The sequence below is a fragment of the Psychroserpens jangbogonensis genome (assembly GCF_000797465.1).
Classification (GTDB): Bacteria; Bacteroidota; Bacteroidia; order Flavobacteriales; family Flavobacteriaceae; genus Psychroserpens; species Psychroserpens jangbogonensis.
Map to the genome: position 1 here is coordinate 115343 of NZ_JSWG01000006.1, position 230686 is coordinate 346028.

At 32.4% G+C, this 230686-nt stretch carries 206 protein-coding genes (2 of these 206 cut by a window edge); 107 read left to right on the forward strand and 99 right to left on the reverse strand.

Going from position 1 to position 230686, the window contains the following annotated elements:
* Nucleotides 1-658 carry the 5' portion of a sterol desaturase family protein gene (locus tag RH81_RS03950; RefSeq protein WP_033958037.1) on the reverse strand. It extends 236 nt beyond the left edge of the window, so 658 of the gene's 894 nt are visible here — the first part of the coding sequence; it begins with the start codon at nt 656-658; its stop codon lies off the left edge, out of view.
* 70 nt (nt 659-728) lie between these two features.
* Here RH81_RS03950 and RH81_RS03955 point away from each other — a divergent pair, with 70 nt between their 5' ends.
* Genes RH81_RS03955 through RH81_RS03965 form a run of 3 tightly spaced genes read left to right on the forward strand, consistent with a single transcriptional unit; the run spans nt 729 to nt 3666 of the window.
* Nucleotides 729-1418 carry a DUF2490 domain-containing protein gene (locus tag RH81_RS03955; protein WP_033958040.1) on the forward strand — a complete coding sequence of 230 codons (690 nt, stop codon included), beginning with the start codon at nt 729-731 and terminating at the stop codon, nt 1416-1418.
* Between the two features lie 27 nt (nt 1419-1445).
* Nucleotides 1446-2489 carry an o-succinylbenzoate synthase gene (locus RH81_RS03960; protein ID WP_033958042.1) on the forward strand — a complete coding sequence of 348 codons (1044 nt, stop codon included), beginning with the start codon at nt 1446-1448 and terminating at the stop codon, nt 2487-2489.
* A gap of 10 nt (nt 2490-2499) precedes the next feature.
* Nucleotides 2500-3666 (forward strand): CPBP family intramembrane glutamic endopeptidase, encoded by a 1167-nt coding sequence (locus RH81_RS03965; protein ID WP_033958043.1) that lies wholly within the window; start codon nt 2500-2502, stop codon nt 3664-3666.
* A gap of 50 nt (nt 3667-3716) precedes the next feature.
* On the opposite strand, the gene RH81_RS03970 is transcribed toward RH81_RS03965, so the two are convergent.
* Together RH81_RS03970 and RH81_RS03975 are read right to left on the reverse strand one after the other, a co-directional pair.
* On the reverse strand, nt 3717-5651 hold the full coding sequence (locus tag RH81_RS03970; protein WP_033958044.1) for a DUF3857 domain-containing protein: 1935 nt from the start codon (nt 5649-5651) through the stop codon (nt 3717-3719).
* Nucleotides 5651-7534: a DUF3857 domain-containing protein gene (locus tag RH81_RS03975; protein ID WP_033958047.1), complete on the reverse strand. Its 1884-nt coding sequence runs from the start codon at nt 7532-7534 to the stop codon at nt 5651-5653. The genes RH81_RS03970 and RH81_RS03975 overlap by 1 nt, the downstream gene beginning before the upstream one ends.
* 92 nt (nt 7535-7626) lie before the next feature.
* Here RH81_RS03975 and RH81_RS03980 point away from each other — a divergent pair, with 92 nt between their 5' ends.
* The 3 genes from RH81_RS03980 (at nt 7627) to RH81_RS03990 (ending at nt 11643) form a co-directional block, all read left to right on the forward strand.
* The gene (locus RH81_RS03980; RefSeq protein ID WP_033958050.1) at nt 7627-8691 is read left to right on the forward strand and encodes an AMP-binding protein; all 1065 of its coding nucleotides are present in this window, start codon (nt 7627-7629) and stop codon (nt 8689-8691) included.
* A 92-nt stretch (nt 8692-8783) separates the two neighbouring features.
* Nucleotides 8784-10895, forward strand: coding sequence for a vWA domain-containing protein (locus RH81_RS03985; protein ID WP_033958053.1), 2112 nt, complete (start codon nt 8784-8786; stop codon nt 10893-10895).
* Between the two features lie 148 nt (nt 10896-11043).
* Entirely contained in the window at nt 11044-11643 is a 600-nt protein-coding gene (locus RH81_RS03990; protein WP_152604780.1) for a vWA domain-containing protein, read from the forward strand.
* On the opposite strand, the gene RH81_RS03995 is transcribed toward RH81_RS03990, so the two are convergent.
* Nucleotides 11640-12905, reverse strand: a complete 1266-nt coding sequence (locus RH81_RS03995; protein ID WP_033958058.1) for an MFS transporter — start codon at nt 12903-12905, stop codon at nt 11640-11642. The genes RH81_RS03990 and RH81_RS03995 overlap by 4 nt on opposite strands.
* On the reverse strand, nt 12905-14533 hold the full coding sequence (locus RH81_RS04000; RefSeq protein WP_033958068.1) for an acyl-CoA carboxylase subunit beta: 1629 nt from the start codon (nt 14531-14533) through the stop codon (nt 12905-12907). Before RH81_RS04000 ends, RH81_RS03995 begins: the two co-directional genes overlap by 1 nt.
* Before the next feature lie 141 nt (nt 14534-14674).
* Between RH81_RS04000 and RH81_RS04005 the strand changes: the two genes are divergently transcribed.
* From RH81_RS04005 to ettA, 6 genes are all read left to right on the forward strand, one after another.
* Nucleotides 14675-15205, forward strand: coding sequence for an NADPH-dependent FMN reductase (locus RH81_RS04005; protein WP_033958070.1), 531 nt, complete (start codon nt 14675-14677; stop codon nt 15203-15205).
* Nucleotide 15206: 1 nt separating this feature from the next.
* Complete coding sequence (locus RH81_RS04010) at nt 15207-15644, forward strand: MarR family winged helix-turn-helix transcriptional regulator (protein ID WP_033958073.1); 438 nt, start codon at nt 15207-15209, stop codon at nt 15642-15644.
* Nucleotides 15645-15701: 57 nt separating this feature from the next.
* Nucleotides 15702-16574: a pirin family protein gene (locus RH81_RS04015; protein ID WP_033958076.1), complete on the forward strand. Its 873-nt coding sequence runs from the start codon at nt 15702-15704 to the stop codon at nt 16572-16574.
* A 26-nt stretch (nt 16575-16600) separates the two neighbouring features.
* A complete protein-coding gene (locus RH81_RS04020; RefSeq protein WP_033958078.1) occupies nt 16601-17317 on the forward strand; it encodes a pirin family protein in 717 nt (238 codons plus the stop codon).
* 96 nt (nt 17318-17413) lie between these two features.
* Nucleotides 17414-17596 carry a CAL67264 family membrane protein gene (locus RH81_RS04025; protein WP_033958081.1) on the forward strand — a complete coding sequence of 61 codons (183 nt, stop codon included), beginning with the start codon at nt 17414-17416 and terminating at the stop codon, nt 17594-17596.
* Complete coding sequence (ettA, locus tag RH81_RS04030; protein WP_033958084.1) at nt 17596-19287, forward strand: energy-dependent translational throttle protein EttA; 1692 nt, start codon at nt 17596-17598, stop codon at nt 19285-19287. The genes RH81_RS04025 and ettA overlap by 1 nt, the downstream gene beginning before the upstream one ends.
* Before the next feature lie 517 nt (nt 19288-19804).
* Here ettA and RH81_RS04040 read toward each other — a convergent pair.
* Complete coding sequence (locus RH81_RS04040; protein ID WP_033958086.1) at nt 19805-20713, reverse strand: MBL fold metallo-hydrolase; 909 nt, start codon at nt 20711-20713, stop codon at nt 19805-19807.
* A 174-nt stretch (nt 20714-20887) separates the two neighbouring features.
* Between RH81_RS04040 and RH81_RS04045 the strand changes: the two genes are divergently transcribed.
* The 8 genes from RH81_RS04045 (at nt 20888) to RH81_RS04080 (ending at nt 30000) form a co-directional block, all read left to right on the forward strand.
* Entirely contained in the window at nt 20888-22231 is a 1344-nt protein-coding gene (locus RH81_RS04045; RefSeq protein WP_033958090.1) for a coiled-coil domain-containing protein, read from the forward strand.
* 131 nt (nt 22232-22362) lie between these two features.
* Entirely contained in the window at nt 22363-23406 is a 1044-nt protein-coding gene (locus tag RH81_RS04050; RefSeq protein ID WP_033958093.1) for a hypothetical protein, read from the forward strand.
* A gap of 1 nt (nt 23407) precedes the next feature.
* Entirely contained in the window at nt 23408-23854 is a 447-nt protein-coding gene (locus RH81_RS04055) for a hypothetical protein (RefSeq protein WP_033958096.1), read from the forward strand.
* Between the two features lie 4 nt (nt 23855-23858).
* Nucleotides 23859-25820: an AAA family ATPase gene (locus RH81_RS04060; RefSeq protein ID WP_033958099.1), complete on the forward strand. Its 1962-nt coding sequence runs from the start codon at nt 23859-23861 to the stop codon at nt 25818-25820.
* Nucleotides 25821-25842: 22 nt separating this feature from the next.
* Nucleotides 25843-26421 (forward strand): NUDIX domain-containing protein, encoded by a 579-nt coding sequence (locus RH81_RS04065; RefSeq protein WP_033958100.1) that lies wholly within the window; start codon nt 25843-25845, stop codon nt 26419-26421.
* Entirely contained in the window at nt 26421-27656 is a 1236-nt protein-coding gene (locus RH81_RS04070) for a DUF6638 family protein (RefSeq protein WP_033958101.1), read from the forward strand. Before RH81_RS04065 ends, RH81_RS04070 begins: the two co-directional genes overlap by 1 nt.
* 47 nt (nt 27657-27703) lie before the next feature.
* Nucleotides 27704-28240: a hypothetical protein gene (locus RH81_RS04075; protein ID WP_033958104.1), complete on the forward strand. Its 537-nt coding sequence runs from the start codon at nt 27704-27706 to the stop codon at nt 28238-28240.
* A 59-nt stretch (nt 28241-28299) separates the two neighbouring features.
* Nucleotides 28300-30000 carry a hypothetical protein gene (locus RH81_RS04080; protein WP_033958107.1) on the forward strand — a complete coding sequence of 567 codons (1701 nt, stop codon included), beginning with the start codon at nt 28300-28302 and terminating at the stop codon, nt 29998-30000.
* Nucleotides 30001-30137: 137 nt separating this feature from the next.
* Here RH81_RS04080 and RH81_RS04085 read toward each other — a convergent pair whose 3' ends face one another.
* A complete protein-coding gene (locus RH81_RS04085; protein WP_033958110.1) occupies nt 30138-30608 on the reverse strand; it encodes a GNAT family N-acetyltransferase in 471 nt (156 codons plus the stop codon).
* Nucleotides 30595-31617 (reverse strand): formimidoylglutamase, encoded by a 1023-nt coding sequence (locus tag RH81_RS04090; protein WP_033958113.1) that lies wholly within the window; start codon nt 31615-31617, stop codon nt 30595-30597. Before RH81_RS04090 ends, RH81_RS04085 begins: the two co-directional genes overlap by 14 nt.
* A gap of 111 nt (nt 31618-31728) precedes the next feature.
* Between RH81_RS04090 and RH81_RS04095 the strand changes: the two genes are divergently transcribed.
* Nucleotides 31729-32610: a hypothetical protein gene (locus RH81_RS04095; protein ID WP_033958115.1), complete on the forward strand. Its 882-nt coding sequence runs from the start codon at nt 31729-31731 to the stop codon at nt 32608-32610.
* Nucleotides 32611-32684: 74 nt separating this feature from the next.
* Here the strand turns inward: RH81_RS04095 and hutI are convergent, their stop codons facing one another.
* From hutI to fumC, 3 genes are all read right to left on the reverse strand, one after another.
* Entirely contained in the window at nt 32685-33920 is a 1236-nt protein-coding gene (gene hutI, locus RH81_RS04100; RefSeq protein WP_033958117.1) for an imidazolonepropionase, read from the reverse strand.
* An 82-nt stretch (nt 33921-34002) separates the two neighbouring features.
* Entirely contained in the window at nt 34003-35430 is a 1428-nt protein-coding gene (locus RH81_RS04105) for an FG-GAP repeat domain-containing protein (RefSeq protein WP_081988202.1), read from the reverse strand.
* Nucleotides 35431-35465: 35 nt separating this feature from the next.
* Nucleotides 35466-36863, reverse strand: coding sequence for a class II fumarate hydratase (gene fumC / locus RH81_RS04110; RefSeq protein WP_033958122.1), 1398 nt, complete (start codon nt 36861-36863; stop codon nt 35466-35468).
* A gap of 166 nt (nt 36864-37029) precedes the next feature.
* On the opposite strand from fumC, the gene RH81_RS04115 reads away from it, so the two are divergent.
* Complete coding sequence (locus RH81_RS04115; RefSeq protein WP_033958124.1) at nt 37030-37632, forward strand: YrbL family protein; 603 nt, start codon at nt 37030-37032, stop codon at nt 37630-37632.
* An 89-nt stretch (nt 37633-37721) separates the two neighbouring features.
* On the forward strand, nt 37722-37901 hold the full coding sequence (locus RH81_RS04120) for a hypothetical protein (protein WP_033958125.1): 180 nt from the start codon (nt 37722-37724) through the stop codon (nt 37899-37901).
* 81 nt (nt 37902-37982) lie between these two features.
* Here the strand turns inward: RH81_RS04120 and RH81_RS04125 are convergent, their stop codons facing one another.
* From RH81_RS04125 to RH81_RS04145, 5 genes are all read right to left on the reverse strand, one after another.
* Nucleotides 37983-40448 carry a TonB-dependent receptor gene (locus tag RH81_RS04125; protein WP_033958126.1) on the reverse strand — a complete coding sequence of 822 codons (2466 nt, stop codon included), beginning with the start codon at nt 40446-40448 and terminating at the stop codon, nt 37983-37985.
* A gap of 127 nt (nt 40449-40575) precedes the next feature.
* Nucleotides 40576-41007: a hypothetical protein gene (locus RH81_RS04130; RefSeq protein ID WP_033958129.1), complete on the reverse strand. Its 432-nt coding sequence runs from the start codon at nt 41005-41007 to the stop codon at nt 40576-40578.
* 26 nt (nt 41008-41033) lie between these two features.
* Nucleotides 41034-41375: an arsenate reductase (glutaredoxin) gene (gene arsC / locus RH81_RS04135; RefSeq protein WP_033958131.1), complete on the reverse strand. Its 342-nt coding sequence runs from the start codon at nt 41373-41375 to the stop codon at nt 41034-41036.
* 3 nt (nt 41376-41378) lie between these two features.
* A protein-coding gene (prfB, locus tag RH81_RS04140; protein WP_152604781.1) for a peptide chain release factor 2 occupies nt 41379-42489 on the reverse strand; the annotation gives its coding sequence in 2 pieces (ribosomal slippage) (nt 41379-42425 and nt 42427-42489; 1110 coding nt in all).
* A gap of 58 nt (nt 42490-42547) precedes the next feature.
* Nucleotides 42548-42991: a GNAT family N-acetyltransferase gene (locus RH81_RS04145; RefSeq protein ID WP_033958133.1), complete on the reverse strand. Its 444-nt coding sequence runs from the start codon at nt 42989-42991 to the stop codon at nt 42548-42550.
* A 363-nt stretch (nt 42992-43354) separates the two neighbouring features.
* Between RH81_RS04145 and RH81_RS04150 the strand changes: the two genes are divergently transcribed.
* Complete coding sequence (locus RH81_RS04150) at nt 43355-45760, forward strand: zinc-dependent metalloprotease (RefSeq protein WP_033958136.1); 2406 nt, start codon at nt 43355-43357, stop codon at nt 45758-45760.
* 3 nt (nt 45761-45763) lie between these two features.
* Complete coding sequence (locus RH81_RS04155; RefSeq protein WP_033958139.1) at nt 45764-46783, forward strand: threonine aldolase family protein; 1020 nt, start codon at nt 45764-45766, stop codon at nt 46781-46783.
* A gap of 33 nt (nt 46784-46816) precedes the next feature.
* Here RH81_RS04155 and RH81_RS04160 read toward each other — a convergent pair whose 3' ends face one another.
* Nucleotides 46817-47131 (reverse strand): YbaB/EbfC family nucleoid-associated protein, encoded by a 315-nt coding sequence (locus RH81_RS04160; RefSeq protein ID WP_033958142.1) that lies wholly within the window; start codon nt 47129-47131, stop codon nt 46817-46819.
* Between the two features lie 62 nt (nt 47132-47193).
* Between RH81_RS04160 and RH81_RS04165 the strand changes: the two genes are divergently transcribed.
* From RH81_RS04165 to capB, 3 genes are all read left to right on the forward strand, one after another.
* A complete protein-coding gene (locus tag RH81_RS04165) occupies nt 47194-49254 on the forward strand; it encodes a S9 family peptidase (RefSeq protein ID WP_033958145.1) in 2061 nt (686 codons plus the stop codon).
* A 75-nt stretch (nt 49255-49329) separates the two neighbouring features.
* Nucleotides 49330-50367 (forward strand): cysteate synthase, encoded by a 1038-nt coding sequence (capA, locus tag RH81_RS04170; RefSeq protein ID WP_033958148.1) that lies wholly within the window; start codon nt 49330-49332, stop codon nt 50365-50367.
* A gap of 154 nt (nt 50368-50521) precedes the next feature.
* On the forward strand, nt 50522-51781 hold the full coding sequence (gene capB, locus RH81_RS04175; RefSeq protein WP_033958153.1) for a cysteate-C-fatty acyltransferase: 1260 nt from the start codon (nt 50522-50524) through the stop codon (nt 51779-51781).
* 100 nt (nt 51782-51881) lie between these two features.
* Here the strand turns inward: capB and RH81_RS04180 are convergent, their stop codons facing one another.
* The 4 genes from RH81_RS04180 to RH81_RS04195 all read right to left on the reverse strand — a co-directional run bounded on the left by RH81_RS04180 (nt 51882) and on the right by RH81_RS04195 (nt 56478).
* Nucleotides 51882-52589 (reverse strand): 16S rRNA (uracil(1498)-N(3))-methyltransferase, encoded by a 708-nt coding sequence (locus RH81_RS04180; RefSeq protein ID WP_033958160.1) that lies wholly within the window; start codon nt 52587-52589, stop codon nt 51882-51884.
* On the reverse strand, nt 52589-53227 hold the full coding sequence (locus tag RH81_RS04185) for a peptidylprolyl isomerase (protein ID WP_033958163.1): 639 nt from the start codon (nt 53225-53227) through the stop codon (nt 52589-52591). Before RH81_RS04185 ends, RH81_RS04180 begins: the two co-directional genes overlap by 1 nt.
* 98 nt (nt 53228-53325) lie before the next feature.
* A complete protein-coding gene (locus tag RH81_RS04190; protein ID WP_033958165.1) occupies nt 53326-53988 on the reverse strand; it encodes an ABC transporter ATP-binding protein in 663 nt (220 codons plus the stop codon).
* Nucleotides 53989-54036: 48 nt separating this feature from the next.
* On the reverse strand, nt 54037-56478 hold the full coding sequence (locus RH81_RS04195; RefSeq protein WP_033958167.1) for a DUF5916 domain-containing protein: 2442 nt from the start codon (nt 56476-56478) through the stop codon (nt 54037-54039).
* A 204-nt stretch (nt 56479-56682) separates the two neighbouring features.
* Here RH81_RS04195 and folE point away from each other — a divergent pair, with 204 nt between their 5' ends.
* Both folE and RH81_RS04205 read left to right on the forward strand, forming a co-directional pair.
* Complete coding sequence (folE, locus tag RH81_RS04200; protein WP_033958169.1) at nt 56683-57279, forward strand: GTP cyclohydrolase I FolE; 597 nt, start codon at nt 56683-56685, stop codon at nt 57277-57279.
* Between the two features lie 50 nt (nt 57280-57329).
* On the forward strand, nt 57330-57614 hold the full coding sequence (locus RH81_RS04205) for a hypothetical protein (RefSeq protein ID WP_033958171.1): 285 nt from the start codon (nt 57330-57332) through the stop codon (nt 57612-57614).
* Between the two features lie 65 nt (nt 57615-57679).
* On the opposite strand, the gene RH81_RS04210 is transcribed toward RH81_RS04205, so the two are convergent.
* From RH81_RS04210 to RH81_RS04245, 8 genes are all read right to left on the reverse strand, one after another.
* Nucleotides 57680-59914, reverse strand: coding sequence for a TonB-dependent receptor (locus RH81_RS04210; RefSeq protein WP_033958174.1), 2235 nt, complete (start codon nt 59912-59914; stop codon nt 57680-57682).
* A 67-nt stretch (nt 59915-59981) separates the two neighbouring features.
* Nucleotides 59982-60314, reverse strand: a complete 333-nt coding sequence (locus tag RH81_RS04215) for a hypothetical protein (protein WP_033958177.1) — start codon at nt 60312-60314, stop codon at nt 59982-59984.
* Nucleotides 60311-60811: a DUF6787 family protein gene (locus RH81_RS04220; RefSeq protein WP_033958178.1), complete on the reverse strand. Its 501-nt coding sequence runs from the start codon at nt 60809-60811 to the stop codon at nt 60311-60313. The genes RH81_RS04215 and RH81_RS04220 overlap by 4 nt, the downstream gene beginning before the upstream one ends.
* Nucleotides 60812-60838: 27 nt before the next feature.
* Complete coding sequence (locus RH81_RS04225; protein ID WP_033958180.1) at nt 60839-61270, reverse strand: DUF6146 family protein; 432 nt, start codon at nt 61268-61270, stop codon at nt 60839-60841.
* Between the two features lie 180 nt (nt 61271-61450).
* Nucleotides 61451-62104, reverse strand: coding sequence for a DUF937 domain-containing protein (locus RH81_RS04230; protein WP_033958182.1), 654 nt, complete (start codon nt 62102-62104; stop codon nt 61451-61453).
* A 104-nt stretch (nt 62105-62208) separates the two neighbouring features.
* Complete coding sequence (locus RH81_RS04235; protein ID WP_033958184.1) at nt 62209-63159, reverse strand: D-2-hydroxyacid dehydrogenase; 951 nt, start codon at nt 63157-63159, stop codon at nt 62209-62211.
* 25 nt (nt 63160-63184) lie between these two features.
* The gene (gene serC / locus RH81_RS04240) at nt 63185-64246 is read right to left on the reverse strand and encodes a 3-phosphoserine/phosphohydroxythreonine transaminase (protein WP_033958187.1); all 1062 of its coding nucleotides are present in this window, start codon (nt 64244-64246) and stop codon (nt 63185-63187) included.
* A 105-nt stretch (nt 64247-64351) separates the two neighbouring features.
* Nucleotides 64352-65413: an acyl-CoA reductase gene (locus RH81_RS04245; RefSeq protein ID WP_033958722.1), complete on the reverse strand. Its 1062-nt coding sequence runs from the start codon at nt 65411-65413 to the stop codon at nt 64352-64354.
* A 76-nt stretch (nt 65414-65489) separates the two neighbouring features.
* Here RH81_RS04245 and RH81_RS04250 point away from each other — a divergent pair, with 76 nt between their 5' ends.
* Nucleotides 65490-65843, forward strand: a complete 354-nt coding sequence (locus tag RH81_RS04250; protein WP_033958190.1) for a 4Fe-4S dicluster domain-containing protein — start codon at nt 65490-65492, stop codon at nt 65841-65843.
* A 72-nt stretch (nt 65844-65915) separates the two neighbouring features.
* Here RH81_RS04250 and RH81_RS04255 read toward each other — a convergent pair whose 3' ends face one another.
* Both RH81_RS04255 and RH81_RS04260 read right to left on the reverse strand, forming a co-directional pair.
* Entirely contained in the window at nt 65916-67049 is a 1134-nt protein-coding gene (locus RH81_RS04255) for a carboxypeptidase-like regulatory domain-containing protein (RefSeq protein WP_033958192.1), read from the reverse strand.
* Nucleotides 67050-67163: 114 nt separating this feature from the next.
* Nucleotides 67164-68348, reverse strand: coding sequence for a vWA domain-containing protein (locus RH81_RS04260; RefSeq protein ID WP_033958195.1), 1185 nt, complete (start codon nt 68346-68348; stop codon nt 67164-67166).
* A gap of 196 nt (nt 68349-68544) precedes the next feature.
* Here RH81_RS04260 and ychF point away from each other — a divergent pair, with 196 nt between their 5' ends.
* The 13 genes from ychF (at nt 68545) to RH81_RS04325 (ending at nt 81657) form a co-directional block, all read left to right on the forward strand.
* Nucleotides 68545-69639, forward strand: a complete 1095-nt coding sequence (ychF, locus tag RH81_RS04265; protein ID WP_033958210.1) for a redox-regulated ATPase YchF — start codon at nt 68545-68547, stop codon at nt 69637-69639.
* Nucleotides 69639-70103, forward strand: coding sequence for an SRPBCC family protein (locus RH81_RS04270; RefSeq protein WP_033958213.1), 465 nt, complete (start codon nt 69639-69641; stop codon nt 70101-70103). Before ychF ends, RH81_RS04270 begins: the two co-directional genes overlap by 1 nt.
* Before the next feature lie 116 nt (nt 70104-70219).
* Nucleotides 70220-72079, forward strand: a complete 1860-nt coding sequence (locus tag RH81_RS04275; protein WP_033958216.1) for a DNA topoisomerase IV subunit B — start codon at nt 70220-70222, stop codon at nt 72077-72079.
* A 1-nt stretch (nt 72080) separates the two neighbouring features.
* Nucleotides 72081-73307, forward strand: a complete 1227-nt coding sequence (locus RH81_RS04280; RefSeq protein WP_033958218.1) for a retropepsin-like aspartic protease — start codon at nt 72081-72083, stop codon at nt 73305-73307.
* Nucleotides 73308-73326: 19 nt separating this feature from the next.
* Nucleotides 73327-73809: a hypothetical protein gene (locus RH81_RS04285; protein WP_033958221.1), complete on the forward strand. Its 483-nt coding sequence runs from the start codon at nt 73327-73329 to the stop codon at nt 73807-73809.
* A 3-nt stretch (nt 73810-73812) separates the two neighbouring features.
* Complete coding sequence (locus tag RH81_RS04290; protein WP_033958222.1) at nt 73813-76461, forward strand: DNA gyrase/topoisomerase IV subunit A; 2649 nt, start codon at nt 73813-73815, stop codon at nt 76459-76461.
* 20 nt (nt 76462-76481) lie between these two features.
* Nucleotides 76482-76877 carry a hypothetical protein gene (locus RH81_RS04295; protein WP_033958223.1) on the forward strand — a complete coding sequence of 132 codons (396 nt, stop codon included), beginning with the start codon at nt 76482-76484 and terminating at the stop codon, nt 76875-76877.
* A gap of 198 nt (nt 76878-77075) precedes the next feature.
* Entirely contained in the window at nt 77076-77774 is a 699-nt protein-coding gene (locus tag RH81_RS04300) for a Crp/Fnr family transcriptional regulator (protein WP_033958224.1), read from the forward strand.
* Nucleotides 77775-77853: 79 nt separating this feature from the next.
* Entirely contained in the window at nt 77854-78291 is a 438-nt protein-coding gene (locus RH81_RS04305) for a thioredoxin family protein (protein ID WP_033958226.1), read from the forward strand.
* Nucleotides 78292-78295: 4 nt separating this feature from the next.
* The gene (locus tag RH81_RS04310) at nt 78296-79279 is read left to right on the forward strand and encodes an FAD:protein FMN transferase (protein WP_033958227.1); all 984 of its coding nucleotides are present in this window, start codon (nt 78296-78298) and stop codon (nt 79277-79279) included.
* A complete protein-coding gene (locus tag RH81_RS04315) occupies nt 79276-79488 on the forward strand; it encodes a DUF4266 domain-containing protein (RefSeq protein ID WP_033958229.1) in 213 nt (70 codons plus the stop codon). The genes RH81_RS04310 and RH81_RS04315 overlap by 4 nt, the downstream gene beginning before the upstream one ends.
* 17 nt (nt 79489-79505) lie before the next feature.
* A complete protein-coding gene (locus RH81_RS04320) occupies nt 79506-80822 on the forward strand; it encodes a DUF3570 domain-containing protein (protein WP_033958230.1) in 1317 nt (438 codons plus the stop codon).
* An 88-nt stretch (nt 80823-80910) separates the two neighbouring features.
* The gene (locus RH81_RS04325; RefSeq protein ID WP_033958231.1) at nt 80911-81657 is read left to right on the forward strand and encodes a phosphatase PAP2 family protein; all 747 of its coding nucleotides are present in this window, start codon (nt 80911-80913) and stop codon (nt 81655-81657) included.
* A 49-nt stretch (nt 81658-81706) separates the two neighbouring features.
* Here the strand turns inward: RH81_RS04325 and RH81_RS04330 are convergent, their stop codons facing one another.
* The 3 genes from RH81_RS04330 to RH81_RS04340 all read right to left on the reverse strand — a co-directional run bounded on the left by RH81_RS04330 (nt 81707) and on the right by RH81_RS04340 (nt 83400).
* Nucleotides 81707-82504, reverse strand: a complete 798-nt coding sequence (locus RH81_RS04330; protein WP_033958232.1) for a TerC family protein — start codon at nt 82502-82504, stop codon at nt 81707-81709.
* A 2-nt stretch (nt 82505-82506) separates the two neighbouring features.
* Nucleotides 82507-82893: a hypothetical protein gene (locus RH81_RS04335; RefSeq protein WP_033958233.1), complete on the reverse strand. Its 387-nt coding sequence runs from the start codon at nt 82891-82893 to the stop codon at nt 82507-82509.
* 129 nt (nt 82894-83022) lie between these two features.
* Entirely contained in the window at nt 83023-83400 is a 378-nt protein-coding gene (locus tag RH81_RS04340) for a helix-turn-helix domain-containing protein (protein ID WP_033958236.1), read from the reverse strand.
* 319 nt (nt 83401-83719) lie between these two features.
* Between RH81_RS04340 and RH81_RS04345 the strand changes: the two genes are divergently transcribed.
* The 3 genes from RH81_RS04345 (at nt 83720) to RH81_RS04355 (ending at nt 85999) form a co-directional block, all read left to right on the forward strand.
* Nucleotides 83720-84844, forward strand: a complete 1125-nt coding sequence (locus tag RH81_RS04345) for a M14 family zinc carboxypeptidase (RefSeq protein ID WP_241478953.1) — start codon at nt 83720-83722, stop codon at nt 84842-84844.
* Between the two features lie 64 nt (nt 84845-84908).
* Entirely contained in the window at nt 84909-85388 is a 480-nt protein-coding gene (locus RH81_RS04350) for an Lrp/AsnC family transcriptional regulator (RefSeq protein ID WP_033958245.1), read from the forward strand.
* A gap of 95 nt (nt 85389-85483) precedes the next feature.
* Nucleotides 85484-85999, forward strand: coding sequence for a DinB family protein (locus RH81_RS04355; protein WP_033958259.1), 516 nt, complete (start codon nt 85484-85486; stop codon nt 85997-85999).
* A gap of 49 nt (nt 86000-86048) precedes the next feature.
* Here RH81_RS04355 and RH81_RS04360 read toward each other — a convergent pair whose 3' ends face one another.
* Nucleotides 86049-86543 (reverse strand): hypothetical protein, encoded by a 495-nt coding sequence (locus tag RH81_RS04360; RefSeq protein ID WP_033958264.1) that lies wholly within the window; start codon nt 86541-86543, stop codon nt 86049-86051.
* Between the two features lie 150 nt (nt 86544-86693).
* On the opposite strand from RH81_RS04360, the gene RH81_RS04365 reads away from it, so the two are divergent.
* From RH81_RS04365 to RH81_RS04385, 5 genes are read left to right on the forward strand one after another with little or no spacing between them, the layout of a single operon-like run.
* Nucleotides 86694-89624, forward strand: a complete 2931-nt coding sequence (locus tag RH81_RS04365) for an FAD-binding and (Fe-S)-binding domain-containing protein (RefSeq protein WP_033958269.1) — start codon at nt 86694-86696, stop codon at nt 89622-89624.
* Between the two features lie 57 nt (nt 89625-89681).
* Nucleotides 89682-90743 (forward strand): chorismate synthase, encoded by a 1062-nt coding sequence (aroC, locus tag RH81_RS04370; RefSeq protein ID WP_033958277.1) that lies wholly within the window; start codon nt 89682-89684, stop codon nt 90741-90743.
* Between the two features lie 31 nt (nt 90744-90774).
* A complete protein-coding gene (locus RH81_RS04375) occupies nt 90775-92097 on the forward strand; it encodes a dicarboxylate/amino acid:cation symporter (RefSeq protein ID WP_033958281.1) in 1323 nt (440 codons plus the stop codon).
* A gap of 44 nt (nt 92098-92141) precedes the next feature.
* Complete coding sequence (locus RH81_RS04380) at nt 92142-92960, forward strand: sulfurtransferase (RefSeq protein WP_033958282.1); 819 nt, start codon at nt 92142-92144, stop codon at nt 92958-92960.
* Nucleotides 92961-92962: 2 nt separating this feature from the next.
* Nucleotides 92963-93292 (forward strand): hypothetical protein, encoded by a 330-nt coding sequence (locus tag RH81_RS04385; protein ID WP_033958283.1) that lies wholly within the window; start codon nt 92963-92965, stop codon nt 93290-93292.
* A 589-nt stretch (nt 93293-93881) separates the two neighbouring features.
* On the opposite strand, the gene RH81_RS04390 is transcribed toward RH81_RS04385, so the two are convergent.
* From RH81_RS04390 to RH81_RS04400, 3 genes are all read right to left on the reverse strand, one after another.
* Nucleotides 93882-94301, reverse strand: coding sequence for a thiol-disulfide oxidoreductase DCC family protein (locus RH81_RS04390; protein ID WP_033958284.1), 420 nt, complete (start codon nt 94299-94301; stop codon nt 93882-93884).
* A 78-nt stretch (nt 94302-94379) separates the two neighbouring features.
* The gene (locus tag RH81_RS04395) at nt 94380-96548 is read right to left on the reverse strand and encodes an endonuclease MutS2 (protein WP_033958287.1); all 2169 of its coding nucleotides are present in this window, start codon (nt 96546-96548) and stop codon (nt 94380-94382) included.
* A 73-nt stretch (nt 96549-96621) separates the two neighbouring features.
* Nucleotides 96622-97494 carry a cupin-like domain-containing protein gene (locus RH81_RS04400; RefSeq protein ID WP_033958288.1) on the reverse strand — a complete coding sequence of 291 codons (873 nt, stop codon included), beginning with the start codon at nt 97492-97494 and terminating at the stop codon, nt 96622-96624.
* A 97-nt stretch (nt 97495-97591) separates the two neighbouring features.
* Between RH81_RS04400 and RH81_RS04405 the strand changes: the two genes are divergently transcribed.
* Nucleotides 97592-98257, forward strand: coding sequence for a uracil-DNA glycosylase (locus RH81_RS04405; RefSeq protein WP_033958289.1), 666 nt, complete (start codon nt 97592-97594; stop codon nt 98255-98257).
* 34 nt (nt 98258-98291) lie between these two features.
* On the opposite strand, the gene RH81_RS04410 is transcribed toward RH81_RS04405, so the two are convergent.
* The 6 genes from RH81_RS04410 to RH81_RS04435 form a co-directional block, all read right to left on the reverse strand.
* Nucleotides 98292-98477, reverse strand: coding sequence for a hypothetical protein (locus tag RH81_RS04410; RefSeq protein ID WP_152604782.1), 186 nt, complete (start codon nt 98475-98477; stop codon nt 98292-98294).
* Nucleotides 98478-98655: 178 nt separating this feature from the next.
* On the reverse strand, nt 98656-99513 hold the full coding sequence (locus RH81_RS04415; RefSeq protein ID WP_033958292.1) for a substrate-binding domain-containing protein: 858 nt from the start codon (nt 99511-99513) through the stop codon (nt 98656-98658).
* 46 nt (nt 99514-99559) lie between these two features.
* Nucleotides 99560-100432, reverse strand: a complete 873-nt coding sequence (locus RH81_RS04420) for a nucleoside phosphorylase (RefSeq protein ID WP_033958302.1) — start codon at nt 100430-100432, stop codon at nt 99560-99562.
* A complete protein-coding gene (locus tag RH81_RS04425; protein ID WP_033958310.1) occupies nt 100422-101360 on the reverse strand; it encodes a DUF1835 domain-containing protein in 939 nt (312 codons plus the stop codon). The genes RH81_RS04420 and RH81_RS04425 overlap by 11 nt, the downstream gene beginning before the upstream one ends.
* 2 nt (nt 101361-101362) lie before the next feature.
* A complete protein-coding gene (locus tag RH81_RS04430; RefSeq protein ID WP_033958311.1) occupies nt 101363-101695 on the reverse strand; it encodes a translation initiation factor in 333 nt (110 codons plus the stop codon).
* Between the two features lie 68 nt (nt 101696-101763).
* The gene (locus RH81_RS04435; RefSeq protein WP_033958312.1) at nt 101764-102711 is read right to left on the reverse strand and encodes an isopenicillin N synthase family dioxygenase; all 948 of its coding nucleotides are present in this window, start codon (nt 102709-102711) and stop codon (nt 101764-101766) included.
* Between the two features lie 154 nt (nt 102712-102865).
* On the opposite strand from RH81_RS04435, the gene RH81_RS04440 reads away from it, so the two are divergent.
* Complete coding sequence (locus RH81_RS04440; RefSeq protein WP_033958313.1) at nt 102866-104866, forward strand: alpha-ketoacid dehydrogenase subunit alpha/beta; 2001 nt, start codon at nt 102866-102868, stop codon at nt 104864-104866.
* A gap of 10 nt (nt 104867-104876) precedes the next feature.
* The gene (locus tag RH81_RS04445; RefSeq protein WP_033958316.1) at nt 104877-105191 is read left to right on the forward strand and encodes a hypothetical protein; all 315 of its coding nucleotides are present in this window, start codon (nt 104877-104879) and stop codon (nt 105189-105191) included.
* Here RH81_RS04445 and RH81_RS04450 read toward each other — a convergent pair.
* Nucleotides 105188-106495: a dipeptidase gene (locus RH81_RS04450; RefSeq protein WP_033958319.1), complete on the reverse strand. Its 1308-nt coding sequence runs from the start codon at nt 106493-106495 to the stop codon at nt 105188-105190. The two genes, RH81_RS04445 and RH81_RS04450, sit on opposite strands and share 4 nt — an antisense overlap.
* Before the next feature lie 135 nt (nt 106496-106630).
* On the opposite strand from RH81_RS04450, the gene RH81_RS04455 reads away from it, so the two are divergent.
* Nucleotides 106631-107011, forward strand: coding sequence for a 3D domain-containing protein (locus RH81_RS04455; RefSeq protein WP_081988210.1), 381 nt, complete (start codon nt 106631-106633; stop codon nt 107009-107011).
* Nucleotide 107012: 1 nt separating this feature from the next.
* On the opposite strand, the gene RH81_RS04460 is transcribed toward RH81_RS04455, so the two are convergent.
* Nucleotides 107013-107573, reverse strand: a complete 561-nt coding sequence (locus RH81_RS04460; protein WP_033958324.1) for an ExbD/TolR family protein — start codon at nt 107571-107573, stop codon at nt 107013-107015.
* 587 nt (nt 107574-108160) lie between these two features.
* Here RH81_RS04460 and RH81_RS04465 point away from each other — a divergent pair.
* Nucleotides 108161-109675 (forward strand): DEAD/DEAH box helicase, encoded by a 1515-nt coding sequence (locus RH81_RS04465; protein WP_033958327.1) that lies wholly within the window; start codon nt 108161-108163, stop codon nt 109673-109675.
* 134 nt (nt 109676-109809) lie between these two features.
* Nucleotides 109810-110532, forward strand: coding sequence for a hypothetical protein (locus tag RH81_RS16350; protein ID WP_152604784.1), 723 nt, complete (start codon nt 109810-109812; stop codon nt 110530-110532).
* 5 nt (nt 110533-110537) lie between these two features.
* Here RH81_RS16350 and RH81_RS04475 read toward each other — a convergent pair whose 3' ends face one another.
* Genes RH81_RS04475 through RH81_RS04490 form a run of 4 tightly spaced genes read right to left on the reverse strand, consistent with a single transcriptional unit; the run spans nt 110538 to nt 115663 of the window.
* Nucleotides 110538-111953, reverse strand: a complete 1416-nt coding sequence (locus RH81_RS04475; protein ID WP_033958329.1) for a TolC family protein — start codon at nt 111951-111953, stop codon at nt 110538-110540.
* 5 nt (nt 111954-111958) lie between these two features.
* Nucleotides 111959-113314, reverse strand: coding sequence for an HlyD family secretion protein (locus RH81_RS04480; protein ID WP_033958331.1), 1356 nt, complete (start codon nt 113312-113314; stop codon nt 111959-111961).
* A 4-nt stretch (nt 113315-113318) separates the two neighbouring features.
* The gene (locus RH81_RS04485) at nt 113319-114986 is read right to left on the reverse strand and encodes a peptidase domain-containing ABC transporter (protein ID WP_033958335.1); all 1668 of its coding nucleotides are present in this window, start codon (nt 114984-114986) and stop codon (nt 113319-113321) included.
* On the reverse strand, nt 114983-115663 hold the full coding sequence (locus tag RH81_RS04490) for a TetR/AcrR family transcriptional regulator (RefSeq protein ID WP_033958337.1): 681 nt from the start codon (nt 115661-115663) through the stop codon (nt 114983-114985). The genes RH81_RS04485 and RH81_RS04490 overlap by 4 nt, the downstream gene beginning before the upstream one ends.
* A 167-nt stretch (nt 115664-115830) precedes the next feature.
* Between RH81_RS04490 and RH81_RS04495 the strand changes: the two genes are divergently transcribed.
* Nucleotides 115831-116292 carry a cold-shock protein gene (locus tag RH81_RS04495; protein WP_033958339.1) on the forward strand — a complete coding sequence of 154 codons (462 nt, stop codon included), beginning with the start codon at nt 115831-115833 and terminating at the stop codon, nt 116290-116292.
* Nucleotides 116293-116344: 52 nt separating this feature from the next.
* On the opposite strand, the gene RH81_RS04500 is transcribed toward RH81_RS04495, so the two are convergent.
* The 4 genes from RH81_RS04500 to RH81_RS04515 are packed head-to-tail and all read right to left on the reverse strand — an operon-like array spanning nt 116345 to nt 120645.
* Nucleotides 116345-116917 (reverse strand): pseudouridine synthase, encoded by a 573-nt coding sequence (locus RH81_RS04500; RefSeq protein ID WP_033958341.1) that lies wholly within the window; start codon nt 116915-116917, stop codon nt 116345-116347.
* 2 nt (nt 116918-116919) lie between these two features.
* The gene (locus tag RH81_RS04505) at nt 116920-119232 is read right to left on the reverse strand and encodes a type IA DNA topoisomerase (RefSeq protein ID WP_033958343.1); all 2313 of its coding nucleotides are present in this window, start codon (nt 119230-119232) and stop codon (nt 116920-116922) included.
* A 19-nt stretch (nt 119233-119251) separates the two neighbouring features.
* Nucleotides 119252-119794 (reverse strand): hypothetical protein, encoded by a 543-nt coding sequence (locus RH81_RS04510; RefSeq protein WP_033958346.1) that lies wholly within the window; start codon nt 119792-119794, stop codon nt 119252-119254.
* A 41-nt stretch (nt 119795-119835) separates the two neighbouring features.
* The gene (locus tag RH81_RS04515; RefSeq protein WP_033958349.1) at nt 119836-120645 is read right to left on the reverse strand and encodes a DUF1853 family protein; all 810 of its coding nucleotides are present in this window, start codon (nt 120643-120645) and stop codon (nt 119836-119838) included.
* A gap of 156 nt (nt 120646-120801) precedes the next feature.
* Here RH81_RS04515 and fabG point away from each other — a divergent pair, with 156 nt between their 5' ends.
* The 7 genes from fabG to RH81_RS04550 all read left to right on the forward strand — a co-directional run bounded on the left by fabG (nt 120802) and on the right by RH81_RS04550 (nt 129959).
* A complete protein-coding gene (gene fabG, locus RH81_RS04520) occupies nt 120802-121548 on the forward strand; it encodes a 3-oxoacyl-[acyl-carrier-protein] reductase (protein ID WP_033958352.1) in 747 nt (248 codons plus the stop codon).
* Nucleotides 121549-121563: 15 nt separating this feature from the next.
* The gene (locus tag RH81_RS04525) at nt 121564-123597 is read left to right on the forward strand and encodes a hypothetical protein (RefSeq protein ID WP_033958354.1); all 2034 of its coding nucleotides are present in this window, start codon (nt 121564-121566) and stop codon (nt 123595-123597) included.
* A gap of 12 nt (nt 123598-123609) precedes the next feature.
* Complete coding sequence (locus RH81_RS04530) at nt 123610-124425, forward strand: prohibitin family protein (protein WP_033958356.1); 816 nt, start codon at nt 123610-123612, stop codon at nt 124423-124425.
* Between the two features lie 7 nt (nt 124426-124432).
* Entirely contained in the window at nt 124433-124975 is a 543-nt protein-coding gene (locus tag RH81_RS04535) for a hypothetical protein (RefSeq protein ID WP_033958358.1), read from the forward strand.
* A gap of 59 nt (nt 124976-125034) precedes the next feature.
* Nucleotides 125035-125754: a 1-(5-phosphoribosyl)-5-[(5-phosphoribosylamino)methylideneamino]imidazole-4-carboxamide isomerase gene (locus RH81_RS04540; protein ID WP_033958726.1), complete on the forward strand. Its 720-nt coding sequence runs from the start codon at nt 125035-125037 to the stop codon at nt 125752-125754.
* A gap of 158 nt (nt 125755-125912) precedes the next feature.
* A complete protein-coding gene (locus RH81_RS04545; RefSeq protein WP_033958360.1) occupies nt 125913-129035 on the forward strand; it encodes a zinc-dependent metalloprotease in 3123 nt (1040 codons plus the stop codon).
* Nucleotides 129036-129173: 138 nt separating this feature from the next.
* Complete coding sequence (locus tag RH81_RS04550; RefSeq protein ID WP_033958363.1) at nt 129174-129959, forward strand: tRNA pseudouridine synthase A; 786 nt, start codon at nt 129174-129176, stop codon at nt 129957-129959.
* Nucleotides 129960-129961: 2 nt separating this feature from the next.
* On the opposite strand, the gene RH81_RS04555 is transcribed toward RH81_RS04550, so the two are convergent.
* Nucleotides 129962-130288 (reverse strand): TfoX/Sxy family protein, encoded by a 327-nt coding sequence (locus RH81_RS04555; RefSeq protein WP_033958366.1) that lies wholly within the window; start codon nt 130286-130288, stop codon nt 129962-129964.
* Between the two features lie 3 nt (nt 130289-130291).
* Nucleotides 130292-131314, reverse strand: a complete 1023-nt coding sequence (tsaD, locus tag RH81_RS04560) for a tRNA (adenosine(37)-N6)-threonylcarbamoyltransferase complex transferase subunit TsaD (RefSeq protein WP_033958368.1) — start codon at nt 131312-131314, stop codon at nt 130292-130294.
* A 112-nt stretch (nt 131315-131426) separates the two neighbouring features.
* Here tsaD and RH81_RS04565 point away from each other — a divergent pair, with 112 nt between their 5' ends.
* The 5 genes from RH81_RS04565 (at nt 131427) to RH81_RS04585 (ending at nt 139302) form a co-directional block, all read left to right on the forward strand.
* Nucleotides 131427-135830: a translocation/assembly module TamB domain-containing protein gene (locus RH81_RS04565; protein WP_241478954.1), complete on the forward strand. Its 4404-nt coding sequence runs from the start codon at nt 131427-131429 to the stop codon at nt 135828-135830.
* Between the two features lie 137 nt (nt 135831-135967).
* Complete coding sequence (gene pfkA / locus RH81_RS04570; protein WP_033958373.1) at nt 135968-136954, forward strand: 6-phosphofructokinase; 987 nt, start codon at nt 135968-135970, stop codon at nt 136952-136954.
* 48 nt (nt 136955-137002) lie between these two features.
* On the forward strand, nt 137003-137995 hold the full coding sequence (gene gap / locus RH81_RS04575; protein WP_033958375.1) for a type I glyceraldehyde-3-phosphate dehydrogenase: 993 nt from the start codon (nt 137003-137005) through the stop codon (nt 137993-137995).
* 81 nt (nt 137996-138076) lie between these two features.
* Nucleotides 138077-138943, forward strand: a complete 867-nt coding sequence (locus RH81_RS04580; RefSeq protein WP_033958377.1) for an N-acetylglucosamine kinase — start codon at nt 138077-138079, stop codon at nt 138941-138943.
* The gene (locus tag RH81_RS04585; protein ID WP_033958379.1) at nt 138940-139302 is read left to right on the forward strand and encodes a methylglyoxal synthase; all 363 of its coding nucleotides are present in this window, start codon (nt 138940-138942) and stop codon (nt 139300-139302) included. Before RH81_RS04580 ends, RH81_RS04585 begins: the two co-directional genes overlap by 4 nt.
* Here the strand turns inward: RH81_RS04585 and RH81_RS04590 are convergent.
* The 3 genes from RH81_RS04590 to RH81_RS04600 all read right to left on the reverse strand — a co-directional run bounded on the left by RH81_RS04590 (nt 139295) and on the right by RH81_RS04600 (nt 141904).
* Nucleotides 139295-141025, reverse strand: coding sequence for a sodium:solute symporter family protein (locus tag RH81_RS04590; RefSeq protein WP_033958382.1), 1731 nt, complete (start codon nt 141023-141025; stop codon nt 139295-139297). The two genes, RH81_RS04585 and RH81_RS04590, sit on opposite strands and share 8 nt — an antisense overlap.
* 105 nt (nt 141026-141130) lie before the next feature.
* On the reverse strand, nt 141131-141553 hold the full coding sequence (locus RH81_RS04595) for a hypothetical protein (protein ID WP_033958385.1): 423 nt from the start codon (nt 141551-141553) through the stop codon (nt 141131-141133).
* Nucleotides 141554-141679: 126 nt separating this feature from the next.
* Nucleotides 141680-141904, reverse strand: a complete 225-nt coding sequence (locus RH81_RS04600; protein ID WP_033958388.1) for a hypothetical protein — start codon at nt 141902-141904, stop codon at nt 141680-141682.
* Nucleotides 141905-142173: 269 nt separating this feature from the next.
* Here RH81_RS04600 and RH81_RS04605 point away from each other — a divergent pair, with 269 nt between their 5' ends.
* Nucleotides 142174-142851, forward strand: coding sequence for a DUF2461 domain-containing protein (locus RH81_RS04605; RefSeq protein ID WP_033958390.1), 678 nt, complete (start codon nt 142174-142176; stop codon nt 142849-142851).
* A 1-nt stretch (nt 142852) separates the two neighbouring features.
* On the opposite strand, the gene RH81_RS04610 is transcribed toward RH81_RS04605, so the two are convergent.
* Nucleotides 142853-143266 carry a hypothetical protein gene (locus RH81_RS04610; protein ID WP_033958392.1) on the reverse strand — a complete coding sequence of 138 codons (414 nt, stop codon included), beginning with the start codon at nt 143264-143266 and terminating at the stop codon, nt 142853-142855.
* 176 nt (nt 143267-143442) lie between these two features.
* On the opposite strand from RH81_RS04610, the gene RH81_RS04615 reads away from it, so the two are divergent.
* Nucleotides 143443-143838 (forward strand): acyl-CoA thioesterase, encoded by a 396-nt coding sequence (locus RH81_RS04615; protein ID WP_033958727.1) that lies wholly within the window; start codon nt 143443-143445, stop codon nt 143836-143838.
* Between the two features lie 7 nt (nt 143839-143845).
* Here the strand turns inward: RH81_RS04615 and RH81_RS04620 are convergent, their stop codons facing one another.
* From RH81_RS04620 to RH81_RS04635, 4 genes are all read right to left on the reverse strand, one after another.
* The gene (locus RH81_RS04620; RefSeq protein WP_033958395.1) at nt 143846-145093 is read right to left on the reverse strand and encodes a mechanosensitive ion channel family protein; all 1248 of its coding nucleotides are present in this window, start codon (nt 145091-145093) and stop codon (nt 143846-143848) included.
* Nucleotides 145094-145384 carry a DUF3817 domain-containing protein gene (locus RH81_RS04625; RefSeq protein ID WP_033958397.1) on the reverse strand — a complete coding sequence of 97 codons (291 nt, stop codon included), beginning with the start codon at nt 145382-145384 and terminating at the stop codon, nt 145094-145096.
* Between the two features lie 46 nt (nt 145385-145430).
* Nucleotides 145431-147611 (reverse strand): T9SS type A sorting domain-containing protein, encoded by a 2181-nt coding sequence (locus tag RH81_RS04630; protein ID WP_033958399.1) that lies wholly within the window; start codon nt 147609-147611, stop codon nt 145431-145433.
* A gap of 135 nt (nt 147612-147746) precedes the next feature.
* The gene (locus RH81_RS04635) at nt 147747-148769 is read right to left on the reverse strand and encodes a S1C family serine protease (RefSeq protein ID WP_152604786.1); all 1023 of its coding nucleotides are present in this window, start codon (nt 148767-148769) and stop codon (nt 147747-147749) included.
* A gap of 233 nt (nt 148770-149002) precedes the next feature.
* Here RH81_RS04635 and RH81_RS04640 point away from each other — a divergent pair, with 233 nt between their 5' ends.
* Both RH81_RS04640 and RH81_RS04645 read left to right on the forward strand, forming a co-directional pair.
* Nucleotides 149003-151111 (forward strand): elongation factor G, encoded by a 2109-nt coding sequence (locus tag RH81_RS04640; protein WP_033958400.1) that lies wholly within the window; start codon nt 149003-149005, stop codon nt 151109-151111.
* Nucleotides 151112-151130: 19 nt separating this feature from the next.
* Complete coding sequence (locus RH81_RS04645; protein WP_033958401.1) at nt 151131-151511, forward strand: hypothetical protein; 381 nt, start codon at nt 151131-151133, stop codon at nt 151509-151511.
* 141 nt (nt 151512-151652) lie between these two features.
* Here the strand turns inward: RH81_RS04645 and RH81_RS04650 are convergent, their stop codons facing one another.
* A complete protein-coding gene (locus RH81_RS04650; RefSeq protein WP_033958402.1) occupies nt 151653-152480 on the reverse strand; it encodes an OmpA/MotB family protein in 828 nt (275 codons plus the stop codon).
* A gap of 193 nt (nt 152481-152673) precedes the next feature.
* Between RH81_RS04650 and RH81_RS04655 the strand changes: the two genes are divergently transcribed.
* The 6 genes from RH81_RS04655 to RH81_RS04680 all read left to right on the forward strand — a co-directional run bounded on the left by RH81_RS04655 (nt 152674) and on the right by RH81_RS04680 (nt 160245).
* Nucleotides 152674-155148 carry a zinc-dependent metalloprotease gene (locus RH81_RS04655; RefSeq protein WP_033958405.1) on the forward strand — a complete coding sequence of 825 codons (2475 nt, stop codon included), beginning with the start codon at nt 152674-152676 and terminating at the stop codon, nt 155146-155148.
* A 110-nt stretch (nt 155149-155258) separates the two neighbouring features.
* A complete protein-coding gene (locus RH81_RS17115; RefSeq protein WP_033958407.1) occupies nt 155259-155984 on the forward strand; it encodes a hypothetical protein in 726 nt (241 codons plus the stop codon).
* A 488-nt stretch (nt 155985-156472) separates the two neighbouring features.
* On the forward strand, nt 156473-156994 hold the full coding sequence (locus RH81_RS04665) for a hypothetical protein (protein ID WP_033958410.1): 522 nt from the start codon (nt 156473-156475) through the stop codon (nt 156992-156994).
* 19 nt (nt 156995-157013) lie between these two features.
* Entirely contained in the window at nt 157014-157457 is a 444-nt protein-coding gene (locus RH81_RS04670; protein WP_152604787.1) for a hypothetical protein, read from the forward strand.
* Nucleotides 157458-157469: 12 nt separating this feature from the next.
* Nucleotides 157470-159296 (forward strand): adenylate/guanylate cyclase domain-containing protein, encoded by a 1827-nt coding sequence (locus RH81_RS04675; RefSeq protein WP_052172409.1) that lies wholly within the window; start codon nt 157470-157472, stop codon nt 159294-159296.
* Nucleotides 159297-159891: 595 nt separating this feature from the next.
* Complete coding sequence (locus RH81_RS04680) at nt 159892-160245, forward strand: HNH endonuclease (RefSeq protein WP_033958416.1); 354 nt, start codon at nt 159892-159894, stop codon at nt 160243-160245.
* Between the two features lie 291 nt (nt 160246-160536).
* Here RH81_RS04680 and RH81_RS16890 read toward each other — a convergent pair whose 3' ends face one another.
* Nucleotides 160537-160737, reverse strand: coding sequence for a hypothetical protein (locus RH81_RS16890; RefSeq protein ID WP_152604788.1), 201 nt, complete (start codon nt 160735-160737; stop codon nt 160537-160539).
* A gap of 70 nt (nt 160738-160807) precedes the next feature.
* On the opposite strand from RH81_RS16890, the gene RH81_RS04690 reads away from it, so the two are divergent.
* On the forward strand, nt 160808-161146 hold the full coding sequence (locus RH81_RS04690) for a hypothetical protein (protein WP_033958422.1): 339 nt from the start codon (nt 160808-160810) through the stop codon (nt 161144-161146).
* A 134-nt stretch (nt 161147-161280) separates the two neighbouring features.
* On the forward strand, nt 161281-161505 hold the full coding sequence (locus RH81_RS17325; protein ID WP_420912074.1) for a T9SS type A sorting domain-containing protein: 225 nt from the start codon (nt 161281-161283) through the stop codon (nt 161503-161505).
* Between the two features lie 136 nt (nt 161506-161641).
* On the opposite strand, the gene RH81_RS04695 is transcribed toward RH81_RS17325, so the two are convergent.
* Genes RH81_RS04695 through RH81_RS16355 form a run of 3 tightly spaced genes read right to left on the reverse strand, consistent with a single transcriptional unit; the run spans nt 161642 to nt 167794 of the window.
* Nucleotides 161642-164932, reverse strand: a complete 3291-nt coding sequence (locus RH81_RS04695; RefSeq protein WP_052172410.1) for an ABC transporter permease/M1 family aminopeptidase — start codon at nt 164930-164932, stop codon at nt 161642-161644.
* Nucleotides 164932-165825 carry an ABC transporter ATP-binding protein gene (locus RH81_RS04700; RefSeq protein WP_033958732.1) on the reverse strand — a complete coding sequence of 298 codons (894 nt, stop codon included), beginning with the start codon at nt 165823-165825 and terminating at the stop codon, nt 164932-164934. Before RH81_RS04700 ends, RH81_RS04695 begins: the two co-directional genes overlap by 1 nt.
* A 49-nt stretch (nt 165826-165874) precedes the next feature.
* Complete coding sequence (locus RH81_RS16355; RefSeq protein WP_052172411.1) at nt 165875-167794, reverse strand: ankyrin repeat domain-containing protein; 1920 nt, start codon at nt 167792-167794, stop codon at nt 165875-165877.
* Between the two features lie 251 nt (nt 167795-168045).
* On the opposite strand from RH81_RS16355, the gene RH81_RS04710 reads away from it, so the two are divergent.
* From RH81_RS04710 to RH81_RS16360, 3 genes are all read left to right on the forward strand, one after another.
* A complete protein-coding gene (locus tag RH81_RS04710; RefSeq protein ID WP_033958428.1) occupies nt 168046-168840 on the forward strand; it encodes a sensor histidine kinase in 795 nt (264 codons plus the stop codon).
* Nucleotides 168837-169535, forward strand: coding sequence for a LytR/AlgR family response regulator transcription factor (locus tag RH81_RS04715; protein WP_033958431.1), 699 nt, complete (start codon nt 168837-168839; stop codon nt 169533-169535). The genes RH81_RS04710 and RH81_RS04715 overlap by 4 nt, the downstream gene beginning before the upstream one ends.
* Nucleotides 169536-169762: 227 nt before the next feature.
* Nucleotides 169763-172324 (forward strand): BspA family leucine-rich repeat surface protein, encoded by a 2562-nt coding sequence (locus tag RH81_RS16360; protein ID WP_052172412.1) that lies wholly within the window; start codon nt 169763-169765, stop codon nt 172322-172324.
* Nucleotides 172325-172569: 245 nt separating this feature from the next.
* On the opposite strand, the gene RH81_RS04725 is transcribed toward RH81_RS16360, so the two are convergent.
* The 4 genes from RH81_RS04725 to RH81_RS04740 all read right to left on the reverse strand — a co-directional run bounded on the left by RH81_RS04725 (nt 172570) and on the right by RH81_RS04740 (nt 178263).
* Nucleotides 172570-175308 carry a S9 family peptidase gene (locus RH81_RS04725; RefSeq protein WP_081988214.1) on the reverse strand — a complete coding sequence of 913 codons (2739 nt, stop codon included), beginning with the start codon at nt 175306-175308 and terminating at the stop codon, nt 172570-172572.
* A 174-nt stretch (nt 175309-175482) separates the two neighbouring features.
* The gene (locus RH81_RS04730) at nt 175483-175935 is read right to left on the reverse strand and encodes a KTSC domain-containing protein (protein ID WP_033958434.1); all 453 of its coding nucleotides are present in this window, start codon (nt 175933-175935) and stop codon (nt 175483-175485) included.
* A gap of 69 nt (nt 175936-176004) precedes the next feature.
* Nucleotides 176005-177054, reverse strand: a complete 1050-nt coding sequence (locus RH81_RS04735; protein ID WP_033958437.1) for an AraC family transcriptional regulator — start codon at nt 177052-177054, stop codon at nt 176005-176007.
* 105 nt (nt 177055-177159) lie between these two features.
* Nucleotides 177160-178263 (reverse strand): type 1 glutamine amidotransferase domain-containing protein, encoded by a 1104-nt coding sequence (locus tag RH81_RS04740; protein WP_033958440.1) that lies wholly within the window; start codon nt 178261-178263, stop codon nt 177160-177162.
* Between the two features lie 230 nt (nt 178264-178493).
* Here RH81_RS04740 and RH81_RS04745 point away from each other — a divergent pair, with 230 nt between their 5' ends.
* The 10 genes from RH81_RS04745 to RH81_RS04790 are packed head-to-tail and all read left to right on the forward strand — an operon-like array spanning nt 178494 to nt 186592.
* A complete protein-coding gene (locus RH81_RS04745; RefSeq protein WP_033958443.1) occupies nt 178494-179108 on the forward strand; it encodes a TetR/AcrR family transcriptional regulator in 615 nt (204 codons plus the stop codon).
* 1 nt (nt 179109) lies between these two features.
* Entirely contained in the window at nt 179110-180360 is a 1251-nt protein-coding gene (locus RH81_RS04750; protein WP_033958445.1) for a TolC family protein, read from the forward strand.
* 10 nt (nt 180361-180370) lie between these two features.
* The gene (locus RH81_RS04755; protein ID WP_033958736.1) at nt 180371-181264 is read left to right on the forward strand and encodes an HlyD family secretion protein; all 894 of its coding nucleotides are present in this window, start codon (nt 180371-180373) and stop codon (nt 181262-181264) included.
* 60 nt (nt 181265-181324) lie between these two features.
* Complete coding sequence (locus RH81_RS04760) at nt 181325-181888, forward strand: c-type cytochrome (protein WP_052172414.1); 564 nt, start codon at nt 181325-181327, stop codon at nt 181886-181888.
* A gap of 10 nt (nt 181889-181898) precedes the next feature.
* Nucleotides 181899-182330 carry a hypothetical protein gene (locus RH81_RS04765; protein ID WP_152604789.1) on the forward strand — a complete coding sequence of 144 codons (432 nt, stop codon included), beginning with the start codon at nt 181899-181901 and terminating at the stop codon, nt 182328-182330.
* 1 nt (nt 182331) lies between these two features.
* Nucleotides 182332-182733 (forward strand): hypothetical protein, encoded by a 402-nt coding sequence (locus RH81_RS04770; protein ID WP_033958447.1) that lies wholly within the window; start codon nt 182332-182334, stop codon nt 182731-182733.
* Nucleotides 182734-182737: 4 nt separating this feature from the next.
* Nucleotides 182738-183640 carry an ABC transporter ATP-binding protein gene (locus RH81_RS04775; protein ID WP_033958456.1) on the forward strand — a complete coding sequence of 301 codons (903 nt, stop codon included), beginning with the start codon at nt 182738-182740 and terminating at the stop codon, nt 183638-183640.
* Entirely contained in the window at nt 183640-184368 is a 729-nt protein-coding gene (locus RH81_RS04780; RefSeq protein ID WP_052172415.1) for an ABC transporter ATP-binding protein, read from the forward strand. The genes RH81_RS04775 and RH81_RS04780 overlap by 1 nt, the downstream gene beginning before the upstream one ends.
* Nucleotides 184365-185471 carry an ABC transporter permease gene (locus RH81_RS04785; RefSeq protein WP_033958459.1) on the forward strand — a complete coding sequence of 369 codons (1107 nt, stop codon included), beginning with the start codon at nt 184365-184367 and terminating at the stop codon, nt 185469-185471. Before RH81_RS04780 ends, RH81_RS04785 begins: the two co-directional genes overlap by 4 nt.
* Entirely contained in the window at nt 185471-186592 is a 1122-nt protein-coding gene (locus tag RH81_RS04790; protein ID WP_033958462.1) for an ABC transporter permease, read from the forward strand. The genes RH81_RS04785 and RH81_RS04790 overlap by 1 nt, the downstream gene beginning before the upstream one ends.
* Nucleotides 186593-186724: 132 nt before the next feature.
* On the opposite strand, the gene RH81_RS04795 is transcribed toward RH81_RS04790, so the two are convergent.
* The 14 genes from RH81_RS04795 to RH81_RS04860 form a co-directional block, all read right to left on the reverse strand.
* Nucleotides 186725-186916 (reverse strand): cold-shock protein, encoded by a 192-nt coding sequence (locus RH81_RS04795; protein ID WP_033958465.1) that lies wholly within the window; start codon nt 186914-186916, stop codon nt 186725-186727.
* Between the two features lie 63 nt (nt 186917-186979).
* Nucleotides 186980-188542 carry an SDR family NAD(P)-dependent oxidoreductase gene (locus RH81_RS04800; RefSeq protein WP_033958466.1) on the reverse strand — a complete coding sequence of 521 codons (1563 nt, stop codon included), beginning with the start codon at nt 188540-188542 and terminating at the stop codon, nt 186980-186982.
* A gap of 107 nt (nt 188543-188649) precedes the next feature.
* Nucleotides 188650-189411, reverse strand: a complete 762-nt coding sequence (locus RH81_RS04805) for a CPBP family intramembrane glutamic endopeptidase (protein ID WP_033958469.1) — start codon at nt 189409-189411, stop codon at nt 188650-188652.
* A gap of 65 nt (nt 189412-189476) precedes the next feature.
* Nucleotides 189477-190502: a helix-turn-helix domain-containing protein gene (locus RH81_RS04810; RefSeq protein ID WP_161791971.1), complete on the reverse strand. Its 1026-nt coding sequence runs from the start codon at nt 190500-190502 to the stop codon at nt 189477-189479.
* A gap of 256 nt (nt 190503-190758) precedes the next feature.
* Complete coding sequence (locus tag RH81_RS04815) at nt 190759-191562, reverse strand: PhzF family phenazine biosynthesis protein (RefSeq protein ID WP_052172416.1); 804 nt, start codon at nt 191560-191562, stop codon at nt 190759-190761.
* A gap of 52 nt (nt 191563-191614) precedes the next feature.
* Nucleotides 191615-192526: an alpha/beta fold hydrolase gene (locus RH81_RS04820; protein ID WP_033958472.1), complete on the reverse strand. Its 912-nt coding sequence runs from the start codon at nt 192524-192526 to the stop codon at nt 191615-191617.
* A 142-nt stretch (nt 192527-192668) separates the two neighbouring features.
* Complete coding sequence (locus tag RH81_RS04825; RefSeq protein WP_033958473.1) at nt 192669-193265, reverse strand: NAD(P)H-dependent oxidoreductase; 597 nt, start codon at nt 193263-193265, stop codon at nt 192669-192671.
* Between the two features lie 5 nt (nt 193266-193270).
* The gene (locus RH81_RS04830; RefSeq protein ID WP_033958474.1) at nt 193271-193729 is read right to left on the reverse strand and encodes a RidA family protein; all 459 of its coding nucleotides are present in this window, start codon (nt 193727-193729) and stop codon (nt 193271-193273) included.
* Nucleotides 193730-194434 (reverse strand): SDR family oxidoreductase, encoded by a 705-nt coding sequence (locus RH81_RS04835; protein WP_033958475.1) that lies wholly within the window; start codon nt 194432-194434, stop codon nt 193730-193732. It abuts the gene before it with no gap.
* A 50-nt stretch (nt 194435-194484) separates the two neighbouring features.
* On the reverse strand, nt 194485-195207 hold the full coding sequence (locus RH81_RS04840; RefSeq protein WP_033958477.1) for an SDR family oxidoreductase: 723 nt from the start codon (nt 195205-195207) through the stop codon (nt 194485-194487).
* Nucleotides 195208-195268: 61 nt separating this feature from the next.
* Nucleotides 195269-195844 (reverse strand): TetR/AcrR family transcriptional regulator, encoded by a 576-nt coding sequence (locus RH81_RS04845; RefSeq protein ID WP_161791972.1) that lies wholly within the window; start codon nt 195842-195844, stop codon nt 195269-195271.
* Nucleotides 195845-195994: 150 nt separating this feature from the next.
* The gene (locus tag RH81_RS04850; RefSeq protein WP_033958482.1) at nt 195995-196495 is read right to left on the reverse strand and encodes a VOC family protein; all 501 of its coding nucleotides are present in this window, start codon (nt 196493-196495) and stop codon (nt 195995-195997) included.
* A 122-nt stretch (nt 196496-196617) separates the two neighbouring features.
* Nucleotides 196618-200178, reverse strand: coding sequence for an ABC transporter permease/M1 family aminopeptidase (locus RH81_RS04855; RefSeq protein WP_033958484.1), 3561 nt, complete (start codon nt 200176-200178; stop codon nt 196618-196620).
* A gap of 3 nt (nt 200179-200181) precedes the next feature.
* Nucleotides 200182-201069: an ABC transporter ATP-binding protein gene (locus tag RH81_RS04860; protein WP_033958485.1), complete on the reverse strand. Its 888-nt coding sequence runs from the start codon at nt 201067-201069 to the stop codon at nt 200182-200184.
* Nucleotides 201070-201407: 338 nt separating this feature from the next.
* Here RH81_RS04860 and RH81_RS04865 point away from each other — a divergent pair, with 338 nt between their 5' ends.
* Together RH81_RS04865 and RH81_RS04870 are read left to right on the forward strand one after the other, a co-directional pair.
* A complete protein-coding gene (locus tag RH81_RS04865) occupies nt 201408-202526 on the forward strand; it encodes a sensor histidine kinase (RefSeq protein ID WP_241478955.1) in 1119 nt (372 codons plus the stop codon).
* A complete protein-coding gene (locus RH81_RS04870; RefSeq protein ID WP_033958487.1) occupies nt 202519-203223 on the forward strand; it encodes a LytR/AlgR family response regulator transcription factor in 705 nt (234 codons plus the stop codon). The genes RH81_RS04865 and RH81_RS04870 overlap by 8 nt, the downstream gene beginning before the upstream one ends.
* Before the next feature lie 58 nt (nt 203224-203281).
* Here the strand turns inward: RH81_RS04870 and RH81_RS04875 are convergent, their stop codons facing one another.
* Together RH81_RS04875 and RH81_RS16365 are read right to left on the reverse strand one after the other, a co-directional pair.
* The gene (locus RH81_RS04875) at nt 203282-204931 is read right to left on the reverse strand and encodes a serine hydrolase (protein ID WP_033958490.1); all 1650 of its coding nucleotides are present in this window, start codon (nt 204929-204931) and stop codon (nt 203282-203284) included.
* A gap of 174 nt (nt 204932-205105) precedes the next feature.
* On the reverse strand, nt 205106-205693 hold the full coding sequence (locus RH81_RS16365; RefSeq protein ID WP_052172417.1) for a helix-turn-helix domain-containing protein: 588 nt from the start codon (nt 205691-205693) through the stop codon (nt 205106-205108).
* 219 nt (nt 205694-205912) lie between these two features.
* Between RH81_RS16365 and RH81_RS04885 the strand changes: the two genes are divergently transcribed.
* The gene (locus tag RH81_RS04885) at nt 205913-207925 is read left to right on the forward strand and encodes a serine hydrolase (RefSeq protein ID WP_052172418.1); all 2013 of its coding nucleotides are present in this window, start codon (nt 205913-205915) and stop codon (nt 207923-207925) included.
* An 89-nt stretch (nt 207926-208014) separates the two neighbouring features.
* Here RH81_RS04885 and RH81_RS04890 read toward each other — a convergent pair whose 3' ends face one another.
* The 4 genes from RH81_RS04890 to RH81_RS04905 all read right to left on the reverse strand — a co-directional run bounded on the left by RH81_RS04890 (nt 208015) and on the right by RH81_RS04905 (nt 215467).
* Nucleotides 208015-208206, reverse strand: a complete 192-nt coding sequence (locus RH81_RS04890) for a cold-shock protein (RefSeq protein ID WP_033958492.1) — start codon at nt 208204-208206, stop codon at nt 208015-208017.
* Between the two features lie 161 nt (nt 208207-208367).
* Nucleotides 208368-209681, reverse strand: a complete 1314-nt coding sequence (locus tag RH81_RS04895; protein ID WP_033958493.1) for a DEAD/DEAH box helicase — start codon at nt 209679-209681, stop codon at nt 208368-208370.
* Nucleotides 209682-209686: 5 nt separating this feature from the next.
* On the reverse strand, nt 209687-211027 hold the full coding sequence (locus RH81_RS04900; RefSeq protein WP_033958495.1) for a DEAD/DEAH box helicase: 1341 nt from the start codon (nt 211025-211027) through the stop codon (nt 209687-209689).
* 144 nt (nt 211028-211171) lie between these two features.
* Complete coding sequence (locus RH81_RS04905) at nt 211172-215467, reverse strand: T9SS type A sorting domain-containing protein (protein ID WP_081988215.1); 4296 nt, start codon at nt 215465-215467, stop codon at nt 211172-211174.
* A 393-nt stretch (nt 215468-215860) separates the two neighbouring features.
* Between RH81_RS04905 and RH81_RS04910 the strand changes: the two genes are divergently transcribed.
* Both RH81_RS04910 and RH81_RS04915 read left to right on the forward strand, forming a co-directional pair.
* Nucleotides 215861-216430 (forward strand): Crp/Fnr family transcriptional regulator, encoded by a 570-nt coding sequence (locus tag RH81_RS04910; protein WP_033958497.1) that lies wholly within the window; start codon nt 215861-215863, stop codon nt 216428-216430.
* Nucleotides 216431-216498: 68 nt separating this feature from the next.
* Nucleotides 216499-217239, forward strand: coding sequence for an acyl-CoA desaturase (locus RH81_RS04915; RefSeq protein WP_033958500.1), 741 nt, complete (start codon nt 216499-216501; stop codon nt 217237-217239).
* Nucleotides 217240-217341: 102 nt separating this feature from the next.
* On the opposite strand, the gene RH81_RS04920 is transcribed toward RH81_RS04915, so the two are convergent.
* The 5 genes from RH81_RS04920 to RH81_RS04940 all read right to left on the reverse strand — a co-directional run bounded on the left by RH81_RS04920 (nt 217342) and on the right by RH81_RS04940 (nt 221965).
* On the reverse strand, nt 217342-217758 hold the full coding sequence (locus tag RH81_RS04920; protein WP_033958503.1) for a hypothetical protein: 417 nt from the start codon (nt 217756-217758) through the stop codon (nt 217342-217344).
* Between the two features lie 196 nt (nt 217759-217954).
* The gene (locus RH81_RS04925) at nt 217955-218146 is read right to left on the reverse strand and encodes a cold-shock protein (RefSeq protein WP_033958506.1); all 192 of its coding nucleotides are present in this window, start codon (nt 218144-218146) and stop codon (nt 217955-217957) included.
* A gap of 84 nt (nt 218147-218230) precedes the next feature.
* Complete coding sequence (locus RH81_RS04930; RefSeq protein ID WP_033958509.1) at nt 218231-219325, reverse strand: nickel-binding protein; 1095 nt, start codon at nt 219323-219325, stop codon at nt 218231-218233.
* A gap of 88 nt (nt 219326-219413) precedes the next feature.
* Nucleotides 219414-219788, reverse strand: a complete 375-nt coding sequence (locus RH81_RS04935) for a DUF4242 domain-containing protein (RefSeq protein WP_081988217.1) — start codon at nt 219786-219788, stop codon at nt 219414-219416.
* Nucleotides 219789-219934: 146 nt separating this feature from the next.
* Entirely contained in the window at nt 219935-221965 is a 2031-nt protein-coding gene (locus tag RH81_RS04940) for a M13 family metallopeptidase (RefSeq protein ID WP_033958512.1), read from the reverse strand.
* 189 nt (nt 221966-222154) lie between these two features.
* Here RH81_RS04940 and RH81_RS04945 point away from each other — a divergent pair, with 189 nt between their 5' ends.
* Entirely contained in the window at nt 222155-223063 is a 909-nt protein-coding gene (locus RH81_RS04945; RefSeq protein ID WP_081988219.1) for a M23 family metallopeptidase, read from the forward strand.
* Between the two features lie 5 nt (nt 223064-223068).
* Here the strand turns inward: RH81_RS04945 and RH81_RS04950 are convergent, their stop codons facing one another.
* A complete protein-coding gene (locus tag RH81_RS04950; RefSeq protein WP_033958514.1) occupies nt 223069-223686 on the reverse strand; it encodes a peptidase associated/transthyretin-like domain-containing protein in 618 nt (205 codons plus the stop codon).
* A 491-nt stretch (nt 223687-224177) separates the two neighbouring features.
* Between RH81_RS04950 and RH81_RS04955 the strand changes: the two genes are divergently transcribed.
* The 5 genes from RH81_RS04955 to RH81_RS04975 form a co-directional block, all read left to right on the forward strand.
* On the forward strand, nt 224178-224609 hold the full coding sequence (locus tag RH81_RS04955; RefSeq protein ID WP_338152373.1) for a hypothetical protein: 432 nt from the start codon (nt 224178-224180) through the stop codon (nt 224607-224609).
* Nucleotides 224610-224883: 274 nt separating this feature from the next.
* Nucleotides 224884-226197 (forward strand): hypothetical protein, encoded by a 1314-nt coding sequence (locus RH81_RS04960; protein WP_033958754.1) that lies wholly within the window; start codon nt 224884-224886, stop codon nt 226195-226197.
* Between the two features lie 52 nt (nt 226198-226249).
* Nucleotides 226250-227713 carry a T9SS type B sorting domain-containing protein gene (locus RH81_RS04965; protein WP_033958517.1) on the forward strand — a complete coding sequence of 488 codons (1464 nt, stop codon included), beginning with the start codon at nt 226250-226252 and terminating at the stop codon, nt 227711-227713.
* 1 nt (nt 227714) lies between these two features.
* Nucleotides 227715-230336, forward strand: a complete 2622-nt coding sequence (locus RH81_RS04970; RefSeq protein ID WP_052172419.1) for a PorP/SprF family type IX secretion system membrane protein — start codon at nt 227715-227717, stop codon at nt 230334-230336.
* 73 nt (nt 230337-230409) lie between these two features.
* A protein-coding gene (locus tag RH81_RS04975; protein ID WP_033958527.1) for a T9SS type B sorting domain-containing protein crosses the window boundary here: on the forward strand, nt 230410-230686 show its beginning. Its footprint extends 7946 nt past the window's final position; 277 of the gene's 8223 nt are visible here — the first part of the coding sequence; the start codon lies at nt 230410-230412; the stop codon falls past the right edge of the window.

Genomic DNA, 230686 nt, shown 5'->3' on the forward strand with positions numbered 1-230686 from the left:
AGGTTCCAAAGAACTTATCCCAAATAATTAAAATACCTGCATGATTTCTATCCAAATACAAAGGGTTACTGCCATGATGTACACGATGATGTGAAGGCGTATTAAAAACAGCTTCAAACCAACGAGGCAGTTTATTTATAGCTTCTGTATGGATCCAAAACTGATATAATAAACTAATAGACATTTGAAGCATAATAAGAGCAGGATGGAAGCCCAATAAAGGCAGCCACAACCAAAAGATAAATGTATAGAATCCACCAGACCATGTTTGACGTAAGGCAGTACTTAAATTATAATGCTGTGATGAATGATGCACAACATGCGAAGCCCAAAATAGCCGACATTCATGAGAGACACGATGAAACCAATAATATGCAAAATCATCAGCAAAGAAAATTAAAATAAAACACCACCAAGTAATAGGAATCGTCAAGATTCTAAAATTTTCGTAGATATAAAAGAATGATAATAATACCAAAGCTTTACTGAAAAACCCTAAAAAAACATTGCCTAAACCCATAGCAATCGAGGAGAAGGCATCCTTAGGTTCATACGTTTTAATGCCTTGTTTAATGGTTACAAATATTTCTAATAGCATTGCCACTATAAAAAATGGAATGGCATATAAAATGATATTTGGGAAATTGGGATCTTGCATTTATAATTAAGATTTTTGCTAATGTACGAATTCCTTAAAAATTTTTATTTTTGCATTAAAAAATATCAGTATGAAATTTAAATTGTTACTACTAATTTCTTTGTTTTTTATAAGCAATACCTCTGCACAAGTGGAATCAGGTAAAACAGGTGCCTGGTACATGTATTTCATTAATCACCAATTCAAAGAAAGTCAATTTGGAATTCAAGGGGACATTCAATATCGTAATTGGAATTTAGGAGGTGATTTAGAACAACTCCTGATTAGAGCAGGAGCAACATATACTCCTAATAACTCAAAAGTACTTTTAACCCTTGGTTATGCGAATATAACTTCTGGTGAATTTGGAGATGGAAATGATACTTCAGTAGAAAGTAGAATTTATCAAGAGGCTCTAATTCCACAAAAATTAGGTAAGAGAATCTATTTAACACATCGCTTTAGGTATGAGCAACGGTTTGTTGAAAATCAAGACTTTAGAACACGTTATCGTTATAATTTATTTTTGAATGTGCCTTTTAATAAATCTGCCTTAGAAAAGGGTGCTTTGTATGCCGCATTGTATAATGAGTTATTCATTAACGGACAAAAAGATATAGGAGATGGAAGAGAAGTAGAATTCTTTGATCGTAACCGTACTTATCTTGGTTTAGGCTATGTTTTAAAAGAAGGAATGCGTTTTCAATTAGGTTGGATGAATCAAAAAACAGATGCAATTGGAAAAGCACAGTTGCAATTGAGCTTTCATCATAAATTCTAATTTTAGAAGCCTTATTTTTGTTCAGTAATGACAGCAACATTTCAACAATACATACTTAATTTTAAAAAGGCCAGTGGTACGTCTCGTGGTATATTGAATACTAAAGAGACTTGGTTTATTATTTTAAAAGATAATAATCAAATCGGAATTGGTGAATGTGGATTATTTAGAGGACTAAGTATTGACGATAGACCCGATTTTGAAGAGAAACTCCAATGGACTTGTGATCATATTCATTCAGGATTAAATGAATTACTAGATGAGTTAATTGAGTTCCCTAGCATTCAGTTTGGTTTAGAACAAGCCTTTAAATCCCTTCAGAGCTCGTTTCCTTTTGAATTATTCCCTTCGGAATTTACAGAAAGTAAAGCTTCAATACCTATTAACGGATTGATATGGATGGGAAGTGAAGCTTTTATGAAAAAACAAATTAAAGAAAAGCTTATCGCGGGTTTTAATTGCATTAAAATGAAAATAGGAGCTATCGATTTTGACACTGAATTAGCGCTTCTAAAATCCATTAGAAAAGAATTTACATCAGATGATATTGAATTACGCGTTGATGCTAATGGTGCTTTTTCTCCTGATAATGCTTTAGAAAAGCTTAAACGTCTTTCTGAATTCGATTTGCATTCGATAGAGCAACCCATTAAACAAGGTCAGATTGAAGCTATGGCAAGACTTTGCGAAAAAACACCTTTGCCTATTGCTTTAGATGAAGAACTAATAGGCGTGTTTTCTGTAACAAAACAAAAGGAACTACTACAAATAATAAATCCACAATACATCATATTAAAACCAAGTTTAGTTGGAGGATGTCGTGGAAGTCAGCAATGGATTAATAGTGCTGAAGAAAACAAAATAGGATGGTGGATTACCAGTGCCTTAGAAAGTAATGTAGGTTTAAATGCAATAGCGCAATGGACATACACACTTAAGAGTAAAATGCCACAAGGCTTAGGAACTGGTAGTTTGTTTACCAACAATTTTGATAGTCCGTTACAAGTTAAAAATGGTACATTGCGATTCGAAATTAATAAAGATTGGAATTTGACCAATCTGAACATATAAAATTGATATTATGTTTATAAAACAAGCCTTTAAAGTAGAACATGACTTTTGGAGATACCTAGTTGGATCGATAGTTATTCTTGTAGCCGCTTTAGTTGGTCAGATGCCACTTTTAGTAGCAATAATATGGAAAGGAATGCAAGATGGTGGTTCAGGACTTGAAAGCATAACTGAAGAATCAATGTATACAATGTTGGATTCTAATTTATTTCTATTCCTTATGCTAATCTCATTTTTAGCAGCTTTTGCAGGACTATTTTTTGCTGTAAAGTATATCCATAAGCAAACCATGACGTCTATAGCGACATCAAGACCTAAGCTAGATTGGAAACGTATTTGGTTTGCCTTTATATTTTGGGGTGTGGTTTCTTCAGGATTAGTATTACTAGAATATTTTTATTTAGCACCAGAAAATTATGAATTTAATTTTGAGTTAAAACGTTTTGCAATACTAGCAGTCATAGCGATAGCACTTATTCCTTTTCAAACAAGTTTAGAAGAATACCTTTTTAGAGGCTATTTAATGCAAGGTTTTGGAACAGCTACAAAGGATAAGTACTTCCCTTTCGCATTTATTTACTCAATGATATTTATTCCATTATTTGTTGTACTAAATATTGGTTATGATATAAATCTATTGTCTAATGTAAGTCTTGGCTTAGGAGCTATAATATTAGGGATAGTAGTATTTCAAACGCTAAAGAAGCTTAACTTTTTTGAGTCTAAAAAAAATGATAGCTTAAGAAATGTTTGTAAAAGAAATTGGGTACCTATTCTAATTACGTCTATTATTTTTGGAGGACTTCACATCGCAAATCCTGAAGTAGGTAAATTGGGATATTCTATTATGATCTTTTACATAGGAACTGGATTGTTTTGGGGAATCATGACAATTATGGATGACGGCTTAGAACTCGCTTTAGGTTTTCATGCTGCTAACAATTTATTTACAGCTTTATTAGTAACTACTGACTGGACGGTTTTTCAGACACATTCTATTTTGAAAGATGTTTCAGAACCTGAAATAACCATGATAGATATGATTATACCTGTGTTTATAATGTATCCTATCATACTATTTATATTCTCTAAAGTTTATAAATGGTCAAATTGGAAAGACAAAATTTTTGGTAAAATAGAAGAGCCACCTAAAGATGATTATAAGATTATAGAATAATAAAAAAAGCGACTATTAAGTCGCTTTTTTTATGGGTTTATTTAAGATTATTATTCTACTGCTTTAAATAAAATTGCAGCTTTATTAAAATCTGAAGCGGCATTAATTACCTCTCTAAATTCTTCATACCTATTAAGGTCGAACTCGTGGGTTTTATAATACTCTTCAATTGTGATTACAATCTTATTCTTTTCTAGTTTATAATTGGATTCAAACTTAGCAGTCTTCTCTCCATTTCTAGCCACATAACTCTTATCAATAATTAAAGACTCTAATCCTTCAACAGAATACCCTTCTGGAATATTTACTATAATTTCGTAATTATAACGGTTAGGATAAATCATTTCAATTGGATTGATACGTTCTGTTTCTTGATACAACTCACTTTGCGTACCAATAACGAGTCCTATCTGAAATATATAACTATCTCCAGCATCTTCTAATAATTCTTCAGAAGAAATCGTGGTTTTTACCTTAAAAGGGATGTTATATTCTAATTGATTCATATCAGTATTAAACGCCTCATAGCTTAAAATCTCTTTATCTTCAATACCAGACCCTGTTAAATAGTCTTTATATTCTGTAATACCTTGTTCAGTAGAAAGGCTTAAAACAGCTCTACTAGTTTCAGACCAATGTCCATAATAGTCTTGATCTTGTTCTATTTTAACGCTTTCAAAATCGTTATTAAAAGAGATATTCATGTCTCTTCTAATTCTACTGTAGTCTGGATCTTCTTGGATGATTTTTGAAAAATAATGTTCAAAATCTGAAGAGATAAATAAACCGTAGTTTCCTAAGATATTAAAAGGAGCTTCACCAATTCTTCCTTCAAATCGGTCTGGTGCAATGTATTTTTTTTCAGAAGGTATATAGATTAAGAAATCTCTTAACATTCCAGGAACAAAGAATTCAGGATCAAACTTAGTTAAAAAACGATTTGCCGTAATGACAATTTCAAACTCAACATCTAATGCTTTTAAATACTGTCCATATACTTTTAAAATACCATAATCACTAGAAGAACGGTTAGTCAAGATGTAATTTAAATCTGATAATTCTTGATTGTTATTCTTTACAATTGTGTAATTGGATTTTATAAATATGTCAACGAGAGCAGCCTTTTTAAAATTAGTAAGATCTGTTTTGCCTTCTACAATTTTATTCACATCTTCTGTGGCTTGACTTACTATCGTTTCAGGAAAAAATTGTCGTCCGACATTATTTGAAACGTTTGTCCAAAACATATTTTGAGTGATGTTTTGGCCTTCAGTAAAACATTGATAAACAACAGCAATATTATTTGCTTTTGGTGTTGCATATTCTTCTTCAACCATTCCAGGAATATCCTTAATAGTTAAGAGTTGTGCATTATCACCATTTATTTTAACCTCTTCAAAGGTTTCTAGAGTTCTGTATGCTTTTACGTTAGACTCAAGTTTTCCAGTAATGAATAAAAACTGAGCTTCTTTTACTTTATAATTTGCTTGAAGGGTTTGAGAACCATAAATTTCATAATTTTTTTCTACCGTGTAGAGCACTTCTATTTCAGAATTTAATTCAACACCTTCAATAGCAAAAATTTTAAAGTCTCCATATTCTTCAACATTACTAACCTCTTTAATATTATCTTGATTTAATAATACTACTTTTCCAGACGGACTAATAGTTCTAGCTTTAATATTCACAACTTTTCTAACCTCGTACATTGGAATGTATACTGTATTGTGCTGAGCAATGCCATTGTCGTCATTAACCCTTATAATAGTATGTTCAGTTTCGTAAAGTTTAGGTTCTGGAGAAATCACGTTAGAAACATATTCAACAATATGCTTTTTTAAAATAGCTATAGACGACTCTTTTTGTTCTTCTTTATTTATCTCATGAAGTTTTGGGTTTTTTTCCCAATCGTAAGTTCTGAAATGTTGAGCAAAACTAGATGTAGTGCTTATTAATAAGGCTATAAATGCAATTTTCTTTATCATTATATTTGTTCTAATATTATACTTTTTTTGTAGGCTTTTCTTAGGCTTTTAATGAAACGGTTCCAGTTTTCAAAACCATCTTTTTTTACGCTTAAGGTTTTAATGTAAATTGACTTGGATTGAGTTATGACACTGCCATTTCTTGCATAACTAATTTTAAATCCATAATTCGGATCTTCAAAGGATATTTCATCAGGAATATAACTGGCGTAATAACCTTCTGGGATTTGGAAGTTAGTTGTAAAATCTCGTTCGAATTGATAATCAATTTTTTTGCTATACTTCCTGTCTTTAATTTCTACATCACTATTAGAAAGGGAACGGTCAATATTTAAATTGATATAAATTTTATTTCCAATATTTCTAGTATAACTATCGATATCTAAATCGTATTCTAAAATTAGAGGAATACCTTTATTGTCAAAATTCGTTTTAGAAATGTTTGTGTAATTTGTTTTATTATTTCCTAAAGCGAGCGTTGTATTGAGGTATTCTTCTTCAGTTTTACTATCTTTTTTATAGATATAATCTGAAACAAATTCTACCTTATCATAACCTTGAAGTGCACGTTTTTCAGAAACTTTTACAGTACTATTTTCCAAAGTTATATTAGAAGTAATAGTGGTTTTGCTTTGACTAGATTTTTGAATTGGAACTTTAATGATTTTAAAGTTTTTATCATCAATACCCATAAGAGCTTCCTTGGTTTGTATAAATGCACTTGGCATACCAAATGGCACATAACTATCTGTAGCATCTAGAAAAATAGTATCATTCTCAATGATTGCAGCTGTAATCATATGATCATCTACAGATGTTGTAGGAACCTTATAATAGGAGTAAGGCTTGTTTCTGGAACCAATCCAAGTTCTGTAAGCCTCAATGTCTACATGATTAAGCATTTCATAAAGTAAATTTGACATGGCTTTACAATCACCATAACGTGTTTCACAAGTAGATGCAGCACCAGTTGGAATAAATCCACCATAACCATCTCCAAAAGCGATGTAATTGATGTTATTCTGAACCCATTCAAAAATAGCTTTCGCTTTGTCTTCTTTTGAATCTAAAGAACTCGTAATTTCATCTGTAATTTTGTAAACATTTTCTAAAGAATCGGTATCGACTTGATCTATTAAACTTACATACCATTTATATAGGTCAGATAAATCATTTAGAATGTTTACCTTTTTATCATTTGTTTCATAGCTTTTTATGTAAAGCAACATATGTGGTAAGTAATACATCGCAGCTTCACTATCATCTTCACCTTCATATCCATCAGTATCGTAGGCATTCCAGGTATAAATATTACTCGTTGCAGTTTCTTCTTTTTTGAACTCTAATTTAATAGATTCAGTATTGAATTCTACATAACCTATTTCAACATTCTTTGGAAATTCAACAGAAAGCTGAGCGCTTTTCGTTGGCACATGAATCGCAAAATTAAAACCACCTAAAAAACGTGGTTCTTTTATGATGCGCTTATAATTCAAATGTGTTTCAGCACCTTTTGCTACCGCAGGAAATATGAAGCTTTTATATTCGTCATCACTGTAAAATATCATGTTGTCGAATTCTTGCTTAGTTTCAATATAATCAACTTCAATTCTTTTGTCAGTTGATGGAATGTAAGTAAACGCTTCAATATCTTTAATTTCTGAAAAACTACTATAACCAATAGATTCGTTTGCGTAGTACAAGTTTTTAGAGCTTATAAACTTTCCTTGTTCGGTGATGTTTTGAACAATATCAAATTTGTCATCGCTTAGACTTATTTTAATGTGTTCATGTCTTTTGAGATAGATGTAATCGTCATCCGAAAAATCTTGTGAAATGCATAAAAAAGGTACAAGTAAAAAAAAGAAAAAATATTTACTCATTGTTTAGGGTTTAAGTTCAAATATAGACTATTTATCTTTAACTTAGTTGTGTTAAAAATAGTATATAAACCTATAGCTAATATCATACCAAAATGACTCCGACATTTGATAAAATTCACTTAAAATTTAAATTCAATGGCACTTCTTTTAATCATGAAGAACTTAAAGAAGTCGCTTATAGTCTAGTAAAAGAAGGCGAATCATTCGAAAAAATTGCTGGAAATTTTCTATTAGATTGGTTAGATTGTAAAGACTATGTTTTGGTTAGAACATCTGGAACAACAGGATTACCAAAGACCATTAAACTTGATAAAAAAGCGATGGTCAACTCTGCAATTATGACAGGTGATTTTTTTGATATCCATCCAGGAGATAAAGCATTACATTGTTTGCCAAGTCGATATATTTCTGGCAAGATGATGTTGGTACGTGCAATGATTTTAGGTTTAGAATTAGATATGGTTGCACCAACGCTTCATCCAGCCTATGACAACCGAAAATATTACGACTTTAGTGCTATGATTCCGTTGCAATTAAAAAACTCTTTAGAGAGATTAAACAATATTAAAACACTTATTGTTGGAGGTGCAAGTGTTTCTAATCCATTGATTGAAAATATTCAGACCTTAAAAGCGACTGTGTATGAAACCTTTGGTATGACTGAGACCATTAGCCATATTGCAGTAAAAAAGCTAAACCATAATCAATCTAAGAGCACAGGTTTTGAAATACTTCCAAATATTAAAATTTCAAAGGACGAAAGAGATTGTTTAGTTATTGATGCTCCAAAGTTAAGTAACGAAATTATTGTTACTAATGACTTGATTGATTTAATTAACGAAAAACAATTTGAAATTATTGGTCGCTATGATAATATGATTAATTCTGGAGGCGTAAAAGTATTTCCAGAGTTAATAGAACTTAAACTTCAAGATCTTATTGAACATCGTTTTTTAATTGCTTCAGAAAATGATAGTGATTTAGGTCAAAAAGTAATTCTAGTTATTGAAGGTGATTCAGACGATTTTGATAAAGATGTTTTTTCACAATTAAACAAACATGAAATTCCAAAAGCTGTATATAGTATTCCTAAATTTTTCGATACTGAAACAGGAAAACTTCAGCGCAAAAAAATCTTAGATGCGGTTTTGAGTTAGTTTACTCATTGAAAACCTAGTTTCACTAAGTTTCCATTTTTTAGGTTATAGTTTGATTATAAGTTTGGTAAGAACTTAAAACTATAATCATTATGAAATTATTACTAAAATTATCGTGCATCCTCTTCATGAGTATTTGTTTAAATGCACAAGAAAGAACTATTTCTGGAACTGTAACTTCAAGCGCAGATGGATTACCATTGCCTGGAGTTAATGTCATTGTTAAAAGAACATCCTACGGCGTTCAAACAGATTTTGATGGTAATTATACTATACTAGCAAAAACGGGAGATACATTAGAGTTTTCATTTATAGGAATGAAACCTACTGAAACCATTATTGGTGTAGGAAATGTAATAGATATCTTTATGAATGAAGATAAAGAAACCTTACAAGAAATTGTGGTGGTTGGCTTTAGCTCTAAATCTAGAAGCGAAATGACTTCAGCGGTATCCAAGGTTACCATTCAGGATATAAAATCAAGTATATCGTCACCAACAATCAATAATACGCTTCAAGGAGTAGCTTCAGGTGTACAAATAACAAATCGTGATGGTACAACACCAATAAGGATTAAAGGTAATTCAGCTATCGGTAAATCAAAAAAACCTTTATACGTATTAGATGGGAAGCCTATAACAGAAAATGAATTAAATAATCTGGAAGTAAAAAAAATCAAACATGTTGAGATTCTTAGTGCCTTGCAAGGTAATGTTGTTTATGGTTATGAAGGCTCAAAAGGCGTTGTTGTTTTAAGAAGTAAAGGACCTCGAAATAATGTTGATGTTAATATTATTAGCGACTTTTTAAATGAGTCTTACACCCAAATACAAGAAAACCCATTCAAGCGATCACATTTATCACCTTTGTCAACGTTTTCAATTGATGTAGATAAAGCGTCATATAGCAATATTAGACGTATGATTAATAGTGGACAAACTGTTCCGAAATATGCCGTTAGGATAGAGGAAATGGTCAATTATTTTGATTACAATTATCCGCAACCAAAAGATGATCATCCTTTTTCAATTAATACAGAAGTTGTTCAAACTCCTTGGCATCAAGCCACACAACTGGTAAGAATTGGCCTTCAAGGTAAATCCTATAATAATGATGAGTTGCCAGCTTCGAATCTTACCTTTTTAATTGATGTTTCTGGTTCAATGAATGCACCAAATAAACTTCATTTATTAAAAAGTGCTTTCAAATTACTGGTAAATCAATTACGAGATAAAGATATGGTATCAATAGTTGTATATGCTGGAGCTGCTGGTGTTGTATTAGAACCAACACCAGGAAGTAAAAAGAGTACCATTTTAAAAGCACTTGATAATTTGCAAGCTGGTGGATCAACTGCTGGTGGAGCTGGTATACAATTGGCTTACAAATTGGCTCAAAGGAATTTCAAAAAAGATGGAAATAATCGTGTAATATTAGCTACAGATGGCGATTTCAATGTTGGTGCTTCTAGTGACAATGACATGCAGACATTAATTGAAGAAAAGCGTAAATCTGGGGTGTTTTTATCGGTATTAGGTTTTGGTTATGGAAATTATAAAGACTCAAAACTAGAAACACTAGCAGATAAAGGAAATGGCAATCATGCGTATATAGACAATATGCAAGAAGCTCAAAAAGTATTTGGGAAAGAGTTTGGTGGCACATTATTTACCATCGCTAAAGATGTTAAGATTCAAGTAGAGTTTAATCCAGAAAAAGTGCAAGCGTATCGTCTTATCGGTTATGAAAACAGATTGTTAGCTGATGAAGATTTTATTGATGACACTAAAGATGCAGGAGAATTGGGTAGTGGTCATACTGTAACTGCATTATATGAAATAATTCCTATTGGAACTGATGTTGATTATTTGAAAGATATTTCTAGGTTAAAATATACTAGTAGCAATACTTCAAATAAGTACAATGACGAATTGTTTACTGTGAAATTTAGATATAAAAAACCAAATGAATCAACAAGTATAGAAATGGTTCATGTTCAAGATTCACAACTTTCAGAGCCATCAGATGACATGAATTTTGCATCTGCAGTCGCTTTATATGGTATGAAATTAAGAGAATCAAAATACTACAACGACGCATCATTGAATAAGATCATAAAACTAGCTAATGATGGTAGAGGAGAAGATAAGGATTGTTATAGAGCAGAGTTCATAAGACTCATTGAATCTTATGCACATTTGTAGAATTCTCTACCAAGAAAAAGAGCGACTAAATAGTCGCTCTTTTTTATGCACTACTAATTTCGCTCACTGAAACACTTAGTTCACTCATTATTCATTTCATTGTTAATTATTTGGTTGTAAGTTCATTATGAATTTAAAAATCAAACAAATGAAACATCTAACAATCACATTCGCACTACTATTAATTACTAGTATGGCTATAAGCCAAGAGAAGAATATAGAAACAAAATCGGTTTCAATAGAAAACTTAATCAGCTTTATTGTTGATCATATTGAAAGTAAAACTGAAGATTCAGAATTGCCTACAGAAAACATTACATTTCTATTACAAACTCCAGCAAATGATTTACTAATTGAACATAAAGTGATTTTAAATCAAGCCTTCAAATTAGTTTCAAAGCGTTTAACTGAAGAAGACTATATTTCAATTATAACATATACTGGATTTAATGGTATCGCTTTAAATCAAACATCTCCAAAGGATTTAAAATTAATTTTATACACTATAGAAAATTTGAAGCTAAGTGTTAAAGAGTTTTATAAGGATGGAATTGAATTAGCTTACGAATATACCAATGAGAACTTTATGGAAGATTCTATAAATACTGTGATCATGATTAGAAATCCAAAAGCAATTCAGGGAGAGCATGTAACGGTTCAAAATGCTAAAGCGGCTAAGAAAAACAATGTAGTTTTAATTACTGCAATGGCTTTATTACCTGAGATTATTTCAGTGATTAAAGATTAAGGTTTTGGTCTTTTATATAAAAAGTAAGCGGCTAAAAATCCAACAAAAGAAAAGCCCGCCATGATAGCAAACGCGATTTGATGTCCAGTTTCTCCCTGATAAGCATCTAAAAAATAGCCATATAAAAGACCTGCAAAGATATCTGGAGTATAACCAACAATAGAAATAAAACCAACAGCTGTTCCTGTTATTGCCAATGGTATTTTTGCTTCTTCTAAAGTCGCAAAATAAAGTACTCTAGCCGAATAAACACCTAAAGCCATTGTACCAATAGATAATACAAAGAGTAGTATAGAACTGTCGTTAATAATTCCAGATGCAAAAATAAGACTGGTAATCAACATCAATAAAAAGCCAATAACAATCCATAAAGAAGCTCTGGTACGATCAGCAAGTAAACCAATCACAACACCAATAACTGGTCGCATATAAAGAAGGTAAGTTCCTATTTTTGCAGATTCAATCTTATTGTAATTCATAACGGTTTCAGCATAAAGACTAAAAACATCAGTCATTTTATAACCAAAATAAGCACACAAAATTATAATCATTAAAAGCCAAACAGCTCTAAATTTCATAACTTCTTTAAAGGATGATAATGATAGTGAATTTCTGTTTTCTACAATGTTTTCTTCCGAAACATTTAAATTCTTCAAAAAGAAAAAGACCAACACAGCAATAAAGCAAATGGCAATTGAAGTAAAGATAATAACTTGTTTGAATGCCTCACGACGTTCATCAAGTGAGGTTAACTCAATATCTTTTGTAATGAATAATGAAAATATTAGTACACCTACAGATCCAAAAAGAGCAGCTGTTAGTCCGCGTCCTCCATCTAAAAACCCAAAAGCAATGCCTTGTTTATCACTTCCTCCCCAAATCCTGGTCGCTTTTATCATTGCAGCCCAAAACAAGAAAATAGTTGTAAATCCCCAAAAGCCATAAAGAATATGAAGATTGGCTAGTGTTGGATAAGTCGCTAAATAAAATCCGCCAAATGCGGTTAGCATTAAGGCGACAGACATTAAGATATGAGGTTTAAATTTATCAGCTAATGGTCCGCCAAATAAGTAAGAGAATAAAGCGACTAAGCCATATATCGAAAAGCAACTTCCGAGTTGGGTGTTGTTAATAGCTAAGGTTTCTAAAAATGTTGATCTAAAAATTCGTTGTAAAACAAATGGTAATATAAAAACAGCTTCACCAGCTAAAATAAGAAGGATGATAATATAAGCTGGCGATTTATTTTTATTGTTTAGCATTACACTTGTAAAACTCCCATATTAAATGGCTTTTCAATAGGAGCGTGGTTAGCTGCTTCAATTCCCATACTGATCCAAGTTCTAGTATCTAAAGGATTAATTACTGCATCTGTCCAAATACGTGAAGCTGCATAATATGGAGACACTTGATTGTCGTATCTATTTTTAATTTTATCAAATAACTCTTTTTCTTTTTCTTCAGTGATTTTCTCTCCTTTTTTAAGTAGAGATGCTTTCTCTATTTGAAGTAAAACTTTGGCAGCACTATTTCCACTCATTACAGCAAGTTCTGCACTTGGCCACGCTGCAATTAATCTAGGATCATATGCTTTTCCACACATAGCGTAGTTTCCTGCACCATAACTATTACCAATTATAATAGTGAATTTTGGTACAACAGAATTACTAACAGCATTTACCATTTTTGCACCATCTTTAATAATTCCTCCATGTTCAGATTTACTACCAACCATAAAACCTGTCACATCTTGTATAAACACTAAGGGAATTTTCTTCTGATTACAATTGGCTATAAAACGAGTTGCTTTGTCGGCACTATCATTATAAATAACACCTCCAAATTGCATTTCGCCACTTTTAGTTTTGACTAATTTTCGTTGATTGGCAACTATACCAACTGCCCAACCATCTATTCTTGCATAAGCTGTAATTATGGTTTTGCCATAACCTTCTTTATATTCGTCAAATTCAGAATTATCAACCAATCGTTTGATAATCTCTTTCATATCATATTGATCAGCTCTCGACTTTGGAAGAATACCAAAGATGTCATCTGGGTTTTCCTTGGGCTTCTTAGCAGTAACCTTATTAAATCCGGCTTTATCATAGTCGCCAATCTTATCAATTAAACGTTGAATAGTTTCAAGCGCATCTTTATCATCTTTAGCTTTATAATCCGTAACTCCAGAAATTTCACAATGTGTTGTTGCTCCACCTAAAGTTTCATTGTCAATACTTTCTCCAATAGCAGCTTTAACTAAATAACTTCCAGCAAGAAAAATACTTCCTGTTTTATCTACAATTAAGGCTTCATCACTCATAATAGGTAAGTAGGCACCACCAGCAACACAACTTCCCATAACAGCAGCAATCTGGGTAATTCCCATACTACTCATCACTGCATTGTTTCTAAATATGCGGCCGAAATGTTCTTTATCTGGAAAAATTTCATCTTGCATTGGCAGGTATACTCCAGCGGAATCTACTAAATAGATTATAGGCAATCTGTTTTCAATAGCAATTTCCTGAGCACGCAAATTCTTTTTGCCTGTAATAGGAAACCAAGCTCCAGCTTTAACTGTGGCATCATTGGCAACAACGATACATTGTTTACCTTTTACATATCCCATTTTTACGACAACGCCTCCAGATGGGCAACCACCATGTTCTTCATACATACCATCTCCAGCAAAAGCACCTATTTCTATTGATGATTTTTTACTGTCTAATAGATAATCTACGCGTTCTCTCGCTGTCATTTTTCCTTTAGAATGGTGCTTTTCTATTCGCTTTACACCACCACCAAGTTTTACTTTGGCAAGACGCTTTTTTAAATCTGAAAGGAGTAATTTATTATGATCTTCGTTTTTATTGAAGTTGATATCCATGTGTTGTTAATTTCCTACGAATTTACGAAACCCTTAACGGATTAAAAAGTGAATAATTTGTTAAAATCATTAACATGGAAATAGTTTCCTAGGAATATATTAAAATTTTGTTGTATATTTGTACCAACAAAAACATAACACATGAAACATATTATAACATTCGCAGGAACTAATAGCAAGAATTCAATTAACAAACAACTAGCAGTTTACACTTCAGGTTTAGTTGAAAATGCAGAAGTAACTGTTTTAGATTTGAATGATTTTGAGTTACCTATCTACGGTATCGATTACGAAACAGATCATGGAATTCCGGATAATGCGCAAAAATTTATAGAGCATATTAGGTCTTCAGATGGAATTGTACTGTCATTAGCTGAACATAATGGAACCTATTCTACTGTCTTTAAAAATATTTTTGATTGGATGTCTCGTATTGATGGCAAGTTATGGAGTGATAAGCCAATGTTATTAATGGCTACATCTCCAGGAGCAAGAGGTGGAACAACAGCATTAGATATAGCTAAAAGTCGTTTCCCTTATATGGGTGGAAATATTGTAGCAGATTTTTCATTACCTTCATTTCATGATAACTTTTCTGACGGAACTATGGTGAATCAAGAATTAAAGACGCAATTACTAGAAGTAGTTAAATCATTTCAAAACAGTTTGTAATATGGGAGATATTTCTAAAGATATAAACTCTACGTTTCCAAATAGTAAGATTAAAGCATTACTCAATATTATTTATACAGCAAATTGGATAAGTAGCCATCAGAATGCTTTTTTTAAACCTTTTGGTATCTCGCCACAGCAGTTTAATATTTTGAGAATTCTACGTGGAGCAGGTGAAGCTATAAAAGTACAAACCATAAAAGAACGTATGCTAGAACGTGCTCCAAATGCAACTCGGTTAATGGATAAACTATGCAATAAACAATTGATAGAACGTCTACCTTGTCCAGATGATAGAAGAGTTGTTCATATTCAAATAACCAGTAAAGGACTTGATTTATTATCTGAAATATCAAAAGAATTTAAAGAAGATATATTAGAAAATTTATCAGAAAAAGAAGCTAACGAGTTAAGTGATTTGCTTGATAAAATACGTTAGCGTGTTTTTTTAATTAAATAGTTTCCATGGGAACTATTGTAAAGAAAGATTATACTTATGAAACTAAATACAATAAAAAGAGCAGGTCGAAGCCATTTCGTTGACATGGGACCTATTCGATTACGACAACCATTTCCAACACAGCATATTAAAATGATTGATCCATTCGTGTTATTACATCATTATGGACCATATGAAATTTCAGAAACAAACAATCCTTTTGATTTAGGACCACATCCACATAGAGGATTTGAACCCATTACATTTTTAGTACAAGGTGAACAATTGCATCGTGATTCATTAGGAAATGAAAGTGTTGTAAAAGCAGGAGATGTTCAATGGACTACAGCTGGACGAGGTATCATACATGCTGAAGGTCCTACTAAAGAGTTAGTAAAAAAAGGAGGAACAATTGAAGGTATCCAATTATGGCTAAATCTACCTTCTGAAAAGAAATTGATGGAAGCTAACTATCAACATGCAAAACATGAAGAGTTTAATGTCATCACTTCCGAAGATAAAAAAATAGAAACCAGAATTATTGCTGGAGAATTAGAGAGTATGTTTGGAAAGATTGGAACACAAACAGCTGTTAATGCATTCATGATTGAAGCAAAGACAGGAGGAGAACAGTTTATATCGTATTCTAATTTGCATCATGGATTATTATATCTATTAAAAGGAAAAGTAATTGTAAACGGTGTAGAAGGCTTAGAACTGGATAAAAACCAACTGATGGAGTTTCAACAAGATGGTGAAGGCTTTTCAATAAAAGCTGGATCAGATGCTACATTATTATTCTTATCAGGTGAGCCTATTGATGAGCCTGTAGCAACTTATGGACCTTATGTGATGAATTCACAAACAGAACTGTTGGAAGCGATGAGAGATTATCAAATGGGTAAAATGGGATTTCTTCCAACTAGTTAGAATATTAAAAACTAAAAAACACAATTATGAAAACAATAATTCACAAATCAGATACAAGAGGATTCGCAAACCATGGTTGGTTAAAATCACATCATACCTTTAGTTTTGCGAGTTATCAAAACGAAAACCGGATGAATTTTGGAACACTCCGAGTCTTAAATGACGACGTTGTTCAGCCTAAAATGGGTTTCGGAACACATCCTCATCAAAATATGGAAATCATTTCAATTCCCTTAAAAGGTGCATTAACTCATAAAGATAATATGGGAAATAAACGTGCTATTGAAATCGGAGAAGTACAAGTTATGAGTGCAGGTACTGGATTAACACATTCTGAATTTAATGATAGTAAGACTGATGAAGTTAATTTTCTTCAATTATGGATTATTCCTGAAGAATTAAGCGTTGAACCAAATTATGAGCAACGTCTTTTTCCTGTAGAAGGTAAAAAGAATCAACTTCAAACAGTCGTTGCTCCCAAAGACAAGTTGGAAGGAGATGCATTGCCAATAAGTCAGCAGGCTTACATCTATAGAACAAGTTTAGATTCAGATAATGCTATAGATTTACAACTGAAATCAAAGCAAAACGGGTTCTATATTTTTGTAGTAGATGGTGAAATAGAAGTAGCTAACAATACACTTGAAAAGAGAGATGCACTAGGAGTATCTGAAACTGAAAGTATTGAAATTAAAGCAAATCAAAATTCAGAATTGATAATCATTGAAGTTCCAATGAACTAAATTTGATAATATAATTAATAGCGAAAAGGCATCCAGATTTGGATGCTTTTTTAGTTTAAAAATGCGATATTTGTGTTTCCCTTAAAAATATGAAATATGGCAATGAATAAAAATACCGTGTTAGCTTGGGCTACCATAATTATGATAATAGTTGGATTAGGTTTAATAGCACTTGGAGCATTTAGGTATGATGAAACTGCTGGTTGGGGTTTTGCATCAGTTGGTATTGGCTTTTTTGCTATTGCATGGGTGTTTAATGCTTTAAAAGGTAGAGTGTAATGAGTGACGATAAAAAAGTAATCTTTTCAATGTCTGGTTTAACTAAGACATTTCCTGGAGCAAATACTCCAGTTCTTAAAAATATATATCTAAGCTTCTTTTATGGAGCAAAAATTGGAATTCTTGGTTTAAACGGTTCTGGTAAATCTACACTCTTGAAGATTATTGCTGGAGTGGACAAGAATTATCAAGGTGATGTTACATTTTTACAAGACTATTCTGTAGGTTTTTTAGAACAAGAGCCTAAACTAGACGATGATAAAACTGTGATGGAAATCGTTCGAGAAGGCGCAGCTGAAACTGTTGCTATTCTTGATGAATACAATAAAATTAATGATCAATTTGGTTTAGAAGAAGTCTATAGCGATCCAGATAAAATGGAGAAATTAATGAATCGTCAGGCAGAACTTCAAGATCAAATAGATGCTTCTAATGCCTGGGAATTAGACACCAAATTGGAAATTGCCATGGATGCATTACGCACGCCTGATGGTGATAAAAAAATCGGAGTACTCTCTGGTGGTGAACGCCGTCGAGTTGCTTTATGTCGATTATTATTACAAGAGCCTGATGTGTTATTATTAGATGAACCTACCAATCACTTAGATGCTGAATCTGTACATTGGCTAGAGCATCATTTAGCACAATACAAAGGAACTGTAATTGCAGTAACTCACGATAGATACTTTTTAGATAATGTTGCTGGTTGGATTTTAGAACTCGATAGAGGAGAAGGAATCCCTTGGAAAGGTAATTACTCGTCATGGTTAGATCAAAAATCTAAGCGAATGGCTCAAGAAAGTAAAACAGCATCTAAACGTCAAAAAACTTTAGAACGTGAGTTAGACTGGGTTCGTCAAGGCGCTAAAGGTCGTCAAACGAAACAAAAAGCTCGTTTGAAGAATTATGACAAACTTATGAGTCAAGACCAAAAGCAATTGGATGAAAAACTTGAAATCTATATTCCAAATGGACCTCGTTTGGGTACCAACGTTATTGAATCTATTGGTGTAAGCAAAGGTTATGAAGATAAGTTATTATATGAAGATCTTAATTTCAACTTACCTCAAGCAGGTATTGTTGGTGTTATAGGACCGAATGGAGCTGGTAAAACGACTATTTTCAGAATGATTATGGGAGAAGAAACACCAGATAAAGGGGAGTTCAAGGTAGGTGAAACTGCTAAACTAGCTTATGTAGATCAAAAACATTCAAATATAGATCAAGAGAAAACCATTTGGCAAAACTTTAGCGACGAGCAAGAGTTGGTTATGATGGGAGGAAAGGAAGTAAATTCTAGAGCGTATTTAAGCCGATTTAATTTTTCTGGTGGAGAACAAAATAAAAAAGTAAAACTGCTGTCTGGAGGTGAACGTAACCGTTTACATTTAGCAATGACACTCAAAGAAGAAGGTAATGTATTACTTTTAGATGAGCCAACTAATGATCTTGATATCAATACATTAAGAGCTTTAGAAGAAGGGCTTGAAAATTTTGCAGGATGTGCAGTAGTTATTAGTCACGACAGATGGTTTTTAGATCGTATCTGTACACACATTTTGGCTTTTGAAGGTGATAGTCAAGTATATTTCTTTGAAGGTAGTTTCTCAGATTATGAAGAGAATAAAAAGAAACGTTTAGGTGGTGATTTAATACCAAAACGTATTAAGTATAAAAAACTAGTTAGATAATTTATCAAAACTATATAGAAACAAAGAAGCCAGCTAAATGCTGGCTTTCTTATTTATTTTCTATTTGTTTCTTAAGAGTGCTGTTTTCCTTTCTTAATTGATAAATTTTAAAAAGATTTAGAATTAATAGGATTAGTATAGTTACAAAAGCAATCGATAGTATTGCAATTACCTTAGAATCATCTTGCATACAATTAATTACTTGTTATCATACAGATGACCATCTGTAAAATCTGTATATTCTTTTTCCACTTTAGTATTGTATTTGCTCTTATCCATCAAACGTTTGTTCTCAGCTTTAAGCTTATACATTTTTATGACAGCAATGCCAATAAAGATGGCAAAAATAGCCGCAGTTATTATGAGTACAATAGTGAGCTGAGTAGTGCTTACGAGGGAATGAGTCCTTACGAAGTTAGCTAACATTTTTTTTAAGTTTAATTAGATTTGGTTATCAAATATACAATTTTATTCCAATTGCCAACTAATTAGTAATAAAAAAGTTACATTTTAACATTTACACTTCATCGGATTTTTCATACCAATCAACCTGTATAACTTTAATCGCACTATTGGCCTCATTTACGATAGATTTGAACTTTTTTACATCACTTAAACCATTTGTTCCTCGATAGTGATATGGATACACTTTTTTAGGTTTAAACTCCAAAACGGCATCTGCTGCACTTTCTACAGTCATCGTATATGGCAAGTTCATACATACAAACGCAATATCAATATCTTTTAATTTTCGCATTTCTGGAATGTCTTCTGTATCACCTGAAATATAAACACGTTCGTTACCCAAAGTCAGTACATAACCATTTCCACGATTTTTAGGATGAAACTTCAAGGCTTCTTCTCTAAGATTATACATTGCGATAGCTTCAATAGTTAACTTAGCAGCACCAATAGTGTAGTTCTTACTTTGGAAATTAACTAGAATAGATGTTTTACTTCGTAAACCTGGTGGTAATTTGTCGGCAACAGCAATTGGTGCAATTATTTTAGAACCTTCAGTCGAAATTGCTTCTAAAGTTTCTACGTCTAAATGATCACCGTGAATATCAGTTACGAGAATTAACGTAGGTGGCTTTTGTCCTTTAAAAGCTTCAGCACCACCAACAGGATCAATATATAGAACAACATTTTCATATTCCAAAACTAAAGTTCCATGAGAAATTGGATGAATCGTTACAGCACTTTTTGGAGTTTCTGTAGTTGTGACTTCCTTTTTGATAATTTCCGTTTTCTTTTCTGAAATCACCTCTTCTTCAGAAGTTTCACTATTTGTAGCTTCAGATTTGGTTTCTGAACTTATCTCTTCTTTAATTGGCTCAGTGGCAGTATTCGCTTCTTTGGTATCAGTTTTACATGAAAAGGCAGTTACACAAATCAGTACTGCTAAAAGTTTAAAATATTTCATTCTATGATTTTTTTTTAGATTTTAAAGGTAATCACAAATGATAACTGAAGAAAGTTTGTAACAATTTATTCAATTCTACTACTGATATTTTAAGCACATTAAGTTTTTAAAATCATATTTTTTGACGAAATTGCTTATCCGAAACTTTGTTCAACTTAAAATACTACACAAACCATGTCTGACGATTTTGATTTACTAGAAACTAATACTAACGAGAAAAGTGAAAAAGTAGATGTCAATTGGGGAAAAGCCATTGACACAATGAAATCTAAACTTGCGCAAGAAGATGATCCAGAAAGCCGTCAGAAGATATTGAATGCAACACTTGATGATGTAGTTCATATGGCAGAACAAGACAGAACAACCCTTTTAGATGCAATTAAAGATCTAACTGACTATCAGGATGAAGTGGGTATTATTTTTGAAAAATTCTCTTCTCTTAATCCAGATGAGCAAAAAATTATAGATGACGCTATAAAACGTTTAGAACGAGCAAAAATAGAATTAGAAGACGCAGAGGCGAAACCGGATACCTGGTGGAATAATCTTTGGGGAAGAAAAAGTAAAATAAAAAGTGCTCAAGATGACCTAAATGTAGCTCAAAAAGATAGAGATGCTGCCGACAATAAAGCTAAAGCAATGTTTCAAGTTCGTATTGAAAGTGCAGATGTACAAACCTTATTAAGTGAATTAAGTTATAAGTCTCAAGCTGCAGTAACACGGTTAAAAAACCGTGAAGTTGAAATCAAAGAAGTTGAAGACAAACTACAAACTGCAATTGTTGAAGCGACTAGGAATCATGTCAAGGCCTTAGAGAAGAAGAAAGAAGTAGAAGCTAAGCTTGAAGAAAAGTATGCCGCTTTAAAACAAGCGCGTCAAGCTTTAGAAGAAATAGTAGACAAACAATCAGCTGAGTATGCTGAGTCTATTGGTAATGTAACAACTCTTGAACAAGCCGTTGAAGAATTAGAAGGACTTAAAAATGCCTACACAACTTTAGCAGCTTCTAAAGATAGTTTCGTTCATAAACATAATTTAACAATTAAAGTATTGACCTCTTTACGTAGTAACCTGCAAACGCATCGTGCTAAATTAAAGAGTGATACTGAAGAACGTTTAAAGTATTATGATGGTTATGTAGTTGCTTTAAAAGCTAGAACAGATCAAGAATTTGCTGCTATTTTAGAACATTTAGGTGTTAAAACTGATGAGCATATTGGTGAAACTTTAGCGTCTATGCATACAGCAAGTGCTAAAGCTCGTCAGGAAATGATGGACAATATTCCAGTTCACGAAAAAGTTATGCAAGGTGTTTATAGCAGTTATGCAGAGGCTTTACAAGAGATTAGAGCTAAAGATATTGATATTCAAAAGAATTTTGCTGAACGTTATGGTATCGATATGAAAGAGATTTTCGAAGATTACTATAAAGCAGACGCAAATGCACCTTCAGGAGATGATGGAGAACCAGAAGGATCTTCTGAACCAGAAGGCGGAAATGACGATTTATTGAGCTAACATAAATGATGGCGTTACCAAGGCGTTTTAAGCCTTGGTCAGGCTTTCATTACTCGCTCTCTTTAAGGAGCTCAAACATGCCATTCAATCCTTAACGCAAACGATCAAACAAACTCATGTCTAAATAGATTATGATTGTAACGCCATTAGATTCCGCAGTATTAGATTCTAAAGAACAATACATCTTTTATCATAAAAAAGTAGATTTTGTACTTAAAGAACTTATAGTTAGTGTCCAAAATGAAGATTTGTGTACATCTAAAGAACTTGTTTTTTTTAAGCAGTATTGTGACTTATTAATGTATTCAATTGAAGCCATGCGTGTAAAATACATGTATGACGAAGAGGATAATATGAAAGTGGATTTAACCGATTCAGGTTTTCCTAACTATTTAGAATTTAGATACCTATTCAACGATTTATCATTAAGAGATAATTATGTTGCAAAACTTAAAGATGTAAGTGAACTGCAAGAAGAATTTCTAGATCAATTGTTACGAAAAAAACAACCTTTAAGAAAAGACAAGTTATTTCAAGCATCATCAATAGTGTATTATACGTCAGTAGAGCAGAAATTTATTTTTAATCGCTTTGTTCAAGGAAAAATTATTGAGGCTCCAGAAACAGCTTCAGCACAGTACATGACGAGTTGGAGTTTTTATGATGTATCACATAACAGACCATTTATATGTTATATGTATTTTGATTATGATGGTAAAAATATTGATAATTATAAAGATGAAATTTACGAGGTATTAAAAAGCACTGCAGATCGTGAGATGAATTTAGATACAATGGCTTATGGAATTGACAGAAAGTTACCTGATGTAAGACCAAAGCATATTAAACGTATCGATTTAGGACCATTTCACAATGTGTTTGCTAAAGATGAAAACGAAATAACACATACCATTTTAAAAAGTATTGCTTCTAAAGAAATCCCTTTAGAATCGTATGCATTATCATTTAAAATTCATGAAGTGTTTTCTGGTAGTGAATTCGAAGAAGGTGGTTATTTTAGTAAACAAGTATTTCAAAAATGGAGTGACGTTATCAAACAAGATTATGTATTTGCTCCACATCGAATTATACAATTACTGTATAATAAAACACCAGAGATTATTAATTTATTGGCAAAACCACCAATAGAAGTTGCGAATTTAAAAATGAAATAAATTGTTAAAGACATTTAAATATTTTCCACCAATAAAATACATACTTAGTATTCCAGTAGGATTATTTGGTGGAATTATGTTTACATGGATAACTTTTATTATGCCAGAATGGTATGTAAAGATTTTTACAGCAATTTTCGCCATTATGTTATATGGATATGCTTATGGTTTTTATTCAGCATCATTTAGAAACATGAGAGGATTTAAAATTATAATAGATAAAAAAGTAATAATTCTTCCGTTTATAATTAATAGAAAAAATGTTCAAATAGAATTAGAAGATATAATAAAGGTTGAGAAGTTAGATAATTTTGAAGGTGAAACAATTGCCATTCATTCAGAAACAAACAAAGGTTTTCTTGAATTAGAAGAGAAATGGATGAAAAAAGAGGACTTTAATTCACTTTTTAAACTATTAAAATTCAACACACAATTAAAATTTAAATAATAATATGGAACACAACTCAACATTTCCTATAAAACAAAATGAACTTGATATGCTTCGTGACGAAGCTACTTCCTACATAAAAAGTATACAATGGGAGCAAGGACAGCGCGCGAAAAACAAAGATAAAGATGCTAAAGACGAGTCTATACTTTTGTATTTATCACGTGCTAATGGAAATGGTGGAGCAACAGTAACTTCAGTATCTAAAACGATTTTAGAACTTAAAAAGCGTTTGTTGCCAGAGTCTATTGCCATTCCTATTCATCTAAATCAAACACTTTTTGCAGTCCAAGAAGGGATTACTTTAGGTATTTGGATTAAGGATAGTTTTTATGACGCGTCAGGTTTATCTAGTTTATCTGAAAACAAATCGGCTTTAGATAATTCTGGTAAACGTGAATATGAAAGTAAAATGCAAACCGCTACTGCTTTTATGTTGTTTTCAACTGCGTATAAGATCTTACACGATTTGCAAACGATCGCTTCAGATGATTTAAGTGTCATGAAGAATAAGTTTGCTGGTATTCCTGAAGTGTCCTTAATGTCGCCTTTAAAAGGAATTTCTTGTGCTTTATTTTATTATGATAAATACTTAGGTCATCCAGAGATTGTAAAGACCGATAAAGATGTAATCGATTTTACTGTGGTGTATTTTGAAGCATTGATAGATGAAATCCAAATGCGTAAAAGTAGTTTGGAATACACAGAAACCATTGTAGATAGAACATACAAACTCGAAAATTCAGAATTTGCTGTATCTGGTTGGGATAATGTTTTTCAAGGAACAGCCAAAAGTATTGAGTTTAATAAAATTCAATTTGAACAAATTGTAGGTAACAGAGATGCAAAACACTTTGCAAGACGTTTAACAGAACGTATGCTGAGTTACGATTTCACAGCTAAGAAGAACCCATTCCAAGAGTTAGGAGGCTTTATGCCAGTATTTATGGGTTACGGAATTCCTGGAACAGGAAAAAGTATGCTTATTGCTGCTATTGCAACACGACTTAAAGAACATTGTGACAATCTAGATATTCCATTTTTGTTTCACCCAATGCCTGACACACTAATTTCTACCTTTCAAGGTGGTTCAGCAGAAAAGATGGTAGAATGGATGAAACCTATGCAAGATCCTTCAAAATTGATTTTCGCACCTATAGATGATGCCGAAAATAATTTACAAGAGCGAACAGCTCAAGGCGTATCTGCAGGTGTCAAAGAAGTGATAGGAGTGTTTTTAAGATATACTGAAGGTGCTTATGCCGTGAACTATGGTAATAGTTCTATTGGTTTATTTACGAACCTTCCAGAGATGTTAGACAAAGCTGTTATTTCTCGTGTACAAGGTCGATTCAAAATTGATGGTGCACGAACAGAACATGATTTCTTAGATCAAGATCATTTGTGGTGGAGAAAACTTGATGATACAATGCCAGATTTTGTAAACATGCAAGGCCCAGAAAATTATAGCTACCTACAAGATCAAGGATTGGCTAAAAATATGGGTGAAATCTTTAATGTATCAGATAAACCAACTGAAGAAAGAGTTCTAGAAGCCTATGATAAAATTGAAGGTAGTTTTAAAAGCAATCAACATTTGTTTTATGCAAACTTGTATAAAGAGATCCAAAAGATATTTCCGTTCTTTTCATCTCGTGATGTAAGAAACATACAGAGTGCAGTGTCCTTGCGTTTAACCGATTTTGATTTGGAAGAGGATTGGTTCGAAAATCCAGACATCTATTTCAAAAAGGAATACGAAACAAAATTCAATATGTTACAAGAACTGATGCGTTCTAATATGAAAGGCTTAGACTTTTCTGAAATCCGTCGTCAAGAAGTGGTTCGTTATTTAGATAATGTGGCAACTATTGCAGATACCGACTTTAAACGTAAGGTAGATGCGAGAGTAAACCAGTTAAATATTGATATGGAAGCTCGTGACCAGTTTGGAAGAAAAGAGTAAGACGTGAAATTTCAAGTTACTTATGCAAAAAATCAAGAACATATCGCATCATATTCTTTCAAAAGCTTGGGCCACACTCTATAGAATTGATTATGATTATCAGTTTAAAAATGGTGATATTAAACAATTAAAACGTGAGTGCTACAATAGAGGTAATGGAGCAGCAGTTTTATTGTATAATATTGAAAAGTCAACTGTGATTTTAACCAAACAATTTAGAATGCCAATTTATGAAAACGATAGAAAAGAAGGTCTGTCTATTGAAGTTTGTGCAGGTGCAATCGATAAAAATGAATCTCCTGAAGCGACAATTCTAAGAGAAATTGAAGAAGAAGTCGGTTACAAAATTAATGATGCAACATGCGTTTTAGATGCTTATATGTCACCTGGAGCAATGACCGAAAAATTATATCTTTTTATTGCTGAATATAAAGCTGACATGAAAATTAGTGAAGGAGGAGGATTAGATTCCGAAGATGAAGAAATTGATGTATTGGAGATTCCATTTAAAGAGGCTGTTGACATGATAAAAAGGAACGACATAATTGATGCGAAAACAATTATGCTACTGCAATATGCACAGATTAATAAATTATTATAATGCAAAAATTAAAAGCAGCAAACCTATATAGAAGTGAGCTTATTCCAATTTCAGGGAAACTAGTTGAGCGTTATAATCAGTGCTTAAAAAAATTGGGATTCACCGAAACCAAACTGACTAAATTTTCTATAGATGGTATTGGATGGAGTCCTGAAGTTGCAGAAGAAAAAGGAGATCAGTATTACCTAAGTAATGGTGAATCCAATCCACATGGTATAATTATTTCGCCTTTGCAAAACAAAAAACCTGTGTATTTACCCAATCATACATTTGATAGGGAAATGATGCAATATATATTTAAAACCTACGGAAATAAAATAAATGATATTACCAGAGATTCGGCAATTTGTATCGATTTTGATCAAAGAATAGATGCCTTTTACGAACCTTTAGATGTGTTGAAATATGATACCATTCATATTAATTTTCATCTCATGAATAACTTGTATCATCAGCAAAATGAGCAATTACAACTTATTGAAAAGTTCAAGCAAGGCCATAACTTTATTGATGAAGACATTCATCAAGAATTATTGCATTCAGCTAAAAAATATGGTGATTTACGAAATAGGGATTTAGAATTACCTGCTATTGATTTCAAAGTAAATTCTTTCTATACAAGATCGTTTGGAGGAGTTTATATTCTAAGAGATTTTATATCTCCAATAGTCGTATTCGAGGATAAAAAATGGTACAAAGAAGCCATAAAAGACACGATTCATGATGTGATTATTTTTCATATTTCTCAATCAGAACTTCTTGAGAAACTTCGTGATCATATTATAATTGCTTTTGACCTTGAAGAAATTGTGACTACGAAACGCTATGAGCGCATAAAGAAATTTGAATTTGCTCAATATTTAAAAAACACTCAGCATCCTATTAAAAACATATTGAATGATCCGTTATTGTTTAAAAGTTATTTGAATAAAGTGGATATTGATACACGTAAAAAGGTAATGAGCGTAGAGCGTTATCTTGAAAAATTAGAAACTAGTAATCAATATAAAATATCAGATATTGTTGATGATGATTTGTTTGAGGCTATGCATGAACCACATTCTAGTTTACATCCAAAGCATCAAGATTTAATTTGGAAACTGCTAGTTAATATTGCGCCTAAGGATGTGCTGTTTTTGTATTGGTATGATAAACAGGAGTTTTACAAGCGTTATGAATCTTGGGATGACTCATTACAAGACTGGGTAATTGAAACAATTGGTAACAATATTTAAGAAAATTAGACTAACTTTATAAAGGCTTCTAACTAAAACCAACAACTATGGGACTAGAACTTGTCATATTCATTGCTGCAATACTATTTGGAATCTTCTTATACTGGAGAGAATCTAATGGTAATGGTGCATATCGTTTTTTAAATAAAATCGTTAATAGTAAAGAATTGCAAATGGCTCCAGATAGTAAAAAAGGATTCATTTATAAACGTGCATTTATTCCAAGATTGATTTTTGTAGTAACCTTATTTTTAATTATTGCAGTAGCAGTACAGTTTTTAACACCATTTCAAATATTTGGAAGCTATAATGGTATTTCTGCATTTTCATCAGTAATTGTCGGCACTTTAGTTGGTACTTATGTCGCTAACTTTGTATTGAAATCTAGTAAAGTCATTGAAAAACAAAGTGAGACCTTAGAAGATAAATTTGATAGTGTGGTTGAAAAAGGTAAAGATTTTATTGACGACTTTAAAAAGAATGACAACGAAGTAATTGAAGACGTTAAAGAAGACATTTCACAAGAAGTAGATACAAATACTAAATCGGCAAGAGAACGACTTAAAGACAAAGGTTTAATGTAACCTTCGCTCTTACATGTCAAACGTTTCTCAAATAAATTCAGATTAACAACTCTATTAGAATGATCAAATCATATTGGAATAAAGGAAAAAAACAAAAAGTCATAACTATTCTAGTAAGTCTCATCTTACTAATTGCCCTTTTTGTGCTTCGTGACGATTATCAGCCTGCATTGTTATTTTTCAGAAAGTACATATTTATCATCATTTTGAGTTTGATCGTGTTGCTTTTCGGACTTAAAAAATTCAGAAGTTCTGCAAGTACAGGGAAACGTTTAGGTATCCTTGTAGCCTTGATTGCCTTCTTCGGATTGTTATACCTCGCTGGATGGCATTTAAAATTATATGAGTATATGAAGACTTATAATGTTTTCAATGACCTTAATAAAGTAGAAATAAATGAATTACCATTAACACAAAACGAACGTATTCAACCATTGAGAAATATCTTCACAATGGCAAATGAGAGTGTAGGAGAGACTAAAGATGTGTCATTACCTCATTTAGTTCGAGTTGATAATGAAAATAAATGGACGATGGCCATTCAACCTTCTGAAAATTATACGTTTCAACAAATAAGTGATAATACTGAAGAAGTATTTGCAGTATCAAGCACAACGCCTTTTCCTCGTTTTTCTAATGAGAATAGAATTCCAGTTACCTTTTCAATAGGTGAATCATTAAAGTTTAGTCGTAACACTTACAATGCCGTAGTACAACGTTTCAATCCGTGGATGTTGGTTAATTACGAGCCAAGTGATACCTTTTATATGAAAGATGATGCTGGCGAATGGGTTCAGGTGGTAAGTTTAATTAAATGGAAAGGCTTTTTCTTTCCTTACCCTAGTTTTGGTGGTGTGATGGTTGTTGAAAATGGTGAACACGATTTTAATGACTATATGGAACGTATTACTATTGGTAAAGGAACTTTTATTTCTCCGGATGAAATGAAGAATTACCCTTACCTCAATAAACAAAACACATTGGCAGAAAAAGTCTCTAGACTTCAAGCAGAATCTTTAAAGTTTCTTGGCGGTTTTAGTGATCCATTACCATGGAATATGTCTACAGCAGTTAAAATTCCAGAAATGCCAAAAGATCAGAATCAGCAGCCTTATGTTACTGATTTCGATTTTGCAGGTTCAGAAAGTGATGCTTACAGTGGATTGTTTCATTGGTTCGGATTAGAGCCAGTAGGACTTGAGCGAACCAGTTTGAGCTATAGTGTGTTTATTCCAGCAGATGGAACAGATAAAATGTACTATTATGATCATGCAGCAAAGAAACAAGGTTATGCAGGTGTATCTGCAATGCCACAAAAAGTAAAAGAATCTAAAAAAGAATACGATTGGACTGCTAACACACCAACAGAATTTAGACCTTACATTAAGGATATTGCAGGACGCAAAAGATTATTCTTTTTGGGAACTGTTTCTGCCATAAGTGAAACAAATTCAAAGCAGTTTGATGGTTCGGCTACACCAGATTTGGTGTTAATAGATAGTGAATATCGTGATGTTGTCTGGATAGATGTTAAACATCCAAGTACTTGGGATAAAGAAGTATATGATCAATTAGGAGAAGCCTGGAGATCAAGTGAAGGCATTGGTTATTTCTATCAAGAAGAACTTGTTGATGAGGACCTTATGATTCAGCAAGCGGTTGACTCAATAATGGCTATGCCTAAAGTAGATGAAAAATCTAAAGAGATTGAAGAACTTCAACGTAAAATTGATTCATTGAAAGCTTCTGGTGACAATTAATATTTATGAAGAAAAATTCATTTTGGTATACTATTTCCAGATATATGAAATTTCAGATTATTATTGCCATTTTAATGTTATTGGTTTTTTAAGTCATGATAATTTTTAAATTGTTCAATAAGTGAATAAACAACACTCTAGAATAACTTAAGTTCCATTTTTATATCACTACGATCATAAGGACTATCTTTTTCAAGTTCTAATTCAACAAAGCCATATTTTCTATAGATATAAATGGCATTTTCTAGCTTTGTAGCAGAGTAGAGCATCAGTGAATCTAACTGAATTGATTTAGCAAAATCGATACAATGTTGGAGTAGATGTTGTCCTATTTTTTGTCCTCGTAAATTTGGCAATACTGCCATTTTAGTTAATTCAAATATCAAAGGATTGTCGGTTGGCATAAGAGCAACTGTTCCTAAAATCAACTGATTTCGTTTTACAAAAAAGATATGACCACCCTTATCTATAATATAAGTTTTTGGCTTGCTTAAAACTTCTTCATCAAAAGGTTCTACATAAAAGTAGGTCTTTAGCCATTCTATATTTAGTTTATAGAAATCAATAGCATATTGGTTATCAAAAGGAATAATCTCAATGGCTTCCATGTGCTCTAATAAAATCTGTAATTAGGTAAGTTATTAACTTACCAACCTGAGTTTCTGTTTCAGCAGTTGGTGCAGCTTCACAAATATGTAAATAAGTCACGTTTTCATGTGAACCAAATAGGTGTACAAATTGCCTTGCTTGATTTACAGAAAACCCACTTGGAGTCATAGCACTACTTGGAATATTTGCTATGGCATCACAATCTATTTCTAATCCGAAATTAGAGTTTGAGACATGATTTAAAGCATGCTGCATTTCAGATTTAAACTTTAACTCTTTTCGTACAGAAATAGCTTCAAATGTATTGTATTGTACAGATTTAAGTTTGTTTATTGTATTGTAAACTTGGTCAGAAATATAGTTTTCATGTAATCCGAAAATGAAATATTTTTTAAGAAAACCTTCAGCTAAAGCATAACTAAAACCATTTCCACTATGTCGTCCTTCTTCAGATCTAAAGTCGTGATGTGCGTCAAAATTCACAGCATTAAGAGGCTTTTTAAGAGCTAAAGTAGAACCCTTAATATTTCCATACGCATTGTTATGACCACCACCAATAATAATAGGTATTTTCCCAGCACTAATAATTTGAGACACTAAAAACGTTACACTAGCATCAATTTTAGATACTAATTTCCTAGCTTTGGTGATATCCTTCCTTTTGTTCTGATCAAGCTTATCCAATTTATTTTGTTGCTTTTCAAAATCTAAACAACCCAAAATTGCAACTCTATTTGCATGCGTAAACACATTACTTTGCGTATTTAACAAAACTTTTATTACACTATCCCAAGCGTTAGAAGTACCTGTACTTCCGTAATTTGCAAATACACCAACGTCTTCTCGGATTCCAAAAATAACATAGGTGACGTCCATTTTTAATAACTGCTCGTATATATTGTCAAGGTCTGGAAGTAACATAATATGTTCTCCAAATTTGGTTTCTTTAGGACGTTTTTTCAGAATAGAAGTTAATTCTGAAGTTGTAAAAGGTTTTAAGTGTTCCATTAACAAAATTTATTAATTTTGATGTATTAAAAGTACAGTTTTTTATTTTCAGCTTTGCATAAAATTTAAAAGAATTAACGTTTTAAAATAACTAAAAAACAAAAGTAACTTATGGAAAATTCAAACAGTAAGGGTATTGGGTTAAAAATTGCTTTGGGTATATTATTGGCTCTATTTTTAGGGACTGCATTTTACACTTCTAAATTGTATAATGAGAAAAAAGAAAACGAAGCTACATTAACCATGGAGAAGAATCAAGTCATGGCAGATTTGAGCTCAATGGCTAAACAATACGATGTTGCAATTGGTGAAAATGAAGTTGCAAATCAAAACCTTGTTGAAGCTAGAGACCGAATTCAAGGTTTAATGGATTCCCTTAAAATATCGCAAAACAGTGTCAATAGTTTATGGAGATATAAAAAGAAATTTATGGCACTTCAGGAAGAGATGGATGTGCTGTTAACTGAAAATGATGAACTAAAAGTGGAGAATGCCTTATTAGCGACATCATTAGATAGCACAAATATGCAGTTGGAAGAACGAGCAGTTTTTACCGATTCATTATTAGTTCAAAACACACAACTTTCTGAAGTAGTAGAAAATGCCGCAGTTTTACAAACTGTAGGTTTAAAAGGTTTTGGAGTTATCGAAAGAAGTTCGGGGAAATTAATTCCTACGGAAAGAGCAAAGCGTAGTGACAAGATTAGAATATGTTATACAGTTGCTAAGAATGCATTAGTAGGAGCAGGAGACAAAGAATTGTATGTTCAAATCTTAGATCCCAAAAACAATGTTTTAGGAGCGAATGAACAAATTCAGTTTGATGAAACGGTATTGAATTACAGTTTAATAAGTAAGTTTAATTACGAAAACAAAAACTTAGACATCTGTGAGTTTGTTGCACCAAATGACGATTTTACTGCTGGACGTTATGTTGTAAATGTCTTCAATGAAAATGAATTAGTTTCTGCTTCAGAGTTTACACTGAAATAGATTCAAAACACTATAAAAGTGAAATCCGAAAGTTCAATGAGCTTTCGGATTTTTTTATTTAAGAGTTATTATTCTTAGACTATTTGACCATTAATTATTACAGTATCTATATGATTATCTCCAAAAGCATATGGTAAATAATGGTAACTTGGAATTTCTTTTGTAATAATAATGTTTGCTTTTTTTCCTCTACAAATACTTCCATACAAATTAGAGATATCCATAGCATAAGCTCCATTAATTGTCGCAGCATTTATGGCTTCTTCAGGTGTCATTTTCATTTTGATACAAGCAGCTGATACCACAAAATTCATATTTCCACTTGGTGTAGAACCAGGATTATAATCGGTTGCTAAAGCCAATGGTAAACCTGCATCCATCAGTTCTCTTGCTGGAGTATAAGGTATACTCAAAAAATAGGAGCATCCAGGTAGTGCAACAGGCATAGTGTTAGATTGCTTTAACGCATCAATATCTTCAGGATTCAATTCTTCAAGATGATCCACAGATAAAGCCTTATATTTTACTCCTAAAGCAACACCACCAAAGGCATTAAATTGATTGACATGAATTTTTGGTGTTAATCCATGTTTAGTTCCTGCTTCAAGAACACGCTGAGTATCTTCTAAATCAAAGTACCCTTTTTCACAAAACACATCGATGTATTCGGCCAAATGTTCTTTAGCTACAGCTGGAATTAATTCATTTACCACTAAATCTATAAACCCCTCTTTATTATTTTTAAATTCCTTAGGAATTGCATGTGCCGCTAATAATGTTGGTTTTACTTTAATTGGAAAGTCTTTCTTTAACCGTTTAATGACTCTCAGCATTTTTAGTTCGGCTTCAATAGTTAAACCGTAACCTGATTTAATTTCAATAGCACCAGTACCAAGCTTTATAACTTCCGTTAATCGATTTGCCGCTTGATTATAAAGTTCATCTTCAGAAGTGTTTTGTAGTTTTTCAGCTGAATTTAAAATTCCACCTCCACGATTTGCAATATCTTCATAGGACAAACCATTAATTCTATCGACAAACTCTTGAGTTCGATCTCCAGCATATACAATATGAGTATGAGAATCGCACCAAGTAGGCAAAACCGTTTTTCCAGTTGCATCTATGATTTCGCCAGCTTCTAAGCCAGCCAAATCTTCCATGCTTCCAAATTCAACTATAGTATCATGATCTATAAATAAATACGCATTTTTAATAGTTGGTAAAAGTTTCATGTCTTCACCTTTTACAATGGTGACATTGGATTCTCTTACTTGAACGAGTTCTTTGATATTGATAATTAGTATTGACATTATAGTTTTGTTTAGCTTAAATGCAATAAATAGTATAGCGCTAGCCATCTACTAGCGCTATACTATTATACGTAGTAATTATTTATTTTTTTATAAACTTATAAGTGGTGTCAATCCCTTCAAACTTAATTAAATATATTCCTGTTTGAAGTTGAGATACATCAATACTTGTTGTTGATTGTAATGATACACGCATTATTTCTTTACCAACAGTGTCTAGAATAGAAAGATTTGAAATATCGTTTCTGTTTGTTTTAATATGTAACATATTTTGTGTTGGATTTGGATAAATTTTTAACCCTTCTATAGATATATCATCAACTCCAAGAGTAAATAAAGTATTCTCGAACCAATCGACAGTATCACTAAAGTTACCGATTGTGGCAATATCAAAATCAGTATCGTTGTCAAAATCGCCCACAGTAATATCTACCATTTGAAAATTATTATCGGCAATAGTAGTTGGAGTTAGATCAGGAGTGGCATTACTATTACCTTTAAACCAAATAATAGCATCACCACTTGTTCCGAAATCGGTTACAATGACATCATTTAAATTGTCATTATCAATGTCAGATACAAACGCTAAAGCTGGGCTAGAAATAATAGAAGCATCAGAAATTATATTAGGTGTAGAAGTACCATTTTTGATTTTATCATACCATATAACAGCTCCAGAAGTAATATCAGTAGACACCACATCCATCTGACCGTCGTTATTGACGTCTCCAAATGCGATATTTATAACTCGAGACATTCCATCATCTACAGATTGGGTGTCCTTAACCCAAGTTACAGCCGTAGATCCACTTTCTATATATAGGTTATAATAAATTTCTACCCTTTGAGGTCCTGGGAAATTATAAATACCAACTACAACATCCAAATCAGTATCACCATCATAATCGGCTACATCCACAAAGTATGGTGTATCGATATTAGCAATGTCTTCTTGAACAACTTGTTCGGTTCCAAAATTTCCAGCACCATCTCCAGCATACCAAACTGTTTTATTCTCACTAAAGTAAGGAACAATGATATCAATATTACCGTCCATATTTATATCTCCTGCTTTTACTTCACCAGGTGCTAAAAGCGTATCATCAATTACTGTTTCCATGCCAAATCCTCCAGTACCATCACTTAAAAAATAAACTACCTTATTTTGATTTACTGATGAGACTATGATATCATAACCAAAAAGGCCATCAATATTTGCAACCGCTAAACCATCAATAAAGGTGACAGTGGAGGATATGGTTGGTTGAATGGTGAAATTTCCTAAACCATCATTCTTATACCATTTTATGAAATCGATTGATCCAGCTGCATCATACGTTGCCATAACAAGATCAATATTACCGTCTCCATCAAAATCTCCTGATTCTATCTCATAAGGTTCATCACCAGTATTCGGATCAATATTTTCAAGAGGAGCAAAAGTAGTTTGTGCAAATGTAGTAGTACAAAATACCATGCAAATGCATAATTTAAGTAAAGTTGTTTTCATAATTTAAGTTGTTGATTTATTGTAAGATATGGATTTTATTTTAGAGAACCCACCATATTTTCTGGCTTAACCCATTCATCATATTCTTCAGCAGTTACATAACCAAGATTAATGGCTTCTACTTTTAAAGTAGTCCCATTTTTATGTGCTGTATTAGCAATTTCAGCTGCTTTATAATAACCAATTTTAGTATTTAAAGCGGTTACTAGCATTAATGAATTATTTAAAAGTTGTTTAATAACTTCATGATTAGGCTCAATTCCAGAAGCACAATGTTCTTCAAAACTCACGCAAGCATCACCAATTAATTGAGCAGACTGCAAAACGTTAGCTGCCATCATTGGTTTAAACACATTTAGTTCATAATGTCCTTGAGTTCCTCCAACTGTAACAGCAACATCATTACCCATTACTTGAGCACACACCATAGTTAAAGCTTCACATTGTGTTGGATTAACCTTTCCAGGCATAATAGAACTACCAGGTTCGTTTGCAGGAATAATAATTTCGCCAATTCCACTTCTAGGTCCAGAAGCCATCATACGAATATCATTAGCAATTTTATTTAAAGAAACAGCCAGTTGCTTTAAAGCACCATGAGTTTCAACTAAAGCATCGTGAGCAGCAAGAGCTTCAAATTTATTATCTGCAGTAATAAAAGGCAATCCAGTAAACTTAGCTATATATGCAGCTACAAGTTCACTATAACCATTTGGTGTATTAAGTCCTGTACCAACTGCAGTACCACCTAACGCTAATTCTGATAGGTGAGGAAGTGTATTCTCCAAAGCTTTCAATCCATGATCTAATTGAGACACATAACCTGAAAATTCTTGTCCGAGAGTCAAAGGCGTAGCGTCCATTAAGTGTGTACGACCAATTTTAACAACATCTTTAAACGCTGTAGATTTCTCATGCAATGTATTTCTTAATTGAGTAACTCCAGAAATTGTAGTCTCTACTACTTTTTTATAAATAGCAATATGCATTCCTGTTGGAAAGGTATCGTTTGATGATTGTGATTTGTTTACATCATCATTAGGCTGTATCGTTTTATCACCTTCACCAATAACTTTTCCGGCAATTTGGTGAGCTCTATTCGCTACAACTTCATTTACATTCATATTGCTCTGAGTACCAGAACCTGTTTGCCAAATAACAAGAGGAAACTGATCATCATGCATTCCTTGTAAAATTTCATCACAAACTTTTTCTATCAAATCACGCTTTTCATTATCTAAAACACCTAATTCGGCATTAGTATATGCTGCAGCTTTTTTTAGATAAGCAAAACCATAAACAATTTCTAATGGCATAGATGCAGTAGCACCAATTTTAAAGTTATTACGAGAGCGTTCAGTTTGTGCCCCCCAAAGTTTATCAGCAGGCACATTTACGTTACCCATTGTGTCTTTTTCTATTCTGAATTCCATAATATCTTGTGTAATTTATAGTGATACAAAGTTAGGATTTTGGAGAGTAATTGTTTAATAATTATAGTTTTAATTTTTCATTTATATTTAAAAAAGTAACTTCGCTATTGCTATATATCATGTAGTTGTACAAAAGGGCACTAAACAGTAAATAATTAGAATTTCAATGATTGAAATTAAAGACAACCATTTCATTGCAGAAGGCGTATACCAAAAGTGTTACATCCATCCTGAAAATAAAAATTTATGCATAAAGGTTAGTAAACAAGAATTAAGTACTTCCCGATTACTTTACGAAATCAATTATTTCAAAAAAATAAGTAAGAAGAATTGGAAGAAATTTGATTACCCGTTTTTTACTAAATATTATGGACAAGTAGACACAAATTTAGGAACAGGATTTGTTTACGATTATATTACTGATGAAACTACTGGAGAGATTTCAAAAACTATGGAGTATTACCTATTGAACCCTGATCCAAAAATCACAAATGATATGTTGCGTAATGCTTTTGAACATTTAAAGCGTTTGATGATAAAACACAGAATCATAGCTAGTGATATAAGGTCTAAAAATATTTGTTGTAAAATATTAAAGGATCAGAGTATACAAATGATTATTGTAGATGGAGTAGGACATAGGGATTTTATTCCTATTGTAGATTGGTCTAGTTATTTCGCTAAAAAGAAAATAGAAAGACGTTTAATAAAACATGATTTACACAACCTTGAAGCGCAGAGAGAATTCTTAAAAAAATCGGAAAAGTAATTCTTTTAATATCCTGTTAATAAAACCTAAATAAACTATTGTAAAACAAATCGGATTATTATATCTTTGCAATAACAAAAAAAAACCACATGTTCGAATTTGACCAATATTTAGGATTTTTAGCGTTTCTAGCCATTTTAACTTTAGGTTTTTGGTTAATGATTTTTTTAATCACATTTGTAGTTCCTTATTGGATTGGCGGATCGTTGATTGAACGCTTAAAAGAGATTAAAGAAGAAAAGAAAGCTAAACGTGCTGCTAATAGTTAATCGTTAAGTTTATATTCATATAAAAAAAGGAAACCATAATTGGTTTCCTTTTTTATTTATTGTAATTGAAGAATCGTCTCGTTATCCTTCAAAATCAAAGTTATCTCCATTTCCTCTTCCTGATCGTTCACGTTTTTTCTGTTGGTTAAAACGATAAGTAAACGATAAATTAAATGTACGCTCTCTCCATTGAAACTCACTATAAGAATTAAAACTCGAAGTTTCAGTTTCACTCTTTCGTTTTCTAGAATTGAATACATCACTTACATTAATTGCAATTGAAGCACGATCTTTAAACAAATCTTTACTAAATGCTAGATTTGCAGAGAAAATCCCTTCGCTTTTATTTTGCGCATCTTCTCTTGGACCTCTATAGTTTAAACGCGTTTGCCAATCAATATTACCAGGAAGTGTGTATTTATTATTTAAACGCACAAACCAACTTAAGTTTTCCGCTCCAAAATCAGTATCACCAAATGTACCTTCTGTAACCGATTGGAAGATATTAAAGTTACCGTTGATATTCCATTTCTTGGTTGGTCTATAGGTTAGTGTAAACTCGAATCCATAACGATCGTTAGAAGCTAAATTTACAGGTGATCTTTGAATAATCTGGATTAAATCATAATCTTGGTCTAATTGAGCAAAATTTGGATCGTTAATATTAACGATTAGATTGGTTTCAAATATGAAGTAATCATCTGTACCAATATTGATAAAATTAAATGTATCAGTAGTGCGTTGGTAATATACTGATGTATTTAAAGATACTTTATTACTAAATCTTTTATAATACCCTAAATCAAATGTATTCGAAAAACTAGGATCTAAATCTGGATTCCCTTGAAATAAATTTGTTGCAGAACTACGAGACGGAAACGGGTTAATAAATCGTGAACGTGGTCTTCTTATTCTCCGGTTATAACCAAGTGTTACATTTTCATCTTCACCAAGTTCGTAGGCCAAATTTACAGTAGGGAAGAAGTTTACATAACTTTTTCTATCAAATTGATTAGTTGTTTCTTGGTCAATAGTTATTCTTGTGCCTTCCATTCGTAAACCAAGAAGATAACTAAACTTCGTTTTTATTTTACTACCAAACTGTGTGTAAAATCCATTTACGTATTCTCTATAAACCAAGTTATTGCTTAAACCTGTACTGCGTTCAAACAAACCAGTATTATTATCTCTAAACGATATTTCATAATCAGTGTCAAGCGTTAAAAAGCGACCTTGATAACCAAATTCAAACTGACTGACTTCTCCAACAGGCAGGACATAATCACTTTGTAAAAAAACACGATCTTGGCTTTCATCTGTTGTGACATCTTCGACATCAATACCATCTTGTTGAATTAATGATGCCTCTGTTTCTGTACTAGATTCATATTGAAAGTTGGCAGTAAAACGATGCTCTGAATCATCACCAAATTGCTTGTCAAAATTCACACTATACTGAATAGTTTTGTCGTCTTCAAATTCTGGGTCAAAACGATTTCTGAATGTTGTTGTATTTGAAGAATTCTCAAACTCTACAATTCTGTTTGTGCTTTCTTGTTCATTATTACTATCACGATATTGAATAGAAGTTGTCAAAGAAGCAGTATCATTAATATACCATTCTACACCCAAATTTGTACTAAGACCTTTTCGTTCGCGGTCAAACGTTCTTGTTTCTTCTAATCGATCACCTGAAGGTATAAACTCAGAATTTGAATACGCATTACCAGGAATCTCTCTGTAGTTATAACTCGTGGTATTGAAAAAATTAAAATCACCAGTTCTATAATTTATATTTCCTGAAATTCCTGCTTGTGTTGGATAACCTCCATTTACAGTTATTGCTCCATTAAGACCTTGAAGTTTACTTCGCCTTAATATAATGTTTAAAATACCTGCTGTGCCTTCAGCATCATACCTAGCCGAAGGAGAAGTAATTACTTCAACACGTTCTATTGCCTCTGCTGGTAACTGACGTAAAGCTTCAGTGGAATTAAGTCCGACTAAACCAGATGGCTTGCCATTAATTAATATTCTTACGTTGTCGTTTCCTCGTAAAGCAACATTTCCTTCAACATCTACTGAAACAGAAGGGACATTATCTAAGACATCACTAACGGTTCCTCCTCGAACAGTTAAATCTTTACCTATGGTATATACTTTTTTATCCAGTTTTATCTCAGCTGTTGTTCGTTCAGCAATAATTTCTACTGTATCTAGAGCTTCAAGATTGAGAGATAAACCAACGGTTCCTAGGTCTATACTTTTGTCAAATAACTTATCAGAATAAGTTTTTGTCTTATAGGATAAGTATTCAATTTTAACATCGTAAATTCCAGAGGGAACTACAATTTCGAACTTACCGTCGAGATCTGTAATTCCACCAGTTACAACAGTGTTCGCTGTCTTGTTAATGAAAGAAATTGTAGCGTATTCTAATGGAAAGTTTTCCTCTGCATCAATGACTTTACCAGTAATAATAACTTCTTTTTGAGCAAAACTAATCGCAGTGATTAGTAATAAGAGTAGAGTCAATTTTAATTTCATAATTAAGTAATAATATTATATGCTACTTTAGATGTGTAAAAATAAAATTACTTGTGATTGTAAACGGTTAATCTTTTGTTAAACAAATAAAATAAAACCTTTACAAAGGCAAAGTATTGTTGTCGAATTAATTATCTTTTTTTCGATCATTCTTCTTTTTTTTCTTCTTTTTCTTATCCTTTTGATCTTTTTTCCAATCCCCTTTGATTTGATTTAATATAAAATCAATTTGTTCTTGATCTAATATGGTTTTTATATCATTAAAATGTCTTTTATCAAGCTCAGTAACTAGATCTTCTTTTTCAAAGGCTCGTAGATCATACATATAAATTTTTGTGATTTCTACAAAGTACGATTCTATGGATAGTGTAATAATATGCTGTTTAAAATCATCTACTTTTAGAGCTTCTACTATATCGCTAATCAGTTGAGCTTTTATTTCTTTACTCTTTTTTTCATAGCGCTCTTTATCATATTTAATCTGCGCATCTGTTTGTGAGAAACCTTGTAAACTAAACATAAATGCCAAAGCAATCAGTATATATTTTTTACTAATCATAATATTGAATATCTTATTTATATCAATTAAATTATTTCAATTATCAAAGATGGAGGTCTACCAATCACGGCTTTTCCATTACTGACAACAATTGGTCGTTCAATAAGTTTTGGGTTTTTCACCATTGCTGATATGATATTATCATCTGTTAAATCTTTTCCCTTATAATCAGATTTCCAAATTGCTTCATTTTTTCTAACCAAGTCAATAGGCTTAATATTTAATAATGCTATTATCTCTTTTAGTTTTGCTTCGGAAATTAGTTCGTCAAGATATTTAATGACTTCAAAATCCTTGCCAGAATTTTCTAAAACTTGAAGTCCTTCTCTAGATTTACTGCAACGTGAATTGTGATAAATTGTAATCATAGTTTATAATTGGTTAGGATTTTCTTCTTTTTGTCCCATCATCATTAAGTAAGCTTTCAAAAATGGTTCCAAATCTCCATCCATAACGGCATCTACATTCCCAGTTTCATGGGCAGACCTTACATCTTTAACTAACTTATAAGGATGCATTACATAGTTACGGATTTGACTTCCCCATTCAATCTTCATTTTACCAGCTTCAATATCATCTCGTTGAGCCATTTGCTTTTGCAATTCTATTTCATATAACTGAGACTTCAGCATTTGCATAGCACGAGATCTATTATCATGTTGTGAACGTGTTTCTGAACATGAAATCTGAATTCCTGATGGCTTGTGAGTCAACTGAACTTTAGTTTCAACTTTGTTAACGTTTTGTCCACCAGCTCCACTTGATCTTGCTGTTGTAATTTCAATATCTGCAGGATTAATATCAATTTCTATAGTATCATCAACTAAAGGATATACATAAACAGACGCAAAACTAGTATGTCGTTTGGCATTACTATCAAAAGGTGAAATTCTAACTAATCGATGTACACCATTTTCTCCTTTAAGCCAACCAAAAGCATAATCGCCTTGAATTTCTAATGTCACCGTTTTTATTCCTGCAACGTCTCCTTCTTGAAAGTTGAGTTCTTTAACTTTAAATCCGCTCTTTTCAGCATACATTAAGTACATGCGCATCAGCATACTTGCCCAATCACAGGATTCAGTACCACCAGCTCCAGCAGTTATTTGAAGAACAGCGCTTAAACTATCACCTTCTTCAGATAACATATTTTTGAATTCAAGTTTTTCGATAAGAAGTAAAGCTTTTTGATACCTGCTTTCAACATTTTCTACAGTAGCTTCTTCCTCTTTGTAAAACTCGTATATAACTTCAAGATCTTCTAATAAGGTAATTCCTGATTTATAGTCTTCAACCCAACTTTTTTTCTCACGAAGCGATTTCATAACCAATTCTGCTTGCTTGGAATCGTTCCAGAAGTTTGGATCAAAAGTTTGTTCTTCTTCGTTAGAAATTTCTATTAATTTGGCATCTATGTCAAAGATAGTGCCTTAGTTTATCAAGGCGTGTATTAAGATCTTTAATTTGATCTGAAGTAATCATAGTGTGAAATTTTAAACGAAAATAAGATATAAATCATTCAGAAAAAACTAAAACTTAATTATGTTTCAAATGAAATATATGACGGAGCATTTAAATAATTATTTTGAACTTTATCAAGAATTTGATTGAATGATATATTCCCTTTAAAAAGGAACCAGTTTTCCTGTCTAATTATGTAAGGAGTAAAGCCCATTCTATAAAAACCTTTGAGACTCGATATGTTTTCTTCTTCAACAAAAGCAATAATCCTGTTAAGGTTTTTATACTGTTGTTGTTTTACTATTTGTGACATAGCATTAGACATGACGCGTAACCCTCTATAATCTGGATGCGTAAATATGCCTTCAATTATAGCTTCATTTTTATTTATTTCAGGAAAAACAGGACCGAAGTAATCTGTTATTTGTTGTTGGGCTTTATGCGTAAATAACCATTGTCTGTAGATTGTTACATTTTCTTTTGTAGTTGCAACATAACACTGTGGTATTTGCTCTTCTACCAATCTTGCATGTCTGTACTCTTCGTTAAGAGAATTGATATCAGTTGCTTCAAATGGTCTTATTCTGATATCAATATTTGAAATTGATTTACTAAGCTGATATGGTGTTGCCTCTAAGCCAATAAAAATGGTTTTTGAATATAAACGTTTGCAAAGTCCATCAAGAATTGGCTTTAAATTTCCATTTCTAACTAGCTTTACAACAATTTTTAATCTTTGGTATAGGGCTTTCAGTGTTTAAAATTTATGCAGACTTAAAACATTATTTAGACTGCAAGTTTCTAATTTATAAGACACGTTTTATTTCTCTTGGTCACAATTATCAATTCACATAAATTATGTAGTTTTATACACTAATTATTCAAAATGAAAAAACAACTATTCTACACCGTTTTATGTCTATTAGTTTCACCTGTATTCTCACAGGTATTAGACAATAAAGAACTTGAAAATTATAATGGGTTCTTTAAGTTTTATTATGAGGAAGCTCAGGATAAAATCTACTTAGAGGTTAAAGGTTTAAACAAAGAATTTCTATATGTAAACTCTCTTGCAACTGGAGTGGGTTCTAATGATATCGGTTTAGACAGAGGGCAATTGGGAAGAGAACGAATTGTAAAATTTGAAAAAGCCGGTAATAAGTTGTTATTAATTCAGCCAAATCAGAACTATCGAGCGATTACAGATAATGAACTTGAAAAGAAAAGTATTGAGCAGGCTTTTGCCAAATCAGTATTATTCGGATTTAAAATTGAAGGAGAAAATAACGGCACCTATATAATTGATTTGACTCCTTTTTTAATGGAAGATGCTCATGGTGTTGCTTCGGTTTTTAAGCGAAGTAAAGAGGGAAACTATAAATTAGATAAATCTAAAAGCGCTTTATCACTCGATCGAACAAAAGCTTTCCCTAAGAATGTAGAGTTTGAAGCTCTACTCACTTTTAAAGGACAGCCTATAGGAAAAAATATAAGAAGTGTGACTCCTACAGCCTCTTTAGTGAGTGTAATTCAACATCATAGTTTTATTGAATTACCAGATGCTGGTTATAAAATGAGAGAGTTTGACGTTAGAAGTGGAGCAATTTCAATGTCATATTTGGATTATGCAACACCAATTCAAGAGCCTATTAGAAAACGCTATATCATTCGCCATCGATTAGAAAAGAAAAATCCTAAGGCTGATTTAAGTGAAGCTAAAGAACCAATTATATATTATCTAGATCCAGGAACACCAGAACCTGTGCGTTCAGCACTTTTAGAAGGAGCTCGATGGTGGAATCAAGCTTATGAGACTATTGGTTTTAAAGATGCTTTCCAGGTGAAAATGTTACCTTCAGATGCTGATCCTATGGATTGTCGCTATAATGTGATTCAATGGGTGCATCGTTCTACTAGAGGATGGAGTTATGGCGGAAGTGTTATTGATCCTAGAACAGGAGAAATTATTAAAGGTCATGTAAGCTTAGGAAGTTTACGTATTCGTCAAGATTTTATGATAGCTCAAGCGTTATTAGACAAACCATTTGCTGAACGTGATGACAATTATCAACCTATGTTAGATATGGCTTTGGGTAGAATTCGTCAGTTAAGCGCTCACGAAGTTGGTCATACCATTGGTTTTGCTCATAATTTTGCTGCAAGTACAAAAGGTAGAGCTTCAGTTATGGATTATCCACATCCATCAGTAAAATTGACCAACGGAAACATTGATTTAAGTGATGCTTATGCTGTTGGTATTGGTAATTGGGATAAAGTTACTGTCGCTTATAGTTATATTGAATTTGATAATAGTAAAAATGAAAAGGAAGCTTTAAATAAAATTTTAAAGGATGCCGATTCTAATGGCTTACAATTTATCTCAGATAGTGATGCTAGAGCTAAAGGAGGAGCACACGCATTTGCTCATCTTTGGGATAATGGTAAATCTGCTTCAGAAGAATTAAACAATGTTTTAGCTGTAAGACAAAAAGCCATTTCAAATTTTTCTAAAGATAATATACGTGATGGTCAACCATATTCAGTTTTAGAAGATGTGTTTGTACCTCTTTATTTCTTTCATAGATTCCAAACAGAAGCAGCTGTCAAGGTTGTTGGTGGCTTAGATTATAATTATGCTGTGAAAGGTGACGGTCAAACCATTGTAAAAGTAGTAGATGCTAAATTACAAAGGGATGCCTTAGATGCAATTTTAAAAACGTTATCATCTGATGCATTAGCCATTCCAAAAGATAAACTTGAGTTATTTCCTCCAAGAGCTTTTGGGTATGGCAGAAGTCGTGAATCATTTTCAAGTCAAACAGGCGTAGCATTTGATCCAATGAGTGCAGCTGCAACAGCTAGTGATATGACATTAGGTTTATTATTGCATCCTCAACGTGCAAATAGAATGATTCAGCAAATGAGTTTAGATGCTAACCAATTATCTTTAGATGATATGCTGCAACAAGTTATAAATGGCTCTTTCGGAAAAACATATAGTGATCCTTACAAAAGCGAAGTACAGCAACTAATTAATGAACGTGTTCTTATTCATTTAATGAATTTAGCTTCTAATAACAAATCACTATTGCAAGTAAAGGTAAAAGCTAACAATGCTATCAATTCTTTATTTAATACTGATAAAAGACAATCAACTCCATATAGTTCACATTACATAATGATGATAAATGAATTTAGAGAGCATCCAGAAAAATTTAAAATTGAAGTCACACCAAAAATCCCAGATGGATCTCCAATTGGAAGTGATTTATGTAATTACAATTCTAACTAGACTATGATTATAGATTTAAGAAGTGATACGGTAACCAAACCAACTAAAGGTATGTTAGACGCTATGATGTCTGCCGAAGTTGGTGATGATGTTTATAAAGAAGATCCTTCAGTTAATGCTCTAGAAAAGCGTTTAGCTGATATGTTTGGTAAAGATCAAGCTTTGTTTTTCCCAACAGGAAGTATGGCAAATCAAACAGCTTTGAAGTTGCATACTAATCCAGGCGAGCAAGTGATTTGTGATAAATATTCACATATTTATAACTATGAAGGAGGAGGAGCTTCTTTCAATAGTGGAATTTCTTGTAAACTTATTGATGGTAATCGTGGTATGTTTACGGCTTCTCAGGTAGAAGCGTCTATTAATCCTCCAGATTTTTATCATAGTCCACTAACAACATTGGTTGAAGTTGAAAACACAACTAATAAAGGAGGAGGAGCTTGTTGGGATTTTGAAGAACTAAAGCGAATTAGAAAAGTTTGTGATACACATAATTTAGGATATCACTTAGATGGTGCTCGACTATGGAATGCACTTGCAACAACCAAGGAAAAAGCAAAAGACTACGGACAATTATTTGATACGATATCAGTTTGTTTTAGTAAAGGATTAGGTTGCCCAATTGGTTCAGTTTTAATTGGAGATAAGGATTTAATGCAAGGCGCTATTCGTGTTCGTAAAATACTGGGTGGAGGTATGCGACAAGTTGGTTATTTGGCTGCAGCTGGATTGTATGCATTAGATCATCACTTAGACAGATTATCTGAAGATCATAAAAAAGCTAAAGAAATTGGTGCAGTTTTAGAAGACCTATCAATAATAGCAAAAGTAGAACCTATAGAAACCAACATTGTTATTTTTGAATTGGAACCTCATGTTGATGAAAGCGAATTCCTAAAACAATTATCAGATAAAGACATTCACATTATAGGAATGGGAAGTAATAAACTTCGAATGGTCACTCATTTAGATTATACAGATGCCATGCACAAACACCTTCTAGATATTTTGAATGAGTTTTAGTAGACAAGCGAAGTATTTGAAAATTATTTAACCTTATCCCAAACCAGGAATATTAGGCATTCCAGCCTTTGCTACTGCAGCAACTTCAGTTTCATGAACCGTTGTTGCACGTTCAATAGCTTTGTTTAAGGTGAGAATAAGATAATCCTCTAACATGTCCTTATCTTGAAGCAATTCGTCATCAATGGCAATTGATTTTATAGTTCGATTAGCTGTAATAGTAACTTTTAGCTTGTTATCACTACTATTCTCGTCAATTAAAACACTGTGAAGGCGCTCTTTAGTTTCTTCAACTTTCTTCTGGGTCTCTTTAAGTTTACCCATCATTCCCATCATATCTCCAAACATATTGTTAAGTTTTAAATTATAAGTTGCAAAATTAGTAAATTGCCAGACTTTTAAAAAGAAAAATGAAGACGACTATCGAAGTTCCTGTTGCAAGACAAATACCAAAAGAGCTAGAAATCCATAATGACCTTAGAATTGACAACTATTTTTGGTTAAATCAACGTGAGGATCAAAATGTATTAGATTATTTAAAAGCTGAAAATGATTTCTATGAGCAAGAAACAGCGCATACTAAAGATTTTGAAAAGCAGCTTTTTGATGAAATGAAAGCTAGAATTAAAGAAGATGATTCTTCCGTTCCCTACAAATACAATGGTTACTGGTATTTAGTCCGCTACGAGAAGGGTAAAGATTATCCAATATATATACGTAAAAAAGAAAGCCTAGAAGCCAAAGAAGAATTAGTATTTGATTGTAATGAAATGGCCAAAGGTCATGGATATTTCAGATTAGTAGGATTAAGTGTAAGTCCTGACAATACTATGATTTCATTTGGTGTAGATACGGTTGGAAGACGTCAATATAATCTTCAAGTAAAAAGTTTAATTACAAATGAAGTGTTTTCAGATGTTATTGAAAACACTACAGGTTCTTCAACTTGGGCAAATGACAATTGTACAATTTTTTACTCGAAAAAAGACGAGCAGACCCTTCGAGCAAATGAAATCTATAAACATAAAATTGGTGATCCTGAAGAAGAAGATGTAGTTGTATTCACTGAGGATGATGATACATTTGGAGTAGCTGTTTACAAATCTAAGTCTAGGAAATATATCATTATCGCTTGTTATAGCACACTTACTAATGAATTTCATATCCTTGATGCTAATACACCAGATAATGAATTTAAAGTCTTTCAAAAGCGAATTAGAGGCTTAGAATATAGCATTTCTCACTTTGAGAATCATTTTTATGTAGTTACCAATAAAGATGAAGCGACCAACTTTAAGCTCATGAAAACATCTGAAGAAACTACTAAAGTCGATAATTGGACTGAAGTGATAGCTCATAGAAAAGATGTACTTATTGAAGATATTGATATTTTCAAAGATTACCTTGTAGTAAGCGAGCGCACTAATGGCTTGAATCATATCAGAATCATGCGATGGGATAAAACGGAAGATTATTATTTGCCATTTGATAACGAAACATATACAGCCAATGTTGGAACAAACGTCGATTTTGACACTGAAACCTTAAGGTATGCATATAATTCATTGACAAATCCATCTTCTGTAATCGATTTCAATATGCGAACTAAAGCAAAAGAAATCAAAAAAGAGCAAGAGGTTTTAGGTCCTAATTTTGATAAAGACAACTATACTTCTGAACGAATTTGGGCTACTGCTAAAGATGGAACTAAAATTCCAATGTCAGTGGTTAGAAGAAAAGACACAAAGTTAGATGGCAATGCACCTATATTACAATATGCTTACGGAAGTTATGGTTCTACAATAGATCCATATTTTTCAACAATACGATTGAGTTTATTAGATAGAGGTTTTATACATGTTATAACGCATGTTAGAGGAGGAGAATACTTAGGCAGACAATGGTATGAGGATGGAAAACTTCTTAAAAAGAAAAATACATTTACCGATTTTATAGATTGCTCAAAACATTTGATAACTGAAGGCTATACATCTAAATCACATTTGTATGCCATGGGAGGAAGCGCAGGAGGTTTGTTAATGGGAGTAATCGTCAATGAAGCACCTGAACTTTATAATGGCATTATTGCCGCTGTACCTTTCGTTGATGTTGTAACTACTATGTTAGATGATACGATTCCATTAACAACAGGTGAGTATGATGAATGGGGAAATCCAAATAAAAGCGAATACTACAACTACATCAAGAGCTATTCACCTTACGACAATTTAAAAAAGCAAAATTTTCCAAATCTATTGGTTACCACGGCTTTACATGATTCACAAGTACAGTATTGGGAGCCAGCAAAGTGGGTTTCTAAGCTCAGAACTTATAAACAAGATACTAACAAATTATATCTTGTCACCAACATGGAAGCTGGTCATGGCGGAGCTTCCGGACGATTTGAGGCATTAAAAGAAGATGCTCAAGAATATGCCTTTTTACTAGACTTAGAAGGAATTACTAGTTAGTTTCAAAAAAAATAGTAGTTTTGCAAGGTTTTATGTTTCAATTCTAAATGAAATTGAAACTGATAAATAGCATTTATGAAACAAGACAAACATGTATTTGATAATGTTTTACAATTAATTGGTAAAACACCGCTTATCAAATTAAACAAAATGACTAAAGGCTTTGAAGGTGATTTCTTCGCAAAAGTAGAAGCTTTTAATCCAGGTCATTCGTCAAAAGACAGAATTGCACTTCATATTATAGAAGAAGCCGAAAGACAAGGCATTTTATCTCCTGGTGATACAATTATTGAAACAACTTCTGGTAATACAGGTTTTAGTATTGCAATGGTTAGTATCATTAAAGGATATGAATGTATCTTAGCTGTAAGTTCTAAATCTTCAGCAGATAAGATCGATATGCTAAAATCTATGGGAGCACAAGTTTATGTGTGTCCAGCTAATGTTAGTGCAGACGATCCACGCTCATACTACCAAGTAGCTAAGCGTTTACATAATGAAATTAAAGGTTCTATTTATATCAATCAATATTTTAATCAATTAAATATTGATGCACACTATAATTCTACTGGTCCAGAAATCTGGAATCAAACAGAAGGAGAAATTACGCATTTAATTGCTTGTAGTGGAACTGGCGGAACTATTTCAGGAATTTCTAAATACTTAAAAGAACAAAATCCTAATGTCAAAGTAATTGGTGTTGATGCTTTTGGTTCTGTATTGAAGAAATATCATGAAACACGTGAGTTTGATGAAAAGGAAATATATCCATATAGAATAGAAGGATTAGGTAAAAACTTAATTCCTACTGCAACAGACTTCGATTTAATTGACAAATTCATCAAAGTAACGGATGAAGAAAGTGCACATACAGCACGTGAAATCTCAAGAAGTGAAGGATTATTTGTAGGTTATACAAGTGGAGCAGCAATGCAAGCTCTAAAGCAACTTAACGAAGAAGGAGAGTTCAAAAAAGGAGATAACGTAGTTGTTATATTTCCAGATCATGGATCACGTTACATGAGTAAAGTTTATAGTGATAAATGGATGGGAGAACAAGGTTTCTTTGATAGTAAAACTGAAGTTGCTGAAAGTATTCAGTATATAAAATAAAATTATTTATTAAGTATAGAGTCCTATTACATTTAATTGTGATAGGATTTTATGCATATAGGGCTTATAAACATTGGTCTTAAAAATATTATGCAGTCATAATATAATTGACTAATTTTGCTCCAACTAATTAGACTAAAATTAATAGCTTTAAATGAAGGATTTATTTGAAAAGATTTATAAAGATAAAGGACCGTTAGGAAAATGGGCTTCGCATGCCGAAGGTTATTTCGTTTTTCCTAAGCTAGAAGGTAAAATATCTAATAGAATGAAGTTTCAAGGTAAAGACGTAATTACTTGGAGTATTAACGATTATCTTGGTCTTGCTAACCATCCTGAGGTTAGAAAGGTCGATGCGGAAGCTGCTGCTGAATATGGCTCAGCTTACCCAATGGGAGCACGAATGATGTCTGGTCATACAGATCTTCATGAACAACTACAAATTGAGCTTGCTGAATTTGTAAATAAAGAAGCATCATATTTATTAAATTTTGGTTACCAAGGAATGGTTTCTACCATTGATGCTTTGGTTTCAAAAGATGACATTATTGTTTATGATGTTGATGCTCATGCTTGTATTATTGATGGTGTACGTTTACATATGGGAAAACGTTTCACTTACAAACATAATGATGTTGAAAGTCTTGAAAAAAACTTAGAAAGAGCCACTAAAATGGCTGAGCAAACTGGAGGAGGAATTTTAGTGATTTCTGAAGGTGTGTTTGGAATGCGTGGTGAACAAGGTCGTTTAAAAGAAATTGTTGAACTTAAAAAGAGGTTTAATTTTAGATTTTTTGTTGATGATGCACATGGTTTTGGAACTTTAGGAAAGACTGGCGCAGGTGCTGGTGAAGAACAAGGTGTACAAGATGATATTGATGTATATTTCGCTACGTTTGCTAAATCTATGGCAAGCACAGGAGCGTTTATTGCTGCTGATCAAGAAATTATAGATTACTTAAAATATAACTTACGTTCACAAATGTTTGCAAAATCACTTCAAATGCAACTTGTAGTTGGAGCTCGTAAACGTTTGCAGATGTTAAAAACAATGCCAGAGTTAAAAGAGAACCTTTGGACAATTGTGGATGCATTGCAATCTGGATTAAAAAAACGTGGATTTGATATTGGAACAACTCAAAGTTGTGTAACTCCAGTATATCTTAAAGGAAGTATTCCTGAAGCAATGGCATTAGTTCGTGATTTACGTGAAAACTACGGTGTTTTCTGTTCTATAGTTGTGTATCCTGTAATTCCAAAAGGTTTAATTCTTTTAAGAATGATACCTACGGCAACTCATACTATTGAAGATGTAAATGAAACTCTTGATGCTTTTGATGCGATTAGAGAACGCTTAGAAAATGGAACTTACAAACGTTTATCTGCTGCAGTAATTGCTGCAATGGGTGAATAAATAAAACAATATATTAGAATAAAAAAACCAATGAGAAATCATTGGTTTTTTTTGTATTTAATTCACTGACTTAAAGATGATTAACAACTCAAGTCTAAAGTTATAATTCATTAACAAAAGCAACTGAATGACAAGCAACTATCGCTGCAGTTTCTGTTCTTAAACGTGTCTCTCCTAATGTTATTGGCGTAAAACTAGATTGAATAGCTAATTCTATTTCTTTACTACTAAAATCTCCTTCAGGTCCAATTAGAATAGTAATCTCTGTATTGGCACTTAATTCGTGTTTGAGAGATTTTCTGTTTGTTTCTTCACAATGTGCAATAAACAATGCTCCTTCATGATTTTGAGCAATAAAGTCTTTATAATTGATAGCCTCATGAAGTTTCGGTAAATAGCAGTCTAAAGACTGTTTCATCGCAGAAAGAGTAATTTTCTCATAACGTTCTGCTTTTATAACGCGACGTTCACTATTATCGCAAATAATAGGAGTGATGCTGTCAATTCCAATTTCAGTAGCTTTTTCTAGAAACCATTCGTAGCGGTCATTCATTTTAGTAGGAGCAACCGCTAAATGCAAACTATATGTTCTTTTGGACTGAATTTCAGAATTTATGATCTTTGCTTTACAGTTTTTTTGATCTGCTGAAATGATTTCAGAAGTAAACAGAACACCTTTTCCATTAGTAATATGAAGTGTATCACCAAGAGATTTTCTCAAAACTCTTATGATGTGCTTACTTTCTTCTTTAGAAAATTGAATTTGGTCATTATCTTGAGATAATTCCGAATTATAAAATAGCTGCATTATTTAACAGGTTCAGTTACTTTAAGAACCTTTATTTCTTCAATATATTTTGTGTCCTCAGTTTTTAGAATTACATAATACCATTGTTGATCTGGAATATCAATAGTAAAAACATCATCAACTTCATGTGGACTGTCTAGCACTTGAGCTTCAAAATCTGGATGTAAATCTCCTTTCGTTATCCAACCTAAATCACCACCTCTTTTGGCATTAGTATCCATAGAGTAGTGTTTTGCTAAATCTTCAAAACGAAAACCACTATTGTATTTAGCCACAATGTTTTGTCTAAGGATATTTATCTCTTCCATAGATTTCTTCTTTCCATCAAAAAATATATAGCTGAGTTTTTGGTACGGAATCTCATTTTTGTCAACTACCTTATAATACGTTTTTGACATGTCAGTTTTATAAACCTTTTTTGAGCCTTTTCCCAATCGGAAAAGTTCTTCAGCGATTTTAGTGTGATGCTTTTCCTTATTAAAAGTGATAACTTTCCCTTTAAATGATTTGTTTTTTTTAACGAATATCTTGGCTTCATCAAGAGTTTGTACTGAATCTATTTCACTTTCAAAATCATTTTGAGAAAAGCACACTGTTGTAGTTACACATATAAGTAGTAATAGTATATTTTTAAGCATAGTTAAGTTGTTTATGTTAGTCAAATTTAAAGCGAAAGACAAATCATTAAACAGAAGTCAAATGAAGTTTTAAAGAATCGATTGTTTATAACTTAAAATTATAACTCTATTCTACCGTCAACCATAGTTAATTTACGGTCTGCCATATCTGCCAGTTCTTGATTATGAGTAACAATTATGAAGGTTTGGCCAAACTCATCTCTAAGTTTAAAAAAGAGGTTGTGAAGATTTTCAGCCGATTCGCTATCTAAATTACCAGAAGGTTCATCAGCAAAAATGAGTTCAGGATCATTAATAAGAGCTCGGGCCACAGCTACACGTTGTTGTTCTCCACCTGAAAGTTCATTTGGCTTGTGATGATAACGATCTGTGAGACCAAGAAAATCTAAAAGCTCTTTTGCTCGCTTTTCGGCTTCGGACTGATTCTTCCCATTTATGAATGCTGGAATACATACATTTTCTAAAGCTGTAAATTCTGGTAGTAACTGGTGGAATTGAAAAATAAACCCAATATGGTCATTTCTAAACTTGGCTAGTGACTTGTCATTGAGTTTAGAAACATCAGTATTATTTATTAATAATGCATCATCAGTCTTGTGATCTATTTTATCTAAGGTTCCTAGAATTTGTAAGAGTGTTGTTTTTCCTGCACCAGAAGCTCCAACAATTGAGACGATTTCTCCCTTTTTAATTTCGAGATTAACACCTTTTAGAACGTGAAGATCACCATAATATTTATGAATGTTTTTTACCTGAATCATTTGCTTTTGATAGAGGTTAAAAGTAATACTTTATGATGTCATGTACAATTAAGAATCCGTTTTGTTTTTATTTCCAAACATCCGTTTTGCATCATTATAATCTAGGAAATATTGCAAGCGAAGTGAAAATGTGTTTTGCATTGGTTGATCAAAAAGCGTATTTAAACTATCGCTATATGACTCTGTTGACTGCTCATCAATATTGAATAATTGATTTCTATATAAAGCTGTTAAAAAACTGCCAGGAGCGAATTGCCAAGAATAGCTTAAATCTATATTCCATGTGCTAAAATTAATATCAGGATCTCCACCTATATTATCTTTATTGAAACCTGAATCAGTAGTCAATTCTCCATTATCAAGAAGCGTATACATATCATAGTTATATCTTACAGTGTCCCAGTAGTGTCTAAAAGTTAATGATAATACATTAAAAGGGTCGAAAGTATAGTTAGCCGAAATACTATTAGTAACTGTTTGTCTCTGACGTTCTCCAAAGATTGGTTCTCCATCAACTTCAGTAGCATAACCTCTATCTCCATTTCTATGTCTGAAGTTGATTCTATAAACCATTAGAAAATTGTCATTAAATCGAACTCTAGGGCTTATATTAAAATCGTAAGTAAAGAATTCTCTATCATCGTCAAATAAGGTCCCAATGTTTCCTCTTAAATCCAATGCAAATACTTTATTATAGTTTGTTGAAAACCATCCACCAGTGCCAACAAAGTTTTCAAATATGAATGCTCTTCCATCTCTAGATTCAAAATAATCATATTGTTTACCAGGTTCAATATTCAGTCTTAACCCATAGGCGTTAAGACTTATGGTACTTGCTCTATAATTAGCACCAAAATTCATTCCTGTGAATACACCAGGATTAGCAAGCATTCTGTAATTTATATAAGCATTAATTCTATAGCTATTTAGCTTTCCTTTTGGTTCAAAAGTTTGATAGGAAGCGTCGGCTCCAAAATTATTGAAGTTATTTCTAAACTGTAGACCTAAGTCATTAATTTCATATTTAGTGTCTGCAAAACGATGATCAAAACTATATCTAAAATTACCTGCAACTTTACCGGCAAAAAGAAAAGAGCTAAATCCAGTCTCAGGATCTGCTAATTGGTAATTAACATGACTCATTTTAGCTTCAGAAACAACTCTAAATATATTTTTCTTATTAGTTAGGTCAGCTCTAAGTGCTGTAACATTAGCATCTCTAAAGCTCCCTTCACGTAAAACATTAGTATTAATTAAGCTTACTGAAGAGTTAGTATTAAATTGTTTGTCTACAACCAAAACGTTATAATTTGTAAATGGCTCAATGACTTCTGATCTTGATTCTCCTGTATTGTTATTAGTAACTCTTGCATCCGTTTCTTCGGTAATTGCGTTGAATATTCCAATTCCCCAACCATCTTTGGTTCGACCAGAAATTTTTATTGCATTAAGAACTTTTACTTCATTTGGCGCATCAACCGATTCATTATCTGGGTCGTATTCTATTTCTCCACTTGGAGCTCCACCAATACGCCTCGAAAAAAATAAACCTCCTTTTGAAAATAAATCGACACCTTCTGTAAAAAATTGTCGTTGTTCAGAAAAGGTCTGTTCAAAAGGTCCTAAGTTTAAAACTACATTATCAAAGCCGGCTTGACTAAAATCAGGAACTAATGTCGCATCTAGAGTGAAATTTTCTGTAATCCCGTATTTCACATCCATTCCGAAAGTAATATCAGTTTCTGTGTCTCCATCAAATGAACTTACAATTCCTGTTGTAAACGGATAAAAACTTAATCGAGTAGGAGGTTTAATCCCATCTAGACCTTTGAGTTCTCCATTATAGATACCTATATATCCTTTAGTAATATCTACAGGATTCCAAGTGTATTGAGATCTGAACCTTCTAAAATGTCTATGAAATTGTAAACCCCAAGTTGGTTCTTCTTGATTATCAAATCGTAAGGTTCTATATGGAATTTTCATTTCTAAAGACCAACCATCATCATTAATTTTAACAGCGCTATCCCAAACTGCATTCCAACTAAAATCTTCACCAATACTGGGAGATGCTAAAGCATCCGCCTGAACACCAGAACTAAATACAAAAAATTGAGTATTGTTTTGAGCATCGTTATTAGGATTTAAAATAATAGCAAAGAAATCAGATTGCCCAAAGTTATCTCTGCTTGTAAGCTGTTTCATTATTTTTTCAGGATCATCATAAAGATAAGCCGCAACATAAATGGCTTGGTCATCATATGTTATTCTAACTTCAGTGCGCTCATTCTCTGGCAAAGCATTTCCCATCTCTGGCCTAAATTGAATAAAATCAGTAGCTACGCGAGCAGATTTCCATATATCATCATCCAAAACACCATCTATTTTTGGAGCTTTAGAAGTTCTTTCAATTTGTAGCTGTTTTTTTTCTTGTGAATTAGCGCAAAAGCATAATAATAAAAGTGAAAAAAGAATAAAGTGGAGTTTCATTCAAAAGCGATTGATATATAGTGTCAGATAAAAATTAACACTAAATAATGATTGATATAGTTAGGTGTACAAATCTACTTATGCAAGTTGCTGTATTTTCATAAGAGAACGTTAAAAATGATAGGGTTGTGTTAATCTTTTGGTAAGAAGAGATGTCTATTAGAGTTATAATTTTTACTTACTTTTAATGAAAATAACAGAACAATGCCTTATCAAAAATTTGAAGAATACAATATTAAAGTTACTGATGATGTCAAACAAAGATATGAAGATATTATAAAAGATTTGGGTGAAGACACAAATCGTGACGGACTATTAAAAACGCCTGAGAGAGCATCTAAAGCGATGCAGTTTTTAACTCAAGGTTATCATCAAGATGCTGCTGAAATTCTAAAAAGCGCCATGTTTAAAGAGTCCTACAGTGAAATGGTTATTGTTAAAGACATTGAGATTTATTCGCTTTGTGAGCATCATATTTTGCCTTTTTTCGGAAAAGCACACATAGCCTATATCCCAAATGGGCATATTGTTGGTTTGAGTAAAATACCAAGAATTGTAGATGTATTCGCAAGACGACTCCAAGTGCAAGAACGCTTAACTGACCAGATATTAAACTGCATCAATGATACGCTTAAACCTGAAGGCGTAGCAGTTGTGATAGAAGCTTCTCATATGTGCATGATGATGCGAGGAGTTCAGAAGCAAAACTCAAGAACTACAACGTCTGGATTTAGAGGTGCATTTAAAAATATTGAAACCAGAACAGAGTTTTTAAAACTGATAAGTGAAAATTTGTCGTAGTTGCTATTTTGGAATGCTATTTGCTTATTATTAAGTAAATTACAATTTATATGAATTTAGATACCTTATCAAAAAACAAAAAACTTATTCTAGGCTTAATCCTTGATGCAATAGGTATGATCCCACTAATCGACTTGGTTTGGGCACCAGCATCAGGATATCTAATGACAAAATTATACAAAGGGAAGAGTGGTAAAATTGCAGGTGTAATTACTTTTATAGAAGAAGCGCTTCCATTTTTAGATTTCATACCAACATTCACGCTTATGTGGTTATACACATTTGTGTTTTCTTCTGAAAAGGAATCTGATGAAACAATTATTGACATCAACTAGAGCATTATGTCAATTCGAGTGTAATTGACATGATAACGAAACTACACTCGAATTAACAAATTGTATTAAAGTGTATAATTCACTCCAAAACTAATATTACGTCCTATATTAAAAATACCAACTGGCTTCAAGCGAGAAAGATGATTTATATACTGTTCATCAGTGATATTATTTACTGCAATATTTATATCAAGATTGTTACCAAACATTTTGACAGTTCCTCCAAAACCAGCACTTAAAAGATTAAACCCTTCTGTTGTGGTTTCAAAATCACTTACATTGTTTTGGTCAAAAGTAGAACTGTATTTCACAAAGGCATAACCTTCTTTAAACCAATCCTTGTCAAATTCAACTCTTACAATATTATTCAAAGTGTTTGCAGGTATTAATGGTAAATAACTGTCATCATCTAATTGTCCAGTAACAGTTTCAAAACTTGTTTCTACATGCAACCAATCTAAAGGGTGAGGATGAAAATGAAATCCGAATTCTCCACCATATAATCGAGCATTGTTTTGTGAATAAAGGTAAACGGGATTGTCATCTATGAACTCTCCATTTGGATTTAAGAAAATAAAATCATTGATAACATTATAGAATGCATTGGCATAGATTTCTACATGTTCATTTTTGAATTCTAAAGCAAAATCAATTTGAAAATTCTGTTCATTATCCAAATCAATATTTCCAATTTCATAACGATTTGTACCTTCATGTGTGCCATCGGAAGCTAATTCTGATAAGTTTGGTGCCCTAAAACCGCTTGCTAAATTTAATCGTGCAGTGATTTTTTTAAACAGATTCGTTTTAATACCGAAAGCACCATTAAAGCTATTATATTCTCGATTAATTGAATTATTTACATCAATTTGTCTATTGTCAAAACGAGCTCCTAGTTGAATGTCTACAGTTTCAAAATGAACATGAGATGTTGCCAAAACGCCAAAATCATTAGTAATAGCATTCGGAATTAAGACCTCTTCTCCATAATTTGTATTCATCTGGTTCATTCCTTGAACGCCTACAATGGTCTCAAATCGACCTAGTTTTGGTAAATTATATCTGACATTATAATTAAAGGTTTTTAGTTTCATTTGGAGCGCTGGCTCTTCGTTTTCTTCTTCTTCCTCGTCGTGATCTTCATCCTCACCTTCATCTTCATGCTCTTCTTCATGATGATGATCTTCAAACTCTTTTCTATTATTATATGTGTAACCAAATGTAAAATCTAAACTTGAATTATTAAAAAACAAGGTTGATTTAGAACTAAAAATGTGATTTGTAATTTCTTGATTTGGCTCTAAGGGAGTTCTTGCAGTACTTTGTTCTCCTAATTCTTCTGGAAGACCAAGCTTTGCATTGTTAAGGTTATATCGGAATTCAGTTTTTAAATTATTTTTTTGATATCCTAAACCAGCCTTAAAGTCTTGCTCTCTAAACCTTGTATTCGTAACACGGTAATCTGGAGTTTCATAATCGGAATGTTCTGATATACTTCCTCTAAAAAGATATTTCAACTCTGATCCAGAAGATTTAAAGCCAGCACTAGAGTTATAACCCTGAGTATTTGTAAAATAAGTAGCTCGCAAATTCCCTTCAGATGAATTTTCATCTGCAAAGCGCTCAGGATTTAAGTATAAAACACCTCCAAGAGCGTCGCTGCCATAGAGCAGAGAAGCAGGTCCTTTGATTATTTCAACACTTTCTATTCCTGCTTCATTTATTCCCAATCCGTGTTCATCTCCATATTGCTGATTTTCTAATCGAACACCTTGAGTATAAACCAAAACTCGATTGGAGCTTAATCCTCTAATTACAGGCTTCCCAATACTCATTCCAGTGCTTACATTATTCACTCCTGCAATATTGGTGATGCCATCTATTAAATTAACAGCGCCTTGTTCTCGTAACTCTTTAACATCCTGACGCTCAACCTTCATTACGTTTTCACTTTGGAGCTTATGAAAAGGTGTAGAAATAATAATTTCTTCCATTTCAATTGCGGAAGGAGTTAATGTAATAATTAGTGTTTCAGATTGTGGAAAATTTATGGTTTGCGAAAACGTTTCATAGCCTATAAAAGAAACTATAATTTTATAGGTTCCATTAGGAATATTGTTTAACGTGAAATCGCCATCTTCATTTGTAACGGTTCCTTTTTCGAGTTCTGGAAGGTATACATTTACAAATACCAAAGACTCATTGTTGTTGGTTTCTGTTACTTTTCCTTGTAATGTGTTTTGTGACCATAAGGTTTGTATTGCTAGTGATAGCAACACAAAAACATAAGTTGTTTTCATTATATGTTGAAATTTAATAGTTAAAAATTTACTGATTATTAAGTTACATCAGTATTTGAATAAAATATTAACTATTAAAAGGAGGTCCACGAAGTGAAAAATGAAGTTTTTGAAATGAACTTAAAAATAAATACTTAGAAGCAATGACTTCTCGATTATCATTAACTTGAATTGGAATGAACTTAAGTACTGAAAACGTTGTTTGATGATTAATTTTAAACTTGTAAAAATCACAATCTGAATCAATTTCATGAAAGTGTGATTGGTTTTCACCTAAACAAACTTCATGTTCATGATCACTAAATGTGTGAGAGAATTTAACCACAGAAGGCAACACCAAACAAAGCACAATAAAAACTGTGGCTATTCTAAATGCGATATGTTGTTTATAATTATTCACTCTTTAATAAACTTACCTAATCCAAATCGTTTTAGCATTTTCTTTTCAAATTCCCAAAAGAACTTAAACTGACCAAAAAGCCAACCAAATGTTACTAAAAGGATTTGATAAAATATTAAACCAATGATAATAAATAATACCCAATAAAGAATTGGGTTTAAGTTTTCTTTAGTAATTCCTATCAGCTTCATTATTGGTCTTCCAACAAAAACAGATGATGAACCAGTAACAGCAAATACTATAAACACACGTATCATTTCCCATTTATAGTCTAATATCCATTTATGTTCTAACTTCTTAAAAAAGTATAAGGTTAATTTTAAGAGTATAAAAAATAGGAGTGAGGCCAGAGCAACTGAAAGAATTATGGGAAATGAGTCAGTAAGTCTAAAAGCGAGCTTATAAGCACTATAGCCTAAACCAACTAAGCCTAATAAAGGAAACAAGAGTTGCCAGTTTTGTTGAATTTCCCAACGTGATTTAAATTTTTCTAACATAGCTGTAAATTGCTATGCAAAGATACTTCAAATTCTAGGAACCATAGAAGATAATCTTTGGTTATAAGTAAGCTGAAAATAGATGAAGTAATTATATAATTTATAGTTTAAATCAAATCCGTAATTGATTCCAGGTCTATAATCAATTTGCAATTGATACAAGTCAGGACTGTATTTTATAGGTTGCAATACACGAGAATTCCATTGTTGAACCATAACCCAATTTCTAGATTCCATATAAGACTGTGAATAATATCCTTCTGGTTGTGCCCTTGAAGATAACCACGAATTAAATCCTGGTTCAATTATTATAATCTCATATTCTAAAGCGTCACTAGTGAGTCTTACGATATCCTCTTCAGGGATTTCAGCTTCTTGAGTTGAATCAGCAATACTTTGTGTAGTATTACAGCTAGTAACAACAAGAAGCATAATAAATAGTTTAAAAAAAGTCTTCATAGCGCATTTTAGTTTTAAAGTTACAAAATTCTTAAGATGTATTTGGTTCAAAAATAGGCTAAGTATAAAAATATTAAAATAGATAATGAGTAAACCATGCTTATGAATGAGTAAACTTTACATGAGGACATAAAAAAAGCCAGACATAGGTCTAGCTTTTAATATATGATAAAGGTAATGTTAATTTTTACCGCCAAAAAGACCTCCTAAAAGTCCTCCTAGTCCACTTTTCTTACTATCTCCACCAAGAACCATTCCCGCTACATCATCAATAATACTTCCATCACCATCAGAATCCAACATTTTTTCGAGGAAAGTTTGTTCTTTAGTTACTGCTCCAGAATTACTAGCACCACCGAGTAAACCTCCTAATAATCCACCAAGATCACTTTGAGAACTAACATTAGTTTGTTTTGCTTGCTTTCCTAAAACACCCATTAAAATTGGCGCTGCAACTTTAAGAATATTTGCTACTGAGCCCATATCTAAACCTGATTTTTCACCAATAATTTTTTCTACACCTTGTTGTTTACTTCCAAGTATATGTCCAAGAATTTTTGAACCATCAGCTTTCACATTGTCATCAACTCCACCGCCGAATAAACCACCAAGGTTATCTAAGATACTACCATCATGCTTTCCACTTAATGCTCCCATTAATCCTTGAGCTCCTTCTGGAGTTGAAGCATTACGTTCCATTGCCTTCATAAGCACTGGTAAAGCCATAGTTAACACACTACTTGTTTTATTTTGATCTGTTCCTGTTGAACCAGAAACACCACTGATAATAGTTTTTCCTAAATCGCTGTTTAATAAGTCTAAAATTCCTGCCATGATATATATTGTATTAGATTAATTTAGTTGGACTTTCAAGATACAAAAAAGTCCTAACATATATTAGGACTCATTTTTTATGATTAGGTCACATTTTTCATGACTTATTTTAAAATACTTATTATTTGTTCTGCTAGTTCAGTACCAATTCTGTCTTGCGCCTCATTAGTTGCAGCACCTGTGTGAGGTGTTAACGATAAGGCAGGATTCATTAATAATTGAATTTCTGGTTTAGGCTCTTTTTCAAAAACATCTAAAGCAGCTCTAGAAACTTTACCACTTTCTATAGCATTTACAAGCGCTATTTCATTAACAACTCCTCCACGAGCAGCATTAGCGATAATCACACCATCTTTCATCTGGCTGAATTCGGCTTCATCGATTACATAGTCTTTTTGAGCAGGCACATGAAGTGTAAGAAAATCTGCTTGCTTTAATACATCTTCCTTAGAAGACATTTCTATTTCGAAATTTACTTTCTGTCCATCAAAGAACTCCAACTCCAAATTTGCTTTTTGCATAAATGGATCAAAAGCAACTACTTTCATTCCTGCGCCAATAGCCACTTTTGCAGTCGCTTGACCAATACGTCCAAAACCTAAAACGCCAAGTGTTTTTCCTTTTAACTCTGTACCCTTAGCATAAGATTTTTTTAATCCTTTAAAATTGGCATCACCTTCTAAAGGCATATCGCGATTAGAATTATGTAAAAAACGTGCTAAACCGTAAAAGTGTCCAAATACTAATTCTGCAACAGAATGTGAGGAAGCAGCAGGCGTATTTATAACATGAAGTCCTTTGCTTCTTGCATAATCAACATCGATATTATCCATACCAACACCACCACGACCAATAATCTTTAAGCTAGGGCAGTTGTCTATTAGGTTTTTTCTAACAGTAGTAGCGCTTCTTACTAATAATACTGTAACGTCATTATCGTTTATATAGTTTTCTAACTGCTCTTGAGCAACTGTTGTAGTCAATACTTCAAAACCTGCACTTTCTAATGCGTGAATTCCACTCTGTGAAACTCCGTCGTTTGCTAATACTTTCATTAAACTTTGTTCTTTTTATTTAAAATTATGCTTTACGTTCTAATTCGCTCATTACATCAACAAGTACACCAACACTTTCTAATGATAATGCGTTATACATTGATGCTCTATAGCCACCAACACTTCTATGTCCATTAAGTCCATTTATGCCAGCTTCTTTAATCATTGTTTCAAATGTTTCCTTTAAGTCTTCATTCGCTAAAGTAAATGTTGCGTTCATACTTGAACGATCTGTTTTTGCTGAATACCCCTTAAATAAAGGATTAAGATCAATTTCAGAATATATCAACTGAGCTTTCTTATCATTTTCCTTTTCGATAGCCTTAATTCCACCTAAATTTTTCAACCATTGTAAAGTTAACATCGATACATACACAGGAAATACAGGAGGAGTATTAAACATACTACTTTTGCTTATATGAATTTGATAATCCATCATAGACGGAATTTTACGAGAAACTTTACCTAAGATATCTTCTTTTACAACTACCAAAGTTGCTCCAGCTGGTCCCATATTTTTTTGAGCTCCAGCATAGATTAAATCAAATTTTGAAAAATCTAACTGACGTGAAAAAATATCACTACTCATATCACATACCATTGGAATAGGAGAGTTTGGAAACTTTTTCATTTGTGTTCCAAAAATGGTGTTATTTGAAGTACAATGGAAATAATCATAATCTTCAGGAATATCATACCCTTTTGGAATATAATTAAATTTGGCTTCTTTTGAAGATGCTACTTCATAAACATCATCAAAGATTTTAGCTTCCTTAATTGCTTTATCACTCCAAGTTCCAGTGTTTAAATATCCAGCTCTCTTTTCTAATAAATTAAGCGCTACCATTAAGAACTGAGTACTTGCTCCACCGTGTAAAAACAATGCTTTATAACCTTTCCCTTCTAGTCCTAATAACTCTAATGCCAAAGCTCTTGCGTTTTCCATAACATCAACAAAAGGCTTACTTCTGTGAGATATTTCTAGGAGCGAAAGGCCATTATCAAAATTTATTACGGCTTCTGAGGCTTGTTGCAATACTTCACCAGGTAAAATACAAGGTCCAGCACTAAAATTATGTCTTCTCATCTGTTTAAAATTTTAATTCCGAAGAAACGGAAAATACATTGTGATTCTTATACTCACAAAGGTCATGAATTCTAATAAAATAAGCGATATTAAATTGATTAATTATTAACAGATTGTCAACGAAAACGAAATAGTATCTACACCATCTGCATAATCCCAAAGATTTGGTAATTGTGTTTGACCAAATTTGATTTCATCATTTACAAAACCATTAGATACGATACATTGTATTTGCTCATTCTTCTCTTGAAGGGTTTCTTTTAAGTCTTCTTTTGATTCATAGTGTTCATAGAAGATTGTGGCTATAGGCGAGGAGTAACTTTCATCTTCTTTAAGCATAAGAAAACCATTTTCGAGCATTTTGAATTCACTCATTAAATACACAGCTTTGTTATAGTCATAATTATTGGCGTATTTGTTTTCATGAATGATCGGATTCCAATCATACATTGCTTTAAAGAAAGCATCAAAATTATAATCTGTAGGCACAAAAAGTTTAGAAACATTTCTGCATCCTAATCCATAATATCTAAAGATATCTTCAGACAATGCCTTTAACTCATCTTCTGACTCGTTTCCAGTTAAAACAGCTAATGAATTTCTATTCTTTCTAATAATGGAAGGATTGCCCTTAAAATAATACTCAAAATAGCGTGCAGTATTATCGCTTCCTGTTGCGATTACTGCATCAAATTTTTCAAGTTTGGTTTCTGTAAATTGAATACGTCCTTTAAATTCAGGTTCAACATGTTCTAAATACTTTGCCAAAAAAGGCAGTAAATGCTTATCATTAGATGATTGTTTCACCAAAACATGATGACCAGAAATTAAGACGCTTAAAAAATCATGAAAACCAACTAATGGAATATTTCCAGCCATTATAATGGCAATTGTTTTAGGAGTTTCAATTTTGAACTGATACTTTTCTAACCATTGGTTAATTAACTTGTTGTTCAATTGATTAGACCAACCTTCTAAAGCAAACAAAATATTTTCTTTTTTAAACCAACCATTGTGTTCATGTGCTAGTTTTAACTGATGATTAAAGCCATCAAAAAACAAATCGTTATGAGGAATATTGTCCTTTTTTTTGATACCTTCCTTAGTAAATTGACTTAAAAAGTCTCCTAATTTTACAAATGCGTTAATTCTTTGTTGTAAATCCATCTTGTGTTTGGTTATACGAGGTTTTGGCTTTATTTTTGCAACTGCAAATTTACGCAAACCGAAAAGAAAAATTACTATGGCTATTACAATAACAGACGAATGTATTAATTGTGGTGCTTGCGAGCCAGAATGTCCTAATACTGCAATATACGAAGGTGCTGATGATTGGAGATATAAAGATGGTACCAGTTTAACTGGTAAGGTTGTTTTACCTAATGGTAAAGAAATTGATGCTGAAGAAACTCAAGAGCCTATTAGCGACGAATTATATTATATTTCACCAGATAAATGTACCGAATGCAAAGGGTTTCATGAAGAACCACAATGTGCGGCTGTTTGTCCAGTAGATTGTTGTGTTCCTGATGAAGACCATGTAGAAACTGAAGAAGAACTGCTAGGAAAGCAACGTTTTATGCATCCTGAAGATTAAACGAAATACACTTTTTAAATAAAAAAAATCCCAAGTTAACACTTAGGATTTTTTATTTATTATAATTATTTACTACTGTAAGTCAGACATTTCAAAAACTAAAAACTGCATAATTCTTTCAACTTCAGTAACATCTTCAATGTCGCTGTTTTCGGTATGAAATGAAGAATAAAATACGCCTCCATCACCATGTAAGAATGTAAATGCTAAGTCTTTGTTTTCAGATATCTCAGTATTTGTATCATCTCTGTACGTTACAGGACCATTTAACCAAGATATAGTTGTTGCGCTGTCATAAGTATCAATAACTTGCCAAGAATATAAAAAGTCGTCAATTTCAACAGTGTCTTCGATTGAGATATTAAAATTCAGTAATAACCATTCACTTAGATCACCTTCTAAAATTGTAGCAACAGTAGTCGTTGATGTTCCGCTTTTTTCAGGAGTATAAGGTGTTAAATAATCTGCACCTGAGTTTGTGATTGCATCTAAATAACCTGCAGCCCAATCTGTTGTATATAAAATTCCACCATTACTAACATAAGCTTCCAAAACACCAGAATTATCAACGAAAGCTTCGCTTAAACCACAGTTTAAGAAAACAATATCATAGGCGTCTAATAAGCCTTGATCACCCATTAGGTCTTCAAAACTAAAGTCTACATTTGGTACTAATAATGGATTAGACGAATTTCTATTTAATGGACCATGCTCGTGTTCATGTTTAGTATTCTGATTAATACCAATTCGATCAAAACCAGAATTACCATCTATAATATCAAATAAAGGCTCACCAGTTACAGGGTTAAAAAGTCCTATGCTATATAACACACTTTCTATGTTATCATAATAACCAGTTACTACAGCTACATTAGGAAGTGTTTCAACGCTTAAGGTTTCTATCGCTAAGTCATTTTCAACATTAACGTTTCGCTCTGTTTTAAATTTCCCTTTATTTATAACCAGATTATAGTCACCTTTAGCAACTGGCAAAGAATAATTTCCTTGTGCATCAGTTCTAGTCTCAGATTTTAAATTGTTGTTTTCATAAGCTCTAACTCGAGCATTAGAAATGGCATCAAAACCATTTGGAGCTAAAAATTTTCCAGTGATGTTAAATTCTTTATCATTGGTTTGATTGTTATCATCTTTACTACAAGAGAATAAAGTTATAATAACTAAGAAGGATAATACGAGTGATTTCATAGTGGTTGATTTTTAGAGTTTTAATATTCAAAAGATAAGAAATAATAATCTCTTGCTATAATTAAAACAATCTGAATCTTGAAATCCCTACCTAAACAATTATTTATTTATAGATTAATGAGATTTATCCTTTTCTGATTGCTCTTTAATTATTTTGATCACTTCTTTACTAAATGAACTTTTATTTGTTTGTTCGCTTTCTTTAGACTTTATATATTCTTTTTTCATTTTAATAAGATCTTGAAGTTTAGAATAGTTTTCTTTTCTTTCATTAGAAAGATCCAAGATTATTGTTTCCTTTTCAGAAATACTTAAGCCTCTTAATTCTTTCGGTAATTGATCGTCTTTGATTTTATCTAATTCTAGCTTACCATCGTTATAATCGTTAATAATTTCATTAGTTCCATAAGCACCTTTTCTTCCTGTTTTACTGCTTTTGTACTCGGCTCTAGAGCTATTTGCTGTTTCAGAGCCATCATCATAGACTTTCATAGACTTTTCTTTCTTGTCATAGTTTTCTCTACGAACGACTGAAGAACCATAATACATTCTTGAGTTATCAATATCCTTTGATGCACTATTGATTTCAGAATCATAAGGTGTCGCAATTGTGTAATCTTGAGCATCTTGATCTAGTTTTAAATATGCTCCATTTGTACATTCAGACATTTTTTTAAAATGAACAATGGCTTCAGAACAACTATTACCAAGCTTAATTGTATTGATCGTAATTCCTTTAATTGCGGCTTGCTTGCAGCTTTCAGTATATTTTATATCATTTGAATAATCCATATGTGGCGGACAATCACCAACAACAAAAATAGTTTTGTAAGTATTTTTATCTGAAGACCATTTCATATTATTCACAGATTCAACTAAAGCTTGATTAACACTTTCTGGAGTGTCGCCACCACCATCTGCTCTTATTTCAAGTAAGTCAGCATACACTTCATCTAAATCAATACTTATAGGAATCTGTTTGGTCACAAATACATCACCTCGATCTCTATAAAATACCATTCCCATTTTTAAAGTATCAATATCTTCATTTTGGGCTAAATCAGTAACGATATCCCAAATTTTCTCCTTTGCAGTATCTATGAGCCCGCTCATGCTTCCTGTAGCATCTAGACAAAACACAATTTCGGTGTTTCTGGTAGCCTTAGTAATAGTTTCTTCTTCAATCTTCGCTTGAGATAATTCTGCTAATTGTGTATCTGCTTTTACAGATTGATCCGTTGAATTTTTACAATTCAGAAGTAAAAAGCATAAAATAATAAAGGTGATTTTGTTTGTCATGATTTTTAAATTTTAACTAAAAGTAGAGGAGGAATGAAGTAAAACAAATGGCTAACTAGTAAACGGTTCTTCTCATCTAGTAAAAGCTCTTTTTTGATGAGTAAACGTGCCATTTTAGAGAATCGCGTAAAAAAGAGATAATCAAATCTTTTTTTTGTTCTAATTAACTACATTTGCAATCGCAAAATTACTATTTATGAAAGCCGGAATTGTAGGATTACCAAACGTAGGAAAATCAACTTTATTTAACTGTTTATCTAATGCTAAAGCTCAAAGTGCAAACTTTCCGTTTTGTACTATTGAACCTAACATAGGTGTGGTAAACGTTCCAGATCCAAGACTTCAGAAGTTAGAATCTCTTGTAAATCCTGAACGTGTACTACCAGCAACAGTAGAGATTGTTGATATTGCTGGACTTGTAAAAGGTGCTAGTAAAGGTGAAGGTTTAGGAAATCAATTCTTAGGAAATATTCGTGAAACAGATGCAATTCTTCATGTATTGCGTTGTTTTGATAATGATAATATTGTGCATGTCGATGGAAGTGTAGATCCTATTCGTGATAAGGAAACCATTGATATGGAATTACAGTTGAAGGATTTAGAAACTGTTGAAAAGAAACTTGACAAGGTAAAGCGTGCTGCTAAAACCGGAAATAAGGATGCTCAAAAAGAAGAAGCTGTTTTAATAAAACTGAAAGAAGCGTTAGAAGCAGGGAAATCAGTAAGAGCATTAGAGTTTAGTGACGAAGACTTAGAAGAATTTGTAACACCTTCACAATTGATTACTGCAAAACCTGTGATGTACGTTTGTAATGTAGACGAAGGTAGCGCCGTTTCAGGAAACGCATATGTAGATTTAGTTCGTGAATCTGTAAAAGATGAAAATGCTGAAGTTTTAGTACTGGCAGTTGGTACTGAAGCTGATATCAACGAATTAGATGATTATGAAGAAAGACAAATGTTTCTTCAGGATATAGGTTTAGATGAAGCAGGTTCTGCTAAACTGATTAGATCAGCATACAAGCTATTAAATCAACAAACCTATTTTACTGCAGGAGTAAAGGAAGTACGTGCTTGGACAGTAGACATAGGAGCTACTGGACCGCAAGCAGCTGGAGTAATTCACACAGATTTTGAAAAAGGTTTTATTAGAGCTGAAGTTATTGCCTATAATGATTATGTAGAATTCGGTAGCGAAGCTAAAGTTAAAGAAGCTGGAAAAATGCGTGTTGAAGGAAAAAATTATATTGTTAAAGATGGCGATGTGATGCATTTCTTATTTAATGTGTAATGCCTCTAATTGAAATCAAAACTCTAATTAACGCAGATATTCAAACCAGCTTTGATTTATCTCGAAACATTGATTTCCATACAGAATCTTTAGAACATTCTAACGAAAAAGCAATTGCAGGAAAAACTTCTGGCTTAATTGAATTCGGTGAATGGGTAACTTGGGAAGCCAAGCATTTCGGAATAAAACAGCAACTCACTTCAAAAATTACCAAGTTCAAAAGTCCACATTATTTTGTTGATGAAATGGTTTCAGGTGCTTTTAAATCTTTTAAGCATGAACATATTTTCCAGTCGAAAAATAATCAAACACTAATGACTGATAAATTTCAATTTGAATCTCCTTTTGGTATCATCGGAAAACTAGCCAATGTGTTATTTTTAAAACGATATATGATCAACCTTTTAGCTACTAGAAATGCATTTTTAAAGAAAAAGGCTGAAGAATTATCTGATATCTATTAAAACTTCGATGTTCTCAACATTATTGGGCTTTTATTGTTAATTACTTTGTGTAAACCCTGTTTCATTTTTTATAGGGTTATGCTATATTAGCATTCTATCTAATTTTTCATTCATTTATGTCTCAAGAAACCAAATATACCGAAGATAATATACGCTCGCTCGACTGGAAAGAACACATCCGAATGAGACCTGGTATGTACATTGGTAAATTGGGTGATGGTTCTTCTCCAGATGATGGTATTTATATTCTTCTTAAAGAAGTGCTTGACAACTCTATTGATGAGTATGTTATGGGAGCTGGAAAAACCATTGAAATATCAATTCAAGGTGCAAAAGTAATCGTTAGAGATTACGGTAGAGGTATACCTCTAGGCAAAGTGGTAGACGTAGTTTCTAAAATGAATACAGGAGGAAAGTACGACTCTAAAGCATTTAAAAAATCAGTAGGACTTAATGGTGTTGGTACAAAAGCAGTAAATGCATTGTCTTCCTTTTTTAGAGTAGAATCTACAAGGGATAATAAAAGTGCTTCCGCAGAATTTGAACAAGGAAATCTTACCAATCAAGATATATTAGATGACACTTCACGACGTAAAGGAACAAAAGTGTCCTTTATTCCTGACGAGGTCATTTTTAAAAATTATAAATACAGAAGTGAGTATGTTGTAAAAATGCTCAAAAACTATGTGTATTTAAATCCAGGATTAACCATCGTTTTTAATGGTGAAAAATATTATAGTGAAAATGGTCTTAAAGACCTTTTGTCTGAAACTATAGCAGAATCAGATTTACTGTATCCAATCATTCATTTAAGAGGTGATGATATTGAAGTTGCCTTAACACATAGCAAAACCCAATATAGTGAGGAATACCATAGTTTTGTAAATGGTCAAAATACCACACAAGGAGGTACACATTTAGCTGCTTTTAGAGAAGCACTTGTAAAAACTATTAGAGAATTTTATGGTAAGTCCTATGAAGCTTCAGATATACGGAAATCTGTAGTTACTGCTATTGCGATTAAAGTCATGGAACCTATTTTTGAAAGTCAGACAAAAACAAAATTAGGTTCAACAGATATGGGAGGCAAATTGCCAACAGTAAGAACCTATATCAATGATTTCATGAAGACGTATCTGGATAACTATTTGCATAAAAACCCAGATGCAGCTGAGAAAATTCAACGTAAGATTCTTCAAGCTGAACGCGAACGAAAGGAACTTTCAGGAATTAGAAAACTAGCAAAAGACAGGGCTAAAAAATCTAATCTTCACAATAAAAAACTACGAGATTGCCGTGTGCATTTTGGTGATACTAAAAATGAACGCAATCTAGAAACGACGCTATTTATTACTGAGGGAGATTCTGCATCAGGAAGTATTACTAAATCAAGAGATGTGAATACTCAGGCTGTTTTCAGTTTAAAAGGAAAACCGCTTAATTCTTATGGGTTAAGTAAAAAGATAGTTTATGAAAACGAAGAATTCAATCTTTTACAAGCTGCTTTAAATATTGAAGAATCTTTAGAAGACTTGCGATACAATAATATTGTGATTGCTACAGATGCTGATGTAGATGGTATGCATATTAGATTACTTCTAATAACATTCTTCTTACAGTTCTTTCCTGAAGTCATAAAAGAAGGCCATTTGTATATTTTGCAAACACCTTTGTTTAGAGTTCGAAATAAAAAAGAAACTATTTATTGTTATTCTCAAGAAGAACGTCGTGATGCTGTAGAAAAACTGAAGCCTAAACCAGAAATCACACGATTTAAAGGATTAGGTGAGATTTCTCCAGATGAATTTGTGCATTTTATTGGTGAAGACATTCGTTTAGATCCTGTTATGCTTGATAAAGATATGTCTATAGAAGAATTGTTGTCCTTTTATATGGGAAAAAATACACCGACGCGACAAGAGTTTATTATTAATAATTTAAAAGTCGAATTAGATTTGGTTGAAGATAATATGTAGAATGAAGAAATGTAGTCAAATCTTATTGCTTGTTTTATTTGGAACCTTTTTGATCACAGTTAATGCTCAAAGTAAAAGTTTTAAAAACGGAAAAATTAAGGCTAGTAGCTATTTTGAAGAGTTATCTTTTGAGTTTGAGAAGAATAAAATTGTAATTCCAGTTGAAATTGAAGGTAAAACTTATCGTTTTTTATTAGATACAGGTGCTCCAAATATTATTTCTAAGGAGGTATATGAAACCATTCAGCCTAAAAAGATTGTAACGCTTTCAACCAATGACGCAAATAACATAAGTCAAGATTTAGACATTGTTTCTATAGAAAGTATAAAACTTGGATCTTTAGAATTTCAAAAATTTTCGGCATTAGTTTATGACCTTAATGGGAGTGATATTTTTAAATGTTTTGGTATAGATGGCTTTATTGGAAGTAATATGCTTCGTCATTCTATCATTCAAATCAATGCAGAGCAAAAAATCATAAAAATAACAGACCATATAAAAAAATTAGGGTTAGATAAAAAACAATCTGAAAAACTCAAGTTAGTTGGAAATCAAAGCAGTCCCTATGTCTGGATAAAAATAAAAGGTGAAGATAACGGCAAAGAGATGGTTTTGATAGATACAGGAATGGGAAGCCTTTATGATCTTTCAGAAGAGAATTACGACGTATTTAAGACAAAAAATATTTATAACGAAATTGGAAAAAGTGATGGAGCATCTTCAGTAAGTTTATTTGGAGAAGTTCCAATTGATAGTCAAATTAGAGTTCATTTACCAAAATTAGTAATTCAAGATTTTGAGATTAACAATGCCATTACACATACCACCAAAGGAGATCATTCAAAAATAGGCGCAGAGTTATTGAATTACGGTATTATGACGCTAGATTATAAAAACAAGCGGTTTTACTTTAATTCTTACAATGAATCTTTAAGTTTGAATGGTGATTTTGGTTTCACTCAAACACTTAAAAACAATAAACTCGTTATCGGTTATGTTTGGGATGAAGATTTAAAAACTAAAATCAATTATGGCGATGAAATTCTCGAAGTAAATGGAGAAGAAGTTAATACAACTAACTTTTGTGATTATGTTACAAAAAAGTCTGTTTTAAAACTTTTAAATAAGTTAACTTTAAAAGTTAAAAAAGAAAATGGTAATGTGATTGAATTAACAGTAGAAAAGAAACAACTGTCATCAATTTTTGATAATTTTAAAATTAATTGAAAACTATTAAATAAATTTTATGCGTACCAATAATTCAAATGTTAAAAACATAATTGTATCAATATATTTTATATTTCTGGTTTTAGCCATTGCATTACCTATTTTTATAAAATCTCTCAGAATTTTTAATGGTAGTACAACTTTAAGTTCTGTAATCTTTGCTATAGGATTTGCTGGATTGTTTTTTTTGGTCCACTTTATTTGCAAATTTTTTGAGTACGATAGTGATGGCACTAAAGTGATACTAACGAATAAAGGATTATTACTTTCTGAATATTTTAATTACAGACAACATGTTGTTGAGTTTGAAAAAGAAAGTTTAATAGCATATAGCTTTAAAAATTATATAATCTATAGAACGCTATCAATCTACATTAAAGATTCACGAGGTGGGAAACGAAGAGAGTCTTTCAATATTACTTTAGTAACGAAACGTAAACGTAGATACATTAGACAATCCTTGAAAAAAATTGTAAAAGCTAACAAAAAAAAGGCCTCTTAATTAATGAGTGATGATAATAACGATTTAATCAACGAACAAGACGATAATAACGAAACTATTACCAGAGTTACTGGTATGTTTAAAGATTGGTTTCTAGATTATGCATCTTATGTAATTTTAGAACGTGCTGTTCCGGCTATTGAAGACGGTTTCAAGCCAGTGCAACGTCGTATCATGCATTCTATGAAGGATCTTGATGATGGGCGTTACAATAAAGTTGCAAATATAGTTGGTCATACAATGCAATATCATCCACATGGTGATGCTAGTATTGCTGATGCTATGGTGCAAATTGGTCAGAAAGATCTATTAATTGATACACAAGGAAACTGGGGAAACATTCTTACTGGAGACAGAGCTGCAGCATCTCGATATATTGAAGCACGTTTATCTAAATTTGCTTTAGAAGTTGTTTATAATCCTAAAATAACAGAATGGCAATCTAGTTATGACGCTAGACGAAAAGAGCCAGTGAATTTACCAGTAATGTTTCCATTATTGTTGGCACAAGGTGGTGAAGGAATTGCAGTTGGATTATCTACCAAAATATTACCACACAATTTTATTGAATTAATTGATGCTTCAGTAAAGCATTTAAAAGGGAAACGTTTTACAATACTTCCTGATTTTCCTACAGCTGGAATAGCTGACTTTTCAAATTATAATGATGGTTTAAGAGGAGGAAAGGTAAGAGTTAGAGCTAAAATTTCTCAACTCGATAAAAACACACTTGTTATTACCGAGATTCCTTTCGCAACAAACACATCTTCTTTAATTGATTCTATATTAAAAGCGAACGATAAAGGTAAAATCAAGGTTAAAAAAATTGAAGACAATACGGCTGCAGATGTTGAAATATTAGTGCATTTACCATCTGGAATTTCACCAGACAAGACTATTGATGCTTTGTATGCTTTTACAAATTGCGAAACTTCAATTTCACCTCTAGGATGCGTTATTGAAGATAACAAACCATTTTTTGTTGGTGTTTCAGAAATGTTACGTCGCTCAACTGATAATACAGTTCAGCTTTTAAAGAGTAATCTTGAAATCAAGCTAAGTGAATTTGAAGAACAATGGCATTTCGCTTCCTTAGAACGTATTTTTATTGAAAAGAGAATCTATCGTGACATTGAGGACCAAGAGACTTGGCAAGGTGTTATTAAAGCTATTGATAAAGGATTACAGCCACATATTAAACACTTAAAGCGTCCGATTATTGAAGAAGATATTGTTCGTTTAACTGAAATACGAATCAAGCGGATCTCAAAATTTGATATTGATAAGGCACAGCAAAAAATTGATGCAATTGAAGATCAAATCGCTGAAGTAAAACATCACTTAGCTAATCTAATCGATTATTCAATAGCTTATTTTGAGCGTCTTAAAAAAGAATATGGAAAAGGTCGTGAACGCAAAACTGAAATTAGAACTTTTGAAGATGTAGATGCAACAAAAGTAGTTATTCGTAACACTAAGCTGTATGTGAATAGAGAAGAAGGTTTTATTGGTACATCTTTAAGACGTGATGAATACGTTTGTGATTGTAGTGATATCGATGATATTATTGTGTTCACCAATCATGGAAAAATGATGATCACAAAAGTGGATAGTAAAACCTTTATTGGTAAAGATATAATCCATGTTGCGGTCTTTAAGAAAAAAGACAAACGTACTATTTACAACATGATTTATCGTGATGGTGCCAAAGGCCCTACATATATAAAACGATTTGCAGTGACATCTGTAACTCGTGATAGAGAGTATGATTTGACCAATGGAAATAAGAGTTCAAAAAACTGGTATTTCTCGGCAAACCCTAATGGTGAAGCTGAAGTTATTACAATACATTTGCGTCAAGCAGGAAGTATCAAGAAACTAAAATGGGATATTGATTTTGCTGATGTCTTGATTAAAGGTCGTGCTTCTAAAGGAAATTTAGTCACTAAATATTCTGTTAAGAAAATAGAACTCAAAGAAAAAGGTGTTTCTACTTTAAAACCTCGTAAAATATGGTTTGACGATACAGTACAAAGACTTAATGTAGATAATCGAGGTGAATTAGTTGGTGAGTTTAGAGGAGAAGACCGTTTGTTGATAATCACACAATCTGGAATGGTAAAAACTATTTTGCCAGAACTTACTACTCATTTTGATAACGACATGATAGTATTAGAAAAATGGATTCCTAAAAAACCAATATCTGTCATTTATTTTAATGGCGAAAAGGAATTATACTACGTGAAGCGTTTCTTAATTGAAAATGAAGGTAAAGAGGAATCTTTTATTTCTGAACATCCTAGTTCGCAATTAGAAATAGTTTCTACCGACTGGAAGCCAATGGCCGAAATTGAATTTACAAAAGAACGTGGTAAAGAACGAAAGGATAATGAAACAGTTAATGTCGAAGACTTTATAGCAATTAAAGGAATTTCGGCTCTAGGAAATCAATTAACTAAAGACAAAGTCAATCAAGTAAATATTTTAGAATCATTGCCATACGAAGCGCCTGAAGAAGTGCATGCTGTAGATATAGAAGTTGTTGATGAAATTATTGAGCAAGCGGACTCTAAAGATAGTACAGAAGACAAATCTCAGTCTAAAGATGATGATTTAGATATCGACGATAAAGGTCAAGTTACATTGTTTTAAATACCTTATATTTGTTTAACATGAAAGGGTTTTCAATCATATTATCTTTTGTTTTCTTATTCCAAAGTATTGGATTAAAGATGAATGATCTTGTTCAAATAGATGAGTTTATTGAACATGCTCAGTTTCATAATGAACAATATGGAGATAATTTTTTTGTGTTTGTTTCTAAACATTATGGAGAATTAAAGGCAGATCACAACAAAGAACATCAAGAGGAAAAATCAGATCATGAACAACTGCCTTTTCAGCATAACATGTATGTAAGTAGTATTGCTATTTTATCTTGGTCTCCTAATAAATTAGACTTAAGTGCTCCAGATTATTCGGACTACAAATTGCATAATTTCTTTTACCAAGAATCGTCTTCATCTCTTTATACAGAAGGTCTGTTTCAGCCTCCTAGGTTTATTTAAAATTCACACCAAGACTATATAACTTATTCGAAATGAATAAATTATAGTTATTTATAGTCTTAAAGTATTCTTTTTTAGTAATCTTAAAATCTTCAGTTTATTTACAATATCAGTGTTAGGTATAATGAACTATCAAGACTCAAGATTTAAGCTTATTTTAAAAAGAAAGTTTAAATAAAGTATAAACTTTTACATATAATGGAAATTAATGAATTACTAAATAATCACTATAGTTTTAATAATCAAGATTTGTTTTCTGGACTTCCAGATACCATTTGTGAAATTATAAAATCGAATATGATGACATTGCCTTTTAAAGCTGGTGATTATATTTTTATGGAAGGAGAAAAACCTAAAGGCATTTATAGGGTTAAGAAAGGTAAGGTGAAAAAGCTTACTCAAACTAATTATGGAGCTCAGCATATTTTTTACATGTGTAAAGAAAACGAGTTTCTTGGTTATCACGCAGTTTTAAGTAAAGAGTTATATGCCGATTCTGCAATTGCATTAATAGATTCTGAAATTGATTTTATTTCAGAATTAGATTTCCTAAAAGCAGTTGACACATCACATCAATTATCACAGCGCCTTTTGAAAAATTTAAGCCACGAATTCAGAGTGTATATAAATGCTACAAAAATGCTTGCTAAACATACTGTAAGAGAACGATCTGCTTTAAACCTACTCATCTTAGAATCTAAATTTAGAAATGGATCTCAAAAGGATACCGAAATCATAATTAATAGAGATGATTTAGCGAGCATGGTTGGCACAGCAAAGGAGTCTGTTGTGAGAATGCTAAAAGATTTTAAAGAAGAAAGTCTTATTACAACTAAACGAAGTAGTATCTTTATTGAAGACTATGAAGGTCTTGTAAAAGTTGCTAATTTTCAATAACAGTGATAATTGATAAATATCAATGCAAGGTTTACTGAAAAACTACGTTTAAATAATACATTTGCCCAATATCATATATATGAAGACTATTATATCACTATTATTTTTATTAACTACAATTACTTCGGTAAATGCACAAGATTGGATTACTGATTTTGAAAAAGCAAAATCAATTGCTGGAGAAGAAGGTAAGACCATTGTTCTTGTCTTTCAAGGTTCTGATTGGTGTGGACCATGCATCAAGCTAGACAAAGAGATTTGGCATACTGATGAGTTTAAAAGCTATGCTGAAAATCATTTTGTAATGCTTAAGGCAGATTTCCCGAAACGTAAAAAGAATGCATTAAGTGAAGATCAGCAAGCACATAATAATAATCTAGCAGAAAACTATAATAAAAATGGTTACTTTCCATATGTTGTCGTTTTAGATTCTGAAGGAAATATTTTAGGATCGACTGGTTATAAAAAATCAACACCTTCAGCATATATAAAGTTATTAGAATCCTTTAGTAAATAATTATTTGAAAAAGTACAGTCTATTTTTAATTATCATTTTTATTACGCTTCAAATTGAAGCGCAAAGTACTTATAAGCGTACCTTAAAACTTATGGGTAGCCGCTTTGATATTACGGTATTGGCTAAAGATTCTATTTCAGCTAACACATATATAGACATAGCAATTAATGAAATTACTAGAATAGAGAATCTTATTTCATCTTGGGACCCAAATTCACAAACCTCAAAGATTAACAGTAATGCTGGAATAAAAGCGGTTAAAGTAGATCAAGAATTATTCGATTTAATAAAACGGTCATTATCAATTACAAAACTAACTGATGGCGCATTTGATATCTCATACGCGTCCTTAGATAGGATATGGAAATTTGATGGCAGTATGACTAAAATGCCTTCAGAAACAGATATAGCATCGTCTGTAAGCAAAGTAGGTTATCAAAATATTGAATTAGATGACAGCAATTCTACTGTATATCTTAAACTTAAAGGAATGAAACTTGGGTTTGGAGCGATTGGAAAAGGTTATGCTGCCGATAAAGCGAAATCCCTTCTAATTGAAAAAGGAGTGGTTTCAGGAATTATTAATGCCTCAGGAGATATGACTACTTGGGGAAAACAAACTAATGGAGAAGAATGGAAAGTTGCCATTACGAATCCGCTAAATAAAAACAAAGCGTTTGCATTATTACCAATTACAGATGGAGCAGTAGTAACGTCAGGTAATTATGAGAAGTATGTCAATTTCAATGGAAAACGTTATACACATATTATAGATCCTAGAACGGGTTATCCGTCTACAGGAATTATTAGCGTCACTGTTTTTGCACCTAAAGCTGAATTAGCAGATGCTTTATCAACTTCGGTTTTTGTAATGGGAAAAGAAGTAGGCCTAAATAGAATCAATCAACTGCCAAATATAGAATGTATTATTATTGATGAAGATGGAAACATTTTTACATCAACAAATATAAAAATCAACAAAATATGATTAAACGTGTTATTGTAATCGCATTAGTTCTAACGACGCTATCGTCTTGTGTAGCAGTTAAAGAATATGAAAAAGTAAACCTTAATGATCCTGATATGCTTTTAGCAGATAAAAAATCTGACAGAAACATTAGTACATTTCACTCCTATAGAGAAGCTGCTGCTGGAGGAAATGGTGGGAAAACTGGAGGAGGTTGCGGTTGTAATTAATTGATAAAAAGAAAACTTTGAAAAATACACTAACTATCCTAATTATTTTGTTTTCGCTTCATTTATGTAATGCTCAAGCGCAAGACTCAACAAGTACTTATAAAAAGAGAGTTCTAGAAACTGCAGAGGTTGATTTTCTATCAAGTTATTATACACAAGATGGAGATAATGCTGCTGTAAGTGGAGGTATAGGTACCGAAGAATTGACAGATGCAACTGCTGCTTTTATTGTTTCGATTCCTCTAAATGATGATGACGTACTAACTATTGACGCAGGTATTTCGGCTTATACATCTGCTTCTTCAAGTAATGTTGACCCTTTTGATGGTGGCGGAATTGCGAATCCTTATGATGCCAGTACAGGAGCATCTGAAGGTGATGTTTGGGCAAATCTTACTGGTACATATTCACACAGTTCGGATGATAGAAATGATATCTGGTCTGCTAAATTATCGGTGTCTTCGGAGTATGATTATTTCTCAATTGGTTTTGGAGGAAGCTATACCAAGTTATTCAATGAAAAAAATACTGAAGTCAGTATAAATGGTAATGTCTTTGTAGATACCTGGAATGCCCTATATCCATCAGAATTACGCCCTTTTGCGGCAGGTGGTAATGGGTTAAATAATAATTTATTTAACCGATATACAGTTACAGGAAATCCTAATTATAATCCGGATTTTGAAACTTTTGATAACGAAGGTAGAAACACCTACGCTGTAGGGTTTGGATTTTCACAGATCATGACTAAAAAACTCCAAGGATCATTAGCCTTAGATTTTGTAATGCAAGATGGATTATTATCAACACCATTCCAACGTGTTTATTTTAGTGATGTTGCTGACTCATTTATTGAACAATTTCAATTGGCTGATGATGTTGAACAATTACCTGATTCTAGATTTAAAGTTGCTCTTGGTGGTCGATTAAATTACTATATTGATGAAACCTTTGTTGTAAGAACCTTTTATCGTTATTACTTTGATGATTGGGGAATTACATCACATACTATAAGTGTAGAAGTGCCTATTAAGCTCTCAGATAAGTTTACAATATATCCTTCATACAGATTTTATAATCAGTCTGCTGCAGATTATTTTGGTGCATACGAATCGCATTTATCGACAGATGAGTTTTATACCTCAGATTATGATCTATCAGAGTATTCAGCAAATCAATTTAGTTTAGGGGCTTCATATACTGATATCTTTACAAAATTCCATATCTGGAAACTTGGGTTGAAAAGTATAGATTTAAAGTACACACAGTACGATAGAGACAATACACTAAGCGCTAGTATAATCTCTGCAGGATTTAAGTTTGTTTTAGATTAAGTCTTTCAAACAGGCACTTTATTATCCAAAAGTTCGAGTAGCTCTTTTTGGTAATATTTATGTTATGCATAATTTATAAGTTAATTAAATGAAAAACTTAAATTTAGTATTTGTTCTTTTCCTTTTAACATTCAAAATATATGGACAGCATAAAAAAATTGACACCTTACAACAAAATAAAAGTACTCAGTTTAATTATAAATCTTTAATAGCTCCTGTTTCATTAATTACTATTGGTGCTATTGGAATTAAAAGTGATTCATTCAAATCTTTTAACTCCGAAATAGGTGAAGAAATAGATGAGCACATAGATAAAAAATTCACAATTGACGACATTACTCAATATGTTCCAGCATTATCTGTTTACGCCTTAAACGCAGTTGGCATAAATGGAAAAAATAATTTCAGAGACAGAACTATAATTTTAGGAATTGCATATATAATCAACAGACCCGTTGTAAGCGGATTGAAAGATTTAGTTGATGTTAAAAGACCAGATGGCTCTCTTAATCCGGATTCTTGGCCTTCAGGTCATACTGCTCTTTCTTTTATGGGAGCTGAATTTTTATACCAAGAATATAAAGATGTTTCTATTTGGTATGGAATAAGTGGATATATAGTAGCATCAGGAACAGGTTTTTTCAGAATGTATAATAATAGACATTGGTTATCAGATGTAATCGCTGGTGCTGGTGTTGGTATCTTAAGTACAAAAATTGCCTACTGGATTTATCCATTTATTAAAAGAAATATTTTTAAAGGCAAAAATGATCGAATTGTTATGCCTTTCTATAATGGTAAAGAATATGGTCTAGGCTTATCAATGATATTTTGAAAATAGAAATAAAACTAATGAGCAAATACATTATTTATAAATCAATAGTTCATTTCTTATTCTTCTTCCTATTAACCGACTTATAATTCAAGAACTCCACAAATAATGAGAATGCTATTGCAAAATAGAGATAACCTTTAGGAATTGCTCCAACTGTATTTCCAAAGAATGCTGTATGTGATAAATGTGCAGCTTCAGTAATTAGCATGAATCCAATTAAAATTAAGAAGGCTAATCCTAACATTTGAACACTTGGATTTATTTCAATAAACTTTCTAATCGGATTAGCAAATACAATCATAATAACTATGGAAATCATTACCGCAATAATCATTAAAACTAGTGTGTAATTATGATTTGGGTGTAAGCCATTTGTCATTCCAACAGCTGTTAAAATAGAATCTATAGAAAATATAAAGTCGATTATAAGAATTTGTGTCAATGCTTGTGAAAGAGATTTAATTCTTTTGCTTTTAATATCATCTTCATCATGTGTGGGATCTGTTACTTTTTCTCTAATCTCTGAAGTACTCTTATAAATTAAAAACAATCCACCTGCGAGTAATATAATTGCTTGCCAGCTTATATGTATCTCAAACCAAGACGTTTCTAAAGAATAAAAAGGTTTAGAAAGTCCCACTAAAAAGGACACAAAAAACAACAATATAATTCGTTGAACCATAGCTAACAGCAAGCCAATATTGGTAGCTTTAGAACGTTGATTTTCAGGAAGTTTATTAGCAGCAATAGAAATGAATACAATATTATCAATTCCGAGTATAATCTCTAAAAACGTTAAGGTTAACAATGCCATTATAGCATCACTAGTTAATAAAAAATCTAACATAATTAGTCTATTTTTTTTGCTGAGCCCTTTTCAACACGAAGCTTTTTATAAGGTTCTTTAGCGGCTAATTGATATTCAAATGTATAGGTGTCTTCTGTAGTACTTAATATTTTAAAATGAATGGCTTTTTCTTCAGCCATAGATTTAGGATTTATGGTTTTTTGTATAAACTCACAATCATTAATCCATCGCACAGAGGCTGAATCTATTTTATTATCAAAATAATCAATATTCATGGTTTCAGTTCTAACGAACTTGCCAGTCTTTTCAACACCATCAATCACGTAAGTGAACTCGAAAGTACCTGTTTTAAAATCAGAACAATTTCGATCAACTGTATAACAGCTTGTAAAAAGTAAGCAGCATACTAATGCTATTGTTATCCTCATGTGGTAAATTTTATACAAAATTACAAAATGGTATTTGATTAATAAGAAATATCGGAAGTATTCAAGAGTACATTATTACTAATATATGAACAAGCCCAAGGATCGCGTATTTGAAAAATAAAAAAATTGTTACGAATTTTCGAAATTTTGAAAACTACCATCTTTATAGAAAATAACAATGCGATCTATAGATTTGTCACTTGAATTTACTATTTGAGGAAGTTTTGACTCAGAGAATGTATCTGAAACATTATTTGGCGAATGACTTACATTATTACTTTCGGTTGGAAATTTCCCTTTTCCATTCATCAACCAATATAATTCAACTTCAGGAAAGGAGGAAAGCACCTTAAGAACAAAATCAAGACTTGGTTTATTTCTACCTGAAAGTATGTGAGAAATACTAGAGCGTTGCACACCAACTTTTTCAGCAAAAGAAGATGCTGTTTCACCATAGTAATCTATTACTTTTTGTAGTCGTTTTGTGAAATCTTCAGTGTTTATCATTGTAAACAAATATCATTGCTTTTAGAACGTTACAAATGTAAACTTATTTTAGCAAATAGCCATATTATAAACAAAAATCATATACCACATATTAAATAATCACTTCATTTTATTATATATAACTAATTGATAACAAATTATTTAATATATATTTAATAATTACGTTTGTATTTTTGTAGTCCTCAAACTATATGCTACGTAAACAACAGTTTTTTTGTTTACCATTGTAATCAAAATAGATACAACAACATGTTTACAAATGTAAATTACCATTTGTTTACCTTTGTACAATCAATATGTTTTTATGCACACCGAATTAATGAAATCCCTTTTCAAATCCTTTAAAGAACCGTCCCTTTCTGGACGTTATATTCATACAGAATCAATTTTAGATTTATTAAAAAATTCTAGCATAAAACCCTTTGTGAAAGTCATTGGGAGTTCTGTTAATAATGAAAACATTTATAGCATTACAATAGGCTCTGGTCCTAAAAAAATTCTCATGTGGTCTCAAATGCATGGCAACGAAAGCACTACTACTAAGGCTGTTTTTGATATGATTAATGTATTTACAGCATCAGAAAACGTACCAAAAACTATTCTAAAGGCTTGTACGCTTAAAATTATTCCAATACTAAATCCAGATGGCGCAAAGGCTTATACGCGTTTAAATGCTAACCATATTGATTTAAATAGAGATGCACAAGAACTATCTCAACCGGAAAGCAAAGTTTTAAAGCAAATCTTTGAATCATTTAAACCTGATTATTGTTTTAATCTGCATGGTCAGCGTACAATTTTTAGCGCAGGAAAAGCAAATAATCCAGCAACAGTATCGTTTCTAGCTCCAGCACAAGATGAAAATTGCACTATTACAGATACCAGAAAGGTTGCAATGGAGATTATTTCGGTTATGAATTCTCATTTGCAACAAGAAATCCCTAATCAAGTTGGTATTTATGACGATGCTTTCAATCTTAATTGTGTTGGTGATACGTTCCAAAACCTTAATGTTCCTACGGTTTTATTTGAAGCAGGACATTTTGCCAATGATTACCAAAGAGAAATAACGCGTGAGTATATATTTCAGTCTTTGCTTATAGCTATTCATTATATTTCTGATAATAATGTAACAGGAAATAAATACGATGATTACCTCGAAATTCCTGAAAACCAGAAATTGTTTTATGATATTATTATCAAGAATACATCAAATGAAGATGTTGGGATTCAGTATATTGAAAAATTAATAGACAATTCTATTCATTTTGTTCCTAAAATTGAAAAAATTTCAGATTTAAGCTCTTATTTCTCTCATAAAGAGATCAATGCCAGAGGCTATGAGGTTTTAACCACTAAAGGTAAATCGGTTTCCGAAGGAAGCGAAAACGTTTTCGTATCAATAAATAATGAGAAATCTTCATTGAAATTGAAAAATAACTAATATTTGATACATTATCTTCATTCTTTTTGCGTTATTTTTGTATAAAATTTAAAGAAACTGCAAAATGGCAAAGTACAAATTAGATGAAATTGATCATCAAATTTTAGATATGTTAATCGATAATACAAGGATTCCTTTCACTGATATTGCAAAAAAATTAGTGATTTCTGCAGGAACTGTTCATGTGAGAGTGAAGAAAATGGAAGAGGCAGGAATTATTCAAGGCTCGTCATTAACATTAGATTATAAAAAACTAGGATATTCATTTATAGCATATGTTGGTGTATTTTTAAATAACACATCTCAAACTAAATTTGTTTTAGAGCGTATTAATGAAATACCTTATGTAACTGTGGCGCATATCACTACTGGAAAATTTAATATTTTCTGCAAGGTTAGAGCTAAAGACACAGCACATGCCAAGGACATTATATTCATGTTGGATGATATTGATGGTATCTACAGAACAGAAACCATGATTTCGTTAGAAGAGAGTATTAATGATAAAAAACGTTTAATGCATACTATTTTTAACGAATTGTAAGCTTAACCCTAATAACTATTTTAACATTTATTAATCCCTTTATCAGTAAAATGATAAAGGGATTTTTTGTTATTTTAGACAATAAATAATTCGATATGACAAAAGACCAGCTTAATACCAATGAATACATAGCTTATTATCAAGTTTATATTGATAATGCAGGTGAATTAGATTTAATAGAAGGCTTAAAACAAAATGGAGAAGCAACTATTTCATTTTTAGAGTCGTTATCTGAAGACAAATATGATTTCGCTTATGCTGACGGCAAGTGGACAATTAAGGAACTTGTTCAGCACATAATGGATACTGAACGTGTTTTCACCTTTAGAGCTTTATCCTTTGCTAGAAAAGACAAAACAAATTTTCCGGGTTACGATCAGGATGAATATGCTGTAACAAGTGAAGCTAATAAACGATCTAAACAGAGTTTACTTGAAGAATATAAGGCATTACGACAATCTACTGTTGCTCTTTTTGAAAACTTTACTGATGAAATGTTACTACAAATTGGTTATGCCAGTAATAACGACATTTCAGTTAGAGCAATTGGTTTTATTCTCATTGGACATGAAAACCATCATTGCCAAATTATAAAAGAACGCTATTTATAATAAAAAAAGCCACCTTAAATTAAGGTGGCTTTTTTTATATTTAGTTTGTTTAGAACTGATATCTAATACCTAAAGCTATATCAAAATCTAAATCGTTTGTGTCAAAATCATCATTTCCAAATCCAATTTCCGGTCTAAAATCTAGTGATAACAAAAGCGGAAAGTCAAAATTATACTCAATCCCTACGTCACCTGCCGCGAAAAAGAAAGTATTACTGCTATCAACGCCTTTTGGTGCGTTATTAATGCTTACAGAACCAATTCCACCACCAGCACCTGCGTACCAATTAAAACTCCCATCAAGTTCCCAAACCCACTGATACAAACCAGCTAATTTAAAAGCATCATAATCACTTCCATCTCTCCAACCAAGATCTAATTCAAGCCTGTTGTTGTCTCCCAAAGCTCTTTGGTAGTTAATACCTGGACCAACACCATCACTATCTCCTAAACGAAGACCGATAGCATTGTCTGCAATTTCTTGTGCATTTGATAATGTAACGAAACCGATAAATGCAATTGCTACTAAAAATAATTTTTTCATAAGATTTAATTTTACTTTAATTAATTAAGATTGATGTAGGCTTTAAAAAAGCCAGATAATTTATATTTCGGTTACTTTTACAAAAATAACGCCAAAAACTGCTTTTTATTAATTTTATTTATAGTTTTATACACAGACTTATGCTTATTTATGGTTACTAATTCTCAATTACAAATTCTATTATCTCAATTAGAAGGTGAGTTGTATTTTGATGAATTAATGAAATCACTCTATGCAACAGACGCTTCAGTTTATAGAATGTTACCATTGGCAGTTGCCATTCCAAAAACAAAGGCAGACCTTAAGTCTCTTATTCAATTTGCAACAACTCACAAAACATCATTAATCCCTAGAGCAGCTGGTACTTCACTCGCTGGACAATGCGTAGGAAATGGTATTGTCGTTGACGTTTCAAAGCATTTTACAAAAATATTGGACATTAACGAAAAAGCACAAACAGTTACAGTACAACCTGGTGTAATAAGAGATGAGCTCAATAATTATTTAAAGCCTTTTGGTTTGTTTTTTGGTCCAAACACATCTACATCCAATCGATGCATGATTGGTGGTATGGTTGGAAATAATTCCTCAGGAACAACATCTATTCAATATGGAATTACTAGAGATAAGGTATTAGAGCTTCAAACAATTTTAAGCGATGGAAGTGAAGTTGTTTTTTCTGAATTGTCTTCTGAAGAATTTCATAAAAAAACACAGTTAAAAAATATTGAAGGAGCTATTTACAATCAAATTTATGATGAGCTGTCTTCAAAAGGCATTCAACAACAGATAAAAGATAATTTCCCGAAACCAGAAATACATCGTAGAAATACTGGTTATGCAATTGATGAATTGATAGAAACCGAATTATTTACGGAGTCTACAGATAAATTCAACATGTGCAAGTTGCTTTCTGGAAGTGAAGGTACCCTTGCTTTTACTACTCAAATCACATTACAATTAGACCAGTTGCCTCCATCTGAATCTGTAATGATTGCTGCACATTTCAATAGTATTCAAGATTGTTTAAATGCTGTTGAGCCAGTCATGAAACACAATTTGTTTACTTGTGAAATGATGGATAAAACCATTTTAGACCTCACAAAACACAACAAAATACAACAAGAAAATAGAACTTTCTTAATTAAAGATCCTGAAGCAATCTTAATGTGTGAAGTTAAAGCTGATACGATTCAAGATGCAGAGGAAAAGGCTCAATACCTATTAAAAACACTTGAGTCGTCACAATTAAGTTTTGCAAACCCAATGCTCTCAGGTAATGATATTATTAAAGCAAATGAGCTTCGAAAAGCTGGATTAGGCTTATTAGGCAATATGATTGGCGACAAAAAAACAGCTGCTTGTATTGAAGACACAGCAGTGTCAATATCAGATTTATCAAACTACATTGAAGAGTTTACAGCTTTAATGAAGACACACGATCAAAAAGCTGTGTATTATGCTCATGCTGGGGCTGGAGAGTTGCACTTACGTCCAATATTGAATTTAAAGAAGAAAGCAGATGTCGTTTTATTCAGAAAAATAACCACAGATGTCGCTCATTTGGTTAAGAAATATCAAGGCTCAATGAGTGGAGAACATGGTGATGGCATTGTTAGAGCAGAATTTATACCATTGATGATTGGAGACGGGAATTACAACATTCTCAAACGTATTAAATCAGTTTTTGATCCTAATAATATTTTCAATCCAGGAAAGATAGTTGAAGCTTTTCCAATGGATCAATCACTACGATATGAAACTGATAGGAAAGAGCCTGATATTGAAACTATTTTAGATTTCTCTAGTTCACGAGGTATTTTACGTGAAGCTGAAAAATGTAATGGTTCAGGAGATTGCAGAAAACTCCCCGAATTTGGAGGAACAATGTGTCCGAGCTACAGAGCAACACGAAATGAAAAAGACACAACTAGAGCGCGAGCAAATGCCTTACGTGAGTTTTTAACCCAATCTGAGAAACCCAACAAATTCAATCATAAAGAGTTAAAAGAAGTATTTGATTTATGTTTAAGCTGTAAAGCTTGCGCTAGTGAATGTCCGAGTAGTGTTGATGTAGCAAGCTTAAAAGCAGAATTTCAGTATCAATATCAAAAGGCAAATGGGATAAGTCTAAGAACAAAATTATTTGCGTACAACAACAAACTTAATTCTTTAGGAAGTAGATTTACAAATCTCACCAATTTCTTATTCTCAAACAGGACTACATCATCGTTATTAAAATCATTATTAGGAATAGCAAAAAAAAGGAGCCTTCCTTTAATTTCAAAAACAAGTTTAAAAACTTACTTTAAAGACTATCAAATCAAATATAGAAGAGGAAATTACATAAAGAAGGTTTACTTTTTTAATGATGAATTCACAAACTTATTAGATTCAAAAATTGGTATTGACGCGCTTGAGTTGTTGAGTGATTTAAATTACTTTGTTGATGTAATTGATCATGTCGAGTCTGGTCGTTCTTTTTTATCTAAAGGCTTACTTAAAAAGGCTAAATCACTTGCAAATCAAAATGTTAAGGTTTTTAAAAACAAGGTGTCGTCTAAAGAATGTTTGATTGGAATCGAACCTTCAGCCATTCTGACTTTTAAAGATGAATACCTCAGATTAGCAGATGATAAAGCTTCCGCAGAACGAATAGCAAAGCATACATTTTTAATTGAAGAATTCATTCAGCAAGAAATAGAACTTGGAAACATCACATCAGATCAATTCACTTTAGAGCATAAAAACATAAAATTTCATGGCCATTGTCATCAAAAGGCTTTGACAAACCAATCTTCTAGTTTTGCCGTATTAAACTTGCCTAAAAACTATAAGGTGACCATTATACCAAGTGGTTGCTGTGGAATGGCTGGCAGTTTTGGCTATGAAAAAGAACATTACGACATTAGTATGCAAATAGGAGAGCAAACATTATTCCCTTCAGTTAGAAAAGCTTCAGAAGAGGAGATTATTTCAGCAAATGGAACAAGCTGTAGACATCAAATAAAAGATGGAACACAACGCCAAGCCTTGCATCCAGTAACCATATTGCGGAATGCATTAATTAAAAAAGATTAGTATTAACTTGTTTCATTATTAACCAAGTATCAATTAACTTAGCACAAAAAGTAGTTTATGGCAGGAAATACCTTCGGAAATATATTCAAGCTTACCACATTTGGAGAATCACATGGTGTTGCCATTGGAGGAATTATAGATGGTTGTCCTGCTGGTTTAAAACTTGATTTTAAAGCAATACAAGGAGAGTTAAATCGTCGTAAACCTGGTCAATCTGCAATTGTTACTCAACGAAAAGAGCCCGATACGGTTGAGTTTCTTTCTGGAATATTTGAAGGACAAACTACGGGAACTCCAATCGGATTCGTTATTAAAAACACAAATCAGAAATCTAAAGATTATTCTCATATCAAAGATGTGTATCGTCCTAGCCATGCTGATTACACATATGAAAAAAAGTATGGTATCAGAGATTATAGAGGTGGAGGAAGAAGCTCTGCTCGAGAAACAGCATCTCGTGTTGTTGCTGGAGCAATCGCAAAACAATTGATTAATAATGTTCAAATTAACGCTTATACGTCTTCTGTTGGTGATATATTTCTTGAAAAACCATATCAGGATTTAGATTTTTCTAAAACTGAAAGTAATGATGTTCGCTGTCCTGATCAGGATACAGCCGAACGAATGATCGACAGAATTAAAGCTATTAAAAAAGATGGCGATACTATTGGAGGCACTATTACTTGTGTGCTTCAAAATGTGCCAATTGGTTTAGGAGAACCAGTATTTGATAAACTGCATGCCGATTTAGGTAAAGCGATGTTAAGTATTAATGCTGTAAAAGGTTTTGAATATGGTAGTGGATTTTGTGGCGCAAGAATGAAAGGAAGTGAGCACAATGACTTATTCAATGATGATGGGACTACAAAAACAAATTTATCTGGCGGAATTCAAGGAGGTATCAGCAACGGAATGGATATTTACTTTAGAGTTGGGTTTAAGCCAGTTGCCACAATTATTCAAAAGCAAGACACACTAGATCGCTCAGGAAATATTGTAGAAATGCAAGGTAAAGGACGACATGACCCATGTGTAGTTCCTAGGGCAATTCCCATTGTAGAAGCCATGGTAGCTCTGGTAATGGCAGATTTTCACTTGCTAAATAAAATGTATAAATAATTAAATTCTTACTACAAAGCCATACTATCTTATGAAAAAACTAGCACTACACTGGAAAATATTAATCGGAATGCTACTAGGTTTAGTATTTGGTTTTGTTATGCTTCAAGTTGGAGGAAGAGAATTTACTGAAGATTGGATAAAACCTATCGGTTCAATTTTTGTTAAACTATTAAAGTTGATCGCTATTCCATTAATATTAGCGTCATTAATAAAAGGGATTTCAGATTTAAAAGATATTTCCAAATTCAAAAACATAGGATTAAAAACTATTGGAATATATATAGTTACAACTGTAATTGCTATTTCAATTGGATTAGCACTTGTAAACATTATTCAGCCTGGAGATGGTGTTTCAGAAGAAACAATAGCTAAACTTACAGATACCTATTCAGAAAATAGCAGTGTAAAAGCAAAAATCGAAGAGGCTTCAAAACAAATGAATACAGGTCCTTTGCAGTTTTTAGAGGACATGGTTCCTGATAATGCGTTTAACGCTTTAAGCAATAATAAGCTAATGCTACAGGTGATTTTCTTTTCAATATTTTTAGGCATTTCGATGCTTCTTATTGGAGAAAAGCGTGCTAAGCCTATGAAAAAATTATTTGATTCATTAAATGATATCGTTCTAAAAATGGTCGACCTAATTATGTTGAGTGCACCAGTTGCTGTATTTGCTTTATTAGCGAATGTAGTTGTGTCTTCTGATGATCCTGATATTTTATATGCTTTATTGAAATATGCAGGTGTTGTTGTTTTAGGATTAGTTTTAATGATTGTTTTTTACTGTATTCTCGTTGGAACCATTACAAAGAAAAACCCATTTTGGTTTTTAAAAGAAATGAGTCCTGCACAATTATTAGCATTTTCAACTAGTTCTAGTGCTGCGACACTTCCTGTTACAATGGAGCGCGTAGAAGAACATATTGGTGTCGACAAAGAAGTATCGAGTTTTGTGCTTCCAGTTGGAGCAACAATTAATATGGATGGAACAAGTTTATATCAAGCAGTTGCTGCAGTATTTATATTTCAAGCCCTAGGATTAGATTTAACTTTCGCTGATCAAATTACAATAGTCTTAACAGCATTATTAGCTTCCATAGGAAGTGCTGCTGTTCCAGGAGCAGGAATGGTAATGCTTGTGATTGTATTAGAATCTGTTGGTCTTCCACCAGAACTATTACCAATTGGTTTGGCATTAATATTTGCTGTCGATAGACCTTTAGATATGTGTCGTACAGTAGTAAATGTTACTGGAGATGCAACTGTATCAATGATAGTTGCAAAATCTGTTGGAAAACTTGGCGAACCAAAGATTAAGAATTGGGATGATAACTATGAGGAAGTCAAATAAAATTTTTAAATTTATATACGATTAATCAACAAAAACATCCAACTATGACTGATGGTCAATTCGTGTCAACCATTGTAAGTTGTAAGTGGTTGCATAACAATCGACATTTAGATCATCTTATTCTTTTAGATACAAGCGTAAAAACAGAGATGTCTATTTCGGAAGATTATATTCCAAATTCAAGATATTTCGATATAAAAGGAAAATTTAATGATATAAGTGCTGAATTTCCTAATACAATTCCATCAGAACAACAGTTTGAGGATGAAGCAAGACAGCTAGGAATTAATAAAGATTCGATTATAGTTGTATATGATGATAAAGGAATTTATTGGAGTCCGAGAGTTTGGTGGTTATTTAAAACATTCGGATTTAAAAACATAGCAGTATTAGATGGTGGATTGCCTGAATGGCAAAAACTTGGCTATGAAACATCGTCTTCAATTAATGTTCCCAATTGGAAATCAGGAAATTTTTTAGCAGAATATGACACATCCAAAATGTGCTATTTTGAAGATATTTCAAAATTATCTAAAAATGATGATGTAAAAATTATTGATGCTCGTTCAAAAGAACGCTTTAAATGCTTAGTGCCAGAGCCTAGAAAAGGATTAAGAAGAGGAACAATCCCAAATTCTGAAAACCTTCCATTCACTAATTTGTTAAGCGGAAATTGTTTAAAACCGAAGCAAGAATTAAAAACGATATTTGAAACTTTTATAATAGGAGATAAATCACTAACTTTTTCCTGTGGATCTGGAATTACAGCTTGTATTCTAGCATTGGCTGCAGATATTTCAGACTACAAACAAATTACTGTTTATGATGGTTCATGGACAGAATACGGAACATTAACACCATAACTATGAAAAGCAACACCTGGACAAAACAAGAATTAATCGCTTACATTTTATTATATGTGGCCCATTCTGATTTAAAAGAAACGAAACAAGAACAAAACTATATCTTATCTCGCGTAAATGCTGAAACGTATATACGAATTAAGACTGAATTTGATACAGATAATGATTATCAAAGTATTACAAAAATAGTAGATGCTGTAAAATTAGAAGATTATTATAATGATAATCCAGACGCGCTTTTTGCTGATATCAAGCTCATGGCTTTTGCAGACGGCGAAATGGATCAAATTGAACATACTATTTATAATAGTTTAAAGAAAATATTAAGTTAGTATCATGGAACAATTATCAATTGCAACGATATTTTTTTTGCATTGTTCTCCCCATTTATATACTTTCAATAAAAAAGCCTTAAAGCGCAACGCTATCTTTCAGAGGTTGTTCTGAAGCCCATCTTGTGTTAGACATGCACAAGATAAGAACCTGAGTCATTCCCAACTAACAGAAGTTAGGCTCGAGCCAACTGTTTTGCTCTAAGGCTTTGTGCAATTATAAATGAAATATACCCAATAGTTTCATAAATAAATATTCAGAATGAGTGAAGCCTATTTATGGTTGAGTAAACTCATGTTTTTACTTAGGAAAGGCATTTCAAGGCTTAATTTGTATCCATAAAATCGAAATCATGTATCTCATAGATGATTTGTGCAATTCTATATTTTTAATCATTTTTTTTATGCTTTATGACGATTAAATAGCTTGACATTAAGGACATTGCGTAGATTTACAGTAATAAATAATGTGCTATTAATCATTAACCAAATTAGATAATCCCTCAAATGATTAAAAATATTTTTTTAGAGTTAAATTAGTTTTAATTAGTTGTTAGTTATTAAAGTCCTTTTGAAGAAAAGGACTTTTTTATGCGATAAATTTAGATGTTAACTCAGGAGTAGGTATCATACAAGCATTTTTCTTTCCATACCACTTGTATCTATTTCTTGCCACAAAATCATAAACCCAGTTTCTAATAAAGGTAGGAACAATAAAAAATATAGACATCAAGTTTCTTGGAAACGCTAGGTGTTTAGCAATATGTAATGCTGCACTAGATTTTACAGATAATCCTTTCTCCTCAGAATACAGAAGAATAGAATCTGTTATAGATGTGTCTAAATTAAACTTTTCAATGATTTGCTTGCCTGCATTACTTTGCAAAGGCGCGAACATAAATAAATCGTCTTTATCATGTTTAATAACGTACAAAACAGAAGAGTTGCATAGATTGCAAACACCATCAAAGAGTATAAGTTGCTTATGTTTAGGTAAATCTTGTATCACACTGCAAAAATACGGGTTAGATTTATAAAGTATTTAAAAATTGAGTTAAATCGTCTTAAAAGAGTTCTGATAATTTTTTTACTTTTTAGCAGCTTCTACAAGTTCTAATTGATCCATACTTACGTTAGTTGTAAACATGCCATAATTAACAACTGCTTTATTCTTTTCAATTTTATCAACACTGCCAACTGCACGACCGTCGAACATACGAACTCTATCACCAATGTTTAAAATTGGTTTTGGTTTATCAACCTTAACTGCTTTTTTCTTAGCAGCTTTTTTCTTTTTACGGATGACTTCTACTTTTTTCTCCGCTTCTTGTTTTACCTGCTTTTCTTTATGTTTTTCGGCACGTTTTTGTTTAACAGAAACTTTTTTACGTTTAGAGTTTTCTATCTGAACTAGTTTGAAAAGTTCAGCCATTAATTCACGTTTCTTCTTGTCTTCAAAAAATTTCTCAGAAATATCATTGACTTTTTGTCCTAGATAAATCAAACGTTGATTGCTATCGTATAATTCTTGAAAGCTTTCTAATTTCTTTTGAACTTTGGCATTAACTTCTTCAAGTTTATCAGCTTCTGTTTGTTTCTTCTTTTCGTTTTCTTTTAATGAACGTGATGTTTTCTCAAGTTTACTGCGTTCTTTCTGAAGTTTAGCAATAGTGGCATCAAATCTCACTTTTCCGCGTTCAATCTTCTTCTTTGCACGATTAATTAAGCTAAAAGGGATCCCATTTTTTTGAGCGACCTCAAATGTAAATGAACTTCCTGCTTGACCTAAAGCCAACTTAAACAATGGTTCTAACGACTTTTCATCAAACATCATATTAGCATTTTGCATAAACGGCAATTCGTTGGCTAATACTTTTAGGTTGGAGTAGTGGGTTGTAATAATTCCGTAAGCATCACGATGATAAAACTCTTCTAGAAACGTTTCAGCTAAAGCACCACCAAGTTCAGGATCACTACCTGTTCCAAATTCATCAATTAAAAACAAGGTGTTTTTATTACATTTCTTTAGAAAGTAATTCATTTGCTTTAATCGGTAACTGTAAGTGCTTAAATGGTTTTCTATAGATTGATTATCACCAATATCACTTATAATTCTATCAAAGAGACAAATATTACTTTTTTCATGAACTGGAATTAATAATCCACATTGAATCATTACTTGTAATAATCCAATCGTTTTAAGAGTAATACTTTTTCCACCAGCATTGGGACCAGAAATGACTATAATTCTGTTTTCTGGATGAAGCACTATAGATTGAGAGAACGTTTTCTTTCCTTCATTTTTATTTGACAAATAAAGTAAAGGATGGAATGCATCTTTAGCCTCATAAACTTTGTCTTCATTTATCTCAGGAAGTATACCGTTTATTGATTGTGCATATTTTGCTTTAGCATAAATAACATCTAAAGAAGCTAAAAAGTTCTGATAGTCTTCTAAAGCTAATGTATAAGGCCTAACGTATTCCGTTAGATTACGTAAAATTTTATCGACTTCTTCTTTTTCTTCAAACTCAAGATTATTGAGTTCTCTTGCATGTTGAAATGTAGTTTCAGGTTGTATATAAACAATACTTCCTGTTTTACTACTTCCCATGATACTACCTTTAACCTTACGTCTGTACATTGCCTTAACTGCAAGCACGCGTTTATTTTCAACCACAGATTCTCTAATATCATCTAAATAATCAAGGTTGTGATACGTGTTTAAGGCTGAAGTAAAACTCTGATTAATTTTACCTCTTACGGAATTTATAGACTGTCGCAATTGATATAAAGTATCAGTAGCATTGTCTTTTACATCTCCAAATCGATCAATGATTGCGTCTATTTCAGAAACAAGATGAGGCACTATTTCTATGGTGGATGCAGACTTATACAACGAAGGATAATACTCTTCAAACTTCTTTAAAAACTTAAGGATATCAGTAACAGTAATCGTTATAGATGCTATTTTTTGAAAACTTTTAGTTTCTAAATAAGAATTTTCAATCTTTAAAAGTTTGAGTTCTTTTGTAATAGGTTCAAAACCATGATTTGGTATGCGATTATCATTAATAAAAGAGGACACATATTCATTGGTAAATTCCAACGATTGTAAGACATGCTCTTTAGTAGAAAAAGGTTTGATTTTTAAAGCTTCAATTCTTCCTAAATCAGTTATACACAATTCTGACACTTGTTCTAAAACCGTGTAAAACTCTATGTCTTGTAATGTTTTGTCGTGAATACTAATCATTAATTATTTTACCTAAAACCAATAAAGATGCAAAGGTACTTATTAATGATTTAGTAATAAAATGAAATACTTATTAACGTTTTATGCGTTTTCCTTCATCATTTACATAATGACAAACACAATTTTTAGGACTAAATAAGCCTGCGCTATGAAGTTTACGCTTAATAAGTTCTGCGGATTTCATTTTAAAATTATCAATAGGAGTGAAGGCAAAATTATTAGAACTAATTGAAATATCCAAACCGTAAACACAATGCCACCAAGTTTGAGGAATAAATAACATTTCTCCTGGATTAATTATAGTGTACTGCACATTAACGTCCTTAAACATCGCGTGCTTACGCTCATTAAAGTTTTCCATGTTAACATCGCTTAAACGTGAACCTGGTTCATATTTATCGCTTGGATACATTTCATTTGAGTCTTTAGGATTTACTAAAAACACTAATTTCCGACCTTCAATTAATGCTAAAATGTTATTAGCAAGTCGGTCTGTATGCCAGCCTGTTAAAGTGCCAGGAGGTCCTATCCAAAGTGATGTTGAATTTCTGACAGTATTTTTTGAAATCAATGAAAAATCTACATGTTCTAATAGCTCTGGAAACATTTCTGCTATTGGCATATTACCCAAATATGTTTCTGTGTTAGTATTACGAATTTCATTAAGATAATCCTGAAAGGCGCCAAATTGCCAATTAGTTTCATTTTGTCTAATGTTACCTTTATAAACAAAAGTTTCTTTGTCTTCTCCTATTTTTTCAAAGTAATCTAGAGACCAAAGTTCTCTGGCTTTCCAGTGATCCATCATTTTAGTGATCTTAACTGGTACATTCTTTTTTAGATGATCATTAAAGAAATCATCATGAGAAATTTTCTCTATAGTTTTTATATCCTGTAAAGGTGTATTTAGAATACCTTGTACTCTTTCTATAATGGCTTTTTCCATGATTCTAGGTTTTACAAAAAACGAATATAGTATATTTGTTTATACAATTTTATGACATTATTCATGTTTTAGATAATAATGTACTTTTTTAGACAAAATGAATGTAAATATACACGAAAGCTGGGAAAACGTACTAGTTGACGAATTCAATAAACCATACTTTAAAGATCTTTTTGCGTTTGTAGAGCAAGAATATGCTGATTATAAATGTTTTCCTCCCAAAAATCAAATTTTTTCGGCCTTTAACCATTGTCATTTTGATGATGTAAAAATAGTAATCATAGGACAGGATCCATACCATGGAATTGACCAAGCAAACGGCCTTTGTTTTTCAGTTAACGATGGGATCTCACATCCACCTTCACTAATTAATGTTTTTAAAGAAATAAATAGTGATTTAGACCTGCAATATCCTGAATCTGGAAATCTAGAGAGATGGGCAAAACAAGGTGTTTTATTATTGAATGCTACGTTTACTGTTAGAGCACATCAGGCTGGAAGTCATCAAAAAAAAGGTTGGGAGACATTTACAAATGCTGTAATAAAAACTATAAGTGATGAAAAGAGAGGTGTTGTCTTTTTACTTTGGGGAGGATTTGCAAAACAAAAAGTTAAACTTGTAGATGAGATTAAACATCAAATTTTCACTTCTGGACATCCTTCACCATTAAGTGCAAATAGAGGATATTGGTTTGGAAATAGGCATTTTAGTAAAACTAATTTGTATTTAACCGAGAAAGGTTATGATCCAATAAAATGGTAACCGAGAATGTATAGGTATGAAAGTATTTTAAAGACTAACTTCCTGTTGGCGCAAGTTGAGTTCTAGGAATTTGTTTAGTAGGAACTGAAGCTTTTGGAGCTTTGAACATTACAGGGTTTTCATTAGTAGTTTTCTTCGAGGACTTGTTACAACTAAATATAAGTAGTAAGAAATTTAATGTAACTAAGGAACCTAGAGTTAGAGTAATAATCATTATCATATTCTTCAAGTTTTGTTAAGTTAATAGCACGTTCGGGGATTAACAAATGTAACTAAATTTTTGAAAAATAGAAACTTATGCGAAAAAACATTAAAGTTTTGTTAATTTTTATTCGATTTTAATGTATCTAATTTTCAGTAATATAACAGCTACAATAATAAAACTCCTACCTCAAATTTTACTTTAAATCATAAATCAATTCAGAATAACTGATTGCTTTTGGTATGATATCAAGCTCCAGAAGTTTGTCTTGGATAGTCATAACTGTAGCTTCATCTATGACATCCTGAGACCACTCAGTCAATGATAACCAATCCTTTACGTCTTCTAGCTTTTGGTCGTATCTGTTAGCTATTGTAGCATCAATGCTAGGAATAGACTTAAATTCTTTAGTTGTGTTGTTAATGATGTTTAAAATGGTTTTGACATCTTCTTTATTATTCTCTAAGAATTCATTATTCACAGCAATAACAAAACAAGGCCATGGAGTTGGACAATTAGCAATACGTCTAAAAACACCATCATCGACAATTGGTTTTGTTGTGAATTTTTCCCACATAAAATAATCTGCAACACCATTTGTTAAACCTTCAATTGCTCCATCAAGGTTCTTAATAACTTCAAAATTAAGGTCATCTTCCAGATTCCAATTATTATTTTCAGCATTTATATATGCCATCAAATGTGAACCTGAGCCGTATCTACTGATTGCAGCTTTAGTTCCTTTTAGATCATCAATAGTTTCATAATTTGAATCATGAGCTACATGGATTCCCCAAATCAATGGAGATTGCACAAATGTTTGCACTATTTTACTTGGATTTCCATCTATAATATCCTTAATAATTCCTTCAGTAAGAATAACTGCCATATCAATCTCTCCTTCTCGTAAAGCCTTATTCATGGCACCTGTACCACCAAAGTAATCTTTCCATCTTAGATTAATGCCTTCATCTTTATACTCTCCATTTTTAAGGGTTAAATACCAAGCCAAATTAAAATGTTCTGGAACACCACCAATATTTATTCTTTTCATATTATAGTTCTGAAATGAAGTTATGAAGCTTTGAATTATTTTCTGTTTATACGTTTATTATGCGTTCTAAGGCATAAACAATTAATTTCTCAATTGTCTGATTTGGGTCTTTACTAAAGTTTCCATTTGGTCGATTAGCAATAATTGCATTCAATGAAAGTGCTTCGTGACCTAATAATTTAGACAAACCATAAATAACAGAAGTTTCCATTTCAAAATTAGTGATTCTAAAATCTTTATATGAAAATGAATCAAGCTTAGAGTTAAGTGTAGCATCTTGTAATGGCAATCTAAGAACTCTTCCTTGAGGACCATAAAACCCACCTGCTGTACCTGTTAATCCTTTAAAAACTTGATCACTATCAAAATAGTTTTCTAAATACTTACTGTTATCAATTACAATTGGTCGTGCTTTATTCTTATCCCAGTTTGTATGCGCTATAAATGCATTTTCAATATCTGGATTGCAAATCTCGTCTATTTGATAAAAATGAAGCATTCCATTGATATCCAATCCATGCGTACTAATTACAAATGAGTCTATAGGAATATCCTTTTGTAATGATCCTGAAGTACCAATTCTAATAATATTTAAACTCGTTAAATCTGATTTTGGTTTTCGTGTTTCAAGGTTGATATTGACTAATGCATCCAATTCATTTAATACAATATCTATGTTATCAGGTCCTATTCCAGTAGAGATTACTGTAATTCGTTTGTCGTGGTAATATCCTGTTTGTGTTTTAAACTCTCTTTTTTGCGTACTAAACTCAATACTATCAAAATGCTTAGTTATTTTTTCAACGCGATCCTGATCTCCAACAAATATGATTGTATCAGAAATGTTTTCGGGTTTAAGATTTAAATGGTAGACACTACCATCAGGATTAAGTATTAATTCAGAATTTTTAATGGACATTAATATTTGTTTTTACTAGTTTGTTTTCGTCTTTATTAAATTGAAAATCTAATCGATTCAATCCACCATAAGTCGTGTTGTTATTTATTTCGATAGAAAAATTATGGATTTTCACTAAAGATTCGTGACCCTTTCTATTAAGTTTTAATTGATCAGCATTTTCTTCAAAAAACAGTGATAATTGTTCAATCATTCGCTCTAATTGTAGATCACCATAACCATAGAAACCTTGATAATTTAGTATGTAACCCAATAAATGATGCTTAGATTTTATGTCGTTATCTCTTACGATTTCTAAGATGTTTTTTTCTAAAACACTCAAGCCACTTCTAGAGTCTGGAAAGCGTCTTAAATGAGCTTTTAAACAATTACTAAGATATTCAAATGACGACTTTTGTACAATATAACGCTTGAACAAATTGTGATCTTTTCCACAATAAGTTCGCCATAATGAAATGGCCAATTCATTATCCTTTTCTGTTAATTCGATACGATTATCGTAATGTTCATAAAGTTGTTCTGGTGAAAGCTCGGATAATCCTTTAAGGTTTTTTTCGCCTTCAATACGTCCGCTACAAACTAAATAGAGAGGAAGAGTAATCCCTTTTTGATGCAGTAAACTCATTACTCCAAGCAGGTTTATATGACAAAACAAATCATATTCAAACCACAATACAATTTCAGTATAGCAGTCAACATTATTCAATTTATTTAGTTCAGTTTTATACTCATCTTCATTGATTTCTATATTATAAAAATCACTTAAAAATTGTTTTCTTACTTCTATGAATTCTTCAGAATCTATATGTGCTAAAGTTGGACCTTCACAAAGCATTTCTTGCCAAGTTAAAAAGTCTCCCTTTATTTCTAATTCTATGAGAAGATCTGTTAACGAATTTCCGTTTGTAATGTGAAGTGTTTTATTCATAATTATCCTCCAACACGTTTAACTGCAAATCCTTTATCTTTAAGAATCTGCATGATTTTATCTCTATAATCACCTTGAATGATGATTTTATCATCTTTAAAACTACCACCAACACTTAATTTTTGTTTAAGTTCTTTAGCGAGTTTTTTAAAATCTTCAGTAGCTCCAGTATAACCTTCAAGAATGGTTATTGGTTTTCCTTTGCGTTTTTCATATTTGCAAATAATAGGATCGTCTTGTAGCCAAATCCCTTTTTCTTCAGAATCCTTTTTTTCGGAAACTTTCTCAGAAACGTGATCGGGAAACAGGTTCTTTAATTGATTTTCTAAATCCATGCGTTATAGTATTTAGTTCTTAGCTTTTAAGTCTCCCGTAAATAAAACCGGTTACTCTCAACTTCTAACTACTTTTTAAGACCTAATTCAATTAAACGTTCATTTAAAAACTCTCCAGCTGTAATGTCTTCATATTGTTTCGGATTTTCATCGTCAATACAACCTTCTAAAACATCTAATTTCATTTCGCTTATAGGATGCATAAAAAACGGAATAGAGTAACGTGATGTTCCCCAAAGTTCTCTTGGTGGATTAACAACACGATGAATTGTCGATTTTAATTTATTATTGGTATGTCTTGATAACATATCGCCAACATTAATCATTAATTCGTCTGGTTCTGCAATAGCATCAATCCATTCACCTTCATTACTTTGAACTTGTAATCCACGTCCTTGAGCTCCCATTAATAAGGTTATCAAATTGATATCTCCATGAGCAGCAGCACGAACAGCATTTTTCGGCTCTGATGATATAGGAGGATAGTGAATTGGTCTTAATATCGAATTCCCATTATGAATGTAATTATCAAAATACGTTTCTTCTAAATCTAGATGTAAAGCTAGTGCTCTTAAGACATACTTTGATGTTTTTTCAAGCATTTCATAAGCTTCTTTACCAACACTATTAAATTCTGGTAATTCTCCAACATTAACATTTTCAGGATATTCTTTTGCGCGTTCCGGATCATCTTCTGCATATTGACCAAAATGCCAAAACTCTTTTAAATCACCTTCTTTCTTTCCTTTAGCACTTTCTTTTCCGAAAGAGACGTAACCACGCTGACCACCTATGCCTTCAATTTCATATTTGCATTTGGTATCAGTATGTAAACTAAAAAAGTTCTTTACTTCACCATATAATTTATCTACTAAAGCATCGTTTAAAAAATGCCCTTTTAAAGCTACAAAGCCAATTTCCTCGTAGGCTTTTCCTATTTCATTAATAAACTTTTGTTTTCTGTTTGAGTCTCCAGAAATGAAATCTTCAAGATTAACACTTGGTATTCTATCCATGATTAATAATATTATGTTATAACTTCAATACTACAAAAATAACGAAAACATTGGTAAAAACATATAGCATTTATACGCTTAAAAAAAATGCGGTTTAAAGACATTTCAATCAATTTTTAATTACATTTGATTTCTAAATGCAATACAAATTACTATGCTGACTTCCACAAGGAGTACTATAACTTTTGACAAAAAGAATTTAGACGATCGAACGCTTTTAAAGTTATATAAGAATATGCTTAAGCCTAGGCTAATAGAGGAGAAGATGCTTATTCTATTACGTCAAGGTAAAATATCGAAATGGTTTTCTGGCATTGGTCAAGAAGCTATTTCTGTTGGAGTTACTATGGCTCTTGATAGTGAAGAGTATATCCTTCCAATGCATAGAAATCTTGGTGTGTTTACAACTAGAGAGATTCCATTACACAGATTATTCAGTCAGTGGCAAGGAAAAGCAAATGGTTTTACAAAAGGTCGTGATCGCTCATTCCATTTTGGTACGCAAGATTATAATATTGTTGGCATGATTTCACATCTTGGCCCTCAATTAGGTGTTGCAGATGGTATAGCTTTAGCTAGTTTACTAAAGAATAAAAAACAAGTAACTGCCGTTTTTACTGGAGATGGAGGAACAAGTGAAGGTGATTTTCATGAAGCATTAAATGTAGCTTCTGTGTGGCAATTACCAGTAATGTTTTGTGTTGAAAATAATGGTTATGGATTATCAACTCCAACCAATGAACAATATAGATGTAAAGATATAGCAGATAAGGGAAAAGGTTATGGAATGGAAGCTTTTGTTCTTGATGGCAATAATGTAGTTGAAGTATACTCTAAAATAAAAAAGTTAGCAGAAAGTATTCGTAAACGACCAAGACCAATTCTTGTTGAGTTTAAAACCTTTAGAATGCGTGGTCATGAAGAGGCTAGTGGTACAAAATATGTTCCTAAAGCATTATTACAGGAATGGGCTAAAAAAGATCCATTAGAAAATTTCCAAGAGTTCTTAAAAACTGAAAAGATTTTAACCGAAAAGCAAGAGGTTGCTATTAAAGAAGGGTTTGTACATGAAATCACGGAGAACTTACAAATTGCTTTTGATGAAGCTCCAATTGAATCTGATGTAACTACTGAATTAAATGATGTATACAAACCATTTGAATATAAAGAGGTTAGTCCAAAATCAAAAACTGAAGAGCTACGTTTAATTGATGCCATATCTTTAGGATTAAGACAATCGATGCAACAACATAAAGACCTTATAATTATGGGTCAGGATATCGCAGAATATGGTGGTGTTTTTAAGATTACAGATGGTTTCTTAGAGGAATTTGGAAAAGAACGTGTGAGAAATACACCTATTTGTGAATCTGCCATTGTTGAGGCTGGCATGGGTTTATCTATTGCAGGAATGAAGGCAGTTGTTGAAATGCAATTTGCAGATTTCGTGACTTCCGGATTTAATCCTGTAGTAAATTATTTAGCAAAGTCGAACTATCGTTGGAATCAACAAGCAGATGTTGTTTTAAGAATGCCTTGCGGTGGAGGTGTTGCTGCTGGACCGTTTCACTCGCAAACTAATGAAGCTTGGTTTACTAAAACACCTGGTTTAAAAGTTGTTTATCCAGCATTTCCTTATGATGCTAAAGGTTTATTAGCAACAGCAATTAACGATCCTAATCCTGTGCTGTTTTTTGAACACAAAGCCTTATATAGAAGTATTCGTCAAGATGTTCCAACAGATTATTACACATTACCATTTGGTAAAGCAGCGATGTTAAAAGAAGGTAGTGATGTAACAATCATTTCTTATGGAGCAGGCGTGCATTGGGCATTAGAAACCTTAGATAACAATGGTGATATAAGTGCTGATTTGATTGATTTAAGAACGCTTCAGCCACTTGACACCGAAGCGATTTATAATTCTGTTCGCAAAACAGGAAAAGCTATTGTTTTACAAGAAGATTCAATGTTTGGAGGTATTGCTAGTGATATTTCTGCCTTGATTATGGAAAACTGTTTTGAAGATTTAGATGCACCTGTAAAGCGTGTTGCTGGTTTAGAGACACCAATTCCGTTTATCAATCAGTTAGAAGACCAATATATGGCTAAAGGACGTTTTGAAGGGTCTCTGAAAGAACTATTAGCGTATTAATTATAATATTATGAGTAATCAAAATACAAAAAAAGCACTACGAGCAGCAATAACAAGTATTGTACTAATAGTACTCTTTATTATTCTAAAATCTTTAGCTAATTCTGAAGTTATCGGAATTAATTTCTATTCAATTGTTAGTGGGATTCTTATTTTACTCATATTCTTTATGACAATAGCTGGTTTTGTTTTTGCTTTAAAAACTAAAAATGAACCAAGGTCGAAACAAAAGATAATAGCTTTATTGCTTAATTCTATTTTGATGGCTTTACTAGTCGTTTCAGTAATAAATATTGTTATCGAACTTGTAACTATTCAAAGTTAGATTGATTTAGCAACAGCTTCAACCTCATCTAAAACTCTTAATAAATTTCCACTCCAAAGTTTTTCTATTTGTGCTTCAGTATAACCTCGTTTCACTAATTCTAAAGTCACACTAAAGGTTTCAGAAGCATCGCTCCAACCTTCAACACCACCACCTCCATCAAAATCACTGCTTATTCCAACGTGTTCTATACCAATTTTTTTAACTAGGTAATCAATATGATCTGCAAAATCTGAAACATTAACTTTAGGAGGAAAGTCTTTAATTTTATTAGCTTTCTCATCAGCTAGTTTTATAATTTTACCTCTGACTGAATAAATTGCTTCTTTTTCATCGTCAGATAAAGTTTTCATTTCACTCCATTCATACCAAGTTGTTCCTAAGGATTTAGCAACTTCAATTCTAATGGGTTTAATGGCTTTATTTCTAGCATCATTTTTTTCTGTATTCGTATACGTTTGAAACGCTACAGTTTGCACAACACCACCATTTTCTTTTAACCACATGAGTTGCTCATCATCAAGGTTTCTGCTATGATCACATAATGCTCTTGCCGAAGAATGTGAAGCAATTATTGGCGCTTTACTCAACTCAAACATTTGTTTAATTGCTTCTTTTGATGGATGTGAAATATCTATCATCATACCTAAACGATTCATTTCTTTAACAACGTCTTTACCAAGATCACTCAATCCGTTATGCAACCAAATACCATCTTCTTCACCAGTATTACTATCACTCAATTGGCTATGACCATTATGAGCTAGAGACATGTAACGAGCTCCAAGATTATAAAACTTTTCTACGTTTGAAATGTCTTTCCCTACAGGATAACCATTTTCAATGCCTATCATAGCTACTTTCTTTCCAGATTTCGAAATTCGTTTAACATCATCAGAGTTTAGAGCTAATTCAATACGTTCTGGTGCAATTTCTTCAACTAGTTTATGAATTGCATTAAATTTAATCATGGCTTTATCATAAGCAGTCTTGAAGCCTTCATCTGTTAATGTATCTTGTCCAGTATACACTATAAACCAAGCTACATCTAGTCCACCAGCTTCCATTTTTGGTAAATTAACTTGCGACTCTAAGTTTTGTGTGTAGTTTACTGAATCTGTAAAGTTCTTTACATCAATATCACAATGCGTATCTAAAGTAATTACACGATCATGTATTCCTTTGGCTTTCTCCACAAGTTCATTAGAATTCTTTGTGTCTTTTGAATTGTCAGAAGGTTTAGCCTCATTTTTACAAGATGTAAGTAATATGAGGATGCATAAAGAAGCGTAAATAGATTTCATCAATTTTTAGTTTTATTTATAAAATGTGAAATTACAAAAACAATTCCCTTAGTATCAAATGGATTCAAAATCTTATATTTAGATATGATTTCTCCACTATCAATTCGGATTTTAATTTTTGTTTGCATTAGCCTAATGCTTTTTAACTGCAAAGATGAAGAACCAAATAATTATGAATGGAAAACCGTTGAAGTCACAGCTACAGCATATAACTCCTTAGAATACCAAACGGATGACAGTCCGTTTATAACTGCTTTTGGAGATAGTTTAAAACCAGGCGTGCGTTACATTGCTGTGTCTAGAGATCTTCTGAAATTAGGCTTAAAACACAACACTTTATTAAAGGTTGAAGGATTAAAAGGTACTTATTTAGTTAAGGATAAAATGCATTATCGCTGGAGAAATAAAATTGATGTTTATATGGGAACTGATGTCAACGCAGCAAAAAAATGGGGTAGACGCAAAGTTAACATCAGTTATAGAGTTTTAAAACTAATAGATAGTTTGCAAAACTGATTTACTTTAATTCAGCTTCAGACAAAATAAAAGGGTAGGCCTTTTTAACTTCTAACCGTTCTTCTTTAGTTAATTCATTTGATGATTTTTCAAAAACCCTATTTGCATAATCTGATCTAAGTTCATAATATGCTTTTGTTAGTTCATCTTGGATTTTAATATAAAACTCATAAGATGTTCGTTTATCGTTCTGTAACGAAATAACTGCAATATTTGGATTATCAGAAGATGCTACTGAATTTTCGCCGTTGCAATAACTACATGACTTATCTCCATTATTATCTATAAAATCTTTAGCAATAGTTTTTAATTCGTCAATAGTAATAATGTCCTTTTCAACAAAAAGTTCGTTATTAGAATTAACGCTTACTTCGAGCATATTACGTTGATTAACTTTAGTATCACAAATTTCTCCAGGTGGACAAGGAGCTGGCAATTTTCTTGTAATTCCTTTGTCTTTTGGGATTGTAGCAGTTACTAAAAAGAAAATCAGAAGTAAAAATGCAATATCAGCCATTGATCCAGCATTAACTTGAGGCATTGAGTGTCTTGAGTTTTTCATGAGTATAGTTTTTATGATTCACTTAAAACTCTCAAGAATAGTACCATACTTTGGAATAAAAATAAAGGCATTTAAGAATATCTATCCTTAAATGCCTTTTGCTAATTTAAAACTAACTCAAATGTTTTTTACTTTACGGTGTTTAAATCGTCGTTTGCCGTATGCGACGTGTTGATAATTCTAGATAGTACTTTCATGGCAGAATGATTTTGATTGATGAATTGTTATAGTAATTATCTATAACGTCTTTTTTGATTCCAAGTAAATGTTTTTGTTTCGGTTCTTGTACTTGTTAAATGATTGTTGTTTAATGTTCTCATGATTGTTCGATTTTTTGATTGATGATTATACTAGATAGACGACAATATTTATAAATTGTTACAGTACTATGCATTACAAAGTAGTATTTTTAACATTATTTAACAATAATTGGTTGATTTTAATACAGTTTAAGAGAAATAAATAGGGTAGAAGTGTAACTATGAAAAATTATGAATGTTTTTTTCATTTGTTTTTAACAATATGCCTTGATAACCTTATAAAAGGTTAATTTTGTAAGAATTTTTTTTTCAGTAGCTATTAATTATATGTCCACAACCTTAGAAATAGAAAACCAAAAAATTGTCAAAAAGAGCCTATATGACTACCAAATTGCTGATCTTAATCGCATATTTGAAGTTTTAGAGAATGCTCCGGAGAATTATAATTTGTTATATCAACTTCCAACAGGTGGAGGAAAAACGGTTATATTTTCTGAAATCGTTAGACGATACATTAAAAAGCATCAGAAAAAGGTTGTTATTCTTACCCATAGAATTGAATTATGCAAACAGACATCTAAAGTATTGCATGGTTTTGACGTCAATAACAAAATCATTAATAGTAAAGTAAAAGAACTTCCAGATCAAGATCAATACGAATGCTTTGTAGCAATGGTTGAAACATTAAACAACCGACTTAATGACGAAAAGCTAAAGTTAGAGGATATTGGTTTAGTTATTATTGATGAAGCGCATTACAATTCTTTCAGGAAATTATTCAAGTTTTTTGATAAGTGTTTTATTCTAGGCGTTACAGCAACACCATTGAGTAGTAATATTAAACTACCAATGAAAGACAACTATAAAGAATTAATTGTAGGAGATGATATTTCAACATTAATTAAGAATGGATTTTTAGCTACAGCAGATGTTTATAATTATGATGTATCTCTTAATAGTTTAAAGATTGGTATTAATGGTGATTATACTGTAAAGTCTTCAGAAGCACTGTATACCAATTCAACAATGCAAAGCAAACTACTATTTGCTTACGAAGAATTATCAAAGGGTAAAAAAACCTTAATCTTCAATAATGGAATTAATACCTCTAAAGAAGTATACTATACATTTAAACGCGCTGGATATAACATTAGGCACTTAGACAATACATCTTCAAAGCAAGACCGTAAGGATATTTTGAAATGGTTTAAGCACACACCTGATGGTATTCTAACTTCAGTAAGTATTTTGACAACAGGTTTCGATGAACCTTCAGTAGACTCTATTATTCTAAATAGAGCGACAAGGTCATTGACGCTTTACTTCCAGATGATTGGTAGAGGATCGAGAATTCACAAAACCAAATCAGAATTTAAAGTTATCGATTTAGGAAATAATGTCATCCGTTTTGGCCCTTGGAGTCAACCTGTAGATTGGCAACACATTTTTAAGAATCCTGATTATTATTTGGAGAACCTCAGACTTGATGAAGATATAGAACGAGATTTCGTCTACGAAATGCCAGATTCGTTAAGGAAACGTTTTAAAAAGAATCCTAATGATGATTTTGACATCAAAGCAGAATATAAGAAAGTAACTCGCGAAGGCTCTAAATCGATGAAGGCTATCGAGAATTCTATTGCGCAACATTCAATATTGGTAATTGCTAATAGTGAAGATGTTTTTGAAGCAAGAGAGCTTGCCAAATTATTACATGATGATATTTGTTATCGTATCAAACAATATTGTTACTGTATTATGAATAGTACAAAAAACTATAAAGATTGGTTATTAGAAGAATACACGCGTAAACTCAGATTAAGTTTCAACGGTAAGTTTTAAAAGTTCTTAGTGACTTAACAAAAATATAACAGCCTAATAAACTGTTAATATTGAAATTTTTTGGGCTGAAAGGCGTTATTTTGAATTAAGGAACGGTTTTTGATTTTCAATAGGCTATCCAAGTTATAACACAAATGAAACTTAAAATAGTATTCTTATTTTTCTTATGCATGACATTTTATGTCAATGCTCAGCCAAATCCGGATAGTGAGAAAAAATCTATTACGATTCCTGCTAAGGAAACTAAAGAAAAAGATTCTACACCAACTCAGTTTAAAATTAAGCCTAATTCAAAAATTGAGATCACCAAAACAGACAAAAACATTAAAGGTATTCCTGTTAAGATTAGAGAATTGAAACCTCAACAAAAGGAGTTCTCTATGTTTGATGACAGTAATTTAAGAAATCCAGGAGAACTTTTTGAAAAACGTTACAATGCAAAACTTGAAGAACAAGGTTTAAAAATCAAAACCATGTCTGATATGTTTTTAGGTGACGTTAGAATTAATGGTGAATTTGCAAATATAAGATGTAGAGATCACGAATTTCCTGATGGAGACTTAGTTCAAATAGTCGTTAATGGCGAAGTATTTATTCCTCGTTTATTGTTAACTGCTAATTATAAATCCTTTAATATTCCATTAAAGGAAGGAATAAACACAGTCGTATTTATTGCTTTAAATCAAGGCGAATCTGGACCTAATACAGCCGAGTTTTTAGTGTACGATGACAATGAAATCTTAGTATCTTCAAAAAGATGGAATTTGCTCACTGGTGTTAAAGCCAAAATTTTAGTCATTAAGAGTAATGACTTCCCAAAAACTAAGCAAGAAGAACAAGAAGAGAAAAACAACTAATCTTTCTAAATGCTTTCCAAATCTCTTGCTAGGCTATTAAACAACTTTGCTTTAGCTTTTAAAAATTTATTCTGTAATTCAATAGCTTTCAATTGGGAATCAATTAAACTTTTCTCTCTAGAATTTATTAAGAATAGAGAACTTTCACCAAAACTAAATTTACGTTCCTCAGCATTTAGCATGGTTGTATAATCATTTACAATTTCGTCAATTAACTGATTTTGAGTTTCAAAAGACTCTAACTCTCTATAGATGGCAAAGACTTTATTTTGAATATTAATGCGCTCATTATCCATATCAAACTTTAAACCCTGAAGCTTGAACTTAGCTAGTTTTAAATCGCCACGTTCTTTGCGTAAGAATAAAGGAAAAGCAATATTAAAACCTCCTTTAAATGTATTACTATTAAACGATCGCGCTATATCTGGATCTTCGGTTAAAAAGTTATATTGAACATCAATAGTTGGCAATAGTTTGTTTGCTTTTAATCGCTTATCAACTTGCAAACCTTCATACTTATAATTTAATGACCTTAGTTTTGGATGATTTTCTAAGACAAAATCTGTTAAGGGTAAACCTGCAATTTCGAGCACATCATCTATAACCGTTTCAATTCCAGAATCTGGAATAACATTGTCTTGAATCTCCACTGGAATGTTGTCATTTAGCCATAAATATGTAGATAAATCTAATGCCGCTTTCATTAATTTCACCTTAGATTGCTCTAAACCTAAAGCTCTATTCTTTACTGTGATATTAGCTTCTGTAACATCTATTTGTGCTTTGTCTCCAGCTTCTGAACTGAGATTTACACCTTTAGCACGTATGCTTGCATTGGCTAAAAAGCGCTCATACGTTTTTACTTCAGTATAAGCTTGTAACCAATTAAAATAGGAGATAGAAGCCTCATACAAGATTTGATTGACAAGAATTTCACGATCAGCAAGTGTTTGTTCTCTAAAGAATTTAGCCTTCTTTAAATCGGCCATTCTTTGGTTAATAAATAAGCCTTGACCTAGTGAAGCTGAAATTCCAGCACTATACAAACCATCTTCAGGAACAAAGGACTCAGGATTTAAATAATCGCCTTCATTTTGTTCAAAGTTTCCTTTAAGCTCGATTCCATACCAAGTTGGAATTTTAAAAGTTGCACTTAGTTGACCATAATACTCTGTATTCTTGAATTTTTTCCGATTGTGATCTACTTCAACCTTTGGATCAAATCCACCTCGAGCTTTCATCAAATTTGCTTGTCCAATTTGTATCGATAGTTCAGCTTGCTTAGCAATAGGATGAAATTTCTTCACATAGCCTAAGTATTCACTAAAACTAAAGATAAGTGTATCCTCTGTTTGAGTTTTCTCTTGAGAAAAAGTAAATGATGTTATAAAAAGGAATACTATGCTCAGATATTTATTCATAGTTTTTATTTTTTGTCAGATTTAGAATTGCTACTAATTTCTGGCTGATAGTAGTTAGGAGGGAAGCCATTAAGTTTTCGCCATAACTCATACCAAATAGGAACATTTTCAAGCAATGCAATTGTCATAGCTCCAGAACCAACTCTTATAGCTTCAGGCCATTCGTGATCTTTTTCATCTGGTGATAGCAAAACTCTAAACTTTCCATTAAGACTTATAAAGTTTTCAATAGCAACAACTTCTGCTCCATAAGTACCATATGATATATTAGGCCATCCACTAAAAACAATTGCTGGCCAACCATCAAATTGAACTCGTACTTTTTCTCCAATATGAACAAGGGGTAAATCAATAGGGTTAACAAACATTTCTACCGCCAAATCATAATTTGCAGGCATAATACCAACGAGTTGTTCGCCTTCTTTAAACGTTTCTCCAATCCCTCCTTTAATGGCTTTGTTTATGAAACCATCTTGAGGCGCCTTAATATAATAGAGGTTATTACGAATCTCATAACTAGTGAAATCACTTTCCAATTTGGTGACTTGAGCTTCCGCATCAAACCCATTAGATTGCGCTGTAAACTTATCACTTTCAGCTTTTGATATTTTATCAATATATTCAGCCTGCACACGATTAATCTCCAGTTTTGCATTTATCACTTGATTTTTAGATGCCAAATATTTATTTTGTTGAGATATCAATTTGGCTTGCTTCTCTTGAAACTTAGAACGTTTTTCTTCTAATTCTGTTAGAGATTTTAAGCCTTCATTATATAAGTTTTGTATGGCTCCAATTTGTCGTTCTGCAATTTTTAAATCAATTTTTACTGCTTCAAAATCGATACTATCACTTTGTACCTTAAACTTTGCTTGCAATAATTTATTTTCAGCTTGTTCACATTTAAGTTTACGCTCTCTTTGCAATGCAGCAATTTGGTTATTCAAAGAGTTAACCTTTGAACCATAAGAACTAACTGAAGCTTCTTTGGCTTTAATTTGTTGTCCAGTGCGACTCACTAAGTTAGGATCAAAATATTCATTCTTTATTTCTGAAATAAATAAAATTGTATCTCCCTTTTTTACACGATCACCTTCTTTTACGAACCATTTTTCAATTCTCCCAGGAATAGGAGATTGAATAGTTTGTGGTCGTTGCGAAGGTGATAGAGTAGTAACACTACCGCGGCTATTAATGTTTTGCGTCCAAGGCAAAAACATAATTATTATTACTGTAATAGCAAAGGCTAATAAAAAGCGATTAAAGTGCTTAAAATGCCTTTTGTGAAATACTTTTCTAGCAGACTTATAAGCTGATAAGTCTACTTTCTTATTCAGCTTATTGTTAGAAATATTAAGCATAGACTTATGAGTTTAATATTAGTTTACCTTCTGCCAAATTGATAACTCTTGTGCATTTTGATTTCCAATCCATGTTGTAGCTTACAACCACTAAAGACCATGGGTTGTTTTTGTCTGTTAAAAATTCCATGATGCTTTTAGCTTCATGTGATTCAAACTGCTCTAAAGGATCTTTAAGTAATAATAATTTAGGCTTCTTTAAAATACTTCTAGCCAAAACAATCTTTTTTGAAACTGTTGATGATAATCGTTGACCTTCAGGATATAATATAGTTCTCAATCCGCTAGGCTGTGACTTCACAAAACCCACTAGCATTGTTTTCTTTAAAACAGAGTTTATTTCGTCATCTGTTATAGAAGGGTCACCAAAAGTTAGATTCTCTCTTATGGTGCCTTCAAAAGGCGATTCTTCTGGTAGAGACTGTCCTACAAGTCCTCTGTAATCATTGAGTTTAATTCCGCTAAGTGAAATATCATTTATATAAATACCGCCTTTAGATGGTGCATTTATACCAGCAATAAGCTTTAATAGTGTTGATTTTCCAGAACCATGAGAACCATGAATAAGAATTCTATCTTTTGGCTCAATAGTTAAGGATATGTCCTCTAGAATAGAACCTATTTTTTTAGGCACACTATAGCTTACTTTTTCAAGCTCTATTTTAATAGTTCTATTTTCAGAACAGACAGCATCTCCTTCTTGCGATTCTAATTCTTTATCGACTACTTGTCCTAATTTTTCGATAGAGGTGAGCACATCATAAAAAGACTCCAATCCTAGAATTAGTTTTTCTACCGAGCTTATAACCAAAAGGATGATTATTTCCGCAGCAACAAATTGTCCAATATTCATTTGTTGATTCAATACTAAAAACCCTCCAATGACAAGTAATCCAGCAGTAACAAGGATTTTAAAACCAATTAGTTTAATGAATTGCTGAATTAAAACTTTAAAGTGACTTTCTCTAGCATCTAAATAGTCTGAAACTAAATTGTCATTTTTATTGAGAGCCAAATTTGTTTTGCCAGAAAGTTTAAAGCTCAAAATCGAGCGTGCAACTTCTTGTAACCAATGTGCTACTTTATATTTTTGCTTTGACTCATCTAAACTTGTGTCTAATCCACGTTGTGCAGAAAATTTGAACACAACATATATGAGCAAGAGAAGCAATATTCCGTAGATGATGAAAAACGGATGATAGAATGATAGTAGCATTAATCCGAAAATAATTTGGAGTATAGCTGCAGGGAAATCGACAAGAATTTTGGACAATCCTTTTTGTACAGTTAAGGTGTCAAAAAAACGATTGGCTAATTCTGGCGGATAATAATACCTTAATTCACTCATTTTTATTTTAGGAAAACGATAAGCGAATTCGAAAGATGATCTCGTAAATATCTTTTGTTGAACATTCTCGATGATTCTCATTTGCATCAGTTGTAATAATCCAACAAACGCAACTCCTAAAGTCACCAATGTTACTAGTACGACCCAAGAACTACTAATCTGAGCTCCTTGTATTAAATTAATGATTGCTTGAATTCCGAGAGGAAGTGAAAGGTTGACTACTCCAGCAAAAATGGCATAATAGAATACTTGCTTAATATCTTTACGGTCTAATTTTAATAAGCCTATTAAGCGTTGCCAAGCTGTTAATATGGTTTTGGTCATTTATTAATATCTAAGGCGTTAAAGACTAAATGTTTGAAATAATCTGAAGGTTGTACTGTATTGTCACAATCTGTAAGTGATTTAAAATGATCTTTTAAAAAGTGTTGATGTAATGCACCTTCCAATACTGTGCTCGCTAAGCTATGTGGGAACTTATAATTGCCATTAACTTCAATAATCATATCGTGTAATCTGGTTACTAGTCGTTTATAAATTGAAAAATAACCGTCTTTATTTTCTTCATCAACTTCTTTAGTTAAATACGATTTTGAATACTCGTTTATCACAACACGACTTAAAATAACTTCATCAATATGAACAAAAGTAGAATCAGCCTCGATAGTCCTTGTTAAAATATCAATGGCTTTATCTAACTTTTCAGCAGAGTTAGACAAGTTGGCTGTAGAAAACACTAATTGATATTCTAACCAAGCCCAATACCATGATGTTAAATAGAGTAGAAGTTTATGCTTTCCATCGAAGTAGCGATAAATAGAGCTTTCATTAGATCCAATAATGACGCCTAATTTTTTAAAAGTAAAGCTGTCAAAGCCTATTTCATCAATAAGTTTTATACTATGTTCAATAATTCTCTTGCCAAGGTCTGATGATTCTGGATCTTTTAAATAGATTTTATCGTTGATGTCAATCTTTAAGTTTGATAGTAAATGTTTCATTTTATTATAAATTACACGCAAATTTAATAGTATTACTATTAAAATGATAGTTTTTAACTTTTGATTAACTAATTCTAATATTGTTTTAAAAATTCAATTATTACCTCTATCTTTACCATTCCTGCTGTATTGTACAGTAGAATTATAAAAACAATTAAGAGTAAAGAATGGCAAAGTCGCAACAGACCTTCAACAAAAGTGAAAAAGAAAAAAAACGTTTAAAAAAGCGCGAAGACAAACGCAAAAAGATGGAAGCGCGTAAGTTAGAAAAAGACGGGAATGGAGGTGCTGAAAGCATTCCGTTTGCTTACGTAGATCAGTTTGGGAATTTAACAGATACTCCTCCTGATCCATCTGAAAAAATTAAAGTGAAGGCCAAAAATATTGTCATTGGTATACCTAAGAAAGAAGAAGGTGATGAAGAAGCTTACGATCCAATTAGAAAAGGAAAAGTATCATTCTTTGATAACTCTAAAGGTTTTGGTTTCATCATAGATACCGAAGATCAAGAAAAATACTTCTGTCACGTCAGTGGTTTAATTGATGAAATTCAAGAAAACGACAAAGTACAATTTGAATTAGAAAAGGGACAGCGTGGTATGAACGCGGTTCGCGTAAAACTTGTTTAAGCTATTACTCAATTATATATAAATGAAAGCCAGTGATTTATCATTGGCTTTTTTATGTCACATCATCAAGCTCTTTAACTTCTCCCATTTCTAATCCCTTTAAAGAAATCGTTCCAACACGAATTCGCACTAATCGTAAAGTAGGGAACCCTACTTGAGCAGTCATTTTACGGACCTGTCTAAATTTGCCCTCATTAATAGTAATAGAAATCCAAGTTGTTTTACCATGACGCTCGTCACGAATTTTCTTTACTCTTTCTGGAAAATCAGGAATTTCATTTAGTTGAAACACTTTGCAAGGTTTAGTCGTATACGTTTCACTTTGGTGACTAATTACAACCCCTTGTTCCAATAGTGTAATGGCTTCATTTGTGATTTCACCATCAACTTGAACATAGTATTCTTTATCTGTTTTCGAACTAGTAATTTCATAACTAACTTTTCCGTCTGTAGTAAGCAATAGCAACCCTTCTGAGTCCTTATCCAAACGACCAATAGCCATAGTTCCTTCAGGAAAATCGTATAATTCTCCTAAGAATTTCTTATTGACTTCGTGTCTGGCATTAGTTTGAAACTGACTTAAATACCCATAAGGTTTAAAGAGTTTAAAATGATGATGTTTCATAGTTAGATATCACCTTTTATAATGGAATAGACTAGATCTTTAGTGAGTTGCTTATCCTTTGCTTTCTCTCGAATACTATCAAAAGACATTTTAAAATCACATCCAGATCTATAATCACTACAGCCATAAGCTGTTTTACCTTTTATTATGGTTCCGGTTTGACATTTCGGACATTTAATAGTATCACTAGTCTTAGCTTCGGAAACTTTAGCTGCCTGTTTCTTAGGTTCTAAAATCAATTTAAAACTCTCATCAAAACGAATAAGTCCTTCTTTAATTCCATTATCAGAAGCAAAGCCTTTGAGGTTTACTGTAGATCCTTTTTGCAATAAACGAACAAATTGCTTTTCTGAAATCTTTTTTCCGAAGACTTTAAAAGGAATTACAAAATCACAACCTAATTTAAACTGACTACAACCATAAGCCGACTTACCTTTAAGAAGTTTTCCTTTTTTACATTTCGGACAACCTTCAGTAGTGATTCCAACAGTTTTAGTTTGTTTCGCTTTAACTTCACGTTGTTTTACTACAGTTGCTTGAGATATATTAGCACGTTTTGTTTCACTTCGGACTTCATACACTAATTCATCCACCATTTTCTTCATATTCTGTATAAACAAACTTGCACTATATTCTCCTTTTTCAATATCCTTAAGTTGCTTTTCCCAAAGTCCGGTAAGCTCAGCTGATTTTAACAATTCACTTTGAATCGTATCAATTAAAGCAATACCTGTAACGGTTGGAATTAATTGCTTTTTATTACGTTTTATATACTGACGCTTAAACAAGGTCTCAATAATATTTGCGCGTGTTGATGGACGACCAATACCATTTTCTTTCATCAAATCTCGAAGTTCGTCATCATCTATTTGTTTACCTGCTGTTTCCATAGCACGTAGAAGAGAGGCTTCAGTAAATTGATTAGGAGGCTTCGTTTGTTTTTCTAAAAATGATGGTTCATGTGGCCCTTTTTCTCCTTTTTCAAATGTTGGCAATGCGTCTTTATCAGTTAGAATTGAAGACGTTTCTTTTCCGAATTTAAAGACTACTTTCCAGCCTTCCTTTAGAATCTCTTTTCCAGTAGTTTTAAAATTAACATCATCTGCTTTTCCAATAACCGTTGTGTTTGAAACGTCACAATCTGGATAGAATACAGCAATAAAGCGTTTGACAATTATGTCATAAACCTGTTGCTGATTGTATTGTAAATTAATTTGAATTCCAGTCGGAATAATGGCGTGGTGATCAGTGACTTTTTTGTCATTAAAAACTTTAGCCGATTTCTTTATTTTTTTACCTAATAGAGGATGAGTTAATTCAGAATAATTAGTCAGTTTCTGAAGTATCCCTTGAACTTTCGGATATACATCATTTGGTAAAAACGTCGTATCAACTCTAGGATAGGTAACTGCTTTTTGCTCGTATAGCTTCTGAACAATTTTTAAGGTTTCATCTGCTGAAAACCCAAACTTGGTATTACAATACACTTGCAATCCTGTTAAATCAAACAATTTTGGAGCGTATTCTTTTCCTTTCTTTTTAGTAGTGGAAACAATTTCAAAATCAGATTCTTTTACTTTATTAGCTAAAACTTCACCATCTTCCATCTTTAAAAAACGCCCATCTTCGTAAGCAAAAAGTATATCACGATACAAGGTTTGTAATTCCCAATAAGGCTGAGGTTTAAAGTTTTCAATGTCTTTAAATCGGTTAACAACCATAGCCAAGGTTGGTGTTTGCACACGACCAACAGAAAGCACTTGTTTATAGCCACCATGTTTAACAGTATACAAACGTGTAGCATTCATTCCTAATAACCAATCTCCAATAGCACGAGAAAAGCCTGCGTAAAAGAGATTGTCATATAATTTAGAATCCTTCAGGTTTTCAAAACCTTCTTTAATGGCTTCAGTAGTTAATGAAGAAATCCAAAGCCGTTGAACTTTACCTTTATAATTAGCTTGATCTAAAACCCAACGTTGAATCAGTTCTCCCTCTTGTCCAGCATCACCACAGTTTATAACCAATTCTGCTTTATCAAATAGAGACTTTACAATATTGAATTGCTTTTTAATTCCAGAATTACTAACCACCTTCGTTTTAAATTTCTCTGGAAGCATTGGTAAATTGTTTAAATCCCAACTTTTCCAATAAGACTTATAATCGTTTGGTTCCATCAAGGTACATAAATGACCAAAAGTATAGGTCACTGCGTAACCGTTTCCTTCGTAATAGCCATCACGTTTTGAATTGGCTCCAAGTACTTGGGCAATTTCTCTGGCAACACTAGGTTTTTCCGCAATACAGACTTTCATTTACTTGAACCTTTTTGATTTACTCAGTAGTAAGCCAATAATCAACATCAATTATTGTAAACTCACTAATTATTCCAACATCCAGCGATTCCTCGATATCAACAGTGTAGATACAATTTGAATTAGCATCAATAGTGTAACAAGGGATAGTTGCGAAATTAGCAAGTCCACCACTAGCAGTAATGAATCCATCTGTGCTAATTGTAAGTATTGGAATGCCTTCAGCTATAAAGTTATTTGGGTTGTTTAATTGTATATCAAATTCAATCCGTCGTGTATTATTTCCTGTGTCAGGTATAAATGAAAAAGAAAGGATTTGATAAGTAAAGTTTTCTAATGGATTAACATTGGTGCCCACAAGTGGAACACCTTCGTCAAAATCACAAGAGACTTCTTGAGTCAACTCAGGAATAACTGTCGTTCCTGAAGGACCAGTTACAACTTGTTGAGGTTGAACTATAATAACTTTCGTACATTCTTCTTCATCTTCAGAGTCATCAGATCCGCAGGAAGAAATCAACACAAATAAAAAGGAAAGTAATACAAATTTAAGAGCTTTCATAATAGTGATTTAGTACTAAACAAAGATTGAATTTTTATGTATTACCACCAAACTAAAAAACATTTTAATAAAGTACCATCTGGCTTTTTGATCCAAAATATAGGTGATTTAGATTGTTCTAAGAACCCGTTAGCTTCATTTTTGAATGTTTCTAAGTCTAACCAATGTACTAAATCATCAACATCCACAAACCAATCTAGTTTTGAAGGAACATAGAATTCACAAGCTCTGAACTCTTCTAGTTGACGTTTGTTAATGTAAAACCCCTTAATACAGTTCTCGTTTAATTGGCTGCAAGTAACAGTTTTCTGATAAGGAATAAACAATTGTGCTTTAAACAAGACACGCTGTTGTATTATTTCAGAATTTAAACCGAGTTCATCCAAAGTTGATTTACATTCAGAAGAATAGAGCAGTGGCAGCTGCTTGTTTTTGAGTTTTGTTATTTTTTCAATTAAGCTATCGTTTCTATTCGGACCAACCCAATGTTCTATTTCAGTAGAGCCCAAAGTCTCATCATACAAATAGAATTTATAAATGATTTCAAGATGAATAGGTGTTTTATCTAATTCAATTAAAGCATCAAGTTCTCCAAGGGTTTGTCTTTCTTTTTGTATTTGCATATTTTCAGCCAAAATTTTACAATCCTTTAATTGTTCTAATTGGCTGAATACAAATTGTTCGGCAAGTTGGCCAAGGCGAAATCGCTTATGTAATTGTCTTTTAAACATGGAGGTGTCCTCATGAGTTTGGAGTTGATTTAATCCAAATACAGGGCTTGAATTCCATAGTAATGGAGTCTTCAAAAAACCTTGATATAAACGTTGTAATTGTGTATCAGTTAAATTCATGAATTCACAAAATTACAGATAAGATTATTAGCAGATGTCAATCAAATAAAATCAATTTTTAATCCTCATAATTAAATTATAAAATTTGAGCTTTTTTTATTTGATGCAAGTTCAATTTGCTATATTTGAAAACCAACTATATTAACACAATCATCCATGAAATTATTAGAAGGAAAAACAGCAATTATAACTGGCGCAAGCCGAGGAATAGGAAGAGGAATAGCTGAAGTTTTTGCTCAACAAGGTGCAAACGTAGCATTCACATATAGCTCTTCGGTAGAAGCAGCAAACGCATTAGAAAAAGAATTAAATGCTTTAGGAATAAAAGCTAAAGGTTACCAAAGTAATGCAGCGAATTTTGAAGATTCTCAAAAACTAGCTGAAGATGTACTAGCCGAATTTGGCAGTATTGATATTTTAGTAAACAACGCAGGAATCACTAAAGACAATTTGTTAATGCGAATGGGAGAAGACGATTTCGATAAAGTGATTGAAGTTAACTTAAAGTCAGTATTTAATATGACTAAAGCTGTTCTACGTACCATGTTAAAGCAACGTAAAGGTTCAATAATCAATATGAGTTCTGTTGTTGGTGTTAAAGGGAATGCTGGTCAAACTAATTATGCAGCTTCAAAAGCAGGAATCATTGGTTTTTCAAAATCTGTAGCTTTAGAATTAGGTTCTAGAAATATAAGAAGTAACGTGATCGCTCCAGGTTTTATTGAGACTGAAATGACAGCAAAACTTGACGAAGAAACTGTAAAAGGATGGCGTAATGCAATTCCTTTAAAACGTGGAGGAACTCCTGAAGACATTGCAAATGCTTGTGTGTTTTTAGCTAGCGACATGAGTGCTTATGTTACTGGTCAAACACTTAATGTTGATGGAGGAATGTTAACTTAATTTAGTAAACAATAATTGCAAACAGACACACTTACATATATCATTATATCTGGAATATTAGCGCTAGTATTAGCGCTTTTTCAGTATATCTTCAAATCAAAAAAAACAACTAAAATCTATTGGTTTCTTGCGTTTTTAAGATTTGTAAGCATCTTTTCGGTTTTATTACTTTTAATCAATCCGAAATTTGATAAGATTTCATTTTACGATGAAAAGCCAAATTTAATTGTTGCAGTAGACAATTCAGAATCTATTAGCTATCTCAATCAATCACAAAACACTTCTGATCTTATTGAGATCATTAAGCAAAATGAGCAACTCAAAGAAAACTTTAATCTTGAGTTCTATACATTCGGAAAGTCAGTTAACCCAAGTGATTCTCTAAACTTTAATGAGCAGCAATCAAATATTGCTCAAGTATTTGATCGTTTATCTGAAGTTTATAATAGTTCTGTCTCTCCAACCTTACTTATAACCGACGGAAATCAAACTTATGGTTATGATTATGAGTTTATGACAAAACGTTATAAACAAGCAATATTCCCAGTTATATTAGGAGATACAACAACATATACTGATATAAAAATTCAACAGCTCAACGTAAATAGATATGCCTATTTAAAAAATAAATTTCCTGTTGAAATTATAGCAACCTATAATGGAAATAACGCTGTGAATTCTCAGCTAAGAATAGTCTCTGGAAATACAACTGTTTTTTCTCAACCCATTAGTTTTAGTAAAACTCAATCGTCACAAATAGTTAATTTAAACTTGCCAGCAAATCGAGTAGGTGTTGGTAGTTATAAAGCTGAAATTATTCCTTTAACTAATGAAAAAAACACAGTCAATAACATTAAGAATTTTGCTGTAGAAGTCATAGATCAGAAGACTAATGTAGCTATTGTATCAGATATTATTCATCCCGATTTGGGTGCTTTAAAAAAGTCGATTGAAAGCAATGAACAACGAAAAGCAGTGATTTTAAATTCTTTAGATTTTTTGAAACAATCTGAAGACTTTCAATTAGTTATAGCGTATCAACCTACTAATAACTTTAGGTCTTTGTTTAAAGAAATTGACAGATTAAAGCTCAATAAAATAGTAATAACTGGAACCAAAACCAATTGGTCTCTTTTAAATCAATTACAAAATAATTACAGTCAGCAACTCACGAATCAAACAGAAAGCTTTCAGCCAACAGTTAATCAAAACTATAGCACGTTTATAATTGACGATTTAAATTTTGATGAGTTTCCTCCATTACAATCTGAATTTGGTGAAACCATATTTACCGTTCCTTTTGAAACCATTCTTTTTAAAACTGTTAATGGTACACAATTAGAAGAACCACTTATAGCGACTTTAGAAATTAATGAAAAAAGAGAAGCCTTAATTTTAGGAGAAGGTATTTGGAGATGGAGAGCACAGAGTTATTTAGACGAAAAGTCATTTAATAATTTTGACAATTTTATTGGAAAACTAGTTCAGTATTTAAGTTCTAAGCAAAGACGATCAAGGTTAAATGTTAATTATGACCCGTTCTATAATGGTAATGATAATGTAAAAATCACAGCACAATACTTTAACAAAAACTATGAGTTTGATGCAAATGCCACTATCAATATTGTTCTGAAAAATAAACTTACTGAGGATACTAAAACATTTCCATTTGTATTAAAAAATACGAATTATCAAGTTGACCTAAGCGGATTGGAAGCTGGTGAATATAATTTCGTAGTGAGCACTTCTAACGGAAACATTTCCAAAACTGGAGAACTTAAAATACTGGATTACAACGTAGAACAACAATTCTTAAATGCTAATGTAACAAAACTACAAAGTTTAGCTACTAACAGTGAAGGAAGGTCTTATTTTATCGACAATACAAATACAATAATAAACGATTTATTAAACGATTCTAGATTCGCAACCGTTCAAAAAAGCAGTAAAAAAGTCGTACCTTTGATAGATTGGAAATACCTTCTCGCACTCATTGCATTAAGTCTAGCAGCTGAGTGGTTCATTAGAAAATATAACGGACTAATTTAAAAAAATAAAATCATGGAAAAATTACCAAAAGGAGGCATATTTGCCTTAGTTATTGTTGTTGTTTTATTAATTACACTGTTTAAATCGGCAGTCACTATAGACTCTGGAGAAGCAGGAGTTCTTTTTGAAACTTTTGGAAACGGTGTTGTTACAGATGAGCCACCAATGGGTGAAGGTTTTCATATTGTTGCACCATGGAACAAAGTTTATGTTTATGAAGTACGTCAGCAAGAGCTTTTTGAAAAAATGAAGGTATTATCTTCAAACGGTTTGGAAATTCAAATTGATGCTTCAGCGTGGTACGAGCCGGTTTATGATCAGTTAGGTAATTTGCATCAATCTTTAGGGCAAGGCTATTTGCAGCGTGTAATTCAACCTGCAATTCGTAGTGCAGCAAGAAGTGTTATTGGACGCTATACGCCAGACGATTTGTATTCAACTAAACGTGACGCTATTCAAGTTGAAATTTATGAAGAAACCAAGAAAATACTTGATAAGCAATATGTTCAATTAAATGAGGTATTAGTAAGAGATGTAACTTTACCTCCAACAATTAAAGAAGCTATTGAGCGTAAATTAAAGCAAGAGCAAGAATCTTTAGAGTATGAATTTAGACTTGAAAGTGCAAGAAAAGAAGCTGAGAAAGTTATTATTGAAGCAAAAGGTAAGGCAGAATCAAATAGAATTTTAAGTGCATCATTAACAGATAAAATACTTCAAGACAAAGGTATTGAAGCTACTGTGAAATTATCAGAATCACCAAATAGCAAAGTGATTGTAATAGGTTCTGGAGATTCTGGGATGCCAATTATTTTAGGTAACCAATAGAGATTTTGTGAAGTCGTCTCTTCTAATTCTTTTATTTTGTAGTTTAAATCTTTTCGCACAGGAAGGAGATAAAATTCATTATAGGAATTTAGTCGAAGCTTATTACAATAAAGACACAAAACAACCATTGTATATCTATGATAATATAAATGGAAATATTGTTGATACACTAAACAATATAGAAGCAGAAACTTCTTGGTACAAAATTGCCATTATAGCTAATGAATATGGATGGTTTAAAATCAAGAATATTCAAAGATTACCAAATGCGTACAAAAACTATGGTTATGAAAATCTTTGGGTTAAAACTTCAAATTTTTTAATCTCAGTTGATGTTTTTGAGGAAAACCATATAGTATATCTTTATGATGGACCAACAACTGAATCCAATAGGATTCATAAAATTGAAGGTATTCAACCTGTACACCTTATAGAAACAAATGACTTGTGGGCAATGGTAAGTTTTAAGGTAGGCAAAAAGACCGTTAAAGGTTGGTTAAATTATAAAGATCAATGTGCTTGTCCTTGGACAACCTGCCCAAAAAATTAAATAATTCTTATAAAAAGAAACGCAACAATAGTAGTGCTATTAAAAAACTATATGGAAATATGAGAATTATACCAACAATAGAAATTAAGGAAGGAAAATGTGTTAGTATTACAAATGGTGATTTCAGTACTCATAAAGTGTATAATGAAAACCCTATAGAAGTCGCTAGAGAATTAGAAGGAGCTGGAATGCAATATCTCCATTTGGTTGACTTGGATGGAGTAAAAGCTAATCATATTGTTAATTATAAAATCATAGAACAAATCACGTCTAAAACAAATTTGAAAATTGATTTTGTTGGTGGTTTGAAATCAAATGAAGATTTGCATATCGCCTTTAATTCTGGAGCCAAACAAATTTCTGGTGAAAATATAGCCATTAATGATCCTGAGACATTTGAAGGCTGGCTTTCAAAATATGGTGGCATAAAAATTATGTTGGGAGCAAATTGTAATAATGAAAAATTTACAGGAAACGGTTTGCAAGAAGACAGTGATTTAGATATCATTCCATTTATAAGATCTTACACAAGTAAAGGAATCAAATATGTAATTTGTACTGATCTCGTGATTGATGAGCCTATTTTAGGAGCATCATTTGAACTATATAAACGTATTTTACAAGAATCAAAAGACATCAAATTGATTGCCTCTGGTAATGTCGTGTCTTCATTAGATCACATTAATATATTAGAAGATTTAGGATGTGAAGGTGCCATAATTGGTAACGCCTTGTATGAAGGTAAAATTAGATTGAGAGATTTAGAGACCTATTCATAATTGTCATTCTAAAAGACTCAAATTCAATGATGTAGTGTTTTTATTACATGATTAAATTTGAGTCTTAATTTTTAATATCTATATCATAAATAAAAACAATTCTGGTTTTGAGTTGAATATTTTCCTTTATATTTATAGGATAATCAACTATTTCCTCCATGACTTTCAAATCAATTGCGATTTCCCTATTGTTTTTCTTAAGTTTTTTCTTCTCTTTTTCACAGGAATGTGGATTTGATTCTGAACAAAACAAACGTCGTCAAAACCCTGAATACCTTCGGCAATTAGAACAATCTGAAGATAAAATCCAGAATTTTATAGAATCAGAAGACATGTTTAATCGAATGGGTGGTGTATTGACTATTCCTGTGGTAGTTCATGTACTGCATTTAGGTGAAGCTGTTGGTGCTGGTACAAATATTTCTGCTGCTCAAATTCAAAGTAGTATCGATAACCTTAACGATTTCTATAGAGGTCTAACGCCTGCCAGTCCACTCGATTTTGAAATGGAATTTACTCTAGCACAACGAGATCCTAATTGTAATGCGACTACTGGTATAAATAGAATAGATGCCTCTGGAGTTACTGGTTATTTAACATCAGGTGTATCCTTTCAAGGAGCTGGTGCAGATGAAGACGACTTGAAAGATTTAAGTCGTTGGCCAGAAACAGATTATTTCAATGTTTGGATTGTCACTGAAATTGATGGAAATAATGGAGGTGGAGGTTTTCAAGGATATGCCAATTTTTTCAATGGCAATGCCTACGAAGGTTCTGTAATGATGCATAGCGTTTTTGGTTATGATCCGACGAATGCAAATCCATCTTGGCCTTTAAACTTCGCAAGAGATAATAGTACTGTGAGCCATGAAGTTGGTCATTACTTTCATTTATACCATACATTTCAAGGTGATGATGCTGATAATAACGGTATTTCAGACCAATGTCCAGATGATAGTGATGTTGGAAACAATGGTGATGGTTGTGCAGATACAGTACCACACCAAAGAGAGACTAGTACTTGTCCTGCAAATAATGCATGTACCGGAAACCCTTGGGTTGATGATAATACCATAAATAATATTATGAGTTATTATTGGTGTGCAGATTTAATGACTAACGATCAAAAAACAAGAGTTAGAGCTGCAATGGAAGGTACTTCCCTAGTGAATTCTAAAGGATTTCTTGCACCAGTTCCAAATTTTGTTGCGCCAAGTGCTGTTTGTAATACTAATACAGTATTATCATATGCTGCGGGAATTGTTAGTGTTGAATTAAATGGTATTACTTCTATATCTTCTGTTTCAGCAATTGATGGCGGAAACATAGACAAGAGTGGAGGTTGTACATATCCATTTGAAATTGACACATCTACTCCTAATACGCTAAATGTTGGTGTTTCAGGTAATCTTAATCAATTGGGAGTTTGGATAGATTGGAATGATGATGGCGATTTTGATGATGATGCAGAACAGCAGTATCTTTTAAGTGGAGGAATAGCTGCTAATAGTGTTACATCTATTGCTCTAACATATCCTACAATAATTCCTTATGATGATTTTGTAAGAATTAGACTCATTAATGATTTGGATAGTGGATATACTGGCCCTATACCTATTGATTCTCCTTGTTTTCTAAATTTATACTACGGTCAATCAGAAGATTATGCCATTTATGTAATGCCAAGTGCTTCAACAACCTATACGTATAATAATGCATGGTCACCAAGTGATCCAACTGGAGTTTCGGGTGCTTTAGATACCATTGATGTTGTTTCTGGAGATATTAATATAATTGCGAATACACAATGTAACAACCTTTCAATTCAAGCAGGTGCTTCAATGACAGTAGATATAGGTGTGACCTTAACAACAACTACTGTAGACTTAAACTCAACATCTCAACAATTTTCTAGTTTGATTTTAAATGGTACACTAACTGGTACTGTTAATTACAATAGATATACATCTGCTGTTGGTCCAGTTGGAACTAACGATTTGATTTCTCCTCCAGTTTCCGGACAAACCTTTGGTGCTTTTGATACAGCGAATCCAAATTTACCAGCATCTGGAACTATAAGAGCTTTCGCTCCTTATAATACAACTACAGGAGCTTTTGAAAACTATGACACTGTCACAAATGCTAGTACTGTTATTGGCTCAGGAACGGGTTACAGAACTGCAACAAATAGTGGCAACTCATTGACTTTCACAGGAACAGTATTAAGTTCAAATTTATTAAATGTTCCTATCTCTGATGATGCAATTTCAGATGCTTGGAATCTTGTTGGTAATCCATATCCAAGTTATTTAGATTTTGATGCATTCTTTGGTTTAAACCAATCAGAATTTGATTCTGCAAGTGCTTATCAAGCAATTTATGGCTATGATGGAGATGTGTCTAATGGTTGGACGGTTTGGAATCAAGCAACAATTGATGATCTATTGGAAACCGAATTGATTGCTCCTGGTCAAGCATTCTTTGTGAAATCTCAATTTGGTGGAGGACTCCTAGATTTCACAACTACAATGAGACGTACTGGATCTGATGACGATTTTATAATGGGTCGTTCTGCAAACAATACTAACCTTGCATTAAGCAAACTAATTTTAACAAGTCCTTCTAACAACGCCAATACAAGTATTTATTTTATAGATGGCATGACAAGAGGTTTAGATGATGGTTATGATGCTGGTTCATATCAAGGAGTTTCAGAAGAATTTTCAGTATTTACTATTCTTTTAGAGGATAATGAAGGATTAGATATTGCTATTCAATCATTACCATACAGTGATTTTAATGATGTTGTCATTCCTTTAGGAGTTAAAGCAGTTGTAGAAGGTCAATTGACAATCGGATTAGATCCTAATTCATCTTTGCCTTCTAATGTTAATGTTTATTTAGAAGACACGCAAGAGAACACGTTAACGCTACTAAATACTTCAGATTATATATTTACACCAACAAATGATTTAATTGGTATAGGACGTTTCTTTTTGCGATATTCTTCTGAAACCTTATCATTAAATACAGATAATAACCTTAATGATTTAATCATTTATACAAATGAAAGTCATAAAGACATTATCATTAAAGGAATACTTACTGCTGCTACTAAAACAGATTTATATGATATTCAAGGTAGATTAGTTTTAAGTAAAAATTTAGAGCAGTCTAGCATAACCAATACAATTGATGTGTCATCAATTAGTTCTGGTGTTTATATTATTCAAGTATCAAATAAGAATAGTACAAAGACGCAAAAGCTTATCATAAAATAACTGGATATTGAAACTGTCGTTAAACTTAATTAGCGACAGTTTCTCTTTTAATGCAGAACATGTTTTGGCTTTCATCATAATCAACAAGTATGTCTTCAAAAATTTTGTAAAAACTCATAATATTGCGTTCTTGCCTGTATGTTTAATAAGAAGCGTTATTACTATTTAATTAAGATTCAATACCTAGGTTATCGTTTTCACGGTTGGCAAAAACAACCAAAATTGAAAACCATTCATCTTATGATCGATCGAACGCTTAATTTCATTCTTGAAGGCAAACAGTTTAAGACTTTAGGCTCAGGACGTACAGATGCCATGGTGTCTGCAAACGAATCTGCCTTCGAATTATTTATTTATGAAAAGATAGAAGACGAAGTTGCCTTTTTAGATCTATTTAATCATAATCTTCCGCAAGATTTAAGAGCTTTAGCTATTGAAGAAGTTGATGCAGAATTTAATATCATTCAGCATTCAAAAATCAAAGAATATGTCTATTTGTTTACTTTCGGACAAAAATGTCATCCGTTTTGTGCGCCACTAATGACTACTATTTTAGATGATTTGGATATTGAAATAATGAAAGAAGGCGCCAAACTTTTTGAAGGTCTACATAATTTTAAACCTTATTGTTTTAGAGCCACAGACAAAGGGTTATATCTTAGAGAAGTTGAAAGCTGTCGATTGGTTGAAAACACCTTATTTACTGCAAATTTCTTTCCAGAGAATACGTTTACGCTTATTGTAAAAGGAAAAGGTTTTGGACGTAATCAAATTCGATTAATGATGGGAACACTTATTAAATTGGGTAGAGGAGAAGTGGATTTAAATTATATTGAAAGTTCTCTAAAACCTGAAAGTACAGAAGTGATGGATTTTATTGCTCCAGCTTCTGGATTGATTTTAAATTCTGTAGAATTTGAATAAGATTATAATTTGCTCTTAGCATGTTCTAATCCCAATTCTATATAATGTAATAATTCCGTTTCAGTTTTAAAACCATCTTGAGAAACATAAACAAACTCCTTCATTGGCCGTTTTGTAAAATCCATTGGTCTCACAGTTTCTTTTGCCAATTCGATTTCCATTTTATTTGAAACAATACGAACTGCCAATTCCTCTTTAACAATTCCAACTGTCATTTTTCCTTGATATAGAAAAGATAAACCACCAAACATTTTCTTTTCAGTAAAATCTTCTGGAAACAATTTTAGTTGTTCTCGTATTCTATTGGCCAGTAATTCGTTGAACGCCATAGTTTATATTTTTAATCTAGCAGAAGCCATCACACTCTGATCAGCATAATCACCTTCTAAATATTTAAGATGACCAACAATAGCAATCATTGCTGCATTATCTGTCGTGTATTCAAATTTAGGCACGTAAGTCGTCCATCCAAATTTGTTTTCGCCTTCTTTTAAAGCTTGACGTATTCCAGTATTAGCAGATACACCACCACCAATCGCAATATGATTAATACCAGTTTCTTTTGTGGCTAGTTTCAGTTTGTCAATTAAGATTCCAATAATTGTGTACTGAATAGAAGCACAGATATCATTTAAATTCTCTTCTATAAAATTAGGATTGGCTTTTACTTGTTTCTGTACAAAATATAATATTTGAGTTTTCAATCCTGAAAAACTAAAATTCAATCCACCAACTTTAGGCTTAGTAAACGGAAATGCTTTTGGATTACCCAGTTTTGCTCGCCTATCAATTTCCGGACCTGCAGGATAACCTAAACCAAGTGTTTTACCACTCTTATCAAAAGCTTCACCAACAGCATCATCAATAGTTTCTCCAATAACTTTCATATCAAAATGAGACGAAACGTTTACTATTTGAGTATGACCTCCCGAAATGGTCATGGCCAAAAACGGAAAAGGAGGTTTTACAAAATCAGCTTCTTCAATAAAATGTGCTAAAATATGGGCTTGCATATGATTCACATCAATTAAAGGAATATCTAATCCGTAAGCCAAAGATTTTGCAAAAGATGTACCTACTAACAAAGAACCCATTAATCCAGGTCCTCGTGTAAAAGCTATTGCATTTAATTGAGACTTATCAATATTTGCTTTTTTGAGTGCCTGATCAACAACAGGAACAATATTCTGTTGATGCGCTCTAGAGGCTAATTCTGGAACAACTCCGCCATACTCTTTATGTATTTTTTGGCTAGCTACAATGTTGCTTAAAATTTCACCATTATGCATTACTGCTGCGGCTGTATCATCACATGAAGACTCAATAGCAAGAATATATATATTTTGTGAACTCATTAATATAAATTAGGCACAATAATTGTTAATTTTGAAGTCAAAGTTATAACTTTAAAGGCGTATCAAAAAATTCCTAAAAATACTATCAAAAATAGTAGCAATAATATTGCTATTGTTCATCATTTTGGTGCTGATATTATCTTTCCCACCAGTTCAAACTGCTTTAGGAAAATATGCTACTAATAAAATCAACAAAGAGTTTGGTACAAATATCAATATTGGTAAGATCGGACTTCAATTTAATGGTGATGTAGAACTTAAAGAAATCTACATTGAAGATTACAAAAAAGACACTCTCATTTCTATACAGGAATTGAATACATCAATTCTTAATTACGGAAATCTTTCAAACGGTAAACTTAATTTCGGTGATGTTGATATTATGGACTTAATACTCAATATCAAAACATACCATGGAGAAGAAGACACCAACCTTGATGTTTTTGTTGCCAGATTTGATGAAGATAATCCACGACCTGAAAAAAGTGGATTCTTATTATCATCTAGTGATGTTTCTATTTACGACAGTACGTTTCGACTTATTGATGAAAACAGAGAAACACATAAAGTTTTAGAATTTAACGATCTAAATATAAATGCTACAAACTTTGTAATTGAAGGTAGCGATGTAAGAACTCGCATAAATACTCTTGCTTTTAAAGATAGTAGAGGTGCACACATTCAGAATTTAATGACAGATTTTGAATACACCTTAACCTACATGAATTTTGAGAATTTGAGTATCAAAACCGAAAAATCAATATTAAAAGGTCAGTTGCGTTTTGATTATAACCGTGAAGATTTTAAGGATTTTGAAGATAAAGTGCAAATCACAGCATTTTTTGCTGATTCAGAAGTGTCCTTAAATGACTTAAATACATTTTATAATGAATTTGGTGTCGATCAAAAGGCTATGCTAAATGTGAATTTAACAGGTACCTTAAATGATTTGAATGCAAATAACCTTCAGTTAAATGCAAGTGGAAGAACAAAAATTTTTGGTGACCTAAATTTTAAAAACTTGTTTAGTAAAGCAGAAGGTGATTTTTCTATGAATGGACGCTATGACAATCTAACATCCAACTATTATGATTTAAAAGCGCTGCTTCCAAATATTTTAGGAGAGTCGATTCCAAGTGTGTTTTCAAAACTTGGTAATTTTAAAATCACAGGAACATCATATATCACAGATACAACTATCGATGCCAATATTAATATCAATACAGATTTGGGAATTATATTATCTGATATGAAAATGACTCATGTAGATGATATTGACAATGCTAATTATATAGGGAATGTAGTTTTTGATGAATTTGATTTGGGCATATTACTCAACGATCCAAAAGTTAAAACAACTTCATTTGACCTAGATGTTGATGGAAAAGGATTTACTGTTGAAAACCTAAGCACTCAAATTTCTGGGGACGTTTTTCATATAGAATACAACGATTATAATTATCAGGATATTGATGTTTCAGGTAAGCTAGGAAATCAAGTTTTTAATGGGTTCCTCGAGTCTAATGACGAGAACTTTAAATTCAAATTTAATGGTTTAGCAGATTTATCTAAGGATATAATGAGTTTCGATTTTAATGCAGATGTAGCCTATGCGAATCTTAAAGCACTTAACTTTATTAAAAAAGATAGTCTTTCAGTATTTAAGGGTAATATCACTATTTCTATGAAAGGTTCTGGTGTTGATGATGCCTTTGGTATTTTAAATTTCAAAAACACCAATTACATTAATGAGAATGACAACTACTTTTTTGAAGACTTTAAGGTGACATCAACGTTTAAAGGAAAACAACGAACTCTTAAAATAAATTCTCCTGATATTATTGAAGGAACCATGAAAGGTAACTTCAAATTTGTAGATCTTGGGAAACTTGCAGAAAATTCAATTGGAAGTATTTATACTAATTATTCACCACACCAAATTGAAACAGATCAATTTGTCGAATTCAATTTTAAAGTTTACAATAAAATAGTTGAAGCTTTTTATCACGATTTAGAGCTAGGCCCAAACACAACAATAAAAGGTCGAATTGAAACAAACGAAAAGAATTTCAATCTCACATTCAATTCACCACATATCAAACTCAAAGACTATTTTGCAAGTGATTTATCTGTGTTAGTAGATAATAGCAATCCTGTATTCAACACCTATATTGAAATTGATTCCTTAAGTACTGGATTTTATAATGTATCAGAGTTTAGCTTAATTAATGTGACGCAAAGAGATACTTTGTTTATTAAATCAGAATTCAAGGGAGGGAAACAAAATAACGATGACTACGATCTCAACTTGTTTTATACCATCAATGAAGAACAAAACTCTGTGATTGGATTTAGAAAGTCTGATATTACTTTTAAAGAGAATACTTGGACAATAAACGAAGAAAAAAATAATGCCAATAAAATTACTTTCGATAGGAACTTAGTTTCATTTGATATTGATAATATTTTAATGACTCACTTCGATGAAAAAATAGCCCTTTTTGGTAAGATTGATAATGCTCAAACTAAAGATATCAATCTTAACTTTACTGATGTAGATTTAACAAAAATCACACCGCGTATTGATAGTTTATCATTGGCTGGAAAAGTCAATGGTGGTTTGAAAATCTTACAGCAAGATGGTGTTTATTTGCCAAATTCAAGCATTACAATTAGTGACCTTAGAGCAAATAACTATGAATTAGGAGAGCTTAAAGCCAATATTACAGGGAATCAATCTCTAACAAATTATGTGGTTGATTTAAGCCTTAAAAATGACAATTTAAAGTCTCTAGCAGCTACGGGAACAATTGATGTAAGTGATAACAACTCTAATATTAACTTAGATGTTGATTTTGATGAATTTCTTCTTAACCCATTAGATCCTTTTGGTGAAGGCGTCATTACTAATATTAGAGGTTTGGTTACTGGTAATGCAAAAGTGACTGGTAGTCTAAAAGAACCTCAAATTAATGGTGACCTTTTACTAGATAATGCAGGTTTAACCATTCCGTACTTAAACGTTGATTATAGTTTTGATTTTGACTCTCGCGTTAAATTAGAATCACAAAAATTCATTTTTCAAGATGTAGAAATTACAGATTCTGAGTACTTTTCAAAAGCAAATTTAAACGGATTCATAGGTCATAAAAACTTTTCAGATTGGAAATTAGGATTGGAAATAGAAACCTCTAGACTCTTAGTTTTAGATACAGAGTATGATGAAGAAGAGCTCTACTATGGTACTGGTTTTGTAAGCGGAATAGCTGATATCATTGGCCCAACAGATGATCTTAAAATTGTTTTTAATGGAAGTACAGCTGAAGGCACTGTCTTTAAAATCCCATTAAGTGATTTAGAAACGTATGGAGACAACTCTTATATTAACTTTTTGTCGCCTGAAGAAAAGGACGCTAGAAAGAATGGTGAAATAATAAGAAAGAATGAATTTAAAGGATTACAATTAGAGTTTAATTTATTTGTAAATCCATATGCAGATATTGAAATCGTAATTGATAAAAACTCAGGAAGTACCATCCAAGGTAAAGGAAATGGTAATTTATTATTTGATATAAATACCAACGGAAAGTTCCAAATGTTTGGAGATTTCCAAATTTCTGAAGGAACTTATAATTTTGCATATGGTGGATTGGTTCAAAAAGAATTAAAAGTTGTTCCTGGTGGATCTATCAGATGGGAAGGCGATCCTTTAAAAGCGGAAATTGGGTTATCTGCAGTATATGCAACACAGGCAAATCCATCCGTATTATTAGACAATCCAATTAACAGAAATATTGATGTTGAAGTTATGATCAACCTCACGGGTCAATTAGAACAGCCAGAACCTGACTTTAGTTTTGATTTCCCTAATGTGGATTCTAATATCAGATCTGAGTTAGAATACCGATTAGAAACCAAAGAATCTAGAGAATTTCAAGCACTTAACGTTCTATCATTCGGTTCTTTTGCAAGTGAGTTTAACTTGGGTCAAAGCGCCTATGGAACCATTTCAGATCGAGTAAACTCATTGTTTAATAGTATTTTAGGTAATGATGGCAGCGATAAAATTAATATTGGTGTTAATTACCAAGCTGGACAACAAACTACAGAGTATGAAACAAACGATGAAATCGGACTTACATTAAGTACTAAAATTAGTGACCGAGTTCTAATTAATGGTAAGGTTGGAGTGCCAATAGGAGGCGTGAGTGAAACTGTAATTGCAGGAGATGTACAAATTGATGTCCTTCTAAATGAAGAGGGAACATTAACCGCTAAATTTTTTAATAGAGAAAACAATATTAGAAATTTTGGTGAAGAAATTGGTTATACGCAAGGCGTAGGTTTATCCTATAATGTAGAGTTTGATACGTTTCAAGAATTAATCCAGATTATCTTCACTGGAAAAAACAAAAAGAAAGACAAGTCTAAGGAAGAAAAGCCTAAGGATGATGAAGAGGATTTACTTCCAGATTTCATAAATGTGAAATCAGAAAAGGATAAAAAAAACAAATAAACTTCTACTTTTTACCGTAATCTTCAATTAGTTATTAACGAAAACGTTTGAAATTTTTGCGTGCTGTTAAATTATCACAAATACAGCAGCCATTGTTGTATTTGTTTATTAATTTTACTAAAACAAATGTGATTTTCATGTTACACACCATAAAAAAAATAGGAGTAATGACCTCTGGAGGAGACTCTCCAGGAATGAATGCTGGTATACGTTCTGTTGTTAGAGCCTGTGCATTTCACAATATAGAATGTATTGGAATCTACAGAGGATATGAAGGTATGATTGAAGGTGATTTCAAATCAATGGATGCTCGAAGTGTAAAAGGAATCATAAACAAAGGAGGTACGATTTTAAAGTCTGCTCGTTCTAAAGAATTTAGAACAGTCGAAGGACGAAAAAAAGCTCACGAACAGCTTGTAAAATCTGGAATTGATGCCTTTGTAGTTATTGGTGGTGACGGTAGTTTTACAGGAGCTATGATTTTTAGCCAAGAATATGGTATGCCTGTTATGGGTATTCCAGGAACTATTGATAACGATATATTCGGAACAACTCATACTTTAGGATACGATACTGCATTAAATACCGTCGTAGATGTTATAGATAAAATTCGCGATACTGCAAGTTCTCATAACCGATTATTTTTTATTGAGGTAATGGGAAGAGATGCTGGGCATATTGCATTAAATGTTGGTGTAGGAGCAGGAGCTGAAGAAATATTAATCCCGGAAGAAGACCTTGGATTAGATCGCCTTTTAGAATCTTTAAGACGTAGTAAACAATCTGGAAAATCTTCTAGTATTGTAGTCGTTGCTGAAGGTGATAAAATAGGGAAAAGTGTTTTCGAACTCAAAGACTATGTTGAAGAACACATGACAGAATATGAAGTACGAGTTTCTGTTCTTGGACATATGCAACGTGGTGGTTCTCCATCGTGCTTCGATCGTGTTTTAGCAAGTAGAATGGGAGTAAAAGCTGTTGAAAGCTTAATCACTGGAAGAACAAATTGTATGGTTGGTTTAAAAAATGATGTTATGACATTAACACCATTAGACCAAGCAGTAAAAGGGAAATCAAAAATAAATTTAGAATTATTACGCGTATCCGATATCATGTCGATATAAAGTAATGTCTATACAAATAAATAGTATTAACAGTAGAAAATTAAAAAAATGAAATTAGGAATAAACGGATTTGGTAGAATTGGTAGAATCGTATTTAGAGCAACTGTAAAACGTAGTGACGTTGATGTAGTAGCAATAAACGATTTATTAGATGTAGAACACTTAGCTTACTTATTAAAGTATGACTCAGTTCACGGAAGATTCGATGGTGAAGTTGAAGTAAAAGATGGTAACCTAGTAGTTGATGGAAAAACAATTAGAGTAACTGCAGAAAGAGATCCTAAAAACTTAAAATGGGACGAAGCAGGTGTTGATGTTGTTGCTGAATGTACAGGTATTTTTACAACTTTAGAAACAGCTCAATACCATATTGATGGAGGCGCTAAAAAAGTAGTAATTTCTGCACCAAGTAAAGATGCTCCAATGTTTGTAATGGGCGTAAATGATGATCAATTAACAGCTAGTCATACAATAGCATCTAATGCATCATGTACAACTAACTGTTTAGCTCCTTTAGCTAAAATTATTGAAGACAACTTTGGTATTGAAGAAGCGTTAATGACAACAATTCATGCTGCAACATCTACTCAATATACTGTAGATGCTCCTTCTCGTAAAAATTACCGTATTGGTCGTAGTGCTTTAAACAATATTATACCAACATCTACAGGTGCTGCAAAAGCAGTAGGAAAAGTAATTCCTGAGTTAGATGGAAAATTAACAGGTATGGCATTTAGAGTTCCAACTGTTGATGTTTCTGTTGTAGATTTAACGGTTAGAACTTCAAAAGAAACGTCTTTAGAAGAAATTAAAGCAGCTATTAAAAAAGCAGCTAATGGATCAATGGCAGGAGTAATGGGTTATACAGAAGATGCCGTAGTATCTCAAGATTTTGTAAGCGAAGAAAGAACTAGCGTATTTGATGCAGATGCATCTATAGAATTAAATTCAAAATTCTTTAAACTAATAGCTTGGTATGATAATGAATTTGGTTATTCAAATAAATTAGTTGACTTAGCTCAAAAGGTTCACTCTTTATAAAATAGTATTCATTTAAATCCGTAATTAATGAGGTATTTGTGATATCACATTTACTACGGATTTATTTTTTAACTTATCACTATGATTTTAATTACTGATAGCGGCTCAACAAAATGCGATTGGATAGTCATCGATGAATTAGGAGAACAACTCCAAGATAAAATTCGTACCAAAGGACTAAATCCCGCAATTTTATCTGAAAAAAAGCTCAATAAAATCATTAGAAAAAGTGATGATTTAATGCAGTTTAAAGATAATGTTACTCACATTTTCTTTTATGGTGCAGGTTGCGGTACTACTAAGCCGAGATTGATGTTAGCACATATTTTAGAAACTATATTCTCAAATGCAATCATCGACGTTCAAGAAGATACCATGGCTGCAGTAAGAGCTACTCAAAGTCATAGTAATGAAGCTGCTGTAGTTTGCATTATGGGAACAGGTTCAAATTGTAGTTACTTTGATGGAACAAGATTATATCAACGTGTTGTCTCATTAGGATATACAATTATGGATGAGGCGTCTGGAAATTATTATGGTAAAGAACTACTTAAAGATTACTATTTTAATCATATGCCTGGAAAAATCAAAGTCGCATTTGATCATAAATACAATGTCGAAGCTGATTTTATTAAACATAATCTTTATAAAGAGCCCAATCCAAATGCTTATTTAGCGAACTTCGCAGAGTTTATGTTTTTGAACAAAGACTCTGAATACATAAGGGAATTAATAAAAAAAGGATTACGATTGTTTGCGAAAAATATGATTTTTCAGTACAAAGAAGAACTTAAAACAGTTCCTGTACATTTTGCTGGATCAATTGCTTTCTTTGCTGAAGACGAAATACGTCAAGTTGCTAATGAATTAGGCTTTACTGTCGGTAATTTTGAAAGACGACCTATTGAAGGGCTAGTAATCTATCACACTAAAGAACTAAAATTATGAACATTGCAATTATAGCACATGATGGTAAAAAAGCTGAAATGGTTCAATTCTTAAATGAACATAGAACAGTTTTACAACAAAAGAAAATCACTCTCATTTCTACAGGTACAACAGGTGAAAAAGCTAAAAAAGCTGGATTTGAAGTAGAAAGTTTACTTTCTGGACCACTAGGAGGTGATGCTCAAATTGCAGCCAGAGTTGCAGAAGGTAAATGTGATATGGTTTTGTTTTTTAGAGATCCTCTTGAAAAACATCCTCACGAACCTGATGTATTAATGCTCTTGCGTTTATGTGATGTACATGATGTTCCTTTAGCTACCAATCCAGCAACTGCAGAATTATTGATTAGAGCTATTTAGATTCTGCTTTAAACGATTTAATAATTGCTATTGCACATATTAGTGTGATTCCTAACAATCCAAAAGCTAGTGCTGTTTTTCCGTAGATAAAATTTCCAATTGCAAAAAGTGTACAATACACTCCAATTACACCACTAAAAAATCCAAGAATTTTCATTCCAAATCCTTTAAATTTAGAAGTCTCTCCAAAGATTAAAGCATTAAACGATTGAAGCGTATCGGCATCTGTCGGTTTTGTCAATAAGGTAACGATTAACCATCCGATAGTTGTAACAACGACACCAAACACCAACTGCCAATGACCAGCAATTTCTATTATTGGAGTGTCTAGTTTTCCATTAACAAAAAAGAATACAGCAATCACGAAAGAAATAACCATAGCTGCAATTTCACTATAAGGATTGATTCTGCTCCAAAACCATCTTAAGATAAATAGTAGCCCTGTTCCAGCTCCAATTTGTAATAATAAATTAAGAACTTCTCCTGCCGATTGTAAAAAGAATGAAAACAGTGCAGCACAAATCATAAGTACTACAGTAGAAATACGACCAACTAATACTTGATCTTTATCAGAAGCATCTGGTTTTAGAAAACGTTTATAAAAATCATTTACGATATACGAACTTCCCCAATTCAACTGAGTTGAAATCGTACTCATAAAAGCCGCAATAAGGGATAACAAGACAATTCCTATTAGTCCAGAAGGCAAATAAGTCATCATTGCTGCATAAGCAACATCTTCGCCTTGCATTGAGGTTGATAGATCAGGAAAAGCTTGATTTATACTGTCTAAATTAGGAAACACAACTAATGAAGCCAAACCAACTATAATCCATGGCCACGGACGAATAGCATAATGTGCCACATTAAAAAATAGAGTAGCCCAAGTTGCATGTTTTTCATCTTTAGCAGCTAACATTCGTTGTGCAATATAACCACCTCCTCCAGGTTCTGCTCCAGGATACCACGTGCTCCACCATTGAACAGCTAAAGGAATAATTAGCATCGTAACTAAAGCTTCAGTATTACCGAAATCTGGAAAAAATGCAAGCTTATCACTTACATTAATATGAGATAATAAATTTGAAGTACCTCCAATTTCTGGCAGATTCACAATATAAATTGTTGCCCAAACACTTCCAATCATTGCAATAATAAACTGAATGAAATCTGTAATCAAAACACCTTTTAATCCACCAAAAGCCGAATATATAACTACAATAATAGAGGAGTAGATGAGCATTTCACCTTGTGATATTCCTAACAGAATATTTGCGATTTTTGCACCAGCCAAACACACTCCTGCCATTGTAATAACATTGAAAATAACACCTAAATAAATCGCTCTAAAACCTCTTAAGTAGCCTGCTATTTTACCGCTATAGCGTAATTCATAAAATTCTAAATCTGTAGTGATTTCACTTTTTCGCCAAAGCTTAGCATAGAAAAATACAGTAAGCATTCCTGTTAATAACATTGCCCACCAAACCCAATTTCCGGAGACTCCATTCTGTCTTACTAACTGGGTTACTAAACCTGGAGTATCGGCAGCAAATGTAGTAGCTACCATGCTAACACCAAGTAACCACCAAGGCATATTTCGTCCAGAGAGAAAAAATGCTTTTGAATCTTTCCCAGCTTGCTTAGACACATAAATACCTATGCCAGCAAAGAGTATTAAAAAGAAAATGATAATTACCCAATCAAGTGTAGAAATAGTCATAATTAAAAATGAAGTGTTAGTATAACAAATCTAATATTTATATTGAAATAAAAAAGGCATCAGTGTTTAACTAATACCTTTTAAAGATTTTGATAGGTTTTCCTATTATTTAAGCCATCCTTTAGCCGTAGACATTTTTGTAAACCATATTAAAAAAGCACAAACAACAATAATCATTATCGGCATTACTGGATTTACATCTTCAACAGTAACCATAAGGTAAACCTGTTGAATTGTTGCAGTTATAAACGAAATTACAAAGAGCATAAATGCCCATTTTTTTCTTAATAATAAAGCAAGGCAACCTAAAGCACCACAAAAAACAGCTAAAGCAAATGCAGCTGTATACCAAGTTGGATGCTCTACTAAAAATTCTGCTTGTTGTTCTTCTGGTAGCGCAGCTATCATGTCATCAGTCATAAAAGCTCTAACAAGGTAAGCCATAACTCCCATACCATTCCAAATAAGGGCAACTACAGCAATAATCCAAAACCAAATAGGTGGTTTTGTGTTTGAAATATCAGTCATAATATTTATGTTTTAGTTAGTTATTGACATCAATTTATGAAAATAATTATAAAACATAAAAAAACCTTCCTTGTATTTACTTTTTCGTAAACTCAAGAAAGGAATAATTTATAAAAAAACAGGTGTTTAATTTTCTATAACATGCAAAACAGGCGTTTTAGTTACCCATTTTCCATTTTTAGATTCACCAAGAATATATACGTCTTTAGTTTGTTCGTATTCCTTGATTGTTCTTAACATTTGTTCTTTGGTATCTCTATGTAATTTAATACCAGAATTTTTACCTTTGTTTCTCAGTTCTATATAAAATCCGTCTCTGAATTTTATTGGCTTAGTTGGAGGTCTTCCCATGAATTATATTTTATGAAGGATTGAATTTGCATATTAGTGAAAATATAATCAATATGCAAGCCTTCCTTTAATTTATCAAAAGTAATTCATTAAACAGCAACTAACCAGCCTTTTACATAACTATTAGTTATTCATAAATTGACTAATGCTATACCGAAAAGTTTTTATACATTTATCCTAGGTCAATAATTTTGTATTTAAAGAAATTAAGAAAGAAAAAACATACCTAATCGGCTAATCACATGATTAGAATAAGATAAATAATTGCTATGAACGAAACGATACCTAGAGAAACCTTTGCCTTTTTTAAAAAATTAGAAAAGAATAACAATCGTGATTGGTTTAATGACCATAAAAAAGAATTCAAAGAAATTGAAACTGAAGTGAAACAAGTTTATAATCAGCTATTCGAAAAACTAAGCAAGCATGACCAAGTCGATAAGTTTAAGATGTTTCGAATTTATAGAGATGTGCGATTTTCAAAAAACAAACTGCCATATAAAACACACTTTGGAGGTTCATTTGGCAGAAAGAAACCCGAATTAAGAGGCGGTTATTATCTTCATATTCAGCCAAATAACGAATCATTTATAGCGACTGGATTTTGGGAACCAAATAAAGATGATTTACTAAGAATTAGACGTGAATTTGAACAAGATGATGAAGAAATTAGAACAATTATAAATAATAAAGCTTTTAAATCAGTTTGGGGAGAATTTGTTGGAGACGAGTTAAAAACTGCTCCTAGAGATTTTGATAAGGAACATCCTGCAATTGATTTAATACGAAAAAAGCAATATATTTTTACGAAGAAATATACCGATAAAGAGGTGCTATGTCCTGACTTTATGGATAATGTCAATTCATCATTTAAAGCGATAAGACCATTCTTTAATTACATGAGTGATGTTCTTACCACAAACCTAAATGGTGAGTCTCTTATTTAAGCTAAATGGCTTTTGCAAGTGGTTGCGTAAACACTTGAATGTTACTAACCAAGCGCTCTTTAACAATATTCATCATTCGTTTATTTAACGCTGAAGAATTCTGAATATAAAGCTCATATTCTTCCACAGTAAATTGTCCTATAATCATCCCTTTTACTGAGTTTCGAAACTTCATGTCTTTGTGAATTGCATTCTCTATGTATGCCAATTGCTTAGGTAACGACAAATCATAAAAGACATTTTTCCGTTTATCAATATAATTTCTAAACACCATCACAAGTAAGTGATTTTGCATTTTGATAATTGGACGCAATGTTGCGTTCTGGAAGCACTCATCAGCAGACATATTATCGTTAACAAGAGCTGTTGCAATAACGGGTCTAATAGATTTTAAATTCGTAGATCGATCATTCATGGCTTTAATTTTAACTAAAAATAGATATTATGATACGCTTATATATTGCGTCGGTTATATCTTGTTAACTGTGTTATCAACAAATATGATATTTATATCAAAGAATAGAATTTTGTAATATCAATCTGTTTTATTTGAATTCACAATCGATTACCTTTGATAAAACATTAAAAACAATGAAATTTCATACACGAAAATGGGTAAAACCCGAAGATTTAAATCCTAATCAAACTTTATTTGGTGGACAACTGTTAGCATGGATTGATGAAGAAGCGGCACTTTATACTATTATTCAGTTAGAGAACTCTAAGATAGTTACTAAGTATATGTCTGAAATCAACTTCATGGCATCAGCTATGCAAGGTGATATTATCGAAATTGGAATTCAGGTTGTAAAATTTGGAAGATCGTCATTAACCATGAAATGTAAGGTTCGTAATAAAATGACAAGAGAAACCATATTAACGGTAGACAATATCATTATGGTAAATCTTGGTAATGATGGCAAACCGAAGCCTCATGGGAAATCAGAGGTAGAGTTTGTAAAAGACCGATTAGAAGGTGACGATTAGGAAACACTTATTCAGCAGTTTCCATAAATTTTGTTGGATACTCAAATACTTCTAGTTCAAAATAAGAGACAGCAGCTAACATATGATCAAAGATATCTGCCATAATATATTCGTAGTTTTCCCAGCGTTTATCACTACTAAAGCAATAAATCTCTAAAGGCAAACCATGAGGTGTTGGTTCTAACTGTCTCACCATTATGGTCATTTCTTTATTAACAGCCGAATGATTTTCAACATAGGTTTGCATGTATTTTCTAAACACACCTAAATTGGTCAAATTGCGACCATTGATTAAAACGGACTTATCTATTTGTTCATCTGCATTAAAGTTGGCAATATCCTTTTGACGAGATTCTAAATATTTTGAAACTAATTCGATTCCTTTTAATTTATTAATATCCTCATCAGTTAAATACTTAATGCTTTTAGCTTTCAGAATAATGGCACGTTTAATTCGACGACCACCAGACGATTGCATTCCTCTCCAGTTTTTATAAGAATCTGAAATCAATGCAAATGTCGGAATATTAGTAATGGTCATATCGAAATTCTGAACCTGAACTGTAGATAGATTAATTTCAATAACACTACCATCAGCACCATATTTCTCCATAGTAATCCAATCACCTATACGAACACTATCGTTTATTGCGACTTGAATACTTGCTACAAAACCGAGAATTGTATCCTTAAATATTAATAATAAAACAGCAGAAGCAGCACCAAGGGTTGTGAAAAATTTGATGAATGACAGGTTAATCAAAATTGCTAATATAGATGCTATTCCAATAATCCAAATAAATAACATTGCTACTTGTATGTAGCTGTCAATTGGTTTGTCTTTTAGACGTGGTAAGGTTTTAAAGTATGATTCAAAAGTTTTAAGAATACTTCTAATAATCCAAATGGTAAGTACAATTCCATAGACTTTAATAAGCATTAGTATATACCCTTCAAATTGAGGAAAATCATGAAGTACTAGCGGAAATAAATTAATGGTAAGAATTAAAGGTACTAAATGTGCAATGCGTCTTGGCGCACGATGACTGACTAATAAATCGTCAAAGTTAGTTTTTGATTTTTCCGCAAAACGATTAGAGAAATTTATGATGAGCTTTCTAGAAACCAGATCAGCAATAAAAAGAATCACAACTAATATAATAAGTAAGCATAGCATGTTTAGATACTTTGCTGATGTTTCAGTAAGACCAAACTGTATAAAATAATCGTAGAAAAAATGACGTAAGCGATCCATTTATTTTGTTTTTTTTAAGTAAGTTCTATCTACATAAAATGTTCCAAATGGAATAATCGATGCGGCCAATACAATTAATAAGGTTTTACCGTTCCATTTAAGTTGTGAAGCAAGTATTACAGCTAATACGATATAAGCCACAAATAACAATCCATGAGGCATACCGAGTAGTTTCACGTATTGAGGATCATTTGCAAGATACTTTATTGGAACTGCCACGAAGATCAATAAAATATAAGAGATTCCTTCTAATAAGGCAATAATTTTAAAGCTATTGAATAACGAAAACATAAAGTCATAATTTGAGCACAAAAATACCTTATAAGACTGATTTTATCTAGTTTTTAACAACTTTTTTAACGAATACAGTTTCATTATTTACATCTATAAATTTAGCGAAATACAACCCAGTACCTAACGAAGATAATTGCAACTGTGTTGAGTTTTGAAAGACATCAACTTCATATACTAGTTTACCTTCTAAACTATACAATTCTAAATGCAATCGCTCATTTTTAGGGTTTGAAATATTTAACTCATTTGAGAATGGAATAGGATAGAGGTTAATCGAATTCTCTATACCTACAGTTGGATTGCTTAAGGTTCCTTGGAAGTATTCTAAAGCCAAATCAAAAGAATCGTTTCCAATTTTATCACCAATAATTCGTCCTCTAATATCATCGATAGGTGGATGAATTCCTCCCCATATTCTAGATAAACTAGTTTGATCTGATGCATCACGATATGTTGCCCATTGTAAGGTCATGTTTTCTGTAGGACCAACTTCAAACACGAGGAAATCATCTTGAACCAAGTCGAAAGTTCCCATACCACCAGGGAAAAATGGATCTCCAGTTAATCGTGTTAATACTTCAGCAGCAGCTCTTGAAAACGTAGAGTGACCTGATAAATAACCAGCAAAAGGAGGCGTTACAAATGTTCCTCTTTGGTATGGCCACCAATGTTCACCTAAAATCCAATCAACACCTGCAACATCAGTTTCTGGGTCATTAATAAAATCTGGACCTCTCCAAGCGAATATTTTGATTTTTCCAACATTTTCATCACCAGCACCAGCCAATTCTTCACCAGACTGAACTTGTTCAATTAAACCAGGAATTAATGGCATTCCATGTGGATCATAATTTGGTAAAGCAGCATCACTACTTTGTCCTTTACCTGCCATATATCGAATTGCTGAAATCGGACGAATATAATCGTAATAGCCTTTTATTCCCCATGTATTAATAGCAGAATCATGCATAGCACCACCAAGTGCTAGATAACCTTTTACATCCCATTCCAAATTAGATACTATTGATCCTTGACCACCAATTTTTTTAACTACAGCAGGATTATCACTCACATAATTCATAAGAGTAAACCAATGTCCTGGAGGTGTTTCAGAATCTGGACCATCTGCCCAAAACTCTGCAAGAACTCTAGCATAGTCTGAACGTTTTACCATATTTGAAACATAAGGCATTCCTGTTGATGGATTTAAATCATGACCTACACTGGAGTCACCTCCGAGGCTAAAGTCATAAAACGTTTTATACTCTTCAAAAGTTTCTGGATAATTAGCTAAATCAAAATTTCCAATACTACCAGGAGAAATATCTATCATTGTTGTGTCATCAGGATCTAAATGAGAAGACCAAGATGCTACTAAAGCAAAGTGCCATTTGTAAGGGTCATCAATTCCATCTTCATTAGAGTTTTGAATATAAACAGGTGGTCCTGGATCATTATAAACAAAACAATCAAATCCATCATTCAATACATCTAAATCTTCAGGAACTAAACAAAACGGTTTAACAGATCCCCATTCTGGACTTAAAAATGGCGGAGTTTCACTAGGAAAAATATTCCCACTTTGATCAATAAATGTTGAAAAGGCTAAAGGTTGCCATTTATTAGGATCAATGCCTGTATTATCTTGATACAATTCTAAAATCAATGGCGGATTATCTGGAATGTAAAACACATTTGGATAATCAAATTGCTCATAAGAGAAATCATCTAAACCAAAAGCAATCATTTCACTTGCTAAGTAATTTCCGAGGGCAGCATAAGAACCTCCACTATAATCGATAGAGACCTCTGCTTCATCATAACCAAGTAGTAAGAATAAATCATCAATCTCTTGCATAATTCCAACACTTCCAGGAGAATTTTCGAATCTATGCTTTAGCAATCTAAGCATGGCATAACTAAGGATTTCATGAGTTGCTGCATCAGAATCTGTAGGTGTCGCAATTCCGTTAAAAACAGTAGTATATCCATTAAAAGTTTTTCCTAAAAAAACAGTTTCTGCTTGTGAGTCAAAAATTGCCCATGCATCATACATTAAAACAGAACTATGAAATAAATTTCTAGCGTGAACAGTAGGTCGAGCAAAGTCTGAACGAACTGCATCTAATAAAACTTCATTCCATTCACGAGCAACAGATTGCTGGGCATTTGACGAAGAGATAATTGAAAAGAATACGAAAAGTAATAGTGTAATTTTTTTCATGACATTCAACTGGTTAACGATTTAAGCTCTAAAATAGAAAAGATTTTATGAAAATGAATGAAACCATGTTATTTTAGATGAATTACATGTTAATTTAGATGAATTATAGTTAAGCTAACACCCTAAATAACAACATTAATTATAATTTAACTCCACTATTTTACCATCTCTTAAGACAGTTAATTTGAATTTCGGATTCGTGGTAATAGTATTGGCAAATTCTGCGAGACTATTTAAGGTAGCGTCATCTAAGTTAAATTTAATATCGTTGAAGGCTAATATAATATCACCACCAAGTATAAGCTTGTTAGTACCTAAAATTGTTTCTGTAGTACCGCCTCGAATACCCATATTACCAAAGATTGACTCCGATACCACACGCTGAATTAACAAACCATGCTTTTGTGGAACGTTTAACAATTTTGCTTCATTCTCACTTAACGAATAAAAATCAGCACCTAACCATGGCATATTATTATTAAGGAGTAAACGAGCTGCAAGATTTGAGCTACTTGCATAACCGATTCCTTCAAAACCACCAGATTTAGTAAGAATATGACTAACAATACCTACCACTTCTCCACGCAAATTAAACATTGGTCCACCAGAATTTCCAGTATTAATAGCAGCATCAGTTTGAATAAATTCAGTACTAGTAAAAGGATTTTTTCCTTGACCATTTTTTCTAAAACTACTCACATAACCAGAAGAAAGAGAAGCGTTAAGACCAAATGGTGCACCAATAACAAAAATACGTTCACCAATTTTTAATTCGTCTGAATTTCCAAAACTCACAGTCACAGGATTAATGCGTGGTCTAAACAATTTTATAAGTGCAATATCAGCGCTTTTATAAATACTGACTACTGAGCCTCTAATTACATCACCATCAGGAAAGAGTACGTTTATTTTTTCAGGAACAGTAACCACGTGTGCAGCAGTAACAACTAAACGGTCAGAAATCATAAAACCAGAACCTAGGCCTTCTTGAGTCACCATTTGTGTGGTGTTGTCTTTTGTTAGCGATAAATTCTTTTCAGATGTATAAATCATAACAACAGCTGGGCTTACCTGCTCATAGAGCTCAGACAAATCTTGAGCGAAGCAATTGACAACGCTAACTAGTAGAAATACGAATAGGAATGTAATTTTTTTCAATGGACAGTTAAGATTAAATTATATGTTATTCAAAAGTACTGAAATTTCCAGCATATTAATTCTATGATTATTGTTTAAACATGATATTCGTAATAGCTCTAGTTAAACAGCTGAAATACAGTATCTAATATTTCAGAATCTGTTCGCAATTTTGTATCTTAATCTGACATTTATCATATTTTTCCTTAATAATTGTGACTAGCTTTATTACTATAAATTAAACCATAGGATCCATGAAAGTATTTGACGATAAACACATTAAAAATGTAGTCTTTGTAGGTGCACATCGAAGCGGAAAAACGACATTATCTGAAACCATGTTATTTGAAGCAGGACTTATAAATAGAAGAGGGACTGTAGAAGATCATAATACGGTTTCAGATTATCACAATATTGAACACGAAAGGGAAGCTTCAATATTCGCAACACCATTACATACTGAATGGCGTAACTTTAAGATTAATATAATAGACACACCTGGTTTGGACGATTTTGTAGGTGAAATTATTTCATCTATTCGTGTGGCAGATACTGTTGTAACCGTAATAAACGGAAGGCATGGCGTAGAAATTGGTACTGAAATTATCTGGAACTATATCGATAAATATCATAAGCCTACCTTATTTGTAATCAATCAAATTGATCATCCTGATTTAAATTTTGAGTACTGTTTTAAAAGTATTGAATCACTAGTTGGTAAAAATGCTATAAAAATTCAATATCCAATTAAAATTGATAACGCTCAATGTATTATTGATGTACTTAAAATGAAGCTCTATAAATTTGGTCCAGAAGGAGGGAAGCCTGAAAAACTAGAAATTCCAGAAGATCAAATAGAACTTGCTAATAAATTACACAATGAATTGGTAGAAAAGGCAGCAGAAAACGATGATGAATTATTAGAATTATACTTTGATCAAGGCACATTAAATGAAGATCAATTACGAAAGGGAATTAAAGCTGGGATGCTCAATCATGATGTCTACCCAGTATTTTGTGTTTCTGCTCTGCAAGATATGGGAACAGGACGATTAATGGGCTTCATTGATAACGTAGCTCCTGCAGCTTCTGAATTGAAATCAGAGCAATCCATAGAAGGACAAGAGCTTTTTCCAAAAAAGGAGAATCCAGCAGCCTTATTTGTCTTTAAAACCTTGTACCAACCTAATCTTGGTCAGGTCACGTTTTTTAAAGTAATTTCGGGAGAAGTTAATGTTAATGATAAGCTCACAAATGCCAGAACACGCGAAGTAGAGGTTATCAATCAGTTATTTATTATGGATGGTAAAGAACGGCATCCAATAAACAGGTTAACAGTTGGCGATATTGGTGCAACTTTAAAATTAAAGCATACAGAAACTAACGATACTTTATTTGAAGGAAAAACACCTATTGAGATAAAACACATTCAATACCCAGAAATGCGTATGACATCAGCAATCACTGCTAAAAGTTTGGCTGATGAAGATAAACTAAGTGATGCTTTAAAGAAAATCCATAGTCAAGACCCAACGGTTGTTATTTCTTATTCTCCAGAAACCAAAGAGCAACTATTAGGATGCCAAGGTGAATTGCATTTAGCAATTATTGATTGGACATTAAAGCATGAATATGGCATTGAAGCCATTTTTAAACAACCTAAAATTCCGTATCGCGAAACAATACAGCGATCATCTACAGCTAATTACAGACACAAAAAACAATCTGGAGGCTCAGGACAATTTGCTCAAGTGCGATTAAAAATAGAACCTTGGCACGAAGGTATTGAAGAGCCAGAAGGCTTTAGTATTAGAGGTAAAGAAGAAGTGGATTTACCATGGGGAGGAAAGCTCGTTTTTTATAATTGTATTGTTGGAGGTGCCATTGATACGCGGTATTTACAATCGGTAATGAAAGGCGTTTTAGAAGTTATGGAATCTGGACCACTTACAGGATCTTATGTAAGAGATGTTCGTGTTATTGTGTATGATGGTAAGATGCATTCAGTAGATTCGAATGATATATCCTTTAAAATTGCAGGAGCACATGCCTTTAGTGAAGCCTTTTTAAATGCGAATCCGAAACTCTTAGAACCTAGAAACGAACTAATCGTGAAAGTTCCTGAAGAAATGGTTGGCGCAGTAATGACAGATTTACAGTCGAGACGTAGTTTGATACAAGGCTTTGAGAATAGTGATAATTATCAGATATTAAAATGTCAAATTCCTGCCGTAGAACTATATGGCTACTCAACAGATTTAAGGTCAATAACACAAGGAAAGGCAACATTTAGTTCAAAGTTTTCATCCTATGAATCTGTACCAACACACGTTCAAAAAGAATTAGTAAAAGAAGAAGTTTAACATATTTAAAGCACAACATATGCAAGTAAAAGTATCCTATTTAAGTGATCTAAAGTTTAATTTAGACACGTGGAAAAGAGAATTACGTTTTCATTTTAACGAAATGGACACGTTTGAAGAAAAACTCGAAGAAATAGCTGCTCGTGAATTTGGAAAGCAAGCGACTATTCCTTTAGAGAAATTTCAGAATAAAATAATGATTGAAAAAAACGCTATTTCTAAACTGATGCACAGAATTAGAAATAAAGTAGCAATCATTAATAATACTGATTTTAACGAGAATATAGATGGCCGATTACAAAACGAGCAGCATACTTTAAAAGAAGATATGCGTACCTATATTAAAATGCATTACGAATTAAAAGAAGAAATGATGGATTATTTCCTGGAGTGGTTATAATCAAATCGCATTAATACATTTAAAAAAGGTCATATTTTTAAGAATATGGCCTTTTTTATTAATTGTTGAATAGCGATAATGAACAAAAAAAACCACATATCTACATGTGGTTTTTTATATATGGATTAATTGTTTTAAGCCTTATTCTTTAGAAGACATAAGCGCAAAAAACTTGTCAATATTTGGTAAAATAACGATACGTGTTCTACGGTTTACTGCTCTATTTTCTTTTGTATCATTTGAAACTAGTGGTTGGTAAAAACTTCGTCCTGCAGCAATTAATTTCTCTGGAGCTACATTATGATCGTTTTGAAGTTTTTTAACTACTGATGTTGCACGTAACACACTTAAATCCCAGTTATCTTTTACTGATGCCGTATTTTTTAATGCTTTATCATCTGTATGACCTTCAACCATAATATCTAAGCTTTCTTCAGAGTTGACAACATTAGCGATTTTTTGAAGGATTTCGTTTGCTTTATCACTAATTCTGTAACTACCAGAATCAAATAACATCTTGTCAGAAATTGAAATCATCACTACAGTTTCTTCAATGTTTATAGAGATATCTTCATCTTCTTCAATGTTATCCATCGATTCTTTTAAATTGAATTGCACTGCAAGATTCATAGAATCCTTAAGTGTTTTTGCAGTCGCTAAATAAGCAGGAGGAACGTTTTTAAGAGATTCTCTTAATGCTACTTTTTGGTTTTCAGAAATAACAACACCATCAACATTTACAAGTTTTGCATTGTTGTCTTCGGTAAGCGAATTAATTTTTGAATTATAACTATCTACACGTTCTTGAATGGCTACAAACTTGTCTTCAAGTTCTTCTTTTTCAACTTTAGTTTTTGTCAGTTCGCTTTTAAGTTCGCCATTATCTTGCTCGAGAGCTAGATACTTTTTCTTTGATACACAAGCTGTTAAAAATAAAGTCGATAATACAATTACAGAAATTCGTTTCATAATGATTTGATTAGAGTTTTAGTTTATATAGATATCTACGGAAGTAAATCAATTATGGACTTTTACAATGGTATTTTTTATGAACTAGGTTATGTTCATTACAAATAAACTGAAGTCCTTAAATTTTTGTGAAAACCAGATTATTCTGAAGCCATTTAATTAGTTTTAAGGCTTATTAAAAATATCTCCATCTATGAAAAAAGTATTACTATTTACTTTAACTGTGTTATTATGCAGTATTCCAATGTCTGTTGAGGCACAATCCAAAAGAAAAAAAAAGAAAAACCAAAAAACTGAAGCTGCAGTTCCAAAAGAAAAAAAGCCAGCAAGCAAAATAAAGCCTTATGCACAAGTCATCACCAAAAATGCCATTTCAGATGAAGGTTTATTTAATGTTCATAAAGTAGGAGAGAAGTACTTCTTTGAAATCCCTAATGACCATTTAGGAAAAGATATGCTTTTGGTAAGCAGAATTGCAAAGCTACCTTCAAATTTGGGAGGCGGTTTCTACAATGCTGGAACAAAAACTGGTCAGCGACTTATTGTTTGGGAACGTTTCGAAAATAAAATACTTATCAAAGAGAAATCTTATAGCGCTGTTGCAGACGAAGAATTGCCAATAAGTATTTCGGTAGAATCTAACAATTATGCACCAACTTTATTTGCATTTGATATTGCTGCTTTCAGTAAAGATTCTTCAGCAGTAGTAGTTGACGTCACGAAATTTTATAGTAGCGATGTGAAAGCGATTAGTGGGTTGTCTAGTCGATTACGAACATCGTATAAGGTCCGTAATCTGGATGCTTCAAGAAGTTTTATCAACGGAATGAAAAGTTTTCCGCAGAATATAGAAGTTGTTCAAGATATGACTTATAATGCAACGCAACCACCTTCAACGCGTTCAGCACAGACGATAAGTTTACAAATGAATCAATCTATGATTTTATTACCAGAAGAACCTATGCAATCGCGTTTTGCTGACGATCGTGTAGGCTGGTTTACGTTTAGTCAAGTTGATTATGGAAGTGAAAAGCTTAAAGCTGATAGAAAAACATATATCAGACGCTGGAGATTAGAACCAAAAGATCCTGAAGCTTATGCAAGAGGTGAGTTGGTAGAACCTATAAAGCCAATAATCTATTATTTAGATCCAGCAACTCCTGAGAGCTTACGTAAGTATATCAAAGAAGGTATCGAACTATGGCAAGGTCCTTTTGAAAAAGCAGGATTTAAAAATGCCATTATTGCCAAATATCCACCAACAAAAGAAGAAGATCCAGACTTTAGTCCGGAAGACATTAGATATTCTGTAGTGAGATATGTGGCTAGCGAAACTCGAAATGCAGTTGGTCCAAGTGTTTCTGATCCTAGAAGTGGTGAGATTATAGAAAGTGATATCATTTGGTATCACAATCATTTGCGCTCTTATAGAAACCGTTATTTATTAGAAACTGGAGCGGCAAACCCTTCGGCTAGAACATTAGACACACCACCTGAAGAGATTGGTGAAATGATGAAAATGGTAATTGCTCACGAAGTTGGACATGCCTTAGGTTTACCACATAATATGAGTGCGAGTAAAGCTTATGATGTTGAGAGTTATAGAAATGGGGCTTTTACACAAGAATTCGGAATAGCATCTACTATAATGGATTATGCTCGTTACAATTACATTGCACAACCAGGAGATGAAAACATCAGGTTTGTTCGTAAAATAGGACCTTATGATGATTATGCTATAAATTGGGGTTACAGAATGATTCCTGGAGCAACAACTTCAGATGCTGAAAAAAGCACATTAGAATCTTGGATTATAGCGAAAGCAGGTGATCCTAAATATGTATTCGGAAGGCAGAGTAGTCGTTTCGATCCAACGTCACAAACTGAAGATATTGGAAACGATGCTATAAAAGCATCCAATTATGCATTAAAAAACTTAAAATATGTTGCTCAAAATTTACCAGCTTGGACGAGTAGCCAGACTAATAATTATGATGATTTAGGAGAATTATATGGCGAATTATTAAGCTGCTATAACCGTTATATTGGACATGTTTTGAGTAATGTTGGAGGTGTAGAAGAACACCTCGTGACACCAAGTCAAGGTGGAATTCCATATCAAGCTGTTCCGAAATTGCTTCAACAACAATCGATGGCATGGGTTCACGATAATGCATTTGAAACACCAACATGGTTACTAGATAAAACCATGCTTCAAAATACTGATTATGCTGGATATACTGAACGTTTGAGACGTTACCAGAATTCCTATATATCGCGATTATTAAGTTTTGAACGTTTAGGTATTTTAATAGACCATGAAGCTATTGATCCAACAAATTACAGCGCATTAACAATGTTACAAGATTTGAGAAAAGGGATTTGGAGTGAAGCCAAAGTAACCAAAAATGTAGATGTATATCGTCGTAACTTACAACGTTCTTATTTAGATAGAATGGAATATTTAATGACTGAGGAATTAAAACGAGAAACGAGCAGAAAGTACTACGATGTTGTTCAATCTGATGTAAGAGCCTTAGTTCGTGGTGAACTAAACACCTTGAAACGTCAAATAGCATCTGCAGCTGCAAGACAAGTGAATACAGTTACAAAATACCATTACAGAGATTGTGTAAAACGTATAGAAAACATTTTAGATCCAAAATAAACTAACCAATCATTAGTTTTAAGTGTTGAAACACCTTTTTGATTTATTCATTAAGGTGTTTTTTATTTCTAAAAAGTTCCTTTATATTTGAGAATAAGCACGCTAACAATATGAAATTTTTCAATAGACAACGCATTAGTTTAATTCCGAATAAAAACTTAAAAAAGTATATGTTGTATGCCATAGGAGAAATTCTATTGGTAATCGTTGGTATTTTAATTGCCTTATGGATCAGTAATTGGAATAAAGAAAAGGAGTTAGAAAACGCAAACCTTGATCTACAACAAAAGGTATTGAACCAACTCACCACAGATATCAAAGCATTAGGAGATTTTCAAAACGAAATAGATAGCTTAAATCAAACCTATAGAAAGGTTTTAGGACGTGAATATGATAAAAGCAAGGTGAATGATGATGCTGTCATTACAACTGTGTTATTTGATGTAAATACCTTAACATTAGATAAGCATATAAACAATTTGGTTGAAAACTCAATATTAGATGACAGTAAGGCATCACAAGAGCTTATTGAACTTAATAGTACGTATAAATTGTACTTAAAAGACATTGATGATATTGAGCGTATTATTTATAAAAAAATGACTGATAATTTAGCAGAAATTGAAAAAACTCAACCTTGGTATACCGAATTGATTACCGATTTTGTATGCCGAAATGATTGTATCAATTATTTGTTGAATGATGATACCCATAAATCTAGATTAGCGTCATTACGTTTTTTATATGTAAACGCTTATGGACAAATAATAGAAGGGTTTCAAAATGATTTAATTAATGCTAAAGAACATCTGCAAATGGCTATAGATCAGAAGTAAACTATCCCATCTCATAATCAGTAATTGTGAAGCATCAAAAAAATAAACGCTAGTTTAATGGCTTTAACCCCTTGTTGGACTTGTAAAAATTCACCTATGAAATTATGCCCTTTCAATTAGGAATAGGGTATTGGTTTGTAAGAAAAATACACCTCTATATTCGCTTCATATTAGGATATTTGGATAAAATGAATTAATTTTAAGATATTCTCCACACCCGAAAACAACCTGCACTTTATAGTTTTCCCAAATTTGATTTAGAATATTACAGCCAGATTTAACATGCGTTTTATCTAGCTTAAATACCTGAAAATCAATTCCTACTTATTAATTAAGCGTACTATGATAAAACACTTTATTTTATTCAAAGAAGCGATTCTATGCCATATAATTATGTGTAATTCTTGTATTTCAAACGCTAAAATCTATTCCATAAATTCCTGTTTTTATAACATTAAACTAGTAATATTTAATCAAAACTAAAATTCATGAGTCCAGAAACTGAAACAATAAGTGAGCTTCTAGTCATTGTCGACGCAATTCAACTTTTCAAACAAGACATAACTCCAGAGAATCAGGAAGAATTAATTGATAAATACGTTGCTCTTATTGATCCTAATGGATTTGGGAGTCCGTTTGGTGATCCTAATAAAGATCAATTATCTAAAATTTATGAAGGAGGTGAAATGATTTGGACTATCAAAACATTGAAGGAATACGCAGAGGAAGAAGAAGAAATAGAAGGAGAGGAGAGCTACAAAGCTTTCTTAGAAGCCATGGAACAAGAGATAGATCCAGAAAGCAAAAGTTATTTTAAAGAAGGTAATCCCATTTATGTCAACGGTAAAAATCAAATCATTGGTAATGTTGTAACTGATCACAAAGTGAAAAATGGAAATACAGAAGGATATGTCTTGCGTTTTCATGTTACTAAAGGAGATGAATTTAAATTTACTATGACAATAGATCCTAAACTTCAGATTAGAAAAAAAGAAATAGGAAATAAATAACTAAAACCATATGCCAATCATGGAAGAATATACATCAATAGACATTTTAGTCTCAGTAAACGCAGAAGACATACATAAAGATCCAGATAATCTATTAAATCATGTTGATTTCTCAGACAATCAACCAAGCGATAAGTATGATGATCCAAGGGATAAAACAACTTTCGACAGTATTGCAGATTCAAATCAAATGGTCACATGGAATATTGGAGACGTTAGTCGTATGGGACATTTGGCTTTAATAACCAACATAGAATTTAAAGACGTACCTGAAGGTTTTTTTCAAAAAGCTCCATATGATCCAGGTGGTGGATCTTGGGTAGCAGTTATGGGAGATAACAAAACAAATAATAATCTTGCAGCAAAATATACAATCACTTTTGATAGTGGCTATAGAGGCGATCCATTATATGTTATTGATCCTAAATTACAAATAAGAAAAAAAGAAAATACGACCTCTTAGTAATCATTGTTAATGAATTTTGAATTTAGAAGATTAATACTAGTATTGTTTTTTAGTTTGTCTTGTATACTTGGCACTCAAACAATTAATGCACAAAATCAAGATAGGTTAGAGCGCTTAAAACTGAGTTATAAAGATCAGGAGAATACTAAGGATAAGATGAAGTCACTTCTTCGTATTGTTCAAGATGAAACCAATCCTGATGAGAAATTAGTGTATTCAGAGATCCTAATTATAATAGCATCAAAAGCCATAGAAGATAAATTACCAAAATCGGACTCAGCATTATATTACCTTTCTACTTCCTATTTACAAAAGGCAAATGCGCTTCAATTACAAGGGGAATTTCATGAAGCTTTAGATACTTATTTCCAATGTATGGAAATTACAGAAGAAGAAGGCGATGAAGATTTAGCGGCAGCTTTATTAGTATCCATAGCAGATACCTATTCTATGATTGGTAATTCTGAAAGGGCTAAATATCATTATGATGAATCCATTTTGCTATTACGAAAATTAAATGATCCTCTTAGTCTTGCATCTGCCTTATTGAATGCTGGTGATGAGTATTATAAAAACGGAAAGTATGACAAAGCTTTAATCAATTTTAAAGAATCAGGAGACATTTTTAATGAACTCGATTATCAAATAGGTAAGGCTTATAATGTTGGTAATATTGGTATGGTGTATGCCAAGCAAGGCAAAGATGAGTTGGCTAAAATTAATATGAATGAAGCTATAGCCTTACTTGAAGACAATGAGGATTACTATGCAATTTCTGAATTCCTAAATTATATGTCGGACTTATATATAGAGCAAAATAATTATGATCTTGCTTTAGAGTATGCTGTACGTAGTTTAGAATTAGCCACAAATTACAATCTTAAAGATCAAATTAGTGATGCAAATTTACAATTATCAAAGCTTTTAGAACGTGCAGGAAATCCTCAAAAAGCCTTAGATCTTTATAAAGATCATATTATTTACAGAGACAGTATTGTCAACTTAGAAAATGTCCAAAAGATGGCTAATTATGAGGTCACTCAAAAAGAGTCTGAAGTTACCATTCTTGAAGAAAAACGAAAAAATCAACGCATTTTGTTTTGGTCAACAGTAGGTGTTTTATTTCTTATTGGTGTATTAGCTTATGGTTTATATAAACGCAACAAGTTTGTAAAAGCGGCGAATAAAACGATAGCCTTAGAGAAGCAGCGTTCGGATAATTTACTACTCAATATTTTGCCTGAAGAAACTGCTCAAGAGCTTAAAGACAACGGCAAAGTGGAAGCTAAAAAGTATAAAGCTGTAACGGTTTTATTCTCTGATTTTAAAGGATTTACGAGTTATGCCGAAAATCTATCACCAGAAGTTTTAGTGGAGACGATAGATCACTATTTTTCTAGGTTTGATTTAATAATGGAAAAATATGGTTTAGAAAAAATTAAAACGGTTGGTGATGCGTATATGGCTGCCAGTGGTTTAACCAATGATGATGATAGCAAATATGCGAAGCAAATGGTATTGGCAGCCAAGGAGATGAATGAGTTTGTGACAAAAGCCAAGTTTGATAATATTACATCAGCCACATTTGATATCCGAATTGGTATTAACACAGGACCAGTTGTTGCAGGTGTTGTTGGCACTAAAAAATTCGCTTATGATATTTGGGGAGATACTGTAAATATTGCTTCACGTATGGAAAGCAATTCTGAAGCAGGACGCATCAATATTTCTGAGAATACGTATCAAATTGTTAAATCAGATTTTGATTGTGAGTATCGTGGAGAATTGGCTGTAAAAAATAGAGGCTATATGAAAATGTATTTTGTTAATGGTTAAATTCTTAATAAGGAAATTATCTTGTAGATGATTTATTGAACTATTCGGAAACGAACATCCTGAGGATGTTTGATTCTGAATACGCATACTAGGAGAAAGCTTCATTTGTACATGAATAATTCTATTTTGCATACTATACGAGAATGAATTATCCTGTGGATGATTTATTATCGATACGCATAGATGAGAAGAGACATTGGGAATACGATATAATTCTATTTTACATACTATCTGAAAATGAATTATCCAGTGGATGATTTATTATCGATACGCATAGATGAGAAGAGGCATTGGGAATACGATATAATTCTATTTTACATACTATCCGAAAATGAATTATCCTGTGGATGATTTAACGAGGATACGCAAATGGAGGAGAATGTCATTTGAACTCAATTAATTCTATTTTACATAATATAAATTATAGTACATTTATCTATAAGAAGCCCCAAAACACCATATATAGCCTTTATCCATATATAACAACGATTCTACAAGTTCTCTAAAACGTACAATCATCCACAAAATTTTAAATACGCGATTCTCAGGGATTACAATTTTTAGTATCTTTAAGAAGTAATCACCTGTTAATCAATTGAAATCAATAACTGACAAAATACTAAACTTAACTACTGAAGACTATCAATCCATTCTAATTGTAGTTGTTGTCATTATATTTTTAATTCTGCGTAGCACATATAAAAAACAATTATGGAAACGTAAAAGGAAAGATCGTCGTGATTATTATCGCAACGTATATTTAAAATCTGATGCTTGGCAACGTAAACGCTTTGTAGTTTTAAGACGAGACAATTGGCGTTGTGTACATTGTGGCTCAAAAGCAACTCAAGTTCATCACAAACGATATGCAAGAATCAATATTGGCAAAGAACCTATAAAATGGCTAGAATCAGTTTGTAAGCCTTGTCATAAAGAAATACATAGTTGAGTTTTTGTCTCTCATTTTGAGGTTGAATAATTTGAATTAACTAACATTATGTAAAATAGAAATGACTGTATTTGAAAAATTGATACTCAATCAATTATTCCAAATAGTATGTAAAATAGAATATTGAAAACTATCAGCTAAATATGATTTGAATCTATTACATAGTGAAGAAAGTTATACTAACTAACCCCTTCCCTATTGTATTTTTTTCGAATCATCTACCAGATAGTTCTCTTGAAATAGCCTATTGTTTTAGCCAAAATTTTATGAGGTCTATTAAAAACAACAAGACTAAGTTTTTATTTTTAAATTTGGATTTCCATATAAATGCATTGCCAATCTGCTTACTGGAACAAAAAATGCATTTGATATTTCATCTTTATACGTCCCTAATTCAGCATTTGCTAAATAAACAGCAGTAGAAAGTTTATAACCTTTTCTAAATTCATTAAAAAACACGTCTAACCAGTAAGATGGAATAGTGATTTCCAATCTCCAAAATGGCGCTATAACTGCTTTGTAACCTAGTTTTAAAATATCATAACATAAAGAAGTTACACTATTGGCAAAAATATCTTCGGTTGTTAAACCTGAATTACAAATAAATAAAATAGCCAAGACAAGTATTTATTTTATTGAAGGGACTACAAAAGGTTTAGATAAAGGATATGATGCTAGTGCTTATGGAGGTGTATCAGATGATTTTTCAATCTTTACAAATCTTGTTGAAGATAATCAAGGTTTAGATATGGCGATTCAATCGTTGCCATATAATGATTTCAATGATGTTGTAATTCCGTTAGGAGTAAAAGCACAAGAAGGAACTTCTTTAACAATTAGTTTAGGAGATAATTCTACGTTATCAAATAATGTGAACGTATATCTGAAGATACATTATTAAAGACATTAACGCTTTTAAATGATTCTGATTATGTATTTACTCCAAATACAGATTTAGCAGGTACTGGTCGTTTCTTTTTAAGGTATTCTACTGACAATTTATCGACACTAATTTCTGGGTCAGATGACATTTTAATTTATTCAAATAACTCTAGTAGTGAAATTACTATAAAAGGTCAATTACCAGGATATAGCAATGTGAATATTTATGATCTCCAAGGTAGATTGGTAGAAAATAAAGCTCTTGATAGTTCAAGCCTCATAAATACTGTTAATGTTAACACATTAAGTAGCGGAGTTTACATAGTGCAATTATCAAATGGAAGTGCTTATAAAACACAAAAAATTGTAATCAATTAGATTATTAGGTATAATTTGAATAGAAAAAAAGCAAGCTTATTAAAGCTTGCTTTTTTTGACTCATCTAATAAAAAATGTTCTTAATGTTTTGCGACATCGTAAATACTAAAGTATTTGATAGCAATAATCTCTATAATTACAATTCTAAAGGTGTAACTTTTTCAAACAGGTCAGTTATTATATACTGAAGTGAATCTGGTGTAACATCTCTAAAATAGTCTAATAAATCTTCAGTAGTTGCATATCTATTGGTAGTCATTTTTAGTTTTCCGTTTGTTGTATTCCAATCACTTATAAAGCGTTTTAAAGCGAGATTCACATTTGCTTCCCCAACCTGCTTCTGAAACTCATACATATTAATTGCCCCTTTTGCATAATAGATAAAGTCTTGATTCCCTACCATTTCAAGAGATGGTTCTTGTTTGCCTCCGTTGCGTTGCCCTTCTATATATCTATCTTTCTGAATCTCTAAAAATTGTAAAACTTTTTCTTCGGAATACTTTTGTTTTAATACCATTATTGCAGCATATTGTGATAAAGTTTCTAATAGCATAAGTTGTCCTTTAACATTAGCAGCTTCTATTTGCATACCAAACCATTGATGTGCCAATTCGTGTGCAGTGACATAAAATGCCATATCTACATCTGTTTCATCATCAATATCTAAAATGAAACCAATAGCTTCTGAGAATGGTACTGTTCCAGGAAAAGATTGCGCAAATTCTGCGTAACGCGGGAACTCAAGAATACGCATTTGTTTATATTGATAGGGACTAAAATTAGTGCTATAATAGTCAAACGAAGCCTTCATCGATTCCATCATTCTGTCTAGATTATAATCATGCTCTTTATGATAATAAATCTCTAAATCTACAGGTTTTCTAACCGTGCCAGATGTTGGCACCCATGTATCCTTTTTAACTTCATATTTCGCTGAAACTATGGAATAAAAGTTAATCATTTGGATCTCCATTTTATAATTAAAATAGTTGCGATTGTTTTCTTTCCAACTTTTTAATAGATTTCCAGGAGCGACAGCAGTTTGATTCTTATCTGTACCAATAACAATTTCAAATTGAATACCATCTGAATCTCCTCCAGATCTAGCATTAACTAATTCTTTTGGGTCTTCTCTTTCAGCCTTATTTGATCTAATTGGTAAATTGTTTTCCGCTCGAACATCTTTATCTTGAAGCTCATATTTTTTAGTATATCCTAATGTTGGAAAATCGTTATTTTTAAAAAACGTACCATTATTTACAATATTTGTATTAGAATGACCTAGTTCAAAGCCCTTAGTTGTAAAGGTTTGCTTAAAACTCATTTTTATGGAATCTCCAGCCTGTAAAGGTTGCTTTAATAGGTATTTATGATATTCAAATTCTGCATATTGATTATCTAAAGTTGCGCCACCTTCAAAGGTTATAGATTCTAGTACTACATTTGTTTCTAATATTTTCTGAATATGAATTTCCTCAATTGCGGTATCGGTTGTGTTTTTTAGAGTATAAAAGCCTTCAGCGGTATAATCTCTAGATTTGGGATATAACTCTAAGTTTAAGTTAACAGTTATTATTTTAGGCTGTGGTAGATATTCAAACTTCTTTAATGTTTTCTCATAGTCAACTCTAAATGCTGTTGTTTCAGAATTTGTCCAATGTTTATTTAAGACATTTGTATTGTAAAATATATAGCTACCAAGCATTATAAAAGACACAACTGCAATTCCCCCTAATTTTAATACAGACTTACTCATTCTATATTTACTTGCTTTCAATCGTTTTATTAAATTAGTTTCTGTTCCTCTAACGGAAATAGCGGAAGCTATAATTAGTAGTAGTATCCCAAATAAAAACCAATAAATCTTGATAATCAGGTAAGGCTTCATAAAATGACCAAAGCCATTCATATCTGAATACGTACCTATAGAGCTACCTGCAAAGAAGTACAAATCGTGGTCTATCCCCAAGATAGCCATAGTCATATTTAAGATGAGGAATATTATAACAACCATAATACCAGCAAATTTATTATTGACTACTACTTGAGCAACGAAGGCAATAAGGGTAAATAAGGCTAGAAACGGTAAGATTTCTAAAACGAAGCCATAAAAGTACACTTGAAAATTATAGTTGTAATATCCGTTGATGGTTTGAAAAAGGATTCCTGAAATAATTAAAGAGACAATAAGCACAACATAGATGAGTATAAGTCCAAGATATTTACCTGCTATATTTATAAAGTCAGACATTGGACTTGAATCGTAAATCAAGTTTAGTTTTACAGATCTTTCCTTCCAAATGAGTTCTCCAGAGTAAAAAATAAGGATAATAAAAAAGAAGTAAAAAGACATTTCCCGAAGTTCTTCTACAATAAGATAGGTTGTAGGATAACTATCAACTCCATACACAGTACCAAGACTAACAGAGTTTATAAAAATTATAATCATCGCACAAATCACAATGGCCCAAAAAGATGTTTGCTTACAAATACTCACAAAGTAAAACCAAGAGAAATGCATAAGCTGAGACCACTTCGATTTAATGCCATGTTCAAGGCTAAATTCTGGAATTTCCATATCATATTGATGATCAATTTCAGACTCAAGTGCTAGTGACTTTTTCTTTTTAGTACGTTTACTTCTAACTACATTAAATTCGAATTTCTTATAACCAAAGCCTAAAATAAGTGCACCTAATGCAACCCAAAATAGCTTATTGTAAAGTAGCACTCCGCTAAATGGAATTGCCTGTAAACTTATTTCTGCTCCTGTCCAAGATTTTGTAAGAGAGGTGAGTGTTGTTAATGAAAATGGATCTAAAATTGCTTTTAAAGAGTCATTGGTTATTGCCTTAGTCAACATAAAAATAACAAATATGAAAATACCTTGTGTATACACAACCATCAATTTTCTAGTTAATGCGCCAGTTATAAAAAATAGGCTAGCCCCAAAAAACAGAATTGGTAATGTTACCATTACAAATGGTTTCAGGTATGTAAATAAATTGAATGGCAGCAATTGATCTGGTTGATGCCAAGGCATATATTCTCCTAAAATCATTCCAAAGAAAACTCCACTAAACACAAAAAGTAAAACCGCAAAAGACCCTAGAAATCGACCTAATAAATAATCTCGTTTTTTTATAGGATTTGAAAACATGAGAGATTCTATATTATATTCAAAGTCTCGTAAAACGGAGACTCCCATAATCATTGAGGCAATTATCATACAAAACCCTGTAACCGCTCCCATGGTTTTTGCAACAATTAAAGGCGAGTTCTTTTTAACCAAGCTGAAATCCATTTCGTTAAATACAAAATCGACGCCATAAATTGAAAACAGTAAAAGGAAAACAAAAAAGATGTAAGTATCTGCTCGCTTTACCCTGTATTTTAATTCGAACTTAAATATTTCGTACCACATCATTATGAAATTGATTTAAGGTTAGTGTTGCTTCCAAATATTTGTGAGAAATATACATCCTCTAAACCGGCTTTAACGGGAGTAAAGTCAGAACCAGGATTAGTATCGCTAAGTATATGAATGATTGGCTTTCCTAAAAATAGCTTTTCACTTATCACCTGATAGTTTTGCTTATAGGCTTCTAGTTCAGACTTAACTATTGTTCTCTGATACACTTTGCCTTCTAGCTCTTCGATTATTTTTAGAGGATTGCCTTTTAGCAGAACCTGACCTTGGTTAATTACTGCCATATTGGTGCATAATTCTTTTACATCTTCAACAATATGTGTCGACAGTATCACCACAGTTTTATCTCCAAGTTCACTTAATATATTATAGAAACGGTTTCTTTCTACAGGATCCAATCCTGCCGTAGGTTCATCTACAATTAGTAATTTTGGATTGTTAAGTAATGCTTGTGCAATCCCAAAACGCTGTTTCATTCCGCCGGAAAAGCCTCCAAGGTTTTGTTTTTTTACAGTATATAGATTTGTCTTGTGCAAAAGCGCGTTTACAAGATCTTTACGCTCCCCTTTGTTTGTAACACCCTTGAGTACTGCAAAATGATTTAATAATACTTCGGGAGATATTTTAGGATATAAACCAAATTGTTGTGGTAAATATCCTAACACCTGCCTCACCTCATTCTTCTGTGTGAAAATATCTAAATTGCCTAGTGTAATTGTTCCTTTGTCAGCTTCTTGTAGCGTAGCAATAGTACGCATTAACGTAGATTTACCTGCGCCATTTGGCCCTAATAAGCCAAACATTCCTTTAGGTATTTCTAAAGAAATATTCTGTAGTGCTTTTACACCATTTGAATAGGTTTTTGATACATTGTCAATAATGAGTTCCATACTGTTCGTTTTTTGATTTTTAGTTCTTTTAATTAATTCTAAGGCCGAGTTATTTTTGAGTTTCACTGATTTTTAATGGTAATTCCTCCCCTAAAAGATTCCCACGGGTAAATGCACCTTCTTGCCATAAAAGCATTTCGCCCATGGTGCCACTTTTCATATTAGCGTCAATCACTATTACTCGACCGTCAAAGTGCATTTCTATTTCCTTATGCGTGGTATGGCCAACGACAATATTTGAAATCTTGAAATGCTTTAACAATTCATCGATTTGCCCGTCGGTGGTTAGTTCACCTTGAAAATAACCTCTATAGTATATGGGTCCGTTTGCTCTATGAAGAAATTCTCCAAGTTCATTACGTTTTTCAACCAATTCACTTGCTACTAGTTGTTGTTTGAACTCACTGTTAATTTCTTCTATAGACAAGCCTTTCTCCACTAAATCAGGATGCAGTCCACCGTGTGTGAACAGGATGTCATTTAATTTTATCAAGACTGGACGTGTACGTAACCAATCGCCAAGAACAGTCCCTTTATTAAAAAAGGTATTGAAAGGCGTTTCCAATATCTTGGCTATTTCAGTATATTTTGGATGTACTGAACGTAGATTGCCATTAAGTACCATAACATCGTGATTTCCGAGTAGAACATGTAACTTTCCGCCTTTTTCTTCCGCTTGCTTTTCTAAATCATATAAAAACCACAATACTTCAGTAACCTGTGGACCTCTATCAAACATGTCTCCTGCAACCACAAAGTGCCCATTTCCAAAGCTCCATTTTCCTTGATTATCGATTACACCATTATTTTTTAGGAGTTTTATAAATGTATCATATTGTCCATGAATATCACTTACAGCTCCAATTTTGAAATTTCCATTATAGGCAAGTTGTTTAACCTCTTTGGGAGTATTATTCCATAGTTTAGCTTTTACACCATTGTATTCAATTATTTGAGAATCTTGAGAATTGATCTCTTGCGTGTGCGTTTCTCCTTTATATACCCAAATCGCAGTGCGTCCTGTTTCAGATTGCATTACATAGGGACCATCACTAACGCCTTCGTAGGGGATATTAAGAATCTCCAGAATCTCCTTAATATTCTCTTCCTTCGCCAAGTCTATGGCAGAATAATCATCTTTAAGATGTAGACTAGGATCCGCACCACCATCCATTAATAATTGTAGTATCTCTGCATTCCTACCCTTAATAGCAAATACTAGCGCTGATTGCTTCTCCTTACTAATAAAATTCACATCAGCCTTATAAGCAATAAGTTCTTTAACCATCGCAGCGTTTTGATAAGCAACGGCATACATCAGTGGCGTTAAATCATCAGTTACTAAATTAGGATTAGCACCATTCTCAAGTAAATACTTAGCTATTTTATGTGTTCTGTCCTTTTTGATGGCTGTAAAAAGCAAGGTTGTTCCTTTGCCATAAAGGGAATCTATTGCATTACCATTAGACAAAAACGTCTTAACGGCTTCCACGTTTCCCAGGGCAATTTCCTGTTGAAAATCAACTTTATCGCCGTTTGATGATTTATCATAACGTTTTCTTAATTGTTCCTGCGATAGTTCTCGTGCCATATAAAGCACCAATTGTTTACCGCTCTCTGTATTAAATATCCCATTTATTCCAGATTCTGAAATTAGACCTGAAAAGTTGCCTTGAGAATGAATGGAAAAATTGAGTTTTGTATTGGTAACAAAAAGATCTTGCATAGGAATTGTCGCGACTCCCTTTGAAGCAGGTCCCATAAAGCCAATAATTTTGCCTTCTTCCGAGGTTTCGAAACGCCACATAATTCCAATGGACTTATTCTCATTAATTACTAAATTACCTTCCCATTTACCTTCTATAGGTGTGCTGATTTTTTCGTTTTGGGTTAACTCTTGCGTAGAGGTGTTTGAATTAATAACAAATAGTGTTATAAGTGAACACATAAAATTAATTAGTTGTGACATTTTAATAGGTTTTAAATGGTTTTAAATGGTTAATGAGTTCCATTCTGTTCGTTTTTTGATTGATTGAGACAAACATATCAAGTACTTGAGCGCCTAAAAAAGATTTGGGATATATAGCAGTTAGAGAGTGACACACATGCGATTAAATGTTATAAAAGCATTATATAACGACTCAGTAGATGTTTATCACTCTCCATAAACTGTTTATCAACTTATTTGCTTGAGGGTTTTTATTTAATTAATATTGATTTATGAATTTTAAAATATCAGATAGAAAAAAGAAAACTATAAAGCGCATTTATAAAATAGCGCTGGTTTTTATTGGTATTATCATTGTTATTTTTAATGATACTTTTGGTCAATTAGAAGGGTTTGTAGAGTTTATTGCATTTTATTTCATTGTAATATTTATCACTATTTCATATTGGTTATTTAGACAAATCAAATCGATTATTCGATTAAAAAATGAAAAGGCTCAAACCGAACTTATGCACTTAAAAAGTCAGGTGAATCCACACTTCTTTTTTAATATGCTCAATAACCTTTATGGATTGGTAGATAAAGACTCTAAAAAAGCACAAGAACTTATATTGAAACTATCAGATATGATGCGTTACAGTATCTATGACGGGCAAAAAGAAACGGTGTTACTTTCTCAAGAAATCACGTATTTACAAAACTATATAGAGTTACATAAAATGCGTTATCACAAAACCATAGATGTGAAATTTAAGGTAGACCTAAAAGGTAATGATTATCAAATAATGCCGCTTCTTTTTATCATCCTTTTAGAAAATGCCTTTAAGCATGGTGTAGAAAACTTAAGAATTAATGCATATGTTCACATCAATATGAGAGCAAAAAATAATGAAGTGTTTTTTGATATAGAAAACAATTTTGATAACACCATTACTAATGAACCAGGAGGTATTGGTATGATTAACCTAAAACGCAGATTAGAATTGGTTTACCCAAAAAGTCATACCTTAACCATAACAAGAACGGATACTGTTTATAAAGCCCAATTGAATATTAGAAAATTATGATCAAGTACCTTATTATAGATGATGAACATATTGCTCACGATATCATAAAAGGGTATAGTGACATGCTACCAAACTTGGAGTTTATGGCAGATTGCTATGATGCTATTGAAGCTTTAGACTATTTGAACAAACAGCCTGTAGATCTTATATTTTTAGATCTAAACATGCCTAAGTTAAAAGGTTTTGAGTTTTTAAAAACGTTAGCTTCTCCTCCAAAAGTAATTGTAACAACTGCTTATAATGAGTTTGCAATTGAAGGCTACGAGCTTAATGTTGTAGATTATTTATTAAAACCCTTTAGTTTTGAACGTTTTTTAAGTGCAGTAAATAAAGTAACTGCTTCTACTCCACTATCAAAACAAGTGCGTGTCGAAAATGAACAAGTATCTGCAAATCAGATATTTTTAAAACAGAATAACAGCCATATACAAGTCGATGTAAATACCATCTTATATATTGAAGCTTCTGGAAATTACACAAAAGTTGTTACTACCCTAGATACAATTACTATAAGAGAAAAAATATCTAATACTTTAGAAATGCTCCCAAAAGATGAGTTTCTTCAAGTACACAAATCATTTGCAATCGCAACAAAACATATCAAAAGAATTGAAGGAAATAGAATATACATTGAAGACCATACAATTCCTATAGGCAAATTATATAAAGCCAATCTTATTAAGATTTTGAACTAAAGACGTACAGAGTAATTATTAAATTCATTCCACACACATTATGCTTCTCTCTAAGTCGACGCATGAAAAGTGTTCTATTCACATCTTAGTGAATCATTTAATGAATAAATTTTTCAAGAAACTGTAGTAACAACTTTTAGTTAGCAAAGCATTAATTCCTCTATCGTAATATTCTTTTTTCTAAAATTTATATATTAAGCTGTAATTTTGATTCAAAATATTTTTCAATGCAAACTATTAATTTAAAACTTACATTGTTTATTTCTGCATTAGTATGCTCAACCTTTTTATACGCGCAAACTAATCCAGAAGTAAATTGCGATGTACCCTCAACGTATTTTGTTGGTGAATATGAAATAGAAGATAATGAAGCCACGACTGGCCCAACAAATGCATCAAGTAATTTTGAATCAGGAACCTATTTAGTAACAGCAAATGGGACTATGCGTTCATTTCAGATTGGCTTGCTTCCAGGCTTTACTCCTAGTGCTTTCACCGTAGAATTAAATTTAGACTGTGGTAGTATTCAAATGACTGATATTGATCTAGATCTCTATTGTTCAATTAATACTTTAATATTCGCATCAACAAGTGATACAAACTCTACTACTTATGATTTAAGTGATGACAGCTCTTTTATTATAAATTATATTGAAGATCCATTAGGCTCATGTGGTGGTCCATTCGAATCTTCTTTTAGAATGACTAAAGTTTGTAGTACTCCTGAAAATATTACGTTTTCTAATGTCACGTCCTCTACAATTGATATGGATTGGATAGACCCAAACGATACTTTAAATACAGACATATCATATACAATAGAATATGGTATTCCAGGATTTTCTCTTGGAAGTGGGCAAACTATAAATGATATATCAGGAGACAATTATACCATAGATAACTTGCAAGTAGATACCATGTATGACTTCTTCATCTGGACAGAATGTTCTGACACAAATTCAAGTGCGGTTTTAGGCCCTTTTTCTCATGGTACTTTTATTAACCCTGTATTTGAAGTAGATACAAACGGAGTGACTTGTTTATGTGTCGATGCTAACCTTGGTTATTCTGGAACAGTAACAATCAATGGCGAACAAAAAACATTTACAAAACGAAATCGGTCACAACTTGAAGCCTTAATAAATAATGATATAAATGATCCAGAAATTGCGCTTACATGTACAACAGCAATACAAGATATGTCCTATTTATTTCAGAACAAAACCGGTTTTAACCAGGATATTTCAAATTGGGATGTGAGTAGTGTTACGGATATGTCGTATATGTTTAATACAGACTTTAGTATCGACCCTCCATATTCATCATTCAATGCAGATATCGGCTCTTGGGATGTATCTAGCGTGACAGATATGAGTCATATGTTTGAATATGCAATACGTTTTAATCAATCTATTGAAAATTGGGATGTTTCTGGTGTTGTAAATATGAGTTATATGTTTTCGACAGCTATCGGTTTTAATCAAAATATTAATTTATGGGATGTAAGTAATGTAACTGATATGTCTAACATGTTTGGTATGTACTTTTCAGCAGCTTCATCATTTTGGGGTACAAATAGAAGTGTTTTTAATACATCATTAAATAGTTGGGATGTCTCTAATGTAGTTGACATGAATCATATGTTCGATCATGCGATTAGCTTTAATCAACCATTAAATAATTGGGATGTTTCTAGTGTTACTGATATGAGCTATATGTTTCGTAGAACCTACGTTTTTGACCAACAGCTAAATAATTGGGATGTTTCTAATGTGACATATATGAGAAGTATGTTTGACCGTAGTTCAAATTTTAATCAACCATTAAATGATTGGGATGTATCAAGTGTAACAAGCATGTTTGATTTATTTACTTATACAATTTACAATCATCCATTAGATAATTGGGATGTCTCTAATGTAGTGAGAATGGATAATATGTTTTATAGAAATGAAGTTTTCAATCAGCCATTAAACACATGGGATGTTTCGAATGTTGCTTATACAACTGGAATGTTCTATGAAGCTATTTCATTCAATCAGCCCCTAAATGATTGGGATATCTCGAGTATGCAAACTTGTTGGGGAATGTTTTACAAAGCTTTCTCTTTTAATCAAGATTTAAGCAATTGGGATACATCTAATATATTCAATGTTCGGGCGATGTTCTTACATGCAACAAGTTTTAATCATTCTATTGATAATTGGGATTTATCATCAGTAGCTCATGCTGATGATATGTTCAAAGGTGCAATTTCTTACAACCAGCCAATGAATAACATACAATTTTCAAATGCAACTAATATGCCTAGTATGTTTGAGGGAGCAGTTAGCTTTAATCAACCAATAGATAACTGGGACGTATCTTTAGTTGAAGAAATGGATGCTATGTTTAAAGATGCAACATCGTTTAATCAAGATATATCTAACTGGTGTGTTGAACTTATACCAAACGAACCAACAGAATTTTCTATAAATTCACCATTACAGAATAATTTTAAACCAAATTGGGGCGAATCCGAAGCCTGTACGTTGAGTTTGTCTGATAACAACCTTGTCTTCTTTAAAATTTATCCTAATCCAGTTAGAGATAAAATGCACATAGAGACTAATGCTTTAGTAGGTGATTTAAAAATTACTGTTTTAGACATTTCAGGGAAAATTATCTATTCTCAAAATTTGGATACAATATCGACTGAAATTGATTTAGACTTTTTGAATTCAGGACTATATTTCTTGAAAATTTCAAATGCTAACAACCTACAGATTGAACGTTTTATTAAAGACTAATTTTTCGATATAAATCGAAATAAAAAATATTGATAAAATCAACTTGAATAGCTCGGGTTAAAACAAAAATTATATTTTTCATTCCACACGCATTACTCTTACACTCTTATTGTTTTTAGAAATCGTGAACCTCACAAGTTCGGTTTACACTTCTCTCCTATCGTACCTTCGTACAAAGAGTGCTTAACTCGCTCCACTCCTATTTTAATACATAGGAGCTTATGAATCTTATAAAAAACACTTATTTAATTGTCCTTTTCCAATACTTCAGGACCCAAACGATTTTTACTCAAATGTGGTATGCCTTCTTTAATCCAAAGTGGCGCTTCAGCATCTTTTAGATAGTAATCAAAATACTGCTTCATACGAATCTGAAAATCCTTTTGGTTGGCCTCAATCTTTAAATGATGTGGTTCTCCTGGATAAGACAATAATATCACTTCTTTGCCCAATCGTCTTGCTGCCGAGTAATACTCTAAACCTTGATTCCAATCTACTGCTCCATCACTAGTGCCATGAAGAATTAGGAAAGGTGTTGCAATCTTATGTGCATGATGCAAAGGCGATTGACTACGATAGAGTTCCATGTTTTCCCATGGGCTTACTCCCATTCTACCTTGTGACCATTCTAGAAGTGGACCATTCGAAAAACCTGCACGTTTGTAATTTACATTGTACATACTAATCAAATTAGTTAATGGTGCTCCAGTAACTACAGCAGCAAACATATTTGTTTGAGTCACGATAAAAGAAGACTCGTAACCTCCCCAACTATGGCCTTGTATTCCAACTCTAGCTGGATCTGCATAACCTAGTTTAATCACTTCCTTAACGGCACTTGTAACATCATCTAAAGCTGATGAGCCCGGTAAACCTATATCATAAACGATGTCTGGCATCAATACCAAATAGCCATTACTAGCATACGTCGACATGTGTGGTCTATCATCATACGTAGGCATCGAATATAAGTGGTGTCTCTGCGACATTTTCTCATAGAAATATACAATCATTGGATAGGTCTTAGAAGCATCATAATCTGCAGGTAAGGCTAAAGTCGCTTGCAACTCATGTCCTCTCTCGTCTGTATAATCTACCAATATCCTTTTTCCCCATTTATAATCGGATTGCTGTGGGTTGGCATTTGTAATTTTCTTAGATTTTGAAAATGTCAAATCTGTCACCCAATAATCAGGGAAATCAATAAAAGTCTGTTCGGTATACATAATTTTGTTTGTATCCTTTGCCTTGGTTGCTCTTCCAATCATTTTATCTTCATAACGCAATACGCTTGGCTTTTCGCCTACCACTACTTCATAGTATCCCGATTTCTTTGTTTTCTCTCCATAAGCTGAAAGTAATAACGGTTTTGTTAAATCGAACGTCTTAGCTTCAGGATCTAATTGCACAAATCTAAAACGAATGCTTCCATCATTCCCAATGCCTTGAGTAAGGTTTGCTGAAGCATCAGATTTTAGCCCAATAGTCCATAAATCATATTTGTGATTGAGAATCAACGTAGAACCATCTTTAGACCATCCAGCTATGCCATAAGTACGCTTTTCTACAGGTTTGTCATCATCTTCATCTATAAAACTGGTTCCTGTTCTATCTGTTAAATTAGTTAGATTTCCAGTCGCGAAATTATAACCCATTACAGCTCCATCTCTAGAGAACAGAGCCCATTCACCATTTGGAGACATACCCATATTTCTATACACACGTTCTGCAATTAATGTCTTTGCTCCTGTACTCGTATTGATACTATACAAGTCTTCATAACCGCCTGGTATGTTAACATCTTTGCGATATAAAGTATCTACACGTCCAACAGCCCATTCCTTCTTTTCACTGATGCTGACAGAAGGCATATCTTCACTTTCCAATTGCATAAATCTCTTGTTTCCAAGATTTAATACGGAAGTAAACGTTGACTTTCGGTCACGTTTAGATTGAACCATTTGACGAGATTGTAAACGCTCATCTTTCCAGTGCCAAACATCGACATTGGCTGTAAGAGAATCTTCTTTTTTTAATTTGGTTTGTTGCGCCTTCACACCATGGAATAATTTGGTGCCAGCTTCATTCCATGTCAATTCACCATACTCACTAATGACCATGTTTTTAGGAAAATTTGCATCTACTACTGGTGAATACGCAGATTGCAGCCCAAGTGTTGTCATACCAGGAGCTAAATTTGAAGTCCAGTAAACTGTATTGTCGCGTTCAATATTATCATCTTCTTTTGCACCAAATAATGCTGCTATTTGATTGCTCTCTTTATTCCAAGTCAATTGAGAATACGTAAAACTTCCTGTGTGCAATGCCCATGTTCGTAAGTTACTTAGATCAATTACATAGATACCATTACCATTATCTCCGTCTGCATCAATCAAATAAGAAAAGAGTGAGCCTTCTTTATTAAAGGCATAGCTAGAGACATTTCCAATATTTAGTGTCTTATCTCCTTGCAAATCCTTAAGCAGTAAATCACTTCCTTTATGATCCGCCTTTTTATCGCTACGATTTTTATGAATTGCGATAAACTTGGACGTTTTTGAAAAACTGAATGCCCTAACACTTGTAACATCTGAAACTTCATTGGTTTCAACGTTTAGAATTTGAAGATCACTTAAAACGGGCTTTTTAGATTTCTTAAGCTTATCTGCATCTTCTTTTGCTGGATCTACTAAATAAGCTAACCATTTACTATCATCAGAAAAAGAAACTTTTTTTCCATTAATTAAAGTACGTAGCGTGTCACCATCAACTTTGCGAATATGCAATGTTGCATCACCTTCATTTGGTTCATAAGCATAGGTCATGAAACTTCCATTGGGTGAAATGGCTGTTTGTCTTATTCTATTCCATTGTGCATAATCCTCTAGTGTTAGAGGTTTTTGGGTTTGGCTAAAACTTAATTGACTACAAATCAGGAGGGCAAAAACGGAAATAAAAATGCGGTAATTTGAGAGGATTTTCATGTATAATTGGTTAGATAATTTCTACCCAAATATAACTTTATTTAATACGAATTAAAACTCTTAATGGTCGGAACATATAACAAGTAGTTAACAACGTATTCTATTTCATACACATTGTGCTTCACTCCTACATTCTCCTATAAAAATTGATAAAACTAATAAGCTTTAAGGCGTCTATTGTGCTTCTTCAAGAATACGTTTAGACTTTCTATAGGTATACTTTGGGTAAATAGCACGTTTAGCAAAACGATTTAGATTTCCAGCATTGTACATTTTTTGATACACCTGTTTGGTGATTCCAAAATATTCATAAGTAGAACCATCTGTAAAGGTGATTTCTAACAATAAACCTTTATGTTGGTAATCTGCAATAGCTGAATTAGTAATCGTTTCAGTGTATACTGGTAAGTTTTTCTCTTTAGTTTCAGGAGCCATACTCACCAAGAAGTGATATCCATCTATAACTTTTCGGCTATTTAGTTCTGCCTCTTCCTGCAAAGCATCTCCATTTTGGAACTTATCTGGATGCCATTCTTTTACTAAATTTCTATAACTCTTCTTAAGAGATTTAAGATCGATTTCATTTTCGACACCAAATAATTTCTTGTACTCATTAATACGCTTCATAACCACTAATTTTATTGCGGCGCGAAACTACATCTTTTTAATGGATTTGCCTTTATAATTCTATAAGTATCAGGAAAGTTGCTTTCTATATGCTGATGGTGTCGTGCTTTCAAATTTTTTAAAAGCACTATTAAATGAAGATAAGCTACTAAACCCTGTATCAAAAGCTATTGAAGAAATAGTGAATTTTTCATTTTCGATATTAGAAAGCAATTCTTTAGCATCTTGAATTCGGTAATAATTAATAAAATCATTAAAATTTTGCCTCGCGTGTTCATTAATAACCGATGATATTAATTGTGTGCTTTTTCCAACCATCTTGCTAAGTTTAGAAAGAGACAAATCGGGTTCGAGATACCATTTTTTGTCTACGACCAACTGAATGATTTCATTGAATAAAGCATGGTTTTCATTTGCTTTAAACACATCGCCATCTAGATCAGCCGCTTTTAATTGAAATGCTTTATAACTTAAAAAATAAATGGTCAATGAATATGCCATTGGTCCAACGACATAAGGTATCGCATCATCAAGAATATTCAGTACATAAGATGCCCAAATAACAACCAAACCAATAATTAGAAATCGCAACCAATCTAAAATAGATCTTTGCGATTTTGTTAGAAGTGTTGTCTCATGAGCTTTTTTTACTCGCTTCATTATCATCCATGATATGGCAATATAAAAAGCTAAATGCAGGTAAATAAAGATGAGTCCACTTCCAAAAATGATAATGACTAGTTTGCTACTCTCATACCATTCTTTGGTAACGAAAAGACTAGCAATAAAAATCAATACAAATGGGATTAATTCAAGATAGTGCGACTTTGTAAGCGTGAAATTTGGACGTGTCATACCCAAAACATACCATCTCAACAAAGGTCCTATTAATAGTAAAATGGTTAAACCAGCAAAAATAAAAATAGGCTCCAGTCCATCTCCAAAATTCAGCATAACAGACTTACCAATCCGAAAAGCCATAAAAACAAGAATCAATCCCAATAATAGATTGGTCAATGTTTTTTTCTTCTTAAAAATGCAGAGGTACAAAGCAAATAGAATTCCATGCAACAGTCCTGCACTACTTAGAATAATAAGAAGAATTTCTAATAAATCCATGAACTCGTTTTATTTAAATCTTAGGGTATTTGATGGACTACAAATTTATTTATTTTACTAAACTAAGGTTTTCTAAATGAAGTAAACAAACAACATACCTACACATTATTGATCATTTGCTTTTTCTTTAGCATAAGAGGTTAAATTGACTAGTGAAATAAATCTTCCAGGTTCACCTTTCATCACAGCCATCACACTATGCATTGCTAGAAGTATTCTGTCAACTGGCTTATTTTCAGCTATACTCATTTGGTCTATTAAATCCTTTGCTTGTTGTGATCCTTGAGTTTCAAAAACCTCTAAAATTTCTACAGCATTCTCTTCAGCAGTAATTTCTCTATATTTTGGTGTAAAGCCTAATTGCGCCACCATAGTTTCTGCTAGTTTCCATGTAGACCACGGATTTTGGCCTGTTATCAAATTGTTGTCATGGCTTATTTTTTCTAAATACATGGTTCCTTCATTAAAACGTGCACCTTGTTCTGATAATTTGTCTTGTAGTAAAAACGGAAATATGGTTTCCGCATCTGGAATCAGTAATAATTCTTCTTCGTTAGTAAAGCTACTTACTTTTTTGTTTTCAAGTAACGGACGACCATTCTCTTGTTTCACATTTACTAAAGCTGCAGGTCCATGACAAACAGCACCTACAACCTTATCAGCTTGATAAAGTTCTCTTACAATAGACTGTATATGTTTGTTTTCTGGAAAGTCGAACATGGCTCCCTTTCCTCCTACGAAAAAGATGGCTTCGTAATCTTCAGAAACTATTTCTTCTAATGGAATGGTATGACTTGTTTTATTCTGAGCAATAGCATCATTCAAAAAGGCATAATCAAATATTCCCATATCATCTTCATCAAGAACCACAGGAGCTTTTCCTCCAAGCGGACTAGCAACATCAACTGTAAAACCATTGGCTTGAAACACATAATATGCACGTGCTAACTCAGTAAGTTCGTAACCAGTTACTTTACCACTAGTTCCCATAGTATCGGTACTCGTCACAACCGTTAAAATTTTTCCTCGATAAGGCTCTAAATTTTCAGACAAATAAGGAATGTCTGAAACTTGTGAAATTGTCACATCAAAATTTGGATCAGGTTTAGGTAATAAACTTATAAACCACCAGCCAAAAACAGCTAGAACAATAATAAGACTCGTAAAACTAATTAGGACCCATTTGATAATTGGATATTTTTTAAACATAACATTGGTATTAAGATTATGAAGCAAATCAAAGTAAAATAAGGGCAAGAAGCTGTCGGAATGATAATTTCGTCAGAGCAAAAATTATTTAATTACTGTAAATGACTGGTCCAAACACATGTTCGTGCTTCACTCCTATCTGATTTAGTAAAACTTTATGAGTTCAACTATTTACCTCAAATAAATATATCGTATATTTGTTAACCATATGGTTAAACCGAATAGTTAAGATGAAGAAAACAAAAGATGAAAATACAGAAGAACAAATCCTAGATGCGGCGAAAAATGTGTTTCAGACCAAAGGAATGGATGGTGCACGAATGCAAGAAATTGCAGATAAAGCTGGCATTAACAAAGCCATGTTGCACTACTACTACAGAAGCAAACAACTGCTTTTTGAAGCTGTTTTTAAAAACGCATTCTCATTATTAGCACCTCAATTAAACGCCGTTTTAAATGATGATTCTTCTATTGAAGACAAAGTAAAAAACTTTACTTCAAACTATATATCATTCATTATAAAGCATCCCTATTTGCCGACTTTTATTATCCAAGAATTGAATAGGAATCCAGATTTCATTCTAGGAATGAAGAACAACAAAGGGTTTCCTAATCTCGAAAAATTCAAGAAGCAAGTAGCTTATGAAGTCGAAAAAGGAATTATAAAACCAATTGGTGCCGAACAATTATTCATCAATATTCTAGCACTTAACGTGTTTCCTTTTATTGCTAAACCTTTAATTATGGCCTTAATCAATGTCGATAATGAAGCCTACAAACAATTAATAGAAGCGCGTAAAATTGAAGTCGCCAATTTTATTATCAATTCAATAAAGAACACATAAAATGAAACGATTAGTAATCTTATTAATAGTTATAACAACGTTTTCAAGTAGTGCACAACAAAGCATTACGCTAGAAAGTTGTTACAGTTTGGTTGCTCAAAATTATCCATTAGCGAAGCAGTCACAACTTTTGGAAGCACAGAATCAATTGGATGCTGATGTTATTTCAAGTGCAAAATTGCCACAATTTGATTTGGATGCACAGGCTACTTATCAATCTGATGTGATTGAAGTGCCAATTCCAAGTTCAACGATAGAGCCTTTAAACAAAGATCAATATCGTGCTACGTTTTCTGTAAATCAACTTATTTATAATGGTGGACTTACAGATGCGTCGTTACACATGAAATCTGCACAGCTTAAAACAAAGCAAAAGCAAGTTGAAGTCAGTTTGTACCAATTAAAACAACGAATCAATCAACTCTATTTCTCTATTTTATTATCTAAAGAAGCCGATCTATTATTAAAAGCGAAGCAAACACAACTAAACGCTAAACTAAAAGAAGTTAAGTCAGGTATAAAATATGGCGTGATCTTGCCTTCCTCAGATAAAATTTTAGAAGCCGAATTATTGAAAATAAGTCAGCAGTTTCAAGAATTGGAAAGCAATAAAATGGCGCTTATTGAAACACTTTCGAGCCTTATTGGTCAACCATTAGATGCCAGTACTCTTTTTCAAAGCCCTCTTGTCGAACTGCAATTACAAGACGAATTATCCAGACCTGAATTGGATTTATTTCAATTTAAAAAAGAAGAAATTGAATCTTCCGAAGCTTTGATTTCTAAGCAAAACTCACCCAAATTACTTGGTTTTGCAACTGGTGGTTATGGAAACCCTGGACTTAATATGCTCGACAATTCGTTTCAAACTTTTTATACTGTAGGTGTTAAATTGAATTGGAATGTTTTTGACTGGAACTCTAGTGAAAATCAACGTAAATCATTAGCAATCAATAAAGATCTTGTCGACAATGAAGCTGAAGTTTTTAAGCTGAATACTAATATAGAACTCAACAAAAAGCAAAAAAATATTGAGAAAATGGAAGCCAATATAGATTCTGATATTGAGATTATCAATCTTAGGAAAAACGTATTAGAAACTGCAGAATCTCAACTTAAAAATGGTGTCATTACGTCGTCGGCATACATCACAGAGCTCACCAATTTATATGAAGATGAAAATAGGCTGGTAAGACACAGAATTGAGATACAACTCGCAAAAGCAAATTACAATGTCATTAAAGGGCAATAAAAATTTACAAATGAAAACATTCACATATTTATTAGGATTTAGCATTATGGCGACAAGCCTATTATCCTGTAGCGATTCTAACGGAAAAGCTGATGGTTATGGCAATTTTGAAGCTACTGAAATAACCATTTCTGCTGAGAATAATGGGAAGCTCATGCAGTTTACTATTAATGAAGGCGACAAGCTGAAAAAAGATCAACTTATAGGTTATATAGATACCATTCCATTGGCTTTAAAACGTGAGCAATTGCACGTATCAAAGGCTGTAATTAGTTCAAAATCTAAAGGTGTGTTGTCACAGATTAATGTGCTAAATGCCAAATTAAGAACAGCAAACACGAATAAAACTAGGATTGAAAACTTAATCAAAGACAATGCAGGAACACAAAAGCAGTTGGATGATGTGCAAGGCGAAATTGATGTTGCAAGACAACAAATCCGAAGTGTTGAAATTCAAAATGCTCCTGTAGTTAATGAACTGAAAAGTATTGATGTTCAGGTCAAACAAATTGACGATCAAATCCAGAAAAGTAAAATTGTGAATCCGGTAAACGGAACCGTTTTAACCAAATATGCCGAGCCCAACGAAATTACTGCGTTTAGCAAACCACTTTATAAAATAGCAGATTTAAGCGTCATGCAATTGCGTGTTTATGTTAGTGAAACCCAATTAGCAAATCTAAAAATTGGTCAGGAAGTTACTGTAAAAATTGATGATGCAGATGCTATGAAATCTTATAAAGGCAACATTAGTTGGATTGCTTCGGAAGCTGAATTCACGCCAAAAATTATTCAGACTAAAGAAGAGCGTGTTGCTTTAGTTTATGCTTTAAAAATAGATGTAGAAAATGATGGAAGTTTAAAAATAGGCATGCCTGCAGAAATGTGGATTTCGATTGAATAATTAGTCTTGAGTTTTCAAATTAGATTAAGAATACTATTATAAATAATTAAAATAAAAACAATGAACAAAAAAGTAATTTTATTAGTAAGTATTGTTGCACTCTTTATGAGTTGCAATCAAACAAAAAAAGAAGAATTTGTTGACATTGCAGAAGTAAAGAATGACCTTGCTTTACTTGCAATTATAAAACCAAACGAAGGTTACACCTTAATGAAAAACAATTGTTATGTGTGTCATAATCCTAATACTGCATCACACGACGATATGCTCGCTCCACCTTTTAAAGGCGTAAAAATGCATTATACACGTCAGTATGATAATAAAAAAGATTTTGTAGATGCAATGGTAAATTGGGTTCAAAATCCTGAAGAAGATAAGGCGCTAATGTTTGGTGCAGTGAAACGTTTTAAAGTAATGCCTAAACTAACATTACCTACTAAAGATTTAGAAAAAATTGCCACATATATCTATGATAACGATGTTGATGAGCCAGAATGGATGGAAGAGCATATGAAAGAAAAACAGGAAGGAAAAATGGGAAATGGTAAAGGCATAGGAAAGATGAAGAATGAAAAAAAAGGATGTAATCATGAAGACGGAAAATCTTGCGGTAATGGTTGCTAAAACAAAAATTATGAATAGAAAAACCGTTTTTTCAGTAAGCCTTATGCTACTCTTCTTTGTGAGTTGCAATTCGAACAAAAAGGAAGTCATTGATGTGAATTCTATAAAAATTGAAGGCGTATCATTAGATAACACAAAACTGTGGCAAGCAAATTTGGAAACAACAGAAGGCATCAAAAAAATGCAACGCATGATGAACTCTTTTTCTGAAAAAGAAAATGTAGCGGCTTATGCTTCGCTAAAAGGAGAATTGGAAGCAGAATTTTCAAACATTTTTCAAAAATGCACAATGAAAGGTGAAGCTCACAACCAATTACACAATTACTTAAAACCAATGATTGCCCTTTTTGAAGGCTTAGAATCGTCCAATTTAAAAACCTGCAAGACAAGTTTTAAAACGATGGAAAACCATTTAGCAGGTTACCTTAACTATTTTGAATAACATGAATGAGATAGCATCAAATAACAGTATTATAAGTCAGAAAATTGCAGCAATACTTGCTTTAACATTAGGTGTAATGTCTGTGTTTGCTGGCTCAAAAGTACTTCTTGATATAGATAACAAGGCGTATAATGTGTTGATTTGGTTAGTTACCTACAACGTAATTTTTGGTGCTATTTCAATTATTGCTGCCTTTTATATTTGGAAAAACAGGTCAACAGCGAAATACTTAAGCCTATTCATTTTAACTATGCATTTCTCGGTTTTCATGTATTTAAAATTCTTGAGTAGTACTGTTGCTTCAGAAAGCATAAAGGCCATGCTATTTAGAACAAGTGTTTGGATCTTAATTGTTGTTTTATCACTTGTAATTCCAAAATATTTAAGTAAACAAATAAAATAAATCAGTGAGTATCACTATCCAACATATCAGCAAATCATTTAAAGATGTTGTTGCCTTAAAAGATGTTTCTTTTGAAGTAAAAGAAGGCGAACTCTTTGGGCTAATTGGTCCTGATGGTGCTGGTAAAACAACTTTGTTTAGAATATTAACCACGCTTTTAATTGCTAATGAAGGCACAGCAACTGTTGCAGGTTTTGATGTTATAAACGACTATAAAAGCATTAGAAATAGTGTTGGCTATATGCCTGGTAAATTTTCACTATATCAAGACTTAACTATTGAAGAGAATTTGATTTTTTTCGCAACTATATTCGGAACAACTATTGAAAAAAACTACGATTTAATCAAAGATATTTATATTCAAATTGAGCCTTTTAAAAATCGTCGTGCTGGAAAATTGTCTGGTGGAATGAAACAAAAACTGGCCTTGTGTTGTGCTTTAATTCACAAACCTAAAGTTCTGTTTTTAGACGAACCTACAACTGGTGTTGACCCAGTTTCGAGAAAAGAGTTTTGGGACATGTTGAAGCGTTTACAAAAAAAGGGAATTACCATATTAGTATCAACACCATATATGGACGAAGCCGAACTCTGTGACCGAATTGCATTTATCCAAGATGGTAAAATCCTAGAAATCGATACACCAGAAGCGATTGTCAAACATTATCCAAAACCAATGTATAATATTCGATCAAACAACATGTACCAATTAATCAATAGTTTAAAGGCTTACGAACACCAGCACAGTGTGTATCCTTTTGGCGAATTTGTACATTATACAGACAACAGATTAGATTTTAATCCGAAGGAATTAATGCTGTATTTAGAATCTAAAAACCTATCGGAAATCTCAATACAGATCACACAACCAACCATAGAAGACACCTTTATGGAATTAGCAAAATAATGAGCACAAACAAAGTCATACAAGTCGATGGATTAACCAAAATGTTTGGTGATTTTACAGCAGTAAATGCCATTACTTTCGATGTTAAAAAAGGTGAAATATTTGGATTTTTAGGTGCAAATGGTGCAGGAAAAACGACAGCAATGAAAATGCTTATTGGAATTTCTAATCCAACATCTGGAAAAGCCAATGTCGCAGGTTTTGATGTGTTTACTAATGCTGAAGACATCAAGAAAAATATTGGTTATATGAGTCAAAAATTTGCATTGTATGACGATTTAACGGTTAAAGAAAATATCACCTTTTTTGGAGGTATTTACGGACTTTCGAGATCTAAAATAAAAGAGAAATCGAATGCTTTGATTGAAGATTTAGGATTAGAAACTGTCGCAAACCAATTGGTTGGATCATTACCATTGGGTTGGAAACAAAAAATATCGTTTTCTGTGGCATTGCTTCACGATCCAAAAATTGTGTTTCTAGATGAACCAACAGGAGGCGTTGACCCAATTACCAGGCGTCAGTTTTGGGAAATGATTTACAAAGCAGCCAATCAAGGCACAACGGTTTTTGTAACCACTCACTATATGGATGAAGCAGAATATTGCGATCGTGTTTCGATTATGGTTAATGGAAAAATAGAAGCTTTAGACACGCCAAAAAATCTAAAAACGCAGTTTAAAGCTGCAAATATGAACGATGTGTTTTTAAAACTAGCAAGAGGATGAACCGATTTATAGGCTTCATAAAAAAAGAATTCTACCATATCTTTAGAGATAGACGTTCGTTGTTTATTCTCTTCGGAATGCCGATTGCACAAATACTACTGTTTGGCTTCGCGATTACTAATGAAATCAATAATGTTGACATTGCCATTTTTGACCATTCTAAAGATGCGACCACAAAGGAAATCATTAATAAAATATCGGCTTCAAAATATTTCAGTATCAAACAAATGGTAACTCATGAAGCAGATATTGCTTCGGTATTTGAAAAAGGACATGTCAAGGCAGTTTTAAATTTTGAAAAAGACTTCAGTAAAAACCTCATAAAAGATCATAAAGCAACGGTTCAGATTATTACAGATGCTACAGATCCAAATACGGCAAATACGATAAGCAATTACGTTAATGCAATTCTTCAGCAGTATCAAAAAGAATTAAACAAGGATATTACAATCGCTTATCAAATAGTTCCAGAAACACGAATGGTTTATAATCCTGAATTAAAAAGCGTGTTTATGTTTGTTCCTGGTGTTATGACGATTATTCTCATGTTGGTTTCTGCCATGATGACTTCCATTTCTATAACTAGAGAAAAGGAATTGGGAACTATGGAAATCCTCCTAGTGTCACCACTAAAACCAATTCAAGTGATTATAGGAAAAGTGTTTCCTTATATTTTTCTATCCATCATCAACGCTATAGTAATCGTTGTCTTGAGCATTTTCATTTTTAACATGCCAGTTCAAGGTAGCATGCTTTTACTGGCTTTAGAGAGCGTTCTGTTTATTATAAGTGCATTGGCTTTAGGTATTCTAATTTCAACCATTTCAGCAACGCAACAAACTGCAATGATGATTTCGTTAATGGGATTAATGCTTCCAGTGATTCTATTGTCTGGGTTTATTTTTCCTATTTCAAGCATGCCTTTACCACTTCAACTAATTAGTAACATCATTCCTGCAAAATGGTTTATCATCATTATAAAAGGAATTATGCTCAAAGGTGTTGGCATCGAATTTATATGGAAGGAAACCTTAATTTTAGTGGGAATGACTGTGTTTTTTATAGCATTGAGTGTGAGGAAATATAAAATTAGACTGGAGTAATGAAAACAATTCTATACATCATACAAAAAGAGTTCAAGCAAATCTTTAGAAATAAAGGCATGCTTCCTATCATTTTTGTGTTGCCCATCATCCAACTGGTCATACTTTCTAATGCTGCTACATTTGAAGTTCAGCATATCAAATTTGGTTATATTGATCACGATCATACATCAACATCAAGAGCATTGGTAGAACGTTTTAATGCGTCTACCTATTTTGATGTTTTAACAGATTTCCCTTCGGAAGCTCTAGCAAATTCAGCAATGTTGAAAGGAGACGTGGATGTGATTGTAGAAATCCCACATTATTTTGAACGTGATTTACAAAAAGAAAAACGCACCAATGTAGGTGTTACTATCAATGCCATTGATGGTGCAGCTGCTGGTGTAGAAAATGTATATCTCACACAGATTGTACAACGGTTTAATCAACAGGTGAAAGTTAATTTATTACAAGCGTCAGACCTACAGGTACAACCAATACAAATTGAAACGATTCCGCTGTTTTGGTATAACGAGACCTTGAATTATAAAACCTTTATGGTACCTGGGATTTTAGTGTTGTTGGTGACTATGATCACTTTGTTCTTGTCAGGAATGAATATTGTGCGAGAAAAAGAGATAGGCACTTTAGAACAAATTAATGTGACACCAATTAAAAAAAGCCAGTTTATCATTGGGAAACTCTTCCCTTTTTGGGTGATTGGAATGGGATTGTTAACTATTGGATTAATCTTAGCACGAGTCGTCTTTAATGTGCCAATGGTTGGGAGTTTGGTATTGATGTACTTCTATACCTCTATTTATATTTTAGTGGTTTTAGGCATTGGTTTATTTATCTCCAATTTTACAGAAACACAGCAACAAGCCATGTTTATAGCTTGGTTTTTTATGGTGATTTTTATTTTAATGAGTGGTTTATTTACACCTATTGAAAGCATGCCAAAATGGGCTCAACTGCTCACCGAGTTTAATCCCATAAAGTACTTTGTAGAAGTCATGCGTATGGTGATGCTTAAGGGTTCTAGTTTTATGGATATTTTGCCGCAACTCCTTAAAACACTGCTGTATGCTGTAGTTATGAATGGCTTGGCGGTTTGGAGTTATAAGAAGACGACGTAGTAGCATTTCTAGTGTACTCCTATCAACACATATTAATTACAATGCCTATCTAATTCCACAACAACCCTAAAGTATTAAAACGAAAAAAGCCCATCATAACTGATGGGCTTTTAAAAAACTTGAAGTATATATTTAGATAACTTTTACGTTTACTGCATTTAATCCTTTGTTTCCTTCTTCAAGGTCAAATTCAACTTGGTCGCCTTCGCGAATCTCGTCAACTAATCCTGAAATGTGTACAAAGTGATCTTTGTCAACTCCTTCTTCTGTGATAAAACCAAATCCTTTGGCATCATTGAAAAATTTTACTGTTCCTTTACTCATAATAATATTATATTTAATAATTAATAACTAGTGTTCAAAGATAGTGCCAAAAAAGAATATACACTACCAATCGATAGGAAAATAATCTTTCAAGAACTTACCACACCAATGTTTACCTGTATTTATCCCGTCAATTAAAGGATCCATTACTCGTGCTGCACCATCTACAATATCTAATGGTGGCTGAAAGTCATGAACGGCAACTTTCTTTTTAGATAAAGCTGCAGGATCTTCATCTGTAACCCAACCTGTATCTACCGCATTCATATAAATACCAGACTTTGCAAACGTAGATGCAGATGTATGTGTCAACATATTTAAGGCTGCTTTAGCCATATTGGTATGTGGATGTCGATCTTCTTTTTTAAATCTATGGAACTTCCCTTCCATTGCTGTAACATTAATGATGTGTTTTTTGCCTGTGTTTTCTTTCATCATGACATTCGACAAACGATTACACAATACAAAAGGCGCTACAGCATTGACCAACTGTACTTCTACCATTTCGGTCGTTTCAATTTCTCCTAGTTTTAAACGCCAGCTATTGGTTTTTCGTAAATCTACTTGTTGTAAATCGGCATCTAATTCGCCTTCTGGAAAGACTTCTGCTGCTTGTAATGAATTGTCAAAACTATATGGAATTTGTGATAACTCTGCTGAATTACGCAAGCCAATTCCTGGTTCTGGTCCATGCCATGTGACTGGCAACACATTGTTTTTACTTGTTTTTGAAGGACCAACACTTAAGCTTGATAATTCTTCTAAACAGCTTTCGTGGTCTTTCAATAAAGTTTGTGCCAATTTTGGCAATTGGTTGATGGGTAATTTTTCATTAGCCATCAAATGAAAATAAAAGCCTGAAGGTCGTCTTACTGTTTGTGCTGCATTGTTGATTAGAATATCTAACCGGTCGTATTTTTGTTCTATATAATTGCAGAAAATTTCTACACTTGGGATGTGTCGTAAATCTAATCCGTGAATATGTAAACGGTCATTCCAATCGTTATAATCTTCTTCTTTAGAAAATCGGATTGCAGAATCTGCAGGAAAACGTGTGGTTGCTACAACAGTAGCACCAGAACGCAATAACATTAATGTAATATGATACCCGATTTTTAATCTAGAGCCTGTTATTACAGCCACCTGACCTTTTAAATCTGTAGTTTGAAAACGTTTTGCATAATTTAAATCGCCACAGTCGGTACACATGGTATCATAAAAATGATGCAGTTTGGTATATACTGTTTTACAGACATAGCAATTTCTCGGTGATTCTAATTCTAAAGTGTCTTTAGGAATTGACGCTTCACCCAATAATTTTGGAGCTACAAATAATGCAGCCTCACGAGCAGAACGAATGCCTGTTGTTTTTCTGGCGTGCTTATCTCTAGCAATCATTTTACGCTTTGCAGCTTTCTTCGCGTCTTTTCTACGACGCTGAAACTCATCACGATTGGGTCGAGTTAATGCTCCAGCAGCTTTAAAAACAGCTACACGTTGCGCTTCTGGTAAATCGAAAATTTGATTGGTATCTGAAACTAATTGTTCTAATACCGAAATGCATTTATCGATGTCTTCGGAAGTGATTATTTTAGTAGTGTCTGGTTTATCTTGAGAATCAGGCATATTTCTATAAGCGTTATATCGCGTACGTGTTTGATATAAAAAATAATTTCGGCTAAGATAACTATACTGTTCTCTAGAATTGGTGAAATTGATGGATTAATAATATTTTATCTTAAATACAATTGAACCATTAAAATAGTATCCATATAGGCATGTGCTAAGATTAAGACCCAAATTCGTTTCTTAAGATATACGTAAGAACATCCTAATGCCAATCCCATAAAACTAGTTTGAACAATACCCATAATTCCCCAACTATAATGTGCTAAACCAAAAACTACAGCACTAATGATCACTACTATAACTCTTCCTGTTTTACTTGTGATTCCTAATTCGGAAATACGGTTTATTAAAAAGGCTCTATAAATGACTTCTTCGCCAAAGGAAGCTACGATATACACACCAAAAAGTGTGAGCATTAGCATGCCAATATTATCTTTAATATACTCATAGCCACTCATATCTGAAGACTTGGGAATGTCAGTAATATTTGCCATAATGATAGAACCAATAATAAATCCAACCAGTGCTAAAATGAAAACAAGAATGGATTGCAACGTGGTTTTTAGTCCGATTTTCCAAGTGATTTTTTTGAATGTAAATCCGAAATGTTCTAAACCTTCTCCTCTTAGTTTGATACCTGCAAAAACAATTGTGAGCATAATTATATTAGCAAACCATACAATTGCTTGATTATATACCAGATCTGAAGCGTCGTCTGATTGGAAGGCCATAATAAATAAAAAAGCCACTAGAAACACGGCTAGTATTTCTATGATTTTTGCCAATTTATTTTGCTTTAGTAAGTGTCTAACCCTTTTGAAAAGGGAGTTTGTTGGTTCTTTTTTGAATTGATTTTCTAATGACATAACTATAATATTTGATTGATTTACAATGCAATACTATATCATATAGCTATGAGAACAGTCCGAAATCAGGAAGTCGAACCCTTTTCTATGGAGTTTTTAAATTGTGTTGGTGTGAGTTTGGTGAATTTTTTAAAAGCCGTATTAAATGAGGACTTAGAATTAAATCCAGAATCGTACATGATTCCTTGAATGGTCAATTTTTCATCCGTTTGCTTGGCAAATATTGATTTGGCTGCTTCTACTCTATATTTATTTACAAAATCAAAAAAATTACAATTATAACCTTCATTAATAACTTGCGATACAATTTTAGAAGGCATATTTAATTCTGTAGACAAATCAGAAATACTTAATTCACTATCCAAGAAACGTTCATTTGAAGTCATATGATTTTCCAAGGTATTCATATATGCTTTGAGATCAGTTTGCGATAAGTAAGAACCTGCATATTTTTTCTTTTCCTCGAAATCAATTAGTGTGATGGCGCCACTTTCATTAGAAGGTTGGTTTAATAATTTCAGCAATATAGAATTGATAAAATAAAACATAAATAAAGCCATTAATAACAGCGTTACCAATAAGCCATTTTTATAGCCTACAAAAGGTAATATCGAGTGAATTAATGATATTGAAAACAGAATAATAAAACAGTTGAGAATGAACTTTAGAAGTTTAAAATTATCTTGATTAAAGGCGGAATACAAATCTTTTGCTTTACCAATAACCTTTTTTATTTCTAGTTTCGATTTGAATAAATAATAAAAAATATGACTGATTATCAATAACTCTCCAATCCTAAAATATATAGGGATTTGCTGGTTATTCATTTGATTGGTGGTCTCGGAAACCGAAGCTGTATCGGCAAACAAAATGAGTCCTAAAACTGCACAAATGGAAATTAAAAATGGAATAAAATGAACCCAGCTTTTCTTTTGTAATTTATAGTTTTTAAACACTACAGATTGCGTAAAGAGATATAGTAAAGGTCCATAAGCGAACATAAAGGTATCATCAATAAAAAGTAATTGCGGCATCTTAATTTCAACTCTGAATACAGTAAAGTATAGTGCAATTACAACTATGAAAATCATAAGAAAAATAATTGCCAGAAGTGTATTGCTTAAAGATTTTCCCTTTTTATTCTGAAGTAAAAAAAGTGATACAAATATGAATTGAAACCCTAATATGGAAAACAATATTTTCAACACATTAATATCCATAGATAACTATAATTAAATGATTAGCGTAAAGCTAACAAAATAACCAACCATATATAATATTTAACTGACCCTATTATTTTACTAGTACACTATTATTACAAAAATAATTATGAATGTTTTGTTTTAATTATAGGTTCAGTGTTCCTGTAGAATATGTTTTAGCTCTTCCTGCGATGAGTACTCGATCTCCCAAATTTGTACAAAATAACTCTCCTCCTCGTTGGGATATCTGTTTGGCAACCATTTCTTTTTTATGCAATACTTTACTCCAATACGGAATTAAAGAAGCATGTGCTGATCCAGTAACTGGATCTTCAAATATGGTAGCTTGCGGAATAAAAAAACGTGATACAAAATCTGAATTATTCCCTTTTGCTGTAATAACTACACCACCAGGATCAATATTTGTAGTATCGAATATTTTTTTATCTATTTTAATCTCTCGAACATCAGTTTCACTATCATAAACTAATATATAATCTCTAGATTTAAGAACTTCGAGAGGCTGCTTATTTACTGCTTTACTAATAAATTCAGGAAGTTCTACTGGCACAGGCATTCTTTCAGGGAAGTCCATCGAATACATGTCATCTTTTATCGAAACAAATAGGTTCCCACTTATTGTTTTAAATTTTATTTTGCTTTTAGTATATCCGAATATTTCTTTTAGGGCATGTGAAGTTGCCAATGTGGCATGACCACAAAGGTCTAGTTCCAAATCTGGTGTAAACCATCTTAAATGAATATCGTTAGTATTTATTATAAAAAAAGCTGTAGCATCCACTGCATTTTTTTTAGCTATATTAAGCAAGACTTCATCATCAGGCCAATGCTCCAGTTTTACAACAATAGCTGGATTTCCATGGAATAATTCATTTGTAAAGGCATCTATATGCGCATATTCATATATTTTAGACTGACTCTTCTTCATTGGGTTAATTCATGTTTTAAAAAATAGATGTTTTCTGCCAGAGTCCTAATAATTAGTCGTTTTTTGAGTTACTATTGTAACTTGAAAAATCTAATGTTCTCAATAGCATACTTTTTGTTTTTGTCGCTTCTACACTAGTCGCATAAACCCTTATAATTTGATATATAATAAAATTAGGATTGTCTTTAAAGGCATAATGATTTGCATTATTTATCATCATTAATGTTCTATTTTGATGATACTTTACAAAATCTTGATGACCATCAATCCATCTGTTTTTATCATCTTCATTTTTGAATGGGTTATACGGATTACTCGCCACCAAATCAATAACAGGGACAGAAGAAGGGAAATTCGTTTTACGAAGTAATTCAATTGAACTTTCAATATTCATGATTTCATTGTACAACCCTATTTTCTCTGCTTTTAGTTTGTTTAGAAATTCTTCTGAAAGGACTCCTTTTAGCTTATTAACAAATTCTTCAGAATAATAAGACGCTAATGACGCATCAACAAATACTACACCTTTTACTTTTTTCTCATTTCTAGATGCAAATAACGTTGTATAAAACCCTCCTAAAGAGTGCGCTACTAAAATAAGGTCTTCATCGTATCCCAATTGTTTAAGCCCTCTCTCTAAGGCCTTGACATTATCTAAAATCTGATTATCCTTAAAATCTGTTTTACCATCTTTAATGGTGCTCTTTCCTAATCCAGCTCTATCATATGTGATAATTGTTGCACCAGTAATGTCTGCAATAGGTTGAATGATATCTTTCCAAACAGTCCCATCATTACCACTTCCCGATTCAAAAAGAATTGGTGTACCAGTTCCTTGAATAATATTAAAATGAAGTTTGTACTGACCAACGTCAACTATAGTGTCTTTAGATTGAGATTGACCTTGAAAAAAGCAAAATATTAATACTGCTATGAATTGAAATTTAAGAATAACTTGTTTCATTATTTGTTTTAACTAATGATTAAATAAACTAGACGATTACTAATATATTTTGTTACCGCCTAGTTCTATTATATATTTTTAGACTCATATGATTGGAAAAAGTGCATCTAATTTCCATCGTATAAACATTATAATTAGTCATTTAATATCTAGTTAATTCATTGAGTCGATTTGTTAGTCTTACGATATCCTTTTCAATCTGTGGTTCTTTAATGACATTATAAGAATGAAATCCAGCTAAAATTTCAAAACCACAAAATTTATAATTCACAGATAAATTAATTAGAGCCTCGTCTGCCGATTTACCTTGAAATAATACTTGTGCTGAATTATCAAAAGCCTCTTCAGGAGCATTCCAAGTTGTTGACATCATATATTTTTTTCCTTGAGAAATACCACCTGTACCATACTGTTTGGTACGATCTTCTATTAAGCGTCCATCGGTTAATACTATTTTTTTTTGTTGCAGTGCAGAAGTAAAAACTTCATCAATATATTTTTTATGAATCCATGGAGTATTAAACCAAAACACTGGAGTTTGTGTGATTATTAAATCTGCCCAATCATGTTTGTTCACTTCATCATTTATATCATAACCATCTTCTATTTTAGTAGTTCTAACGACAAAGTCTTTATCCTTAAAAAAAGTTGTAATCTCATTTTGAAATCGCTCATTTAATTTTCCTTCAGACATGCCATCCCACTTTTGATGCGCATTTATTATCAGTATATTTTTCATTTGTTTTATTCTTTAATTGTAAAGCTAGTTGTAAGACCTACGCTAAAATCTCTAGGTAAAGCGTCAACACCAAAAATTGCTCTTGAGTGCGTTCCTTTCTCTCCTAAAATATTAACAAATAAATCAGAAGCGCCATTAACAACTTCAGGAGACTCATCCCAATTCTTATCCGATTGGAAATAAGCATCTATATGATTGAGCCCAATAATATTATCAAAACCTATTTTTTGATCTATTTGTGCCAATACATTTAAAGCACATAATCTCATCGCATTGTAGCCTTCTATGGTTGTAATTTGATTTCCTAGTCTGCCTTGAAATAAATAAGTACCATTTTCAATAGGAAACTGAATTGCAACATACGCAATGTTTCCTCTTATATTAACTGAAACATAGTTACCTCCAGGATTAGATACACTTGGTAATACTAATCCTAACTCTTGTAATTTCTCTAATAGATTCATTTAAAAAGGATTTGTTGCCCAAACTGTAACTTCAGGTACAAAACCTTTATCACGCATATTTACCACTGAAAGAATTGCTTGAGCAATATCTTCAGCACCCAATTTATTAGATTCTTCGTTTCGTTCTTCTCTATTAGCATCTGCAAAGGCTGTTGTTACTTCACTAGGATTAATTAAAGACACCCTAATATTATCCTTTCGTAATTCTGCTTGCCAGGATTGAGTCATTCCTCTTACTGCAAATTTTGAAGCTGCATATACAGAACCTCGTGCAAAACCTTTTAGACTAGCCGTTGAACCAATATTGATAATGTTACCAGATTGTTGGGCTTTAAAAAATGGAATTAATTCTTGTGTAATCAAAGCCAACCCAAAAACATTAGTATTATATACAGTTTTTAAATCCTCTTCTGTGATTTCTCCTAATAATGGAAATACACCAATTCCAGCATTATTAATTAACACATCTATAGTTCCTTCTAAAAGAGACATAGCTTCTTTTGCTTTCTCTGGAATAGATTTTAAATCGCTAATATCAAATGGTAATGGAATTGCTCCAATTTCATTAGCAACTTTTTGCAACTTATTTGCATCTCTACCAGTAATCACCACTTTAGCACCTTCTGCTATAAATTGCTTTGCCGTTTCTTTTCCAATTCCAGAACTTCCTCCTGTAATTAATACTCTTGAATTACTAATTTTCATTGTTTTAATATTTTATATATGGGCAGAAGCCGAACTTCTGCCCTAGTTAATTATACTAATTTTTGACCTCCATCGATATCAAGAACGGCTCCTGTAACATATTCACTTTCCATAAAGAAAATTACGCCTTTTGTAACATCCTTTGCAACACCAATTTGTTTAACTGGCAAAGTTTCCGCAAAACCATTAAAAAATTCTTTTTGCTGTTCATCTGGCATATAAGCATCCCAAGCAGTTGTATGAATAAAACCTGGAGTAATCACATTAACTCTTGTTGGCGCCAATTCTAATGCTAACATTTTACCTAAAGACTCAACTGCTCCACCAACTCCTGTATATGGCATTTGTCCAGCTATTGCCTTTCTACTTACTATACCCGAAAATAAAGTTATGGAATCTCCTTTACCCATTTTAGGACTTGCATGCTTGACGGCATTCATTTGCACCCAAAGCTTTGAATCAAATAATGCTTTGGCTGCTTCTATATCTAGTTCTTTTATAGAACCGCCATAACCTCCAGAAGATGAAATTACCAAATGATCTACTTTCTCAAAGGTATCAAAAAAGGATTTCACTTCGGCTTCTTTAGTTCCATCTAATTGGTAAATAGAAACATTACCATCAAGATAATTTTTAGCTTTTTCTAGTTTCTCCAGAGAACGACTAGCTATAGTGACATTTGCTCCTTTTTCAATAGCTTCTTTGGCTGTTTCTAATCCAATTCCTTGGCTCCCACCAATAATTACTACTGTTTTGTTTTCTAATGTGTTCATGTTTTTGTTTTAGTTTAGATTTAAATTATTAGACCAGTCTACTATTAGATGAATAAAAAAATTATAGAATGTATTTCTTTAAAAAATTAATAAATATTTTAATGGAATCAATATTTTTTGAAGATTTCATTCGCAGTAAGGAACCTTCCCATGTTGTCAAAATGAAATCGCTCATAACCTTTGCCGATTCATCCTGCTTAATATTACCTTGATCCTGCCCTTCTTGAATACATATTTCAAAACAATCTTGCCATTTACTTAATTCGTTTGCAACCGAGCTACTAAATGCTTCAGACATATCTGATAACTCAAGACTACAATTACCCAATAGACATCCTTCCTTAAAATCTTTAGTAACATATAAATTTTGCATATCCACAAAAAACGAAATAATTCTATCCTTAGGATGTTTTGATCTATCAGTTAAATAACTATTTAAAAAAGCAATTGAATTTTCAGAATAAAACTTTATAACCTGAATTCCAAAATCCTCTTTACTTTTAAAATAGTAATAGAATGATCCTTTAGGAATATTTGCCGTCTCTAATATCTTATTTAGACCAACATTGTTGTATCCGTTTTTAAGAATTAAGTCTGTCCCTATTTCTAAAATGTTATCTATCGTTTTTGTCTTCATTACTCTCATATTAGACCAGTCGGCTACAAAGATAATATTTTTTTCTAATTACCAAAATATATTTATTAAAGAGTTTAGAATTATCTTTGAAATATTTTGAACTATAAATCGTAACAACTTGTATCTAAGTAGTTTAATTAATACGTTGCTCTAATTTTTATGCCTGCTAATAATTTCAAGTGTATTTCCTTCTGGATCTATTACTTGTAATAAATCAACGTCAAGATTTTCATCTCTAAATATTCTACCAGCATTTATATTTTCATTTTCTAAACAGGTCTTTAAATCAATAAGATTGGCATTAGTATAAAATCCGAACTTCATAAAACCACTCCACTGTTCAGCGTTAGAATCTGGTTTAAAATCACTTGTTTTAAGTGCATCATTTCTATAGAAAATTTCAACTACAAATTCTTTTTTTCTCATTAAAACTCCTGTTGCACTTCTGTCTGGAAAAGTAAATTCTTTAACAATTTCCAGTCCAAAAGTGTTTTTATACCATTCACCAAGTTCACTATTTTTATGCGTAGTGAAAGCAATAAAGCTTGGTTCTAATTCAACATTGCTTAAGCAATTATTAAGTTCGTTTTTTTGTCCAATAGCATTATAACTAATAATTAATGCGGTAACGAGTAGTACTATTTTATTCATCAAGATTGTTTAATTCAGGTTAAAGTTGTTGAAATTCAGTGATAAGCTCAGATGTAAAACCTTGCAACTCCATCTTCATGCAATTGCATTTGTTTTACCATTTATTTAACCGTTTAAGTTCTCTACAAGTTTATTAGATTATCTGTATAGTTTTCATCAGATCGTGTCCCAAATGGATCTATAGCTATATAAACTGGTTCTTTGTCCACTATAAACGTTATCTCAGTAGTTTCTTTATTGATATGATTTGATTTATAATATAGAATCGAACTATCATCTTTCAAAGTTGAAGGATGTGATGTAAAGACTCCAATTTTAATAGGTTCATCAATTGAAATTTGTTCAGTTTCTCCACTATCTAATGTTTCAAAACGTTTCGCCTTTACATTTACAGTCACTTCGTAAGTTCCGTTTGGTAACACTTTATAAGAGCTGTCTTCAATTCCTAAATCATAAGTGATTACCTTTTTAAACCAATCATCAATTAGAATATGATATTCTTCTGGTGTTACTTTATAAATCTCTTCTAAAAACTCGATAGAAGTTGCTTCCAACTTATTTGTATCACGATGTCTGTCTGTTATCGTTTTCAATACATTGTTTACTTGCTGCTCACCTATTAAATCTCTTAAAGCCAACATGACTGTATACGCTTTCCCATACATAATATAACTTTCGCTAAATACTTTATAAATAGGAGGTTCTATATCGCTGGCAAAAGAACGTCCAGAAAAATATCTTCTCCTTGCGGTATCACTCAATTGATATATCGCTCTTTTTCCAAACATTTTCTCCATAATTACGGCTTCCGTATATTTTGCAAGTCCTTCAACAAATAGAGGGCCTCCTGCAACTGGTTTTGCAGATAAGGTATGTCCCCAATATTGATGTGCTACTTCATGAATGGTTCGTTTTGCTACTAAATTGAATGTTTCTTCCTTACTAACATCTGCTAAATACAATCGATCTTCTACCATACTTATAACTCCTGGATGTGCAAAGCCTCCAAAAGGCCAATGCGATGGGACTTCTGCAATTCTTACATGATCAAAAGCATAAGTTCCAAAATTGTCCTGACAATAGTCTAAAGTTTGCTTTATGCTATTTTCAATGTCCTCAATATTAAAATTATGATTTGCGTCATAATATTGCTCAATTGAAACGCCTTTATAATTAATCTTTTTAGAATCATAATTCGCAGAAAAATAACCGACTGCTGGCATAATTTTATCTTTTGATTTATAGTGATAATAATTTCTTCCTTTTTCAGTCCATTCTTTAATCAAGGTACCAGAGCTAATTGCTGTTTGATTACTATCTGTAGAAACAATGGTTTCAAACCTTGTTTTTTCAAATTTAATATCTTCCAATATGATATGCGTATCTGAATTATTCTCTTCAATACGTACAGGTAAATTCCTTTTTTGACGTTCAATTCTGCTAGTGATTTCTAAACCCGAACTATATCCTAAAACAGGTTCGAAATTTCCAAAACGATTAATATATGTACCATTGTTTACAATTGAATTGTCTTCTTTATAGCCTTTTAGCTCTTTTTTTAATTTATAACTAAGTTTTACCGAATCATTCGGTTGCAAAGGCGTGTCAAACTGAAATAAATATGTTTCATAATAAGTATCATGACTAATTAAACGCGCGTTTTCTAAAGAGATATTTTCTAATGGAATTCGTTCTGTTATAAATAATTCTGCTAAAGGTTCTTCACTTTTGTTTTTCAGCACATAATCAGCTTTTACCGTATAACTTCTCTCTTTTGGAAAGATTGCAACTTCTGTTTTTATTGAGATACGAACTAGTCTTTCCAAGCTTTCATACGTCTTAAATTTTCGTTCATAATTTTCACTAAAATCTAATCGGTCATTTACCGTTTCATACTCAGAAACGATGTTTACATTATAAAAAACAAGGCTTCCAGCACCAAGAAATAGCATTACAAAACTGGCGAATGCTAGTTTCTGAAATGTAGTCCAACCAAACTTTAGTTGCTTTAATTTCACAAATAATGATGCGACTATTCCTCTATTCCATATTTTAAAAGACACAAAAACTAATAGCAATCCTAATGCCAACCAATACAATGCTAAATGATCATATAAGCTGGAAGCACCATTAAATCCATCCATATTATTATAACTCAATCTTGGAATAAAACCAATACTCGTTAAAGGATGTTCAAGGCCTAACATATCTGATTTTAAACTTAGAATAACGATCAATCCGAAAATTCCCATTCCCAAGTATTTATGTTTCACCAAACTATTTATAAATAAGGCAATCATACAAAACACCGCTAATTGAATTCCGTAATAGTAAAATAGCGACGCATATAAACCGAACTCGAAGTTTGAATAGCCTAAACTCACCTGAAATAAGATGCTCATTAATATACCTGTCGCAATTAATAGCATTGGTAACAGTAACAATGCACTGAATTTTGACAAAAAGAACACCCAGTTTTTAACAGGAGTTGCATCAATTATGCTATTAAAGTTGAAACTTCGTTCTTTCCATACTATGTCTGAACTATAAAAAGTAATAAGTATTAAACTAAAAATGGTTAAAGGATCAACAAATAAGGCTATTAATTGATTTGTAAAAGGATACACGCTCACGCCATATTCTCCACCACTTATTACTGTTGAATACAATTCTGAGAACGCAATAAAGAGCCACATTATTAATACTGCAATAAAAGGCAAACTTCTAAAGACGCTGTTTAATTCTATTTTTAATAATGCTAAGTAAGCCTGACTTTGAGCTTTAAAATTATGTAATGCTTGAATTGGTTTATAAACCAATAATTGTTGCTTGTCTATTTTAGCTTTGGGTTGTTTTTTTATTTTTTTAGTAATCGATCTGAATGAAAACAATTTATAGGTTATTAACAAGAATCCAACAGAAACAACGATCCAAATAAGTCTATTCATGAGAAACAATCCAGAAAAAGAAAGGAGCTGAGTATTCTTTTGGAAAGGAGTCCAATATTGAGTCTGTTCAAAAAATGCTGCAATTCCAAATGGATCTGCAAGTGCTGCAATAGCCATACTCTCTGATGAAGCTGGAACTGCTTGAGCCATTAATGGCGAATTTAAAAAGATAGAACTCACAAAATATAACATGTAAACAAATACAGCGCTCACGTAAGTTGCAGTACTATTTTTTGTTAGCGTACTAACAGAAAATATAATTGTAGAACAGACAAATATGTTTGGTATTACGATATAGAAAAAGGGTTGCAAGTATGTTGATAATTGAAAATCTGCGATCCTTTCTGGATCTAAGCCTGAAAAATAATTTCCGAATATATATCCAATAAGAAATGGAGAAAATGCTAAAACACTAAAAATAAATGTTCCAAAAAAGCGACTCCAAAAAAATTGACTCTTTTTAATTGAAGAACTATAAATTAGGTTCTCCATATTATATTGTTTGTCCCTAAGCATCGCGCTAATTGCAAAAAACATAACTATAAACACACTTCCTAAGGTAAAAAGACTTGTATGAAAATACACTTGATATACAGCATTGAAATTAATGCCTTTAGGAGCAAAACCTTGTCGACCAACAAACACTCCTAATGCTAAAAATAAGATAGCGAAAATTGGCAGTGCTCTTTGTTTGAGTTGGTAAAAAACTTCGAATTGAATTAACTTTTTAAACATGACTTAGGCTGTTTTTGTTGATTGATTAAACAATGTTGCGAAGTAATAGTCTTCCAAATTTGGTGTGATCAAATCAAATCCAGCTTCTGGTCTGGTTTCTGACAAGACCTTTATTTGAGTTTTTCCTGAAACAAGCTGTGTAGAGATGACATTAAAAGCTTTTTTAAAACTATCTATATTTGTTTTAGAGATAATTTTTGTCCAAACCTTCCCTTCTATTGTTGCTACTAATTCTGTTGGATTTCCTTCAGATATAATTTCTCCATGTGATAGAATAGCCATCCTAGGACATAAGTTTCGTACATCTTCTACAATATGTGTCGATAGAATTACAATTACATTTTCACCTATTTCACTTAATAAATTCAAAAAGCGATTGCTCTCTTCCGGATCTAAACCAGCTGTAGGTTCATCTACAATGATTAATTGAGGATTTGCTAACAAGGCTTGCGCAATTCCAAAACGTTGTCGCATTCCGCCAGAAAATGTATAAACAGCTTTCTTTCTATGTTGATACAAATTGACTTGTTGCAACAATGCTGTTACTTGCTCTTTACGTTCTTTTTTATTGATAATGCCTTTTAAAATGGCCATATGATTCAATAATTTTTCCGCAGATATTTTTGGATACACACCAAACTCTTGAGGTAAATAACCCAATTGCTTTCTAATCTCATGTGGCTGTGTAACAACATCTATATTGTTAAAAGAAACACTTCCTGAAGAGGGTTCTTGTAAGGAAGCTATTGTGCGCATTAGTGATGATTTTCCTGCGCCATTAGAACCTAACAATCCAAACATTCCATTCGTGATTTTCAAATTGATATTATCTAATGCTTTTACGCCATTTGGATACGTCTTGGTTAGATTATTGATTAGTAATGTATTCATCTGTTTGATTTTTGATTGATGTGATTAATTATTTAAAACGTCTTTTTGAATTCCACTTGCAAGTGTTAGATGCTTTTAGCTTCATTCTAATTTCTGTGTTGTTTAGTATTCTCATGATTTATGGTATTACTGATTAATTTGAAGCAAACATAAAGTGAAGCACAAGGGCGTTCTAATTAATATGACATAAGGCAGGTTTCTAAAGTCATTCGTAGTGAAAAATAGCATCAATTGCGTTCGTCAATAAAAAAGACGTGTTCATGCTAATTATTGTAGTGTCTATCCATTTTCTTGTAATCACAGCTTAACATGTTTATTTTTGGGCTATGATTAACTTTTTGAAGAAATACAAAGCTTTTTTATTTGGGTTTTTAATTATTATGCCAATATTCTATTTGTTAGATTATATTGGTTTTATATTGATCCCTGAGGACCAATCCTTAGAAATTATTGTTTATACATTATTTTGGGGCTGGGTCATTGCTTTACCTATTCATAATTTCAACTACTTAAAAAGAAAAAAGAAAACCGTATTTAATATCATTGGTTTAATCGCACTCTTCGTTATTGCTTTAGTGATTGATTCGATGATGGAATTGCCAGACAATCCAATAACCTTTATACTTTTAATGGCATTCTGGATGGGTTTTATCTATATATTAATTCCCTCTTTTATAAAAAAGTATTGGAAATTAATTGTCTTAATTTATGTGCCACTTTTACTATACTTCCTTTATTTAAGGCTGTTTTCGGGTGATTTAGAAGCTTATTTAAAAATTAAAAGTGACTTCCCTTTTTACATCTTCTTTTTACCAATTCCTGTTTTATTTATAGTTTGGATTTTTGAGCAATGGAAATGGATTCAAAACTTAAAAGCAGAAAAATCAAAAGCAGAACTCTCTTTATTAAGAACACAAATAAATCCGCATTTTTTCTTTAACACATTAAATAATCTGTATGCTTTGACCGTTACAAATTCAAAACAAGCACCAGATGTGATTTTGAAATTATCTGATATGATGCGTTACACAATTTATGAAGGAGAAAAAGAATCGGTACAGCTTAAAGATGAAATTGACTATTTAAAAAACTATATAGAACTTCATAAAATTCGATATAAAAAGTCTGTAGAAATTACTTTTAAGCACGATATAGATACGAGTTTACCTATTGCTCCTTTGCTTTTTATCATTCTTTTAGAAAATGCCTTTAAACATGGAATTGAATCACTTGCAGAACATGCGTATATTCATATCAATTTATTTGAAGATAAAGACTTCATCTATTTTGAAATAGAAAATAATTTTGATGCTCAAGAGATAAATAAATCTAATGGAATAGGTTTACAAAATCTTAAAAGAAGATTATCTTTATTGTATAATCAAAAACATGAGTTTATTGTTGACAAAAAGGAACATGAATACAAAACAACTTTAAAGATTTCTAAACATGCTTAAATACATAATTATTGATGATGAGCCTTTAGCACACGAAATTATTGAAGAATTTTGTAGTATGTTACCGCATTTACATTTAGAGAAAAATTGTTACAATGCTATTGAAGCCATGCAGTTTCTAAATGAAAACACTGTCGATTTTATGTTTTTAGATATTAATATGCCGAAGTTAACCGGATTAGATTTTTTAAAAACATTATCAAAACCTCCAAAAGCGATTATTACTACTGCCTATAAAGAGCATGCTTTAGAAGGTTTTGAACTTAATGTTGTTGACTATATATTAAAGCCTTTTAGTTTTGATCGCTTGGTGAAAGCTGTTAATAAGGTTTCAGAATCACAGACAACAAAAACAATAATTAAAGACGTTTCGGGTTCAGCAGATAATTCTACTCGTTTTTTTATTAAAGGTGATAAAAAACATCATCAAATTGATTTGAGCGACTTGCTATATATTGAAGCTTATGGCAATTACACCAAACTATTTTTAAAGGATGAAATGATTGTAAGTCATGAAAAGATATCTCACTATGAGTCTATTTTAGCTAGCGCTGATTTTTTAAGAGTTCATAAATCATTTATTGTTGCCATAGATAAAATTAAGTTCATTGAAGGTAATCGTATTTTAATAAACGAACATAAAATTCCTATTGGTCAAACCTACAAAAGCAATGTTAATAAGTTATATAATACCTAATAATTACTGTGTATGCATTATGACTCCTAATGTCCTCTTTTTTATAGTTTAATAGTATTTACATGTTAAGTTTGTCTTGAACGTTTTTAAGGTTTTCTTTATATGATTTTAATGAGCTATGTTCTACTTTCTCACCTAGAATTACTGCTTTTTTATAACAAGCAAGTGCTTTTTCATAATCTTTATATACGACATATGCTTCTCCAAGACTATCCCAAGCATTTGAAGAATTAGGAAACTTCAATGTGTTTTCTTTAAAGAATTCTAAAGCATATTCAGGATTATCAGAATATAAAAAATCATACCCAAACTGATTAAGTGTTCCTTCATCTGGACCATAAGTTTTAAAAAAGACTGTTTTTAAACTATCGGCAATTTCTATTTTTTCTGCTTCCAAATGAATTCTCATAACACCCATCATTGTACTGTTTGATGGGTTTACTTTATAACCGCTATATTCTGAAAGTCTATTAAAGTAATCTTGTAATGAAACCATACCTCCTGCTTCAATAAACTTGGCATAAGAACTTCTATTTGGGTACCCTTTTAACTTATATTCGTTTTTTAAATTATTGGCTCGTAAATGTATTTGATGCAAAATTTCTTCGGCCTTTAAATTACTTCTATTAGACAAATAAATAATCGTGGTTTCATCATCATAAAGTGCAATAAATGCGCTGTTACCAGCTAAAGCACCTCCATGTCCATAGAGCCTAACATTTATATTTTTTTCTACCACATCATCCCAATTTCTCACCCAACCATAGCAATGTCCATTTTTATTTGGAGTTAACATTATTTCAGTAAATTCTTGGGAAAGTAATTTATAAGACTTTACAGCTTCACTCCAAATAAATAAATCTAGAACTGTTGAATGCATACCTCCTGCAGTATAGGCTGTAGATTGATCTCTAAATGGTGCTTCTACAGTTTTTCCGCCATGTTCTGAATTCCACCAATCCCAACCATAAACTTCTCGGTAACTATATCCTTTTGCCAATTCCTTCGAAATATATTCATTAGTTCCAAAACCTGTATTCGTTAAATTTAAAGGTTTTACAATCTTTTTATCTAATAAATCAGCAAATGAATCTCCCGAAATTTCTTCTAAAATAACACCCAATAAATCATAACCAAAACTACTATATGTAAATTCAGTTCCTGGTTTGCTAACTAAATTGGTTCTACCTATTACTTCTGCTAATTCCTTTGAGGAATAACTTGTGTTACCAAAATCTTTCAAACTAACACCTGTAGATTGCAATCCATTATAATGTGGTAAGCCTGAAGTGTGAGATAATAGTTGATGAATAGTAATATGACTTGCTTTGTCTTTAGGTAAATACGGCAGATATTTACCTATAGTATCTTCCAGCTTCATTGCCTTTTCTTCTACTAATTGCATGATTAACATAGCCGTAAATTGTTTAGTAACTGAACCTATACCGAATTTAGTGTCTATAGCATTTGGAGCATTCGTTAATCTATCCTTTTCTCCATAGGCTTCTTTAAAAATGACTTCTCCTTTTTTAGCAACTAATACAGTACCACTAAATGGACTTCTGATTTTAATCTTCATCCCTGGATCTTCATAGCTCTCAATTAAATCTCCAATGGTTTTTGGCTCTGGTTTAAAAGCAATAAATGCTGCCCAAATTGTTAAGGCTAATACAATAATTAAACAAACTCTTAAAATACGTTTCTTCATGTTCTTAATTTATTAAATGATTTTTGATTGAAACAACAAATTTAAAGTGAAGGATTAACTTTTGTAGTGCAAGACGTGTAGCATTCTTACTTCATTTATATGTCATTTGAAATGACACAGCTGTACATCAGTGATTTACAGACATAAGGTTCTGAATACAAATGAATTTAAATATTAGAATAAGTTTGGAACAAATGAAAGCGAATTTTTATTTTCTTTACTAAGTTGAGAAGATGTTTTAGCTATCATAAAAATATTAAATACAACAGCCAGTAAATACACTGTGTTTGATGTATAAAGCCCTAAACCTGCTTTTCCAACAATAAGGTTTGTTACTAAAAGCGAAATTAACATACCAATAACGGTAAAAAGACTCCATAGTAATTGAAAACTTAACATCTTTCCTGCTATATTATCTTTTGGGTGGATTTCTTTATTTGTCTTCCAAAAAATAAAGGGTATACAAAGATTAATAAATGGTATAAAAACCAATAACAATGTGAAAAGATTCATACGTTTCAATGCAGAAAAATAAGATATAGGAGTGTCCTTTTCTTCAAATTTGGATAACAATTCTGAAGCATCTAATTCTAAAGTTTCAGCCAAAATATTGATAGTAAATCCTCTAGGTTTTACAGTTCCTTTTTCTATACGTTGAATGGTGCTTAAGGAAACATTTGACTTTTCTGCCAAAGCTTCTTGCGATAACCCTAATTTCTTTCTAGAATCTCTTACTTTACTTCCTAAACTTTCATTCTGCATAAATTCAGTTAACCTATATTAATTCTATTCGCAATATATAATAATAAAAGAAAATTTGCGATAGTTTCAATTGGCTTAAACAAACACACACTCAATGTTTACAAACTGTGAATCTTCGATTTCACACACTTTTTACACTTTTTTGACATGCATTGCTGTTCATATTTGATTATATCCAACTATTTTTAGCATGAATCAATTAAACATACATCATACTTTATGCTAAAATCAAAAAGAAGTTCGTCAGTTGTTATAAATATTATTGTAGCCTTTTTATCAATCTTTATGTTGTCCTGTGGGCAAAATAATAACACTGATAATACCTCTAAAGACAAAAGTAGCAAAATTGACGAAATTGTTAGTCTTTATGCAGATTATGGAATGTTTAATGGTTCCGTTCTGGTAGTCGACAAAGGTGAAGTTATTTACAAGAACGGATTAGGATTAGCTAATATGGAATGGGATATTTCAAATACTGTAGATACCAAATATCGCCTTGCCTCTGTCACCAAACCATTTACAGCCATTATGATTATGCAAATGGTCGCAGACAACACATTAGATTTACAAGAACCTATTTCAACTTATTTACCTGACTATCCTAAAGAAAATGGTGATCAAATTACCATTCATCATCTCTTAACTCACACCTCTGGAACTGTTCGAGATTATGATTCGGATAAAAAAATCAATCAATTTCCAGACAGAGCACAACTAAAACAATTGGTAAGTGAATTTTCAGGTCTTCCGCTAGAATTTAAACCAGGTAAAAAATTTTCGTATAGCAATTCGGGTTTTATGGTATTAGCCCATATTATAGAAACAGTTTCTGGGAAAAATTATGAAACGATGTTGCAAGAAAATATTTTAGATGTTGTTGGAATGAAAAACACTGGTACAGACAAACACAGACCAATTATTAAGAATAGAGCAAAAGGCTATTTTAAAAGCTTTGGAAGCTATTATAATTGCAATTATGTAGATATGTCTACAATTCCTGGAGTTGGAAATATTTACTCAACGGTTGGAGATTTATTCCTTTTGGATCAGGCTTTGTATGATGACACTCTCTTACCAAAAAAACATCTCGATGTTATGCTTACCAAACATGTTGAAGATCCCAGTTATGGAGGTTTTCATGGCTATGGCTGGGAATTTATAAATAAGCCTATTGGTAATACTTCAGAAACCATTGAAACTATTGGTCATAGCGGTTCTATTGATGGTTTTCGTGCATTGTTTACTAGAATTCCATCAAGTAATTCTTCGATTATGCTCTTAAATAATACAAGTCATGCCTTCCTTACTTCTATGACTACTGCTATTACAGGAATATTATATGACAAACCTTATGATTTGCCTTTAATTCCTCTAGCACAATTTATGATTGAAACAATTGAAAATGAAGGTATTGATAAAGGCATTCAGTTTTATAAAGAACATAAAGACTCGCCAGATTATTATATAAGTGAGCAAGAACTCAATGTTGCTGGATACAAATTCTTACATGCTGAAAATGCCAAAGATGCAGCAGAAGTTTTTAAACTAAGTACAGAAGTCTTTCCAGATAGAGATAATCCTTACGATAGTTATGCCGAAGCACTCAGAGCTTTAGGGAAAAACGAGGAAGCTATTGAAAACTATAAAAAATCAATAGACCTCAACCCGAAGAATAATAATGCTAAAGAAATGCTTAAAGAATTGGAAGTTGATTATTTAATAGATTTATTAAAAGTAGATGATACTTGGGTGAAAGAGATTATTACATTCCCAATTGGTTGGGCTCCAAAAATGACTGTCAATGGATTTGAAGAGTTACGATTTGCTCCAGAATGGTCCAACGCAAAGCATGAGGATTTTTGGTCACTGGTTATGGCTTGGAAGCTAATTACTCCTACTGAAATTACTATGGACGAATTACAAATTAATCTAGAAAGTTATTATGATGGATTGATGACACCTAACCATTGGTCTAAAGAGTTTCCAAAACCAAGTTTAGAGTTATTTGATACTATTAAAACTGAAACTAGTACAGAGTTTAAAGGTAGAATGACAATTTTTGATGGCTTTCATACAGGTGAAATTATCACCTTAAATATTTTGGGTCGACAGCAACTTTGTAAAAGCACTGGGAAATCAATCATAGTATTTAAGTTTTCACCAAAAGCATATACCGAACCTATTTGGAAACATCTAAATAATATTAACCTAAAAGACGATAGTTGCAGGTAGTTCACTACATTTTAAATTCTGCTAAATACAGCGCATAAAAAAAGCCCATCAAAATTGATGGGCTTTTTATTAAACTTGAAGTATATGTATTAGATAACTTTTACGTTTACTGCGTTTAATCCTTTGTTTCCTTCTTGAAGATCAAATTCAACTTGGTCGCCTTCGCGAATTTCGTCTACTAATCCTGAAATGTGTACAAAGTGATCTTTGTCTACGCCTTCTTCAGTGATGAAACCAAATCCTTTGGCATCATTGAAAAATTTTACTGTTCCTTTACTCATTGTAATGTAATTTAATTTATAATACTAATTGAATCGCAAAGATGGTGCCATTTTTTTAACAAACAATGCATTAATTCACTTTTTTTCAATTTATTATAAATCAGACCTTTAGGTATTTCGCTGTGATTCCTTACAGAATGGTACATTGGTGTGAATTCGTATTAGATAATAGTAACCCTAACTTTTTTCTTTTTTAGTCGTGTATTATTGAGTTTTGCTACCAAATTGTCTGCAATACTGACAGGAACTGCTACAAATGCACAATCTTGTTTTAATTCTATAACACCCAACTGGTCTTTATTAATACCTCCTTGCTTAAAAAATAATCCAGCAATATCTCCTTTTGAAATTTTATCCTTTCGACCACCAGAAATGAATAAGGTTGTCCAAAACTGCGGATTACGGTTTCCACCTTTAGAAAGCATCTGAACTTTCGGTTTTCCTACAAATTCAGGAAATTCCTCTTGAGCTCCTTTTATTAAATAAGCAGTACCTTTTGAATCTACTCTTGCAGTTCTTCCATTTCTATGCGTGTACTCTTGCAAAGCAGATGGAATCTCGTAATGTATAATATATTTCATCTCAGGAATATCTATGCCTCTGGATGCTAAATCACTTGCGATAAGAATAGATACACTTCCATTTCGTAGTTTGATCAAAGCACGTTCTCGATCTCTTTGCTCCATACCAGCATAAAAACAAGTATGTGCCATTCCCTTTTTGTCCAAGAAGCGACTTAAATCTTCAATGCGTTCTTTTTGATTGCAAAAAATAATTCCGGGATCATTTCCCAAATGGTTTAATAAATCTATAACAGTATTATGCTTGTTTTTAGAAGGAGACAAAACCGTTTTTACCGTAAGTTGGCTGCTTGGTCTTTCTTTTAAAAAATTTAAGGTTTCAGCAATTCCCATTTTAAAATAACTTGGAATCTCAGTTCCATACGTTGCAGATGTCAAAATGCGTTTTGAAAGGTTAGCTAAGTAACCCATTATTGTTTTCATTTCGCCTCCTGCTCCAACTTCAATTGAAACATCAAACTCATCAATAACCAAAGTTTTGATGAATTTTGTAGTAAAACGACCTTGCTCTAAATGATCAGCTAATCGTCCAGGTGTACCAATTAAAATAGCAGGTGTATGTTTAAGATCTATTTTATCTTTCGATATTGCTCTACCTCCATAAATAGCATTGGCTTTATACCCAGAACCCATATTTCTAATTACCGTTTCAATTTGAATAGCTAATTCTCTTGAAGGCACTATAATTACAGCTTGTACTTCTGTACACTTTGGATCTAATACATCTAATAATGGTAGCAAAAAAGCCACAGTTTTACCAGTTCCTGTAGGAGATAACAGAATGGTATTTGTATTGTCTTTAATAACAGCCAAAGCTTGCTCTTGCATCGGATTTAAAGCATAAATATTTAATTTCTCAAGAATTTCTTGTTGTGCTTTGATATTATTTGCCATAATAATTAGTTCTTTTTAGTAGTCTTGGATTTATCCGCTTTTGAAGTGGAAGTAGATGTTTGAGCCAAATAATTGGCTAATAATTTATCGACTAATTCTTCTTTCGTTAAATGATGGAATATTGTTTTTATTTCAGCTTTTAAATCTTCTGAAACGTCACGATTCGGTTTCGCCTTAAATATTTTTTTTGCCCATAATAAGGTTTTATTGTCTTCTATACTTTGAGTATCTGCTTTTTTGAATTCATTAAAAACAATACCTAATTCGTCTTCAAAATCTGCAATATCAACAACTTCTTCTTGCTGTAATATTGTTAAAGCTAGTCCTTTTGCTCCTGCTCTAGCAGTTCGTCCGCTTCTATGCACATACGCATCATAAGTATCTGGCAAATGATAATTTACTACATAAGCAATCTCTTTAATATCAAGACCTCTAGCCGCTAAATCTGTAGCAACTAATATATCTAAATGACTTTCTCTAAATTGACCCATTATACGATCTCGAATGCCTTGTGATAAACTACCATGAATAGCACCTGATGAAAATTTATTGATGGCTAAGTTCTTTGCTAGTTTATTAACCGCAGCTTTAGTCTTACAAAAAATAATACCGCGTTGTCCAGGCTTAGAGTTTAAGAAATGCAATAGCACATCAAGTTTCTCTATAGGTTCAACAACAACATATTGATGATCTATACCTTGATGTCCAATAGTAGCCATGTCTGCTTCTATATGAACAACATTCTTGGACATGTAATTTTGAACCAATTGCTTAATCGTTCCAGGCATTGTAGCTGTAAACAATAATGTTCTTCTAGATTTCGGAATGTCTTTAATAATACTATCTAATCCTTCTTTTAGAGCGCTTACCATTTCATCTGCTTCATCTAAAATAAAATAAGAGATGTTTGAAATATTTACAGCCTGACGTTTTACTAAATCGGCTAAACGACCAGGAGTAGCAACCACAATATGCGTTGTTTCGTTTAAACGTTCCATTTGAGGTTTAATAGGAATCCCTCCACAAACCGAAGCAATAGATATTGAAGGCAAATGCGCAGAAAACGAAACTAAATTGGCATAAATTTGCTGCCCAAGTTCTCTTGTAGGTGCTAAGATTACTGCCTGTATTTCGGTGTTATCTAAATCTATTAATTGTAATAATGGAAGACCAAATGCTGCAGTTTTCCCAGTTCCAGTCTTTGCCAAAGCCACCACATCTTCTTTTTGATGCAATACCACTGGAATTGTCTTCTCTTGAATATCTGTAGGAACAGAAATTTGTAAATCAGCTAAGCCTTTTTGCAGCTGTTCATTAATTCCTAAATCGGAAAAACGCTTTGACATAAAAAATAATTTTCGCAAAGGTAAGAATACCATTCTTGGTAACAGGACAAATAGATGCTTGTGAATCTAAAATGTGTTATAAAAAAAACTGCCGCTAAAAAATAGCGACAGTTTTCATTTCCAATTATTTAATCTAAGCTTTTATTATTTAATAATCAGCTTTTGTGTTTTAGTACTAGTCTTACTAGATACTTTAATAATATAAACACCAGAACTAATTGATGACACATCAATTGTATTAGTTAAACTAGCTGGATCTAATTTTTGACTTAAAACTAATCGTCCTTGAATATCATATAAATCTGTATCAGTAGCATCTGTTAACACACCTTTAATAATAATGTCTTTCTGATTTTCATTTGTATAAATGATTAAATCATTAAGAGCTTCATTTGGATTTAAAGACAATGTATCAGCCGAATATCTCAAAAAGAAACGTCCAGTACCAACCATATCAGTTGTTGGTGTGAATGTATAATCTGAAGTATTCAATAATGTTAAGGTATTCAATAAAGTATCTTCTAGAAATACATTAACATTTGCAGGTACAGGTGAATATATATTATCTTCTAAACCTATAGTTAATGGACTTCCTGCTAATGCTTTTATTCCAACTGGAATAACAACATCATTAAAGTCATTATATGGTAATGATTGGATTGCAATATCTAATCCGTCATTCTCCTCTACAAGGTTCGTAAATATTAAGAAACCAGCTGCTCCATTTCCTCCATAAGATCCAGCGTCATAACCAGCATCTAAACCTCTAGTTGTACCTTCAATAAAATAGATACGTGTATTAGAAGAATTAGTTGAACTTGATAATCTTAGTTTACTTAATGCAACATTTAAACTGCTAGCTTCACGGCCTTGTATAAAGTCATCAGAAGATCCTGAACGTCTCATAGAAGATGTATAATTTACTAATCCACCACCTGCTTGCGACTTAACAAAGAATCCTTGTCCTGGTGCAATTAATTCAGTAACCTCTGCATCAGCAATTGTTGCTAAATTCCAAACTACCCAACCGTTAGTTGCGCTACCATCATAACCATATATTGCTTGGAAAGGACCAGCAGAATCAAATTCTCCTAAGTTTGCATTAAAGAACGTATCAAAATCCATGTAACTTGAATAAGGATTTCCGATTAAATTCCAAGCTTTTCCAGCTTCAGCATCAGTGATAGGGACATCTAATACATCTCCACTCAAAGGCGTTCCTGTATAGATTAATCTGTTACCATCTATTGTAGCGGCTCTATAACCTACTCCTGAAGTCATTATCGTACCTGCATTGGCAACAACATCATAGTTTTGATACTCACCTGCAACTGTATTGTAAGGAGCATAACCTCTTACAGTACCTTGAAATGCTAAATTTCCATTTCCAGGGTCAGTTGCAAAAGATCCAAAAGTTTGTCCTGACAGCGGTGGAGATGCTAAATCGTTAACACCTACAATGTTTGTAAATCTGTGATAATTTACTGTTCCTGTAATTGTACCATTTACAATTAAGCTTGAGAACAATGCCGATTGAGAAAAACACGTTGTTTCATTAGTAGTCATAGTTACACCAGTGTCTATTGTCATTGATGCACCAGGTTGAATTGTAAGTTGACCACATTCTAAATCTGCATCAACTACAAGATCACCACCAATAACATTAATGTTATCTACAGCTCCTGAAACGCCTGATGGATCACTAGGTGCCCAACCATTATTATACACATAATTTACAGGTACTACAGGTAATGCAGAACCTTGTACAGCTCTAACATTATCAACATATACTGTAAAATCTAGAGAGTCATTCCAATTAGCATTTGCACCATTATTTCCAGAACCATTTCCTGCCCAATTCGGGAATAAACCTATTTGTGAATATTCTCCATTTGCTAGATTTTGATTATCTACAACCTGGTCAAAAGTAAAAGTTAATGTTTGCCATCCACTTCCAGAAACATAATCGGCTTGATCAGCTGAAGCTGGTGCACCAGGTGGAAGTAAGTTTTCTACTTTACCAAGCATTGTAAAATCTTGTGTAGCATATACATCTACTTGAACAATAACCGTAGTTGTTAAATCCATAAAGAAATCTTGCATAATGACATTTGCATTTTGCCATGGATTACCTGCACTACTTGATATAATTTGACCAACAGTGTTTAAACCGTCTAAAGGATCTGTAACAACATTTGCTGCTCCAAGACCTTCTGCTCCTGTAAAAGTTGTAGTTCCTTCAAAATCTTCTAAAAGATCTAATATAACTGGCGGAATACATGAAGGACTTGTTATCATAGTACTTAGTGAACATAAACCACCATCGGCAGTATCATCAACTGTTACTGTAACGTCTGTACCTTCCGTAATTCCTGTGACTGTTATTGTACCTGAAGCTACAAGATTGGGATCGTCACCGCCTACAGTTCCTGAAGAGGCAGCTACAACATATACATTGCCATTTAATCCATTTGTAAAATCGACTGTGGCTGTGTAGGTATCGTCTGTTGCACCAGGACCTAATGGTTCATCACAAGTTGCGCTTGTACTCCCTAAAACGGTTGTACAGGAGACTGCATTAAATTCATCCGCTCCCATATCAAAAGTTCCCGTCAATGGTCGTACGTCTCCATCAATATCATCAGTTATGCCTACATCTACACCTGCACCAATTGCAGGAGAACCTGGCTGGAGATGTAAGTCGCCATTAGCCGCATCTACATATAAAGGGTCAAAAGAAGCTGCATTACCTCCTTGTCCGTTAGTTTCCCATGGACCTCCTGCTGCATTTTGCCAAGCTATAAATGAAAGAATAGGTCCACTTGTACTTCCTTGTCGGGCAGCACCAGTGTTAGGAGAATAGTAGTGATTATAATCCATTATTGCAGGATGAGATGTCGCACTTCCTGACATAACACAAGCTCTTGTGTTGCCATATGTATATAGTATATTATTCCGTATGTCCCAATTGGTTAAAGACCCAGCAGCGATTCCATAAATACTTTCACCATTTGTATAAAATGAATTGTTATGTACTGTTAAACCTTGCACTATTGTAGTTACAATACCCCAATAACTGTTAAAAAAATTATTTTTAATGATTGAACTTGAATTAACTGGACCTGCAGTTCCAGCTACATTTCCAATTCCATAGCCTCCGTTTGCAAATTTATTACGCTCTATAATAAATAGCGATGACGCATTTGTTCTTAGTTGTACCGAAGTTGCAGTGCCAACTGCCGATAGAGCGCTAAAACTTACCGTATTGTCCTGCATAATTAAAGTCGTACCTTCTACCACTTCTACCATATGAAAAGCCGTATTACTTCTTGTAAGCCTAGAGTTTTTAATAGTCAGTTCACCTCCTGCAGAATTAATTATAATAGACTGAAGTGCACTACCACTAGTCATATTAATGGTACAGTTATCTAAAGTGACACCGTCCACACCATCAACCCATACTGCTCTTGCTGCAGTGGCTGTCCAATTGAGGTCTTTTACTACCCAATGTTCACCCGTTGTAAAGTGTAAACCTGCAGAGGTTGTTGAGGCAGCTGTGGTTGTTATATTAGTTTCGTCATTTCCTTTTCCTTGTATGGTAATGGGATTAGCTAAGGTACCAGAATCGGTTAGTGCATGTGTTGACGCCCATGAATAAGTTCCTGCATCAATATAAATAACATCACCTGGTGCTTGTGTTGAGCGAGCTAAGGCGTAGTCTAAAGTAGCAAATGGCTCAGCTGCTGAGCCATCATTTGTGGCAATGTCTTGACCTGCCGCTGTAGTAAAATCACCAGCAGTAAAAGTGCCGTCATTGATATAAAGATCACCTGTTACGTCTACAACAAGAGGTGCTGCTCCAAAACTAATCTCATCTATAAACATTGTAATGTTTGGTATTGGATTATCTGGATAACAACCAGTTGTACATGCACCTGTAGTTCTCCATCCTGGAAAAAACACTATTGTTGAATAAATCCCATTTGCTTGTGCTGTATCATCTTTATTAACTGCAAAATCAAAAGTTAGTTGTTCCCAACCAGTTCCTGTATGTGTAGCATCTGTTGCAGAAGCTGGTCCACCTGTAGTTACTTTAGCTAAAAAATTAAGTGACGCTCCCATATTTGAGTAGTACACCCACATTTTTACCTTTTTCTCATCTGGATCACCAGGATCATCAGTTAAATCAAGCTCAAAACCTGATTGAAGAATAAGCCCTGCTCCTTGCCATGGTGCTCCAGCAGTTGTGGCAAGTCTAAGAACATTTCCTCTTGTTCCTCCCGAAGCAGGATCAGCAACTTGAGATATGCCTACAGTACCATCACCATTATCTTGAAAAAATGCAGTTCCTGGTCTTACTGGGTCAAAATCTTCTACAATGGTTTGAGAAAAGCCTACTGAAGTAATCAAGAGGCACAGTAAAAATGTAAAATTTTTCATATTTTTGTTAGATATTATTTAATATTCTGTACAAGAAAATGAATAATCTTCAATAGAAAGTATCCACTACCTATACAAAAACAATACAAATAGCCATGTGTGCAGAATATTGATATTTCACAAAATCTAACTTAAAATCCTAATTATTAAATAATTAAGTGTCGTTTAGAGTGATTTAACAAGTGATAAATAAACCATACAAGCAAAATTCTAACTCATAATTGCGAAAATTAACTGATAATAATTCCTATTTACTAAACTTTTAAAGGCTTAGTTTTTCTTCTGATGTAATCAAAAATTCGTGAGGTTAAATTGAGATATTTACTTCTAATAATTATTTAGCTAATCTCGAATAAAGTATCTTTGTAATCTCATTTACTTGGACGATAAGATTTGCAACAAATAAAAAATTACTTAGAACAAATAGCGACGATATCAAACTCAGATTGGGAGTTTTTTACATCCAAATTACAGCGTCGTATCATTCCGAAGAAAGACGTGTTTTTAAAACTCAACGCTATAGAAAATCACATTTCTTTTATCGAATCTGGTGTTGTACGTTTATTTATTCCGAAAGACGATCCTGAAAAAGAAATCACCTTTGGTTTTAGTTTTAAAGACCAGTTTGTTAGTGCATATGATTCGTTCTTAACTCAGAAACCTTCAGCTTATCAATTGCAAGCTCTTACTGAAACGACTATTTTAAGTATGACTTATGACGATTTACAAGCTGTTTATAAAACAACACAAATCGGAAACCTAGTTGGTAGACTAACAGCTGAACGTCTCTTTTTATTAAAATCTAAGCGTGAACAAAACCTCTTAAACCTTACAGCTGAAGAGCGCTATTTAAAATTGTTTAAAGAGCGTCCAGAACTCATAAAGGTAATTCCTCTCAAATACATCAGTTCCTATATTGGCGTCACTGCGCAAGCCTTAAGCAGAATTAGAAAACGGATTTAAATTCCATTTAATTGATTTGGGTTCATTGTTTCAAATGCAACATCAGATTATCTTTGCAAAAAAAGATTATGGTGATTGTTCTTTTCGTTTTAGTGCTGTGGTATGGAGGCTTGTTTTTTCAGTCGTTCTTTTTGCATCGTTATGCTGCTCATCAAGTATTTACCATGTCAAAACTCATGGAACGCATCACCTTTGTTCTCACCTGGATTTTTCAAGGCTCAAGTTACTTAAGTGCTTATGGTTACGGAGTAATGCATCGTATGCATCATGCCTATACAGATACTAAAGAGGATCCACATTCTCCATCTCATGATGCTAATTTATTTGCCATGATGTGGAAAACAAAAACGATCTATCAAGACATTAATAAACAACGGATTTCTATAGATGAGCGTTTTACTAAAAATGTTCCACAGTGGAAAGGGTTTGATACATTCGCAAGTTCTCGATTTTCACGACTGCTTTGGATTACACTTTATATTTTAGTCTTTGTATACTTTGTTACAGCCTGGTGGCAATGGTTACTATTACCAATAGCATTTTTAATGGCTCCAATTCATGGTGTCATCATTAATTGGTTTGGTCATATTTATGGTTATGTGAATTACCAAATGAAGAATACGAGTAAAAACCTCTTCCGCTTTGATTTTTTAATGATGGGTGAAGGTTACCATAATAATCATCATAAACATGCAAGCAGAGCTAACTTTGGTGTGAAATGGTATGAGATTGATATTACATATTTGATCATAAAACTATTAGACATCTTTGGTTTAATTCATTTGAAGCCGATTAGAATTAAAAAATAATAAGCACAAATTTTCCACTTAAACATAAAAAAGCTGCGATTGCAATCAATCGCAGCTTTTTACCAACCAACATTAAAAAACTAATTTAATGACGTTTCTATTTTATTCATTACATGATGCGTAATCGAAAGCTTCTCTAAACATCGTACTGTGGATTTCTCCATCATCATTTATCCAATTTACTACATAATTATCACACACAAATTGAGGTGTTAATATAGACGTATTTCCAAAGTTAAGATCTACAATCACTTGGTCTCCTTCATAAAACCAGTCTAAACCATTTAGTCCATCAGCAATTTGTTCTTCTACAGTTCCGAATACGCCATCAATTCCATAAATATCAAAACGTTTATCTACTGTAAATTCATAAAGGATATTGTCTTCAAATCCAACAAGGCTCCAGCGTCCTAATAGTGTTGCTTCAATACTGTTATCTTCAGGAATCGTTGCATCATCATCGCTTGAGCAATTAAATAGTGTCGCTACTAATATTAACATAAAAATGGTCTTCTTCATAATTTGAGTGTTTTTGAGTTCTTTTATATATAACAACTGAACTTTAAAAAGTACTGAAAAATAAAATAATTCTTTTAGAAAGCCCTATTTCAGTCTAGCTATAAAAGATATTATCCTTGTTTCGATATAGATAGATGCATTCATAAAAAAAGCCCATCAAAATTGATGGGCTCTTCTAAAACTAGTAGTATATGTATTAGATAACTTTTACGTTTACTGCGTTTAATCCTTTGTTGCCTTCTTGTAAATCGAATTCAACGGAATCGCCTTCGCGAATTTCGTCTATCAATCCAGAAATGTGTACAAAGTGATCTTTGTCTACGCCTTCTTCTGTTATAAAACCAAAACCTTTGGCATCATTGAAGAATTTTACTGTTCCTTTACTCATTGTATTATATTTAATTTTTAATAATTATTTAATAGTATTCAAAGATGATGCCACATTTTCGACACACATCTAATAATTAAATAATTAGGCTATTTTCTTAATATACTTTGAAGGTAGCATGCCATAAGCTTCTTGGAAAGATTTAGAGAAATAAGCAGGACTGCTGAAACCACACCTATAAGCAACTTCAGAAATGTTAGACTTTTGATTTTTAAGTAATTGCAAAGCCTCATTTAATCGATACGATTTTAAAAAGCTGTTAGGAGAGTTCCCAATAACTGACATCATTGTTCGATATAATTTAGATTTACTATAACCTAAATTTTTATGAAAATCACCTACTGTAATATTAGACTGAGACCATACCGTTTTCGTATATTCTGCTAATTGCACTACAAATTCTATTTCTTTTCTGTCTAGAGAAATAATCCCTTCTGAATTAATCGGATTGTTTTGATTCTCACTTTCGTATAAATCATTAACCTCTGGTGAGAGTACAATTTGACCTCGACTAACTAAAGACAAATAATTGGCTTCTTTAATGGTTTCTTCAAAGATACTTTTCTTATTTGTTACTGGAATACCTGCACTAATTCCAATATTAAATTCTAAATCTGGAGTAATCACACAATTATGAATCTCTTGAATTTTATTAGCACTTTGAATCGCTTTAGTTACGGAATCGAAAGACATTAAATATATATTGGATTTTTCATTAACGATTCGTCCATTGTGATTGCTAACTATATTGGTAATAGACTTATGATAACCACGAATAGCTGCATTTAAAGTTTCTTGTCCACTGTTTCGGAGTTTTTTCTTTTTTAATGTAACCACCATTAATGTTCTAAAGGCTGGATCATTTATGATATTGAGTTTTGTGTTTTTCGATTTTTCAGGATCTACTATTCTACCCAAAAAAGATTCAACTATGGTATCATTGACTTCTATAATTCGTTGTGGAACTGCGCCATGTGCTTTTTCATGTAAATCAATTATGGCCTGCTTGTTAGGCGCTTCAATTAAGCAGAAAGCCGTTTGTCGTCTTTCATCACACCAATAGGTTAATCCACGACAATTATATTTGTGTTCAATTTTTAAATCTGCCTGATGCATTTCAGCAACATGTGCTGATGTAACACCATCTGGCAAATCGTGAAAATCCATATATATTGGCATACAATTTATTTTTATCTAAGATACTATTATTATAAAACAAGAAGCTAACTTTGAATTTGATAGCTTCTTGTATTCGCTTTTATTTAATCTAAAGTTCTGCAGTTTCAGGACTTATCATTGTTTTGACTTCACTTATTGAATTAGCAGGGAAATTTCCTTTTCGAGCATGCTCTTCAACTAACTCTTTGTTTTCTGCGTTGTAAACGCAGTATACCTTATCTCCAGTAACATAGCTATGTTTCCATTCAATTTTCGGTCCCATTTCTTTTAAAACTGTACAAGATGTTTGAGAGATTCCTTTTAACTGCTCAGTTGTTAAATCTCCTGCTCCTGGAATAATACGTTCAATGACATAAGTTTTCATAGTGTTGTTTTTAGTGATTACTTGATCTTGTTTTTCTTGACCTATCGCATAATTTGTAGTAATTAGCGCTAAGATTAAGATGACTTTAATTGTCTTCATGATTTATTAGTTTTAATTTTTAATACCTCAAAACTACTATACCATTAAATCGAAGATGTAATCATTTGGTCCAAAAAAGGATACATTTGGTTCAACACATATGAGTTACCCATAAATTATCTGTACATACATTAAAAAAGCAGATTCTACCAAATCTTTATACGCTCGGCTTCTGTTCTATAATTCGCTTCACCTTTTTGTACATTAAAAGCTTCATAAAATGGAGTAAAATTCATTAATGGTCCATTAACTCTCCAAATTGGTGGTGAATGTGGATCTGTAGCCACGTAATTACGTAAGTATTCATCGCGCATTTTTACACGCCAAATATTTGCAACTGATAAGAAGAAACGTTGATTTGGAGTGAAATCACCAATTTTAGTAGTGCCTTGTCCTTGCTCAGTCATTTTAAAAGCATCAAAAGCAATTGCTATTCCACCATTATCGGCAGTGTTTTCACCAACCGTTAAAGCGCCTTTTAAATGTATGCTATCCAATACCGTAAATTGGTTATACTGCTCAACGATTTGCTCTGTTTTTGCTTTAAATTTGGTGTAGTCATCATCAGTCCACCAATTAGTAACATTCCCATTTTTATCATATTGTGCGCCTTGGTCATCAAAAGCATGTGTAAACTCATGACCAATTACCATTCCTATACCTCCATAATTTACAGCATCATCTGCATACAAATCAAAATAAGGTGCTTGTAAAATACCAGCTGGGAATACAATCTCATTAAGTGACGGATTATAATACGCTGTTACTGTGGAAGGTGTTGTATACCATTCGTCCCTATTTGGCGCTTTATTTAATTGTTTAAGTTCGTATACATAAGCATCTTTGCGTAAGGCAACTACGTTTTCAAAAAATTGATCTCTACTGATAGAAACGTCATACGTTCGCCATACATCTGGATATCCGATTTTTTTGTTAATCGCATAGAGTTTATCAATCGCTTTTACCTTGGTACTATCACTCATCCAATCTAAATTATCAATACGTTTTTCTAATACTTTCTGAAAATTATTGACCAAATCTAAGGCGCGCTTTTTAGCATCTTCATTAAAATAACGTTTCACATATAACTGTCCTAAAGCAAAACCTATTTGTCCGTCAACACGACGCACCATTTGCTTTGCTCTTGGTTGTTGCTCAGATTGACCCGATAACACTTTAGAATAATTGAAAGATGCATCTTGAAAAGGTTTACTCAAAATATTGTCATGAGAACCTATAGAGTTTGCTTTTAAAAACAACTTCCAATCGTCTAAGGACACAGAAGCTAGCATCGTATTTACAGCATCATAATAAGCAGGTTGTGCTATGTCTAAAGAATCCACCTTGGCATCTAAAGTATTTAGCAAAGACATCCAATCGATGTTTGTGTGTTTTGCTTGTAAATCAGAAACCGCCATTTTATGGTAGTTCTCTTTAATGATTCTGCGTTCTACTCTTGTCTTGTGCGATTTTGCTAATTGAGTTTCGATATTGTAAACGATTTCTGCTTGTGCCTTAGCATTATCATCACCTACTAATTCAAAAAGACGAGTTAAGTACGTTTTATAAGCTTCCTGAATTTGTTGAACTGAAGGATCTTCTGCAAAGTAATAATCACGATCTGGTAAGCCTAATCCTGTTTGAGCAAAATGTAATATATTAATTGAACTATCCTCCTGATCTGGAGAAATGTAAGGATTCATGATAGAATAGTCACCTGACTGCATTTGAGTAGCAACAAAAGCTAACAAAGATGGTACATCACTAATTTTATCTATTCTATCTAAAATAGGCTGAATTGGCTTTATACCGCGTCTATTGATGCTTATTGTATCCATTCCAGACGAATAAAAATCGCCAACTTTTTGTTCAATACTTCCTTTTGTATGCTCTTCCTGTGATACTTCTTCTAATATGTTTTTAAGCAATTCCTGCTGAGGAATATTTAAAAATCGATACGCTCCTACTCCGACTTGATCATCAGCGATTACAGCATTTTCAAACCAAGTTTTATTAACGTGATTAAAGAAGTCATCTCCAGGTTTAATAGAAGAATCCATTCCTTCAAAAACCACAGGTTTGATTTCTGGCGAAGTTTTGACGTCAACAGTAGACTTATCGTTTTTGCAGGACACGAATACTAGAAGAATTAATGCGAAGTATAGAAGGTTTTTCATGAATTAAAGTGTTTTGTTTCTCAAAGATATACATTTCTAATCGTGTACAATCATATTTTAATATTTGGGAATTGTAGAATCGTATTTCAATCTTTCAACAATCATAATTCACAATACATTAACAAAAAGTTACGTTTATATTTTCTATATTCGGCCATCAAAAAAAAATTAGCGTTTTTTATTAAATTTATGAAATTACTTTTCACATTCCTTCTAACTGTAGTGTCTTTAAGTATTTATAGCCAAAAAATTCCTGATCTAAAAATTGTTGATCAATTAGATTTTGAGGTTATAAAAAAAGCAGATTCAACAGATACAATTATCAAGCTAGATACTATCGCTCCTATTGATATTAAAGCTGAAAACTGGGACCATACCGTTTATAATCCGTTTAAAAATGAAGTTGTGATGTTTCCTTTACAATTAGAATTTAAGGATTCTACTTACGCTTCACCAATTAGCAAAAACAAAGTGGTTACATCTCGTTATGGATGGCGAAGAGGTCGAGGTCACAAAGGCATCGATATTGATTTGATTACTGGTGATAGCTTGTTTTCAATGTTTGATGGTATTGTAAGAATGTCGAGATATTCTAGAGGTCATGGTAAAACCGTAGTTGTTAGACATTACAATGGTTTGGAAACTGTATACGCACATTTGTCTGCATATGGTGTGAAAGAAAATGACTCTGTATTTAAAGGTCAATATTTAGGTAAAGGTGGTGTTTCTGGAAATGCTAGAGGAAGTCACTTACATTTAGTAGTGAATTACAAAGGCATCGCAATAAATCCAGAATATCTATTTGAATTTAATGATTCAAATTCTATAAGATCAAATGAAATTTGGGTTACACAACAATGGACACGTACTTATGTCCACAATTCAAAACGACAAAGTAAAATTATTCCTTTATTAACTGAAGAAGATGCTATCACAAGCTTAAAGAAGCAAAAGAAAATATACGTAGTTAAACGTGGTGATACCTTGTCTCGAATTTCAAAAAGAAACAACATAACAATAGCAGCAATTTGCAAAACAAATGCAATCAATAAGAATTCTGTTATTAAACCTGGTCAGAAATTAGTGATAGAGAAATAGTACTTCTATTTTGTACTCTCTATATCTAAACCTAAAACAATATCTTTCTGTACAACACTTAAACCATCTACAGTTTTAAGCTTAAGGATTCTAGTAGGATCTCCTTTTTTAGCCATTCTTCTACGACATGTTTTAGATAAAAATGGGTCTTCATCAAAAAGAAATGAAGCAATTTCATATGCGTCTTTAGAAGGTTCTTTAACTATAGGAAATAATTGTTGCATCTGGTTGAAACGTCTATCATTTCCTGGAACGTATGTATAAAAGGTATAGGTTCCATCTGCATCTGTCTTTATCCAACCTCTATTGTGCACATAACGTTTCTCATTATTATATCTTAAATCGAAATCACCATTTTCATCTGCCTGATCAATATATAAGATAACGTCACTAGCAGGAGTAACACCATCACTTTGATATATAGTTCCAGTAATTTTAAGTTTATTCAATTTTGATTCAAAACCAGGAATAGTATCGGTGTTGTTTAATTGAAGTTCTGTATAATCATATATAGGACTTCTGTTTAAAAAGTCTTCAGAAACTTCAATAGATTCCTGTGCACTAATAGAATAATTAGTACCAATTAAACAGGTCAAACAAATAAAGGTGAATAGGTATTTCATTGTGGTTAAGCATTTTGGGTTACACCAAATTTCAATGATTTATATCCAAAAGCTTAAAAAAATCGAATTAACGTATAAATAACACGACGAAATGTGTCATTATGCAAATTCTAACGTTTAAATACAAGAAATTTCACGATTTGAAGAACATCAGTTGTGTATTAAAAACACCAGATTAATGTCAGTTTTTTATAAATAATGTGTTTGAATAAAACCAATAATTATATCGAAAAAATCAAGAATTCAACCATTTTAAAGCTGAAATTCAGTTAAAATACTCAAAAGTATTTCGTCGTGAAAATTTGCATTTAATCCAGTAAAAATGCACTTTATCCAAGAAATACGCATTTCATGTGTTAAGAAAATTTGCAAAAAATCTTTAAATTAAGTTGTTTTTTTTAATAAAATGTATAGATTTGCTTCACCCAGATTAACTAAAAACTCAAAAAATGAGAACAAAATCTACTTTATTAATCCTAACTTTTTTCCTAATGACAGGAATAGGTTTCGCTCAAAACAAAAAGACGACATCTAATAAAAAGAATACGTCAATGAATATCATTACTGGCAAAGTAAACATTTCAAAATACCATAGCCATGATGAATTAGACAGAATGTCTAAAGGAGAATTACTTACTTTATATACAGAACGTATTAAAGTTATTGTAAACATATTACCAAATATTGCTTTTGCTACAAAACCTGGTATTACGATGTCAGATTTAGGAATTCCTGATACGAAGGAAAACAAAAAGGCTTTAGAAAATAATGTTGATGCTTCAGTAAGCTATTTTGATAGTACTATTGAATTTCAGAAAACAATTTTACCATACTCCGATACACGAGATCTAATTGCAGCAATTCTATTTTATGAGGAAACTCTAAAATCATTGCATACCTATAACGATTATAAAACTGATTAGTCGCATCCGTTTTCCAATAGTTTAATACCAAACCTCAACTTAATCGTTGAGGTTTTTTTATGTCCAACCCTATATGCATAACCTCTTGATTTCTCGATAATTAATTATAGAACTTAAATTCAAGTCAATATCATCTCAATTTTGTAGGAAAAATACTAATCATACATTAAAATAGTGCATTTCGTCGATATTATTTGCATTTCATAAGTATTAATCATATGTTTGGGTCAATATTTAAGAGCCCGCTTATCTAAACTAAATGAATTTAATCACTATGAAAAAAATTACTCAAATTACACTTTTATTCTTACTAGTGTATGGCAATGTTTTTGCTCAGCAAGAAAAAGGAATCATTGGCTATGATAATTGGCTAAACCCTTGGACTGAATTTAAACCTAATAAAGTTGATTACGGTACACCTACTCAAATCTTAAGTGGAAGTATTACTAGAGACACCAAATTGTATAAGAGTGATACTTATTTGCTTTTAGGTGATGTCTTTGTTACAGATAGCACAACGCTTACTATTGAACCAGGTACAATCATCATTGGTGACTTCGTTACCAAAGGATCTCTTACTATAACTAATGGTTCTAAAATAGTTGCGAACGGGACTTATACAGACCCTATCGTTTTTACATCTGGCAGAAGTTTAAAGAAACCCGGTGATTGGGGCGGATTGTTTATTCTTGGTGATGCACCGACTAATAAATTTGGAAATGAGGATGCCTTAAATTATGGATTGGAGTCAACTGATGCAAAAGATATTAGTTATGGTGGTGATAACTGTGATAGCTATTCAGGAATCTTACAATATGTGAGAATTGAATATGCAGGTAAAAGAACTAAAGACTATGGATACTTTAACGGATTAACGTTAGCTGGTGTTGGTCAACAAACCATAATCGAAAACGTAATGGTTAGCTATTGTGAAGGAAACTCATTTAATATATTGGGTGGAGACGTTAACCTAGAAAAGTTAGTGTCTTACAAATCTAGTATCAATGACTATGAATTCAATTATGGTGCGCAATGCAAAATGTCAAACTCTTTAGCGATTAGATCACCTTATGCATCAGGAGCAGAAGTTTCAAGATGTATAAATGCTATCGCTTATGATAAAAGAGAAGATGCTGATTTATCAAAAAAACAAACCAGTATTCTAGCTGAAAATTTAACATTGGTTAATTTAAGTGATGATCTTAACTACGATATAAAAGTTGGTTTAGTAAACGAAGCTATCTTCATTGGTGAAAATACTTCATTTACAATTGACAACAGTGTTATCTCTGGTTTCAATCCTGCAGTAATCTTAGACAATAAAATTACAATAAACAGCGAAAACTTAGAACAAATCGGTTTTACTAGAACGTACTTTAATAACTGTAAAGGCAATATTTTTATTAGATATAATTCTAATAATGAGGATTTAGAAAATTGGTATGGTAACAGAGCATTTAATAATGTGTACTCTAAAGGTCCAGATGCTGAAACATTCATCGATTTAAAAAATTCAAAACGACCAGATTTCAGATTAAGAATCAATAGAATCTTTGCCGCTAATGATGATATTGATGACAATGACTAATCAATAGTATTTAATTAATAAAGCTTATAGAATAGAAAATTACAGCCCCTAAATGTACACTACTAAATTTGCATATAAACTATTTATTGGATTATGCTTTTTTGTCCTTCTAACCCAAGAACAATTAAATGCACAAATAGTTATTGGAACTCCAAACTTGGGGTTTAGTCAAGCGTGTGCGAGTGAATCTTTTAACACCTACAGTACTACTTTTGTTTTTTCTCCTGCGAGTGCTTTAAACGCATCAAATCAATTTTCAATAGAAATGTCTGATGTTGATGGAGATTTTACAAATGCAACCGTAATCTATACGTCTAGTCCTGGAAGTGTAACATCTTCACCTGCAACATTAGATTTCTCTTTACCAGAAACAACTGCTGGTGAGAATTATAAAATAAGAATTAAAAGTAATGCACCTGCAGCCACGAGTTCAAATTCAACGGCTTTTGCAGCATATTATAAAATTCAAGATTCACCATTTACAATAAACAATTTAGTATCAACAGCAGCTTATTGCTCTGGAGGAAATTATCTTTTAACTATAGATAATCCTGGTTCAGGAACAAATGATTCACCTCTTAACTATCCGTCTTTAACCTTTAATTGGTTTAAAGAAACTGGTCCAACAACATCTGTTATTGTTGCTGAAGGTCCCACTCTAACTGTTACTGATGAAGGCACTTATTTTGCTGAAACAAATTATGGTACATGTACATCTAATTCATTTTCAAATCGTGTAATAGTAACTGAAGTTTCTTCAGGAGAAGCTAATGCTGGAATCGCATCTAGTTTAGGTAATCCATTTTGTCCAGGTCAAGGTGTCACAACCTTAACAACTTTGGCAGGAAACAGTTACCAATGGTTTAAAAATGGCGTTGTGATTTCTGAAGCTACAAATCAAATGTATGAAACTAATGAATCTGGAACTTTCGCTGTTCAGGTTGATTTAGGAAACTGTTTTGCTACAGGTGCAATAGAACTTGTTAGCGAATTATTTGATGCTACAATTAATGTGTCAGAAGAAAATACTATTGAAGAAGGAGAAAGTCTTTCAGTCTACTTTACAACTACAGCTAACAATCCAGAATTTGAATGGTATTTAGATGATACTTTAATTACTGATGCTACTCAAGATAATTATGAAGCTACAGAATTTGGCAACTATATAGTGGTTGTGAGTGAAACTTCGGGTTGTATTGCATCAAAAGAGTTCGCTTTTCAAATTAACGAAGCAATTGATCCTTTTCCTGAAGTAGAAAAAATACCAAATGTTGTAAGTCCGAATGGAGATGGATTTAACGACACTTGGATTATTCCAACAAAATATGTTAATGGCACAGATACCAACGTAATGATCATGACCAATCGTGGAAAAGTGATATTACAAACGGACAACTATCTAAATAACTGGCCAGAAAACGATTTGAATTTAACAAGCATTAACCAAGTCTTTTACTATGTGATAACCACATCAGATAATGAAACTAAAAAAGGCTCAATAACAGTAGTAAGATAATATGAAAACACATCTTTTGGTTTTAGTATTATGTATCTGTTCTATACAGATGTTCTATTCTCAAGAAGATGATGGAGTGGTCTCGCTTAGCCTACCAGTAAGAAATTCATTAACCTTTAATCGCTTTGTAATCAACCCTACATTCAGTTTTGTTAGAGAGCAACATAAATACATCAGTATTTTTAATAAAAGAGAATGGGTACAATTTGATAATGCACCTCTCACCTACTTAGCGAGTTATTCAGGACGTTTTGGTGAAAATATTGGAGCAGGATTCGGACTGTTTCAACAAGATTATGGTGTTTTAACAACTTTTGGTGGTACTGTAAACTTTGCATATAATGTAAGAATGGCTAGAGATAGCAACCTTACTTTCGGACTTAACATTGGAGCCTACAAAAGCGGACTCAATACTGGTAATGTTATTACAAATGTTGATGATCCTTCTTTACAGAATATTCCAGATAATTTATTACTAACTATTAATCCTGGAATTAATTACGGTTTGGCATTTATAGACTTTGGTCTTTCAATAAACAACTTGGCAGTTTACAATTTTGAATCGTCAGAATTACTACAAGATAATCCTGAACAAGGGATTCAGGCACATATAATGTATACTGGATATATGAATAGCAGAGGTTTCTTTGATGAAGCTAAATTTTCTGGTCTTTTAAGATCTGAATTCAAAACGGATGAAACTATTATTTCTGCTATGGCAATGCTTACTGTACCTAAAGGAATTTGGGCGCAAGTAGGTTATAATTCTGTATTCGGAATTTCTGGTGGTGCTGGAATAAACATAACACCACAGATTGCAATAGAATACAATTTTGAAAAAGCAATTGGTGATTTAACCGACTTTGGTCCTTCACACGACATTACCCTTGCCTATAGGTTTAAAAATAAAGACTACTACGATTATAGTAGTGGTGATGAAGTAACTGGATTAATTTCAGGAAACAAGAAAAAACCAACTGTATCAAAAATATCTAAAGAAAAAGCTGAAGAAAATCGCAAATTAGCTGCAGAAAGAAAAGCTGAGCAACTGGTTCAACAAGAAGCTGAAGCACAAGTGAAACTATTAGCAGAACAAAAAGCTAAACAAGACGCTGAAGCACAGACAATACTATTAGCTCAACAGAAAGCTAAACAAGATGCTGACGCACAAGCATTACTATTAGCTGAACAGAAAGCACAACAAGATGCAGATGCTCAAGCTAAATTATTAGCTGAACAACAAGCTCAACAAGATGCAGATGCTCAAGCTAAATTATTAGCAGAACAGAAAGCTCAACAAGATGCAGATGCTCAAACTAAATTATTAGCTGAACAGAAAGCACAACGAGAGGCTGATGCTCAAGCCAAATTATTGGCAGAACAGAAAGCACAACAAGAAGCTGAGGCCCAAGCTAAATTATTAGCAGAACAAAAAATACAACAAGAAGCAGATGCTCAAGCTAAATTATTAGCAGAACAAAAAGCGCAACTAGAAGCTGATGCTCAAGCTAAATTATTAGCAGAACAACAAGCACAACTAGAAGCTGATGCACAAGCTAAATTATTAGCAGAACAACAAGCACAACTAGAAGCTGATGCTCAAGCTAAATTATTAGCAGAACAACAAGCGCAACTAGAAGCTGACGCTCAGGCTAAATTATTAGCAGAACAAAAAGCACAACAAGAAGCTGATACTCAAGCTAAGTTATTAGCAGAACAAGAAGCTAAAAACGAACTAATTACAGATCCAAAGGATGAACTTGGGAAATCAATGTTATCTATAACGAAACAAACAGAAGATGCTAAAAAATCACAAACTGATTTATTAAAACAATTTGATGACATTGTTGGAATTAAAGATAAAGACCTTAAAGATTTAAAAGAAGAGAATGATTTAAGTGAACAAGGTGTTACTGTTCAACCAAAACCATTTAAAAGTATAACTGCTGAAAACAATGCATTAAATGCTATTAAGTCAAATTTAGATAACATTATCACTACAAGAAATAAAAAGATTGATGAGTTACAAGAATTATATGAAGATAATTTTGAAGCAGATACGCTTTATAATGATGAGGTTTACTTGCATTACAGAAAAACTTTAAAGCGATTAAAAACTGAACAAGCTGAAGCAATATCGGCAAAAACTCAATTAGAGGTTAGACTTGAGGAAATTAGAGTTGCTACTGAATTTGAGAGAAGACGAAGAATTAAACGTGCTGCATTTGATAATGAAGAAGAACGTTTTTCTCAAGATAGAACAACATTACAGAACATCAAGCAGACTACAGCATTAACGAGTTCAATCCTAAAAGAAGAAGATTTCGATTTTGGAGAAGAGCAAAGTAATAACATCCAAATTCTTAAGAATGTCAAAAATGTTGAGAATGGATATTATTTAATAATTGCAGTTCATACTGATGTAGAAAAGAGAAATGACTTTGTTACTAAAGTAGTAGCATCAGGTCGAACGAATGTAGATTTCTTCTATGACGTTAACACTAGTGAATATTACATCTATTATGATAAATTCAATAGTATAGAAGAAGCTAATGAAGCATTAAAATCAAAAGGTAACAGACCATATAATAAAAAATTGTCCCTCGTAAAAATTGAGAATTAAAAGAATTATTAAGGCCTAATTCCTTTTTCAACATTGCCCTCGTTGAAAACGGAGTTAAAAAAAATTAAGTATCATGAAAAGACCTACATTTTCTAGAATCGCCATAATCGTTATGCTATTATGTTTTGGCCTTCAATTGCATTCACAAAATTATGAACCATTCACTCCTAGGTTTAATCAGGATTTGAAAGGTGACATTGTTCTTATTGGAAACAATATTCTTGGACCAGACAATAATGCGTTTAATGATAATTCAGTATACAATCATAATGTAGATATGAGGTATATTGATATTGATGCAGATGGTTCTACATTTAGTTCTTCAAGTGCTGATTTAGATATACCTAATC

What these genes read in the sequence shown, in the direction of transcription:
- RH81_RS03955 (WP_033958040.1), top strand. Translation starts at nt 729, where the DNA reads ATGAAATTTAAATTGTTACTACTAATTTCTTTGTTTTTTATAAGCAAT.
- RH81_RS03960 (WP_033958042.1), top strand. Translation starts at nt 1,446, where the DNA reads ATGACAGCAACATTTCAACAATACATACTTAATTTTAAAAAGGCCAGT.
- RH81_RS03965 (WP_033958043.1), top strand. Translation starts at nt 2,500, where the DNA reads ATGTTTATAAAACAAGCCTTTAAAGTAGAACATGACTTTTGGAGATAC.
- RH81_RS03970 (WP_033958044.1), bottom strand. Translation starts at nt 5,651, where the DNA reads ATGATAAAGAAAATTGCATTTATAGCCTTATTAATAAGCACTACATCT.
- RH81_RS03975 (WP_033958047.1), bottom strand. Translation starts at nt 7,534, where the DNA reads ATGAGTAAATATTTTTTCTTTTTTTTACTTGTACCTTTTTTATGCATT.
- RH81_RS03980 (WP_033958050.1), top strand. Translation starts at nt 7,627, where the DNA reads ATGACTCCGACATTTGATAAAATTCACTTAAAATTTAAATTCAATGGC.
- RH81_RS03985 (WP_033958053.1), top strand. Translation starts at nt 8,784, where the DNA reads ATGAAATTATTACTAAAATTATCGTGCATCCTCTTCATGAGTATTTGT.
- RH81_RS03990 (WP_152604780.1), top strand. Translation starts at nt 11,044, where the DNA reads ATGAAACATCTAACAATCACATTCGCACTACTATTAATTACTAGTATG.
- RH81_RS03995 (WP_033958058.1), bottom strand. Translation starts at nt 12,905, where the DNA reads ATGCTAAACAATAAAAATAAATCGCCAGCTTATATTATCATCCTTCTT.
- RH81_RS04000 (WP_033958068.1), bottom strand. Translation starts at nt 14,533, where the DNA reads ATGGATATCAACTTCAATAAAAACGAAGATCATAATAAATTACTCCTT.
- RH81_RS04005 (WP_033958070.1), top strand. Translation starts at nt 14,675, where the DNA reads ATGAAACATATTATAACATTCGCAGGAACTAATAGCAAGAATTCAATT.
- RH81_RS04010 (WP_033958073.1), top strand. Translation starts at nt 15,207, where the DNA reads ATGGGAGATATTTCTAAAGATATAAACTCTACGTTTCCAAATAGTAAG.
- RH81_RS04015 (WP_033958076.1), top strand. Translation starts at nt 15,702, where the DNA reads ATGAAACTAAATACAATAAAAAGAGCAGGTCGAAGCCATTTCGTTGAC.
- RH81_RS04020 (WP_033958078.1), top strand. Translation starts at nt 16,601, where the DNA reads ATGAAAACAATAATTCACAAATCAGATACAAGAGGATTCGCAAACCAT.
- RH81_RS04025 (WP_033958081.1), top strand. Translation starts at nt 17,414, where the DNA reads ATGGCAATGAATAAAAATACCGTGTTAGCTTGGGCTACCATAATTATG.
- ettA (WP_033958084.1), top strand. Translation starts at nt 17,596, where the DNA reads ATGAGTGACGATAAAAAAGTAATCTTTTCAATGTCTGGTTTAACTAAG.
- RH81_RS04040 (WP_033958086.1), bottom strand. Translation starts at nt 20,713, where the DNA reads ATGAAATATTTTAAACTTTTAGCAGTACTGATTTGTGTAACTGCCTTT.
- RH81_RS04045 (WP_033958090.1), top strand. Translation starts at nt 20,888, where the DNA reads ATGTCTGACGATTTTGATTTACTAGAAACTAATACTAACGAGAAAAGT.
- RH81_RS04050 (WP_033958093.1), top strand. Translation starts at nt 22,363, where the DNA reads ATGATTGTAACGCCATTAGATTCCGCAGTATTAGATTCTAAAGAACAA.
- RH81_RS04060 (WP_033958099.1), top strand. Translation starts at nt 23,859, where the DNA reads ATGGAACACAACTCAACATTTCCTATAAAACAAAATGAACTTGATATG.
- RH81_RS04065 (WP_033958100.1), top strand. Translation starts at nt 25,843, where the DNA reads ATGCAAAAAATCAAGAACATATCGCATCATATTCTTTCAAAAGCTTGG.
- RH81_RS04070 (WP_033958101.1), top strand. Translation starts at nt 26,421, where the DNA reads ATGCAAAAATTAAAAGCAGCAAACCTATATAGAAGTGAGCTTATTCCA.
- RH81_RS04075 (WP_033958104.1), top strand. Translation starts at nt 27,704, where the DNA reads ATGGGACTAGAACTTGTCATATTCATTGCTGCAATACTATTTGGAATC.
- RH81_RS04080 (WP_033958107.1), top strand. Translation starts at nt 28,300, where the DNA reads ATGATCAAATCATATTGGAATAAAGGAAAAAAACAAAAAGTCATAACT.
- RH81_RS04085 (WP_033958110.1), bottom strand. Translation starts at nt 30,608, where the DNA reads ATGGAAGCCATTGAGATTATTCCTTTTGATAACCAATATGCTATTGAT.
- RH81_RS04090 (WP_033958113.1), bottom strand. Translation starts at nt 31,617, where the DNA reads ATGGAACACTTAAAACCTTTTACAACTTCAGAATTAACTTCTATTCTG.
- RH81_RS04095 (WP_033958115.1), top strand. Translation starts at nt 31,729, where the DNA reads ATGGAAAATTCAAACAGTAAGGGTATTGGGTTAAAAATTGCTTTGGGT.
- hutI (WP_033958117.1), bottom strand. Translation starts at nt 33,920, where the DNA reads ATGTCAATACTAATTATCAATATCAAAGAACTCGTTCAAGTAAGAGAA.
- RH81_RS04105 (WP_081988202.1), bottom strand. Translation starts at nt 35,430, where the DNA reads ATGAAAACAACTTTACTTAAATTATGCATTTGCATGGTATTTTGTACT.
- fumC (WP_033958122.1), bottom strand. Translation starts at nt 36,863, where the DNA reads ATGGAATTCAGAATAGAAAAAGACACAATGGGTAACGTAAATGTGCCT.
- RH81_RS04115 (WP_033958124.1), top strand. Translation starts at nt 37,030, where the DNA reads ATGATTGAAATTAAAGACAACCATTTCATTGCAGAAGGCGTATACCAA.
- RH81_RS04120 (WP_033958125.1), top strand. Translation starts at nt 37,722, where the DNA reads ATGTTCGAATTTGACCAATATTTAGGATTTTTAGCGTTTCTAGCCATT.
- RH81_RS04125 (WP_033958126.1), bottom strand. Translation starts at nt 40,448, where the DNA reads ATGAAATTAAAATTGACTCTACTCTTATTACTAATCACTGCGATTAGT.
- RH81_RS04130 (WP_033958129.1), bottom strand. Translation starts at nt 41,007, where the DNA reads ATGATTAGTAAAAAATATATACTGATTGCTTTGGCATTTATGTTTAGT.
- arsC (WP_033958131.1), bottom strand. Translation starts at nt 41,375, where the DNA reads ATGATTACAATTTATCACAATTCACGTTGCAGTAAATCTAGAGAAGGA.
- RH81_RS04150 (WP_033958136.1), top strand. Translation starts at nt 43,355, where the DNA reads ATGAAAAAACAACTATTCTACACCGTTTTATGTCTATTAGTTTCACCT.
- RH81_RS04155 (WP_033958139.1), top strand. Translation starts at nt 45,764, where the DNA reads ATGATTATAGATTTAAGAAGTGATACGGTAACCAAACCAACTAAAGGT.
- RH81_RS04160 (WP_033958142.1), bottom strand. Translation starts at nt 47,131, where the DNA reads ATGTTTGGAGATATGATGGGAATGATGGGTAAACTTAAAGAGACCCAG.
- RH81_RS04165 (WP_033958145.1), top strand. Translation starts at nt 47,194, where the DNA reads ATGAAGACGACTATCGAAGTTCCTGTTGCAAGACAAATACCAAAAGAG.
- capA (WP_033958148.1), top strand. Translation starts at nt 49,330, where the DNA reads ATGAAACAAGACAAACATGTATTTGATAATGTTTTACAATTAATTGGT.
- capB (WP_033958153.1), top strand. Translation starts at nt 50,522, where the DNA reads ATGAAGGATTTATTTGAAAAGATTTATAAAGATAAAGGACCGTTAGGA.
- RH81_RS04180 (WP_033958160.1), bottom strand. Translation starts at nt 52,589, where the DNA reads ATGCAGCTATTTTATAATTCGGAATTATCTCAAGATAATGACCAAATT.
- RH81_RS04185 (WP_033958163.1), bottom strand. Translation starts at nt 53,227, where the DNA reads ATGCTTAAAAATATACTATTACTACTTATATGTGTAACTACAACAGTG.
- RH81_RS04190 (WP_033958165.1), bottom strand. Translation starts at nt 53,988, where the DNA reads ATGATTCAGGTAAAAAACATTCATAAATATTATGGTGATCTTCACGTT.
- RH81_RS04195 (WP_033958167.1), bottom strand. Translation starts at nt 56,478, where the DNA reads ATGAAACTCCACTTTATTCTTTTTTCACTTTTATTATTATGCTTTTGC.
- folE (WP_033958169.1), top strand. Translation starts at nt 56,683, where the DNA reads ATGCCTTATCAAAAATTTGAAGAATACAATATTAAAGTTACTGATGAT.
- RH81_RS04205 (WP_033958171.1), top strand. Translation starts at nt 57,330, where the DNA reads ATGAATTTAGATACCTTATCAAAAAACAAAAAACTTATTCTAGGCTTA.
- RH81_RS04210 (WP_033958174.1), bottom strand. Translation starts at nt 59,914, where the DNA reads ATGAAAACAACTTATGTTTTTGTGTTGCTATCACTAGCAATACAAACC.
- RH81_RS04220 (WP_033958178.1), bottom strand. Translation starts at nt 60,811, where the DNA reads ATGTTAGAAAAATTTAAATCACGTTGGGAAATTCAACAAAACTGGCAA.
- RH81_RS04225 (WP_033958180.1), bottom strand. Translation starts at nt 61,270, where the DNA reads ATGAAGACTTTTTTTAAACTATTTATTATGCTTCTTGTTGTTACTAGC.
- RH81_RS04230 (WP_033958182.1), bottom strand. Translation starts at nt 62,104, where the DNA reads ATGGCAGGAATTTTAGACTTATTAAACAGCGATTTAGGAAAAACTATT.
- RH81_RS04235 (WP_033958184.1), bottom strand. Translation starts at nt 63,159, where the DNA reads ATGAAAGTATTAGCAAACGACGGAGTTTCACAGAGTGGAATTCACGCA.
- serC (WP_033958187.1), bottom strand. Translation starts at nt 64,246, where the DNA reads ATGAGAAGACATAATTTTAGTGCTGGACCTTGTATTTTACCTGGTGAA.
- RH81_RS04245 (WP_033958722.1), bottom strand. Translation starts at nt 65,413, where the DNA reads ATGGATTTACAACAAAGAATTAACGCATTTGTAAAATTAGGAGACTTT.
- RH81_RS04250 (WP_033958190.1), top strand. Translation starts at nt 65,490, where the DNA reads ATGGCTATTACAATAACAGACGAATGTATTAATTGTGGTGCTTGCGAG.
- RH81_RS04255 (WP_033958192.1), bottom strand. Translation starts at nt 67,049, where the DNA reads ATGAAATCACTCGTATTATCCTTCTTAGTTATTATAACTTTATTCTCT.
- RH81_RS04260 (WP_033958195.1), bottom strand. Translation starts at nt 68,348, where the DNA reads ATGACAAACAAAATCACCTTTATTATTTTATGCTTTTTACTTCTGAAT.
- ychF (WP_033958210.1), top strand. Translation starts at nt 68,545, where the DNA reads ATGAAAGCCGGAATTGTAGGATTACCAAACGTAGGAAAATCAACTTTA.
- RH81_RS04270 (WP_033958213.1), top strand. Translation starts at nt 69,639, where the DNA reads ATGCCTCTAATTGAAATCAAAACTCTAATTAACGCAGATATTCAAACC.
- RH81_RS04275 (WP_033958216.1), top strand. Translation starts at nt 70,220, where the DNA reads ATGTCTCAAGAAACCAAATATACCGAAGATAATATACGCTCGCTCGAC.
- RH81_RS04280 (WP_033958218.1), top strand. Translation starts at nt 72,081, where the DNA reads ATGAAGAAATGTAGTCAAATCTTATTGCTTGTTTTATTTGGAACCTTT.
- RH81_RS04285 (WP_033958221.1), top strand. Translation starts at nt 73,327, where the DNA reads ATGCGTACCAATAATTCAAATGTTAAAAACATAATTGTATCAATATAT.
- RH81_RS04290 (WP_033958222.1), top strand. Translation starts at nt 73,813, where the DNA reads ATGAGTGATGATAATAACGATTTAATCAACGAACAAGACGATAATAAC.
- RH81_RS04295 (WP_033958223.1), top strand. Translation starts at nt 76,482, where the DNA reads ATGAAAGGGTTTTCAATCATATTATCTTTTGTTTTCTTATTCCAAAGT.
- RH81_RS04300 (WP_033958224.1), top strand. Translation starts at nt 77,076, where the DNA reads ATGGAAATTAATGAATTACTAAATAATCACTATAGTTTTAATAATCAA.
- RH81_RS04305 (WP_033958226.1), top strand. Translation starts at nt 77,854, where the DNA reads ATGAAGACTATTATATCACTATTATTTTTATTAACTACAATTACTTCG.
- RH81_RS04315 (WP_033958229.1), top strand. Translation starts at nt 79,276, where the DNA reads ATGATTAAACGTGTTATTGTAATCGCATTAGTTCTAACGACGCTATCG.
- RH81_RS04325 (WP_033958231.1), top strand. Translation starts at nt 80,911, where the DNA reads ATGAAAAACTTAAATTTAGTATTTGTTCTTTTCCTTTTAACATTCAAA.
- RH81_RS04330 (WP_033958232.1), bottom strand. Translation starts at nt 82,504, where the DNA reads ATGTTAGATTTTTTATTAACTAGTGATGCTATAATGGCATTGTTAACC.
- RH81_RS04335 (WP_033958233.1), bottom strand. Translation starts at nt 82,893, where the DNA reads ATGAGGATAACAATAGCATTAGTATGCTGCTTACTTTTTACAAGCTGT.
- RH81_RS04340 (WP_033958236.1), bottom strand. Translation starts at nt 83,400, where the DNA reads ATGATAAACACTGAAGATTTCACAAAACGACTACAAAAAGTAATAGAT.
- RH81_RS04345 (WP_241478953.1), top strand. Translation starts at nt 83,720, where the DNA reads ATGAAATCCCTTTTCAAATCCTTTAAAGAACCGTCCCTTTCTGGACGT.
- RH81_RS04350 (WP_033958245.1), top strand. Translation starts at nt 84,909, where the DNA reads ATGGCAAAGTACAAATTAGATGAAATTGATCATCAAATTTTAGATATG.
- RH81_RS04355 (WP_033958259.1), top strand. Translation starts at nt 85,484, where the DNA reads ATGACAAAAGACCAGCTTAATACCAATGAATACATAGCTTATTATCAA.
- RH81_RS04360 (WP_033958264.1), bottom strand. Translation starts at nt 86,543, where the DNA reads ATGAAAAAATTATTTTTAGTAGCAATTGCATTTATCGGTTTCGTTACA.
- RH81_RS04365 (WP_033958269.1), top strand. Translation starts at nt 86,694, where the DNA reads ATGGTTACTAATTCTCAATTACAAATTCTATTATCTCAATTAGAAGGT.
- aroC (WP_033958277.1), top strand. Translation starts at nt 89,682, where the DNA reads ATGGCAGGAAATACCTTCGGAAATATATTCAAGCTTACCACATTTGGA.
- RH81_RS04375 (WP_033958281.1), top strand. Translation starts at nt 90,775, where the DNA reads ATGAAAAAACTAGCACTACACTGGAAAATATTAATCGGAATGCTACTA.
- RH81_RS04380 (WP_033958282.1), top strand. Translation starts at nt 92,142, where the DNA reads ATGACTGATGGTCAATTCGTGTCAACCATTGTAAGTTGTAAGTGGTTG.
- RH81_RS04385 (WP_033958283.1), top strand. Translation starts at nt 92,963, where the DNA reads ATGAAAAGCAACACCTGGACAAAACAAGAATTAATCGCTTACATTTTA.
- RH81_RS04395 (WP_033958287.1), bottom strand. Translation starts at nt 96,548, where the DNA reads ATGATTAGTATTCACGACAAAACATTACAAGACATAGAGTTTTACACG.
- RH81_RS04400 (WP_033958288.1), bottom strand. Translation starts at nt 97,494, where the DNA reads ATGGAAAAAGCCATTATAGAAAGAGTACAAGGTATTCTAAATACACCT.
- RH81_RS04405 (WP_033958289.1), top strand. Translation starts at nt 97,592, where the DNA reads ATGAATGTAAATATACACGAAAGCTGGGAAAACGTACTAGTTGACGAA.
- RH81_RS04410 (WP_152604782.1), bottom strand. Translation starts at nt 98,477, where the DNA reads ATGATAATGATTATTACTCTAACTCTAGGTTCCTTAGTTACATTAAAT.
- RH81_RS04415 (WP_033958292.1), bottom strand. Translation starts at nt 99,513, where the DNA reads ATGAAAAGAATAAATATTGGTGGTGTTCCAGAACATTTTAATTTGGCT.
- RH81_RS04420 (WP_033958302.1), bottom strand. Translation starts at nt 100,432, where the DNA reads ATGTCCATTAAAAATTCTGAATTAATACTTAATCCTGATGGTAGTGTC.
- RH81_RS04425 (WP_033958310.1), bottom strand. Translation starts at nt 101,360, where the DNA reads ATGAATAAAACACTTCACATTACAAACGGAAATTCGTTAACAGATCTT.
- RH81_RS04430 (WP_033958311.1), bottom strand. Translation starts at nt 101,695, where the DNA reads ATGGATTTAGAAAATCAATTAAAGAACCTGTTTCCCGATCACGTTTCT.
- RH81_RS04435 (WP_033958312.1), bottom strand. Translation starts at nt 102,711, where the DNA reads ATGGATAGAATACCAAGTGTTAATCTTGAAGATTTCATTTCTGGAGAC.
- RH81_RS04440 (WP_033958313.1), top strand. Translation starts at nt 102,866, where the DNA reads ATGCTGACTTCCACAAGGAGTACTATAACTTTTGACAAAAAGAATTTA.
- RH81_RS04445 (WP_033958316.1), top strand. Translation starts at nt 104,877, where the DNA reads ATGAGTAATCAAAATACAAAAAAAGCACTACGAGCAGCAATAACAAGT.
- RH81_RS04450 (WP_033958319.1), bottom strand. Translation starts at nt 106,495, where the DNA reads ATGAAATCTATTTACGCTTCTTTATGCATCCTCATATTACTTACATCT.
- RH81_RS04455 (WP_081988210.1), top strand. Translation starts at nt 106,631, where the DNA reads ATGCTTTTTAACTGCAAAGATGAAGAACCAAATAATTATGAATGGAAA.
- RH81_RS04460 (WP_033958324.1), bottom strand. Translation starts at nt 107,573, where the DNA reads ATGAAAAACTCAAGACACTCAATGCCTCAAGTTAATGCTGGATCAATG.
- RH81_RS04465 (WP_033958327.1), top strand. Translation starts at nt 108,161, where the DNA reads ATGTCCACAACCTTAGAAATAGAAAACCAAAAAATTGTCAAAAAGAGC.
- RH81_RS16350 (WP_152604784.1), top strand. Translation starts at nt 109,810, where the DNA reads ATGAAACTTAAAATAGTATTCTTATTTTTCTTATGCATGACATTTTAT.
- RH81_RS04475 (WP_033958329.1), bottom strand. Translation starts at nt 111,953, where the DNA reads ATGAATAAATATCTGAGCATAGTATTCCTTTTTATAACATCATTTACT.
- RH81_RS04480 (WP_033958331.1), bottom strand. Translation starts at nt 113,314, where the DNA reads ATGCTTAATATTTCTAACAATAAGCTGAATAAGAAAGTAGACTTATCA.
- RH81_RS04485 (WP_033958335.1), bottom strand. Translation starts at nt 114,986, where the DNA reads ATGACCAAAACCATATTAACAGCTTGGCAACGCTTAATAGGCTTATTA.
- RH81_RS04490 (WP_033958337.1), bottom strand. Translation starts at nt 115,663, where the DNA reads ATGAAACATTTACTATCAAACTTAAAGATTGACATCAACGATAAAATC.
- RH81_RS04495 (WP_033958339.1), top strand. Translation starts at nt 115,831, where the DNA reads ATGGCAAAGTCGCAACAGACCTTCAACAAAAGTGAAAAAGAAAAAAAA.
- RH81_RS04500 (WP_033958341.1), bottom strand. Translation starts at nt 116,917, where the DNA reads ATGAAACATCATCATTTTAAACTCTTTAAACCTTATGGGTATTTAAGT.
- RH81_RS04505 (WP_033958343.1), bottom strand. Translation starts at nt 119,232, where the DNA reads ATGAAAGTCTGTATTGCGGAAAAACCTAGTGTTGCCAGAGAAATTGCC.
- RH81_RS04510 (WP_033958346.1), bottom strand. Translation starts at nt 119,794, where the DNA reads ATGAAAGCTCTTAAATTTGTATTACTTTCCTTTTTATTTGTGTTGATT.
- RH81_RS04515 (WP_033958349.1), bottom strand. Translation starts at nt 120,645, where the DNA reads ATGAATTTAACTGATACACAATTACAACGTTTATATCAAGGTTTTTTG.
- fabG (WP_033958352.1), top strand. Translation starts at nt 120,802, where the DNA reads ATGAAATTATTAGAAGGAAAAACAGCAATTATAACTGGCGCAAGCCGA.
- RH81_RS04530 (WP_033958356.1), top strand. Translation starts at nt 123,610, where the DNA reads ATGGAAAAATTACCAAAAGGAGGCATATTTGCCTTAGTTATTGTTGTT.
- RH81_RS04540 (WP_033958726.1), top strand. Translation starts at nt 125,035, where the DNA reads ATGAGAATTATACCAACAATAGAAATTAAGGAAGGAAAATGTGTTAGT.
- RH81_RS04545 (WP_033958360.1), top strand. Translation starts at nt 125,913, where the DNA reads ATGACTTTCAAATCAATTGCGATTTCCCTATTGTTTTTCTTAAGTTTT.
- RH81_RS04550 (WP_033958363.1), top strand. Translation starts at nt 129,174, where the DNA reads ATGTTTAATAAGAAGCGTTATTACTATTTAATTAAGATTCAATACCTA.
- RH81_RS04555 (WP_033958366.1), bottom strand. Translation starts at nt 130,288, where the DNA reads ATGGCGTTCAACGAATTACTGGCCAATAGAATACGAGAACAACTAAAA.
- tsaD (WP_033958368.1), bottom strand. Translation starts at nt 131,314, where the DNA reads ATGAGTTCACAAAATATATATATTCTTGCTATTGAGTCTTCATGTGAT.
- pfkA (WP_033958373.1), top strand. Translation starts at nt 135,968, where the DNA reads ATGTTACACACCATAAAAAAAATAGGAGTAATGACCTCTGGAGGAGAC.
- gap (WP_033958375.1), top strand. Translation starts at nt 137,003, where the DNA reads ATGAAATTAGGAATAAACGGATTTGGTAGAATTGGTAGAATCGTATTT.
- RH81_RS04580 (WP_033958377.1), top strand. Translation starts at nt 138,077, where the DNA reads ATGATTTTAATTACTGATAGCGGCTCAACAAAATGCGATTGGATAGTC.
- RH81_RS04585 (WP_033958379.1), top strand. Translation starts at nt 138,940, where the DNA reads ATGAACATTGCAATTATAGCACATGATGGTAAAAAAGCTGAAATGGTT.
- RH81_RS04590 (WP_033958382.1), bottom strand. Translation starts at nt 141,025, where the DNA reads ATGACTATTTCTACACTTGATTGGGTAATTATCATTTTCTTTTTAATA.
- RH81_RS04595 (WP_033958385.1), bottom strand. Translation starts at nt 141,553, where the DNA reads ATGACTGATATTTCAAACACAAAACCACCTATTTGGTTTTGGATTATT.
- RH81_RS04600 (WP_033958388.1), bottom strand. Translation starts at nt 141,904, where the DNA reads ATGGGAAGACCTCCAACTAAGCCAATAAAATTCAGAGACGGATTTTAT.
- RH81_RS04605 (WP_033958390.1), top strand. Translation starts at nt 142,174, where the DNA reads ATGAACGAAACGATACCTAGAGAAACCTTTGCCTTTTTTAAAAAATTA.
- RH81_RS04610 (WP_033958392.1), bottom strand. Translation starts at nt 143,266, where the DNA reads ATGAATGATCGATCTACGAATTTAAAATCTATTAGACCCGTTATTGCA.
- RH81_RS04615 (WP_033958727.1), top strand. Translation starts at nt 143,443, where the DNA reads ATGAAATTTCATACACGAAAATGGGTAAAACCCGAAGATTTAAATCCT.
- RH81_RS04620 (WP_033958395.1), bottom strand. Translation starts at nt 145,093, where the DNA reads ATGGATCGCTTACGTCATTTTTTCTACGATTATTTTATACAGTTTGGT.
- RH81_RS04625 (WP_033958397.1), bottom strand. Translation starts at nt 145,384, where the DNA reads ATGTTTTCGTTATTCAATAGCTTTAAAATTATTGCCTTATTAGAAGGA.
- RH81_RS04630 (WP_033958399.1), bottom strand. Translation starts at nt 147,611, where the DNA reads ATGAAAAAAATTACACTATTACTTTTCGTATTCTTTTCAATTATCTCT.
- RH81_RS04640 (WP_033958400.1), top strand. Translation starts at nt 149,003, where the DNA reads ATGAAAGTATTTGACGATAAACACATTAAAAATGTAGTCTTTGTAGGT.
- RH81_RS04645 (WP_033958401.1), top strand. Translation starts at nt 151,131, where the DNA reads ATGCAAGTAAAAGTATCCTATTTAAGTGATCTAAAGTTTAATTTAGAC.
- RH81_RS04650 (WP_033958402.1), bottom strand. Translation starts at nt 152,480, where the DNA reads ATGAAACGAATTTCTGTAATTGTATTATCGACTTTATTTTTAACAGCT.
- RH81_RS04655 (WP_033958405.1), top strand. Translation starts at nt 152,674, where the DNA reads ATGAAAAAAGTATTACTATTTACTTTAACTGTGTTATTATGCAGTATT.
- RH81_RS17115 (WP_033958407.1), top strand. Translation starts at nt 155,259, where the DNA reads ATGAAATTTTTCAATAGACAACGCATTAGTTTAATTCCGAATAAAAAC.
- RH81_RS04665 (WP_033958410.1), top strand. Translation starts at nt 156,473, where the DNA reads ATGAGTCCAGAAACTGAAACAATAAGTGAGCTTCTAGTCATTGTCGAC.
- RH81_RS04670 (WP_152604787.1), top strand. Translation starts at nt 157,014, where the DNA reads ATGGAAGAATATACATCAATAGACATTTTAGTCTCAGTAAACGCAGAA.
- RH81_RS04675 (WP_052172409.1), top strand. Translation starts at nt 157,470, where the DNA reads ATGAATTTTGAATTTAGAAGATTAATACTAGTATTGTTTTTTAGTTTG.
- RH81_RS04695 (WP_052172410.1), bottom strand. Translation starts at nt 164,932, where the DNA reads ATGATGTGGTACGAAATATTTAAGTTCGAATTAAAATACAGGGTAAAG.
- RH81_RS04700 (WP_033958732.1), bottom strand. Translation starts at nt 165,825, where the DNA reads ATGGAACTCATTATTGACAATGTATCAAAAACCTATTCAAATGGTGTA.
- RH81_RS16355 (WP_052172411.1), bottom strand. Translation starts at nt 167,794, where the DNA reads ATGTCACAACTAATTAATTTTATGTGTTCACTTATAACACTATTTGTT.
- RH81_RS04710 (WP_033958428.1), top strand. Translation starts at nt 168,046, where the DNA reads ATGAATTTTAAAATATCAGATAGAAAAAAGAAAACTATAAAGCGCATT.
- RH81_RS04715 (WP_033958431.1), top strand. Translation starts at nt 168,837, where the DNA reads ATGATCAAGTACCTTATTATAGATGATGAACATATTGCTCACGATATC.
- RH81_RS16360 (WP_052172412.1), top strand. Translation starts at nt 169,763, where the DNA reads ATGCAAACTATTAATTTAAAACTTACATTGTTTATTTCTGCATTAGTA.
- RH81_RS04725 (WP_081988214.1), bottom strand. Translation starts at nt 175,308, where the DNA reads ATGAAAATCCTCTCAAATTACCGCATTTTTATTTCCGTTTTTGCCCTC.
- RH81_RS04730 (WP_033958434.1), bottom strand. Translation starts at nt 175,935, where the DNA reads ATGAAGCGTATTAATGAGTACAAGAAATTATTTGGTGTCGAAAATGAA.
- RH81_RS04735 (WP_033958437.1), bottom strand. Translation starts at nt 177,054, where the DNA reads ATGGATTTATTAGAAATTCTTCTTATTATTCTAAGTAGTGCAGGACTG.
- RH81_RS04740 (WP_033958440.1), bottom strand. Translation starts at nt 178,263, where the DNA reads ATGTTTAAAAAATATCCAATTATCAAATGGGTCCTAATTAGTTTTACG.
- RH81_RS04745 (WP_033958443.1), top strand. Translation starts at nt 178,494, where the DNA reads ATGAAGAAAACAAAAGATGAAAATACAGAAGAACAAATCCTAGATGCG.
- RH81_RS04750 (WP_033958445.1), top strand. Translation starts at nt 179,110, where the DNA reads ATGAAACGATTAGTAATCTTATTAATAGTTATAACAACGTTTTCAAGT.
- RH81_RS04755 (WP_033958736.1), top strand. Translation starts at nt 180,371, where the DNA reads ATGAAAACATTCACATATTTATTAGGATTTAGCATTATGGCGACAAGC.
- RH81_RS04760 (WP_052172414.1), top strand. Translation starts at nt 181,325, where the DNA reads ATGAACAAAAAAGTAATTTTATTAGTAAGTATTGTTGCACTCTTTATG.
- RH81_RS04765 (WP_152604789.1), top strand. Translation starts at nt 181,899, where the DNA reads ATGAATAGAAAAACCGTTTTTTCAGTAAGCCTTATGCTACTCTTCTTT.
- RH81_RS04770 (WP_033958447.1), top strand. Translation starts at nt 182,332, where the DNA reads ATGAATGAGATAGCATCAAATAACAGTATTATAAGTCAGAAAATTGCA.
- RH81_RS04780 (WP_052172415.1), top strand. Translation starts at nt 183,640, where the DNA reads ATGAGCACAAACAAAGTCATACAAGTCGATGGATTAACCAAAATGTTT.
- RH81_RS04785 (WP_033958459.1), top strand. Translation starts at nt 184,365, where the DNA reads ATGAACCGATTTATAGGCTTCATAAAAAAAGAATTCTACCATATCTTT.
- RH81_RS04790 (WP_033958462.1), top strand. Translation starts at nt 185,471, where the DNA reads ATGAAAACAATTCTATACATCATACAAAAAGAGTTCAAGCAAATCTTT.
- RH81_RS04795 (WP_033958465.1), bottom strand. Translation starts at nt 186,916, where the DNA reads ATGAGTAAAGGAACAGTAAAATTTTTCAATGATGCCAAAGGATTTGGT.
- RH81_RS04800 (WP_033958466.1), bottom strand. Translation starts at nt 188,542, where the DNA reads ATGCCTGATTCTCAAGATAAACCAGACACTACTAAAATAATCACTTCC.
- RH81_RS04805 (WP_033958469.1), bottom strand. Translation starts at nt 189,411, where the DNA reads ATGTCATTAGAAAATCAATTCAAAAAAGAACCAACAAACTCCCTTTTC.
- RH81_RS04810 (WP_161791971.1), bottom strand. Translation starts at nt 190,502, where the DNA reads ATGATTTTCATAGTTGTAATTGCACTATACTTTACTGTATTCAGAGTT.
- RH81_RS04815 (WP_052172416.1), bottom strand. Translation starts at nt 191,562, where the DNA reads ATGAAGAAGAGTCAGTCTAAAATATATGAATATGCGCATATAGATGCC.
- RH81_RS04820 (WP_033958472.1), bottom strand. Translation starts at nt 192,526, where the DNA reads ATGAAACAAGTTATTCTTAAATTTCAATTCATAGCAGTATTAATATTT.
- RH81_RS04825 (WP_033958473.1), bottom strand. Translation starts at nt 193,265, where the DNA reads ATGAAAAATATACTGATAATAAATGCGCATCAAAAGTGGGATGGCATG.
- RH81_RS04830 (WP_033958474.1), bottom strand. Translation starts at nt 193,729, where the DNA reads ATGAATCTATTAGAGAAATTACAAGAGTTAGGATTAGTATTACCAAGT.
- RH81_RS04835 (WP_033958475.1), bottom strand. Translation starts at nt 194,434, where the DNA reads ATGAAAATTAGTAATTCAAGAGTATTAATTACAGGAGGAAGTTCTGGA.
- RH81_RS04840 (WP_033958477.1), bottom strand. Translation starts at nt 195,207, where the DNA reads ATGAACACATTAGAAAACAAAACAGTAGTAATTATTGGTGGGAGCCAA.
- RH81_RS04845 (WP_161791972.1), bottom strand. Translation starts at nt 195,844, where the DNA reads ATGAAGACAAAAACGATAGATAACATTTTAGAAATAGGGACAGACTTA.
- RH81_RS04850 (WP_033958482.1), bottom strand. Translation starts at nt 196,495, where the DNA reads ATGAATAAAATAGTACTACTCGTTACCGCATTAATTATTAGTTATAAT.
- RH81_RS04855 (WP_033958484.1), bottom strand. Translation starts at nt 200,178, where the DNA reads ATGTTTAAAAAGTTAATTCAATTCGAAGTTTTTTACCAACTCAAACAA.
- RH81_RS04860 (WP_033958485.1), bottom strand. Translation starts at nt 201,069, where the DNA reads ATGAATACATTACTAATCAATAATCTAACCAAGACGTATCCAAATGGC.
- RH81_RS04870 (WP_033958487.1), top strand. Translation starts at nt 202,519, where the DNA reads ATGCTTAAATACATAATTATTGATGATGAGCCTTTAGCACACGAAATT.
- RH81_RS04875 (WP_033958490.1), bottom strand. Translation starts at nt 204,931, where the DNA reads ATGAAGAAACGTATTTTAAGAGTTTGTTTAATTATTGTATTAGCCTTA.
- RH81_RS16365 (WP_052172417.1), bottom strand. Translation starts at nt 205,693, where the DNA reads ATGCAGAATGAAAGTTTAGGAAGTAAAGTAAGAGATTCTAGAAAGAAA.
- RH81_RS04885 (WP_052172418.1), top strand. Translation starts at nt 205,913, where the DNA reads ATGCTAAAATCAAAAAGAAGTTCGTCAGTTGTTATAAATATTATTGTA.
- RH81_RS04890 (WP_033958492.1), bottom strand. Translation starts at nt 208,206, where the DNA reads ATGAGTAAAGGAACAGTAAAATTTTTCAATGATGCCAAAGGATTTGGT.
- RH81_RS04895 (WP_033958493.1), bottom strand. Translation starts at nt 209,681, where the DNA reads ATGGCAAATAATATCAAAGCACAACAAGAAATTCTTGAGAAATTAAAT.
- RH81_RS04900 (WP_033958495.1), bottom strand. Translation starts at nt 211,027, where the DNA reads ATGTCAAAGCGTTTTTCCGATTTAGGAATTAATGAACAGCTGCAAAAA.
- RH81_RS04905 (WP_081988215.1), bottom strand. Translation starts at nt 215,467, where the DNA reads ATGAAAAATTTTACATTTTTACTGTGCCTCTTGATTACTTCAGTAGGC.
- RH81_RS04915 (WP_033958500.1), top strand. Translation starts at nt 216,499, where the DNA reads ATGGTGATTGTTCTTTTCGTTTTAGTGCTGTGGTATGGAGGCTTGTTT.
- RH81_RS04920 (WP_033958503.1), bottom strand. Translation starts at nt 217,758, where the DNA reads ATGAAGAAGACCATTTTTATGTTAATATTAGTAGCGACACTATTTAAT.
- RH81_RS04925 (WP_033958506.1), bottom strand. Translation starts at nt 218,146, where the DNA reads ATGAGTAAAGGAACAGTAAAATTCTTCAATGATGCCAAAGGTTTTGGT.
- RH81_RS04930 (WP_033958509.1), bottom strand. Translation starts at nt 219,325, where the DNA reads ATGCCAATATATATGGATTTTCACGATTTGCCAGATGGTGTTACATCA.
- RH81_RS04935 (WP_081988217.1), bottom strand. Translation starts at nt 219,788, where the DNA reads ATGAAGACAATTAAAGTCATCTTAATCTTAGCGCTAATTACTACAAAT.
- RH81_RS04940 (WP_033958512.1), bottom strand. Translation starts at nt 221,965, where the DNA reads ATGAAAAACCTTCTATACTTCGCATTAATTCTTCTAGTATTCGTGTCC.
- RH81_RS04945 (WP_081988219.1), top strand. Translation starts at nt 222,155, where the DNA reads ATGAAATTACTTTTCACATTCCTTCTAACTGTAGTGTCTTTAAGTATT.
- RH81_RS04950 (WP_033958514.1), bottom strand. Translation starts at nt 223,686, where the DNA reads ATGAAATACCTATTCACCTTTATTTGTTTGACCTGTTTAATTGGTACT.
- RH81_RS04955 (WP_338152373.1), top strand. Translation starts at nt 224,178, where the DNA reads ATGACAGGAATAGGTTTCGCTCAAAACAAAAAGACGACATCTAATAAA.
- RH81_RS04960 (WP_033958754.1), top strand. Translation starts at nt 224,884, where the DNA reads ATGAAAAAAATTACTCAAATTACACTTTTATTCTTACTAGTGTATGGC.
- RH81_RS04965 (WP_033958517.1), top strand. Translation starts at nt 226,250, where the DNA reads ATGTACACTACTAAATTTGCATATAAACTATTTATTGGATTATGCTTT.
- RH81_RS04970 (WP_052172419.1), top strand. Translation starts at nt 227,715, where the DNA reads ATGAAAACACATCTTTTGGTTTTAGTATTATGTATCTGTTCTATACAG.